Origin of the sequence: Ferrimonas balearica DSM 9799, from assembly GCF_000148645.1 — a bacterium.
Classification (GTDB): Bacteria; Pseudomonadota; Gammaproteobacteria; order Enterobacterales; family Shewanellaceae; genus Ferrimonas; species Ferrimonas balearica.
Map to the genome: position 1 here is coordinate 227043 of NC_014541.1, position 228266 is coordinate 455308.

Below are 228266 nucleotides of genomic sequence, written 5' to 3' on the forward strand. Positions count from 1 at the left end.
GCTCGCAGTAGGAGCTGCGGTCACCCTCCTCTTTATTGGGGTCGGCCTCCAGAGACAGGGCCAGAACCCCCTCGTTGCGGCCGCGCAGCATTGCCAGAGTGCGGTGCGAGGGCACTTTGGCCCAGGGCTCGGCGTGGTCAAAGTAATCCTGGAACTTGGCGCCGTTGCTCTCCTGCCCGCTGATCACCTGGCTCTTCAGGTGGGCATTCTGCTGCAGGTGCTGGCGGATTTTGGCCAGCAGGGTGGCGTCCTCGGCAAAGCGTTCCATCAGGATGGCGCGGGCGCCGTCCAGAACGGCCTTGGTGGTGTCGAAACCGGCCTCGGCATTGAGGTAGGCGCTGGCGCTCTGTTCCGGGTCCTGGCTGGGGTTCTCAAACAGGCTGTCGGCCAGCGGCAGCAAACCCGCCTCGATGGCGATCTGCCCTTTGGTGCGGCGTTTGGGTTTGTAAGGCAGGTAGAGGTCTTCCAGTGCGGTCTTGGTGTCGGCCGCTTCGATGGCCGCCCGCAGGCTGTCGCTCAGTTTGCCCTGCTCGTCGATGGATTTGAGGATGCTCTGGCGACGATCAGACAGTTCACGCAGGTAACCGAGTCGGGTTTCCAGGGTGCGCAGCTGGGTGTCATCGAGGGTGCCGGTCACCTCTTTGCGGTAACGGGCAATAAAGGGCACGGTCGCGCCGTCGTCGAGCAGAGTGATGGCCGCTTGTACCTGTTGCGGCCGGACGCCCAACTCCTGGGCGATAAGGTGTGAAATCGGTTCCATGGTGTCAATACTTGCGTTCACCCGCGCCGGCGGGATACAAACGGAAAAATGACGGTCACCTTAGCACAGGGACCGCGGCGATTTTTAACGGATTTTTGTGGCAATGAAAAAGGCAGATCTGATCACCAAGGATGGCTGGAACGCGCTGGAAGCGGAACTGAAATATCTGTGGAAGGAGGAGCGCCCCCGGGTGACTCAGTCGGTTTCTGAGGCGGCCGCGTTGGGCGACCGCAGTGAAAATGCCGAGTACATCTATGGTAAGAAGCGCCTGCGCGAGATCGACCGACGGGTTCGGTTCCTGTCCAAACGGATGGAGGTGTTGCGGGTGGTGGAGCCGGATCCGCGCCAGGAGGGCAAGGTCTATTTCGGCGCCTGGGTGGAACTTGAGAACGATGATGGCGACAAAAAACGGTACCGTTTGGTTGGCCCGGACGAGTTTGACGTTAAGGTGGGTAAGATAAGCATCGACTCACCACTGGCTCGTGCCCTGTTGGGAAAAGCCGTGGATGACGAGGTTAAAGTGCGCACGCCGAACGGTGACCAACTGTTTTATATTAATGAGATACGCTACAGGGCGTTCGAGGACTGAGGGAGATAAGGGATGAATCAGGAGACGACAAAGGTCCTGGTGGTGGATGACGATATGCGCCTGCGCAACCTGCTGGAGCGCTATCTGGTGGAGCAGGGGTTCCAGGTGCGTTCCGCCGCCGATTCCGAGCAGATGGACCGCCATCTGGAGCGGGAGAACTTCCACCTGTTGGTGCTCGACCTGATGTTGCCCGGTGAGGATGGCCTCTCCATCTGTCGCCGCCTGCGCCAAAAGGGCAATGAAATCCCCATCGTGATGCTGACCGCCAAGGGCGATGAAGTGGACCGCATCATCGGCCTCGAACTGGGTGCCGACGACTACCTGCCCAAGCCGTTTAACCCCCGTGAGCTGCTGGCCCGTATCAAGGCGGTGCTGCGTCGCCGCCCCGCCGAAGTGCCCGGTGCGCCCTCTCAGGAGGAGGCGGAGGTGGTGTTTGGCCAGTACCGGCTCAACCTCGCCACCCGTGAGATGTACAAAGGTGATGAGCCGGTGTCGCTCACCTCGGGTGAATTCGCGGTTCTCAAGGTGCTGGTCAGCAACCCGCGTGAACCGATGAGCCGTGACAAGCTGATGAACCAGGCCCGGGGCCGGGATTACAGTGCGCTGGAACGTTCCATCGATGTGCAGGTGTCGCGCCTGCGCCGCCTGATCGAAGATGACCCGTCCAACCCGCGCTATATCCAGACCGTGTGGGGCCTGGGCTACGTGTTCGTACCGGACGGCAGTGCCCGCTAGTGCGTTGGCGATTACTGCCCCGCAGTAACTTTGGCCAGACGGTACTGCTGATTGGCTGCCTGTTGTTGATCAACCAGCTGGTCTCCTATGTGTCGGTGGCGGTCTACGTGATCAAGCCATCGACTCAGCAGATCAACCAGCTGTTGGCCCGCCAGGTGGAGCTGGTGTTCCGTGACCTGCAGCTGGACCTCGATACCCTGACGCCGCTCGATGCCATCCGCGAAAAGCTCACGGAAGACCAGCATATGGACGCGTTCTCGGTACCCGAAGCCCGCGCCGAGGGGCTGAACGACGCCACCTACTACCGCATTCTGTCTGACCAGATGAGCGAATACCTCGGCGGGGAAGCGGAAGTGCGCATCGCCGGTGGTGAACAGTACCAGATCTGGATCCGCCCCCCTCAGGCGCCACAGATCTGGCTGCGGGTGCCGCTGTCCGGTTTCGACGAGTCCAAGGTCAATCCGCTGACCATCTACCTGATGGTGATCGGGGCGCTGTCGGTACTGGGAGGCTGGTGGTTTGCCCGCCTGCAGAGCCGGCCCCTGCGACGGCTGCAACGTGCGGCGCTTCAGGTATCCCGGGGACGCTTCCCCAAACCGCTGCCGCTTTCCGGTTCCGCCGAAGTGATGGAAGTGACTAAGGCGTTTAACCAGATGGCCCGCTCCATGGCTGAACTGGAAGCGGACCGCAATCTGTTGCTGGCGGGGGTTTCCCATGACTTGCGCACCCCACTGACCCGGATCCGCCTTTCCACTGAGATGATGAGTCAGCAGGACGATTTCCTGAAAGAGGGGATTGAAGCGGACATCGACGACATGAACGCCATCATCGATCAGTTCATCGCCTTTATCCGGGGCCACCAGGATGAAGAGATGCAGGTGATGAGCGTGGATGAGCTGCTGCAGGATGTGGCTCAGCAGGAGGAGGTTCGTGGCCAGCAGATCGAGCTGGCCCTGGCCGACACCCCCACCATCAAGCTGCAGCCGGTGGCGATCAAGCGGGTGATCACCAATCTGGTGGAAAACGGCCTGCGCTACGGTAACGGCTGGCTCCGGCTCAGCTCCGGGGTAGAGCGGGGCTGGGTCTGGTTTAAGGTGGAGGACAACGGGGAGGGCATTCCGCTGGACCGTCTTGATGAACTGTTTCAGCCATTCCAGCAGGGCGACAGCGCACGCGGTGGTGCTGGCTCTGGCCTGGGGCTGGCCATCGTTCGGCGGATTGTGGACGCGCACGGCGGTGAGATCCACGTGGCTAACCGACCGCAGGGTGGACTGGAAGCGAAGATTCGATTGCCGCTGGATTCCGGCGAGTAAGCCTTTGGCCGACACAAAAAAAGCCGCTCATCTGAGCGGCTTTTTGCGGTGTTAACCGGGCATTATGCGCCGGGACCCGCCTTGACGATGGCGTCAGAGACGTCGTATTTGGCGAAGTTCTGCTGGAACTCACTGGCCAGCTGGCGCGCATATTCGTCGTACTTGGCGGCGTCGGCCCAGGTCTGCTTGGGGTTGAGCAGACGGGAATCGACACCCGGGATCGCCTTGGGTACGGACAGGTTGAGGATAGGCAGGGCTTCGGTTTCCACCTCGGCCAGTTCACCGGAAACAATGGCGTCCACGATGGCGCGGGTGGTGGGGATGTCGAAGCGCTGGCCTTCGCCGTAGGGGCCACCGGTCCAGCCGGTGTTCACCAGATACACCTGGCTGCCGAACTGCTCGATGCGCTCCATCAGCAGTTCCGCGTAGACGCCGGCCGGACGGGGGAAGAAAGGGGCACCAAAGCAGGTGGAGAAGGTGGACTCGATGGCGGCGCTGGAGCCGATCTCGGTGGAACCCACCTTGGCGGTGTAACCGGACAGGAAGTGGTACGCGGCCGCTTCCTTGGAGAGCTTCGCCACCGGCGGCAGTACGCCGGACACGTCGCAGGTCAGGAACACCACGGCGCTGGGCTCTGCGCCGCGATTGGCTTCAATGCGCTGCTCAATGTGCTCAAGCGGGTAGGCGGCCCGGCTGTTCTGGGTTTTGCTGCTGTCGCGGTAGTCCGGGGTGCGCTTGGCATCCAGCACCACGTTTTCCAGCACGCTGCCAAAACGGATGGCGTCCCAGATCACCGGCTCATTCTTTTGGGACAGGTCGATGCACTTGGCGTAGCAGCCGCCCTCAATGTTGAAGACGCCACCGGGGGCCCAACCATGCTCATCGTCGCCAATCAGGAAGCGCTTGGGATCCGCGGAGAGGGTGGTTTTGCCGGTACCGGAGAGACCGAAGAACAGGGTGGTGTCACCCGCTTCACCGACATTGGCGGAGCAGTGCATCGGCAGCACGCCCTTGGCCGGCAGCAGGAAGTTCTGTACCGAGAACATCGATTTCTTCATCTCACCGGCGTAACGCATGCCAGCCAGCAGCACCTTGCGCTCGGCAAAGTTGATGATCACCACGCCATCAGAGTGGGTGCCGTCGCGCTCCGGGTCACACTGGAAGCTGGGGACATTGAGGATCTGCCACACCGGCTTGTTGGCACGGTTGTAGTGCTCGGGAACGATAAACAGGTTGCGGGCAAACAGCTGGTGCCAGGCGGTTTCGGTGCGGACACTCAGCGGCAGGTAGTGGTCGTCATCGGCGCCCACTTCCAGTTCGGAGAGAAAGTGATCCTGGCCATCGAGATGGGCTTCAACACGCTGCCATAACGCGTCGAACTTGCTGGCATCAAAGGGACGGTTGACGTTGCCCCACTCGATGTCGTCGGCGGTGGTCGGCTCCTGCACGATAAAGCGATCCTTGGGGGAACGGCCGGTGCGGTGGCCGGTTTCCACTACCAGGGCGCCGTTGTCGGCTAGGATGCCTTCCTGGCGTGCCAGGGCGGCCTCAACCAGCTCGGCGCTGGTGAGGTTTTGCCAGATCACTGACATAGATAACTCCTCGGTCCATTTAGTGAGTAATTCGGGCGATTCAGATCGCCTCTTTATTGGCCAGAAAGTGTATCTCAGTGTGGCGCCTTACGCGACCAATGTGAGGGCTATCACATTATATCCAGTGTAAAAAAAGCAGGGCCGAGGCCCTGCTTTTTGGTTCAGTCGATGTTGACTGGCGTTCAGTGCTGAGTGGAGGAGACGTCACCGCTGCCCTGACCCAGTGCGCCAATGTCCACCGCATCGAAGCGGTAGTGGGCGCCGCAGTAGTCACAGTGCATGGCGATCTCGCCTTGCTCTTCCACGATGGAATCCAGCTCGGCGCGGTCGATGGTGGCCAGCGCTGCCAGGCTGCGCTCGCGTGAGCAGGTGCAGCGGAACTCCACGTCGGACGGCTCGAACACCTGAACCGACTCCTGGTGGTAGAGGCGATGCAGCACCTCTTCGGGGTCCAGGCCGAACAGCTCTTCCGCCTTGATGGTGTCAGTCAGGCTTTCCAGGTGTTCGAACTCGACGTCGGCGTCGACGTTGCTGGCGGGCATCTCCTGCAGCAGCATGCCGGCGGCTTTCTCGCCGTTGGCGTGCAGCCACAGGCGGGTGCGCAGCTGTTCAGACTGGGCAAAATACTGCTCCAGACAGCCGGCCAGGGTCGGTTCGGTCAGACCAACCACGCCCTGGTAGCGCTCGCCCTCTTTCGGGGTGATGGTGATCACCAGATGGCCCTTGCCGACCATCTGTTGCAGGTCGCCTTCTACCACCTCACCGTCAAAGCGAGCCACACCGCGCAGTGCTTGGGTGTGGGTGCCGTTAACCACCAGCAGGCGCAGCGGCCCTTCACCCTGGATCTGCACGGCGATCTCACCTTCAAATTTGAGGATGGCGGTCAGCAGGGAGGTGGCGGCCACCATTTCGCCCAGCAGACGCTGAACCGGGGCCGGGTAGTCATGGCCGCTCAGCATCTGTTGGTAGGTATCATTCAGTTGCACCAGTTCGCCGCGGACGTCGGCCTGATCGAACAGGTAGCGATACAGCTTGTCAGTCATCGTCTTACTCATCCTGATTTTTAAAGCGAAGCAGGGCTCGGCGCTGCTTCTTGTCCGGCCGGCTGGCGCGGGGATCGGCGTCGGCCATCAGGCGACGCTGCTCCGCCCGTTCAGTTCGGCGGGTAATACTGGCTTCTGTCTCTTCATACAGGGCCTGGGCCAACGGGGCGCTCAGACGTTTTTCTGACAGCCCCACAATCACCAGTTCCTTCTCATCGTTGCCTTGCCACAGGGTTAATGTGGCACCAACTTCGATCTTACGTCCCGGTTTGCAGCGCTGGCCATTGACCTGCACTTTGCCGCCACTGATCATCTCCTGCGCCAGGGCCCGGGTTTTATAAAAACGGGCAGCCCAGAGCCATTTATCGAGACGAACTGCGCTAGCAATCTCTTTTGGTGATGGTTTTGACACAGTTAACCCCTAAGCTTAAAGAACCAAGTGCCACTTGGGAGCCCGTAAAGGGGGCGGACAAGCTAGCATAATCGCCAGTTTTGTGCCATTTCCCCTGTATTGCCCCCGCTTGGCTTGTTGGGGGGTATGGCGTAAGTTAGCATGACACAAGCACATTTAATGGACATGACCGGTCGCTGACGGTCGGCATGTGGACACAGTTTCCGAAGGCATGGACTATTCAATCGCGATCCAGCGACTGCTGGCAAAGGTGCCCCAGGCGGCACTGGCCAAAGCCCTTACTCTGGGTTTGGCCCTATACGCCCTGTATCTGGCGGCGCTGATCACCTGGCAACTGGTGCCGGTGCCTGAACAGACCGGGCCGGCCTGGCGTCCCACCGCCGTGACCAGCTCTGGCGGGGGCGAATCCGCATCCCTCGATGGCCTGCTTGGCCTCTCCCTGTTTGGCACACCCGATAAAGACCCCAGTGCAAACCAACCGGCCCAACCGGTACAGCGTGACCTCATCACCGATGCCCCTAAAACCACCCTGCGTATTCTGCTGACCGGCCTGGTCGCCAGCAGTGTCGAGGAGCGGGGCATTGCCATCATCGAGAGCGGTGGCAGTCAGGAAACCTACGGTATCGGTGACAAGATTAAAGGCACCAACGCCAGCCTGCACGAGGTGTACGCTGACCGCGCCATCATTCTTAATCAGGGGCGTTACGAGACTCTGATGCTGGATGGCGTTGAGTACACCCGCGAGATGACTTCCGAAACCCAGCGACTGAGAGAAACGCCTCAGGCCGAAGTGGATATGCGCGACGATGCGGAAACGACTCAGGCGTTGGAAGAGGCGCGTGAAGCGATGCTGGAAGACCCCGGTAAGCTTCAGGACTACCTGGCAATTTCTCCGGTCAAGGACCGGGAATCCGGTGAGCTTCGTGGCTACCGGCTCAATCCTGGCAAAAACCGCGAGCTGTTTATGCAGTCTGGATTGCAACCAAATGATCTCGCGGTCTCAATGAATGGCTATGATCTGACCAATATGGGTGAATCGATGCAGATTCTGTCCCAACTGGCGGATTTGGAAGAAGTATCCCTGATGGTCGAGCGGGAGGGTCAATTGACCGAAGTCCTGTTCGCTCTGCCCTCACAATAAAAGAATCAAGGCGAAGGAAGCACAATGACCAACTTGCAGCGTCGACTGCCCTGGGTGCGCAACAGCATTGCCGCTGGCCTATTGGCCGGTATGGCTGCCTTCGGGGGGCAAGCCCTGGCCGCTGAGGCACAGTACGCAGCCAACTTTAAAGGCACCGACATTCAGGAGTTCATCAACATTGTTGGTAAGAACCTGAATCGCACCATCATCGTAGACCCGACGGTGCGCGGGAAGATCAATGTCCGCAGCTATGACCTGCTCAGTGAGGAGCAGTACTACCAGTTTTTCCTGAGCGTGCTCCAGGTGTACGGCTATGCCGTGGTGGAGATGCCCGGCACCAACATCATCAAAGTGGTGAAGGACAAAGACGCCAAGGACTCCAACATTCGCGTTGCCGATGACGCTTACCCCGGTGAAGGGGATGAGATGGTCACCCGCATCGTCCCGCTCTACAACGTTGAAGCCAAGCAGTTGGCGCCGCTGCTGCGCCAGCTCAACAACAACGCTGGCGGCGGTAACGTGGTGAACTACGACCCCTCCAACGTGCTGATGATCACCGGCCGCGCTGCGGTGGTGAACAAGCTGGTGGAGATCGTGAAGCGGGTTGACCTGCAGGGCGACACCAAGGTGGAGGTGGTTCGCCTTGCCTACGCCTCAGCGGGTGAGATGGTGCGCATCATTGATGCTCTGTACCGTGGTGGTGGTCAGCAGGCGGCGACCGGTACCGGTTCCGTTCCGAAAGTGGTGGCCGATGAGCGCACCAACTCCGTGGTGATCTCCGGTGATGAACGTGCCCGTCAGCGCGCCGCTGCGCTGGTGCGTGAGCTGGACCAGGAGATGCAGAACTCCGGTAACACCAAGGTGGTGTACCTCAAGTACGCCAAAGCGGAAGACCTGCAGGAAGTGCTGTCTGGCTTTGCCGAGAGCCTGCAAACCGAGGAGGGCGGCAGCGCCCAGACCCAGCGTCGTCGCAACAACGAAATCACCATCATGGCGCATGCTGACTCCAATGCGCTGGTGATCAATGCCCAGCCGGACCAGATCCAGACCCTGGAGAGCGTGATTCGTCAGCTCGACATCCGCCGCGCCCAGGTGCTGGTGGAAGCGATCATCGTAGAGATTGCCGAAGGCGACGAAGTGGGCTTTGGTGTGCAGTGGGGCTCCGCTGATGGTGGTCTGATCCAGTACAACACCTTCGGTACCACCATTGGTGAAGTGGGCGCGGGTATCTGGGATGCCCGTGACGTGCCCGGCACCGAGGTGTGTTCCCCGGAAGGCGTGTGTACCACCAACCCGGACCAGGACGGTGACATCACCACCCTGGCGGCGGCCCTGTCCAAAGTGAACGGCATGGCCTGGGGTGTGGCGATGGGCGACTTTGGTGCCCTGATCCAGGCGGTGGCGGCGGACTCCAACTCCAACGTACTGGCGACCCCCTCCATCACCACCCTGGATAACCAGGAAGCGAGCTTTATCGTGGGTGACGAGGTGCCGGTGATTACCGGTTCCACCTCCGGCTCCAACAACGACAACCCCTTTACCACCGTTGAGCGTAAAGAGGTGGGGATCAAGCTGAAAGTGACCCCGCAGATCAACGAAGGCAACGCGGTTCAGCTCGAGATTGAGCAGGAAGTGTCGAACGTTAATGGCCGTACCGCCGTGGACGTGACCTTCGGTAAGCGCACCCTGACCACCACCGTACTGGCCGACTCCGGCGAAACCGTGGTGCTGGGCGGTCTGCTCAACGAGGACGTGCAGGAGAGTGTGTCCAAGGTACCGCTGCTGGGAGACATCCCGGTGATTGGCCACCTGTTCAGCTCCACCAGCTCGAAGAAGACCAAGCGTAACCTGATGATCTTCATCAAGCCGACCATCATCCGTGATGGCCCGAGCATGACCGGCATCGCCGGCCGCAAGTACAACTACTTCCGTGCCCAGCAGCTTGAGCAGGCTGAGCGAGGCATCAACCTGATGCCGAACACTGATGTACCGGTGCTGGACGAATGGGTGGTGCCGGATGGCATGAGCCCAGAGATCCACGACATCCTGATGCGTCACCAGAGTGGCCAGTCCATGTCCACGCCGATCCGCGACCAGAATGAGTGGATGCAGAAGGCGCTGGATGGCAGCGCCCAACCGGGTGACAACGCGACCGACGCGAAGGAACAGCCGGTCGAGGAGAAACAGAATGACTGAGGCGGAACGTCAGGAACTCCTGACTGAACTGCCGGAGGTGCCTGAACAGGCGGAAGAGATTCTGCCCGGGCGCCTGCCCAAGTTGCCCTTTGCCTTTGCCCGTCGCTTTGGCGTCATGCTGGTGCCTCAGGACGAGCAGTTGGTGCTGTGGTACAGCCCCAGCGCCCGTCCCAAGGCGCTGCTGGAAGCCCGTCGCCTGGCTGGTGGCCCGGTAGCGCTGAATGGGGTCGACAGCAACGCGTTCGACATCAAGCTGACCGAGCTGTACCAGCAGGACTCCTCCGAAGCCCAGCAGCTGATGGAGGACATCGGCAAAGACGACGACCTGGCCTCGCTGGCGGATGAACTGCCGGAAACCGAAGACCTGCTCGACGCCGACGACGACGCGCCGATCATCCGTTTGATCAACGCCCTGTTGTCGGAATCGATCAAGCTGGGGGCGTCCGATATTCACGTCGAAACCTACGAGAAGGAGCTGGTGGTCCGGTTCCGCATCGATGGCGTGTTGCAGGAGGTGCTGAAACAGCAGCGCAAGATTGCGCCGTTGCTGGTTTCCCGTATCAAGGTAATGGCCAAGCTGGATATCGCTGAAAAGCGGGTCCCGCAGGATGGTCGTATCTCCCTGCGCATCGGCGGCCGCGCTGTCGATGTGCGGGTGTCCACCATGCCCAGCTCCCGCGGCGAGCGGGTGGTGATGCGTCTGCTGGATAAGAACCAGTCGGTGCTGAACCTGGAACAGCTGGGCATGGCAGAGGGGATCCGCGGCCAGTTCAACAGCCTGATCCGCCGTCCTCACGGCATCCTGCTGGTCACCGGCCCTACCGGTTCCGGTAAGTCCACCACCCTGTACGCAGGCCTGACAGAGATCAACAGCCGGGATCGCAATATCCTGACCGTTGAAGACCCGATCGAATACGAGCTGGAAGGGATTGGTCAGACTCAGGTGAACACCAAAGTCGATATGACCTTTGCCCGCGGCTTGCGCGCCATTCTGCGTCAGGACCCGGATGTGGTGATGGTGGGTGAGATCCGTGACCTGGAAACCGGCCAGATTGCCGTTCAGGCCTCATTGACCGGTCACCTGGTATTGTCGACCCTGCACACCAACACCGCTTCCGGTGCCATCACCCGTCTGCAGGACATGGGCATCGAGCCCTTCCTGATCTCCTCCTCATTGCTGGGGGTGTTGGCTCAGCGCCTGGTGCGCACCCTGTGCCCGGAGTGTAAGAGTCCCTATACCCCTAACGCCCGCGAGCGTTCGTTTCTGGAGCTGGGGCAGGGGGAACAACCCACCATCTACAAGGCGGTCGGTTGTGAACACTGCAACTTCAGTGGCTACAAGGGCCGAACCGGTATTCATGAGTTGCTGGTGGTGGACGACACCATCCGGGAACTGATCCACGGTGGCCGCGGAGAGCTGGCCATCGAGAAGCACGTACGTCAAACCGCGCCCTCCATCCGCCAGGATGGCTGCGGCAAGGTCCTCGCCGGGATGACCACCTTGGAGGAAGTGCTGCGGGTGACCCGGGAGGAGTAAGCGATGGCGGCGTTTGAATATCAGGCCCTGGATACCCGGGGCCGTCAGGTTAAAGGGATCATCGAAGCGGACACCGCACGCCAGGCCCGGGCCCAGCTGCGTGAGAAGCAGATGATGCCGCTGGAGGTCTCCCCGGCAGCGCAGAAAGAGCAGCGCAGCAAAGCGAGTTCTGGCGGCTTTACCCTGTTCAAACCGAAAATCGGCGCCACCGCGTTGGCGTTGATCACCCGTCAGTTGTCCACCCTGGTGGCGGGCGGCTTGCCGTTGGAAGAGTGCATTAAGGCGGTGGCTGAGCAGAGCGAACAGCCTCGCCTGAAAAGCATGCTGATGGCAGTACGCGCCAAAGTGGTGGAGGGCTACGGCCTGGCCGAATCCATGGCCGAATATCCCCAGGTGTTTGACGAACTGTACGTGGCCATGGTGGCGTCCGGTGAGAAATCCGGTCACCTCGAGGTGGTGCTGGAGCGTCTGGCCGATTACACCGAACGCCGACAGGAGCTCAACGCCAAGCTGACCCAGGCGCTGGTGTACCCGATCATCCTGACCGTCGTGGCGATCTCCGTGGTGGTGTTCCTGCTCACCTCGGTGGTTCCGGACGTGGTGTCGCAATTTGACCACCTGGGCCAGGCCCTGCCAGCCACCACCCAGTTTCTGATCGACATCTCGGACTTTCTGCAGCATTACGGGCTCTATATGCTGATTGCCATCGCCCTGTTTTTTGTGGGCTTTAAGCAGGCCCTGCGCAGTCCCAAATTCAAGCTGAGCTGGCATGAAACGCTGCTGAAGCTGCCGGTGGTGGGTAAGGTGTCCCGTGGCCTGAATACCGCCCGCTTTGCCCGCACCCTGAGCACGCTCTCCTCTTCCGGGGTTCCGATGCTGGAAGCGATGAAGATCGCCTCCGACGTGTTGCTGAACCTGAAGGTGAAGAACGCGGTCTCAGAAGCCACAGGCAAAGTGCGTGAGGGCGCATCGCTGCGCGCGTCGCTGCAGCAGACCAAGCTGTTCCCGCCGATGATGCTGCACATGATCGCGTCCGGTGAGAAGTCCGGTGAGCTGGATGACATGCTGGCTCGCGCCGCGGATAACCAGGACCGTGAATTTGAAGCCCAGGTCAGCGTTGCGCTGGCCGTGCTGCAGCCGCTGATCGTGGTGGTGATGGCAGGCATCGTGCTCTTTATCGTAATTTCCATCCTCCAGCCCATGCTGGCGATGAACCAGATGATTTAACTTGTAAGAGGCATATCGAGAATGAAACGTCGTACCCCTAGCCGCACCGCCCAGCGAGGCTTCACCCTGCTGGAAGTGATGGTAGTGCTGGTGATCATCGGCATCCTGGCCTCCATCGTGGCGCCGAACCTGATCGGCTCCCGTGATACCGCCAACGTGCAGAAAGCCGTCACCGACATCTCCGGTCTGGAAAGTGCATTGGGCATGTATTACATCCACAACAACCGTTTCCCGACCACCGATCAGGGTCTGGAAGCGCTGGTAAGCCGTCCGAACTCTGGTCCGGAGCCGCGCAACTACCAGGAAGGCGGCTACATCCAGCGCCTGCCGACCGACCCCTGGGGCAACAACTACTCCCTGGTCAGCCCGGGTGAGCGTGGCCGCTACGACCTGTGCTCCGCGGGCCCGGATATGCAGCTGGGCAGCGAAGACGACATCTGTAACTACAACCTGGGCGATTACCAGTAATGGTTCACGCCAAGCCCCGTCAGCAAGCCTCGCGTCAGCGGGGCTTTACCTTGTTGGAGATCCTTCTGGTGCTGGTGGTGATGGGGCTGGCGGCGATGTCGGTGACTCTGGTGTTGGGCGGTGACCCGCGCCAGGAAGCGATGGAAAAAGCCGGTAACGAGTTTCGCGTGGTGGTGGGGATGGCACTGGAAGAGGCCACCCTGTCCGGCGAACAGCTGGGCATCGTAATGGAAGAAGACCATTACTACTTTGTGCGCTGGAACCTCGATACCGAGAAGTGGGAGCCGGTGGGCGGCGATGCCCTCTACCGGGACCGCAACTGGCCCGAAGGGGTCGAAGCCTCGCTGGAGCTGGAGGGGATGCCGCTGGTGCAGGAGGACGAGGACACCGAGTCTGAGTTTGGCCTGGATGAGTCGCTGTTTGAGCTGTCCGAAGAGGAGAAGCGCAAAAATCCGGAACCCCAGCTGCTGCTGATGCCCTCCGGCGAGATGACCGGTTTCACCCTGTTGCTGCTGTCGGATGTGCCCGGTCAACGAGACCTGGAACTGGAGATGGTGGGTGACCCGCTGGGCCGCATCAACTGGCTGACCGAGCTGGAGGAGGACCCGTGGCAGTGAAACGCAGCCGGGGGTTTACCCTGCTTGAGGTGCTGGTGGCGATGACCGTATTCGCCACCGCTGCCATCGCGGTGATCAACACCGCCAATATTCAACTCTCTTCCATTCCCATTCTGCGCGAACGGACCCTGGCGGGGTACGTGGCGCACAACCGCATGGTGGATGCCCAACTGGAAAACGCCTTTCCCGAGATTGGCAGCCGTAACGGCCGTACTGAGATGGCGGAACGCCAGTGGTACTGGCGCCAGCAGGTGATCAAAGCCTCTGATGAAAACCTGCGTCTGATCCGCGTGTCGGTCAGCCTGGACGACCGTTTTGAAGGCATCCTTGCCGAGGTGGAAACCTATGTGGCCAAGCCGGACTGACGCGGTGCGGGGTTTTACCCTGCTGGAGATGCTGCTGGCCATCGCCATCTTCGCGGTGATCGGCGTCGCGTCCGCTACCATCCTGCAGCAGGTCACCAAGGTCGATGGCGTCAGCCAGGGGGCCCAGGATGATCTCAAATCCCTTCAGCTGGCGATGTCGATGATGGAGCGCGACTTCGGCCAGATGATCCCCCGTACCTCCCGCAGTGCCACCACGGAGAACCGCAGTGCCCTGTTCGAGGCTGGGGAGAACCTGTACGACTCCGACAGCGAAGCGATGCGCTTCTATCGACTCGGCTGGCTCAACCCCCAGGGCCAGTTGCCCCGGGGCTCGATTCAGCAGGTGGTGTACCGAATCAAGGAGGAGAAGCTGCAACGGCTCTACACCCTGTATCCGGATCCGGTAGAGGGCGAAGAAGCTCAGGAGCTGGATCTGCTGGATGGCGTGATCAGCCTGAAGTTTGCCTTCTACATCGACGACAAGTGGCAGAACAAGGTCGATGGCAATGCCTTCCCCAAGGCGGTGACTGTGGAGCTGGAGACCCTCGACATGGGCATCATTCAGCGCAAATTCCTGTTGGCGGACGGTTACGGTGGCATCACCAGCGATGAGGACGACAACGGCAGCGGCAACGGCTCGGGGTCGGGCTCTGGCAATGGTTCTGGCAGTGGCTCCGGCTCCGGCAGCAGTGGTGGTGGCACCGGCGGCGAGGAGCAGAACTGATGCGACGTTCCCAGTCGGGCATGGCCCTGTTGACGGTTTTGTTGGTGCTGGCGGTGATCACGGCGCTGGCGGCGGGCATGACCCAGCGCAGCCAGATGTCGGTGCGCCGCACCACCAATATGGCGGATTTCGAGCAGGCGTACTGGTACGCCCGCTCCAGTGAGGCTCTGGCCAAGCGGGTGCTGAAGCAGGACTTTGAGGACAGCGACGGCACCATCCACCTGCAACAATATTGGGCCACCGCCAACGTGGTGTACCCGGTAGAGCATGGCCAGATCGCCGGCACCATTGATGATATGCGGACCTGTTTCAACCTCAACGCCCTCAGCCAGGGGCTGACCGAAGAGGAACGAAACCGGGATCCCTACCAAAAACCCTTGGCTGGCCGACAGTTTATGGCCATGCTGGAGGCATTGGAGATCGACAACTACTACGCCGAGATGGTGGCCGACCGGGTGCGGGACTTTACCGACGAAGATGACCGTCAGGATGGCACCTTTGGTGCGGAGGACGCCGAGTACGAGTCACGGCCGGTGCCCTACCGCACCCCCAACCAGCTGATGGCTCACCACAGCGAGTTGCGGGCGGTGCTTGGGGTGAACAAGAACCTGTACCGGACGCTGCAGGATTACGTCTGCGCCATTCCCGGTGAAGACACCCAGCAACTCAACGTCAACACCCTGCCGGTGGAACGGGCAGCGCTGTTGGTCGGGATGCTGGAAGGAAAGATCAGCCTCAGTGAGGCGGAGAGCGTTCTGCAAGCCCGACCGGCAGACGGTTGGGACGACGTTCAGAAATTCTGGGAAGAACCCGCCATGCAACGATTGCAGGTGGACGCCCAGGCCAAGTCCACCCTGGCGGTGGACAGCAAGTATTTCCGGCTCCGCGGAGCCGCTAAAGTGGAAAACGCGGTGTTTCGATTGGAAAGCGTGATGCGACGTGGCGGGGGCGATGGACTGACCGTTCTGACCCGCCAGTATGGAGGCCAACAGTGAGCGAACGATTGGTGATCCGCCTGGGTAGCCAGGCACAGCAACCGATCCCCTGGATAACCTGGTCCGAAGAGCAGCAGACGGTGATCAGTTCCGGTGTACTGGCCGGGGCCGATGGCCTGGCCAGCCTGTCGGAGCGCGCTGGTGGCCGCCCGGTTGAGGTTCTGGTGGACAGCAGTGCCCTGACCCTGACCGACGTGAACCTGCCTGCCAAAGCGCAGCGCCAGGCCATGAAGGCGCTGCCCTTTATGCTCGAGGACGAACTCTCCGAGGATGTGGACAAACTCCACTTTGTCCCCGGCCCGCGCCACGGCGACCAGCTGTCAGTGATGGTGGTGGCCCACGCCCAGCTTCAGCTGTGGCTGGGTTGGCTGGCGGAGGCCGGACTGCCGGTGAAGAAGATCGTACCGGACGTGCTGGCTCTGGCTCGGGTCGAGGACACCGAGCTGTCTCTGATGCAGCTGGAGCAGCAGTTGCTGGTGCGCACGGGCGAAGGCTCTGGCATGGTGCTGGATGCAGACTGGCTGCCGATGATGGCCGAGTCGCTGCAGGGTGAGGGGCGTCCCTGGGCGCTGTTTACCCCGGTGGCCCTGCCGGAAGGCATTGAGGCGGCGGAGCAGCCGCTGGAGCTGCCGATGCAGGCGCTGGCCCAGGGCTTCGTCCGTACCCCGGCCAACCTGCTGACCGGGCCTTATGCGCCGGCCAAAGAGTTGTCCAAGCTGGTTTCTACCTGGACCAAAGTGGGGGTGGCCGCGGCCATTCTGCTGGCGCTGGTGCTGGTGCACCGTGGCGTCAGCTGGTACCAGCTGGAGCAGGAGCGCACCGCTTTGCGCGCCGAAGGCGAGCGGATCTATCGTCAGCTGTTCCCGCAGGAGCAGCGTGTTCCCAACCCGCGCGGCCAGCTTGAAGCCAAGGTGCGGGCACTGGGTGGCGCCGGAGCCGGCGGCCAGCTGCTGCCGATGATGGCAGGGTTGGAAAACGCCTTTGCCGAGCTGCCCGAACTGCGCCCGACCAGCATCCGTTTCGATGGCAATCGCTCCGAAATCCGACTGCAGCTGGTGGGTAAGGACTTCGCCCAGTTTGAGCGCTTTAAAGAGCTGGCCAGTGGCCGCTTTGATGTGGAGTCCGGGGCCATCAACAACGATGCGGACGGCGTCAGTGGCATCATGACATTGAGGGCCAAAGGATGAACAAGTATTGGCAACAGGCTCAACAGTGGTGGAGCGATCGCACCGATCAGGAGCAGCGCCTGCTGACTCTGTTGGCGCCGGTGTTGGTGATTGGCCTGTTTTACTGGCTGGTATGGGCACCGATCAGCAATGGTCTCGACCAGGCCGAGCGCGCGGTACAGGCGGAGCGGGTGGCGCTGGGTCAGATTAAGGACAACGCCAATCGCTACATTAGCCTCCAGCGTGGTAGCGGGCAGCGTCCCGGTGGCGGTAACCTGAACCAGATCGCCAGCCGTACTGCCGCGCAGGCCGGGTTGACCATTGCCCGGATGCAGCCGCAAGGCGACAAACTTCAGCTCTGGCTGGAGGACACCCAATTTGAAACCCTGATGGGCTGGCTGACCGAGTTGCAGCAGCGTCAGGGTGTGGCCGTTGAAGCGCTGGATATCACCGCTGCCAATGAGCCGGGATTGATTCAAGTGCGACGCTTGCAGCTGTCGCAGCCGTAACGGAGGGGCCGTGCGCGTAGTGAAATACACCCTGCTTGGGGTGGTTCTGTATCTGCTGTTTTTGGTGATTAATGTGCCGGCGGCACTGGTGTGGCAATTTGCCCCGGTGCCCAATGGCATTAAAGCGTCTGGCCTCAATGGCACGCTCTGGCAAGGCCAGGCGGAGCAGTTGACCGTGGCCGGGCGTCAGCTGGAACAGGTCAGCTGGGAGTTGCATCCCAGTCAACTGCTGACCGGTCAGGCCGGACTCTCATTCCGGCTGGATGGTGGCGTGGCACGGGGCCAGGGCAGCGTCAGCTATGGCCTGTCCGGATTGGCCGTCGATAACCTGCGTCTGTCCGCACCACTGCCGTGGCTGCTGGGCAATACCCGTCTGCCGTTCCGTACCAAGGTGGGCGGCAACGCCACCCTGAGCCTCAATGACAGCGCTCAGGGTACCCCTTGGTGCGACCGCCTCAGCGGTCGGGTGCTGGTGGATGGCCTGGACGTGAACAACCAGTTTGGCCAGTACCCGCTGGGCAACCTGGCGGGCACCCTGAGCTGCGATCAGGGCAACCTGAAGCTGGTGATGGACGAGGCGGAAAACACCATCGGTGTGCAGGGTGAAGCGTTGCTGCTGGCGGACAATCAGGTCAAAGTGGCGGCTCAGATCAAGCCCACCGACAGTCAACCGTCCGACCTGCGTCAGGCCCTGACCTTCCTGGGTAAACCCAATGCGGATGGGGCTTACCCGATCAACTACAACGGCCCGATCCCGGGGCTGTGAGGGCGGCATGAGCAAATCGCGTAAGCCGCAGATCCTGGATGCCCGAGTGGTGGCACAAAGCCGGCTGTTCACGGTGGAGCAGCTGGATCTGCGTTTTGCCAATGGCGCTCAGCGTCAGTATGAGCGCATGCGCGGCGGCAATCGTGGGGCGGTAATGGTGGTGCCGATGCTGGATGAGCACACCATGTTGCTGGTGCGTGAGTACGCCGCAGGCACCCACAGCTACGAGCTGGGCTTTCCCAAGGGGTTGATCGATCCGGGTGAAGCGATGCTGGTGGCGGCCAACCGGGAGCTGCAGGAGGAGATCGGTTACGCCGCCCGTGATTTGACCCACCTGATGCAGGTGTCGTTGGCACCAGGTTACTTTGCCAGCAAGATGGAAATTCTGCTGGCCCGTGACCTCTATCCCAGTCAACTGATTGGTGACGAGCCGGAACCGCTGGAACTGGTGCCGTGGTCGATACACGAAGCCGATAAGCTGCTGGCGCAGGAAGATTTTTCTGAATCCCGCTCGATCAGTGCCTTGTTTTTGGCTCTGAAGCAGCTGAAACTTACCCGATAACCGAGTCAGCGTAACAGAAGGTGGTATTGTGGTGACTCCCCTGCACACACTGCTAGAACCCGTCATCACCATTGCCCGTGATGCGGGACAACAGATCCGCACCATCTACGAGGCGGGTCAATATCAGTCCCTGACCAAATCCGACAACACCCCCGTGACCTCGGCCGACCTGGCCGCCCATGAGTGGATCGTCACGGCGCTGCGAACGCTTACCCCGGACACACCCATCCTCTCCGAGGAGGACGCCGATATCCCGCTGTCCACCCGCCAGCACTGGAATGAGTACTGGCTGATTGACCCGCTGGACGGCACCCAGGAGTTTATTGCCGGCAGTGGCGAGTTTGCGGTGAACATTGCGCTGGTGAGGGATCATCAGCCTGTGCTGGGGGTGATCTACGCGCCGATGAGTGAAGTCTGGTACTACGCCTGTCAGGGCCACGGCGCCTACAAGCGCCACGGTGACCAGACTGAAGCGATCCACAGTCGTGATGTGGGGCCGGGGGACGCACTGAAGATTGCGGTCAGCCGCCGTCAGCGTCGCGAAGCGGTGATGTCACGGCTGGATGAACAGCGGGAATACCTGCTGCTGCCATTTGGCAGTGCGTCACTGAAATCCTGCATGGTGGCGGAAGGCACCGCGGATTGCTATCTGCGCCTTGGGCCGACCGGCGAGTGGGACACCGGAGCCTCCCAGTGCATCGTTGAGGAAGCGGGCGGCAGGATCGTCGACACCTGCTACCAACCGTTGAGCTACAACGAGCGCGAGAGCCTGGAAAACCCCAACTACATGGTGTTGGGCTGTCAGAGCCTGCCCTGGCAAGAGATTCTGCCTCCGGGCCCGGAGTGTTATTCAGCGGAATAGAAAAAGGCGGGGAGTTCCCCGCCTTTTTTGTGCCTTAGCGGGCACCGCGTTCATTGAGGAACTGGTGCACGGCTTCGGGGCTGCCCTGGAACAGCACCGGAGCGGTCATCTTCTCCAGCTGGTAGCGGTACATCGGGTCGTAGTAGTGGCTCAGCATCAGGCTGATCCACCCGCTGTGGCCATCAACGTTGCCACTGCGTGCCTGTTCCGCCAGGGCGTCTGTCATGCGCTGACGCAGGTCCTGATGCAGGGCACCGCCCAAACGACGACGGATGCGGTCCAGGCTGCCCAGCAGGTAGTTCTCAAACTCGGCAAAGCCCTGCTCGGCGTCCTGGGCCAGATAATCGTTGGCCATGGTGGTGACGTAGTCTTTGGTGATCTGGGCAATGCGTGCCTCGTTACTCACCTCCAGCATCACCCGGGGGGCCTGAGTCATCGCGTCGAACAGGGTGAGCGGAATCGATTCCCGTCCAATCAGGCGACTTTCGTCCTCCAGCAGCAACTGCCGGTGGCCCGCGTCCTGATGACGCATCAGTTCAATGGCAAGCCGGTTCTCGAAATCGATCTGGCTGGGTTGCCCACCGATGCGACGCCCAAAGCTGGAACCTCGATGGTTGGCGAGCCCTTCCAGGTCCACGCTGTCCCGTCGCTCGTTCAGAAAGTCGGTTTTGCCGCAGCCGGTCATGCCGCCCAGGATCAGCAGGTCTGCCTGTTCAGCCACCTTATCGGTTTGGTTGATCAGGAAGCCGCGCATCCCTTTGTAGCCGCCCTCGATGTAGGGACGTTGGTAGCCGGCTTCCGCCAGCCAGCCCTGGCTCAACTGGGAGCGCAGGCCGCCACGAAAACAGTAGAGTACGGTATCCGGGCGGGCGGTTACCTGGCTGACCCAGGCGTCCACGCGGCTCTGTTTCACGGCGCCATTCACCAGTTGGTGGCCCAGTGCAATGGCCGCGTTTTGACCCTGCTCCTTGTAGCGGGTGCCCACCGCTTCCCGCTCACTGTCGGTCATCAGCGGGCAGTTGACCGAGCCGGGGAAGGCGCCCTTGGCGAACTCCACCGGGGCGCGCAGATCGATCATCGGCACATCGTCCAGCAGCAGGCGACGGTATTCGCTCTGCGGGATCATCTCGCTCATCGCAGAGTCACCAGCGGGGCATCCCCACCCTGGTACAGCTCGCCGATGCACTGGTGGGGCAGGCCCGCGTCACGCAGGCAGGCCACCACCTCGGCTTCCGCTTCCGCATTGACCGCCACCAGCAACCCACCGGAGGTTTGCGGGTCACACAGCAGGGCGCGCTGGTCGTCGCTGAGCGGACCAATGTGCTGTCCATAGCTGTCAAAGTTGCGACCGGTGCCGCCGGGCACGCAACCCCGCGCCAGATAGTGGTCGACCTGGTCGAGGCGGGGCAGGGCATCGAAATCGATGCGGGCATGCAGTTTGGCACCCTGACACACCTCAATCAGGTGGCCCGCCAGGCCAAAGCCGGTGACGTCGGTCAGGGCGTTAACGCCGGCAATGGGGGCCAGCTTGGTGGCGATGGTGTTGAGTTGGCACATCGCGTCGATGGCGATCTGACTGTCCTCGTCGGCCAGCTTCTTCTGTTTCTGGGCGGTGGTCAGGATGCCGATGCCCAGCGGTTTGGTCAGATAGAGTTTGTCACCGACCTTGGCGGTGTCGTTGCGCTTCAGGCGGGACAGCGGCACCTGGCCGGTTACGGCCAGGCCGAAAATGGGCTCCGGCGCGTCGATGCTGTGGCCACCGGCCAGCAGAATCCCCGCATCGCGGCAGGCGGCGCGGCCCCCTTCCACCACCTGCTGGGCGATCTCCGGAGCCAGCAGGTTGACCGGCCAGCCCAGAATGGCGATGGCCATCATCGGTGTGCCGCCCATGGCGTAGATGTCACTGATGGCATTGGTGGCGGCGATGCGGCCAAAGGTGAACGGGTCGTCCACGATCGGCATAAAGAAGTCGGTGGTGCTGATGATGCCGGTCTGGTCATCCAGGGCGTACACCGCAGCGTCGTCGCGGGAAGCGTTGCCCACCACCAGGCGAGGGTCGGTAAAGCTGGGCAGCTGGCTGGCCAGAATGGTGTCGAGCACCTTGGGGCTGATCTTGCAGCCGCAGCCGGCGCCATGGCTGTATTCGGTGAGTTTGATGTGACTCATGGGTGGACTCGTTACGACAGTGAAGCAAGCATAATACCCCAACCGCAGCAGGTCTGGATCCTGACCACAGATTTGGACACAAAGTCACCACAAATCCGATTGTTGCCTTGAGCCCGTCTGACGGGCGCTATAGATTGTGGGACCATCGACTTCCGAGTCTGCAGTACGGAGACCCCATGCAGTTCAAAACCCTGGGCCTGGCGCTGTGTGCGCTGCTGCTGAGCGCCTGCAGCGATTCCAGCTCCACCAAGAATTTTACCGGCACCCTTCGCTTTGCCACCTTCCATGTGGACATGGCGTATGACGACAGCCAGGGGTACTTCACCCTGCTGCAGCAAACCGGTGCCACCGGCGATCAGCAGGATCCGCGCCTGGCCAATCTGGCGGCGATCCTGCAACAGACCTACCAGGAGCGTCAGCCCGATGTACTGCTGCTGACCGGTTTCTCCACCAGTGTGGGTGAAGGCGGACGGGCGGATGACACTGCGGCCGTTCAGTTTGAGCAGAACTACCTGTCCCAGCCGCAGGCCTCTGACCTGACCGGGCTGAGCTACCCCTACCGCTATGTGGCGTCCACCAACTCCGGCCAGTTCATCCCTTATGACATCGATGGTGACGGCAAGCTGTCCCTGCCGGAGGACGCTCAGGGCCCGGGTCACTTCCATGGCCAGAACAGCTTTGTGCTGCTCTCCAAGTACGCCCTGGATGCTGAGCAGGCCCGCACCTTCCGCCAGTTCAAATGGCAGGACGTGAATGGTGTCAGCAAGCCCAAGCGTGACGATGGCACCGAGCTGGACGACGACGCCTGGGCGGCACTGAGCGTCATGGACACCAACTTTGTTGATATCGCCATGCGTCTGCCGGATGGCCGCCAGATCAGCCTGCTGCTGACCCAGCTGGTTGACCAGCAACCGGCCGAAGGCGCACTGCGCTCCGGTTGGGCCCAGCAGCGTAACGGCGCCCAGCTCGATTTCATTGCCGACTACATCAGTGACCGTAACGACGGGGATTACCTGGTGGATGATGCCGGCCGTCGCGGCGGTGCCAACCTGAACCGTCCGTTCGTGCTGATGGGTAACCTCAACAACGACGAAGACCCGTTCCGCCTGACCGTGCAAACCGATTGGGCTGACACTTACGAGATCAACAGCAGCGCCATCCGCAAAGTGCTGTCCGACAGCTACCTGCTGGGCTCCAACGGTCGCTTTAATACCGACAGCCTGACTCCGGCCAGTTTTGGTGCCGAGGAGTACAAAATGGGTGTGGGCTCCAGCCACATCCATCCCCAGGTGTGGACCAGCCTGAGTGGCATGCGATTCAGCTACGTGTTGCCTCATAAGGACCTGCACATCGCTGACAGCGGCGTGTTCTGGCCTGCCATTGGTGAGTCCGGCTTCCAGTGGCTGTACGACGACAGCGGCGCCTCGGATCCGGCCTTGAGCTCCCACGAGCGTCTGGTGTGGGTCGACGTGGACTTCGGTCGTTCAGTCAACTGACACTGGTTTGATTAAAAAGGCGCCTTCGGGCGCCTTTTCTGTTTCAGGGGATGACTGAGCGGGGCATCCATCTGGGAAAATTTCTCGTATATCGATATGGTTAACAGGCCAATAACAGGCGCTCAACCTTTGAGTGCCACCATAACGAGAAACAACGATGACAAGAAAATACCCGCTGATCCTCGCCGGGATCCTGACCTCTCTGACGCTGTCAGGCTGTAGCGACGACAAAGACGATGTGGCGGTGACGCCGCCACCTCCGCCGGTGGTACCTGAGCCGGAACCCGAGCCCAAGCCGGAGCTGGTGGTGTTTGCCCCGGAAGGCGCACTGGAAGCACGGATTCGTCGCACCGAATTCGGCGTACCGCACATCACCGCTGACAATCTGGAGAGCCTGGCATTCGGTTCCGGTTACGCCCAGGCCACCGACCACCTCTGCTTGCTGGCGGATGGTTTTATCAAGGCCAACAGTGAACGCTCCAAGTACTTTGGCCCCCACAAGCGAATCGATTACGCCACCGGCCTGCCGCTGGTGGAGGACAATCAGAACCTGATCAACGACTTCGGCCATCTGGCGCTGGGCGTGCGCGCCTCCGCGGAAGCGAAGTTTGATGCCCTGCCGGATCGCAGCCGGGCAATGCTTAACGGTTTTGCCCAGGGTTATAACCTCTATCTGACCGATTTGGCCTCCGGCGCGATCGAAACCCCGAACCTGCCCTGTGCCGGTCAGCCCTGGGTGAAGCCGGTGGAGGGGGTCGATCTGCTGACCTACCTGTTCTCGATTGCGCACCTGCCGGGCAGTGCGAACTTCTTTGACCTGATCTTCTTTGCCAACCCCGGTGATGGCAATGAGTACCTGCCGGTGCCCGTGACGCCGATGACCGCCGCGACCACCGCGCAGTATCAGGACCTCACCGCCCGTGCCCAGCGTCAGGCGGCGCAGTTGACCACTCCGGTGCTCAATGAGCGGGATCTGGGCTCCAACGGTTGGGGCCTGGGGGCCGACGTGACGGAGAACGGCAAAGGCATCGTGCTGGGCAATCCGCACTTCCCCCACACTGGGCAGCTTCGCTTCTGGCAGTCCCACCTGACCATTCCGGACCAGATGGATGTGATGGGCGGGTCGCTGGTGGGTATGCCCGGGGCCATCAACATCGGCTTTAACGAACACCTGGCCTGGACCCACACCTTCTCTACCGCGGAGCATTTCGTGCTGTACCAACTGGCGCTGGCGGAAGGTGACCGCATGACCTATCTGCTGGATGGCGAGCCGATGCCCATCACCGCCACCCCGCACCAGATTGAGGTGAACGTGGGCGGCGGCCAGACCATGGTGCTGGAGAAAACCCTGTACACCACCGCCAAGGGGCCGATGGTGGAAGCGCCACCCCAGGCGGCGCCCTTTACCTGGAACGACAATGTGGCGTTCTTTGTTCAGGACGCCAATACCGCCAATGTGGACGTGCTGGAGCACTGGTTGTCGATGAACCTCGCCACCGATCTGGAGAGCTTCCAGCAGGCGTTCCGTGATTACGATGGGGTGATCTTCAACAACACCATGTACGCCGATGCTGAGGGCAACGCCTTCTATATCGACGACTCCACCGTGCCGCACCTGAGCGAAACCGCGAAAGTGGCGCTGACCTCTGACCGGGTGTTGATCACCCTCAAGGAGCAGGCGGGCTTTACCATCCTGCCGGGTTACGACAGCACCTACGGCTTTGATGGGGCGGTGCCCTACGAAGAGGCCCCCAAGCTGCTGCGCTCCGACTTTGTTCAGAACTCCAATAACTCCTTCTGGTCCACCAACCCGGCGGCCCCCATTGAGGGGATCTCGCCGCTGTATGGACCTGAGCGGGGTGAGCAGTCACTGCGCACCCGGATGGCGTTGACGCTGATGAGTGACGCCCGTGGTGACGACGACAAGTTCAACCGCGATGAGGTCGAAGCGGCGCTGCTGAACAACCGGGCCTACCTGGCCGAGCTGGTGCTGGATGACCTGCTGAGCCAGTGTGAAGCCCAGGGCACCACACCGGTGGTGGTGAATGAGAGCCTGAGCGTGAACGTCGCCCCCGCCTGTGCGGCTCTGGCCCAATGGAATGGGGCACAGAACCTGGACAGTGTGGCCGGGGCGCTGTTGCGCGAGTTCGGTTACCAGTTCAACTCCGGGCTGTTGTCGGTCCCCTTCGACTACACCGATCCGATGAACACCCCCAACACCCTGGTGACCGACGGCCGGGCGCTGGTGGCGCTGGCCGTTGCCAGTGAAAACCTGACCCGTAACGGCTTTGCGCTGGACGCCACCCTGGGCAGCCTGCAGTTTGTTGAGAAGTCTCTGCCGGATGGCAGCGCCTCCGGAGCACGCTTCCCCTGGTCTGGCGCCAATAACTTTGAGGGGGGCTTTAACGTCTTCTCTTACAGCGCCAGCGGCGGCGATGACACCCTGCTGCCCCAGCACGCCTATGCGCCGGCCATTGATGTGGTCACCGGTGCGCCGATGCGCTCCCGTTTGTCCACCGAGGGTTACCACGTGCGTTACGGCTCCAGCTGGATGATGGTGGTGGGCTTTGAGGATGACGGCCCGGTGGCGCGCGGTCTGCTGAGTTACTCGGAATCCAATAACCCGCTGTCGCCCCACTGGAATGACCAAACCCGGTACTACTCGGAAAACACTGCGCTGCGTCCGTTGCGCTTTACTGAGGACGCCATTGCGGAAGCGTTGCTGTCGGACCAGACCATCCGTCACCAGCAGTAACCATTGGCAAAAAGAAAAGCGGGCTCAGGCCCGCTTTTTTTGTCTCGCTTTATTCGGTTCAGTCGGACAGCGCCATCGCCTCCAGTACGGCTTGTGGGGCTTCCAGCTGAGGGTAGTGGCCCACGCCGGGCAGGGTGACCACCCGGCCATGGGGGCAGAGCTGGCGGAAACGGTCCACCAGGGTTTGCCCTGAGATGGGGTCGGCCAAACCGTCGATTAGGGTCAGCGGGCCCTCCGTGCGCTGCAGGGCATCCACCCAGCGGGTGCGATGCTGACGGCGCTCCGCCATGTACTGGATCAGGCCGGGGATCACCCGTTGGCCCCGCTTCAGACAGAGCAGTTGCCACAGTGTGTCCAACTCCGCTTCCGTGGGTGGGGTTTCTCCCCAAATCCGCCTTAGGCTGGCTTTAAAGCGCCGCTCTCCCAGCAGCCGGGCCAGCAGCGGGCCCACTGGGCCCGCCATCAGCCGCTGAATGGGTAAGGGGCGGTGGGCTTCTGGAAACAGGCCGCCGTTAAGCAGGGTAACGGAATGCCAGTGCACTCCGGTGCTGCCCTCCAGCTGCTGCGCTAGCAGCTCCTGAGTCACGGTATCACCGTAATCGTGGGCCAGAATATGGGCCGCACCGAGGCCCAGTTCGGCCATCAGGTCCAACAGCATCCGGGCCTGATCAGCAATGCAGTAGCGGTGGGGGTGAGGTTTGTCGCTTAAGCCGAAACCGAGCATATCGGCGCTGAGCAACTGGTAGTGCTGTGACAGGGTGGGCCAGAGGGCCCACCAGTCCCAGCTGGCGGACGGGAAACCATGCACCAGCAGCAGTACCGGCTTACCCGGATTGGGCTGGTATCGGTAAAACAGGGCATGGCCACGCCAGTGAAAGGTGGCGCCCGCCGCTTGCCACTGGTCCAGGGTTGGGGGCAGGGTGGGCGCGCTTCCGGTCATAAGGATCAGGCCACCTGGGCGTGCAACTGGGCGCGCAGGGCCTGCCATTGGCGTTTTTGCTGCTGGAAGGTCTGGCGCAGCTCATTCAGTCGGGCGCGGGTGGAGCGATCCAACTCATGTTTGTGCAGCTTCAGCTGGCGCTGTTTCTCACCGTAATAGCGCTGAAGCTCGGCCAGCAGGCGCTCGTACTCCTCCTCCAGCTTCGCCAGCCACTCACTGGCACTGTGGTGCTCAGCTAACAGGCGTTGACTGGATTGCAGCTGCATCGCCAGGCGGGCGGATTCGATTCGCTCTGTCGGCACACGGCGCAGGTCCTTGGCCAGACCCAGTTTGGCCAGGCCGCGGATCAGCCACTTGGTGGGGTCAAAGTGCCACCAGCGGATGCCGTTACGGTAGTCGTACTCAAAGGTGTGGTGGAAGTTGTGGTAGCCCTCTCCGAAGGTGGCCAGGGCGATAAAACCGTTGTCGCGGGAGCTGTGTTTGTCACTGTAAGGCTGGCTGCCCCAAATGTGGGCCAGCGAGTTGATAAAGAAGGTGCCGTGGTGCACCAACACCAGGCGCAGTACCCCAGCCAGCAGCAACATGCCCAGGATGTCACCAGTGAGCCAACCGATGAAGGCCGGCAGGGCGATGTTGGTGGCGAACACCCACTTGCCGTAGTGGTTGTGTTGATTCATCACGATGGGATTCTTCTGCAGGTCGCGGACATTGTTGTAAATATCCGGGGTAACCTGTTGATACTCGCGCAGCATCCAACCGATGTGGCTGTACCAGAATCCCCGGCCAGCGGAGTAGGGGTCGCGCTCGTTGTCGTCCACGTGTTTATGGTGCCGACGGTGGTCAGAGGCCCAGTGCAGGATGGAATTTTGCATCGCCATGGCGCCACCGATGGCCAACACCCACTGCACCACCGGATGGGTGCTGTAGGCCTTGTGGGACCACAGGCGGTGGTAACCGGCAGTGATGGACAGGCCACTCCAGGCCCAGAACAGCAGCGCCACCCAAAGCGCTTCGCTTTGGTATCCCTGCCACAGGCCGTAAAGCGGCACCGCGATCAGGGCGGTCAGGAACGTCAATGCGAAGATGGCGCTATTGACGAGGATGAGACGGGGCTTGTTATCAGTCATTGGTTTCGTTCTATTTTTAGCTTACAACTGTTAGCCATTTTCGTCACAACCGAAGAAAAAGCAAGCATCGGACGGGCCGGGATGCGAAATGGCAGCGAACAGGGTACTATCTGCCTGTTTTGCCGAATTGGGATAAGAATCATGGGGATCCGAGCCCAGCAGAAAGAGAAAACCCGGCGCGCACTGGTTGATGCCGCGTTTAACCAGCTCAGTGCCGAGCGCAGTTTCTCCAGCCTGAGCCTGCGCGAAGTGGCCCGCGAGGCCGGCATTGCCCCAACCTCCTTCTACCGCCATTTCAAGGACATGGAAGAGCTGGGTCTGACGATGGTGGACGAGGGGGGCCTGACCTTGCGCCAGCTGATGCGCAAAGGTCGTCAGCGTGCCGCAGAGGGGGGAAGCATCGTGCGGGTCTCTATCGAGACCTTTATTGAGTTCATCGACAGCAACCCCAACGTATTCCGCCTGTTGCTGCGTGAACGCTCCGGAACCTCGGCGGCGTTTCGCTCCGCGGTGCAGCGTGAGATTGAACACTTCACTGCTGAACTGATCGAGTACCTCCAGGCCACCACAGACCTGACGCCGGAAGTGGCCCACGCACAGGCTGAAGCGATGGTGATTCTGGTGTTCAGCGCCGGCGCCGAAGCGATGGATATGAACCCGAAAAAGCGCAAGGTGCTGGCGGAACGACTGGTGCTGCAACTGCGCATGATCATCAAGGGCGGCAGCGCGCTGTAACGCCCGATTCGGCACGCGGGGTGGGCACCCCGCGTGCCGTTATCCGCCATTGTTGAGCGTAATCAGGTTGCCGGCGCGGAACTTCGACATATTGTTGGACTGGCAACCGTTGGCGTCCTCCCGCCCCAGAGGGCAGGGCGACAGCGGATGGAAGTAGTCGACCCGAACCTGCAGCTTGTTTCCGACCCGCCTGACCAGACCCTGCTTCTTCAGCTCCCCCAGCATCAGGTCCAGCTTGATCACACTGATATGAAGGATATCCGCAATCTCTTGCCGGGTGAGCTTGAGGTGAACGGTGAGCCATTGTTGGGAGAAGTCGGTATCCAGCACGACCAGAGTGTCGAACAGAAATTTGAGTAACTTATCTTCGGGAGAGGAGGTAAGGAGAAAGACAGCGAGGGTGGTTTGTCGCTCAGTGTAGTAAGCAGCATCAAGAGTGAATTGAGAAAAAAGGTCCGGACGCGTTTGCACTAATTCCCGGATTTTTTGCTTGTTAATTACGATGATTTCGCTGTCTCTGGCGGCAAATATTCCTTTGCAGCACGTACAGTTATCATCAAACAGCAAGTGATAATCAGCGAGTCTGTTGGGGAATATTACAGTGATGAACTTGGGCTTTGAGTAGTTGTTGGTTCGTGTTGTATAAAAAAGTAATCCCTCTCTGAGAAACACAAAACTATTAATCAGTGTTTTTTTAGGGACGGTATCCCCTTTTGCCAAATTGACGCTTTCTCCGTGAGTCAGGAAGAACGTGAGGATGCTGTCATCCACCTTCCCCGGGAAAAAGATGGTCGCCTTTTCCTTCATTCCAGCATTAAGCGATACCGCTCTGACCATGGTTACCCCCACTAACGTGACGCTTCCGGCCGTGATTTCAAGGGGCTGCCGTCATCAGTCTGAAGCTGGCCCCGTCGAGATTTAGCATGCTACTCACTTGGCGGGAGCATGGGATGGATGTGTTTTCATTCTGTTACAACAGTCACATTTAATTCGTCGAACTCCATATCGATATAGACGTTTCTGCTTTGGCGCTTTGTTTCAATTTAGCTGGGCCGGGATTGCAAAGTAGGGCGAATTAACCTGCATCGTATTGATTCACATTGATACATTTCGAATATTGAATGCATAGCGTTTTTGCACTCTCAGAGATTCGATCGTTATCAGCCGCAGGGGCATTCTCCACCACTTTTTCCTTGCAATAACAGGGCAGTAATCGCTCGAACAATCAGAGCGATACCGTCCGCAGGCTAAAAAGCGAAGGACATTGAGGATGGAACGTAGAAACTTTCTGAAACTGAGCGCGGCGTTCGGCGCCACAGCCACCGTCAGTGGCTGCGGCAACAGTGGTAGTGACAAACCGACAGAGCCACCGAAACCCCCTGTTGAGTCTGGCGAGGTGTTGAACTGGTCAGCCTGTCTGGTGAACTGCGGTTCTAACTGCCCGATCAAGGTGTACAGCCAGGACGGCATCATCACCCGCATTGAGGCAGACCATGAAACCACCGATGAGTATGGGGTGAACCATCAGGTTCGGGCCTGTCCTCGTGGGCGTTCGCTGCGCCAGCGCACCTATGCAACGGATCGCCTGCGCACTCCGATGAAGCGGGTGGGCAAACGGGGTTCCGGCGAGTTTGTGGCGATCAGCTGGGAGCAGGCTCACTCCGAAGTGGGTGCCAAGCTGAAACAGATCAGCGAAAACTACGGGCCGGAAGCGATCTACATGCATTACGGCACCGGCGCTTATTACGGCTTCTCGTCCAATGTGGCCACCTGGGGACGGCTGTTGAACCTGAATGGCGGGTTCCTCGACCACCACTGGGATTACTCCTGGGCAGGCATCTATGCCGCCTGTATGGCGACCTACGGCGACCAGTGGGACAGCCTGGTGGGCAGCAGCCTCAGTGATATCGTCCATTCCGACCTGTTTGTTGGTTTTGGCTTTAACCCGAACGAGATCCGCATGAGTGGCAGTGGCGAAGGCTATGACTTCGTCAAGGCACTGGAGCAAAACCAGAAGGGTATAAAAGTCTGGATGGTGGAGCCGCGCTATACCGACTCGATGCGGGGCAACGAGGATGAGTGGCTGGCGATTCGCCCGGGGACAGACGCCGCGCTGGTGGAGGCGGTGATTTACGAGATGATCCAGTCTGGCTGGGTCGACCAGAACGCCAAGTCCTTCCTTGACCGGTATGCGGTGGGCTATGACCGCGCTTCTCTGGTTCAAACCAAAGCAGCCATTGAGCAAAACGACGACGCCTTTATCGCGTCTCACGCTCAGTACATCGACCCGGATCAGAACTATCACGACTACATCATGGGCCAGGGTGCCTTCGCGGCCGATGGGGCGAAAACCCCTCAGTGGGCGGCGGCGATCTGCGGGGTGCCGGAAACGCGCATCAAGCAGTTGGCGCAAGCCATCATGGCGGCTGATGCTCCCTATATCATCGCGGGAGCCGGGATCAGCCGTCACGCCAATGGCGATCAGGCCACCCGGGCGGTCTACACCCTCGCCATTATGACCGGCAAGATCGGTCAGGCGGGTGTAAACAGCGGTGCCATGCCGTTGACCTATGGATTTGGGGTGGCGGGGATGCCTACCGGCACCAACCCGGTGGACATCACCATTCCGGTCTTTACCTGGTCGGAAGCGGTGGTGCGGGGTGAAACCTTCACCGGCACCAATAAAGGCGTGCGTTACAAGGTCAGCGGCACACAGGAGAGGGTGGACAACAACCCGGCGGCGCTGGGCACCAACATCAAAGCGATCATCAACTGCGCCGGTAATGCCCTGATCAATCAGCACTCTGACAGCAACGCCACGGCAGCGATCCTTGAGGATGAGTCCCTTTGCGAGCTGATTGTGGTCAGTGATTGTTGGATGACGCCCTCCGCCAAGTTTGCCGATTACCTGCTGCCGGACAGCACCTGGCTGGAGAGTGAGGACTACGCCAGCGACAGTTATGCCGCCGGGCAGATGGCGTACGCCACCTTTATGAGCACCTCATTGAAGCCGCTGGGGGAGTCCCGGTCGATGTTTGATATCTGCGCCGGTATTGCCGACGCGATGGGGGTAGGGGAGCAGTTCACCGAAGGGCTGACGGGCAAGCAGTGGTGCGAAAAGCTGTACCAGAAAACCCGCGAGATGCACCCGGATGTCGATATGCCGGAAAGCTACGAAGCCGCCCAGAAGGTTGGGGTGTTCCGCAAGTATATGCCGGCACCGTATGTGGCTTATCAGGCCTACATTCAGGACCCGGAAGCCAACCCGCGGCCCACCCTCTCCGGCAAGTTCGAGATCTTCTCCCTGTCCCTGGCGCGTAAGGCCGCCACCTGGGAGCTGCCCAGCGGCGATCAGATCACGCCACTGCCCCAATATGTGGTGACCTGGGAGGGCTACGAGGATCAGGAAGCGATCGATGCGGGTTACCCGTTGCAGCTGTGTGGCTACCACACCAAGGGCCGTACCCACTCCAGTTTCCATAACGTTCCCTGGCTGCGTGAAGCGGTGGAAGACGCCGTGTGGCTGAACCCTCTCGATGCGGCGGAGCGGGGAATTAACGATGGAGATCGGGTCCATGTCTACAACCCACGCGGCACCATTGAGCTGCCTGCCCGCCTGACACCCCGTGTCACGCCTGGCGTGTGTGCGCTTGGGCAGGGGGCCTGGTATCAGCCTGATCCGAGCGGCAAGCTGGGGCCATCTGGCCATGTGGTGGATATCGGCGGTTGCATCAACACGCTGACCAAGGTCCACCCCTCACCGGTGACCAAAGGAAACCCACAGCACACCAACCGGGTGCAGGTACAGAAGGCTTAAGGGGGATTGAAGATGAGCAACAGCACTCAATACGGTTTCTACTTTGACAGCAGTAAATGCACCGGCTGCAAAACCTGCCATATCGCCTGTAAAGACCGGATGGTGGGGATAACCCGCAACAAAGATGATGTGGTCAATGCCGGTGTGGCAGATCTGCCCGGCATGCTGTGGCGGCGGGTGTATGAGTATGGCGGGGGCAGCTGGTCGCAAAACAGTGATAACAGCTACAACCAGAATGTCTTTGCTTACTATGCCTCGCTGGGTTGTAACCACTGCTCCGAACCGGTTTGCGTCAAAACCTGCCCTACCGGAGCGATGCACAAGCGTGAACAGGATGGCCTGGTGTTGGTGGATGAGTCCCTCTGCATCGGCTGTCAGAGCTGTGCGCAGGCCTGTCCTTACGATGCTCCGCAGATCGATGCGGCCCGTAAGATCATGACCAAGTGCGATGGCTGTCATGACCGACTGGAGCAGGGCCGCAAGCCCATCTGTGTTGAAAGCTGCCCTTTGCGGGCACTGGATTTCGACACCATGGAGAACCTGCGCCATCGCTATGGCGAGGGGGACGGGCACTTTGCACCGCTACCGGCAGCGTCGATCACCCAGCCAAACCTGATCGTCAAGGCACCGAAACACGCCCAGGCCAGCGGTTCCTCTGCGGGCAAGGTTCTTAACGTTCGCGAGGTGTAATCGACCATGCAGAGGCGCTGCGGCTTGTGGCGTCTCTGCGTTTTCGTTTTCAGGGAGAAGCACGCTGATGTTGGCGAAATCACAGTTGGAAGGGTTGGAAGCTGGGGCCCACCTGTTCCACTCCATTTTTATGAAGGCGCCAGAGCGCCACACCGTTAATCAATTGCAGGATAAGAGCTTAATCTCAGCCTGGTCGGAGATTGGGGGCGCCGGTGAGCGCACAGAAACGGGCCTGGCCCTGTTATTGCAGTTTGTGGAGCAGTGGCAGGCCAGCGACATGCAGCTGGTGGCCCTGAAGCTGGACTTCAGCCGCCTCTTTATTGGCCCGGGCCAGCCTTTGGCTCCGCCCTGGGGGTCGGTCTACCTTGACGCCTCGTCGCTGTTAAACAGCGAATCCACTTTGGCGTTTGCGGAATTTCTGCGTCAAAACGACATCCGAGTGGCACAGCAAAGCAACGAGCCGCTCGACCATATCGGCATACAGTTCGTGGTATTGGCTTTTTTGTTGAGCCAGTTGGCTGAGAAACCCGGCTGTGACACGGCGTTGAATCGCAGTAAAACGCTGCTTTCCGACTTTATGCTGCCCTGGGCCGACCGTTGCCTTGAGCTGGCGGAGTATCAGGCAAACACACAGTACTACAAAGGGTTTGTGGTACTGGCGCGTCAGTACTTGCTGCACCTAAGGCGGCTGTTTGGCGTAGGCGATACTGCCGTGCCGCTGTTTCACTGATGTCATTTATCGGAGCGGTTGGGCAGCAATGGCAAAAGGCCCAACTGTCACAGCGCTTGCAGCTGGCCCTGATGCCGCGCCCTTCACTGAACTATCTGTTTACCGGTGCCACTGACAGGGAGACATTGAGCCACCTGGTGGCGGCTTTGGTGTTTAGCGAAGGCAAGCCCGATTGGCTGGTGCTGGATGCCGAACATGAGCGGCAACCACTCTCCGCCTGGGACACCATGGACTGCCTTCTGCTCAGCTGCACTCTTTTGTCCACCCGTGCCTGCAGTCCTGAGGGGCTGAGCCAGGCCGAGCAACTGGTGATGACGCTGGCAGAGGTGTGGGCGTCGGAGCTGGAGCGCCATGTTGACCATGGTGACGCCAAACGGGATGGGTGCGAGGCTCTGTTACGGCTTATCGCGGCCCTAAAGGTGCAACAGCAGGTACGACGCCAGCGTTCGAGGAACATGACCGGGTAAAAAAGAAGGCCGCATTATGCGGCCTTCTTTTCTATTTGATGCGCTCCAGCAGCACACCCGCTTCCATATGGTGGGTGTAGGGGAACTGATCGAACAGTGCCAGACGACTCAGCTTGTGGGTTTGGCTGAGGGTCTTCAGGTTCTCCAGCAACGTCTCCGGATTGCAGGAGATATAGAGGATGCGGTCGTAGCCCTGCACCATCTTTTCGGTCGCCGGGTCGAGGCCGGCGCGCGGCGGGTCAACAAAGATGGTGTTGCAGCGGTAGCCGGACAGGTCGATCCCCTTCAGACGCCGGAACTCGCGCACCCCGTTGATGGCGTCGGTAAAGTCCTCGGCAGACATCCGCAGGATGGTGACGTTATCGATGTTGTTCTTGGCGATGTTGTACTGTGCCGCTTCCACCGACGGCTTGGCCAGTTCAGTAGCCAGAACTCGCTCAAAGTTCTGTGCCAGCGCCAGAGAGAAGTTACCGTTGCCGCAGTACAGTTCCAGCAGGTCGCCATCGCTGTTACGGGTCGCATCGACCGCCCACTCCAGCATCTTCTCGGCGACCTTGCCGTTGGGCTGAGTAAAGGCGTTCTCGATCTGACGATAGTGGTAAGGCTGGCCATGGACGTGCAGCACTTCGTCGACGTAGTCCTGCTCCAGAGTGACCTTTTGCTTACGAGCGCGACCGATAAAGTGCACCTTGTTGTCCCAGCGGGCGCGCAGTTCACGAATGGCATCACACCAGGCGTCGTCCAGCTGGCGGTGGTAGAGCAGACTGATCACCAGCTCACCGCTGAGGGTGGAGAGGAAATCCACCTGGAACAGCTTGCGGCGCAGTACCGGGTCCGGCTTCAGGGCTTCGATCAGGCGCGGCATGTATTCATTGATCAACGCGCTGGCGGGCAGGTATTGGGTCACCTCTACCTTGGCCTGCTGGGTTTGATCGAACATGATGTAGTTCAGGTCATCACCGTCGTGCCAAACCCGGAACTCGGCGCGCATACGATAATGCTCAGGCTCGGATGGAAACACCTCCAGCTCCGGCGCGTTAAACGGCGCAAACAGCGCACGCATGCGCTCGCATTTTTCATCGAGCTGGGTTTGATATTGACGGGGATCGAGGGCAGCCAGATCCATCAGGGTCTCCAGTGAGCTTGTTCTTTAAAGGGGGCAAATTCTAATCACCCGGCGCGGCAAGTCCAGCACTGTGACGGGGTATGCTGCCAGACCGGGACAACGTCAGTGGAACACAGTAGGATCCACTCAGCACTCTGTTTACTGATTCTAACGGCTAATACCAATAACTCATGGGCGCAATCCTACTCTTTGATTCCGGCCTTGGTGGCCTCACCATTTACCAGCATATCCGTCAGGCGTTGCCGAATCGGCGGTACCGCTACCTGGCAGACAACGCCCGTTTCCCTTATGGCGAACTGGCACCGGATGAATTGGTGCAGGGCTGCGTTGACCTGATCCGGGCGCAGATGGCCGAGGAGCCGATCGATCTGGTGGTGATCGCCTGTAACAGTGCCAGCACCCTGGTATTGGAACCATTGCGAGCGGCCATCGACTGTCCGGTGGTGGGGGTCGTGCCCGCCATCAAGCCGGCGGCAGCCATGAGCCACCGTAAAGTGATCGGCTTGCTGGCGACCCCGGGCACTGTACGTCGTCCCTATACCGATGAGTTGGCCGCCCAGTTTGCTGCGGACTGCGAATTGGTCCGCCTCGGCAGCAGTGAATTGGTATGGCTGGCGGAGCAGAAGCTGGCGGGGCAACCGGTGAGCTGCAGTCAGCTGGAGCCCATCCTTGGCGAATTTCTGCAACGCCAGCCGGATGTCGTGGTGTTGGGCTGTACCCATTTCCCTCTATTAAGGGAGGAGATCGGCCAGGTATTGGGGCCTCAGGTGCGCCTGATTGACTCCGGTGCGGCCATTGCCCGGCGGGTCAGCCAGCTTTTGGGCGGTGAAGAGAAGGAAGGGGCCGTTTTTGCCGCCTCGTTTTTCCATACTGGGGAGGCGCCGGCGCCCTCAGCAACCGTTTATTTGCGGGAACAGGGCTTTTCCAACGTGGAAAAATGGCGCTAAAACCCCCAATCTGCTCGGTTGCTAGGCGAGTTGGTCGGTAACTGCGCAGTCGAAACGTTTTTCTTAAATTCCCCCTTGCCGCCGCCGAATTCCGCCCTATAATGCGCTCCCTGTCGACGGGGCAAAGCGGAACACAAAACGCTGAGCCACCAAGGCCTCCAAGAGGTCCTGGTTAAAACTTAGACGGTCGGAAAGGAAAGTGAAAAACGCCCTTGACGATGACGGAGAAACGCGTAGAATGCGCCTCCTGCCTCGAGTGAGGCAACGCTCTTTAACAAGTTATCAGACAATCTGTGTGGGCACTCACGCAGTGTTGAGAAATCATCATTTTCTCGATGCTACTGAGTGACACCAAGTTAATTCAGTATTCATTGAGTAGCTTCTACGGAAGCAAATCAAAATCTTTAATTGAAGAGTTTGATCATGGCTCAGATTGAACGCTGGCGGCAGGCCTAACACATGCAAGTCGAGCGGCAGCGACAACATTGAACCTTCGGGGGATTTGTTGGGCGGCGAGCGGCGGACGGGTGAGTAATGCTTAGGAATTTGCCCAGTCGAGGGGGACAACAGTTGGAAACGACTGCTAATACCGCATACGCCCTACGGGGGAAAGCAGGGGCTCTTCGGACCTTGCGCGATTGGATAAGCCTAAGTGAGATTAGCTAGTTGGTGAGGTAATGGCTCACCAAGGCGACGATCTCTAGCTGGTTTGAGAGGATGATCAGCCACACTGGGACTGAGACACGGCCCAGACTCCTACGGGAGGCAGCAGTGGGGAATATTGCACAATGGGCGAAAGCCTGATGCAGCCATGCCGCGTGTGTGAAGAAGGCCTTCGGGTTGTAAAGCACTTTCAGCGAGGAGGAAAGGTTAGTGGTTAATACCCGCTAGCTGTGACGTTACTCGCAGAAGAAGCACCGGCTAACTCCGTGCCAGCAGCCGCGGTAATACGGAGGGTGCGAGCGTTAATCGGAATTACTGGGCGTAAAGCGCATGCAGGCGGCCAAGTCAGTCAGATGTGAAAGCCCCGGGCTTAACCTGGGAATTGCATTTGATACTGCTTGGCTAGAGTCCTTGAGAGGGGGGTAGAATTTCAGGTGTAGCGGTGAAATGCGTAGAGATCTGAAGGAATACCAGTGGCGAAGGCGGCCCCCTGGCAAGAGACTGACGCTCAGATGCGAAAGCGTGGGGAGCAAACAGGATTAGATACCCTGGTAGTCCACGCCGTAAACGATGTCTATTAGGAGTCTGTGCCCTTGAGGCGTGGGTTCCAAAGCTAACGCATTAAATAGACCGCCTGGGGAGTACGGCCGCAAGGTTAAAACTCAAATGAATTGACGGGGGCCCGCACAAGCGGTGGAGCATGTGGTTTAATTCGATGCAACGCGAAGAACCTTACCTACCCTTGACATCCAGAGAACTTACCAGAGATGGTTTGGTGCCTTCGGGAACTCTGAGACAGGTGCTGCATGGCTGTCGTCAGCTCGTGTTGTGAAATGTTGGGTTAAGTCCCGCAACGAGCGCAACCCTTGTCCTATGTTGCCAGCGCGTAATGGCGGGAACTCATGGGAGACTGCCGGTGATAAACCGGAGGAAGGTGGGGACGACGTCAAGTCATCATGGCCCTTACGGGTAGGGCTACACACGTGCTACAATGGTCAGTACAAAGGGTTGCCAACTCGCGAGAGTGAGCCAATCCCATAAAGCTGGTCGTAGTCCGGATTGGAGTCTGCAACTCGACTCCATGAAGTCGGAATCGCTAGTAATCGTGGATCAGAATGCCACGGTGAATACGTTCCCGGGCCTTGTACACACCGCCCGTCACACCATGGGAGTGGGCTGCAAAAGAAGTGGGTAGTTTAACCTTCGGGAGGACGCTCACCACTTTGTGGTTCATGACTGGGGTGAAGTCGTAACAAGGTAGCCCTAGGGGAACCTGGGGCTGGATCACCTCCTTAACGACATGAATTCTTGCCTGCGTCGAGTGTTCACACAGATTGTCTGAGTCAATGCGAAAGTGTTGATTTGGAACCGTTCTTTAACAATTTGGATAAGCTGATAAATTTCTCGAGAAATTGTAAGAGTAAACTTCTTGCAAGTGTCTTGATATCCGGCGACTCAGCGAAAGCTGAGTAACGAAACATTTGGTTGCGTCATATGCGTAATGTGCTTTGCAAAGCTCATTACGGTTGCAACGAGATTTGGTTCTACCAAAGCTCAAGCAAGACCCCTTGGGGTTGTATGGTTAAGCGACTAAGCGTACACGGTGGATGCCTTGGCAGTCAGAGGCGATGAAGGACGTGCTAACCTGCGAAAAGCTCAGATGAGGCGGTAAGAGCCACTTGAGTCTGAGATGTCCGAATGGGGAAACCCGGCACCATAAGGTGTCATCAGTTACTGAATACATAGGTAACTGAGGCGAACCTGGGGAACTGAAACATCTAAGTACCCAGAGGAAAAGAAATCAACCGAGATTCCCTTAGTAGCGGCGAGCGAACGGGGATTAGCCCTTAAGCATTGAGGAAGTTAATGGAACAAGCTGGAAAGCTTGGCGACACAGGGTGATAGCCCCGTACATGAAAACGACCACAGTGTGAAATCGAGTAGGACGGGACACGTGTTATCTTGTCTGAACATGGGGGGACCATCCTCCAAGGCTAAATACTCCTGACTGACCGATAGTGAACCAGTACCGTGAGGGAAAGGCGAAAAGAACCCCTGTGAGGGGAGTGAAATAGAACCTGAAACCGTGTACGTACAAGCAGTAGGAGCCCTTCGAGGGTGACTGCGTACCTTTTGTATAATGGGTCAGCGACTTACATTCTGTAGCAAGGTTAACCGAATAGGGGAGCCGTAGGGAAACCGAGTCTTAACTGGGCGAATTAGTTGCAGGGTGTAGACCCGAAACCCGGTGATCTAGCCATGGGCAGGTTGAAGGTGCCGTAACAGGTACTGGAGGACCGAACCGACTAATGTTGCAAAATTAGCGGATGACTTGTGGTTAGGGGTGAAAGGCCAATCAAACCGGGAGATAGCTGGTTCTCCTCGAAAGCTATTTAGGTAGCGCCTCGTGTCTCACCATTGGGGGTAGAGCACTGTTTGGGCTAGGGGGTCATCCCGACTTACCAACCCCATGCAAACTCCGAATACCAATGAGTGCAATCACGGGAGACACACGGCGGGTGCTAACGTCCGTCGTGGAGAGGGAAACAACCCAGACCGCCAGCTAAGGTCCCAAAGTTATCGCTAAGTGGGAAACGATGTGGGAAGGCTTAGACAGCTAGGAGGTTGGCTTAGAAGCAGCCACCCTTTAAAGAAAGCGTAATAGCTCACTAGTCGAGTCGGCCTGCGCGGAAGATGTAACGGGGCTAAGCGATACACCGAAGCTGCGGAAGCACACTTGTTGTGCTTGGTAGAGGAGCGTTCTGTAAGCGGTTGAAGCGGAATTGAGAAGTTCCGTGGACGTATCAGAAGTGCGAATGCTGACATGAGTAACGTTAAAGCGGGTGAAAAACCCGCTCGCCGGAAGACCAAGGGTTCCTGTCCAACGTTAATCGGGGCAGGGTGAGTCGGCCCCTAAGGCGAGGTCGAAAGACGTAGTCGATGGGAAACGGGTTAATATTCCCGTACTGCTGATTACTGCGATGGAGAGACGGAGAAGGCTAGGCCAGCACGGCGTTGGTTGTCCGTGTTTAAGGTAGTAGGCGGTGAACTTAGGCAAATCCGGGTTCGCATAACGCTGAGAGCTGATGACGAGTCACTACGGTGATGAAGTGGTTGATGCCATGCTTCCAGGAAAATCTTCTAAGCTTCAGGTAATTAGCAACCGTACCCCAAACCAACACTGGTGGTCAGGTAGAGAATACCAAGGCGCTTGAGAGAACTCGGGTGAAGGAACTAGGCAAAATGGTACCGTAACTTCGGGAGAAGGTACGCTCCTGCCGGTGATGAGACTTGCTCTCTAAGCTAGTGGGAGTCGCAGATACCAGGTGGCTGCAACTGTTTATCAAAAACACAGCACTGTGCAAACTCGTAAGAGGACGTATACGGTGTGACGCCTGCCCGGTGCCGGAAGGTTAATTGATGGGGTTAGTTTTCGGACGAAGCTCTTGATCGAAGCCCCGGTAAACGGCGGCCGTAACTATAACGGTCCTAAGGTAGCGAAATTCCTTGTCGGGTAAGTTCCGACCTGCACGAATGGCGTAATGATGGCCACGCTGTCTCCACCCGAGACTCAGTGAAATTGAAATCGCTGTGAAGATGCAGTGTACCCGCGGCTAGACGGAAAGACCCCGTGAACCTTTACTACAGCTTGGCACTGAACATTGAACCTACATGTGTAGGATAGGTGGGAGGCTTTGAAGCAATGACGCCAGTCGTTGTGGAGCCGTCCTTGAAATACCACCCTTGTATGTTTGATGTTCTAACGTTGGCCCCTTATCGGGGTTGCGGACAGTGCCTGGTGGGTAGTTTGACTGGGGCGGTCTCCTCCCAAAGAGTAACGGAGGAGCACGAAGGTTGGCTAATCATGGTCGGACATCATGAGGTTAGTGCAAAGGCATAAGCCAGCTTAACTGCGAGACAGACACGTCGAGCAGGTACGAAAGTAGGTCTTAGTGATCCGGTGGTTCTGAATGGAAGGGCCATCGCTCAACGGATAAAAGGTACTCCGGGGATAACAGGCTGATACCGCCCAAGAGTTCATATCGACGGCGGTGTTTGGCACCTCGATGTCGGCTCATCACATCCTGGGGCTGAAGTCGGTCCCAAGGGTATGGCTGTTCGCCATTTAAAGTGGTACGCGAGCTGGGTTCAGAACGTCGTGAGACAGTTCGGTCCCTATCTGCCGTGGGCGTTTGAGAATTGAGAGGGGCTGCTCCTAGTACGAGAGGACCGGAGTGGACGAACCTCTGGTGTTCCGGTTGTCACGCCAGTGGCATTGCCGGGTAGCTAAGTTCGGAATCGATAACCGCTGAAAGCATCTAAGCGGGAAGCGAGCCTCAAGATGAGTTCTCACTGACTCCTCGAGAGTCCTAAAGGGCCGTCGAAGACTACGACGTTGATAGGCAGGGTGTGTAAGCGTTGTGAGGCGTTGAGCTAACCTGTACTAATGACCCGTGAGGCTTAACCATACAACACCCAAGTGGTTTTGTTTGTCGGATATCCGACCTTGTAAGAAGCTCTTACATCGAGAAACAGCTTTTCCGAATTGTACGATTTTTGCCTGGTGGCAATAGCGTCGTGGCCCCACCTGATCCCATGCCGAACTCAGAAGTGAAACGCGACCGCGCCGATGGTAGTGTGGCAGTTGCCATGCGAGAGTAGGTCACCGCCAGGCTCCATTTTAAGTGCGGAGTGGTAGTTCAGTTGGTTAGAATACCGGCCTGTCACGCCGGGGGTCGCGGGTTCGAGTCCCGTCCACTCCGCCATCTATAACGAAGAACCCAGCCTAACGGCTGGGTTTTTTCGTTTCTGGCTTTTGGACGGTGTCGAGGTTCGTGCGTCCACTGCGTTGGTAACACATCCATGTGGGATCCCTCCTGTCGGCATCCCTGCCTCCAGCTCACAGGACTGCGATGCGTCGCATCGGTTCCTGTTCGCCCCTGGTGCTCCCCTCCGCTCGGCATCCCTGCCTCGCGCTCAAGTGCTGCGTTGCTTTGCAACGGTCACTTTCGCCCACTCCGCCATCTATAAAGAGAAAGCCTGAGGCTGGGCGCCCCCTTCGAAAGAGTCAGGCTTTTTTCTTGTCCGCTCCCCGGTGCTGCGCACGGGTCGCGGCGCCTTAAAAACACATCCCTGTGGGATCCCTCCTGTCGGCATCCATGCCTCCACCTCGCCGAACTGCGATGCGTTGCATCGGTTTCGACTCGCCCTAACGGCTGGGTTTTTTCGTTTCTGGCTTCTGGACGGTGTCGAGGTTCGTGCGTTCACTGCGCTGGTAACACATCCTTGTGGGATCCCTCCTGTCGGCATCCCTGCCTCCAGCTCACAGGACTGCGATGCGTTGCATCGGTTCCTGTTCGCCCCTGGTGCTCCCCTCCGCTCGGCATCCCTGCCTCGCGCTCAAGTGCTGCGTTGCTTTGCAACGGTCACTTTCGCCCACTCCGCCATCTATAAAGAGAAAGCCTGAGGCTGGGCGCCCCCTTCGAAAGAGTCAGGCTTTTTTCTTGTCCGCTCCCCGGTGCTGCGCACGGGTCGCGGCGCCGTAAGAACACATCCCTGTGGGATCCCTCCTGTCGGCATCCCAGCATCCACCTCACAGGACTGCGATGCGCTGCATCGGCTCCTGTTCGCCCCACTGACATTCTCTCTGTGGGCGGCGATATGGCAGGTCTGTGTCGGTTCTTAAATCGGTGATAGTAATGGCTGTGGGCATCCGGGCGATGAATTTCACAGTTTCCACAATCCTGGTTTTTGTTCGGATCAGCGCAAGCTTCTCTTTCTTCGTTGGTTTCCCGCTTTATACTCTCTGTCAGCTATTGAGGGCTGGTGAAAAGATGTACAGGGTGGTCGACCTGACCCCCGAGATTACGTAGACTTCGCCTTCTTTTTGTTTTTGTCGCTTCGGCGCCTTTCGATGGAATCAACCTGACTGTGCCTGCTTCTGTGATTTTTGATGCGGATCTGGCCGAACACCACACGTTCGGCATTTCAGTGCGTTCTCGTGCCCTGATGGTGGTAGACAGCGTGGCTGCGCTGGCCAATGCCTACCAGGCCGAGGCGTGGCGCGCGCTGCCCAAGCTGGTGGTCGGCGGTGGCAGCAATCTGTTGTTCACTGAGGATTTCGACGGACTGGTGATTCTGAACCGCATCGCCGGTCGCGAGGTGTCCGAAAGCGCGGATCACTTCCACCTGCACCTGGGGGCCGGTGAAAACTGGCATGAGGTGGTGGCCTGGTCGCTTGAGTCGGGTATGCCGGGGCTGGAAAATCTGGCGCTGATCCCGGGCACCGTAGGAGCGGCTCCCGTACAAAACATTGGGGCCTACGGCGTTGAGCTGGCTGACTTCTGCGAATACGTCGACTACTGGGATTGTGAGTCTGCCGAGCGGGTTCGCCTGAGCGCAGAGCAATGCCACTTCGGTTATCGTGAGTCGGTCTTTAAAGCCGGGCTGAAAGGGCGAGCCGTGGTGGTGGCCGTTGGCCTGAAGCTGAGCAAACACTGGCAGCCAAAACTGGGTTATGGTCCGCTCAGTGCCTTGGGGGTGGACACCACACCTCAGGCGATCTTTGATGAGGTGTGCCGGGTTCGCGCCAGCAAGCTGCCTGATCCTAGTGCGTTGGGTAACGCTGGCAGCTTCTTTAAAAACCCGGTGATCAGTGAAACCCTGTTCAGTCACCTGCAACAGGGCCATCCCCAAATCCCCAGCTATCCGGCGGGGGAGGGGCAGATTAAGGTGCCTGCCGGTTGGCTGATCGACAATGCGGGCCTTAAGGGTTACCAGGTTGGCGACGCGGCGGTGCACACCGAACAGGCGCTGGTGCTGGTGAATCGCGACAAGGCGAGCTCGGCTGAGGTAACGGCGTTAGCGCGTCATGTTGTTGCGACGGTGTCGGAGCGTTACGGCATCGAGTTAGAGCCGGAAGTTCGCATTCTGGATGCACAGGGAAAGGCAGGCTGGTAAACCATGTTGTCGACGATTCGTCAGCAGTTGATCGCGGCGTTGGCCGATGGTCAGTTTCATTCCGGCGCCCACCTTGCCGAGCAACTCGGTGTGTCACGGGCGGCGATCCATAACCACATTGAAGCGTTATCAACCCTTGGGCTGGATCTTTACCGGGTTAAGGGCAAAGGCTACCGCCTGGCTCAGCCTCTGAGTCTGCTCAGCGCTGACCATATCGGTGTGGCTGAGCGTCCCGCCCCTCTGCACCTGCTGTGGCAGGTGGACTCCACCAACGCCTTTTTGCTGGCCCGTGCCAAGCAGTGCCGCAATGGTGAGGCGTGCCTGGCTGAGATGCAGACCGGTGGCCGTGGCCGACGTGGCCGTACCTGGGTGTCGCCAATCGCCTCCCACCTCTATCTCTCTTACTTCTGGCGTCTGGAGCAGGGTTTGGCTGCGGCCGGCGGACTGAGTCTGGCGGTTGGGGTGATGCTGTGTGAGGCGCTGGAGTCGCTGGGGGTATCCGGCCTGACACTGAAATGGCCCAACGACATCTATCTCAATGGGCGCAAGCTGGCCGGGATTCTGGTTGAGGTATCGGGTCAGCAGGGGGAAGCCTGCGAACTGGTGATTGGCTGTGGCGTCAATGTGACGATGCCAGAGTCGATGGCCGCGTTGATAGACCAGCCGTGGGCCGATTTGGCCGGGGAGGGCATTGCGCCGTCCCGCAGCGAGTTGGCGCGCCGGGTGTTGGAACACCTCGATGCCGGTATGCGGGATTTTGAGCTGGAGGGGCTGACGCCGTTCGTTGCCCGCTGGCTGGCGCGGGATCAGTTTGCCGATACACCGGTAAAGCTGCTGCTGGGCAACCAGGAGGTGATCGGCGTGGCACGGGGTATCGACCCTCAGGGCCATCTGTTGCTGGCCCTGCCGGATGGGACGGTAAAGCGGTTTGCCGGTGGTGAACTGAGTCTGCGCCCGAGGGATTAACCGCGCAGGCGGATCTTCTCAATGCGGTGATGCTCGCCTTTGCTGAGGATCAGCGTGGCCCGCTCACGGGTGGGCAGAATGTTGTTGTTCAGGTTGGGCCCGTTGATGTCATCCCAGATTTTACTGGCGGTCTTACGGGCTTCCCCTTCACTCAGCTGGGCGTAGTGGTGGAAATAGGAGTTTGGATCCTTAAACGCACCGTCACGGAAGCTGATAAAGCGGTCGATGTACCAGGACTTCAACAGTGACTCCGGCGCATCCACGTAGATGGAGAAGTCGACAAAGTCGGAAACAAAGGGACGATCACCGTCCGGATAGTCCATACCGCTCTGCAGGACATTCAACCCTTCGAGGATCAGGATGTCCGGATTGTTGATCTCCTGCTGGGTGTTCTCTATGCGGTCATAGCTCAGGTGAGAGTAGAGCGGGGCCGCGGTACGGCGACCTGACTTCACCTCTTTGACAAAATCCAGCAGCATGCGAATGTCATAGCTTTCCGGGAATCCCTTGCGCTTGAGCAGGTCCCGGCGCTTGAGCTCTTCCAGCGGGTAGAGAAAACCGTCGGTGGTGACCAGTTCCACCTGGGGATGCTCGGGCCAGCGTTGCAGCAGGGCCTGCAGGATACGGGCGGTGGTGCTTTTCCCAACCGCTACCGAACCGGCCACGCTGATGATGTAGGGCCCTTTGGAGGGGCGGCGCCCTAAGAATTGCTGAAGGACGTCTCCGCGGCGCTGGCTGGAGTGAACGTACAGATTCAGCAGTCGGGACAGCGGCAGGTACACCGCTTCAACCTCTTCCAGAGAAACGCTCTCGTTGATACCCCGCAGTCGCTCCAGCTCCTCTTCGCTCAGCGGAAGAGGAACGGCATCACGCAGTGCGGCCCACTCACGACGGGAAAATCCCTGGTAGGCACCGAGTTTGGTCTGGGCGTTCAAAAGTGTCGTTTCTCCATAGTTTGCGACCGCGACATTACCCTAACCACCGGCAAAGGTACAGCACCGATACTTCCTCAATCGACTCGAATTTTGCAGGGGGAATAACGCCAAAATGGATGCTCAAAAGCTCACCAGTCAAACGTTTTGGCGGTTTTTTTTTGAAAATCCTATTGCGCTGATTCGGCCGTTTTCCTATCATGCGCTCCGCACATTAGTGCACAGTGCCGGCATAGCTCAGTTGGTAGAGCAACTGACTTGTAATCAGTAGGTCCCGAGTTCGACTCTTGGTGCCGGCACCATCTCCGGAGGGGTTCCCGAGTGGCCAAAGGGAGCAGACTGTAAATCTGCCGGCTCCGCCTTCGTAGGTTCGAATCCTACCCCCTCCACCACTTTCTCCCTGGCGCGATGTCCGAGGGGAAATCGCGGGCATCGTATAATGGCTATTACCCTAGCCTTCCAAGCTAGAGATGCGGGTTCGATTCCCGCTGCCCGCTCCAACTTCCAGTGCTGATATAGCTCAGTCGGTAGAGCGCACCCTTGGTAAGGGTGAGGTCCCCAGTTCGAATCTGGGTATCAGCACCACTCCTCTCGCATCATGCCGATTTTTCCTTGTTATACTCAATCTCCGAGTACCAAAAGCCCAGTGGCAGCGTCCACTTCGTTTGGATCGAGGCAAACCCATGTCTAAAGAAAAATTTGAACGTACGAAACCCCACGTTAACGTAGGCACCATCGGCCACGTTGACCACGGTAAAACCACCCTGACCGCTGCTATCACCAACGTTCTGGCCAAGGCCCACGGTGGCCAGGCTCGCGCGTTCGATCAGATCGATAATGCCCCGGAAGAGCGTGAGCGTGGTATCACCATCGCCGCTTCTCACGTTGAGTACGACACCGATACCCGTCACTACGCTCACGTTGACTGCCCTGGTCACGCTGACTACGTGAAGAACATGATCACCGGTGCAGCCCAGATGGACGGCGCGATCCTGGTTTGTGCTGCTACTGACGGCCCGATGCCGCAGACCCGTGAGCACATCCTGCTGTCCCGCCAGGTTGGCGTACCGTACATCATCGTGTTCCTGAACAAGTGTGACATGGTGGATGACGAAGAGCTGCTCGAGCTGGTTGAGATGGAAGTTCGTGAACTGCTGTCTGAGTACGACTTCCCGGGCGACGACACTCCGGTTATCCAGGGTTCTGCACTGAAAGCGCTGGAAGGCGACGCTCAGTGGGAAGCTAAGATCCTGGAACTGGCCGACGCGCTGGACACCTACATCCCTGAGCCGGAGCGTGCGGTAGACGGTGCATTCCTGCTGCCGATCGAAGACGTATTCTCCATCCAGGGCCGTGGTACCGTAGTTACCGGTCGTGTTGAGCGTGGTATCGTTAAAGTTGGCGACGAAGTCGAAATCGTTGGCATCAAAGAGACCGCCAAGACCACCTGTACCGGTGTTGAGATGTTCCGCAAGCTGCTGGACGAAGGCCGTGCTGGCGAGAACTGTGGTGTTCTGCTGCGTGGTACCAAGCGTGAAGAAGTTGAGCGTGGTCAGGTTCTGGCTCAGCCGGGCTCCATCACCCCGCACACCAAGTTCACCTCTGAAGTGTACGTTCTGTCCAAAGAAGAAGGCGGTCGTCACACCCCGTTCTTCAAAGGCTACCGTCCTCAGTTCTACTTCCGTACCACCGACATCACTGGCACCATCGAGCTGCCGGAAGGTGTTGAGATGGTAATGCCGGGTGACAACATTCAGATGACTGTTACTCTGATCGCTCCGATCGCGATGGAAGAAGGCCTGCGTTTCGCTATCCGTGAGGGTGGCCGTACCGTAGGTGCTGGTGTTGTAGCGAAGATCGTTGAGTAATCAACGGCAGCTGTAAACCAGAAAAGGGCGCCATTCGGCGCCCTTTTTGCATTTGCGCGGGTTGGTCGTCTTGTCAGCGATGACGAGAATGCATAGAATCTAGGGCTGCTTTTTTGCCGGTGGATGGCCCAGTGAAGGCGTTCCAACTGCAGCTGCCGGCCTACCAACACCCGCTGGACGAAACCAGCCGGGTGTTACAGACTCGAATACGGGATTGTAGTAATGAGTACCAATACTGAAAACCAGGGCAGCTCCATGGACACTCTGAAGTGGGGTCTGGTGGTAGTGATCCTTGCCGCTGCTGTGGTGGGCAACCACTACTTTGCTGCTGAATCTGTGCTGATCCGCGCCATTGGCGTGGTTGTCGCGATCGCCATCGCGCTGTTTGTTGCCGCTCAAACTGAGAAAGGCAAAGCGGCCTGGGCGTTTGCGCAGGAATCCCGCAATGAGGTTCGCAAAGTGGTATGGCCGACCCGCCAAGAAACGGTTCAGACCACTCTGATCGTTTTTGCCGCCACCGCGTTTATGGCGTTCTGCCTCTGGCTGCTGGATATGGGCCTGGTGTGGATCGTTAATCTGATTACAGGGGTATAACTGAATGTCTGAGCAACCGAAAATGCGCTGGTATGTGGTGCAGGCTTTCTCCGGTTTTGAGGCGCGTGTAGCCCAATCCCTGAAAGAGCACATCCAGATGCATGGCATGGAAGAATTTTTTGGCGAGGTGCTGGTGCCCACCGAAGAGGTGGTTGAGATGCGTGCCGGTCAGCGTCGCAAGAGCGAGCGCAAGTTCTTCCCTGGCTACGTGCTGGTTCAGATGGTAATGAACGATCAATCCTGGCATCTGGTGCGCAACGTACCGCGCGTGATGGGCTTTATCGGCGGTACTTCCGACCGTCCGGCGCCGATCACTGAGAAAGAGGCAAACGCCATTCTCAACCGTCTGCAGGAAGCGACCGAATCTCCGCGTCACCGCACCATCTTCGAACCCGGTGAAGTGGTTCGTGTTACTGATGGTCCGTTTGCGGACTTCAACGGTACCGTGGAAGAGGTGGACTACGAGAAGAGCCGCCTGAAGGTGTCCGTAATGATCTTTGGTCGTTCCACTCCGGTGGAGTTGGACTTCGGTCAGGTCGAGAAGTCCTGATCAAAAGATCATCAAGAAAGCGTTTGTCCTGGGGCGGCGAATTTGGCTATAATTCGCCGCCCCTTTTTCATCGGGGAGCCGAAACACGTGTTCGGCGCTTGAACCCAAATTGAGGTAATTACTCATGGCTAAGAAAGTCCAAGCCTACATCAAGCTGCAGGTTGCAGCTGGTGCCGCTAACCCGTCTCCGCCGGTAGGTCCGGCTCTGGGTCAGCACGGCGTAAACATCATGGAATTCTGTAAGGCGTTTAACGCTCGTACAGAAAAACTGGAAAAAGGTCTGCCGATCCCGGTTGTGATCACCGTTTACGCTGACCGTTCCTTCACCTTTGTTACCAAGACCCCGCCGGCTTCCGTTCTGCTGAAGAAAGCCGCTGGTCTGAAGTCTGGTTCCAGCCGTCCTAACACTGAGAAAGTGGGTACCATCACCATGGCTCAGGTTAAAGAAATCGCTGAAACCAAGGCTGCTGACATGACTGGTGCGGACATCGATGCAATGGCTCGCTCCATCGCTGGTACTGCCCGTTCCATGGGCCTGGTAGTGGAGGATTAATCGATGGCTAAGATCTCTAAGCGCATGCGCGTAATCCGCGAGAAAGTTGACGCTACTCGTGAGTACGACATCAACGAAGCTGTTGCTCTGCTGAAAGAACTGGCTACCGCCAAGTTCGTTGAGAGCGTAGACGTTGCTGTAAACCTGGGCATCGATGCTCGTAAATCCGACCAGAACGTACGTGGCGCCACTGTGCTGCCGCACGGTACTGGCCGCGATGTACGCGTAGCCGTGTTCACCCAAGGCGCCAACGCCGATGCCGCCAAAGAAGCTGGTGCTGACCTGGTAGGTATGGACGAGCTGGCCGCTCAGGTTAAAGCTGGCGAGATGAACTTCGACGTAGTTATCGCTTCTCCGGATGCGATGCGCGTTGTTGGTCAGCTGGGTCAGATCCTGGGTCCGCGTGGCCTGATGCCGAACCCGAAGACCGGTACCGTAACCCCGAACGTTGCTGAAGCGGTTAAGAACGCTAAAGCCGGTCAGGTTCGCTACCGTAACGACAAGAACGGTATCATCCACACCACCATCGGTAAGGTTGACTTTGACGCTGCCAAGCTGAAAGAAAACCTGGAATCCCTGCTGGTAGCGCTGAAGAAGGCCAAGCCTGCTTCTGCCAAAGGTACTTTCGTTAAGAAAGTAACCATCTCTACCACCATGGGTGCTGGTGTTGCGGTTGACCAGGCGACTCTGGAAGCGCAAGCCTAATTTGCAGGGCGCGCGATTTACTGTATAATTTCGCGCCCTGAGGTCGGAGTCCGGACATCGTCCGGGCTTTCGTCCAAGACCGCAGGTGAAGCCCCGGCTTCTTAATTTCCTGCGTAGACGGTGATGGACCTGAAGAAGATTTTTAATCTTCTGGAACTCCCCGCCGTATGGAATCCCCCAGTTCTCTGGGGTTGTTAAGTTTCTAGGCGTAAGCCTAGGTGGAATCCAGGAGTGAAGCCCAATGGCAATGAACCTCGAAGGCAAGAAAGCAATTGTTGCTGAGGTCAATGAAGCTGCCAAAGGTGCTCTGTCTGCTGTGGTCGCCGACTGTCGTGGCGTTACCGTAGGCAAGATGACCTCTCTGCGTAAGCAAGCTCGTGAAGCTGGTGTGGTTATGCGCGTTGTGCGTAACACTCTGGCCAAGCGCGCTGTTGAAGGTACCTCTTACGAGTGCCTGAGCGACGCATTTGTAGGTCCGACCCTGATCGCTTTCTCTATCGAGCACCCCGGTGCTGCGGCGCGTCTGTTCAAAGACTTCGCCAAAGAAGAGCAAGCTTTTGAGGTTAAAGCACTGGCGTACGAAGGGGAGCTTATCCCTGCCGAGCAGATTGACCGTCTGGCTAAGCTGCCGACCTACGACGAAGCGATTGCACAGTTGATGATGACCATGAAGGAAGCATCTGCTGGCAAGCTGGTTCGTACTCTGGCTGCTCTGCGCGACCAAAAAGAAGAGCAAGCTGCCTAATTTTGTTGGCCGCTTAACCTTTTACAGTAATTTTTAGGATTGTTAGTAATGTCTATCACCAAAGACCAAATCATCGAAGCCGTTGCAGCCATGTCTGTAATGGAAGTTGTTGAACTGATCGAAGCTATGGAAGAGAAGTTCGGTGTTTCTGCTGCTGCTGCTGTTGTAGCTGGTGGCGCCGGCGACGCAGCCGCTGCTGAAGAGAAGACCGAGTTCGACGTAATCCTGGCCGAAGCTGGTTCCAACAAAGTTGGCGCTATTAAAGCAGTTCGCGGCGCAACTGGCCTGGGTCTGAAAGAAGCTAAAGCTCTGGTAGAATCTGCTCCGGCAGCTATCAAAGAAGGCATCTCTAAAGAAGAAGCCGAAGCTCTGAAGAAAGACCTGGAAGAAGCCGGCTGTAAAGTTGAGCTCAAGTAAGCTATCTTCTAGCTTATTGACCTGAGCAATCAGGTTGGGCTGGTGGTTATTTGACCACCGGCCCTTTTGCGCTATGAGCGCTTGCAAACCCGAATGGGGTTTGCCTCCCCCTCTTGGAACGCGGGCCTGGCAGAGATTATTGGTTAGGTTCTTGCGCATTTAGGACGAAATGCCTCGCGACGAGCGCATTTTGGGTCTTCAATCACGAGCAGAGGAACCACATGGTTTACTCCGATTTCGAGAAAAAACGCATCCGCAAGGATTTTGGTAAGCGTCCCAAGGTACTGGACGTTCCTTACCTGCTTTCAATCCAGCTGGACTCGTTCCAAAACTTCCTCGAGCAAGATCCTGACGGCGAGCGCGGCCTGGAAGCGGCCTTCCGCAGCGTCTTCCCGATCAAAAGCTTCTCCGGTTACTCCGAACTGCAGTACGTCAGCTACAAGCTGGGCGAGCCGGTATTTGACGTTAAAGAGTGTCAAATCCGCGGTGTAACCTATTCCGCTCCCCTGCGTGTAAAACTGCGCCTTGTCCTGATGGACAAAGAGGCCGGTGGTGCCGTTAAGGACATCAAGGAGCAGGAAGTTTACATGGGCGATATCCCGCTCATGACCGAGAACGGTACCTTTGTGATCAACGGTACCGAGCGTGTGATCGTATCCCAGCTGCACCGCAGCCCGGGTGTGTTCTTCGATCACGACAAAGGTAAGACCCACTCCTCCGGTAAGGTGCTCTACAACGCGCGGGTTATCCCGTACCGTGGCTCCTGGCTGGACTTCGAATTCGATCCGAAAGACAACCTGTTCGTTCGTATCGACCGTCGCCGCAAACTGCCGGCTTCCATCATCCTGCGCGCTCTGGGTTACAGCACCCAGGAGATCCTGGATCTGTTCTTCGAGAAGGTTCAGTTCTCTCTGAAGAAAGACAAGCTGGTGATGGACCTGGTGCCGGACCGTCTGCGTGGTGAAACCGCGCTGTTCGACATCAAGGACAACAACGGCGATCTGATCGTGGAGAAGGGCCGTCGTGTGACTGCTCGCCACATCCGTCAGCTGGAAAAAGGCGACGTTAAACAGCTTGAAGTGGCCGTTGAGTACCTGGTTGGCAAAGTGGCCGCTCAGGACTACATCGACGACGCCACCGGTGAAGTTGTGGTTCACGCTAACCAGGAACTGTCCCTGGAAGACGTGGCCAAGCTGTCCCAAGCTGGCATCAAGTCTTTCGAGACTCTCTACACCAACGACCTGGATCATGGTCCGTACATCTCCACCACCCTGCAGGTCGATAACACTTCCGACCGTATGGAAGCGCTGGTTGAGATCTACCGCATGATGCGCCCGGGCGAGCCGCCGACCCGCGAAGCCGCCGAAGCGCTGTTTGAGAACCTGTTCTTCTCTGAAGACCGCTACGACCTGTCCACCGTGGGCCGGATGAAGTTCAACCGTCGTCTGGGCCGTGATGAGTCCACCGGCGTTGGCATCCTGACCAAGGAAGACATCGTTGACGTAATGCGTAAGATCATCGAGATCCGCAACGGCAACGACGAAGTGGACGACATCGACCACCTGGGTAACCGTCGTATCCGCTCCGTGGGCGAGATGGCAGAGAACCAGTTCCGCGTCGGTCTGGTACGTGTTGAGCGTGCCGTACGTGAGCGTCTGTCTCTGGGTGATCTGGATGCCCTGATGCCTCAGGACCTGATCAACGCCAAGCCGATCTCCGCAGCGGTGAAAGAGTTCTTTGGCTCTTCCCAGCTGTCTCAGTTTATGGATCAGAACAACCCGCTGTCCGAAGTGACTCACAAGCGCCGTATCTCCGCGCTGGGTCCGGGCGGTCTGACCCGTGAGCGTGCTGGCTTTGAGGTTCGAGACGTACACGTGACCCACTACGGTCGTCTGTGTCCGATTGAGACCCCTGAAGGTCCGAACATTGGTCTGATCAACTCCCTGTCCACCTTTGCTCGTACCAACGAGTACGGCTTCCTGGAAACCCCGTTCCGTCGCGTAATCGACGGCAAGGTGACCGAAGAGGTGGAATATCTGTCTGCGATCGAAGAGGGTAACTTTGTTATCGCTCAGGCGAACGCACAGCTGGACGATGACGGCAACCTGACCGACGAACTGGTTGCGGCCCGTCAGAAAGGTGAATCCATCTTCGCCAGCGCTGACCAGGTAGACTTCATGGACGTTTCTCCGCAGCAGATCATCTCTGTGGCGGCGTCTCTGATCCCGTTCCTCGAGCACGACGATGCTAACCGCGCCTTGATGGGTGCGAACATGCAGCGTCAGGCCGTTCCGACCCTGAAGGCTGACAAGCCTCTGGTAGGTACCGGCATTGAGCGCGCTGTGGCCGTTGACTCCGGTGTAACCGTAGTGGCTAAGCGTGGCGGTGTGGTTGATTACGTGGATGCGTCCCGCATCGTGATCAAGGTGTCTGAAGATGAGCTGATGGCCGGTGAAGCCGGTATCGACATCTACAACCTGACCAAATACACCCGTTCTAACCAGAACACCTGCATCAACCAGCGTCCGGTATGTGCCGTTGGTGAGCCGGTAACCCGTGGTGACGTACTGGCCGATGGCCCGTCCACCGACCTGGGTGACCTGGCCCTGGGTCAGAACCTGCGCGTCGCGTTCATGACCTGGAACGGTTACAACTTTGAGGATTCCATCCTGCTGTCCGAGCGCGTGGTTCAGGAAGATCGCCTGACCACCATCCACATCCAGGAACTGTCCTGTATCGCTCGTGACACCAAGCTGGGTCCGGAAGAGATCACCGCAGACATCCCGAACGTGGGCGAGTCCGCTCTGTCCAAGCTGGACGAGTCCGGTATCGTTTACGTGGGTGCCGAGATGAAGCCGGGCGACATCCTGGTGGGTAAGGTAACTCCGAAAGGCGAAACCCAGCTCACTCCGGAAGAGAAGCTGCTGCGCGCCATCTTTGGTGAGAAGGCGTCCGACGTTAAGGACTCCTCTCTGCGCGTTCCGAACGGCGTTTACGGCACCGTTATCGACGTACAGGTCTTTACCCGCGATGGCGTGGAGAAAGACAAGCGTGCTGTCGACATCGAGAACATGCAGCTGCGTGATGCCAAGAAGGACCTGACTGAAGAGTTCAGCATCCTGGAAAACGGCATCTACAACCGTGCTCGCACCCTGCTTCTGGGCGCTGGCTTCAGCGAAGCTCAGCTGGACAAGCTGTCTCGTGACAAGTGGCTGGAACAGCCGCTGGACGACGAAGGCAAGCAGACCGAGCTGGAGCAGCTGGCTGACCAGTACGAAGAGCTGAAAGCCGAATTCGACAAGAAGTTCGAGATCAAGCGTCGCAAGATCACTCAAGGCGATGACCTGGCCCCGGGCGTACTGAAGATCGTTAAGGTTTACCTGGCGGTTAAGCGTCGCATTCAGCCGGGCGATAAGATGGCCGGTCGTCACGGTAACAAAGGTGTAATTTCCACCATTGTTCCGGTTGAGGACATGCCGCACGACGAAAACGGCGTGCCGGTGGACATCGTTCTGAACCCGCTGGGTGTACCGTCCCGTATGAACATCGGTCAGATCCTGGAAGTTCACCTGGGTATGGCTGCTAAGGGCATCGGTGACAAGATCAACGGCATGCTGGAGCAGCAGCGCAAGGTTGAGGAACTGCGTGAGTTCATGCAGAAAGCCTACGACCTGGGCAACACCCAGCAGAAAGTGGATCTGGCGACCTTCTCTGACGCTGAAGTTCTGCGTCTGGCCGACAACCTGAAAGGCGGTCTGCCGGTAGCCACCCCGGCGTTCGACGGTGCGGCTGAAGCAGAAATCAAAGAGATGCTGCGTCTGGCCGAGCTGCCGGATTCCGGTCAGTTCACCCTGTACGATGGCCGTACTGGTAACGCTTTCGAGCGTCCGGTAACCGTTGGCTACATGTACATGCTGAAACTGAACCACCTGGTTGACGACAAGATGCACGCCCGTTCCACCGGTTCTTACAGCCTGGTTACCCAGCAGCCGCTGGGTGGTAAGGCTCAGTTCGGTGGTCAGCGTTTCGGTGAGATGGAAGTGTGGGCCCTGCAGGCCTACGGTGCAGCCTACACCCTGCAGGAGATGCTCACCGTCAAGTCCGATGACGTCAACGGCCGTACCCAGATGTACAAGAACATCGTGGACGGTAACTACCAGATGCAACCTGGCATGCCTGAATCCTTCAACGTGGTACTCAAAGAGATCCGTTCTCTGGGTATCAACATCGAGTTGGATCAGGAATAAGCCGTCCGCTGCCTAGGCAGCCTGGTATCGGTCGAGTGCCCCGCTTACGGGCGGGGCATACGGGTTAAAACCTCCATTTAGGAGATGATCGTGAAAGACTTACTTCAGTTTCTTAAGAAACAGAATGCGTCCGAAGAATTTAACGGCATCAAGATCGGCCTCGCGTCGCCGGACATGATCCGTAGCTGGTCTTTCGGTGAAGTAAAGAAGCCGGAAACCATCAACTACCGTACCTTCAAGCCGGAGCGTGACGGTCTGTTCTGTGCCCGTATCTTTGGTCCGGTAAAGGACTATGAGTGTCTGTGTGGCAAGTACAAGCGTCTGAAGCACCGCGGTGTGATTTGTGAGAAGTGTGGCGTTGAAGTGACCCAAACCAAAGTGCGTCGTGAGCGCATGGGTCACATCGAGCTGGCTTCTCCGGTGGCGCACATCTGGTTCCTGAAGTCCCTGCCGTCCCGTATTGGTCTGTTGCTGGACATGACCCTGCGTGACATCGAGCGGGTGCTGTACTTCGAAAGCTACGTGGTTATCGAGCCGGGCATGACCGCCCTGGAGCGTGGCCAGATGCTGACCGAAGAGGAGTATCTGGATGCCCTGGAAGAGCATGGTGACGAGTTCGACGCCCGTATGGGTGCCGAGGCCGTTCAGCAGCTGCTCAAGGACATCGATCTGGAAAGCGAAATCGCCGTTATGCGCGAAGAGCTGCCCCAGACCAACTCCGAAACCAAGCGTAAGAAGCTGACCAAGCGTCTGAAGCTGATGGAAGCCTTCTACAACTCTGGCAACAAGCCGGAGTGGATGATCATGGGCGTTCTGCCGGTTCTGCCGCCGGATCTGCGTCCGCTGGTACCGCTCGACGGTGGCCGCTTCGCGACCTCCGATCTGAACGATCTGTACCGCCGCGTGATCAACCGTAACAACCGTCTGAAGCGTCTGCTGGACCTGGCTGCCCCGGACATCATCGTGCGCAATGAAAAGCGCATGCTGCAAGAGTCCGTGGACGCCCTGCTGGACAACGGCCGTCGTGGTCGTGCCATCACCGGTTCCAACCGCCGTCCGCTGAAGTCTCTGGCTGACATGATCAAGGGTAAGCAAGGTCGCTTCCGTCAGAACCTGCTGGGTAAGCGCGTGGACTACTCCGGTCGTTCCGTAATTACCGTGGGTCCGACCCTGCGCCTGCACCAGTGTGGTCTGCCGAAGAAGATGGCTCTGGAGCTGTTCAAGCCCTTCATCTACGGCAAGCTGGAAGCCCGTGGCCTGGCCACCACCATCAAAGCCGCCAAGAAAATGGTGGAGCGTGAAGTGGCTGAGGTATGGGACGTTCTGGATGAAGTTATCCGCGAACACCCGGTACTGCTGAACCGTGCACCGACCCTTCACCGTCTGGGTATCCAGGCGTTCGAACCGGTGCTGATCGAAGGTAAAGCGATTCAGCTGCACCCGCTGGTGTGTGCGGCCTACAACGCTGACTTCGATGGTGACCAGATGGCGGTACACGTACCGCTGACCCTGGAAGCCCAGCTGGAAGCCCGCGCCCTGATGATGTCCACCAACAACATCCTGTCGCCCGCTTCTGGTGATCCGATCATCGTACCGTCTCAGGACGTGGTACTGGGTCTGTACTACATGACCCGTGAAAAGGTGAACGGCAAAGGCGAAGGCATGGTGCTCTCCTCCGTAGAAGAAGCGGAGAAGGTATACCGCGCCGGTCTGGTGGACCTGCACGCTCGCGTTAAGGTTCGCATCACCGACAGCTACAAGACCGAAGAGGGTGAGATCGTCGAAGAGCGTAAGATCATCGACACCACCATCGGTCGTGCCATCCTGTCCATGATCCTGCCGAAGGGCCTGCCTTTCGCGCTGATCAACCAGGACATGGGCAAGAAGCCGATCTCCGCCGTACTGAACAGCTGCTACCGTATCCTCGGTCTGAAATCCACCGTGATTTTTGCTGACCAGCTGATGTACACCGGTTTCCACTTCGCCACCGTTTCCGGTACCTCCGTAGGTATCAACGACATGGTGATCCCGGATGCCAAGAAAGAGATCGTTGCCTCTGCCGAAGAGGAAGTGGCTGAGATCTCCGAGCAGTTCCAGGCCGGTCTTGTGACCGCCGGTGAGCGCTACAACAAAGTGATCGACATCTGGGCCAGCGCCAACGAGAAAGTCTCCAAGGCGATGATGGAAAACCTCAAAACCGACACCGTGATCAACCGTGACGGCGCTGAGGAAGAGCAGAAGTCCTTTAACAGCATCTTTATGATGGCGGACTCCGGCGCTCGTGGTAGTGCCGCTCAGATCCGTCAGCTGGCTGGTATGCGTGGCCTGATGGCCAAGCCGGATGGCTCCATTATCGAAACCCCGATTGTGGCGAACTTCCGTGAAGGTCTGAACGTACAGCAGTACTTCATCTCCACCCACGGTGCTCGTAAGGGTCTGGCGGATACCGCACTGAAGACCGCGAACTCCGGTTACCTGACCCGTCGTCTGGTAGACGTATCCCAGGATCTGGTGATCGTTGAGCAAGACTGTGGTTCCGTGGAAGGCATCTCCGTTAAGCCGCTGATTGAAGGCGGTGACGTGGTTGAGCCGCTGCGCGAGCGCGTACTGGGCCGTGTGGTTGCTCAGGACGTCATCAAGCCGGGTACCGAAGACGAAGTGCTGATCCCGCGTAACACCCTGCTCGACGAGAAGTGGTGTGACCTGATTGAAGCGCACTCCGTGGACGAAATCCTGGTTCGCTCCGTGATCACCTGTCAGACCGACTTTGGTGTGTGTGCTCACTGTTACGGCCGCGATCTGGCCCGTGGTCACCTGGTGGCCGAGGGTGAAGCGATTGGTGTTGTTGCTGCTCAGTCCATTGGTGAGCCGGGTACCCAGCTGACCATGCGTACGTTCCACATCGGTGGTGCGGCATCTCGTGCCTCTGCCGAGAGCAACGTACAGGTGAAGAACAGCGGTATCCTGAAGCTGCAGAACGCCAAGTACGTGACCAACGCCGACGGCAAGATCGTTGTGACCTCCCGTTCTACCGAACTGGCGGTTATTGACGACCTGGGTCGCGAGAAGGAGCGTTACAAGCTGCCTTACGGTGCTGTTCTGGACAAGAGCGAAGGCGCTGCGGTTGCCGCTGGCGACATCGTTGCCAACTGGGACCCGCACACTCACCCGATCATCACCGAGGTGGAAGGTCGCATTCAGTTCGTTGACATGGTCGAAGGCGTTACCATGACCAAGCAGACTGACGAACTGACCGGTCTGTCCAGCATCGTGATCCTCGACGTTGCCCAGCGTACCAGCGCGGGTAAAGAGATGCGTCCGATGGTGAAACTGATCGACGAGTCCGGCAACGACATCCTGATCCCGGGCACCGAAGTGCCGGCCCAGTACTTCCTGGGTGGTCACGCCATTGTGAGCATCGACGACGGTACCATGGTACGCGTGGGTGACGCTCTGGCCCGTATTCCGCAGGAATCCGGCGGTACCAAGGATATTACCGGTGGTCTGCCGCGCGTGGCCGACCTGTTTGAAGCCCGTAAGCCGAAAGAACCGGCTATCCTGGCTGAAATCACCGGTACCATCTCCTTCGGTAAAGAGACCAAAGGTAAGCGTCGCCTGGTGATCACTCCGCACGACGGCGGTCAGCCGTACGAGGAGATGATTCCGAAGTGGCGTAACCTGAACGTGTTCGAAGGTGAAAAGGTTGAACGTGGCGAAGTGATCGCTGACGGTCCGGAAGCTCCGCACGACATTCTGCGTCTGCGCGGCATCCACGCTGTAGCGAACTACATCGTTAACGAAGTTCAGGACGTATACCGTCTGCAGGGTGTGAAGATTAACGATAAGCACATCGAGGTGGTGATCCGCCAGATGCTGCGTAAGTGCATCATCCTCAACGGTGGTGATTCCGAGTTCCTGGCTGGCGAGCAGGTGGAAGTGGCCCGTGTACATCAGGCCAACCGTCTGCTGGAAGAGCAGGGCAAGCAGCCGGCGACTTACGAGCGCGAACTGCTGGGTATCACCAAGGCGTCTCTGGCGACCGAGTCCTTCATCTCTGCGGCCTCCTTCCAGGAGACCACCCGCGTACTGACCGACGCTGCCACCTACGGCAAGCGCGACGATCTGCGCGGTCTGAAAGAGAACGTGACCGTTGGTCGCCTGATCCCGGCTGGTACCGGTTACGCGTACCACCGCAGCCGTCAGCAGCAGGCCCAGGAAGCCGCCCCCGCGGTGACCGCTTCCGAAGCCGAGCAGAACCTGGCGGACCTGCTGAACGCCGCAGGCCCGAACGACCAGTAATCGATTAGGATTACCGCACACAAGGGGCGTCAATCGACGCCCCTTTTTTTGTTCGACAAGAAAGCGGGCTACTGGCTTGGCTAAATCTTGACACCCACTACTTAGGTGCTTAAAATTTCGCGTCCCCTCGATACGGGGATCGATTTTTCGCACCTGAAACTGAGTAGTTGAAGCTAATCAGGAGATTTGAATGGCTACTGTTAACCAGCTGGTACGTAAGCCGCGTAAGGACAAGGTTAAAAAAACCAACGTTCCTGCGCTGGAAGCGTGCCCTCAAAAACGTGGTGTTTGCACTCGCGTATACACCACCACCCCGAAGAAGCCGAACTCTGCACTGCGTAAAGTGTGCCGTGTTCGTCTGACCAACGGTTTTGAAGTTACCTCCTACATTGGTGGTGAAGGTCACAACCTGCAGGAGCACTCCGTAGTGCTGATCCGCGGCGGTCGTGTAAAAGACTTGCCGGGTGTTCGCTACCACACTGTTCGTGGTGCCCTGGATACCGCCGGTGTGAACGACCGTCGTCAAGGTCGTTCCAAGTACGGCGCTAAGCGTCCTAAGTCTTAATGGTTCTCCGTTAAGTAAGGCCAAGCACTTAAATCGTTCATCCTGTTTTGGATAAACCTGAAGAAATCGGAGTATTCCCATGCCAAGACGTCGCGTCGTAGGTCAACGTAAAATTCTGCCGGATCCGAAGTTCGGATCTGAGCTTCTGGCAAAGTTCGTCAACGTAGTAATGCTGGACGGTAAAAAGTCCACTGCTGAAAAGATCATCTACGGTGGTCTGGCCGCTGCTTCTGAGAAAGCAGGCAAATCTGAGTTGGAAATCTTTGAAACTGCACTGGACAACATCCGTCCGACCGTGGAAGTGAAGTCCCGCCGTGTTGGTGGTTCTACCTACCAGGTTCCGGTTGAAGTTCGTCCGGTTCGTCGTAACACTCTGGCCATGCGCTGGTTGGTGGAAGCGGCTCGTAAGCGTAGCGAAAAATCGATGGCTCTGCGCCTGGCAGGTGAACTGCTGGATGCAAGCGAAAACAAAGGTTCCGCGGTTAAGAAACGTGAAGACGTTCACCGTATGGCCGAAGCGAACAAAGCGTTCGCTCATTACCGCTGGTAATGTCCCCGGCGCAGCACTTCGGTGCTGCGCCACTTATTGTAAAAGCTGGTGCCACGGCGCCAGTAAGAGGATTGTATTGTGGCTCGTACGACCCCGATTGAACGTTATCGTAACATCGGAATCTGTGCTCACGTAGACGCTGGCAAGACCACCACTACTGAGCGCGTTCTGTTCTACACCGGCTTGTCTCACAAGATCGGTGAGGTTCATGACGGTGCCGCGACCATGGATTGGATGGAGCAGGAGCAGGAGCGTGGTATCACCATCACCTCTGCTGCGACCACCACCTTCTGGCGGGGGATGGAAGCGCAATTCCCCGAGCACCGCATCAACATCATCGACACCCCCGGACACGTGGACTTTACCATTGAGGTAGAGCGTTCCCTGCGTGTACTGGATGGCGCTGTCGTGGTGTTCTGTGGCTCGTCCGGTGTGGAACCTCAGTCTGAGACCGTTTGGCGTCAGGCTGACAAGTACCACGTACCGCGCCTCGTGTTCGTCAACAAGATGGACCGTGCCGGTGCGAACTTTGACCGTGTTGTAGAGCAGATCCGCAACCGTCTGGGCGCCACTTGCGTGCCAATCCAAATGAACGTCGGTGCCGAGGATGAGTTCAAAGGCGTCATTGACCTGATCAAGATGAAATACATCAGCTGGAATGAAGCTGATCAGGGCATGAGCTTTGACTACCTGGATATCCCCGCTGAGCTGGCCGATAAGGCCGCCGAGATGCGTGAATATCTGGTTGAGTCCGCTGCGGAAGCATCCGAAGAGCTGATGGACAAGTACCTCGAAGGCGAGGAACTGTCCGAAGAAGAGATCAAGAAGGCTCTTCGTCAGCGCACCCTGAACAACGAGATTGTTCTGGCCACCTGTGGCTCTGCCTTTAAGAACAAAGGCGTGCAGGCGGTATTGGATGCCGTAGTGGAATTCCTGCCGGCCCCGGTAGATGTTCCCGCCATTAAAGGCGTGGACATGGACGACAACGAGGTTTCTCGTGAGTCCGACGATAACGCGCCCTTTGCTGCGCTGGCGTTTAAGATCGCCACCGACCCCTTTGTGGGCACTCTGACCTTTATGCGGGTTTACTCCGGCGTTGCCAACACTGGCGATGCGGTATTTAACTCCGTAAAACAGAAGCGCGAACGTCTGGGCCGTATGGTTCAGATGCACGCCAATGATCGTAAAGAGATCAAGGAAGTGCGCGCCGGTGACATCGCCGCAGCGATTGGCCTGAAAGACGTCACCACTGGTGACACCCTGTGCGACCAGGACCACAAAGTGGTACTGGAGCGCATGGAGTTCCCCGAGCCGGTTATTCAGATCGCGGTTGAGCCGCGCACGAAGGCCGACCAGGAGAAGATGGGCATTGCCCTGGGCAAACTGGCCGCGGAAGATCCGTCTTTCCGCGTGGAGACCGATGACGAATCCGGCCAGACCCTCATCTCCGGTATGGGTGAACTGCACCTGGATATCATCGTCGACCGCATGAAGCGCGAATTCAGCGTTGAGTGCAACGTCGGTAAGCCCCAGGTAGCGTACCGCGAGACCATCCGCTCCGCTGTGGAAGTGGAAGGGAAGTTCGTACGCCAGTCCGGCGGTCGTGGTCAGTTTGGTCATGTATGGCTGAAACTGGAGCCCCGCGAAGCCGGTGCCGGCTACGAATTCGTCAACGAAGTGGTTGGCGGCGTGGTGCCAAAGGAATATATTCCTGCTGTAGATAAAGGTATCCAGGAACAGATGGCTCAAGGTGTCCTCGCAGGCTTCCCTGTGCTGGACGTAAAAGTTACTCTGTTCGATGGTTCATACCACGATGTGGACTCCAACGAGATGGCGTTTAAGATCGCCGGCTCCATGGGCTTCCGTAAAGGCGCACTGGCTGCAAACCCGGTACTGCTGGAACCCATGATGAAAGTGGAGATCACCACTCCTGAGGATTGGATGGGCGACGTGGTTGGCGATGTTAACCGCCGTCGCGGCATCATCGAAGGTATGGACGATGGAGCTGCCGGTTTGAAGATCGTGCGTGCTAGGGTGCCGCTGGCTGAAATGTTCGGCTACGCCACCGACCTGCGTTCTGCGACTCAAGGTCGTGCTTCCTACTCCATGGAGTTTAGCGAGTACGCCGAAGCCCCGCAGAACGTAGCGCAAGCGGTTATCGAAGCGCGCGGATACTAATGCCTGAAAAGGCAACAAAGAACTCAGTTCGTTAACAGATCAGGTCCTCTGGGCCTGGTCGCAAATTGAAAGGAAAGACGTCGTGTCTAAAGAAAAATTTGAGCGTACGAAACCCCACGTTAACGTTGGTACCATCGGCCACGTTGACCACGGTAAAACCACTCTGACCGCTGCTATCACCAACGTTCTGGCCAAGGCCAACGGTGGTCAAGCTCGCGCGTTCGACCAGATCGATAACGCTCCGGAAGAGCGCGAGCGTGGTATCACCATCGCCGCTTCTCACGTTGAGTACGATACTGAGACCCGTCACTACGCTCACGTTGACTGCCCTGGTCACGCTGACTACGTTAAGAACATGATCACCGGTGCTGCCCAGATGGACGGCGCGATCCTGGTTTGTGCTGCTACTGACGGCCCGATGCCGCAGACCCGTGAGCACATCCTGCTGTCCCGTCAGGTTGGCGTACCGTACATCATCGTGTTCCTGAACAAGTGTGACATGGTTGATGACGAAGAGCTGCTCGAGCTGGTTGAGATGGAAGTTCGTGAACTGCTGTCTGAGTACGACTTCCCGGGCGACGACACTCCGGTAATCCAAGGTTCCGCTCTGAAAGCGCTGGAAGGCGACGCTCAGTGGGAAGCTAAGATCCTGGAACTGGCTGAAGCTCTGGACACCTACATCCCTGAGCCGGAGCGTGCTGTAGACGGTGCTTTCCTGCTGCCGATCGAAGACGTATTCTCCATCCAGGGCCGTGGTACCGTAGTTACCGGTCGTGTTGAGCGTGGTATCGTTAAAGTTGGCGACGAAGTAGAAATCGTTGGTATCAAAGACACCGCCAAGACCACCTGTACCGGTGTTGAAATGTTCCGCAAGCTGCTGGACGAAGGCCGTGCTGGTGAGAACTGTGGTGTTCTGCTGCGTGGTACCAAGCGTGAAGAAGTTGAGCGTGGTCAGGTTCTGGCTCAGCCGGGCTCCATCACCCCGCACACCAAGTTCACCTCTGAAGTGTACGTTCTGTCCAAAGAAGAAGGTGGTCGTCACACCCCGTTCTTCAAAGGCTACCGTCCTCAGTTCTACTTCCGTACCACCGACATCACTGGCACCATCGAGCTGCCGGAAGGTGTTGAGATGGTAATGCCGGGTGACAACATTCAGATGACTGTTACCCTGATCGCTCCGATCGCGATGGAAGAAGGCCTGCGTTTCGCTATCCGTGAGGGTGGCCGTACCGTAGGTGCTGGTGTTGTAGCTAAGATCGTTGAGTAATCAACGCTTGCTATAAGCCAGAAAAGGGCGCCGTAAGGCGCCCTTTTTGTTTGTCCGCTCCAGAAAAATCCCGCTAAAAAATCCCCGTTCTATCCGGCCCTTTCTGACTTTTTGTCTACGCTTATATCTCTTCTTTCTGAGTCGGTTGCGTGGTTCGGAGGCGAATGCAAGTGGAAAGAACGGATGAGCATCCCCCGGCAGAGTCTGCCGCCCCCATCTGTAATGAGCAGCGTTGCCAAATCTCGGTATTGATCGCCTCATTGGGCCGTCCAAGCCTGATTACTGCCCTGCAATCCATTTTCGGTAGATCGTCAGTCCGTTTTGAAGTGGTTCTCGTGCTCGATGACCCGGACGTCTCGGCCGAGCGGCTGTTGGCAGAGATCCCCCCAGCTCGGCGGCGTGCAATCCGGGTGATTCAGAACCCGGAGAACCTGGGTTTGACCCGCTCCCTGAATCGGGGGTTGGCGCAGTGCAGGGGAGAGTTCATTGCCCGGCTGGACGATGACGATCGCTTCTCGCCAGAGCGGCTGGATCAGGTGGTTGAGCGGTTTCAGGCTCACCCGGAGGTGGGGGTGATCGTCAGTGACACCCGGGTGATTGACGGCGAACGGCACTACCAGTTGACCGTGCCCGCTGAGCACGACGCCATTGCCGAGGCGCTGCAACACCGCAATATTCTCGTCCACTCCGCCTTCAATATTCGCCGGACCGTTTTGCAGCGGGTGGGGGGCTACAACGAAGCGTACCGCTATGCGCAGGACTATGAGCTCTACCTGCGCCTGTTGCGTCACGGGGTGCGCTTTATGGGAGTCAATCAACCTCTGGCTGAACGGAACGAGGAGGAGGGCACCATCACCGTGAGTCGGCGTCAGCATCAGGCCCTGTTCTCCTTGTCGGCTCTGTGTCTGCACCATGCCAGTACCTGGCGTGGGGATGGTGATCAGGTCCGCGCCATCTGCACCGCCTTCGCCCGCTTTGTGGCGCCGAAGTCGCTGCGCAAAGGGGTGCGCTGGTTACGGGCGGTGTCCCGGGGGGAGGGGTGATGGGGCAGAGCAACGTGGTCCTGGTGATCTTCTCCTACGGCATGTCCGCGACGCGCTGGAAACAGATGGGGATCCTCTCCAAGGAGAAGGTGATCTTCGAAGCCTATCTGAACTCGGGCCTGGCCGAGCAGGTAGTGTGGTTTACCTATCACCCGGATGATCCCGCGCTGGTGGCCGAGGAGCAGAAGGCGGGCCGGCTGCATCCCGGCATCACCGTGCTGCCCGCGCCAGCCTGGGCTGGAACGGGGCTGGGTAAGTTGTTCTACTCCGTGGCGGGGCCCTGGCTCCAGCGAGACGCGTTTACCCAGGCTACGGCGATGATCAACCACCAGACCAGTGGCTGCTGGACTGGCCTCACCGCCCGACTCTTGCTTGGCGGCCGATTTGTTTACCGTTATGGCCACTCACTATGGCGCCGGCACCTGGACCGAAAGCAGTACGCCCGGCTGGCCTTTTCCTGGCCACTGGATCGACTGGCACTGGCGTGTTCCGACCACGCGCTGGTCTGCACTGAAAGCGACTATCGCGCCACGTCCGGTGGCCCCAACGTCAGCCATTGTCCCAATTTTATCGAGCTGGAAAGCACGGCGAGGGCGCATGATGCGCCCTCGCAAAGGCCCAATCGTGGGGTCTATGTGGGCCGGCTGATGTCCTTTAAGAACCTGTTTAACCTGATTGAAGCCTGCGCAAAACGCCAATTGCCGCTGGACCTCTACGGCGATGGTCCGTTGCGGGGGGAGCTGGAGGCGCATGCGGCCAAAGTGGGTGCCGAATGCCGGTTTCTGGGGGTGCGGCCCAATCACGAAGTGCGTGACGCGCTGACCCAATACCGCTGGTTTTTCCTGGTCAGCAATTATGAAGCGATGCCTAAAGCCCTGCTTGAGGGGATGGCGGCGGGGTGTGTCTGCGTGGCTGCCCCCAACTACGGCTGTGCCGAGGTGATTGAAGACGGCGTTGATGGAGTATTGAGCGCCGATTGGGAGGCGGACAGTATCGCCGACGCCATGGCCAGGGCCGATGGGCCACACATGGATGGCATGGCCAGTCGCGCGATGACCAAAGTGCGGGATCAGTACTCGCTGGAGCGGGTACTCAGCCTGCATCGCAAAGCGTTATTGGGCGGTGACCAATGAGCGCCGTCATCGCGACTGAGCGTACGCACCCGCTGGCCATGCTGGCGCTGGCGATCTTTGCCCTGTTCTGGTGTCTGGCGGTGACCATGGTCAAGCTGGAAGCCGGATTGCCGGTGCGGGTCTGGGTGCTGCTGTTGGGGCTGGGCTGGCTGGCGACCCTCTATCGTGTGCCCTGGGCAGATCTGACCCGCGGTAACGTCCATCTGTCCACCCTGGCTGGCATCGCGGCTGTCGGCATGATCACGACGCTGTGGGGCACGCTGGATTGGCCAGGTACCCTGCTTATGGTGGTTAAGTGGGTGCTTCAGCCTGCTCTGGCGTTTCTGTTTACTGTTCTTATTGCCCACCTCTATGGGGTCCGGGTGGTGGTGCGGATCTTCTTTGCCGTGGTGGCGCTGACCGCGTTTGTCGCGGTCCTGCAGGGGCTCGATTTTCAGCCCGCGTGGGACCTGAAATACCGGTTTGAACAGTGGCAGGGTTTGGATCGGGCGCAGATCTTTGCGATTGAACAGGAGTCCGGAGGCGGCGCCTATCAGGACCAGTATCGCTCGCGAGGCTTGTCCTACTCTCCAATCCACCTCGGCTATCAGATCACGCTGGTGGTGGGGTTGCTCTACTACGCTTCCCAGCGAGCACCGGCGCTCAACCCTCTGAGCCCTCGCTGGACCTGGGCGCTGATCGCGCTGCTGTTCGCGGCCGCGGTGTTCTCCGGCACCCGTTCCACCATTGGCGGCCTGTTGCTGCTGTTGCCCCTGCATTATCTGGTTTGCCACAAGCATCGTGGGGTGGGCGTATTGCTGGTGACCGGACTGTTGTTGCTGGCGCCGGTGTTGTTCGCATTGGCGTCACAGCTGCTGGACCTGAGGATCTTCAGTACCACCGATTCCAGCATGCAGGCCCGCGTACCTCTGACCATGCTTGGGCTGAAACTGTTCTGGGATAACCCGTTGGGGCACGGCTGGCTGATTGAGGCGAGTGACCTCGCTGACCAGTATTGGCACCGGCTTTACCACATCAATAACGCCGAAGTGGTGGTGTATCGCGGCATCCATAATCACGCCGTGAAGATGCTGTTTGTCTATGGGCTGGTGGGCGCCGGCCTGCTCATCTATTACCTGGCCACGCTCAAGCGGATGTTTGGGGTGGCCCTGCTGGTTGCCTTGGCACCTTATGGGTTTCATGCGCTGTTTCATAACGACGGCATCTTCCTAGGCGGCAACTACATCTGGGTGTGGCTGGGCATTCTTCACTGTTACTGGATGGAGCAACGGCGCAATGACGCAGCGACTTAAGGTGGCCTGGCTGGGAGGACGGGGTTACCACTCCAGTTACGGGGGGGTGGAGAACGCCATCCGCGAGCTGGCGAAAGAGAGCGTACGGATCCCCGATATTGAGCCCTGGGTCGCGGGCAGGGGCAAAGGCTGGTGGTTTCAGCGCACTGAACAGGACGGTGTTCACCTGCTGGAGGCGCCCAAGTGGCTTGGGCGGCTGGGCCATGCGCTCTGTACACTCGGGCTGTTGCTTTACACCATCGTCAGGATCCGGCCCGACACGCTGTTTCTGTTTGCCTCCGGGCCCAGCTTACTGTCCGTGATAGGCCGGTTGTTCGGGGCCCACACCGTCGCCTGCCTGCGTGCCATCGACAGCCAGCGGGATGGGTGGCGCGGCCTGAATCAGAAGGTATTGGAGCTGGGTGAGTACGCCGCGACGCACATCGCCCACCAGTGCACGGTGAACAGCCTGGCGATGCAGCGCTACTTTGCGGCTCGGCAGCTGGACACCATCTACATCCCCAACGGGATTACCCCTTTGGCGGAGCCGATCCCCGGTTATCTGGAACGGCTGGGGTTGGAGCCGGAAGGGTACCTGCTCTATGCCGGCCGGCTTGACCCGGTGAAGCGCCTCGATGTGTTGCTGCAGGCCCATCGACAACTGCCGCCAGAGTCCCGGCCAATGCTGGTGGTGGCGGGCGGTAAGTGCAAGTCTCAGGAATACCAGACTAAGCTGGAACAGATGGCGTCGGATGATGTGCTGTTTCTGGGCCACGTCGGACAGCGGGAGTTATCGACCCTGATGGCCAGTTGCAGCTTGTTTGTCCTGCCCTCGGTGCTGGAGGGGATGTCCAACAGCCTGCTGACCGCAATGGGGGCGGGACGTCCGGTATTGTGTGCCGACGTGCCGGAAAATGCGGATGTCGTTGCCAGCGATCCGAGGGTGCTGTTTGAAGCCGACAACGTGGCGGATCTGCTGGCTCAGTTACAAGCCCACCTTGACCAGGCCGAGCGCCGGGTCGAGGTGGCAAAAACCATCAAGTCCTTATCGGCCAACTACAGTTGGCGTCAGTCCGCCGCAGCGTTCTGCCAGCTTGCGCGCGAGGGGAGGGGAGGATGAATACGCCGAAACTGATCACTGTTGTGATCACCACTTACAACCGTCCGGAACGCCTGGCCAAGGCGATAGCCAGTGTGGCGGCTCAGGATTACCCCAACATCGAGTTGCTGGTGGTGGATGACTGCTCTTCGGAAGACTACACCGAAGCGCTGCGGGAGCCGCCGATGGCCCTGCGTTACCTGCGCCAGCCGGAGAATCGGGGGGCCTGTGCCGCTCGCAACCGCGGGATACAGGAAGCCCAGGGCCACTGGGTCGCTTTTCTGGATGATGATGACCAATGGGTGCCGGATAAGTTGTCCCGCCAGGTCGAGGCGATCGGTGACGCTGAACTGTGCTTATGCGGGTACCGGGTGATCGAGAACGGCCACGTTCAGGTGCTGCCGTTGAAACGGATCAGCCCCCAGCGTCTGTATCGTTACAACCGCATCTGTGGCACCAGTGGGGTGCTAGGTCGGACTGACGTGTTGCGTGAGGAGGGGTTTGACGAAACGCTGGTGTGCTCCCAGGACTGGGATCTGTTCCTGCGCTATGCCCTGCGTCAGCCACTGCAATACGTTGCCGAACCCCTGTGCCTGTTCAGCGACGGCTCCCACGGGCGCATCAGTAACAGTGCCAAAGAGCTGTCGATTCCCCAGATAGAGCGACGTTTACGCGCCGTTGAGAAACACCGGGCGGTGATTGGCGAGGAGTGTTATCGCTCCAAGGTAGCGGCGACCGCGCTGGCCTATATCGGCTCCCGGCAGGATAAGTGGCAGGCCATTCGGTTTGCCCTCGACCGGGCCGGATGGCGAGCTTCGATAGGCTACCTGCTGGGCAAGGCCCGCCGTCGAAGCAGCGCTTCACGACCGATAAAACTCGCTGAGGAGTAGCGGTGCAGGCAGTGACAAGGAAAGACCGCAACGGAGTGCCGGGATGAGTCTATTGCGAAAAACCGTACACGCCGTGAGCTGGACTCTGGGTGGTCGCCAGTTGCAACAACTGGCGACGCTGTTTATTACGGCGGTACTGGCCAAGCTGCTGACCCCGGAAGACTTTGGTTTGATGGGGATGGTGACGGTGTTGTCCGGGATGGCGATGATCCTTTCCGACACCGGCTTTTCTGCCGCGGTGATTCAGCGTAACAACCTGACGCAGGTGCATTACTCCACCCTGTTCTGGGTCAACCTGGGCATCGGCCTGACGGTGTCCTGCCTGTTCTTCCTCGCGGCGCCGCTGATTGCGGCCTTCTATCAACGCCCCGAGCTGACGCTGATAAGCCAAATCCTCTCAGTGTCCTTTACCCTGTCCGCCCTGAGTACCATCCCCCAGGCACTGATGCGCCGTGCCATGCGGTTTAAGCGTCTCACCATCATCGATACCGTGGTTCACCTGAGTACCGGCACCGCCGTGGTGGTGATGGCGCTCAATGGCTACGGCATCTGGGCGCTGGTGGCCCAACCCCTGATACAGCAAACCTTTAAGGCGGTGATGATGTGGTGGCACTGTCCGTGGCGTCCGAGCCTGGTGCTCTCCGTGCCCGCCCTGAAGGACGTGTTTAACTTCAGTGCCAATATCCTGGGACTGCACTACCTCCAGTACTTTATGAACAATCTGGATTACCTGCTGGTGGGCCGCTTTCTGGGGGCGGAGGCATTGGGCTACTACACCCTGGCGTACAAGCTGATGTTTGTCCCCATTCGCAATATCTGCCAGGAGATCGTCAAGGTGCTGTTTCCTGCTCTGTCGCGTTTGCAGGATGATCCAAAGGCCCTGCTCGATGGCATCGGTAAAGCGCTGCGTTCGACCTGCTACATCGTGTTTCCCATGCTGATGGGGATGTTTATGGTGGCAGACATCTTTATCGAAACCATCTTTGGCGAGCAGTGGGCGCCGACCATTGAGGTGCTTCAGGTGCTCTGTCTGGTGGGGCTGGTGCAAGCGGTGATCACCGTCTTGTCCGTGGTTTTCCGCGCGACCGGACAACCTCAGCGCGAGCTCAGGATACACGTTGCCCGCCTGGTGGTGATGTCCGTGGTGCTGCTGAGCACCATTCAGTTGGGTCTGGTGCCCTTCACCTGGAGCCTGTTGGTGGTAACGCTGCTGTTTATGGTGGTCTACCTGCGGGCGGTCGCGGTGCTGTTGCAGGCGCCGCTCACTCCCCTGTTTGCCGCGCTGTGGCCGGCTTTGGGGATCTCGTCGGTCATGGCGCTCTGCCTGTGGTGGCTTCGCGACCTGCTGGCCAAGGCCGCAGTAGGCGGGGCGCATGAGCTGGCGTTATTGATTGTCTCGGGGGCCGGTCTGTATGGGGCGGGGCTCGGCCTGTTGTGGCTGTACTATCGGCGTTATGACCAGAGTCTGATCTGAACATCGGTTGTGATACCTCATTGTGGTTAGTCCCATGTCTAATTGATTGATTTCCTCAGATATAACTCAAAGACCCATCGGGCCTATGCAATCTGTGAAAAAAAATAAGGCCACATATCAGTCTGTTGCCCTGATTGAGCGGGGGTTTAAGCAGATAATTTAGGGCCTTGCGCTATGCTTTTTAACGTTTCATCGGCCATTCAGGCTCGAGAGGCGACAGGGAAGCGTCATCTCTCTCTTCGTGTTCGGAACTGCCATTCCAGGTTGGGAGCGATAAGCGATGCTAAGTCTTTTCCGTGGACGTTTTGGGGCCCTGTTGGCTCTGCTGTTTCTGAGTTTTTCCCTTCACGCCGAACTGCGTGTCAGTCAGTTGCCCGATAAGAGCGTTTCTGAACCTCTTAATGGCGCAGAGATCAGTGGCACGGTTTACATCTTCTACCAGCCCTCCCAGCCTCTGAGCCAGGTGAAGTTCTATCTGGATACGGCGGTGGGCGGAAAGACCTTCCAGACCGAAAACATCGCTCCCTATGATTTTGCCGGTACCGCCAGTGGTGGTGCGGGTAACCCCTTCGATGCAGACAGCCTGTCAGGCGGCAGCCACACCATTGCGGTGTTGGTGACCCCGCAAAGTGGCAGCGCCTTTGAAGCCTCGGCCACCTTTACCGTGGGTGACGGCGGGGGAGGGACCACCCCGACCCTGAACTTTGCCTCCGACTCCCAAAGCTTCAGCGTCACTGGTGAACAACAGCAAACCGGTTCCGTGGCGTTGTCCCTGAGCGATGGCAGCTCGGCGACGGCCAACCTGTCGAGCTCCGCCAGTTGGCTTACCCTGGACAGTTCGACTCAGGCGGTGCCGGGCAGCGTGGGATTCCAGGTGGACTCCACCGGCCTTGGGGTCGGCAGCTACAGCGCCACCATTACGGCTTCGGTGACCGGCTATCCCAGCGTCAGCCATGGGGTGTCCCTGACGGTACTCAGCAGTGGCAGCAGCGGCTACAGCCTGCTGGTCAGTACTCAGCCTGATCGCAGCGGCGCCGTGCCGCTGGGTGGCCAGAGCCTCAGCGGACCGGTTTACATCTTTACCTCACCGGATAATGGCGTCAGTAAAGTCCGCTTCTACCTGGATAACCCGGGTCTGAGCGGTTCCTCCACTAAGACCGAAGGGGTGGCACCCTACGACTTCGCGGGGACGGCGCCAGATCGTACGGCATACCCCTTCAACGTGGATGGCCTGTCTGATGGGCTGCACACCATTGATGTCGAGCTGGTGACCACCAACGGCAGCCAATACACCCAGGGCAGCTTTGTGGTGGGTGAAGAGGTGGTTTCCCTGCTGGCGTCACCGACCTCCATTAGCCTCTCCGGTGAGATCGACAGCGGCATCCTGTCGGCGACCGCGCAGGTCACCGCATCGGATGGCAGTAACCTGGTGTTCAGTGAGGAGCACGATGCGGCCTGGCTCAGCCTGGATCTGGGCGGCGACAGCACACCGGCCACCGTGACTTTCAGTGTGGATACCAACGGCCTCAGTGCTGGCAGCTATTCCGATACCGTGACTCTGTTCTCAACCGGAGTGGGCTCGGCCCAGGTCACGGTGGCCCTGACTCTGACCGACCCGAACGGCGGTGGGGGCGGCGGTGGTGGAGGCACCGGTGAGCTCTGTGGCCCGGTGCTCTGCAGTGACGTGAAAGTGACGCTGCCTTACGTCCTTGAGTTTGATGACTCGGTAGAGGGCTACCTCGATGGCAACGGCATCGGCACCGGTTTCACCTACCTGCAGCCGACCAGCAAAGGCAGTGGCTATCTGCCGGATAACCTGGATGTGAACACCTCCACCGAACGGTTGGTGGTGACCACCACCAAAGGGCTGCAACACCAGAGCATCAACAACCTCGATAACGCATTGGGTGTGGGCTATGCCGGCCCCAATCACATCGCCCGCATCAGTACAGTGCTGGTGGAGCCGCCTGCGGGTTCCGGCAAGTATGAACAGGCCGGTCTGTGGTTCGGCTATGACGAAGACCACTTTATCAAGCTGGTGTACAACTCCGCCGGCGGTGGTCCGGTTGTTGAGTTCATCTATGAGTCCGCCGGTTCGGTGCAGGGTAAGTTCGACGCTAACGTGGGCGATCTGTCCAGCGATACCCTGACCCTGGCCCTGGTGGCCAACCCGGAAACCCAGAGCATCAGTGCCCGCTACAGCATTAATGGCGGCAGTGAAACCAACCTGGGCAGCTTTGATATCGCGCCAGAGTTCTTCAGCTTTGATGCGGCCGGTATCGATCCGGTTATCGGTACCCGAACCTTTACCGGGATCATGGCCAGCCACCGTAACGGCGCCAGTGCACTGGTGTACCAGTTCGAGTCGTTCTCTGTGGAGAGCCTGGGTGCACCGGGAAGTGGTGGCGGTGGCTCGGGTGGTGGCGGTTCCGGTGGTGGCAGCGCGGACTGGAGCTTTAGCAAGGTCAGCAGCCACCCGCTCGACTTCCCCACTGCGATGGTCTGGGGCCCGGATAACCGACTCTATGTCACCGAGTTGTTTGGCACCATCCATGCCCTGACCTTTGATGATCAGTTGCGGGTTGTGGATGACCAGGTGATCACCGGTCTGACCGATCGTCACGGTTCAAGGATGACGCTGGGCATCGAGGTGTACCACGATGACCCATCGGATCCCAATGGGTTCTCGCTGTGGGTGAACCACTCCAGTGCCTCCACCAATAACGGCATCATTAATTCCGGTGAAGTGACCCGGCTGTTCGGTGACAACTTTGCCGAGTCGGAGGTGGTGATCAGCGGCCTGCCGCGGGCCAAGGCCAACCACGGCCCCAACAGTCTGCACTTCGGTCCGGACAACCGGCTCTACATTGCCATTGGTGGCATTACCGGAGCGGGTGCAGCGGTAGACCCCAATGTGGCCAACACGGAGTTTGGTGACCGGGCCGAGCAGCCCTTATCGGCGGCGATCCTGGTGGCGGATGTGTTTGCCGCGGGCTTTGATGGCACCTGCGACAACAGCCCCGACATCTTCGGTCCTAATCCCTGTGATGTGGTGACTTGGGTGACCGGGCTGCGTAACACCTATGACTTTGTGTTCCACAGCAATGGTCAGGCGTACGCGACCGATAATGGCCTCGGGGTGAAAGGGGCTTATCCGCCCAAGCCGACACCGGATTGCAGTGGCTTTGGTGACCCTGCTCCCTACGATGAGGGGGGCGACAACCCTGGCACTCAACCAGATCTACTGCTGAAGCTGGAAGCGGGAGAGTACTACGGCCACCCCAACCCGACCCGTGACGAGTGTGTCTTTAAGGACGGCAGTTACCAGAACGTGGCACCGTTGCCGAACTACCAGCCTGAGATCTTCTCGCTGGGCAACAACAAGTCGGCCAACGGCATCGTCGAGCTTCGGTCTAACCGCGCCTGCGGTGCGCTCAATGGCGACCTGATGGTGACCTACTACTCCAAGGATGATGGCGTTACCCGCCTGCAGCTGAATGCTGACGGCGATCAGGTGGTGCTGGCGGAGAAACTGTTTGCGGACCTGGTGGACCCTCTGCCGCTGGCGGCACGCAATGGCGACATCTATGTCGGTGAGTTTGGTGCGGGCGTGGTATCGGTACTGGCCCTGGCCAGTACCCCATGCTGGGATGCCGGCGCGGATGCCCCGGCAGAGCTGCTCGACAGTGGCAGTGCCATTCTGAACGGCAAGTTGCACGTGGTGGGTGGCAAAACCGCGTCCGGACACGTCAACACCCATTATGCCTATGACATCGGTGCCGACAGTTGGCAAACCCTGGCCGCGAAACCGGGTACCGCCGTTGAGAATGGTGCGGTCGCCGCTTACAACGGTGCGCTTTACGTGTTTGGCGGTTCTTCCGGTCCCTTCAATGGCGCGGTCACCGAAAGCTATCGCTATGACCCGGGCAGCAACAGCTGGCAGGCATTGGCGCCCATGCCGGTGGCACTGGGCGGGATCCGGGCGGAAGCCATCGGTGATGAGATCTATATCGCCGGCGGCATGAATGGCAGCGGTGCCTCAGTGGCCAGCCTTCTGGTCTATGACCCGGGCAGCAACAGCTGGCGGACCGGACCGAGCATGAGCCAGGTCAGGGATAACCCGGGTACGGCGGTCCTTAATGGTGAGCTGTATGTGCTGGGCGGACGTCATCGTTTGGCTGATGGCACTAGCCTGGATGGCCAGCTCAATACGATGGAGATCTACAACCCGTCCAGTAACCAGTGGCGACGGGGACCGGACCTGCTGACCGGACGCCGGACCTTTGCGGTAGGCACCATCAATGGACGGATCCAGGTCCTTGGCGGCGAGTACGCCAGTGGCGTCACCAACAACGTGTTCCCGCAGTACGAGGAGTTCGACCCGGGCAGCAATCAGTGGCAATACCTTGGGGATGCGCTGTTCCCGACCCACGGGGCCGCATTTGGCACCTTCGGGGACCAGCTGATTCTGTCGACGGGGGGCCCCATCGGTGGGACGTCGTTCAGTAATGACACCTACCGGGTGTCGGGACAATAACCTGAGCAGGGCCGGATGCCAGTGTGCATCCGGCCCTGTGTCGTTTTCGCAGTGCACTGCAGTTCGGTTCAGGAGGTAGGTGGTATGACCCAGAGTGAGTTTCCATCAGGCGTCAATGGAGGGATGCCTGTTGGCTTGGCCCGGGTGTTTGATGTGGTGGCAGTATTAGCCGGGTTGGGGCTCGTGTACCTGTTTGATGGCCCGGTCTATATGCCGGTCAAGGAGCTGGTGCTTTGGGGGGTCATCGCGGCGCTATTGATGGTGTACCTGTCGGAGATCTTCTCGCTTTACCGCTCCTGGCGTCTGGCGCCATTTTCCGAAGTGGTGCTGGTGACGCTGCTGGTGTGGGTGTCGGTCACCATCCTGCTGGTGCTCGGGTTGTACTTTCTCAAGCTGGGGGAGAACTTTGGCCGGATTGGCTTCGCTTACTGGTGCACGATCGTGGCGGTGCTGTTGGTGTCCTGGCGTTGGGCCTGTCGTCAGTATCTGACCCGGCAACGTGCGCAGGGGAAAAATACCAAAACGGCGCTGGTGGTCGGGGCGACCTCCTTGGGGATACAGCTGGCGGAAGCGCTGGAGCGCCAGCCCGGTCTTGGTGTGCGGGTGCAGGGTTTCTACGATGATCGTGAGCGACACCGGCTGGACCCCATGGTGCAGACCAAGGTGATGGGGGACGTGGACGATGCGATTGAGCTGGCGGCCCGAGGGGGCATTGATCAGATCTTCGTGGCCCTGCCCCTGAAAGCGGAAGACCGCATATCCGCCATCCTGCAACGCTGCGCCAACACCACCAGTCAGGTGCATATTGTGCCCAACTTCTTTGTCTACAACCTGGTTAATGCCGCCTGGTGCGACGTGGGTGGGATGCGCACTCTGAGCGTTTACGAGTCGCCGATCCGGGGGCCCTGGGGGGCGCTGAAGCGGGCCGAAGACCTCACCATCGCCAGCGTGGCCCTGCTGGTGTTTGCCATTCCAATGCTGTTGATTGCGGCGGGGATACGGCTGGAGTCCCGTGGGCCGGTGTTGTTTAAGCAGGTGCGTTACGGCGTGGACGGCCGTCGAATTGAAGTCTGGAAATTCCGTTCCATGACCTGTGTGGAAAATGGGACTACTATAAAACAGGCAACAAGAAACGACAGTCGGATCACTAGGATAGGCGCGTTTATACGCCGGACGTCTCTGGATGAGCTGCCACAGTTCATCAACGTGCTGCAGGGGCGGATGTCCGTGGTCGGGCCAAGGCCTCATGCGGTAGCGCATAACGAGCAGTACCGGGCTTTGATTCAAGGTTACATGTTGCGGCACAAGGTAAAGCCAGGTATCACCGGTTGGGCCCAGGTCAATGGCTGGCGGGGCGAGACCGATACCCTGGACAAGATGGCCAAGAGGGTAGAGCACGACATGCACTACATTACCCACTGGTCTGTGGTTCTTGATATCCAGATCCTGTTTCTGACGCTGAGGAAGGGCTTTGTTCACGATAACGCTTACTGATCCATATGGGGTGGCGCGTGAAACAACATTGGGGATGGATTTTGGCGGCATTGGCGACGGGCGTCAGTGCCACGGAGTTTGAACCAGCACGGTTGAGACTGGGAGAGGGAGTACAGTTTCAACCGACCATGGGACTGGAGTACGGTTACGACGACAACCTGCTGCACACCAGTGCCGAGTCATTGGACTCGCAGTACCTGCGGATCACACCGGAACTGCAATTTGTCTGGGGGCGGCGGATCAGCCACCTCAAGGCTGGCTATGTCCTCGATGCGGCCAGCTACTTTGATTCCTCCGATGACAACTACATTGATCATGACCTCAATCTGATTGGTCATCATGAATTTACCGCCCGCCATCGCGTTGACGCCACCTATGACTACATAAAGGGTCATCAAGCCCGGGGTACCGGCATTGCCGAGTTCAGCGAAACCGATGAGCCGGTAGAGTTCACTGAACACGACGCCTATGGTGCTTACGAGTTCGGGGCGCAAACGGCTCGGATGCAGCTGGGCGTGAACCTGGGTTACTACCAACGCACCTACGACAACTTCCGCGAGCGCAGCCAATACCGCGACTATGACACTTTCCGTTATGGCGCCACCGCCAAGTGGCGGGTGGGTGCCCGCACCAAGCTGTTACTGGACCTCTCCGACAGCGACATCAGTTATGACCGGGTAGAGCCGGGTCAGCTCAGCCGGGACAGTAACGTGACTCGCGGCCTGGTGGGGGTTATCTGGGAAGCCACCGCTAAGAGCGAAGGGCGGGCGGCGTTCGGTGTTGAAGACAAACGGTTTGATGACAGCGGCCGGGAAGACTTTACCGGCTTTGCCTGGGACGTGGCCTTTATCTGGCGACCCACCACTTACTCCACCCTTGAGCTGATCAGTGCCCGAGAAAGTAAAGATCCCTTCACCAATGGCGACTACGTGGAGGAGTCCAGCTATGAGTTAGGCTGGGAACACTATTGGCAGGAACGTTGGGCCACCAATCTGGAACTGCTCTATGCCGATAAGGACTACACCGGGGATGACCGCGAAGATGAGGTCACAAAGATCCGCGTCGGGGTCATCTACGAGTTTCGTCGCTGGCTCAAGTTTGAGCCCTTCTATAGCTACTGGGACAACAGTTCGACTCGCACCGACCCGCAGTTGAACTACGATAAAAATCAATTCGGTCTGGTGATGACACTGGCACTGTGAGGTAAATCGATGAAGTGGTGGATTGCGTGTTTGTGGCTGGTGTGTTCGGCGGTATCAGCCAACGATGCCGCGGGATACCTATTGGGCCCGGGCGATCAGATCCGGATCCAGGTATTTGGAGAGCCGGACCTGAGCATCTCCGAAATCCGTCTGGGTGAATCCGGCAGCATCTCCTATCCCTACCTGGGCCAGATACGCCTTTCCGGGCTGCGCCTGAGCCAGGTTGAGCAGCTGATCCATAAGGGCCTGAAAGGGGACTACCTGATCAACCCCAGCGTCTCGGTGAGCATCGTCGAGTACCGTCCCTTCTTTATCAACGGTGAAGTACGCCGTCCGGGTGGCTATCCCTTTCAGCCAGGGCTGACCGTGCGCAAAGCGGTGGCGCTGGCGGGCGGTTTAACCGAGCGGGCGTCCTCCAGGGACATCTCACTGACCCGCAAAACCCCAAATGGTGAACGCATTATCGAAGTCTCTATGGCCTCAGAGGTACAGCCAGGGGATTCCATCTACATCGAAGACTCATTCTTCTGAATGCCCACTGAGAACCCGGAGAACCCTATGAATCGCGATGCTGGAGTCCGTCAGGAGCCTGGTCTGAAGATGGAGTGGGTGGGGATCAGTGGCCGCATGGCGGTATTGGCCCGCTATCGCTGGTGGATATTGCTGGCCACCTTGGTAACCACCATTGTGGCGGCCTTGTACGTCACCCGCCTTCCCGCCATCTACGCGTCCACTGCCACCCTGCTGCTGGAGAACACCCCGTCCAAGGTGGTCTCCATTGAGGGGGTGTACGGCGTGGATTCGAGTCGGGATGAATACTTCCAAACCCAGTACGAAATCATTCAGTCCCGCAAGATTGCCGAAACGGTCATCGATGAGCTGAGGCTGACCGAACAGAAAGAGTTTGTGCCGGTCCAGAGCAGCGGCTTTGGCCTGGCCATGGTCAAAGGGTGGGTCCAACAACAGTTGGGCCGACTGTTTGGCAGTGCTGACGCCGGGCCACCGCCTACCGCGGAGGAGCAAGCGTATCGCCTGCGCCAGCAGGTGATTGGTGAGTACTATCAGCGCCTGACCCTGAAGCCCGTGCGCAATACCCAATTGGTGAGCATCCAGTTTGAAGCGCAGGACCCGCAGCTGGCGGCCGAGGTGGCGAATGCCATTGGTCAGGCTTACATCGAGTCCTATATGGAAGACAAACTGGTGGCGACCCAGGAAGCCACCGGCTGGATGCGGGAGCGCCTGGAAAAGCTCAAGAGCAACCTGAGGGCGTCGGAGGAGTCGTTGCAGCAGTTTCGCGAAGACGCGGGCCTGGTGGATGTTGAAGGACTCCTGACCCTGGAAAGCCAGGAACTGGAGAAGATCGCTAACCGTCTGTCCGAAGCCCGTGAACGACGCAGCGCGGCGGAGTCCGTGGCACGGACCGTATCGAGCTCAGGAGGTGGTGACATTGAGGAACTGGCGTCTCTGCCGGAGATCAACCGTCACCCCAGCGTACAGCGGTTGCGTGACGCTGAGTCCCAGGCGGAGCAAAAGGTTGCGCAGCTGTCTAAGCGCTATGGCCCCAAACATAAGGCCATGATCACCGCTGAGGCGGAGCTAAACGAAGTGCGTGTGGCATTGCGCCGACAGATCCGCGAACTGGTTAGTGGCATTCAACAGGAGTACCGCTCGGCCCGTTCTCAGGAAGCCACTCTGTCCGATGAGCTGGCGGCCGCTCGCCAGAACTACCAGGGGCTCAGTAAGAACGAAAGCCAGTACCGGGAGCTGCAACGGGAGGTGGAAACCAACCGACAGCTCTATGACACCTTTATGACCCGGATTAAAGAGACCGGGGTAGCCGGGGACTTTAACGAGGCGATTGCCCGCTTTACCGATAAAGCGCTGCCCGCATTGCTGCCGAGTCGACCTCAGAAAGGGGCGATTCTGGCGCTGGTGCTGGTGGCGTCCCTGTTGCTGTTCTCGTTTATGGCCTTGCTTCACGCGCGCTATGTGGACGTCATCAGCCGTGCCAGTGAGGTGGAATCGGAACTCTCCGCCAAGCTGCTGGGTATCGTTCCCGAAGTGAGAAGCCTGAACGACAAGTCCACGGTCAAAACCTACTTTGACAAACGGCAGCCGGAATTTGGTGAAGCGTGGCGCAGCGTGCGTACCGCATTCACCCTTCAGCACATGAACTCCACTGGCCTGGCGATGGCGATCAGCTCTGCGCTGCCGGGGGAGGGCAAGACCACCTCGGCGATCAGCCTGGCGCTGTCACTGCAACAGGTGAAGCGGGTGCTGCTGATTGACTGTGACCTTCGCAAGCCAAAGGTGGGCAAAGCCTTCGAGTTGCCCTCCTATCAACCGGGCCTGACCAACGCCCTCTGTGGCACCCACTCACTGGAACAGTGCATGTATCAGGATGAGGACAGTGGCTTGACCCTCTTGTCCGCCGGGACGGTGTTATCGAACCCGCTGGAAGCGCTGTCCGGCGACAGCTTCCGTCGTGTGCTGCAGCAGGCGAGGGCACAGTTTGATGTGGTGCTGCTGGATACGCCGCCGGTGCACGCCGTCTCGGACGCGCTGGTGGTGGCCCGCACGGCGGGCTCGATGCTGTTTATTGTCCGTGCCGACCATACCCGTGCCCGCCTGGCTCAGAACGCGCTGGAACGGGTATTGGAGAACAAGATCCTGCTGGAAGGCGTGGTGCTGAACCGGGCAGGGAAGGGGGCCATGAAGGCGCAGTACGGTCGGGGGTACGACACCTACTATGGGCATGGTTATGAACAGACCAGTCCCGCGTCGGCACCGCGCGAGAGTGCGGCCTAGCGCACAAAACCGCTGATCTTATTGAGGTAGGATCTGCCACCAATAAATCGGGACGGATTGTACAAAAAGGCCCTTGCGTTTATCGGCAAGGTGCGTATAATTCGTCCGGCTCAGGCAATTGGCTTGAGTGCATCTTCGGATGCATGACGCAATATGCGTCATTCATACAGCGACTCCGATTTGGAGTCGAATGGTTAGCGAATCGTCTCTTCCCCTTTCATAAGAAGGTGGTGAAGGGATTGGTTTATGTGTTTCTTAGAGTTGGAGCTCTGGTCAATGCAGAACCAAAGAATCCGTATCCGCCTGAAGGCGTTCGATCACCGCCTGATCGACCAGTCTACCGCGGAAATCGTTGAGACTGCTAAGCGCACTGGTGCTCAAGTTCGCGGTCCCATCCCGCTGCCCACCCGTAAAGAGCGCTACACCGTACTGATCTCTCCTCACGTGAACAAAGACGCACGTGATCAATACGAGATCCGTACTCACAAGCGCTTGGTGGACATTGTTGAGCCTACCGATAAGACTGTTGACGCGCTGATGCGTCTGGATCTGGCTGCTGGCGTCGACGTGCAGATCAGCCTGGGTTAAGGCTGAGATCCTAAGCGGAAAGAGGTTTAGAAGAATGGCTATCGGTCTTGTAGGTCGCAAAGTAGGTATGACTCGCATCTTCACTCCTGAAGGCGTGTCTATCCCTGTGACCGTAATCGAAGTAGAACCGAACCGTGTAACCCAGGTTAAGACGCTGGACACTGATGGCTACAGCGCTCTGCAGGTAACTGCTGGCGCCAAAAAAGCCAACCGCGTTACCAAACCTGAAGCTGGTCATTTTGCCAAAGCTGGCGTTGAAGCTGGTCGTGGCACTTGGGAGTTTCGCCTGGGTGAAGGTGAAGGCGAAGGCATCGAACTGGGTGCTGAGCTGAAAGTCGACATCTTTACTGATGTTGCAAAAGTAGACGTTACCGGTCAATCCAAGGGTAAAGGTTTCCAGGGTGCTATCAAGCGCTGGAACTTCCGTTCCCAGGACATGACTCACGGTAACTCCTTGAGCCACCGTGCTCCGGGTTCCATTGGTCAAAACCAATCCCCGGGTAAGGTATTCAAGGGCAAGAAAATGGCTGGCCACATGGGCGCTGAGCGTGTAACCACTCAGAACCTGGACGTGGTACGTGTTGACGTTGAACGTAACCTGCTGCTGGTTAAGGGTGCAATCCCTGGTGCCAACGGTGGCAACGTGATCGTTAAGCCTGCCGTTAAAGCGTAACGTCTGAGGAGATAGTAATGGAATTGGTAATGAAAGACGCGCAGAGCGCTCTTGAAGTTTCCGAAACTACCTTCGGGCGTGAATTCAACGAAGCTCTGGTACACCAGGTAGTAGTGGCTTACGCCGCTAACGCCCGTCAGGGTACCCGTGCTCAGAAGACCCGCGCTGAAGTTACTGGCACCGGCAAAAAGCCGTGGCGCCAGAAAGGTACTGGCCGTGCTCGTTCCGGTACCGTTAAGAGCCCGATCTGGCGTTCTGGTGGTGTGTCCTTTGCTGCTAAGCCGCAGGACCACGGTCAGAAAGTAAACAAAAAGATGTACCGCGCCGCTCTGCGCAGCATTCTGTCTGAGCTGGTACGTCAAGACCGTCTGATCGTTGTTGAGAAGTTCGCTGTTGAAGCTCCGAAAACCAAAGAACTGGTTGGCAAGCTGAAAGAGCTGGAACTGAACGACGTGCTGATCGTAACCGGTGAAGTTGACGAGAACCTGTTCCTGGCTTCTCGCAACCTGTACAAGGTTGACGTACGTGACGCAGACGGCATCGACCCGGTTAGCCTGATCGCCTTTGACAAGGTTCTGATGACTGCTGACGCGGTTAAGCAGATTGAGGAGAAGCTGGCATGATCCGTGAAGAACGTTTGCTGAAAGTGCTGCTGGCTCCGCACATCTCTGAAAAGAGCACCATGGCTGCCGAACTGAACAACACTATGGTGTTCAAGGTTGCCAAGGACGCTACCAAAGCAGAGATCAAAGCTGCGGTTGAGAAGCTGTTCGAAGTGCAGGTCACTGGCGTTCGCACCAGCGTGGTTAAGGGCAAGGTTAAGCGTCACGGCGCTCGTTTCGGTCGTCGTAGCGACTGGAAAAAAGCCTACGTAACCCTGGCCGAAGGCGCTGACATCGACTTCGTCGGCGGCGCTGAGTAAGCAGTAGGAGTTTAGATAATGGCTATTGTTAAGTGTAAGCCTACCTCTGCGGGTCGTCGCCACGTCGTTAAGGTCGTGAACAACGAGCTGCACAAGGGTAAGCCCCACGCTGCTCTGTTGGACAAGAAGTCCAAGACTGGTGGTCGTAACAACGCCGGCCGCATCACCACTCGCCACATCGGCGGTGGTCACAAGCAGCACTACCGTATCATCGACTTCAAGCGCAACAAAGATGGCATCACTGCCAAAGTTGAGCGCCTGGAATACGATCCGAACCGCAGCGCTAACATCGCTCTGGTTCTGTACGCCGACGGTGAGCGTCGTTACATCCTGGCCCCGAAAGGTCTGCAAGCTGGTGACACCATCGTGTCTGGCCAGGAAGCTGACATCAAAGTGGGCAACGCTCTGCCGATGCGCAACATTCCGGTAGGTTCTACCGTGCACAACGTTGAACTGAAGCCTGGTAAAGGCGGTCAGATCGCACGTTCTGCCGGTGCTTACGCCCAAATCGTTGCTCGCGACGGTGCTTATGTAACCCTGCGTCTGCGCTCCGGCGAGATGCGCAAGGTGCTGGCCGAAGGCCGTGCCACCCTGGGTGAAGTAGGTAACTCCGAGCACATGCTGCGTCAGCTGGGTAAAGCTGGTGCCATGCGCTGGCGTGGTGTTCGTCCGACCGTTCGTGGTGTTGCCATGAACCCGGTTGATCACCCGCACGGTGGTGGTGAAGGTCGTACTTCTGGTGGTCGTCACCCGGTAACCCCGTGGGGCGTTCCGACCAAAGGTAAGAAGACCCGCAGTAACAAGCGTACCGATAAGTACATCGTACGTCGTCGTACCAAGTAATTTAGAGGATTCACCATGCCACGTTCTCTCAAGAAAGGTCCGTTTATCGACCTGCACTTGCTGAAGAAGGTAGAGAAAGCGGTGGAAAGCGGAGACAAAAAGCCTGTTAAGACTTGGTCCCGTCGTTCGATGATCATTCCTGATATGATTGGTCTCACCATCGCTGTCCATAATGGTCGTCAGCACGTACCGGTTTTCGTTACTGAAGACATGATCGGTCACAAGCTGGGCGAATTTGCGCCGACTCGCACTTACCGCGGCCATGCTGCGGATAAGAAAGCGAAGAAACGCTAAGGGGTAGAAGATGGAAGTTTTAGCTAAACACCGTTTTGCCCGTACCTCTCCGCAAAAGGCTCGCCTGGTTGCCGACCAGATCCGTGGTCTGCCGGTTGACCGTGCCCTGGATATCCTGGCTTTCAGCCCGAAAAAAGCTGCCAGCCTGGTGAAGAAGGTACTGGAGTCTGCCATTGCCAACGCAGAACACAACGAAGGTCTGGATATCGACGATCTGAAAGTCGCCAAGATCTACGTTGATGAAGGTCCGACCATGAAGCGCATCATGCCGCGTGCTAAAGGCCGTGCCGATCGCATCCTGAAGCGCTCCAGCCACATCACTGTGGTTGTGGCCGATAAGTAAGGGGAGCAGCAATGGGACAGAAAGTACATCCGAATGGTATCCGCCTTGGTATCACCAAGCCCTGGTCCTCGACCTGGTACGCGGAGAAGAAAGATTACGCTGACAACCTGTTCAGCGACCACGAAGTGCGTCAATTCCTGAAGCAGGAACTGAAGAACGCTTCCGTTTCCCGCATCACCATTGAGCGTCCGGCCAAGAGCATCCGTGTGACCATTCACACCGCTCGTCCGGGTGTTGTAATCGGTAAGAAAGGGGAAGATGTTGAGAAGCTGCGCCTGAAGGTGGCCAAACTGGCCGGCGTTCCTGCGCAAATCAACATCAGCGAAGTTCGCAAGCCGGAACTGGATGCCCAACTGGTAGGTGACTCTGTTGCCTCTCAGCTGGAGCGTCGTGTTATGTTCCGTCGCGCTATGAAGCGCGCGGTACAGAACGCAATGCGTTTGGGTGCCAAGGGCATCAAGATCGAAGTTTCTGGTCGTCTGGGTGGCGCCGAGATCGCACGTACCGAATGGTACCGTGAAGGTCGCGTGCCGCTGCACACCCTGCGCGCTGACATCGACTACGCCACCTCCGAAGCTCACACCACTTACGGTGTAATCGGTATCAAAGTTTGGATCTTCAAAGGTGAAGTTCTGGGCGGTATGCCGGTAGTAGCTGAAGAGCCGAAGGCGCAGCCGAAGCGCAAAGGTCGTGGTAAGTAAGGGGAACCGAGATGCTGCAACCTAAACGTATGAAGTTCCGTAAGATGCACAAAGGCCGTAACCGTGGTGTAGCCACCAGCGGTGACAAGGTATCCTTTGGCTCTTTCGGCCTGAAAGCGACCACTCGTGGCCGTCTGACTGCGCGTCAAATCGAAGCGGCTCGTCGTGCTATGACCCGTCACATCAAGCGTCAAGGTAAGATCTGGATCCGTGTATTCCCGGATAAGCCGATCACCGAAAAGCCGCTTGAAGTGCGTATGGGTAAAGGTAAAGGTAACGTCGAGTACTGGGTAGCTCAGATCCAGCCGGGTCGTGTTCTGTATGAGATGGATGGTGTTGCTGAAGAGCTGGCTCGTGAAGCCTTCTCCCTGGCTGCTGCCAAGCTGTCTGTTCAGACCACCTTTGTAACTCGTAAGGTGATGTGATGAAAGCACAAGATCTGCGTGAAAAGAGCGTTGAAGAGCTGAATGCTGAGCTGCTGAACCTGCTCCGCGAACAGTTCAACCTGCGTATGCAGAACGCTACCGGTCAGCTGAAAGCGACTCACGAAATGAAGAAGGTACGCCGCAACATCGCGCGCGTTAAGACCGTTCTGACTCAGAAGGCAGGTGCGTAATGTCTGACAAAATCCGTACTCTGCAGGGTCGTGTGATCAGCGACAAGATGGACAAGTCCATCACTGTAGCAATCGAGCGCAAAGTAAAGCACCCGATCTACGGTAAGTTCATGAAGCGCACTACCAAGCTGCACGTTCATGACGAGACTAACCAGTGTGGTATCGGTGACCTCGTGGAAATCCGCGAGTGCCGTCCTCTGTCCAAGACCAAGTCCTGGACCCTGGTGAACATCCTGGAAAAAGCTTAATTTTTAAGGCTTTATCTTTGATGTGAAGTAACCGGCCCGGGGCGACCTGGGCCGGTTAATTTTTATCTATCCTTTCTCTGGCAGTTGGTGTTATAATTTCGCGCCTTTTTAAGGCAGCCAACAGCCCGAAAGGGCAACTGAAGTAAATTAGCGGAGCACTGAAATGATCCAAATGCAATCTGTGCTGGATGTTGCCGATAACTCCGGCGCACGCAGCGTGCAGTGTATTAAGGTCTTGGGTGGCTCTCACCGTCGTTACGCCGGCATCGGCGACATCATCAAGGTTTCCGTGAAGGAATCTATTCCGCGCGGTAAGGCCAAAAAAGGTGATGTGTACAACGCGGTGGTAGTTCGTACCAAGAAGGGCGTACGTCGTCCTGACGGTTCTGTCATTCGCTTCGACCGTAACGCCGCAGTACTGCTGAACGCAAACCTGCAGCCGATCGGCACTCGTATCTTTGGCCCTGTGACCCGTGAACTGCGTAATGACAAGTTCATGAAAATTGTGTCCCTGGCGCCGGAAGTACTGTAAGGAGCTAAACCATGGCAGCAAAAATCCGTCGCAATGACGAAGTGATTGTACTGGCCGGTAAGGACAAGGGTAAACGCGGTAAGGTTTCCCAAGTACTGACCACTGGTAAGATCGTCGTCGAAGGCGTGAACCTGGTGAAGAAACACCAGAAGCCGAACCCCCAGCTGGGTGTTCAAGGTGGCATCGTAGAGAAGGAAGCCCCCATCCACGCGTCTAACGTGGCACTGTTCAACCCTGCTACTGGCAAGGCTGACCGTGTGGGTTTCCGATTTGAAGACGGCAAGAAAGTCCGTTTCTTCAAGTCCAACGACGAAATCGTTAAGTAATTTTGGAGTAAACGATGGCGAAACTGCATGATTACTACAAAGAAGCTGTAGTAAAAGAGCTGATGCAGCAATTCGGCTATAAGAGCATCATGCAAGTCCCTCGGATTGAAAAGATCACCCTGAACATGGGTGTCGGTGAAGCCGTAGCGGACAAGAAGGTGCTGGAAAATGCCGTTGCTGATATGGCAGCAATTTCCGGTCAGAAACCTCTGGTTACCAAAGCTCGCAAATCTGTTGCTGGCTTTAAGATCCGTGAAGGTTACCCGATTGGCTGTAAAGTAACCCTGCGCGGCGAGCGTATGTGGGAGTTCTTCGAGCGCCTGGTGTCCATCGCGGTACCGCGTATCCGTGACTTCCGTGGCCTGAACCCGAAAGCGTTCGATGGCCGTGGTAACTACTCCATGGGCGTTCGTGAGCAAATCATCTTCCCGGAAATCGATTACGACAAGATCGATAAGCTGCGCGGTATGGATATTACCATTACCACTTCCGCCGGCTCTGACGAGGAAGGGCGTGCTCTGCTGGCTGCCTTTAACTTCCCGTTCCGCAAGTAAGGTGTAGGGTTATGGCTAAACTTTCCATGAAAGCGCGTGAAGCAAAGCGCGCTAAGCTGGTAGCTCAGTACGCTGAAAAGCGTGCCGCGCTGAAAGCGATCATCAAGGACGTCAACGTTTCTGAAGAAGAGCGTTGGGATGCTGTCCTCAAACTGCAACAACTCCCGCGTGACTCCAGTGCGTCTCGTCAGCGTAACCGCTGCAACATCACTGGCCGTCCCCACGGTGTCCTGCGCAAGTTCGGCCTGAGCCGTATCAAACTGCGTGAAGCCGCCATGCGTGGTGAAGTTCCTGGCCTCAAAAAGGCCTCTTGGTAATTCGGGAGTAAGCGAATATGAGCATGCAAGATCCGATCGCGGATATGCTGACGCGCATCCGCAACGGCCAGTCTGCCAACAAAGTTGCAGTGACCATGCCGTCCTCAAAGCTGAAGGTAGCTATCGCTAACGTTCTGAAAGCAGAAGGTTACGTAGCTGATTTCGCCGTCTCCGGTGACGTTAAACCGACTCTGGAAGTAACTCTGAAGTACTTCCAAGGTAAGCCGGTGGTTGAATCCATCGCGCGTGCCAGCCGCCCCGGCCTGCGCATCTACAAGAAAAAAGATGAGCTGCCGACCGTAATGGGTGGTCTGGGTATCGCTATCGTGTCCACCTCTCAAGGTGTGATGACCGACCGTGCAGCCCGTAACCTGGGTCTGGGCGGCGAGATCATCTGCTACGTAGCGTAAGGAGGTAGCAAAATGTCTCGAGTAGCTAAGGCACCCGTTGCTATCCCTGCCGGCGTAGAGGTATCTCTGAACGGTCAGGAAATCACCATTAAAGGTGGTAAGGGCACTCTGGTTCGTGAAATCCACGAAGCAGTAGTAGTAACCAAAGAAGAGAACGAAATCACTTTCGGTCCTCGCGAAGGCGCTGCCAACGCTTGGGCTCAAGCTGGTACCGCTCGCGCTCTGGTTAACAACATGGTTATCGGTGTTACCGAAGGCTTCACCAAGAAGCTGGAACTGCTGGGCGTGGGTTACCGTGCCGCAGTTAAAGGCAACGCTGTGAACCTGACTCTGGGCTTCTCCCACCCGGTTGAATACGTTCTGCCGGAAGGTGTGAAGGCCGAGTGCCCCAGCCAAACTGAAATCGTCCTCACTGGCTCAGACAAGCAGTCTGTTGGTCAGGCGGCCGCTAACATCCGCGCTTACCGCGCTCCTGAGCCTTACAAAGGTAAAGGTGTACGTTACGCTGATGAGCAAGTGCGCCGTAAAGAGGCCAAGAAGAAGTAAGGTAACACGATGGACAAGAAAGCAGCTCGTCTGCGTCGCGCTACCCGCGTACGCAAACAAATTCAGGAAATGGGCGCGACTCGTCTGGTCGTGCACCGTACTCCGCGTCACATCTACGCCCAGGTTATCGCTGCAGATGCATCTGTAGTGGCAACCGCTTCTACTGTAGAGAAGGCGATCAAAGAGCAACTGACTGGCACCGGTAACACCGATGCTGCTAAGGCAGTTGGTAAGGCTGTGGCTGAACGTGCTCTGGAAAAAGGCGTTAAAGCCGTTTCCTTCGATCGCAGCGGCTTCCAGTATCACGGTCGCGTAGCCGCTCTGGCTGACGCAGCTCGTGAAGCTGGCCTCCAGTTCTAAGTTGGGAGTGGATCATGGCGAATATTGAAAATCAAGCCGGTGACCTGCAAGAGAAGCTCATTGCAGTAAACCGTGTTTCTAAGGTGGTTAAAGGTGGTCGCATCTTTAGCTTCACCGCTCTGACCGTAGTTGGTGACGGTAACGGCCGTGTTGGCTTTGGTTACGGTAAGGCTCGCGAAGTGCCTGCCGCTATCCAGAAAGCCATGGAAAAAGCCCGTCGCAACATGTACACCGTGTCCCTGAAGAACGGCACCCTGCACCACCCGGTGAAAGGCCGTCACTCTGGTTCTAAGGTTTACATGCAGCCTGCTTCTGAAGGTACCGGTATTATTGCTGGTGGTGCGATGCGCGCCGTTCTGGAAGTTGCTGGTGTACACAACGTACTGGCGAAAGCTTACGGTTCCACCAACCCGATCAACATCGTGCGCTCCACTGTTGACGCGCTGGTGAACATGAAGTCTCCCGAGCAAATCGCTGCTAAGCGCGGTCTGCCGGTTGATGAGATCCGGGGGTAATCGGTCATGGCTAAAACTATCAAGGTTACTCAGACCAAGAGCTCCATCGGTCGTCTGCCTAAGCACAAGGCGACTCTGGTAGGCCTGGGTCTGCGCAAAATCGGTCACACCGTTGAGCTGGAAGATACTGCTTCCGTTCGCGGCATGATCAACAAAGTTTCCTACATGGTTAAAGTGGAGGAGTAACATGCGCCTGAATACTTTGTCTCCGGCCGCTGGCTCCAAAACTGCAGCTAAGCGTGTAGGCCGTGGTATCGGTTCCGGTCTGGGTAAGACTGGTGGCCGTGGTCACAAAGGTCAGAAGTCCCGTTCTGGTGGCTCCGTACGTCCTGGTTTCGAAGGCGGTCAGATGCCTCTGAAACAGCGTCTGCCGAAGTTCGGTTTCACTTCTCGCAAGTCTCTGGTTTCTGCTGAAGTTCGTCTGAGCGAACTGGCGAAAGTAGAAGGCGACGTAGTGAGCCTGGCGACCCTGAAAGACGCTGGTGTTATTTCCGCCAACATTCAGTTTGCGAAAGTAGTGCTTTCAGGTAAAATCGAGCGCCCAGTGACTGTAACCGGTCTGAAAGCGACCAAAGGCGCTCGCGAAGCCATTGAGGCCGCGGGCGGCAAAATCGAAGAGTAACGGGAAAGTACGCAATGGCTAAGCCAGGACTTGAGTTAAAAAGTGCGAAAGGGGGCCTTTCGGAGTTGAAAGCGCGTCTGTGGTTTGTACTCGGCGCGATTATCGTATTCCGGGCAGGTTCTTTCGTGCCAATTCCTGGTATTGACGCCGCTGTGCTTGCCGAACTGTTCAAGCAGCAACAAGGTACCATCGTGAGCATGTTCAACATGTTCTCCGGTGGTGCCTTGGAACGTGCCTCCATCTTCGCCCTGGGGATCATGCCGTACATTTCGGCGTCGATCATCATGCAGCTACTGACCGTAGTGCATCCCGCCATGGCGGAGCTGAAGAAAGAGGGTGAGTCTGGTCGTCGTAAGATCAACCAGTACACCCGCTGGGGCACCCTGGTACTGGCCACCTTCCAGTCCATCGGTATTGCAACTGGCTTGCCCAGCATGCTGCCGGGTCTGGTGGTGAACCCGGGCTTTGGCTTCTACTTTGTAGCGGTCGTGAGCCTGGTAACTGGTACCATGTTCCTGATGTGGCTGGGTGAGCAGATCACCGAGCGCGGTATTGGTAACGGCATCTCGATCCTGATTTTCTCAGGCATCGTGGCCGGTCTGCCTTCCGCTATCGGTCAAACGGCAGAGCAAGCGCGTCAAGGTGAAATGCACTTAATCCTGCTGCTCGGTCTGGTTGTGATCGTCAGCCTGATTACCGCTTTTGTGGTGTTTATGGAGCGCGGTCAGCGTCGAATCGTGGTAAACTACGCCAAGCGTCAGCAAGGCCGCCGCGTATTCGCTGCTCAAAGCACTCATTTGCCTCTGAAAGTGAATATGGCTGGTGTGATCCCGCCGATCTTCGCGTCCAGCATCATTCTGTTCCCGGGCACTTTGGCCCAATGGTTCGATAAGAACCAGGGTGGCATTCTGTCAGACATCTCTCTGGCACTGTCTCCCGGACAGCCGCTGTACGTCATGATTTATGCGGTCGCGATTGTCTTCTTCTGTTTCTTCTACACGGCTCTGGTGTTCAACCCCCGTGAGACTGCAGACAACCTGAAGAAGAGTGGTGCGTTCATCCCCGGAATTCGTCCGGGCGAGCAAACTGCCCGTTATATTGATAAAGTAATGACCCGCCTGACTCTGGCTGGCGCGGCTTACATTACCTTTATCTGCTTGGTTCCGGAGTTCATGATGATTACGACCAATGTACCTTTCTACTTTGGTGGTACCTCACTGCTGATTATGGTGGTGGTAATCATGGACTTCATGGCTCAGGTACAGACTCATCTGATGTCATCTCAGTATGAATCTGTGCTGAAGAAGGCCAACCTTAAGGGCTACGGCCGTTAAGGTCGCCGAATACGGAGTACCAAAATGAAAGTTCGTGCATCCGTTAAGAAGATGTGCCGCAACTGCAAGGTCATCAAACGTAACGGCGTTGTACGTGTTATCTGCTCTGAGCCGAAGCACAAACAGCGTCAGGGTTAATCGGATTTTCCGGTAAAACCCAACGAAGCGCACAGGGCTGGCCCATGGTCAGCCCCTGTGTTGTTGCAAACCGGTCTGCTGTTGAGTATCCTATCGGGCTTTTCGCAGTCGACCAATTGACAATAGTAGGAGTGCTATAGTGGCCCGTATCGCTGGCATTAACATTCCTGAGCATAAACATGCGGTTGTTGCTCTGACCGCCATTTTCGGCATCGGCCAAACTCGCGCAAAAGCTATTTGCGTTGAAGCTGGCATCGCTGAAGATGTGAAATTTAAAGATCTCGACGAAGCCACCATTGATAAGGTGCGTGAAGTTGTTGGCCAATTCACCGTTGAAGGTGACCTGCGCCGTGAGATCTCCATGAACATTAAGCGTCTGATGGACCTGGGCTGCTTCCGCGGTCTGCGTCATCGTCGCAGCTTGCCTGTTCGTGGTCAACGTACCAAGACTAACGCGCGCACCCGTAAAGGTCCGCGCAAGCCGATTAAGAAGTAAGGGGAATTAAGCAATGGCTAAAACTCCTTCTCGTACTCGTAAGAAGGTACGTAAGCAGGTAGCTGACGGCATCGCGCACGTTCATGCTTCCTTCAACAACACCATCGTGACCATCACCGACCGTCAAGGTAATGCCCTGGCTTGGGCTACCGCTGGTGGTTCTGGTTTCCGTGGTTCTCGTAAGTCCACTCCGTTCGCTGCCCAGGTGGCTGCTGAGCGTTGCGCTGAAATCGCAAAAGAGTACGGCTTGAAGAATCTGGAAGTCGAAGTGAAGGGTCCGGGTCCGGGTCGTGAATCGTCCATTCGTGCGTTGAATGCTGCGGGTTTCCGCATCACCAACATCACTGATGTGACTCCGATCCCGCACAACGGTTGTCGTCCGCCGAAAAAACGTCGCGTGTAACGCACGTTAGGACTGTTGGAGAAAGAACATGGCAAGATATTTGGGTCCTAAGCTCAAACTCAGCCGTCGTGAAGGTACTGACCTGTTCCTGAAAAGCGGCGTTCGAGCGATCGATTCTAAATGTAAGATTGATACCGTACCTGGTCAGCACGGCGCTCGTCGCGCTCGTCTGTCCGACTACGGTGTTCAGTTGCGTGAGAAGCAGAAAGTACGTCGTATGTACGGCGTTCTGGAAAAGCAATTCCGTAACTACTACAAAGAAGCGGCTCGTCTGAAGGGCAACACTGGTGAAAACCTGCTGCAACTGCTCGAAAGCCGTCTGGACAACGTGGTATACCGCATGGGTTTTGGTGCTACCCGCGCCGAAGCTCGTCAGCTGGTAAGCCACAAGGCCATCAAGGTTAACGGTCGTGTTGTAAACATCCCGTCCTTCTCCGTTTCTCCGAACGACGTTATCGCCGTTCGCGAGAAAGCTCAGAAGCAGGCCCGTATTAAAGGTGCCCTGGAAGTCGCTGAGCAACGCGAGAAGCCGACTTGGGTAGAAGTAGACGGCGCTAAAATGGAAGGCACTTTCAAGCGCCTGCCGGAGCGTAGCGATCTGTCTGCTGATATCAACGAACAGCTGATCGTCGAGCTTTACTCCAAGTAAAGCTTAACCATAGAGAGAGGACACAATGCAGGGTTCTGTTACCGAATTTCTAAAGCCGCGACTTGTAGATATTGATCAAGTTAGCCCCTATCGGGCGAAGGTGACTCTGGAGCCGCTCGAGCGTGGTTTCGGCCACACTCTGGGCAATGCGCTGCGTCGCATCCTGCTCTCTTCTATGCCTGGCTGTGCTGTAACCGAAGTCGAGATCGACGGCGTGTTGCACGAGTACAGCAGCAAAGAAGGCGTGCAGGAAGACGTTCTTGAGATTCTGCTGAACCTGAAAGGTCTGGCAGTTAAGCTCGAGGGCAAAGACGAAGCGATTTTGACTCTGAGCAAGTCTGGTGCGGGCCCTGTCACTGCGGCAGACATCACCCACGACGGTGATGTAGAGATCGTTAATCCGGAACACCTGATCTGTACTCTGACCGGTGCCGATGCTGAAATCAGCATGCGTATCAAAGTCGAACTGGGCCGTGGTTACATCCCGGCCTCTGCTCGCGCACAGGTTGAAGAAGATGAGCGTCCCATCGGCCGTTTGCTGGTGGACGCCTCTTTCAGCCCGGTAGTTCGCATTGCCTACAATGTAGAAGCCGCCCGTGTTGAGCAGCGTACCGACTTGGATAAGCTGATTATCGACATGCACACTGACGGTACTCTGGATCCTGAAGAGGCGATCCGTCGCTCCGCCACTATCCTGGCAGAGCAACTGGAAGCCTTTGTGGACCTGCGTGACGTTAGCGAGCCGGAAGAGAAAGAAGAGAAGCCGGAATTCGATCCGATCCTGCTGCGTCCTGTCGACGACTTGGAGCTCACTGTTCGTTCGGCAAACTGTCTGAAAGCAGAAGCCATTCATTACATTGGCGATCTGGTTCAGCGTACCGAAGTTGAGCTGCTGAAGACCCCCAACCTGGGTAAGAAGTCGCTCACTGAGATTAAAGACGTGTTGGCCTCTCGTGGTCTGTCTCTGGGCATGCGCCTGGAGAACTGGCCGCCGGCCTCACTTGCCGACAACATGTAACCAAGTCTGGTAAAGATTTAGGTTAAAAGGATAAGGTCATGCGCCATCGTAAGAGTGGTCGTCAACTGAACCGCAACAGCAGCCACCGTCAAGCCATGTTCCGCAACATGGCTGGTTCTCTGGTTCGCCACGAGGTTATCAAGACGACCTTGCCTAAGGCCAAAGAGCTTCGCCGTGTAGTAGAGCCGCTGATCACCCTGGCTAAAACTGACAGCGTTGCTAACCGCCGTCTGGCATTCGCCCGCACCCGCGATCAATTCGTAGTGGGCAAACTGTTTAACGAACTGGGTCCCCGCTATCAAGAGCGCGCTGGTGGTTACACCCGCATTCTGAAGTGTGGCTTCCGCGCTGGTGACAACGCGCCGATGGCTTACATCGAGCTGGTTGATCGTCCGGCTGCAGAAGAGGTTGCCGAAGAAGCTCAAGCTTCTGCCGAGTAATCTCCCATTTCGAAAAAGGGCTAGCGTTTGCTAGCCCTTTTTGTTTTTCTGGCCTGCCACACGCCACACGCCACACGCCACACGCCACACGCCACACGCCACACGCCACACGCCACACGCCACACGCCACACGCCACACGCCACACGCCACACGCCACACGCCACACGCCACACGCCACACGCCACACGCCACACGCCACACGCCACTAGCGATGCGTGTCGGGCGTTCCGGTCACCTCCCTCTCTGAAATCGTTCTCTTCTCTCAGTTATCTTGCTGCTGGCAACGTTCTCAGGCTGTCGAGGCGAAATGAACGGGGCTGAGCGACCCGCACGCGTTTGCTTTTCCGTCGGCAGGGATACGATTCGAGAGGTTTAGACCGCAGGAGGGTTCCCTAGCGTCGAGGCTCTGCTCGCTGGGCTAAGCGCGCTCTCAGGGCGGTGGTAACGAGCTCTGACAGCAACAGTGTGGAATGGGTGCTATTGACGTGTCGACAGGCTCAGAAGCGCTGTGAGGCGTTGCTGCGCGGGCAAAAGAAAAGCCCCCATAATGGGGGCTTGTTCGGAGGGCTGAGGACCTTGGCTTAGTAGCCGCCGCCGGTCTGGCTCTCGGAGTATTCCATCTGCTCATGGCTCTTGCCCATGGCTTCGGCGATCTCAGGCGACATGTAGTTCTCGTCGTGCTTGGCCAGTACTTCGCTCGCTTCCAGAGTGGTGGAGTCCACCAGAGTGCCCTGGGCAACGATGCCCTGACCTTCACGGAACAGGTCAGGCAGCATGCCGTCATACAGTACGGTCACGGCCGGGCCGGTGTCGGCAACCTGGAAGGCGATCTTGAGGCTGTTGGGATCACGCTCTACAGAGCCTTCCACCACCATGCCACCGATACGGATACGCTGGCCCACTTCGGGCTTGAGGCCATCCTGACGGCCCTGTACCACTTCGGTGGCGGTAAAGAACAGGTCAAGGTTGGAGTTCAGCGCATAAATCAGCAGGGACGCAATGGCGGCCACGCCACCGATCAGGGCTGAGGCAAAGACGAGTCGCTTCTTACGACGTGGGTTCATGCAGCTTTACTCCTGTGTTGACGCAGACGCTCTTCACGAGCCTGCTGCTTAGCAATGTTTTTCAGTACAGTTTTACGCTTTCGGAGGGAATTGACAACAAGCGCGGCCAATGCCAGGGCGCCAACGCCGTAAGAAAGCCAAACATAGAAGGCGTAGCCGCCCATCTCAAAGAATTCTGCCGCGGAGGCAAACTGGAAAGTCAGGTTCATGCGCTTTTCTTCTCCTCGGCTTCAACCATGGCACGCACCCAGGGGCGCATGCTGTTGCGGGCCAGCACTTCAGCACGGAAGCGCAGAATGGACAGGGCACCAATCAGTACGGCAAAGCCAAAGATGTTGCACAGCAGCGGGATCAGCATCTCAGGCGGCATGTTGTTGCTCTGGCCGACGGTGATGGCGTTGGGCTGGTGCAGGGTGTTCCACCACTCTACGGAGTACTTGATGATCGGCAGGTTGATGACGCCAACGATGGCGAGGATGCCGGCGGCCTTGGCGGCCATCACTTTGTCCTCGAAGGAGGCGTACAGAGCGATAACGCCCAGGTACAGGAACAGCAGCACCAACTCGGAGGTCAGTCGTGCATCCCACACCCACCAGGTGCCCCACATCGGCTTGCCCCAGGCAGCGCCGGTCAGCAGTGCGATAAAGGTCAGTACGGCGCCCACCGGTGCGATAGCCGCTGCGGCGATGTCCGCCAGTTTCAGCTGCCAGACCAGGCCAATAAAGGCGCAGATGGCCATGGCGGTGTAAGCGGCCATCGACATGGAGGCGGCGGGCACGTGCAGGAAGATGATGCGATAGGAATCACCTTGCTGATAATCGACAGGGGCGAAACCTAAGCCCCAGATGGTGCCGGTGGCGATAAGCAGGGTAGCCAAAGCCGCAAACCAGGGCAGCATGGCTCCGGCCAGGTGATATGCGCGCTCAGGGTGCGCGTAGGGGTGTAACCACTTCCACATGTCAGTTTGTACTCACTCTTAGGGATGCGCCGATGGCAACGGGTGCCAGAACCAGAGAGCCCACTAACATAGCCGCGAGAATGGCCAGATGGCCAGTAAAGGGCATGTTCATGGACGCAGCATCAATGGCGCTGGTCGCGAAAATCAAAACGGGAATGTACAGCGGCAGGATCAGCAGGCTGAGCAAAACACCGCCTTTGCGAAGCCCTACGGTCAGGGCGACGCCGATTGCCCCCAGCAGGGACAAGATGGGAGTGCCGACGGCCAGAGTGGCCATCAGAGCACCGTAGCTGTTTTCATCCAGGTGCAGCAGTACCGCGAGCAGCGGGGCGGCCAGGATCAGCGGCACGCCAGTCACCAGCCAGTGGGCCAGTACTTTGGCCAGCACCATGAGCGCTAACGGCTGGGGGCTGAGCATCATCTGCTCCAGCGCACCGTCGCTGTAGTCGGATTTGAACAGGCGCTCCAGCGACAGCATGGCGGACAGCAACGCGGCCACCCAGATGATGCCGGGCGCGATTCGGGTCAGGGTGTTTGGCTCAGGGCCAATACCCAGCGGAAACAGGGTGACCACCATGACGAAGAACATCAACGGGTTGAAGATATCACCGCTGTGGCGGAACGCGATCTGAAGGTCCCGCTTCAGTACCGTGGTGAACGCTTGGCGATAGTTAATCTGACGCATTGGTCGCTTCCCTAAACAAATTGGTAGTCAAGCCGAAGCTTGCGCAGACGGTCGCCAGAAACCAGCTGCAGATCCTGGTGAGTGGTGAGGATCACGCACCCGCCATTATCGGCGTGTTGCATAAACAGTTGCTCCAGCTCCTGCACGCCTCGTTTGTCGATGGCGGTTAACGGCTCATCGAGGATCCAGATTTTGGATTGAGTGTGCCAGAGGCGGGCGAGGGCGATACGACGATGCTGACCCGCGGACAGGTGGCCGGCCGGGTGCTCTTCAAAGCCGGTCAGATTGACCTTGGCCAGGGTGTCGTGGATGGGAGCATCGGCGTAGCCGGCAATCTTGAGGTTGAACTCGAGGTTCTCTTCGGCGGTGAGTTCGCCTTTAACGCCAGGCAGGTGGCCGAGGAACAGCAAGTCGGCGTGATAGTCATCACGGACGTCCTCGATACGCTCGCCACAGTAATGCACCTGGCCGGCGTAGGGACGGGACAGACCGGCGAGGATGCGCAACAGGCTGCTCTTTCCGGCGCCGTTGGGTCCTTCGATCTGGATGATGTCACCAGGGTGAATATCAAAGCTCAGTTCGTCGAACAGGATCCGTTCTTCACGGATGCAGGTCAGCGCCTGGGCAGTCAACAGCGGTGTGCGGGATGCTTCTGTCACCTAGTCCTCGGGTGTTCAGGCCGGTTGATATGGGTCGGATTTTAACATAGGGGGCGGAGCGATCACCGAATAAGCTCCCAAATCCGTTCTTATCTGGCAAATATTGTCACTCCTTTCCCTGAGATGTGAGCCACCTAACAGTTGCGGTACTGACGTGCCAGCGTCCTCTGATGTGACCACAGCGTGGCCGATGGGTTTCACTGTTCGCTCCAAAATGCGATCTAAAGCAACGTGGGTGTAAAACTGTGAACCCTGTGATACCCTTCGGTCAGCGCTGGCGTGTATCCATGCCCTGTGCTGAATATGTCAACGTCAACGGATTGGAAGAGAAAATGAAGAAGATTGTTGCTCTGGCCGCTGTGGCCAGCCTGACCATGGCCAGCAACGTGATGGCCCAAGACGGTGAAGCGGTATACCAGAAGGCGTGTAAGACCTGCCATGAAATGGGCATCGCTGGTGCACCGAAAGTGAAAGACGCAGCGGCCTGGGAGCCGCGCCTGGGCAAAGGTATGGATGCCCTGGTAAGCAGCGTTAAAACCGGCCTGAACGCTATGCCCCCGGGTGGCATGTGCATGGATTGCACCGATGAGGACCTGAAGGCCGCCATCGAGTACATGGCCAAATAAGCGCAGTGTACGAATAAAAAAAGCCTGGCAAATGCCAGGCTTTTTTGTGCGTGTCGTTCCGGTGTTATTCGACGATGGTGTCGATAACCAGAGTGACCTGAGTGCCGAGATCAACGGCGTTCAGTTCACCCAGCAGGTCGCCCGGGGTCGGGGCCGGGCTGCCATCGTGGTTGATGGTGGCCACCAGGTTCACCTGGCTGTGGGCGCTGATCACCATGTCCGGAGACATGGCGGTGCTGTCATCCAAAACCACTTGAGTCGGCAGGTCAGCCACGTTCAGGCGGGCAACGGCAACCGGCATGGCCGGGCCGGAAACCGGGCGGGCAAACAGGAACAGAGAGTCGGACTGGTTGGCCTGGGCTTTCACTGCGTCAGCCAGTTCCACAGTCACGGTCAGGGTTTTGCCAGTGGTGGCAGCCTGTTCCGGCGCGGCGGTTTCACCACCCATGGCGGCACCACTCTGTTCCAGATGCATGCGGGCTTGAGAGATGGCACCCAGAATCGCCTGACGGTCTACGTCTTCACGCGGGCTGGTGAGGATGATCTCCCAGTGTTCGATGGCGGTTTCGTAGTTGGCGTTAAAGAAGGCGTCCATACCCAGCAGCAGGCGGGTAGAGGGGTCTTTGTTGTCATCAGCCAGGGCTTTCTCAACGATGCCCTGAATTTCAGGGTTCATCTTCTGACCGTTGAGGTAGTACATGGCGGTGGCTTTCGGGCCCAGCAGTTCGGCGTGTTCGCCAACCAGGCTCATAACGGTATCAAACGCTTCGATGGCCTTGGTGTACTGGCTGGCAGAGATGTAAGCGTGGCCGAGGGAGAACCAGGCCTGGCTGTTGCTCGGGTCGGCTTGGACCGCTTGCTCCATCTGGGCCAGGCGCATCTGCATCAGCTGGTCCGGATTCATGCCGGCATGCGGGTCATTGCCGCCAACCTGGGCGTTTTGCCAGTCGCTGTAGCGGCCGAGGTCGTGGTAGGTGTAACCGGCTACGGCCAGCAGGGCAACACTCATGATGGCCGGCCAGAGGATGCTCGGCTTCTTGGCGTCGAGGACGTGGTCCTCTTGCTCGGTGTTTTGCAGCAGGTTCAACTGCAGCTCTTTTTTGAAGTCTTCGAACTCTTGCTCGTTGATCCGCCCTTCCGCCAGATCCGTTTCTAATTCCTTGAGGCGCTCGTTGAACAGGCTGAGGTTAGTCTGTTTACGCACCTGAGCATCCGATGCGGCCGCCAGAGCCTTCTGACGACGCCAGAATGGCAGCCAAATGGTGAACAGAGCCAGTGCGGAAAGCACTGCAATACCGAACCAAAAAGTTGTCATAGCTATCTCTATTGAAGCGAAGCGGTAACCGTTGCACCGTCGATATTAAATCGATGAGGCAACCCGATTGAAGAAGGATTATACGGCAAGCGCGAGGGTTGAACAGGGCTCTCTCAGTGCCACTTAGGCCCTGTGAAGCGGTTTGAGGGTGCGGTCACAGTTCATTCAGTAAATTCGTAAGTGGACGAAACTTTTTGAAAACGGGGCGATCCAACGCATGACCGGGGTCCCGGCCAAGCTCGTAAAAACCCTAAAGCCAGTCAGGACATGATGTGAACTGCATCGGCAAAACGGGAAGATTACGGCAGACAACGCAGGGTAACCTGCCTAGAATGGCACCAATGACCCCAATTCACAGTTCCGCAACAGCGGTTGTGGGCTGATATGGATAACACTCCACCGAGGTAAGCTGATGGTTCCGGAACTAGGACATTACTCGCTCATCATTGGGTTGGCATTTGCGGCATTGCTCGCCGTTGTGCCCCTGATTGGCGTCGCACGCAAGGACGCCTATTTGGTGAGTTTCGCCCGCCCCATGGCCTATGGCATGTGTCTCTTTATGGCACTCTCTGTCGTTTGCTTGGGCTACGCCTTTGCCACCGACGATTTCTCTGTCGCCTACGTGGCGCACAACTCCAACAGTCATCTGCCGGTCTACTTTAAGATCGCTGCGATCTGGGGTGGCCACGAGGGCTCCCTGCTGTTCTGGACCTTCTCCATCTCCATCTGGGCTGCGACCGTTTCCGCCTTCAGTAAAGGTTTGGAAGAAGCGTTTACCGCCCGCGTTCTGTCCGTGCTCGGCATGATCATTGTGGGCTTTGCCCTGTTTATGCTGTTCACCTCCAGCCCGTTTGAGCGTCTGCTGCCGAACGTGCCGATGGAGGGCCGTGACCTGAACCCGATGCTGCAGGACGTGGGTCTGATCTTCCACCCGCCGCTGCTGTACCTCGGTTACGTTGGCTTCTCCGTGACCTTCGCCTTTGCGATTGCGGCCCTGATGAGCGGTCGTCTCGACTCCGCCTGGGCTCGTTGGTCCCGTCCGTGGGCACTGGCTGCCTGGGCCTTCCTGACCGCCGGTATCGCTCTGGGCTCCTGGTGGGCTTACTACGAGCTGGGCTGGGGCGGTTGGTGGTTCTGGGATCCGGTAGAAAACGCCTCCTTTATGCCTTGGCTGGTTGGTACTGCCCTGATCCACTCCCTGATTGTGACTGAGAAGCGCGGTACCTTCCGCAACTGGACCATTCTGCTGGCCATCTTCACCTTCTCCCTGTCACTGCTGGGCACCTTCCTGGTTCGTTCCGGTGTACTGACTTCCGTGCACTCCTTTGCGGCTGACCCGTCCCGTGGTCTGTTCATCCTGATCCTGCTGGGTTTGACCATTGGCGGTTCACTGATGCTGTTCGCATTGCGTGCCACCGAACTGGCGTCGCCGTCCCGCTTCGAGCTGCTGTCCAAAGAGACCATGCTGCTGCTCTGTAACGTACTGCTGGTGGTCGCCACCGGTTCCGTACTGCTGGGTACCCTGTACCCGCTGCTGGGTGATGCGCTGGGCCTGGGCCAGATCTCTGTAGGACCTCCGTACTTTAATACCGTGTTTAACCCGATCGTCCTGGTGATGTTCGTGTTCATGGGTATCGGTCCGTTCATTCGCTGGAAGAAAGCGAAAGAGGGTGAGCTGAAGCGTCTGCTGCCGTCCCTGATCGTTGCCATCGTTGTGGCCATTGCCGCTCCGCTGCTGATTGGCGGCAAACTGAATGGCTGGATCTTCGCTGGTCTGTTCACCGCCACCTGGATCACCGCCACCTTGGTGCAAGGCCTCATCCGTGAATGCCGTGACACCGATGGCAGCTTCACCATGCGCCGCATCACCCGTTCCTACGTAGGCATGCAGATTGCCCACCTGGGTATCGCTATGGCCATCGTTGGTGGCACCGTGGTGTCACACTTCGAGTCTGAGCGCTCTGTGCGCATGGGCCCGGGCATCAGCGAGAGCCTGGCGGGTTACACCTTTACCTACGAGCAGACTCGTATGGTTCAGGGTCCGAACTACACCGCCGAGCAGGGCGTGGTGACTGTTACCCAAGACGGCGACTACGTGACCACCCTGTACCCGGATCGCCGTCAGTACAATGTCCGCACCATGGACATGACTGAAGCCGGTATCGACTGGGGCTTCTTCCGCGACCTGTACGTGACCATGGGTGACCCGCTGGATGCGACTCACTATGCGGTCCGTCTGAACTACAAGCCGATGGTTCGTTGGCTGTGGATCGGCTCCATCCTGATGATGGTGGGTGGTATTGTTGCCGCCACTGACAAGCGGATCCGCGCTAAGAAACCTGCGCCGGCCGCGAATGCGAAACTGGCGAACGCGTAAGGAAAAATAGAGCATGAAACGCGCAGCACTCTTTGTACCGCTGTTCATCTTTCTGGGATTGAGTGTGTTCCTGTTTAAGGGGTTGTTCCTTGACCCCTCTAAACTGGATTCCGTGCTGGTGGGCAACCCGGTGCCCACCTTTGAACTGGAAACACTGGAAGACGCGGGCGTTAAGATCACCAACGAGGATCTGTTGGGCGACGTGTACCTCATCAACGTGTGGGCCACCTGGTGTCCCTCCTGTAAGTATGAGCACCCGTTCCTGAACCAACTCCAGCGCCAGGGCGCCATTAAGATCTACGGCGTCAACTACCGTGACGAGCGTGATCTGGCGATCCGCTATCTGGCGCAGAGTGGTGATCCTTACACTCGCAACATCTTCGACCCGGAAGGCACTCTCTCTTTTGATATGGGTGTGTACGGCGCGCCGGAGACCTTTGTGGTAGACCACAACGGCATCGTGCGTCACCGCTTTGCCGGTGTGCTTGAGCCGCAGGTGTGGGCCAAGGACTTTATGCCGCTGATCCAGCAGATCCGTGCTGAAGCGGCAGCAGAGGGGAACTCCTGATGAAACGTTTGTTCCAGCTGGTCGCGATCATGCTGTTTGCGGGGGCGGTGCATGCTACCCCCATTGATACTTACGAGTTTAAGAACGACGCCAACCGTGAGCGTGGTGTGAAACTGGCCGCTGAGCTGCGTTGTCCGCAGTGTCAGAACCAGAACCTGCACGACTCCAACTCGCCCATCGCCAAAGATATGCGCCTTCAGGTGTATGAAATGGTCGATCAGGGTAAGAGCAACGATGAGATCGTGGGTTACTTCACCCAGCGTTACGGTGACTTCGTTCGTTACAAGCCGGCCTTTGATGCGCGCACCTACGTGCTGTGGCTGGGTCCGGTAGCGTTCTTTGTTGTTGGTGGCCTGGCACTGTTCGCGTTCGTTCGCAGTCAGCGTCAGCAATCCGGTGGCACAGTGGAGGTCAGCGCCGACGATGAGGCGAAGCTGGCTAAACTGCTGGACCAGGACAAGAACGCCTGATGAAAGTCGTTGTGTATTTGGTATTGGCGCTGCTCTCGAGCAGCGCCTTTGCGTATCCGGGCGCGACTAAGGTGGCAGAAGACCCGGCTTTGTCCCGCTTTATTCACCTGAGCAAACCCCAGGACCTCGACAGCGTTCAGCTGGTGGCACCCGATGGTCAGCCGATTCAGCTGTCCGATCTGAAAGGCCAACCGGTGATGATCAACCTGTGGGCGACCTGGTGTCCGCCGTGTGTCCGTGAGCTGCCGTCACTGGCGCGCTTCCGTGCGGATTTCGAAGCCCGGGGTCTGAAGGTGGTGCCGATCGCCATCGATTACGATCCTGCCGTGGTGCAGCCGTTCCTCAACCAGCTGGAGTTGCCGGAGTTCCGTACCTGGTATGACTCCGTCAATGCCATGGGGCAGATCGTGCCTACCGATCTGGTTCCGGCCACCTATATCCTGGATGAGCAGGGGCGTCTTGTGGCCTTCGTGCGCAGTTTTGTCGATTGGGACAATGCGGCTGTGCGTGAGGTGATGGAGCGCTATCTGCCGGCGGCCAAGTCCCAGTAAAGCGGACCTGGATCCCACAATGATCACGGATCAGCTCAAAGAAGCATCAATCGATCCGTGATCATTCATTTGGGTATTGCACCCGTAAAATCCCTCCCTATAATGCGCCCTCACGTTGACGGGGAAGGCGGCCAAGCGCAGAGCCACCGGTTAACAAGGCAGCAGCCACTCAATAAACTTCATCAAAAAGGGCTTGACCCGATGAGTTAACTGAGTAAAATGGCGCTCCGCTTCAGGGAAGGAGCCGAAAGGCACAAAACCTGAAGTTTTGAAGTTCAACGCTTCGCTTCGAAAGAACGAAAAAATGCTTGACTTCACTAAGGGACAGCGTAGAATGCGCATCCCGCTTCGGTAAGAAAACGAAGCGACGCTCTTTAACAATTTGTCAGACAATCTGTGTGGGCACTCACGCAGTGTTGAGAAATCATCATTTTCTCGATGCTACTGAGTGACACCAAGTTAATTCAGTATTCATTGAGTAGCTTCTACGGAAGCAAATCAAAATCTTTAATTGAAGAGTTTGATCATGGCTCAGATTGAACGCTGGCGGCAGGCCTAACACATGCAAGTCGAGCGGCAGCGACAACATTGAACCTTCGGGGGATTTGTTGGGCGGCGAGCGGCGGACGGGTGAGTAATGCTTAGGAATTTGCCCAGTCGAGGGGGACAACAGTTGGAAACGACTGCTAATACCGCATACGCCCTACGGGGGAAAGCAGGGGCTCTTCGGACCTTGCGCGATTGGATAAGCCTAAGTGAGATTAGCTAGTTGGTGAGGTAATGGCTCACCAAGGCGACGATCTCTAGCTGGTTTGAGAGGATGATCAGCCACACTGGGACTGAGACACGGCCCAGACTCCTACGGGAGGCAGCAGTGGGGAATATTGCACAATGGGCGAAAGCCTGATGCAGCCATGCCGCGTGTGTGAAGAAGGCCTTCGGGTTGTAAAGCACTTTCAGCGAGGAGGAAAGGTTAGTGGTTAATACCCGCTAGCTGTGACGTTACTCGCAGAAGAAGCACCGGCTAACTCCGTGCCAGCAGCCGCGGTAATACGGAGGGTGCGAGCGTTAATCGGAATTACTGGGCGTAAAGCGCATGCAGGCGGCCAAGTCAGTCAGATGTGAAAGCCCCGGGCTTAACCTGGGAATTGCATTTGATACTGCTTGGCTAGAGTCCTTGAGAGGGGGGTAGAATTTCAGGTGTAGCGGTGAAATGCGTAGAGATCTGAAGGAATACCAGTGGCGAAGGCGGCCCCCTGGCAAGAGACTGACGCTCAGATGCGAAAGCGTGGGGAGCAAACAGGATTAGATACCCTGGTAGTCCACGCCGTAAACGATGTCTATTAGGAGTCTGTGACCTTGAGTCGTGGGTTCCAAAGCTAACGCATTAAATAGACCGCCTGGGGAGTACGGCCGCAAGGTTAAAACTCAAATGAATTGACGGGGGCCCGCACAAGCGGTGGAGCATGTGGTTTAATTCGATGCAACGCGAAGAACCTTACCTACCCTTGACATCCAGAGAACTTACCAGAGATGGTTTGGTGCCTTCGGGAACTCTGAGACAGGTGCTGCATGGCTGTCGTCAGCTCGTGTTGTGAAATGTTGGGTTAAGTCCCGCAACGAGCGCAACCCTTGTCCTATGTTGCCAGCGCGTAATGGCGGGAACTCATGGGAGACTGCCGGTGATAAACCGGAGGAAGGTGGGGACGACGTCAAGTCATCATGGCCCTTACGGGTAGGGCTACACACGTGCTACAATGGTCAGTACAAAGGGTTGCCAACTCGCGAGAGTGAGCCAATCCCATAAAGCTGGTCGTAGTCCGGATTGGAGTCTGCAACTCGACTCCATGAAGTCGGAATCGCTAGTAATCGTGGATCAGAATGCCACGGTGAATACGTTCCCGGGCCTTGTACACACCGCCCGTCACACCATGGGAGTGGGCTGCAAAAGAAGTGGGTAGTTTAACCTTCGGGAGGACGCTCACCACTTTGTGGTTCATGACTGGGGTGAAGTCGTAACAAGGTAGCCCTAGGGGAACCTGGGGCTGGATCACCTCCTTAACGACATGAATTCTTGCCTGCGTCGAGTGTTCACACAGATTGTCTGACGAAAAGTAGAGAGTGGCTGCAATTGCAGCGCACGGCGATGGGTCTGTAGCTCAGTTGGTTAGAGCGCACCCCTGATAAGGGTGAGGTCGGTAGTTCAAATCTACTCAGACCCACCAATCTTCTGGATTGGTTCGCCACACGGTATGGGGCTATAGCTCAGCTGGGAGAGCGCCTGCTTTGCACGCAGGAGGTCAGCGGTTCGATCCCGCTTAGCTCCACCACTTACTCTTAGGGAATAAGAGGCCAAAGATAAATTGCATAATTTACCTTTGGCTTTTTTAAGCCTTGCTCTTTAACAATTTGGATAAGCTGATAAATTTCTCGAGAAATTGTAAGAGTAAACTTCTTGCAAGTGTCTTGATATCCGGCGATTCAGCGTAAAGCTGAATAACGAAACATTTGGTTGCGTCATATGCGTAATGTGCTTTGCAAAGCTCATTACGGTTGCAACGAGATTTGGTTCTACCAAAGCTCAAGCAAGACCCCTTGGGGTTGTATGGTTAAGCGACTAAGCGTACACGGTGGATGCCTTGGCAGTCAGAGGCGATGAAGGACGTGCTAACCTGCGAAAAGCTCAGATGAGGCGGTAAGAGCCACTTGAGTCTGAGATGTCCGAATGGGGAAACCCGGCACCATAAGGTGTCATCAGTTACTGAATACATAGGTAACTGAGGCGAACCTGGGGAACTGAAACATCTAAGTACCCAGAGGAAAAGAAATCAACCGAGATTCCCTTAGTAGCGGCGAGCGAACGGGGATTAGCCCTTAAGCATTGAGGAAGTTAGTGGAACAAGCTGGAAAGCTTGGCGACACAGGGTGATAGCCCCGTACATGAAAACGACCACAGTGTGAAATCGAGTAGGACGGGACACGTGTTATCTTGTCTGAACATGGGGGGACCATCCTCCAAGGCTAAATACTCCTGACTGACCGATAGTGAACCAGTACCGTGAGGGAAAGGCGAAAAGAACCCCTGTGAGGGGAGTGAAATAGAACCTGAAACCGTGTACGTACAAGCAGTAGGAGCCCTTCGAGGGTGACTGCGTACCTTTTGTATAATGGGTCAGCGACTTACATTCTGTAGCAAGGTTAACCGAATAGGGGAGCCGTAGGGAAACCGAGTCTTAACTGGGCGTCATAGTTGCAGGGTGTAGACCCGAAACCCGGTGATCTAGCCATGGGCAGGTTGAAGGTGCCGTAACAGGTACTGGAGGACCGAACCGACTAATGTTGCAAAATTAGCGGATGACTTGTGGTTAGGGGTGAAAGGCCAATCAAACCGGGAGATAGCTGGTTCTCCTCGAAAGCTATTTAGGTAGCGCCTCGTGTCTCACCATTGGGGGTAGAGCACTGTTTGGGCTAGGGGGTCATCCCGACTTACCAACCCCATGCAAACTCCGAATACCAATGAGTGCAATCACGGGAGACACACGGCGGGTGCTAACGTCCGTCGTGGAGAGGGAAACAACCCAGACCGCCAGCTAAGGTCCCAAAGTTATCGCTAAGTGGGAAACGATGTGGGAAGGCTTAGACAGCTAGGAGGTTGGCTTAGAAGCAGCCACCCTTTAAAGAAAGCGTAATAGCTCACTAGTCGAGTCGGCCTGCGCGGAAGATGTAACGGGGCTAAGCGATACACCGAAGCTGCGGAAGCACACTTGTTGTGCTTGGTAGAGGAGCGTTCTGTAAGCGGTTGAAGCGGAATTGAGAAGTTCCGTGGACGTATCAGAAGTGCGAATGCTGACATGAGTAACGTTAAAGCGGGTGAAAAACCCGCTCGCCGGAAGACCAAGGGTTCCTGTCCAACGTTAATCGGGGCAGGGTGAGTCGGCCCCTAAGGCGAGGTCGAAAGACGTAGTCGATGGGAAACGGGTTAATATTCCCGTACTGCTGATTACTGCGATGGAGAGACGGAGAAGGCTAGGCCAGCACGGCGTTGGTTGTCCGTGTTTAAGGTAGTAGGCGGTGAACTTAGGCAAATCCGGGTTCACATAACGCTGAGAGCTGATGACGAGCCACTACGGTGGTGAAGTGGTTGATGCCATGCTTCCAGGAAAATCTTCTAAGCTTCAGGTAATTAGCAACCGTACCCCAAACCAACACTGGTGGTCAGGTAGAGAATACCAAGGCGCTTGAGAGAACTCGGGTGAAGGAACTAGGCAAAATGGTACCGTAACTTCGGGAGAAGGTACGCTCCTGCCGGTGATGAGACTTGCTCTCTAAGCTAGTGGGAGTCGCAGATACCAGGTGGCTGCAACTGTTTATCAAAAACACAGCACTGTGCAAACTCGTAAGAGGACGTATACGGTGTGACGCCTGCCCGGTGCCGGAAGGTTAATTGATGGGGTTAGTTTTCGGACGAAGCTCTTGATCGAAGCCCCGGTAAACGGCGGCCGTAACTATAACGGTCCTAAGGTAGCGAAATTCCTTGTCGGGTAAGTTCCGACCTGCACGAATGGCGTAATGATGGCCACGCTGTCTCCACCCGAGACTCAGTGAAATTGAAATCGCTGTGAAGATGCAGTGTACCCGCGGCTAGACGGAAAGACCCCGTGAACCTTTACTACAGCTTGGCACTGAACATTGAACCTACATGTGTAGGATAGGTGGGAGGCTTTGAAGCAATGACGCCAGTCGTTGTGGAGCCGTCCTTGAAATACCACCCTTGTATGTTTGATGTTCTAACGTTGGTCCCTTATCGGGATTGCGGACAGTGCCTGGTGGGTAGTTTGACTGGGGCGGTCTCCTCCCAAAGAGTAACGGAGGAGCACGAAGGTTGGCTAATCATGGTCGGACATCATGAGGTTAGTGCAAAGGCATAAGCCAGCTTAACTGCGAGACAGACACGTCGAGCAGGTACGAAAGTAGGTCTTAGTGATCCGGTGGTTCTGAATGGAAGGGCCATCGCTCAACGGATAAAAGGTACTCCGGGGATAACAGGCTGATACCGCCCAAGAGTTCATATCGACGGCGGTGTTTGGCACCTCGATGTCGGCTCATCACATCCTGGGGCTGAAGTCGGTCCCAAGGGTATGGCTGTTCGCCATTTAAAGTGGTACGCGAGCTGGGTTCAGAACGTCGTGAGACAGTTCGGTCCCTATCTGCCGTGGGCGTTTGAGAATTGAGAGGGGCTGCTCCTAGTACGAGAGGACCGGAGTGGACGAACCTCTGGTGTTCCGGTTGTCACGCCAGTGGCATTGCCGGGTAGCTAAGTTCGGAATCGATAACCGCTGAAAGCATCTAAGCGGGAAGCGAGCCTCAAGATGAGTTCTCACTGACTCCTCGAGAGTCCTAAAGGGCCGTCGAAGACTACGACGTTGATAGGCAGGGTGTGTAAGCGTTGTGAGGCGTTGAGCTAACCTGTACTAATGACCCGTGAGGCTTAACCATACAACACCCAAGTGGTTTTGTTTGTCGGATATCCGACCTTGTAAGAAGACCTTACACCGAGAAACAGCTTTTCCGAATTGTACGATTTTTGCCTGGTGGCAATAGCGTCGTGGCCCCACCTGATCCCATGCCGAACTCAGAAGTGAAACGCGACCGCGCCGATGGTAGTGTGGCAGTTGCCATGCGAGAGTAGGTCACCGCCAGGCTCCTAATTTGCTGATATAGCTCAGTTGGTAGAGTGCACCCTTGGTAAGGGTGAGGTCCCCAGTTCGAATCTGGGTATCAGCACCATTCTTCAAAACCCAGCCTTCCGGCTGGGTTTTGTCGTTTCTGGCCGACGAAAACTGTGTCGGCTCCCTCCTCTGATACTTGTCCCCAACTGAGCGCTCCTTTAGGGTGTGGCCAACGCCATACGATGAAAAGGAACATCATGCGCTTTGAAATGATATGCACCGGTGAAGAGGTGCTGTCCGGCCAGATCATTGATACCAACGCGGCGTGGGTAGCCCAAACTCTGATGTCGCAGGGCATTGAGATGCAAAGGCGGATGACGGTGGGAGACCGTCTGGAAGATTTGGTTGAGGCTTTCCGCAGCTGCGCCGGTCGTGCTGATGTGGTGTTGGTGAACGGCGGGCTTGGACCCACTGCGGATGATCTCAGCGCTGAAGCGATGGCCACACTGCTTGAGGTCCCTCTGGAGCTTAATGCAGAGTGGCTGGAAACCATGACACGGCTGTTTGAGCGCCGTGGCCGCACCATGTCGGATAAGAACCGCAAGCAGGCGCTGTTGCCCAAGGGTGCGACTATGGTGGACAACCCGGTGGGTACCGCCTGTGGTTTTCGCGCCTGCTACCAGGGTACCTGGTATTTCTTTACCCCCGGGGTGCCCTCTGAGCTGAAACGCATGGTGCATGAGCAGCTGTTGCCCTGGTTGAAGGCCTCCTTCCCCATTGAGGTACCCGTCGGCTTGCACCGTATGCTGACCATTGGGCAGGGGGAGTCCAACCTGGCCCAACTGTTGGAACCCATCCCGCTGCCACCAGGCGTTACCCTCGGCTTTCGTGCCTCTTTGCCCTATATCGAGATTAAGCTGTTGCAGCGTCGCCCGGTCGATCCGGCCGATTGGCAACCGTTGTTGTCCGCTTATCGTGAGGCGCTGGGTGACGCGCTGATTGGTGAGAACATCAAAACCCTGCCGGAGGCGGTGCATCGGGCTCTGCTGGCTGAGGGGAAGACTCTGGCCACCGCGGAGTCGTGCACCGGTGGCATGGTTGCCAGTCAGCTGGTCGATCTGGCCGGCAGTTCGGCGTATCTGGTTGCGGGTCTGGTGACCTACAGCAACGACGCGAAAAAGGCGCTTCTGGGCGTCTCAGAGGCCACGTTGCAACAGCATGGGGCGGTATCCCTGGAAACGGTGCTGGAGATGGCTCAGGGCGCGCGGACGCGTATGGGCACTGATATGGCGGTCAGTATCAGTGGCATTGCCGGGCCGGATGGTGGCACTGAGGCCAAACCGGTGGGCACCGTAAGCTTTGCGTTGGCGACGGAACAGGGATGTGTGGCGCAGACACTGCACCTGGGGGCGCGGGACAGAAACGCCATCCGCCTGCTGGCTGCAACGGTGGCGTTGGATATGGTCAGGCGGGCCCTGCTGGGCCTGCCTGTGGTAGCGGAATATGGCTACCTGAATCGGGTCGAGCAGTGCCAGATTACGGCTTAAGGACAAATTCCAACTGGCCGGGGCTGACTTTCAGTTCCCGGCCGAATTGTCGCAGCAGATCCTCTTTCCAGCCCTGCTGGTCCAGCTGGTATACCGGCTGGTTTTCCAGATAGAGCTTAACCACCTGCATCGCTTCCCGGCTTAGCGGGATCAACAGCTGCTCCAGTTCTTCCGGGCTGGCACTGACCTCAGACAACGCCACATCCTTCAGATATACGCTGTGATCATCTGAGTCATACCAAGGCTTTGCGCTGAAAGTGAACGCCAACTCCGCACGCAGCGGGATAAGCGGTGTTTTCACCTTTACGCTGCTGCGGGTGCGGATGGCAACGCGTTCCGCCTCATCACCAATGGTCACGTCGATGTCCGAGAGGGTCATCGTGGCGCTGAGGCCAGGATTCAACTCGGCCCGTTGCTCTTTGCGCAGGGCGTTGTTGAGGTAGCCCTCCAGCTCCGTCTCGGTCACGGAGTAGGAGGCCGCACAGCCTCCCAGTCCCAGTGTGACCAACAGCAGTGTCAGTACACGCATGGCGTTAACCCGTGTTACGCAGGCCAGCAGCGATGCCGGCGATGGTGATCATCAACGCCTGCTGCAAAGCCGGATCTTCCGGTTCCTGACGGCAGCGACGCAGCAGCTCCGCCTGCAGGAAGTTGAGCGGATCGATGTAGGGGTGACGCAGCGCAACGGACTCTTTGTTCCAGGGCGTCAGGTCCATAAGGCCCTGCTCCTGAGTCAGGTTCAGCACACTGCGAACGCCGATTTCGAGGCTTTGGCGCAGCTTCTCACCAAGACCATGCAACTCAGGCTTCACCAGGATCTGCTCGTAGTAACGGGACAGGTTCGGTTCGGACTTGGCGTACACCATCTCCAGCATCGACAGACGGGTGCGGAACAGCGGCCAGTTCAGGAACATCTCCTGCAGCGTCTCCTGGTGACCCTGGTCAATGGCGTTCTGCAGACTCTCACCGGCGCCCAGCCAAGCAGGCAGCATCAGTCGGTTCTGGGTCCAGGCGAAAATCCAGGGAATGGCCCGCAGGGACTCAACGCCGCCGTCAGCACGGCGCTTGGCCGGGCGACTGCCCAGCGGCAGAGCGGACAGTTCCAGCTCAGGGGTCGCGGCGCGGAAGTAGGGGACGAAGTCTGGCTCATCCTGCACGATTTGACGGTAAGCGCGCACGGAATCGTCCGCGATGCTGTCCATCAGGCTGCGCCACTCCGGTTTGGGCGCCAATGGCGGCAGCAGGGTCGCTTCAAGCACCGCTGAGGTGTAGAGCGCCAGACTCTGTACTGCCACTTCCGGCAAGCCGAATTTAAAGCGGATCATCTCACCCTGTTCGGTGACCCGCAGACGGCTGTCTACGGAGCCCGGGGGCTGGGACAGGATCGCTTCGTGAGCCGGGCCGCCGCCACGGCCGATGGAGCCACCACGGCCATGGAACAGGGTCAGGGCTACGCCCGCATCCTTGCAGACACTCACCAGCGCTTCCTGAGCACGGTATTGGGCCCAGGAGGCGGCCATTACCCCGGCGTCCTTAGCGGAGTCGGAGTAACCAATCATTACCTGCTGTTTGCCGCGGCAGTAACCCAGGTACCAGTCGATCTGCAGCAGGTTGCGCATCACCGCCGGGGCGTTGTCGAGGTCGCTGAGGGTTTCGAACAGCGGCACGATGGGCAGGGCAAAATTGCAGTCACACTCTTTGAGCAGCAGCGCCACGGCCAGAACATCGGAGGCCTCGCTGGCCATGGAGATGACGTAGGAACCCAGTGCTTCCGGGCTTTGCTGGCCAATCAGGCGGCAGGTATCCAGTACCTCCTGAGTATCGGCAGAGGCTTGCCACTGGTGCGGCAGCAGCGGACGGCGGCTGGCCAGTTCCCGCAGCAGGAACGATTGCTTCTCCGCTTCGCTCCAGTGCAGGTAGTCGCCGAGGCCCAGGTAACGGGTGATCTCAGCAATGGCGCTGGCGTGGCGGTCGGAGCTTTGACGGATGTCGACGCGCACCAGGGTCAGGCCGAAACAGTGGATGCGGCGCAGGGTGTCCAGCAGCAGGCCATTGGCGATCAGGCGCATGCCCTGATCGAGCAGGCTTTGGTAGATCAGCTCAAGGGGTTCGAGCAGGTCTTTCTTATGCCAGATCAGGGTGCTGGGGTTGGTTTTCGGCTGTTGGCCATCAAGACGGGCCATCAGGTAATCCTGGGTGTCGCTCAGCTTCTCGCGCAGCTGACGCAACAGGATGCGGTAAGGTTCGCGGTGATCGCCCACCATGGCGCGGATGGCCTGGTCGCAATCGGTCATCGACAGCTCGCCAATCAGCTGGTTGATGTCTTCCAGGTAGAGGCGGGTCGCAGTGCAGCGGTTACGCAGCAGCACCTCTTCGCTGACCTTGGCGGTGACAAAGGGGTTGCCGTCCCGATCGCCGCCCATCCAGCTGGAGAAACGAACCGGCGCCACGTGCGGCGGCAGTTGGCGGCCGGCGTGCTCTTCGACTTGTTCATTCAACTGGCGCAGGAACTCCGGTACCGCATGCCACAGGCTGGTTTCGACGGTGGCCATGCCCCAGCGCGCTTCGTCCACCGGAGTGGGGCGCTGCTTGCGGATCTCGTTGGTGTGCCAGATCTGGGCAACCAGCTGGCGCATGCGCAGCTGGTTGCGCTTGGTTTCGCGTTCACTGAGCTGCGGGTTCTCGCGCTCGCTCAGACACTCGATCAGAGCGGAGTATTTGCTGATCAGGGTGCGACGGGTCACCTCTGTGGGGTGAGCGGTCAGCACCAGGTCGATCTCAAGTTTTTCCAACTCGTCGATCAGCTGGTCCGGTTTCAGCTGGGCCTTGCCGTTAAACAGGCGACCCAGCAGCAGATCAACCGGGTCCGGTACACACACCAGCTCGTCGCAGTTGCGGGAGATGGTGTGGAACTGCTCGGCGATGTTGGCGAGGTTGAGGAATTGGTTAAAGGCACTGGCAAAGGGCACCAGCTGTTCGTCAGGCAGCTCGGAGAGCAGTGCCAACATCTTGGACTGGGCCTCGGTATCCCCCTGGCGAGAGGCTTTGGACAGCTGCCGCACCTCTTCAATCAGATTCAAAAATGCGGCGCCATGCTCAGCTTCGATGGTCTCGCCTAAAATATCGCCCAGCAGGTGGACGTTCGCCTTTAGGGGGGCGTACATATCAGTCATTGAGGTTCCCTTGCCTTATACCCGGTTGTCCTGATCCTGAGTCGCGCTCGGAGCTGGGTCAATAGCCCAATTCGGAATTTCCTCATCCATGAAGGGAATTCTGTGCACTGCGCCCGAACTGTGTTTTTCTGCCTCGAAAACGAAGTGATTTCGAAAAAATAAAAATGCTATAGGGTTGCATAATAAATCACTCTTGGTACTCTGTGCTCATCTCACGGAGTGACCAGTATGACCATGACCTGTTTTGCCCTGCCTTTTGCCGTTGACCGACGACGATCCTGATCCCCCTCTCGGGTCATCAGGCCCACCCGCGTTACCTCGACACACAACAGACAACATAGGGACAAGACCATGCTCAAGGTCGCCATCGTCGGCGCGTCGGGCTACACCGGCGCCACCCTGGCCAAATTGATTGCCAACCATCCCAGCCTGGCCCTCGCCGGCTGCTACGTTTCCGCCGGCAGTGCCGATGCGCATACGCCGTTATCGCAACTCTACCCGGAGTTGCTGGGTCTTGTAGACCAGCCGCTGCAACCCCTGACCCATGAGGCCCAAGCGGAGCTCGGTCAGCAGGCACAGGCAGTGTGCCTGGCCACCGACCACCAGGTCAGTGCGGAGTTGGCGCCCGCTCTGCTGGCGCAAGGGCTTACCGTCTTCGATCTGTCTGGTGGCCACCGCTTTGCCGATCCGGCCATCTATCCCCAGCACTATGGCTTCAGCCATCCCTCACCGGAACTGCTGAGTGATGCGGTGTATGGCCTGGCCGAGTGGGCCGGCACTGCACTGGCGGATGCGGCGCTGATTGCGGTCCCCGGCTGTTACCCCACCGCGGCTTTGACCGCACTGAAACCCCTGGCTCAACATGGCCTTATCGCAGGCGTTCCTGTGATTAATGCCGTCAGTGGCGTATCCGGTGCCGGACGCAAAGCCAGCCTGAACAGCAGTTTCTGCCAGGTTAGCCTGACCCCTTATGGCGTGCTGGGCCATCGCCATCAGCCCGAGATTGAAAGCCAGCTTGGCCATGCGGTGGTGTTTACCCCTCACCTTGGTGCTTTTAAGCGCGGCATCCTGGCCACCATTACGGTACCGGTCAGCGCCGATTGCACCGAAGCGGCACTGAGCGAGGCTTACGGCTGTTATGACGACAGTGCCGTTGTGCACTGCCTGCCAGCCGGTCAGTGGCCCAAGGTGGATGATGTGGCGGGCAGCGATCGTTGCCTGCTGGCCTGGAAGCTCGACAGTGAGCGCCAAGTGCTGGTGGTGGCCAGTGCCATCGACAACCTGATGAAAGGCGCCGCGAGCCAAGCGCTGCAATGCATACTTATTCGGTTTGGTCTCGGAGGTGAAGCATGAAGACCATGGTGATTAAAGTCGGTGGCGCCCTGTTGGGCTGCGAAGCCGGCGTCGAACGGCTTTTCAGCACCCTTAAAGCGTTGGGCCAATCGGGCTGGCAGGCAGTGCTGGTGCACGGTGGTGGTGTGCTGGTGGAGCAGCAACTCAGTGCCAATGGTTTCCTCTCTGAGAAGAAAAACGGATTGCGGGTTACCCCGGAAGAGCAGATGAGCGTGGTCGCCGGTGCTCTGGCAGGCAGCGCCAATACCCAACTGGTGGCCGCGGCGGTTGCAGCAGGGCTGGTGCCGGTCGGGCTGTCACTGGCCGATGGCGGCATGACCCAGGCCGAGGTGCTCGACCCGGATTTGGGCGCCGTGGGCAAAGTCAGCGTGGGGCAACCGGCGCTGCTGGAGCAACTGCTGGGGCTGGGGATGCTGCCGATCATCAGCTCCATCGCGGTCAGCGATCAGGGCCAGCGCCTCAATGTGAATGCCGACCAGGCCGCCACCGTGGTGTGCCAGCTGTTGGGCGCAGAGTTAACCCTGCTGTCCGACGTTTCCGGCGTACTGGATGGCAAAGGCCAGCTGATCCCCAACCTGGACCCGGCTCTGGTGGATGAGTTGACCCGTCAGGGGGTGATTGAAGGGGGCATGAAGGTGAAGGTGGATGCGGCGCTGGAGGCGGCCCGGTCCATCAACAATCGGGTATTGGTGGCCAGCTGGCGCTACCCGGAACAACTTGCGGCCCTGGTGAAGGGCGAGCCGGTGGGCACTCAGGTCCACCCCTGCTAACCGATTAACAAGGAATCGTGATGAACCATCTATTGAGCATTAAGGACCTGAGCCCGGAGCAGATCCACGGTCTGATTGACCTAGCCAAGACCCTGAAGGCGGATTACATCCCCTATCAGGATGCGCTGAAGGGCAAATCCGTGGTCACGCTGTTTGAGAAGCCGAGCCTGCGTACCCGGGTCAGCTTTGATATCGGCATCAATAAACTGGGCGGGCATTGCCTCTACCTGGACCAGCAGAACGGCGCCATTGGTCAGCGTGAGGCGGTCAAGGATTTCGCCATGAACCTGTCACGCTGGTGTGATGCCATCGTCGCCCGGGTGTTCTCGCACCAGACTCTGGAAGAGCTGGCCGAATACGCCACCGTTCCGGTGGTGAACTCCCTGTCCGATCTGTACCACCCGTGCCAGGGGTTGGCGGATTTCCTGACGCTGTCCGAACACTACGACGATCTGAGCCAGGTCAAATTGGGCTACATCGGTGATGGCAACAACGTGACTCACTCACTGATGTATGCCGCTGCCAAGCTGGGTGCCACCATGGTGGTGGTGTGCCCGCCGGGCCATTTCCCCGATGGCCAGGTGGTGACCGAAGCCCAGGCAATTGCAGCAGAGCACGGCGGAGCGCTGGTTCTGTCGTCCGACCTGGCCGCCCTGGAAGGCGTGGATGCCCTTTACGCCGATACCTGGATCTCCATGGGCGACAATACGCCGATGGCAGCCATCAAAGCCAAGTTCCAGCCCTACCAGATCAACAGCAAGCTGATGAGCCTGACCGGCGCCAAGTACGTGCTCCATTGTCAGCCTGCTCACCGTGAGGTCGAGATCACCTCCGAAGTGATGGACTCCGACGCCTCGCTGATCCTCGACCAGGCGGAAAACCGCATGCATATCCAGAACGCCATTTTGCTTGAATTGATGAAGGACTAAGACCATGACCCAGATTAAAAAAGTTGTTCTCGCGTACTCCGGTGGCCTGGATACCTCTGCGATCATCCCGTGGCTGAAGGAGCAGCATGACTGCGAAGTGGTGGCCTTTGTGGCGGATGTGGGCCAGGGGGCGGAAGAGTTGGAAGGGGTGGAAGCCAAGGCGATCGCCTCCGGTGCCTCCAGCTGCCATGTGGTTGACCTGAAAGACGCCTTTGTCAGCGAATACATCAACCCCATCCTGAAGACCGGTGCGTTGTACGAAGGCACCTACCTGCTGGGCACCGCCATGGCCCGGCCCATCATCGCCAAGGCCCAGGTGGAGCTGGCACTGAAAGTGGGCGCCGACGCGCTGGCCCACGGTTGTACCGGTAAAGGCAATGATCAGGTCCGGTTTGAGTCTACCTATGCGGCGCTGGCGCCGGAGCTGTCCGTTATCGCGCCGTGGCGGGAGTGGACCATGAAATCCCGTACCGACCTGCTGAACTACCTGGCCAGCAAAAACATTCCGACCACCGCCAGTGCGGAGAAGATCTACAGCCGTGATGCCAACGCCTGGCACATCTCCCATGAAGGCGGCGAACTGGAAGATCCCTACTGCGAGCCGAGCGAGCAGGTCTGGACCTGGACCCAATCCCTGGAGCAGGCCCCCAACGAAGCACAATACGTCAGCCTGCAGTTCGAAGCCGGTGTGCTGACCGCGGTGGATGGCGAATCCATGACCCCGTACAACGCCCTTAACTATCTCAATGGCGTGGCAGCCAAGCACGGGGTAGGGCGGATCGACATCGTGGAAAACCGTCTGGTTGGGATGAAATCCCGCGGCTGCTACGAAACCCCGGGTGGCACGGTGATCAACAACGCCCTGCGTGGCCTGGAGACTCTGGTGCTGGATAAGGCCGCGTTCAAGTTCCGTGAGCAGATTGGCCTGGAGTTCTCCCATGTGCTTTACGACGGCCGTTGGTTTACCCCGGTGGCTCAGGCCCAGCTGGCTGCTGCCGAAAGTCTGGCTCAGGCACTGACCGGAGAAATCGTGGTGAAGCTCTATAAGGGCCATGCCACCGTCGTGAAGCGTCAGAGCCCGAACAGCCTCTACTCCGAAGCATTCTCCACCTTCGAGGAGGATGAGGTTTACAACCAGAAGCATGCTGAGGGCTTTATCCGTCTGTTCAGCCTGTCCAGCCGGATCGCCGCCATGCATAAGGAGCAGAATTGATATGACAGCTAAAGGTGCCCTGTGGGGGGGACGGTTCAGCGGCGCCGCAGACAGCCGCTTCAAGTTGTTCAATGACTCCCTGCCGGTGGATTACCGCCTGGTGCAGCAGGACATCACCGGCTCCATCGCCTGGGCCGGTGCCCTTCAGCAGGTTGGCGTGCTGGATGAACTGGAGCACGGCTCACTGGTTAAGGCACTGCACGAGTTGTCTGAGTCGGTCACCGATGAGCAGATCCTCAGCTCCGGTGCGGAAGACATCCACAGCTTTGTCGAAGGGGCACTGATTGAAAAGGTGGGGGACCTGGGCAAAAAGCTGCATACCGGCCGTTCCCGGAACGATCAGGTCGCCACCGATCTGAAGCTGTGGTGCAAAGATCAGGGCGAGCAGTTAATCGAAGCGCTGGTTCGGCTGCAGCAACAGCTGCTCAGCCTGGCTCAGCAGGAAGCGCAGACGGTGTTGCCTGGTTACACCCACCTGCAGCGGGCCCAGCCCATCACTTTTGGTCACTGGTGCCTGGCGTATGTGGAGATGCTGGAGCGGGACCTGACCCGGGTTAAGGACGCGCTGGCCCGACTGGACCGTTGCCCTCTGGGCAGTGGCGCGCTGGCGGGCACCGCCTATCCGGTGGACCGTCAGGCACTGGCGCATGCGCTGGGGTTTGCCAGTGCCACCGCCAACAGCCTGGACGCGGTGTCTGATCGCGACCATGTGGTGGAGCTGTGCAGCGCCGCCTCCACCGCCATGATGCACCTGTCGCGTTTTGCCGAAGACCTGATCTTCTACAACAGCGGTGAAGCGGGCTTTATTGAACTGTCCGATGCAGTGACCTCTGGCTCGTCGCTGATGCCGCAGAAGAAAAACCCCGACGCGCTGGAGTTGATCCGGGGCAAGGCGGGGCGGGTGTACGGTGCCCTGATTGGTATTCTGACCACCATGAAAGCGCTGCCCATGGCCTACAACAAGGACATGCAGGAGGACAAAGAGGGGCTGTTTGATGCCCTCGATACCTGGTTGGCCTGCACCGAGATGGCCACCCTGGTTCTGGACGGTCTGAAGGTCAACAGCCAGCGTACTCTGGCAGCGGCCCAGCAGGGATACGCCAATGCCACTGAACTGGCGGATTACCTGGTGTCGAAGGGGATGCCGTTCCGTGAGGCGCACCACGTGGTAGGTGAGGTGGTCGTTGCAGCCATTGCAGCGCAGAAAGCGCTGGAGGATTTCACCCTGCCGGAGCTGCAGGCGTTCAGTGGCGTGATTCAGTCTGACGTGTTCCAGCACCTGACCATCGACGCCTGTCTGGCCAAGCGCGATACCCTGGGCGGCACGGCGCTGATCCAGGTTGAGCAAGCCCTGGGGAATCGGGAAGCGAAAGAGGCGGTGGCTGAACACGATGCCCTGGGCGGTACTGCGCCGGAGCAAGTACTGCATGCGCTGGATACCAGCCAGCAGCGTCTGAACGCGCACAAGGCCGAGATCCTCAAGGTGCGCAATGCCAAGCTGTCCGATGTCGATGCCATTCACCGCATCAACGCGTACTGGGCCGACAAAGGGGATACCCTGCCGCGCAGTCGCGACGATGTGCTCAAAGACATTCTCGACTTCTCGGTGGCCGAGCAGGAGGGTCAGGTGGTGGGCTGCGCCTCGTTGTACATCTACGAGACCGGCCTGGCGGAGATGCGCTCTGTCGGCATCGACCCCAACCATCATGGCGCGGGCCAGGGCCGGGCGTTGGTGGATTACATGCTGCAGCGTGGCCGTGAACTGGAGCTGCAACGGGTGATTGTTCTGACCCGGGTGCCGGGCTTCTTTGGCAAACTCGGTTTCCTGCGCACCGACATGGCTGGCCTGCCGGAGAAGGTGATCAAGGATTGCGAACTCTGCCCACGCAAGCACGCCTGTGACGAAGTGGCGATGGAGTACCGGTTCGACTGAGCCGATTCGCTGCCAATAAAAAAGCCGCCCGGATGGGCGGCTTTTTTTGTTCAGTCAGGATCAGAACAGCTCCTCGCTGACCTCCTGCTCGAAGATCGGCGCTTCCGGCTCGGCCACATCGGCCAGCTCGGTGGGGGCGGTGCCTTCGATAAAGTATTCAAAGCGCGAGCTGGCGTCCGTACGGTTCGACAGCTTGCCGGTGGCGCGGTCGATACGGGCGGTGACGATCCCTTCCGGAATCACCGTGCTCTGCTCCGGCACCCCTTTGAGGACATCGAACATAAACTGGTTCCAGGCCGGGCCGGCGGTCTTGGCACCGGATTCACCGGCGGTGATCTGGTCCTGCGGGCCGTACTTGTTCCAGCGGGTGCGGCCCAGCTGGCGGCTGTGGTCATCGAAGCCGACCCAGGCGGTGGCCACCAGGTGCGGCGCAAAACCGGTAAACCAGGTATCACGGGCTTCGTTGGTGGTGCCCGTCTTACCGCCGATATCGTGACGCTTCAGCAGGCGGGAGGCGCGCCAGGCGGTACCGTTCCAGCCGGTGCCCTGACTCCAGTTACCCCCACCCCAGATCACCGATTTCAGGGTCTCATGGATCAGGAAGGCGTTCTGTTCACTGATGATCTGCGGCGCCAGGCGATCTTCCGGCCAGGGGCACTGCTGAGCAAACTCCGGCAGAGTGGACTCAATCCCAGACTGCTCCTGAGCCAGAGCGGCTTTGCACTCGAGGCAGGCGATCTTGGGCTGGGCGGTAAAGATCTGGTTGCCGTTATGGTCCTCAATGCGCTCGATAAAGTAGGGGTCGATCAGGAAGCCGCCGTTTGCGAACACCGCAAAGGCACGGGCGTTCTCCAGCGGGGTCACGGACGCGGAGCCCAACGAGATCGACTCGTTGCGGGGCAGATCGGCACGATCAAAACCAAATTTGGTGGCGTGATCGATAAAGGTATCCACGCCAATATCGCGGATCACCCGCACCGCCATCACGTTGATGGATTGGGCGAGGCCCTGGCGTACCCGGGTCGGACCGGTGTAGACGTCCGGTGAGTTACGCGGTCGCCAGGCGGTTCCCTGGCTGCGGTCCCACTGGTTGATGGGGGCGTTGTTGACCAGAGTCGACAGGGTAAAGCCATTTTCCAGCGCGCTGGAGTACAGGAACGGCTTAATGTTGGAGCCGAGCTGACGTTTTGCCTGAGTGACGCGGTTGTACTGGCTTTGACCGAAGTCATAGCCGCCAACCAGCGCACGGATGGCGCCGTTTTCCGGGTCCAGAGCGACAAACGCGCTGCTCACTTCCGGTACCTGCGACAGCCACCAGTGACCATCGTGCTGGCGGATCCAGATCTGATCGCCTGGGGTCAGCACCTCCGTCGCGCTGTTGGGCGAGTTGCCCTGACGGGTATCGGTAATGAACTGGCGGGCCCAGTTGATGCCTTCCCAGGGCAGGGTGACGGTTTTGCCGTCGGCGGTCATCACCTCAGCCTGCTTCTCCTCAACATTGAGCACCACGGCGGGATAGAGGTCGCGGTAGCGGTTAATGCCTTTGAGGTGATTCAGGATCTGTTCGGTGCTCCAGGTTTCAGCGTCCGGGGTGGTGTTCTGTTCCGGCAGGGGCTCACCCCACAGACGGGTTTCCGGGCCGCGGTAACCATGACGGGCATCGTAGGCAAACAGGTTGTCCAGCAAGGCACGCTGAGCCGCCTGCTGCTGGTCAGAGCGCACGGTGGTGTAGATGTCGAAGCCGCTGGTGTAGGCCGCTTCCTCGCCGTAGGTGGCGACCATCTGGTCACGCACCATCTCCGCGATGTAGGGCGCATAAAGGTCGATCTCGGCGCCGTGGTAACGGGCCGTCACCGGTTGTTGGCGGGCTTCATCAAACTCACTGCGGCTGATGGAGCCGACATCCAACATCCGTCCCAGCACCACGTTACGACGTGCCATTGCACGCTCCGGGTTGCGGATCGGGTTGGCGGCGGACGGGGCCTGGGGCAGGCCGGCAATCATCGCCATCTCAGCCAGGGTCAACTGGTTCACATCCCGGCCGTAGTACACCTGAGCAGCGGCGCCCACACCGTAGGCCCGGTTACCCAGGAAACTGCGGTTAAGGTAGAGCTCGAGGATCTCCTCTTTGCTCAACAGGCGCTCAATCTCCAGAGCCAGGAAGATCTCCTTAACCTTACGGATGTAGGTTTTTTCCCGGGTCAGGAAGAAGTTACGGGCCACCTGCATGGTGATGGTACTGGCCCCCTGGGCCTTACGGCCGGTGGTGATCAGCACGACAGCAGCACGAACCACACCAATGGGGTCAACACCATGGTGTTCAAAGAAGCGAGCGTCTTCCGTGGCCAGCACGGCATCAATCAGCGGCTGGGGAATCTCGTCGTAGCGCAGGGGGATGCGTCGTTTCTCGCCAAACTGCGACATCAGCAGGCCGTCGGCGCTGTAGACTCGCATCGGCGTTTGCAGCTGAACTGTCTTGAGGGATTCAACGCCTGGTAGGGTCGGCGCGATCCACAAATAGAGGCCAGCGAGGGCGCCAACGCCCAGCAGGCCAAGGACAGTCAGGGTAATCAGCAGGCGTTTGAGCCATTTCACGTTGCGGGTTTCCACTCTGTCAGTGAATACAAAAGGCACAGTATACCTTGCCCATCGTTGGCCAAAAAGCGGTCATTCTGGAATCGGTAGGGACGTTAAAGGGGCTGCGCCGGATGAAAAATGTGCTAGTCTAGCCACGGATATAACAAGGACTTAACGACTGGCAGGGATCATGCTTTCCAAATTGTTCAAACCCCGTTTACCTCGGATGGTGGGGGTGGACATCGGTTCTCGTGAAGTCAAAGCGATCTTACTGGCTGAAACTCCCGATGGCTACCAGGTTGATGGCGTCGGCAAAGTGCCGCTTCCCCGTGGCGCGGTTGTCGATCGTGAAATTAAGGACCCCGTTGCGGTGGGCACCGCTATGGCTCAGTTGCGAGCCCAGTTGCCCAAGGACGTTAAGTTCGGTGCGGCGTCGGTGTCCGGCTCGACGGTCATGACCAAGGTCATCCAGATGGATGGCAGCCTGAGTGATGAAGAGCTCGAAGCCCAGATTGAGATCGAAGCGGATAACCTGATCCCCTACCCGCTAGAAGAGGTCAACATTGACTTCCAAACCCTGAATATCAATGACAATGACGCTGGCAAGGTGGATGTCCTGCTGGCGGCTTGTCGCTCGGATAACGTCGATTCGCGGGTGGACGCGCTCGATTCCGCTGAGCTGGATGCCAAGGTGATCGACATTGAGGGGTATGCCCTGGGCCGCAGCGCCAAGCTGGTGGCCAAGCAGGTACCCGGAGGCCTGACCGGTCAGGTGGTGGCGTTGGTCGATCTCGGCGCCAGCATGACCACCTTCTCCATCGTCGATAACGGTGAAACGGTGTTTATCCGTGAACAGGCGTTTGGCGGTGAGCAGTTCACTCAGTCCATTCTCTCCTACTACGGCATGAGCTACGACGAAGCCGAGGCGGCCAAGGTCAACAATGAACTGCCCCGCAACTACGTGTTTGAAGTGTTGGCGCCGTTTCAGACCCAGCTGCTGCAACAGATCCGCCGTACCCTCCAGATCTACTGCAATGCCTCCGGCAAAGAGAAGGTCGATTGCCTGATCCTCAGTGGCGGCAGTGCAGCCATTGAAGGGCTGACCACTCTGCTCAGCAACGAGTTGAGCATACCGGTGGAGATCGCCAACCCCTTTACCGGTTCGGTGACGGTCAAGGAAAGCCTGCGTCGCCAGCTTGAGAGCGACTTCCCTCGCTATATGGTGGCCTGCGGCCTGGCGTTAAGGAGCTTTGAACCATGGCACACATAAACCTATTGCCCTGGCGGGAAGCGCAGCGGGCCCGCAAACAGAAAGAGTACCTGACCATTCTGGGTTGCGTTGGCGGACTGACCCTTGGCCTGGTGCTGGCGTTCAATATGCTGGTGGGCCACTGGCAGGAGCAGCAGCGCGAGCGTAACCAGTTTATGCAGAGCGAGATCGCCAAGTTGGACCAGCAGATCGCCGAGATCCGTCGCTTTAAAGAGCAGAAAGCCAACCTGATGCGCCGCATTGAGGTGATTGAAACCCTGCAGCAGCGACGTCACCTGCCGGTGCAGGTGATGAATGAGTTGGCCCGGGTCATGGTGCCTGGTGTCTACCTCACCCGCCTGCAGGTGCAGGATGGGCGGGTTCAGGTGGAGGGCTACTGTGAGTCCAATAACCATCTGGCCAATATGATGCGTGAGGTGGAGCAGGCCCGCTGGTTGGCCAGCCCCAAAGTGCAGCAGATCGTGGCATCGGATAAGAACGAAAACTACCTTGGCCGTCAGCACGCCTTCAAGCTGGAGCTCACGGTGCTGTCCGAGGGCGAGGGGCCGCTAAAGGATGAGCAACACCTGGCTGCACTGGGAGGGACACGATGAAGGTCGACCTGAAACAGCTGAATGACCTCGACTTCGAGAATCTGGCGAACTGGCCTAAAGAGGTCAAAATCATCTTTGCCGTGGTGCTGGCCGTATTGGTGGGCGTGGCAGGTTACTTCCTCTTTATCAAGGACTCGATGGCCAGCCTGGAGCGTCTGCAGGCGGAAGAGCAGAAGCTGCGGGGCGAATTTGAGGCCAAGTATCGGCTGGCGGCGAATTTACCGCGATACCGTGAGCAACTGACGCAGATGACCGAGCAGTTTGAAGCGATGCTCGGTATGTTGCCCACCGCCAGTGAAATGCCCGGTTTGCTGGATGATGTTACCTTCCTGGCGACCGACGCCAACCTGCAGATCAATAGCCTTAACTGGCAGCCGGAGCAGGTCAAAGAGTTTTACGTGGAACTGCCTATCGAGATGAAGATCCAGGGGGGGTATCACGAGTTTGGTGCGTTTTCTGCTGGTGTCGCCAACCTGCCCAGGATCGTCAGCTTGCATGATTTCACCATGGAGCGGGCCGCGAATGGCGTCAGTATGACGGTACTGGCTAAGACCTATCGCTTTGCGGAGATGGCGGATCCTGAGGGGGGCAAGAAGTGATGCGAAAAGTCAGTCTTGCTGCGCTGCTGCTGTTGACCGGCTGTGGCGGTGGCATGGGCGATTTGCGGGAGTTTGTGGCGGATGTGCAGAGCACGCCTGTGCCCTTCAACGAGCCCCCGGTAACGCCACCGGAGTTTAAGTCAGTGCCATACCAGGTGGCCCAGCTGCGTAGCCCGTTTCAGCAATCTGCGCGCAGTATCACCGACCCGGTTGATCTGGGACGCCCCGACTGCCCGCAACCGGATAATCAGAGAAAGCGCGCCACCTTAGAAGCGTTTGCGCTCGACAGTTTGGACTTAAAAGGTCTGATGCAGGATCCAAGCCATTATTGGGCTCTGCTGCAGGCCGGTGACGGTAATGTCTATACCGTCAAAGAGGGTGACTACCTGGGCCTGTATCACGGCCAGATCGCCGACATCAATGATGACGGTGTGCTAGTGACCGAGTGGATCCCCGACGGCAATGGCTGTTGGAATCAGCGCGACACCAGAATGGTTTTGGCCAGGGATGAATAACAAGGACGATTTATGAGTTTCTTTTCAGGGATTCGGCAGGGACTGCCGCGATTACAACATCGCATCATCGCCAGTCGTCTGTTGCTCGGCGGTGTTTTGCTTTGTTTGGCCAATAGCGCAACGGCCGGGACGCTGCAGGATCTGCGCTATCAGGCACAGGTGGATGACATGCTCGAGGTTGAACTGGCGTTTGACCAGTTGGCTGGCGAGCCCCGAATTGCCGTCTCCGCCAACCCGGCGGAGTTAACCCTGCATTTCGCCGGCAGTCAGTCCGGCCTGCAGATGAGCCAAATCCCGATTGATCTTAAGGGGATTAAGGCGGTTGAGACGCGCTCCGGCAGCAACGGTTTGGATGTGGTGTTCCAACTGGAGAAGATGACCACCTACCAGGGGCGTCTGGATGGTAATCGCTACCGCATTACTTTCAATGACAACAGCCCGGTAGCCCGCGCCGAAACGCCGCAGTTCCTCAACGAGATTGAGAGCATTAACTTCCACCGCGGAGATAACGGTCAGGCGCAATTGGTACTGAGTCTGAGCAGCCCCACGGCGGCCGCCAACTTCAATCGAGTGGGTAGCGATCTGGAACTGACGCTCTACAACACCCGGATCCAGGATAAGGATCTGTACATCGTTGATGTGCAGGACTTCAGCACCGTGGTCACAGGCTTTGAAACCTTCCGTGATAACGCCAATGCCCGTTTGCGCTTTGACGTGCGGGGGGAGTTCGTCTTCGACAGCCGTCAGGAGGGCAACCGCCTGGTGATCGACATTGCCGAGCAGACTCAGCCCCTGATGGAAGAGAAGGTCTACGACGGCAGCACCCTGTCGATGAACTTCCAGGATGTGCCGGTGCGGACGGTGCTTCAGATCATTGCCGATCACAATCAATTTAACCTGGTGACCACCGAAAACGTGGCAGGCAACCTGACCCTGCATCTGGACAAGGTGCCTTGGGACCAGGCGCTGGATATGATCCTTAAAATCCGCGGTCTGGATAAGCGCATCGAAGGCAATATCCTGCTGGTGGCGCCCCGTGATGAGCTGGCGGCCCAGGAGAGCCTGGAGCTGCGTGCCGCCCAGGAGGTTCGCGAGGTCGCGCCGTTGTTCTCAGAGTATCTGCAGATCAACTACGCCAAGGCGGTCGACATCGCCACCCTGCTGGATAACGACGGCAATACCCTGTTGTCCGAGCGAGGCTCCGTGTCGGTGGATGAGCGTACCAACACCCTGCTGGTGTATGACACGGCGGAACGACTGGAAGACATTCACCGACTGGTGGATATCCTCGACGTGCCGGTAAAACAGGTGGTGATTGAGTCGCGGATGGTGACCGTACGCGACAACATCAACGAAGAACTGGGCATCCGCTGGGGCATCAGCGACCAGCAGGGCGACAAGGGCACCGCCGGTACCCTGCCGGGCGCAGAAGACATCGCCAACGGCATCGTCCCCTCTCTGAGTGACCGCCTGAACGTGAATCTGCCGGTGGTAGAGCCGGCGGGCAGCATCGCCTTCCACGTAGCCAAACTGGGTGATGGCACTCTGTTGGATCTGGAGCTGTCGGCTCTGGAGCGTGAGAACAAAGGCGAAATCATCGCCAGTCCGCGACTGACCACCGCCAACCAGTACACCGCCTTTATTGAGCAGGGCACCGAGATCCCCTTTGTGCAGTCCACCTCCAGTGGTGCGACCTCGGTGGAGTTTAAAAAAGCGGTACTGGGTCTGACCGTGACGCCGCAGATCACCCCGGACAACCGCATTGTTCTCGATCTGACCGTGACTCAGGACACCCGGGGTGAAACGGTCCAGACCGCCACCGGCCCTGCGGTGGCCATCGATACTCAGCGCATTTCGACCCAGGTACTGGCACAGAATGGCGAGACGATTGTGCTCGGTGGCATCTTCCAGCAGCAGCAGTTGAACACCGTCACTAAGGTGCCGTTGTTGGGCGACATTCCCTTTGTTGGGGTCCTGTTCCGCAACAGCCAGGATTTCACCGAGAAGAAAGAACTGCTGATTTTCGTTACCCCGAAAATCGTTATCGACGAGTTTTGATGCCCAATCTCAAGGCGGCGCCTCGCGCCGCCTTCTATTGCTTTAACGGCGCATTCCCTGCGATAATCTGCCACCAAAAATTTGCGTCATAGTGGGTGTTATTCCACCGCCGTGACGGCGGTCGCTTGTCTACAGTAGTTTTAACGATTCGACTTTTGAAATGGCTGAAAAAAGAAATATATTTCTCGTAGGTCCCATGGGCGCTGGTAAAAGCACCATTGGTAGACACCTTGCTCAAATGCTCCACCTGGAGTTTTTCGACTCCGATCAGGAGATCGAAGCCCGTAGCGGCGCGGATATCTCCTGGATCTTTGATGTTGAGGGTGAAGAGGGGTTCCGCAACCGTGAAGCTCGGGTGATCCATGAATTGACCGAGAAGCAGGGCATTGTGCTGGCCACCGGTGGTGGTTCTGTTCAGTCAAAAGAGGTTCGTAACCGTTTGTCTGCCCGCGGCATTGTGGTGTATCTGGAAACCACCATCGATAAGCAGGTTGCTCGTACCCAGCGCGATAAGCGTCGCCCGCTGCTGCAGGTTGACGAGCCGCGCGATGTGCTGGAGCAACTGGCTGAAGAGCGCAACCCGCTGTACCAAGAGATCGCGGATCTGGTCGTACGTACCGACGAACAGAGCGCCAAAGTGGTTGCCAACCAGATCATCGAGAAACTCGGTTTCTAATACCCACTCCACTTCGGAGGCGCCATGGAACGGATCCAGGTCGAGTTGGGGCAGCGAAGCTACCCCATCATCATTGGAGCGCAGCTGCTCTCCCAGGCGGAAACCTGGTTGCAGAGCCTGGCGCTCAACCGGGTTCTGATCGTCACCAATGACGTCGTGGCGCCGCTCTATCTTGATGCGGTTGAGGGCACGTTCCAGCGCCTGAATGTTCGCACTGATCACCTTGTCCTGCCGGATGGCGAGTCCTACAAAACCCTGGACACGCTGGAGTCGATCTTTGCTCGTGCCCTGGAGCTGAACCTGGGGCGCGACGTCATGTTGGTGGCTCTGGGGGGCGGTGTGATCGGCGATATGGTCGGCTTTGCCGCTGCCTGTTATCAGCGCGGCGTGCCCTTTATCCAGATCCCCACCACGCTGCTGGCTCAGGTGGATTCCTCTGTGGGCGGCAAAACCGCGGTCAACCATCCGTTGGGTAAGAACATGATTGGGGCTTTCCATCAGCCAGTTTTGGTGCTGGCGGATACCGAGACCCTCAATACCCTGCCAGACCGCGAATTCGCGGCGGGCATGGCCGAAGTGATCAAATACGGCATCATCTGGGACAGCGCCTTTTTCAGCTGGCTCGAGCAACAGCGCGAGGCGCTGATGGCTCGTGATCCGCAGGCGCTGACCTATGCGATCCGCCGCTGCTGCGAGATCAAAGCGGAAGTGGTGGCCCAGGATGAGACCGAACAGGGGGTTCGCGCCCTGTTGAATCTTGGCCACACGTTTGGCCACGCCATTGAGGCGGAGATGGGGTATGGCAGCTGGCTCCACGGTGAAGCCGTCGCGGCGGGTACCGTGTTGGCTTGTCAGCTGGCGCAACAGCTGGGCCGGATGAGCGACGAAGACGTTGCCCGGGTTTCGGCTCTGCTGGCGGCATTCAATCTGCCGTTGCTGGCGCCATCGGCAATGCGCTGTGCCGATTTCCTGCCGCACATGCTGCGTGACAAGAAATCACTGGCGGGCAAAATCCGTTTTATTCTGCCGCAGGGCATCGGCCACGCTGACGTGGTGGGTGGCATCAGCGAAGCCCAGCTGCAACAGCTTATTGATGGCGCATGATCGCGGATCCTGCCTTAAACCACCTGCTGCCCAGCCAGCGCGCGCTGCTTGAGCGCTTTCGTTACCTGACTGAATACGGTGATCACCTGCTGGTGCTGCATGGCGCTGCCGGGGTGGGCAAGACCGTGCTGGCTCAGTCACTGCTGGACGGTGCGGAATCGTTCAACCAGGCCTATGTGGCCATCGGGGATGACCTGACTCCGGCCAGTGTGCGCGAACGACTGATTCGACAGTGGCTGCCCCGGGCGGTGTTTGACCCGGAAGAACCCTTACTCGATACCCTTGAGCGGATCCTGCCGGAAGGCGACGGTCGGTATATGCTGATCGTCGACGACGCCCAGAGCATGGGTGATGCCCTGCTGGCGGAACTGATTGCCCTGGTGATGGACCAGGAAACACTGGGGATGCGATTGACCCTGGTGCTGGTGGCGGATGATGGCCTGGTGCAGCGCCTGCAGCAGAACCTACCTGAGCCTTACCAGACCCGCCTGATCCCGGTGGAGGTTCCCCCTCTGTCGGTGCGCGAGCGCCGTAAGCTGTACGACCAACTGGTTAAGCGCCACTCCGGCAAACTGTTTATCAATCAGGCTGCTGTCGAGCGGCAACTTGCTGAGCAGGACGGCAGCGCCGCTGCGGTTGTCGCCCTGGTGGAAGCCGCTAAGTCCAGGCCGCCTCTGGGGCAGTCGTTGCCGGCTCATAAGGGGCTGGCAGCCGCCATTGGTGCCGCGGTATTGCTGCTGGCGGGTGGGTTGTTGTGGCCGACCACCGAGCCGGCACCGCAGCCTGAACCGCTGGCACAGGCAGACCGCGCTGCAGCGCCAGAGCCAGAGCCAGAGCAACAAGCGCCGCAGCCGCTGGATCTTGGGTTGGCCAAACCCTGGCCAGAGGTGACCACTGCCGAAGTGGCTATCCCCGAGGTAGAGCCCGCTCTGCTGTTGCCGGAAGATGAGATCGCTGTGGCGACAGCTCCAGTGGTCAGCGCCGAAACCGAGAGCGTTGCCCAAGCTCAACCGGCGGAGACGGCAACCGCAGCAGTCGCGCAACCGGCTGCCCAACCCATGGCTCAACCTGCGCCAGACAGTGAAGCGAAACCGGAGCCGTCGGTCGAGCCCGCAGTGGCAGCGGTGCCCGCCGTATTGCCGCTGTCGGAGCAGCCGCTGGCACAGCGCCCGGCGGACAGTTATGTTCTGCAGTTGGCGGTGTTTTCTTACCCCCAGCTGATCGGTCCGTTCCTGGACAGCCACGGCCTCGGTGAAGCGGTGCGGGTTTATCGCATTGAACGAGAGCCACAAGCCTGGTTTGTGGTGGTGCAGGGAGGATTTGCCGACAGGAAAGCGGCACAGCAGGCCAAGGAGGCCCTGGTGGCGTCGGTTAAACGACTGTCCCCTTACGTCAAACCGCTCGAGGCAGTGCAAAAAGAGCTGTCCGAGGAACTGGAACTGGCTGAGATCCTCCGCTAACAGCGGTAGAATCTCCGCCTTTGTAACGCAAGATGGTCGGTAGATGACAAAATCGAGAGCCTTTCTCAAGTGGGCCGGTGGTAAGTACAAGTTGGTGGACGACATCGCCGCCCGGCTGCCCCACGCCGATCGTCTGGTGGAACCCTTTGTTGGCGCGGGTTCGGTATTTCTCAATACCAACTTCTCCAGCTACCTGCTGAGCGACATCAACCCGGATCTTATCGGCCTCTACAACACCCTGAAGCAGACGCCGGAGCGTTACGTGCGCGAAGCGTCCAAGCTGTTTGTTGACGCCAATAACGACAAAGACGCTTATTACGGCCGACGGGCCGAGTTTAATCAGTGTCATGACCGTTTTGACCGGGCGGTGCTGTTTCTTTACCTGAATCGCTTTGGCTATAACGGCCTGTGCCGGTACAACAAGTCCGGTGGGTTCAATGTGCCGTTTGGCTCCTACAAGCGTCCCTACTTCCCGGAGAAGGAGCTCTACTTCTTCGCCGAAAAAGCGCAGCGTGCGACCTTCCTCTGTGAAGGCTACGTGCAAACCTTTGCCCGTTGTCAGGCCGGTGACGTGGTGTACTGCGATCCGCCGTATCTGCCTCTGTCCACGACGTCAAACTTTACCAGCTACGCCAGCGGTGGTTTCAGTCTGGATGATCAGGCGATGCTGGCGTTCCAGGCTGAAGATGCCGCCCGCAGTAAAAAGCTGACGGTGCTGATCAGCAACCATGACACCACTCTGGCGCGTAAGCTCTATGATAAGGCGGAGCTGGACACTATTCAGGTGGGACGCTCCATCAGCCAGAATGGCCGTGGGCGCAAAAAAGTGAACGAACTGATGGCGTTATACCGGCCCTGACAGGACCTGATTGACCAGCCAGATCAGGCTGAGCACAAACAGCACCAGCATGATCACGCCGGTGATAATGTAGGGCAGGGGAGAAGTGTCAGTGAAATTGCGCTCGCGGTTGCGCTCGCTCTGGACCCCAAACATGGCGGCCAAAACGCTCCACACCACTCGCATCAATTCAGCGGACCGCTCGGCGAAGAGGTCGGGCGTTTTTCGTGCCCGTACAGCAGTTCAAGCAGGTCAACGAAATGGAATTGGCTGGAACCACTGCGGCCCACTAACCAGTTGTGCCAGTTCAGTGGCGATTGCGCGGCGCATTGGGCGACAGACTGAGCGTCGTCGCAGCGATGATGGTGCAGGGTAACGCCGGTTGCTGCCAGCGCTAAAACGCCGGTCAGGATAACCACGCCCCGCTTCAGACCTTTCCGTTTTGCCATGTCCGCCTCCTGCAATAGGCAATGGAGGCGAGTATAGCAAGTTGGTCAATTGCTGACCAGTTGTTGCCGGTGGGTAGCGGGGCTGGGTGCCCCGCTACTCACGATAAGCCGACTTACAGGTCGAACTCGTAGGTCCAGCTTACCAGAACGATCGGGTCGTCATCGTCCAGGTCGGTGTCGCTGACCATAAAGGCAACGTCACCCAGATCGGTGCTCTTGGTCAGAGACACGTTGTAGGTGATGTAGTCGTCTTCATCGTCAATGTCGAAGCTCTGGTGGCCGATGGCGAAGCCCAGGCTCAGGCTGTCACTCAGGTCAAAAGCCGCAGTACCTTCAACGTAGAACGAGTCCTTGTAGTAGTCCTCGCTGGCGCTTTCGTTGGTGGCGTAGAAGACGTTCAGGCCCAGCCAGTTCCAGCCTACGCTGCCGTAGACTTCACCAAAATCCAGATCTTCACCGTTGGGGTAGGCGTAGTAGTTGTAACCGACATCGTAGAAGAAGTCGCCAACCTCGCCGTAGTAACCGGCGTAGAAATCGATCTCATAGGTGGCGTCGTCGCCGAAGTCGATGTTGGACGCCCAGGTACCGGCGTAGAAGCCAGCATCGGTGTACATATCCAGACCACCGGATACCGCAGGCTTACCGTCGGTCTGAGACAGACCACGCCACAGGTAGTCGCTGGTCGCGCCTACGTTACCACTGAACTCAACGGCAGAAACCGCTGCGCTGCTGGCCATCAGGGCGATAGCCAGAGAGGAGAGTGCAAATTTTTTCATCATCCATTCCCTAATCCATGGGCAAGGCCCAAAGCGTCAATTTTAAAGTGGAATGGACCTGGGGGGAATTCCTAAGCTATTGGTAATCCTAGAGAGATGCAAGGGGAAATTAATTTGCCCTTGGGGTGGTTACGGGTAGGCGTTAAAATGGCCAGCAAAAAAACGCCCCCTACCAAAATAGAGACCCGGCCATGAACGATTTCCTGATCGCCCCCTCCATCCTCTCCGCTGACTTTGCCCGCCTGGGTGAGGAAGTGGCCAATGTATTGGCCGCCGGTGCGGACGTGGTGCATTTCGACGTAATGGATAACCACTACGTGCCCAACCTCACCATCGGGCCGATGGTGTGTCAGGCGCTGCGTAACTATGGCATTGAAGCCCCGATCGATGTGCACCTGATGGTGAAGCCGGTGGATCGGATCATTCCCGATTTTGCCAAAGCCGGTGCCTCTATCATTACCTTCCACCCGGAAGCCTCTGAGCACGTCGATCGCACCCTGCAACTGATCAAAAGCGAAGGCTGTCAGGCCGGTCTGGTACTGAACCCGGCCACCCCGCTTCACCATCTGGATTATGTGATGGATAAGCTGGATGTGATTCTGCTGATGTCGGTTAACCCCGGTTTCGGTGGCCAGTCCTTTATCCCGCATACCCTGGATAAGATCCGCCAGGTGCGTGAGCGCATCGACGCCAGTGGCCGTAACATCCGTCTGGAGATCGATGGGGGAGTGAAGGCGGACAACATCGCTGAGATTGCCGCCGCCGGTGCTGACATGTTTGTGGCCGGTTCTGCCATCTTCGGTAAGCCGGATTACAAGGCCGAGATCGACAAGATGCGCGAGCAACTGGCCTCGGTACGTCGCTGATGCTGAGCTCAGAGATCCGTGCCATCGCGTTTGACCTCGATGGCACCCTGATTGACAGTGTGCCCGCGCTGGCTGAAGCGGCGGCTGCCGCACTGGTCGACCTGGGTATGGCCCCCTGTTCCGAGCTGGCCGCTCGCGGGTGGATTGGAAACGGTGCCGAGATGTTGATGCGTCGGGCGCTAAGCGGTAATGTGAACCCCGACCCCAACCTGGCGCCCTCCTTAGTGGAGCAGGCGCTGGCGCGTTTTCATCATCATTATGGCGCGCACCTGGACCAGGGCAGCCCGTTGTACCCCGGTGTTGCGGATACCCTGGCGGCCCTGCACCAGCGCGGCTACCGGATGGCGTTGATCACCAATAAGCCGGCGCGCTACCTGCCTGACCTGATGGCCACCTGTGGCCTGAGCCATTACTTTGAGCTGATGCTCGGTGGTGACTCCCTGGCCCAGCGCAAGCCCGACCCCATGCCGCTGCAGCATGTGCTGACCCAGTTCGGCCTGGCGCCGCAGCAGATGGTGATGGTGGGCGACTCCCGTAACGATATCGAAGCGGCCCGTGCAGCGGGCTGCGCCAGCGTTGGCCTGACTTACGGTTACAACTACGGTCAGCCCATCGCTGAGCTGGGTCCGGATCATGTACTGGACCACTTTGAACACCTGCTGGCGTTGTTGCCGGCTCGACAAGAGACTGAATCTGTATGACCAAACCCGTTGTATTGAGTGGCGCACAGCCCTCCGGTGGCCTCACCCTTGGAAACTACATGGGCGCACTGCGTCAGTGGGTGAAGCTGCAGGAGACCCACGACGCCCTCTACTGCATCGTGGATCTGCATGCGATTACCGTGCGTCAGGACCCGGAAAAGCTGCGCAATGCCTGCATGGATACCCTGGCCCTGTACCTGGCCTGTGGCGTGGATCCGAAGAAGAGCACCGTATTTGTGCAGTCGCACGTGCAGGAGCACACCCAGCTGGGCTGGATCCTGAACTGCTACACCCAGATGGGTGAGCTGAACCGCATGACTCAGTTCAAGGACAAGTCGGCCCGTCACGCCAGCAACATCAACGCCGGTCTGTTCAGCTACCCGGTGCTGATGGCGGCCGATATCCTGCTGTACCAGGCCAACGAAGTGCCGGTGGGCAATGACCAGAAGCAACATCTGGAGCTGGCCCGCGATATCGCCACCCGTTTCAACAACCTGTACGGCGACGTCTTTACCGTGCCGGAGCCGCACATCCCGGAAGCCGGTGCCCGGGTGATGAGTCTGCAGGACCCGTCCAAGAAGATGTCCAAGTCTGACGACAACGCCAACAACCGGGTTGGCCTGCTGGAAGACCCGAAGACCATCACCAAGAAGTTCAAAAAGGCGGTCACCGACTCCGATGAGCCGCCGGTGGTGCGTTTCGACCTGGACAACAAGGCGGGCGTTTCCAACCTGATGAGCATCTACTCCGCCACCTCCGGCAAATCCTTTGCGGAGATCGAAGCGGAGTTTGAAGGCAAGATGTATGGTCATCTGAAGGTGGCCACTGCAGAGTCCGTTGTGGCCCTGCTGGAGCCGATGCAGCAGCGCTTTGCCGAGATCCGTGCGGACCAGGCTTACCTTGATGAGGTAATGAAGGCCGGTGCCGAAGGTGCCCGTGAGCGTGCCGCCAAGACTCTGGCGAAGGTGTACGACGCGGTTGGTCTGCCGGCCATGCCGCGCTAACTCCCAGACAGCAAAAAGCCGACCTCAGGGTCGGCTTTTTTGTGGCTGGCGTTGGTGCTCAGAGGTATTCAAATACCTTAATCACCTTGCGCACGCCGGAGGTGGTGCGGGCCACTTCCACGGCCAGATCGGCTTCGCTGGGATCCACCAGCCCCAGCAGGAACACCTCGCCATTTTCGGTGATCACCTTTATGCGGATGGCGTCCAGCTCGTTGTCCCCAAACATGCGGGATTTCACCTTGGTGGTGGTCCAGGTGTCATTGCTTCGGGTGGTAAAGCCCACCGGATTGCCGATGCGCAGCTGGTCATGCACCTGGGCCACGTCGGTGTTAGCGCGGGCAATCTGCACCGCACGGTCTTTCAGCATCTGGTTGGGCACCTGTCCCACCAGCAACACCCGGCGGTTCATTGAGATAACACGGATGCGGGACTGGTTCTTGAGGCCATCGTCCTCATCCAGTGCGGCGGTGACCGCCACGTCCAGACCATGGTCATCGAACTGGGTGGTAAAGGAGCGGCGGTCATTGACCATTACTGCGCCGCCAACGGCGCCGGCCATGATCACCCCGGCACAGCCACTGAGGCTGGTGACGATAAGCAGGGTTGCCAGCAGGCGGATTGGCAGGGCATTCATGCTCAATCCTCCTGCGGGAACAGGGTCCGGTCGATCACATCACACAGGCTGTGCAACACCAGCAGGTGCACCTCCTGGATGCGCGGCGTGCTGTGGCTGGGCACCCGGATCTCGACGTCGTTATCACTCAGCAGCCCCGCCATCGCGCCGCCGTCGTTGCCGGTCAGGGCCACGATGGTCATGTCACGATTCACTGCCGCTTCCATCGCCTTGATGACGTTTTGCGAGTTACCGCTGGTGGAGATGGCCAGCAGAATGTCGCCGCGCTGGCCCAGAGCGTGAACCTGCTTGGAGAACACTTCGCTGAAGCTGTAATCGTTGGCGATGGAGGTCAGGGTGGAGCTGTCGGTGGTCAGCGCAATGGCTGGCAGGCTCGGACGCTCGGTCTCGAAGCGGTTGAGCAGTTCACTGGAAAAATGCTGGGCATCACCGGCGCTGCCACCATTACCGCAGCACAGAATCTTGTTGCCGCTGAGCAGGCAGTGGACCATCGCCATTGCTCCTTTCTCGATGGACTCGGGAAGGGCTTCCAAGGCGTCGATCTTGGTTTGAATACTTTCGGTAAAACTCTCTTTGATTCGTTCCAGCATGGTCCCCTGACCTTGTTAAAAAGCGTTTTGAATCCAGTTTATGGTGTCACCCTCGATGGCCACGACATCGAAACGACAGGGATTCTGGCTTAATCCCTGTTGCTGCAGGTACCAATCGGCGGTGAGGCGCAGCTTATGCTGCTTGGTTGCGGTGACGGCCGCAGCGGCGCCACCAAAGGCACTGCTGCGGCGGTATTTTACTTCGATAAACACCAAGGTGTTGCCCTGACGCATCACCAGATCGAGCTCGCCAAAGCGGCATTGTACGTTGCGGGCAACCGGCGTCAGCCCCTGTTGCTGAAGGTAATGCTGGGCGGCGTCTTCAGCCTGCTGACCCTGTTGCCGCATTATTCAGCCTTGAGCGCACCGCGGCGGTACTTGGCCCAGCCCAGCTCCCGCTCCAGTTCGCCATCGGGTTGCACCGCCAGGTCGCCACTCAAGCCTTTGACCCGATAACCGGTAAAGACCCGCATCTGGGCCAGACGGTCGATCAGGCTCCAGCTGTCGTAGCCCATGGCGTAAAGGCGCATCAGGGCCTGTTGGCGATCGGGCCAGAGCTGCTCGGCTTCGGCTCGCTCCGGATTATCGGCCAGCAGCCAGGGCATGTCGCTCAGCTCCAGGCCATCAAGCTCCTGACTCTGTTGGCTGTCCAGTGCCTGATGGGCGCGGCTGCTGCCATACAGTGCCAGCGGGTCGGCAAACACCGACAGGCTGACGTCGACAAAGGGTTTGAGCAGTCGAACTTCGTTGCCATTGGCCACCAGATAGAGGGCGTCGACGTCACGACGGGAACGGAAATCCGCCTGAGTTTTCGGCCCGAACAGCGCCTTGATCGCTTTGATGCGCTCCTGGCTCTGGTCGACATGCATCGATTTTTGCACCGTCTCACGCATGCTGGCCTGGTTGCCAAAGTAGTGGATCTCAACCGGATCGTCACTCAGTTCCGCCCATTCGGCGACAAAACGCTCCGCCATCCGTTTGCCAATGGCGTTACCGGAGGCCAACACCAGTGGGTGTTTGTGCCCCTCCAGCCAGATGCGCTGCGCCGCCTGCGACGCCTCGGTTTCCGGATCGAGGGAGAAGAAGTAGAGATCATTGCCACTGGGGGCATTCTCGTCCCGGGCGTTCAGTGCCAGCAGCGGTACCTGGCCGTCGTACTGGGCCAGTACCTTATCCAGGTTGGGTTTCAGCAGCGGGCCAATAATGAACTCGGCGCCATCGGCGCGGGCCTGTTGGTAGGCTTCCACCGCGTCCATTTCGCCGGTGTCATAGAAACGCACCTCACGCTGGTCCTGATTGGCCAGCAGGTTCGCCAGCAGACCATCCTGAATGGCGCGGGCCTGGCTGGCTACCCGGCCGCTTAAGGGCAGCAGCACCGCCACCTGATGGGGACGATAGGGCTGCACACTCAGGGCACGTTCCAGATCCATCGGCAGACGCTGGGCGGCGGGGTGGCTGGGGTTGGCCTGCTGCCACCGCGCCAGCTCGCCCAGCAGCGAAGAGGGCTGAACGGCAAAATGTTGGGCCAGCCAGCCCAACTCGAGCCAGCCGCGCCATACTGGGTCGGTGGCTTGCTGTTGCTGCGCCTTCAGGGTCGCTTCATCGGTGCGGGAGAGGGCAAGCCACAGCGCATCGGCATTGGCGTCCTGCTCCTGGGCACTGAGGTAGGGTGTCAGGCCATAACGCGCTGCGGCTTCGGCCAGATGCTGCCCCTCGGCATGCTGCAGTTCCGCCTGCAGGGTGAAGAAGTCACGCCACTGCGCAGAGGAGAGTGACCAGTTGGCCGGCCACTTCAACAGTGCGAGCGCCTCGCTGCGCTGCTGTTGGTCAGCCAGAATATGGGCTTGCAGCAGGCGGTATTCCGCTTGCAGTGGGCCGCTGTCAGGCAGCTGCGGGGCCAGTGAGGTCAGCAGGTTCTGGGCGGCGCTGCGCTGGTCCTGAGCCAGGTAGGCGCGGGCAGCCAGCAGCAGGTAGCTTTGCTGGACTTCGCCGCTGTTCTGATTGGCCAGCTGCAGATAAGCGTTGGGCGATTGGCTGACTTGCCCCAATGACAGGGACTCTGTGGGGGCCTGGGGAGTTTGCGGGCCGCTGGCACAACCGGCCAGAACCGCGACCACCAGGGCCAGGGCGAGATGCCGCCGGCGCATGGGCCGGTGTTGGGAAACGCTTTTCACCACGGGGATCCACTCTGATAGAATTGCAGCCACTAGTTTAACCCCCTGTTTGCAGTAAACCAATCCACCTTACTGCCCACCTTGAGGTGCTCATGTCCAGCTCCGCCACTCTTTACATTGTGCCGACCCCCATCGGCAACCTGGCCGACATTACCCACCGGGCGCTGCAAGTACTGCAGGACGTGGACCTTATCGCCTGCGAAGATACCCGTCACACCGGCAAACTGCTGAGCCACTTTGGCATCGGCACCTCCACCATGTCGGTACACGATCACAATGAGCGACAGCGTGCTCAGAGCATCATTCACCGCCTGCAGCAGGGGCAGAATATTGCTCTGGTGTCGGACGCCGGCACCCCGTTGATCTCCGATCCCGGCTACCACCTGGTGACTCAGGTGCGTGAGGCGGGCTTTACCGTGGTGCCGCTGCCGGGGCCGTGTGCGGCCACCACCGCGCTGTGTGCCGCAGGTCTGCCGTCTGACCGCTTTGCTTTTGAAGGCTTCCTGCCGGCCAAGAGCAAGGCGCGCATCGATACCCTGACGGCGCTGATGGAGGAGCCTCGCACCCTGATCTTCTACGAATCCCCGCGACGGGTGCTGGATACCCTGGCGGAGGTGATCGAGGTGATGGGGCCGGAGCGCCAGGTGGTGCTGGCCCGCGAGCTGACCAAAAGCTTTGAGACCATTCATGGCGGCCCGGTTGCCGAACTGCGCGAATGGCTGCTTGAGGATGACAACCGAACCCGTGGCGAGATGGTGCTGATGATTGGCCCCTACCGTGCGCCGGAAGATGCGCTGCCGGCCGAGGCGCTGCGCACCACCGAATTGCTGTGTCAGGAGCTGCCACTGAAGAAGGCGGCGGCGCTGGCTGCGCAGATCCACGGCGTGAAGAAGAACGCCCTTTATAAAGCCGGTTTGGATATGGGCTGGTAGTCCGCCAGTCCAGTCGCTATAATCCGCCGCCTGGAGTTGGCCAGGCAATCGCTGCCTTGTCGTTGTGCCGGAGCCTTCGGGCGCTGGCAGACGGGCGAGGGGGAGGAAAGTCCGGGCTCCATAGGGCAGGGTGCCAGGTAACACCTGGGAGGCGTGAGCCTACGACCAGTGCAGCAGAGAGCAGACCGCCGATGGCCCCTCGGGGCACAGGTAAGGGTGAAAGGGTGCGGTAAGAGCGCACCGCGCGACTGGTAACAGTTCGTGGCACGGTAAACTCCACCCGGAGCAAGACCAAATAGGCCCCCATTGGCGTGGCCCGCGTTGGGGGCGGGTAGGTTGCTGGAGCCTGGGAGCGATCCCAGGCCTAGAGGAATGGTTGTCCACGACAGAACCCGGCTTATCGGCCAACTCCAACCTATTTGTAAGAGAACCGCAGTGCTTCCCGGCACTGCGGTTTTTTTCTGTCTGGTAGGCGATGGCTCCGCCGCGCAGGAGTTTAGGTATATCGGGCCAGCCGCTCGGTAACAGAAAGCCCGCATCAGACTCTGATGCGGGCTTTTGCTTATTTAAGCGGCAGAATCAGATAGCCGACGCTCAGTTAAGCGGGCAGCCCATCTCATTCTGGTACTCAAAGGCGTTCTTCACATGGTTGTAAGAACCGCTGTGTGCCCCTTGGACTGCGGCGATGACCTCTTCCTTGCTGTATTTGTAGCTGACGCCATCGCTGAGGGCGTTAAGCAGTGCCGCTACCGCATGGCGGCCCATGGCGTACTCTTTACCACCGCCCTGACTCAGTACCTGAAGCAGGGTTTTGTCCATACCGAAGAGGTCTGAACCAAACGCCATATAGAAGGTGTCGTGCGGGCCGTACATCACCCAGGAATCAAAGTGATGGGGCTGTTTCCAGTAACCCGGGGTGCAGCCCTGGCCACCCATCGGGGGCTCTTTGGGCTTCTCTTCAATCACTGCGGCTTTCACCAGAAAATCGTTGTTGGTGTCGGTGCCATCGGGGGCAATGTCAACGGGGCGTAGCACCAGGAAGGGCGCATCGGCAGCGCCGAGGGCGGCGATATCCAATACCTGCTCGACATTGTCATCATTGCCGGTAAATTCGGCCAGAAGCACCAGGCCGCCGTTATTGGGGTTACCGTCGGTGTCCGACCAGATCTGACCGGTTTCCGGGAATTCGGCGCCGTCGTTACCATCAAGAGACGAAAGGTAGACGCTGACCCAGCGCCAGTGCTCGGGCCGTTTCAGGTAGATAAATTCCGGCGCCAGCTGGTTGGACAGCTCATTAATGTCGCCGCCACCGCCGGGTCCGGGGCAGTCTCCACCGTTATCTGCGGCTTCAAGCGGGTTACACACCCCCAGCCCTTCATCGCCGGTCTGGTCACGGCGGTAAAGGTTGGCAGGCTTCCAGAGATTGTCGTTAGGGTCCAGATACAAACCCAGGGCGCTTGTCCCTGTGGCAGCATCCATCACCGTAGAGGTGCCTAAGTTGCCCTCTACCCCACCTTCTGAAAAGTCGATCATCACAGGATCGGCGGCCATGGCAGCCAAAGGAAGCGCAGAACCCAACAGGGTCAGCGCACGCGCAAGTTTGGAGTACCTCATGCTTCACTCCTCATATTCAACGAAGTTGATACAGCCAGTTGCGTCATAGATGCGTGGATCTCTTTAAAGGCTAGTCGGCGCGATGAAGCGCAGCCATTCAGCCGGGACAAATATTCATCGGGTTGCGATGGACTGAAATCGGGACAGGATCGATGATCGTCGGTGTGAACGGACAGAGAGATTCGATCTTCTCTTTTAATTTAGAAACTTGGCGTGAATGGTCGTCATGGAGGGGGTCGCTAAAGGTGTAAAAAGCACGGTTTGGCGGGCTTTTCATGGCGGGCCCTTTTCTTGACAAGGTTGACACCCTATCCATAAACTTGGTGAGTTGTGGGAAAAAGTGGTTATTTGTGGATCTTACTGGATCGTAACGACAGGGAAGGGCGGCTATGTTCCGCGGCGCCAACGCCATCACGATGGACAGCAAGGGTCGACTGACGGTACCAACACGGTATCGGGATTCCCTGCGTTCTCAGTGTGGCGGTCAGCTGATCTGCACCGTTGATATCCAATCCCCCTGCCTGCTGCTCTATCCTCTGCCTGAATGGGAGCGCGTGGAGCAGAAACTGATGTCCCTGTCTGATACCCAACCCGCAGAGCGTGCCATCAAACGGCTGCTGCTGGGTTATGCCACGGAAGGAGAGCTGGACAAGGCTGGCCGGCTGCTGCTGTCAGCGCCCCTGCGCCAGTACGCTGGACTGGATAAGTCGGTGATGCTGGTGGGACAACTGAACAAATTCGAACTCTGGTCCGAAGCCAACTGGCAGGATCAGATCCAGGCCGCCCACCAACAGGTGAGCGAGGCCGAACTCCTTTCCAACCCCCGGCTACAGGACTTTTCACTCTGATGTCTGAGTCATTCCGACACATTACCGTACTGCTCGATGAAGCGGTTAACGGTCTCCAACTCAAGCCGGACGGGATCTACGTCGACGGAACCTTTGGTCGTGGTGGTCACTCCCGGCACATCCTGTCTCAACTGGGCCCGAATGGCCGCCTGATCGGCATCGATCGCGATCCCCAGGCGGTGGCTGTGGCGCAGCAGCTGGCTGCTGAAGACCCGCGTTTCCAGATTGTGCACGGCCCCTTTTCCGGCATCGCCGAGTATGTCGAAGCGCTCGGCCTGACCGGTCAGATTGATGGCGTGCTGCTGGATCTGGGCGTGTCCTCGCCGCAGTTGGACGATGCTGAACGCGGTTTCAGCTTCCTGCGCGACGGTCCGCTGGATATGCGGATGGACAACAGCCGTGGCGAAACGGCGGCCGAATGGCTGGCCCGGGCCGAAGCGAATGACATCGCCTGGGTACTGAAAACCTTCGGCGAGGAGAAGTTCGCCCGTCCGATCGCCCGCAAGATCGTCGAGCACATCGCTGCCGGTGAGCCGATGGACCGCACCAGTCACCTGGCAGGCCTGATCGAGAAGATGACGCCCAAGCACAAGCGTGATCAGGGTAAGCATCCGGCGACCCGCAGCTTCCAGGCCATCCGCATCTACATCAACAGCGAACTGGAAGAGATTGAGAAAGCCCTGATGGGGGCCCTTGAGGCGCTTAAGCCGGGTGGCCGCCTGTCGGTGATCAGTTTCCACTCGCTGGAAGATCGTCTGGTGAAGCGTTTTATGCGCCGCGAATCCCAGGGCGAGCCTGTCCCTCATGGTCTGCCGCTGACCGAAGAGCAGATGAAACAAACCCGCCGCCTCAAAACCGTCGGTAAGGCCCTGAAGCCGTCCGATACCGAGGTGGAAGACAACACCCGTGCCCGCAGCTCGGTGCTGCGTGTGGGTGAAAAACTGTAAGGACACCCGATGACCACCAACCTGGCCCGCATCATTGGCAAGGACCTGTGGCACCACAAATGGTTGGTGGCACTGTCCCTGTGCGTGCTGGGATCGGCGCTGGCGGTGGTGTGGTCGGCTCAGGAGTCCCGCAACCTTACGGCGCATTGGAATGACCTGCTGCAACAGCGCGATCAGCTGGATGTGCAGTGGCGTCACCTGTTGCTGGAGGAGCAGACCCTGGCCGAACACAGTCGGGTGGCGCGCATGGCCAGTAAAGATTTGAACATGCACCGACCCAAACCCTCGGCGGAACGCGTGGTGAGGTTGCCATGACCCGACGCAAGATCAATAAGCCCAGCAACAAGAGCAAACAGGCCAAGCAGAAGCTGAAGCCGACGCCGTTCCTGTGGCGTTTGCGCCTGGTGACCTTTGCCATCGCGCTGGTGTTCAGCGGCATCGTGGCCCGGGCGGCTTACATCCAGGTGATCGCGCCGGATCGCCTGCGTCACGAAAGTGACCTGCGCACCCTGCGGCTGGAAACCCGCGATGTGCAGCGTGGCATGATCACCGATCGTAACGGCGAGATGCTGGCGGTCAGTGTGCCGGTGCAGGCGGTGTGGGCCGATCCCAAGCGGGTGTTTGAAGGCAACGGCTTTGACGATCCGCGCCGCTGGCGTGCGTTGGCGGACGTGCTGGAAGTGCCGGAAGCCGAGTTGGTTGAGCGGGTTAAACAGGATCCCAAGCGCCGCTTCCTCTACCTGCGTCGTCAGGTTACCCCGGCCGTGGCCGAGTACATCGCCAAACTGCGCATCCCCGGTGTGGGCCTCAAGCCGGAGTCACGCCGTTATTACCCCGCCGGTGAAGCCACCGGCCAGTTGATTGGCCTGACCAACATCGATGATAAGGGCATCGAGGGGCTGGAGCGCAACTACGACGACTGGCTGACCGGTTCGCCGGAGAAGGTCCGGGTGCGTAAGGGGTTGGGCGGTGAAGTGGTGGAAAACCTCTCTGTTGTTGCCGAAGGCGAGCATCCGAACGACCTGGTGCTGAGCCTGGACATGCGCCTGCAAAGCCTGGCTTACCGGGCGCTGAAGAAAGCCACCCAGTACCATATGGCCACCTCCGGTTCACTGGTGATCATCGATATCCCCACCGGTGAAATCCTGGCCATGGCCAACACCCCCAGCTTTAACCCCAACCAGCGCAGCGGCATCCAGGCATACCAGATGCGTAACCGCGCCATCACCGACGCCTATGAACCGGGCTCCGTGGTGAAGCCGCTGGTGGTGGCTGCCGCCATGGAGAAGGGGCTGGTGACCCCGGATACCGTGATGGACACCAGTCCGGGTTGGATGCGCGTCAGCGGTGGTCTGGTGCGGGATACCCGAAACTTCGGTAAGCAGGACGTCACCCACCTGCTGGTGAAATCCTCCAACATCGGTATGGCCAAGATGGCGCTGCAGATGGAGGTGGACGAATTGCTGGCCTTCTACGCCGACTTTGGCCTTGGCACCTACAGCGGCATCAACCTGGATGGGGAAACCACCGGTAACGTGCCCAAGCGCCGCCGCTGGTCTGAGCATGAGCGCGCCACCCTGGCCTTTGGCTACGGTCTGACCTCCACGCCGCTGCAGTTGGCCCGGATGTACGCCATTCTTGGCGCCAACGGCGTGGCCCGCCCGGCGTCGATTCTGAAACTGCGTGACGGTCAGGTACCGGAAGGGGAACAGGTGTTGTCTCCCAAGGTGGCCAAGCAGATGTTGGCGATATTGACTCAGGTGACCGAGCCCGGTGGCACCGCTACCCGCGCGGCGATCGATGGCTACAAGGTGGCGGGGAAAACCGGCACCAGCCGGAAAGCGGTGGCCGGGGGCTACGGTGAAGATTACGTCTCTCTGTTCGCTGGCCTGGCGCCGTCGGACAATCCCCGCCTGGCGATGGCGGTGGTGATTAACGAGCCACAGGGCGACGCCTACTACGGCGGTGTGGTGGCGGCGCCGGTGTTCTCTGAAGTGATGGCCGGGGCCCTGCAATTATTGAATGTGGAACCAAGCCAGCGCAGTCCCGAACTGGGCACGCTGGCCTCAGTATGGGGGAGCGATAATGTCGTCACTCGATGATTTGCTGGCTCCCTGGATGGCGCTTGATACCGGGGTGGAGTTTCAACAGTTGGTGTTGGACAGCCGACGTGTCCGCCCGGGAGATTGTTTTGTTGCCGTGGCTGGCCACCAGGTGGACGGCCGCGATTTTATTGATTCGGCGATCGCGCTTGGCGCGGTGGCCGTGCTGGCGGACGCCGATGCGGATGGACGTCAGGCGGACCGCAATGGCGTGATCGTGGTTGGCGTGCACAACCTGTCCCAGCGCCTGTCGGCGCTGGCCCTTCGCGCCTACCCGGCAGCCACCCGTCCAACCCTGATCGGCGTCACCGGCACCAACGGCAAAACCACGGTCACCCAGCTGTGTGCGCAGCTGCTGACGGCGCTGGGACACCAGGCTGGGGTGATGGGGACCGTGGGGAACGGGCTGTGGGGGGATCTGATCCCATCGGTCAACACCACCTCCGACGCCATTACCGTGGCCCGGGAGCTGGACCGCCAGGCCAAGTCCGGTGCTGAAGCCGTGGCTCTGGAGATCTCCAGCCACGGCCTGAGCCAATCCCGGGTGGCGGCATTGCCGGTTCAGGTAGGGGTCTACACCAACCTGAGTCGGGATCACCTCGATTATCACGGCGACATGGCCGCGTACGCTGACGCCAAGCGCCAGCTGTTTGCCCTGCCGGGCCTGCGCCATGGCGTGTTTAACCTGGATGACGAAACCGGCTCTCGCTGGCATCGCGAGCTGTCAGGCAGCCTGCTGGCGCTGGGTTACAGCATTCAGGGAGCCCGCTGTGACGGCGCTTATCTGACCGTCGAAGGGGTGGAGTATCACGACCAGGGCGTGCGTGCCCGGGTGGTGTCCAGCTTTGGTCAGGGCACGCTGAACAGTCCATTGCTGGGCGCATTCAATCTGGCCAACCTTTTGGCCGCTCTGGGAGCATTACTGAGTCTCGGTTATTCGCTGTCGGATCTGCTGTCCGTAGTGCCTCAGTTGCACAGTGCCGCTGGCCGGATGGAATGTTTCGGCACCGACAGTACCCCGACTCTGGTGGTGGACTATGCCCACACGCCGGACGCCCTCAGTCAGGCCCTGGCTGCCCTACGACCGCACTGTCGTGGCGCACTGTGGTGCGTATTCGGCTGTGGTGGCGAGCGGGACAGTGGCAAGCGGCCGCTGATGGCGCAAGCCGCCGAGCAGGGCGCCGACCACCTGATCATTACCGCCGATAATCCGCGCAGCGAGGCGTTTGCCGACATCGCTGCCCAGATGGAAGCGGGCCTGACCGGTCAGGCAGAGGTGATTGAGGACCGGGCTGCGGCGGTGCGCCGCGCCTTTGCCCAGGCTCAGCCCGGTGACATGGTGTTGCTGGCGGGCAAGGGCCATGAAGATTACCAAATCATTGGCGGTAACCGCCTGGATTACAACGAGCGCGCGCTGGCGCAACAATTGGTGGAGCAGGGCGTATGATCCCGGTAACCCTGAGTACCCTGGCTGATGCCGTTGGCGGCACCCTGAATGGGGCCGACCTGATGGTAAGCCGGATTGGCACCGACACCCGGGCCCTGGCCGAGGGTGACCTGTTCCTGGCCCTGGTGGGCGACCGCTTTGATGGCCACGAATTTGTCGCTCAGGCTGAGGCATCCGGCGCCGCGGCGCTGGTGGTCAGTCGCCCGGTCGACAGCGCACTGCCGCAGATCCTGGTGGAAGATACCCTGCTGGCATTGGGCCAGATGGGGGCGTGGCTGCGTCGTGAATTGGCCCCACGTTGCCTTGCCATCACCGGCTCAGTGGGCAAAACCTCGGTCAAAGAGATGACCGCCGCCATCTTTGCTCAGGTCGGGCCTACTCTGGCCACCCGGGGCAACCTCAACAACACCATCGGTGTGCCAATGACCCTGCTGGAACTGACCCCGGAGCATCGCTTCGCGGTGATTGAGCTGGGCGCCAACCATGCCGGTGAGATCCGTTATACCTCCAGCCTCGCGTTGCCTCATGCGGCGGTGATCAACAACATTCGCGGTGCCCATCTCGAAGGATTTGGTGGCATCGAAGGGGTGGCCCGGGCCAAGTCCGAGATCTATGAGCATTTGGGTGAAGCCGGTACCGCCATCGTCAACCTGGACGATGAGTGGGCCCCCTGGCTGCTGGAACGCCTCGGTGATCAGAACCGCTTTACCTACTCAAGCCGCGGGCCGGCGGATCTGTGGGCGTCCGCCCTGTCCCGTGATGCCGATGGCTGTTACCACTTCCTGCTGCATCGTGGTGAAGCGGAAGTGCTGGTTCGCCTGCCTTTGCCGGGCCGTCATCAGGTTGATAACGCCCTGGCGGCCGCCGCCCTGGCCAGCACCGCTGAACTTTCTCTGGAACAGATCGCCAGCGGCCTGGCGCAGGCGCCAACCGTGGCAGGCCGCACTCAAATGACCGCCCTGAGCGGCGAGGTCATGTTGATTGATGACAGCTACAACGCCAATGCCGCCTCCACCATGGCGGCAATCGACCTGATGGCCGAACGGGACGGCAGCAGTCTGCTGGTGTTCGGTGATATGGGCGAGTTAGGCGAGGAAGCGGAGGCGGAACATCGCACCGTTGGTCGCTATGCAGGGGAAAAAGGGATTGACCGTCTGCTGACAGTGGGTACATTAAGCCGCTTTGCCGCGCAAGAGCATGATGCGGCACGTCACTTTGGGGACCAAGCGGAACTGCTCCCCACCCTGATGACCGAACTGGCGGCGCTGCCCCGGCCGGTCACGGTATTGATTAAAGGCTCACGCAGTGCCCGCATGGAAAACGTGGCGAAAGCCCTGCGTGAACAATTAGGGGAACACGAATAAATGCTGGTTTACCTGGCGGAATACCTGACACAGTATTACACCGCTTTTAACGTCTTTTCCTACCTGACCTTCCGGGCCATCGTTGGCCTGCTGACGGCGCTGGCGTTCTGCCTGTGGGCCGGCCCGCGCATGATCGCGTATCTGCAGCGTCTGCAGATCGGACAAGTGGTGCGCGACGACGGTCCGGAGTCCCACTTCAGTAAGCGTGGCACCCCGACCATGGGCGGCCTGATGATCCTGGCCGGTATTTTCGTCTCCACCTTGCTGTGGGGCGATCTGGGCAACCACTACGTGTTGACCATGCTGTTTGTGATCGGCGCCTTTGGCCTGATCGGCTTTATCGACGACTACCGCAAAGTGATCCGCAAGGATCCCAAGGGTCTGATCGCCCGCTGGAAGTACTTCTGGCAATCCGCTGCGGCCCTGACCGTGGCGATCACCCTGTATGCCTGCACGGCGCCGGAACAACAGGTGCTGGTGGTGCCCTTCCTCAAAGACGTCATGCCGCAGCTGGGCCTGGTTTATATCGCCCTGGCCTACTTCACCATTGTCGGCAGCTCCAACGCGGTGAACCTGACCGACGGTCTGGATGGCCTGGCCATTGTGCCGACTGTGATGGTGGCCGCGGCGTTTGCCCTGGTGGCCTACCTCAGCGGTAACGTGAACTTCGCTCAGTACCTGCATATCCCTTACCTGCCGGGCGCCGGTGAACTGGTGGTGGTGTGTACTGCCATGGTGGGCGCGGGCCTGGGTTTCCTCTGGTTCAACACCTACCCGGCTCAGGTCTTTATGGGCGATGTTGGCTCACTGGCACTGGGTGCGGCACTGGGTGCCCTGGCGGTTCTGACCCGTCAGGAGATCCTGCTGGTGATCATGGGCGGCCTGTTTGTGGTGGAAACCCTGTCGGTGATTCTGCAGGTGGGCTCCTTCAAGCTGCGCCGTAAGCGCATCTTCCGCATGGCCCCGATTCACCATCACTACGAACTGAAAGGCTGGCCGGAACCGCGTGTCATCGTGCGTTTCTGGATCATCTCCCTGTGTCTGGTTCTGCTGGGTCTGGCGACCCTCAAGGTACGCTGATGACGACACCGGCCCCCCACACCTGGATCCTTGGCCTCGGCATCACCGGCCTCAGTGTGGTTCGCCACCTGGCCGCTGAGTCCGAGTCGCTGGCGGTGTGGGACAGCCGCGCAAACCCTCCCGGAGCCGATACCCTGGCCCGGGATTTTGCCCATGTGGCCTTGCAAACCGGCCCGTTTGATGGTGACGTCCTGGCTCAGGCCAAGCGGTTGGTAGTGAGCCCCGGGATTGACCTGCGCACGCCCGCTCTGGCTCAGGCCATTGCCGCCGGGGTTGAGGTGGTGGGCGACATCGAACTGTTTGCCCGGGCGGCCGATGCACCGGTGGTGGCCATCACCGGCTCCAACGGCAAATCCACCGTAACCACCCTGGTTGGGCACCTGGCCCAAGCCTGCGGCGTGTCGGTGGGCGTTGGCGGCAATATTGGCACCCCTGCGCTGGACCTGCTGGGTCAGGGGCATCAGCTGTATGTGCTGGAACTGTCCAGCTTCCAGCTGGAGACCACCCGCTCATTGCCGGCGCAGGTGGGCACCGTACTGAATGTCAGCCCGGACCACCTCGACCGTTACGACAGCTACGAAGCCTATCGTGACGCCAAACTGGCGCTCTATCCGCAGTGCCGGATCGCCCTGTTCAATCGCGCCGACCACAACACCCTGCCGTCATCGCACCCCCGCACCCTGAGCTTCGGCCCGGATGCGCCGGACGGTGACAACTTCGGTGTGGTTGGGGATTGGCTGATGCAGGGTCAGACCCGGCTGAAACGCCGTGACCAGCTCACGCTGGTAGGCGCACACAACGAACAGAACGTGCTGGCGGCGCTGGCGCTGGGTCAGGCTGCCGGACTGGAGATGGACGCCATGCTGTCCGCGCTGGACAGCTACCGTGGCCTGCCGCACCGCTGTGAACTGGTGGCGGAGCGTGCGGGGGTTCGCTACGTCAACGATTCCAAAGCGACCAACCTCGGTGCCACTCAGGCGGCGCTGGACGGGTTGGAGCTGGGTCGGGTCTGGTTGATCGCTGGTGGCGACGCCAAGGGCCAGGATCTGTCGGTGCTGGCACCGGCGCTGAATCAACTGGCAGGCCTGATCACGCTGGGGCAGGATGGCCCCGCCATTGCGGCGCTGCGCAGCGATGCCACCGAGGTGGTGAGCATCGAGTCGGCGGTGGCCGTTGCCGCTGACCAGGCCCGCGCCGGTGACATTGTGTTGCTGTCGCCCGCCTGCTCCAGTCTCGATATGTTCGCCAGCTTTGAACAGCGCGGTGAGTGTTTTGCCGCTGCGGCACGGGGGCTGCGGTGAAGGCCCCGGCGGTGCAGCTGAGCCTGTTCAGTGACCGTTGGGCGGCGCTGTGGAGCAACCTGTTCCCGCGCAAAGCCCCGGGTATGCAGCTGTATGACCGTACCCTGCTGGTGTTGATCCTGACTCTGGCGATCACCGGCCTTCTGATGGTGACTTCCGCCTCCATGGCCGAGGGCGCCAAACTTACCGGCGACCCATACCACTTTGTTAAACGCCAGCTGCTGTTTCTGGGCACCGCCATGATGATTGGCGTTGCGGTGCTGCAGGTTCCGATGCAACGCTGGGAGCAGTTCAGTTGGGCCCTGATGCTGGCGGCGCTGGTGTTGCTGGTGGTGGTGCTGATTGGTGGGCGCACGGTAAACGGTGCGACGCGCTGGTTGCCGTTAGGGCCCTTTAACCTGCAGGTGGCCGAGGTGGCCAAACTGGCCCTGTTCGTGTTCCTGGCCGGTTACCTGGTGCGACGCCATCAGGAGCTGCGTGAAGAGATCAAGGGTTTCGTTAAGCCGGTGGCGGTGCTGGCGGTGTACGCCGGATTGATTCTGCTGCAGCCGGACCTCGGCACCGTGGTGGTGATGTTCGTGACCGTGATGGGCATGTTGTTTCTGGCCGGCGCCAGCCTCGGTAAGTTCATTACCCTGGCACTGGTGGGCGTTGGACTGGTGGTGCTGCTGATCGTGGTGGAACCCTACCGCATGGCGCGGGTGATGAATTTTATGGACCCCTGGGAGGATCCGTTCGGCAGTGGCTACCAGTTGACCCAGTCGCTGATGGCTTATGGTCGTGGGGATTGGCTTGGGCAGGGCCTGGGCAACAGTATCCAGAAGCTGGAGTACCTGCCTGAGGCCCATACGGACTTTATTTTTGCAGTGCTGGGCGAAGAGCTCGGCTTTATCGGTGTCGTTACGGTGCTGGCGTTGTTGCTGGCGCTGGCGTTTCGGGCCTTGTGGATTGGCCACCTGGCACTTAAACAGGAGCAGGCGTTTGCCGGCTACCTGGCGTACGGCATTGGCATCTGGTTCAGTTTCCAAACCGCGGTGAACGTGGGTGCCAGCGTGGGCGTGTTGCCCACCAAGGGCCTGACTTTGCCGCTGGTGTCATACGGTGGAAGTAGTTTATGGGTGATGACCGCGGCTTCGGCCATGTTATTGCGGATCGATCACGAGCGCCGGGTTGCGCAATCGCAACCGGCCAAGGTTACGGAGGCAAGCGATGAGTGACAATAAGGCGCCTCGCTTGATGGTGATGGCGGGCGGCACCGGAGGACACGTGTTCCCGGCTCTGGCCGTGGCCCGACGCCTGCGCCAGCAGGGTTGGGAAGTGCTGTGGCTTGGCACCGCCGAACGGATGGAGGCGCGACTGGTGCCCCAGCATGGGTTTGCCATCCGCTTTATCGACATTAAAGGGGTACGGGGCAATGGCTTGCTGCGCAAGTTGAAAGCCCCGTTCCAGATCTTTAAGGCGATCGCTCAGGCCCGCCGCATTCAGGCGGAGTTCCAGCCCGATGTGGTGATGGGCATGGGGGGCTACGCCGCCGGCCCGGGTGGCATTGCAGCGTGGCTGCGCCGTACCCCGCTGGTACTGCATGAGCAAAATGCGGTGGCCGGTGCCACCAACGCGATCCTGGCCAAGTTTGCCAACAAGGTTCTGGTGGCGTTCGACAACGTGCTGCCGGGTGAGCAGCGGGTGGGCAACCCGGTGCGCGACGAGTTGGTGGCGATTGGGGAAACCCAGCCTGTGGTGCCCGGTGAGCAACTGAAAGTGCTGGTGGTGGGCGGCAGCCTTGGCGCCCAGGTGCTGAACGATCAGGTGCCTGCAGCGGTTGGCCGTCTGGCCAATGAGGCGGCGGTGACCGTGTGGCATCAGGTCGGCCGTGGCAACGAAGCTGCCGTGACGCAACGCTGGGCCGAGATGGCGCCGGGCGTTGGCGCCCAGGTGACCGAATTTATTGATGATATGGCGGCGGCTTACGCCTGGGCTGACCTGGTGATTTGCCGGGCCGGAGCCCTGACCGTCGCTGAACTGGCGGCCACCGGACGGCCGTCTCTGTTGGTGCCGTTCCCCCATGCGGTGGACGACCATCAGACCAAAAACGCCGAAGCCCTGGTGGCGGCGGGTGCGGCCCGCCTGTTACCCCAGGCCAGCCTGACCCCAGAGCGTCTGGCTGACGAGATGCTGACCCTGGTGCAACAGCCTGACACGCTGGTGCAGATGGCCGAGGCAGCACGCAACAGCGCCATCCTGGATGCCACCGACAAAGTGGCCGGGATCTGCGCTTCACTGGCACGGAGAGATTGAGATGAGCAAAGTACAGGTCTCTGGCGCCAACAGCCCCCGTCCGGGCATGGGGCGCGTAAAACGCATTCATTTTGTCGGCATCGGTGGTGCTGGCATGGGCGGCATCGCTGAGGTGCTGGCCAACGAAGGTTATCAGGTCAGTGGTTCTGACATCGCTCAGAATCCGGTCACCGAACGACTGGTTCAGGCCGGTGCTGCCGTGCACATCGGCCACAGTGCCGAGTGGGTGGAAGACGCCGATGTGGTGGTGGTGTCCACCGCCATTCGTGAAGAGAACCCGGAGATCCGGGCGGCCCGAGAGCGGCGCATCCCGGTGGTGCGTCGTGCTGAGATGCTGGCGGAGCTGATGCGCTTCCGCCACGGCATCGCGGTGGCCGGTACCCACGGCAAAACCACCACCACCAGCCTGACAGCCAGTCTGTTTGGCCAGGGTGGCCTGGATCCGACCTTTGTGATCGGTGGCAAGCTCAACAGCGCCGGCACCAATGCCCAACTGGGCCTGGGTCGCTACCTGGTGGCGGAAGCGGATGAGTCCGACGCCAGCTTCCTGCATCTGCAGCCGATGATCTCGGTGGTCACCAACATCGAGCCGGACCACATGGACACCTACGGTGGCGACATCAACAAGCTGTACGACACCTTTGTGGATTTCCTCCATAACCTGCCGTTCTACGGCGTCGCGGTGTTGTGTCTGGATGATCCGGGAGTGCAGGTGATCCTGCCCCGGGTAGGCCGTCGCATCGTGACCTACGGATTCCATCCTGACGCCGACGTGCGCGCCGAGGATTTTGTTCAGGTCGGCACCCGCACCCAATTTACCCTGCACCGCCCCAACCGTGATCCGTTGCCGCTGGTGCTCAACCTACCGGGCCGTCACAACGTGCAGAACGCGCTGGCGGCCATCGCCGTGGCGATGGAGGAGGGTGTTGAGGACGACGCCATTGAGGCCGCACTGGACCAGTTCCAGGGCATTGGTCGTCGCTTCCAGCAGTATGGCGAATTCGATACCGGCGCCGGCAAAGTGTTGCTGGTGGACGATTACGGGCACCACCCCAGTGAAGTGGCGGTGACCATCAAAGCGGCCCGTGCCAGCTGGCCGGATCGCCGTCTGGTGATGGTGTTCCAGCCCCACCGCTTCAGCCGTACCCGCGATCTGTACGACGACTTCTGCGCGGTGCTGTCGGAGGTGGACTGTCTGCTGCTGATGGAGGTGTACAGCGCCGGTGAGGACCTGATCCCAGGAGCCGACAGCCGCGCCCTCTGTCGCTCGATTCGACAGCGTGGCATCGACCCGGTCTACGTACCGGGCCCGGAAGGATTGCCCGCACTGCTGGCCGACCAGCTCCAGGATGGTGATGTCGTGCTGACTCAAGGCGCCGGTAACATCGGTGCCCTGGCGAAAGATCTGGCCCAGATGGGACTGTCCGTGAACAAGATGAAACAGGAGCGCAGCGGTGAGTGAGGTTGTGAAGCAGGACAAGGTGGCGGTGCTGTTTGGTGGCACCAGCGCTGAGCGGGAAGTCTCTTTGCGCTCCGGTGCTGCGGTGCTGGCCGGATTGCAGCGTGGCGGCGTGGATGCCCACCCGTTTGACCCGGCAGAGCGCTCGCTGGATGAACTTAAAGGCTTCGATCGCGCCTTTATCGTGCTGCACGGCCGCGGCGGTGAAGATGGTACCGTTCAGGGCGCGCTGGAGCTGATGAAGATCCCCTACACCGGCTCCCGGGTTCTGGGCTGTGCAGTGGCGATGGACAAGGTGCGCACCAAGTGGTTGTGGGCTGGCCTTGGCTTGCCGACTGCGGATTTTGAAGTCGTTGATAAAGAGTCGTTTAGTCCGAACAGTGCTGAGGATATAATGGCCCGCTTGGGTTCGCCGGTGATGGTGAAACCCGCCTGTGAAGGCTCCTCCATCGGCATGGCAAAAGCTGAGGATGCGGCGTCTTTGCAGAAGGCGATCGACACCGCTTTGCAGTACGACGATACCGTGCTGGTGGAAGCCTGGGTCCATGGCCCGGAGTTCACCGTGTCGATTCTTGGCGAAGAGGCGTTGCCGGCGATCCGGATGGAAACCCCCAACGTGTTTTATGACTACGAAGCCAAGTATCAGAGCCAGACCACCCAGTATCACTGTCCGGCGGGTCTGAGCGACGACGACGAGCAGGCCCTGCGGGCCTTGGCACTGCGCGCTTTCAAGGCGGTGGGTGCCAGTGGCTGGGGTCGGGTTGACGTGATGCGGGATGCGGATGGCAGCTGGCGTTTGCTGGAGGTCAACACCGTACCCGGCATGACCGAAACCAGCCTGGTGCCCAAAGCGGCCAACGCTGTGGGCGTGGATTTTGACACACTGGTAGCCCGAATTCTGGCGGCCAGTTACTGACGACAAGGCGATGGTGCTGGCGCAATGGCGTGAGATTCGGTGGAGCCTGTGGCTGGGGCTCACCTTCCTGTTTCTGGTCCTGATTGGACTGGTGCAGGGCGGGCTCTGGCTCAAGGCCTTTGCCACCAGCGCCGATCAGCTGCCGATCGAAGAGGTCGCGCTGATGGGCGAACGGCGCTTTACCGCCGACCAGGAGGTGCGGGATGCCCTGCACAACCTGGAGACCTGGAGTCTGTTTACCGCCGATGTGGGGCAGATCCGGGACGCGTTGGACGACCTGCCCTGGGTAGACCGGGTCACCGTCCGACGCGAATGGCCCAACCGCCTGCGGGTGTTCCTGGTGGAGCAGCAGCCGGTGGCGCACTGGGACGGCGAAGGCTGGTTGAATGACCGGGCCGAACCGTTCCAGGCCCCAGTCAGACCTGGGCTGGATGCCCTGCCGGAACTGCGAGGGCCCCAGGGCAGCGCAAGCAAGGTTTGGCAGATGTGGCAGCAAGTGTCTGAATTGCTGGCATTGAATGGCCACACTGGGCACTCTTTGAGTCTCAGCGGGCGCCACGCCTGGCAACTGGTGCTGGATAACGGCATCGCCCTTGAACTGGGCAGAAAAGATACCCTGGCCCGGGTGCAGCGTTTTATCGACGTCTGGCCCGAGCTACAGCGTGACGGCCGAGTGCCGGAACGGGTGGACTTACGATACGACACGGGATTGGCCGTGCGTTGGCAGCAAAACGAGCAAGAGAAGCAGAAGGGATGACCACGAGCACAGAAACCGGTTTGGTCGTTGGCCTGGACATCGGCACCGCACAAGTCACCGCAGTGATCGGTGAGGTGCTGCCGGATGGCGAAATCAGCGTTATTGGTATCGGCAGTCAGTTGTCCCGGGGCATGGACAAGGGTGGGGTGAACGACCTCGACTCGGTCGTGCGCTGCGTCCGGCTGGCCCTGACCCAGGCGGAAAATATGGCCCAGTGTGAGGTGGCGTCGGTGTATCTGAGCATCTCCGGCCACCACATCAGCTGCCAGAACGAAAAAGGCATGGTCTCCATCGACGGTGCCGAGGTGATGCAGGAAGACGTGGACCACGTGATCCACACCGCGCAGTCGGTCAAGATCCCCAATGAGCGACGCATCCTGCATGTCCTGCCCCAGGAGTTCACCATCGATGAACTCGAGGGGATCCGCAGTCCGGTCGGCATGTCCGGCATGCGGATGGAAGCGAAAGTGCACATGGTGACCTGCGCGTCCGACTGGGCCCGCAACATCACCAAGTGTGTGGAGCGCTGTGGCATCCATGTGGATGGCCTGGTGTTCTCCGGCATCGCTTCCGCCGAATCGGTACTGACCGAAGATGAGAAAGACCTCGGCGTCTGCCTGGTCGACATCGGTGCGGGTACCACCGACATCGCGATCTACAGCGGTGGGGCTCTGCGTCACTGTCAGGTGATTCCGGTGGCCGGCAACCAGGTGACCAGCGACATCGCCAAGATCTTCCGTACGCCACTGAGCCATGCGGAGCAGATCAAAGTGCAGTTTGCCTGTGCCCGCAGTGGCCTGGTGAGCAGCGAAGACAGCATTGAAGTGCCGTCAGTGGGTGGTCGTCCCGCCCGCACCATGTCCCGCCAGACCCTGGCGGAGGTGGTGGAACCCCGTTACCAGGAGCTGTTTGAGCTGGTGGCGGATGCCCTGCGTGCCAGTGGCCTGGAAGACCAGGTGGCGGCCGGGGTGGTACTGACCGGTGGCACTGCCCAGATCGAGGGCGCGGAAGTGGTGGCGGAGGAGTGCTTCGGCATGCCGGTGCGCCTGGCCCAGCCGCTGCCCCTGAAGGGATTGAACGATTACATCCGGGAGCCCAGCTACGCCACGGCGGTGGGGCTTCTGCATCACGGCGCCCAGCAACTGATGGAAAAGACTCAGGAGCGGGCACCACAGAATGGCATAAGCCAGCTGCTGACACGCATGCAGAGCTGGTTTAAAGGTGAATTTTAAGTTTTTGGACGCGGGCTGAACGGAGAAAAGAGCATGTTTGAGATCGTGGATTGTCACAATGATGACGCTGTCATCAAGGTCATCGGCGTCGGTGGCGGCGGTGGTAATGCGGTAGAACACATGGTCGAACAGACCATCGAAGGGGTGGAGTTCATCTGCGCCAATACCGATTCCCAGGCGCTGCGCAAGTCGTCCGCCAACACCACCATCCAGCTGGGTAAAAATGTCACCAAGGGCCTGGGTGCCGGTGCCAACCCGGAAGTGGGCCGCGAAGCGGCACTGGAAGACCGTGAAACCATTCGTGCCGCCATCGCCGGTTCCGACATGGTGTTTATCGCTGCCGGTATGGGCGGCGGTACCGGTACCGGTGCAGCTCCGGTTGTCGCGGAAGTGGCCAAGGAGGAGGGGATCCTCACCGTGGCTGTGGTCACCAAGCCGTTCTCCTTTGAAGGCAAAAAGCGCTCCGCCTTTGCCGACCAGGGCATCGACCTGCTGTCCAAGCACGTTGACTCCTTGATTACCGTGCCGAACGACAAACTGCTGAAGGTTCTGGGCGGTCGCACCAGCCTGCTGGACGCTTTCAAAGCGGCCAACAACGTGCTGCTGGGTGCGGTTCAGGGTATCGCTGAACTGATCACCCGTCCGGGCCTGATTAACGTCGACTTCGCCGACGTCAAAACCGTGATGTCCGAAATGGGTAACGCCATGATGGGTACCGGTGTTGCCCGCGGTGAAGACCGTGCGGAAGAAGCGGCAGAAGCGGCTGTAGCCAGCCCGCTGCTGGAAGACATCGACCTGTCCGGCGCGCGCGGTGTTCTGGTGAACATCACCGCTGGCCTCGACATCAGCATCGAAGAGTTCGAAACCGTGGGTAACCACGTGAAGGCTTACGCCTCCGAAAACGCCACTGTGGTGGTGGGTGCGGTTATCGATCCGGAGATGAGCGACGAGCTGCGCGTGACCGTTGTGGCCACCGGTATCGGTGCTGAGAAGAAGCCGGACATTCAGTTGGTGTCCAATGCGGTCGCTAAACCTAAGCAGCCGGAGCCGGCTCGCGACGCTTACACCGCGGAACCGGCAGCGCCGAGCATGACTCGTCCGGCCGTGGAGCCGTCCCACAATGAGCCCGCAGAACCGATGCGGACCTCTGTGGGTGGCCAGGGTGGCGCGGCAGCCGCCAAGCAGCCCAATGAGAACCTGAACAAGGACAACTATCTCGATATCCCGGCGTTTCTGCGCCGTCAGGCCGATTAAACCAATCGATCTGACTGGTCAGTCCGGATTTTGGCAGTTGGTCAAAATGTGATAGGATGCGCCCCTGAAATGTTAGGAGCAGTGTGCTAGATGAGTAAACAGCGAACGCTACAGCGCCCAATTCAAGCCACTGGTGTGGGTCTCCACTCCGGTAAAAAGGTGACGCTCGGGATCAAACCGGCCCCGGCGAATACAGGTATTGTATTCCGCCGTGTCGATCTGAACCCCGTGGCGGAGATCCCGGCGCGCGCTGATCTGGTTCGTGAAACCACCCTTTGTACCGGCCTGGTCAATGAGCAGGGCGTCAAGGTGGCGACCGTCGAGCACCTGCTGTCTGCCCTGGCAGGCCTGGGTGTGGACAACGCTTTCATCGAGGTGGACGCGCCGGAAATTCCGATTATGGACGGCAGCGCCAGCCCCTTCGTCTTCTTGCTGCAAAGCGCTGGTATTGTGGAGCAGTCTGCGTCCAAACAGTATCTGCGTATCCGCAAGACCGTGCGTGTAGAAGATGGCGACAAGTGGGCCGAGTTCCGCCCCTATCACGGCTTCAAACTGGACTTCTCCATCGATTTCCAGCACCCGGAAATCAGCCGCAGTGCCCAGCGTATGACCCTGGATTTCTCCGCCGGGGCATTCAGCCGCAAGATCAGCCGAGCTCGTACCTTCGGCTTTATGAAGGACATCGAGTTCCTGCGTGCCAACAACCTGGCGCTGGGTGGCAGCATGGAGAATGCCATCGTGCTGGACGAGTTCCGGATCCTGAATCCGGACGGTCTGCGCGACAAAGATGAGTTTGTGAAGCACAAGATCCTCGACGCCGTCGGTGATCTGTACCTGGCTGGTCACGCCATCCTGGGTGAGTACCGGGCCCACAAGTCCGGTCACGCCCTCAATAACCAGATGGTGCGGGCGGTCCTGGCGGATGCCTCGGCCTGGGAGCTGGTGAGCTTTGAACAGGCCCAGGAGGTCCCAATGGACTACCTGGTTCCTGCGACTGCCTAATCGGACTTTGATCCTTTATCTGGCCGCCCTGCTTGGGCGGCCAGTCGTTTCAGCTTCTCTCCCAATTCGCCGCCTATATTCTCTGCCAGCTGTTGTAAGTGCTCGCTCGCTTTGTCGCTTAAGCGGTTGGTATTGGTGGGCTTCTCCGCCTGGAGGCGGGACAGCTGCGGGTTGACTTTAAACTCGATACTGGTGAGCATGGGAAACCCCTTGCCCCTCAGCTCTGACAGCAGTTCCAGACGCTGGTACTGCAACCGGGTTGCCCAGGCTGCCGAGCTCACGCCAATCACCAGAACGCCGCCGCGCAGATTGGACACCGCACAGTGCGGACGCACTGCCGGATCCAACGCTGCCAGCAGATGCTGGTGTAACTGGGCCAATGTGCCGGACTTATCCTGGATCTGCGCAAAACGCTGGCCCATCAACATGGACAGGTCCTGAGGCTTGGACTTCATTTCAGGGATCATTACAAAAACGAACTAGGCCATGAGTGTAACAGTCTTTATTCGTGGAAAGCACGGTGTACGCCGTATCGAACCCGGCAAACGTTGGTTGCTGGCGCCGTTGATGCTGGTGGCAGCCGGTGCAACCTTGTGGTGGCAGGCAAGGGAAAACGTCTCCACCGTGGAACACCAGTTGGCGGCCGCTTCGGCCTCCACGGAACATCATCAGAATGAGATCGCCGCGCTGCGCGATCGCACCGAGGCCCAGCTCTCCTTGCTGGCGGCTCGGCTTGGTCGCATGCAGGCCCGCATGAACCGCATCGAATCTCTGGGGATCGCTGTGGCGGATCGGGTCGAGCTGTCGGATCAGTTCGACTTCCAAAGCGAAGTGGGATTGGGCAGCAGCGGCGTCGAACCCTCCGAACAAGTGGAGCTCAGTTTGCTGCTCGAAGAGATGGATCAGATGATGCTTCGACTCGAACGTGCAGATGATCAGCTCGCCCTACTTGAAACTCTCGAACGTCATCACCATATCGATGAGGACACATACTTATCCGGCCGTCCGTTATCCAAAGGCTGGCAGTCGTCCTCCTTCGGTTACCGCAACGATCCCTTCAATGGACGTCGTACCTTACACCGGGGACTGGATTTTGCCGGACCGGAAGGTGGCGAGGTGATCGCGACGGGGGCGGGAGTGGTATCCTACTCCGGCACCATGTTCGGATATGGCAATCTCGTAGAGATTGACCACGGTAACGGTGTGAAAACCCGTTACGGGCATAATAAGGAGAATCTGGTGGAGCTTGGCCAGGTGGTGGCCAAGGGGGAAACCGTCGCGCTTATCGGTAATACCGGGCGCTCAACCGGACCCCATGTGCATTACGAAGTGATGCTCAACGATCAACAGGTGGATCCTGCGCGGTACGTGTACCGCAAGCCCAGAACTTAAGGGGTCCTTGGCAGTTTAATTTCAGGGCGCTGGCGTTTGCCGGCGCCTGCTGTAATTCAGTAGCGACGTAAGGCAATGTTTGGAAAACTCCTCACCAAGGTTTTTGGTAGCAAAAACGAACGTACTCTCAAGCAGCTGCAAAAGGTAGTTGCCCAAATCAACGCATTGGAAGCGGACTGGGAAGCGCTGAGCGACGAACAGTTGAAGCAGAAGACTGAGGAGTTCAAGCAACGCTTGGCCGACGGCACTCCGTTGGACGCCGTGTTGCCGGAAGCCTTCGCCACCGTACGCGAGGCCTCCAAGCGCGTGTTCGGCATGCGCCACTTTGATGTCCAGCTGGTGGGCGGTATGGTGCTGCAGTCCGGCCGCATCGCCGAGATGCGCACCGGTGAAGGTAAAACCCTGACCGCGACCCTGCCAGCCTACCTCAATGCCCTGACCGGCAAAGGCGTTCACGTCATTACCGTGAACGACTACCTGGCCCGCCGTGACGCCGAGTGGAACCGTCCGCTGTTTGAATTCCTCGGCATGACCGTCGGCATCAACGTGCCGGGCCTGTCCCATATGGACAAGAAGGCCGCCTACGAGGCCGACATCACTTACGGCACCAACAACGAATTCGGCTTCGACTACCTGCGTGACAATATGGCGTTCTCCGCGCCGGAACGTGTCCAGCGCGAACTGCACTATGCGGTGGTGGATGAAGTGGACTCCATCCTTATCGATGAAGCCCGTACCCCGCTGATCATCTCTGGCGCAGCGGAAGACAGCTCTGCCCTGTACATCCAGGTCAACACCCTGATCCCGAAACTGGTTCGCCAGGACAAAGAGGACAGCGAAGAGTTCACCGGTGAAGGGGACTACAGCGTTGATGAGAAGGCCAAGCAGGTCAACATGACCGAGCGTGGTCAGGAGAAGGTTGAACAACTGCTGCTGGAAGCGGGCCTGCTCAACGAAGGTGACTCCCTCTACAGCGCCACCAACATCTCCCTGCTGCACCACGTGAATGCGGCCCTGCGTGCCCACACCCTGTTTGAGCGTGATGTGGACTACATCGTCAGCGACAACGGCGAGATCGTGATTGTGGATGAGCACACCGGCCGTACCATGCCGGGTCGTCGCTGGTCTGATGGCCTGCACCAGGCGGTGGAAGCCAAAGAGGGTCAGCGCATCCAGAACGAGAACCAGACTCTGGCGTCCATCACCTTCCAGAACTACTTCCGTATGTACGAGAAGCTGGCAGGCATGACCGGTACCGCCGACACCGAAGCGTTCGAATTCCAAAGCATCTACGGCCTCGACACCGTGGTGATCCCGACCAACAAGCCGATGATCCGTAAGGACATGGCTGACCTGGTTTACCTGACCGCCGAAGAGAAGTTCGAGGCGATCATCAACGACATCCGTGACTGCATTGAGCGTGGTCAGCCGGTATTGGTGGGCACCATCTCCATCGAATCCTCCGAGCTGCTCTCCAACGTGCTGCGCAAAGCCAAGATCAAGCACAACGTGCTGAACGCCAAGTTCCACGAGAAAGAGGCGGAGATCGTGGCGGAAGCGGGTCGTCCCGGCGCCGTAACCATCGCCACCAACATGGCCGGCCGTGGTACCGATATCGTACTGGGCGGCAGCTGGCAGTCTGAAATTGACGCTCTGGGTGAAGGCGCCACTGAAGCGCAGATCGAGAAGATCAAAGCCGACTGGCGGGTGCGCCACGAGCAGGTGCTGGAAGCCGGTGGTCTGCACATCATCGGTACCGAGCGTCACGAATCCCGCCGTATCGACAACCAGCTGCGTGGCCGTTCCGGTCGTCAGGGTGATGCCGGTTCCTCCCGTTTCTACCTGTCCATGGAAGATGCCCTGATGCGCATCTTCGCCTCCGACCGCGTGTCCGGCATGATGAAGAAGCTGGGCATGGAGCGTGGCGAAGCGATTGAACACCCCTGGGTGAACCGTGCCATCGAGAACGCCCAGCGCAAGGTGGAAGCCCGCAACTTCGATATTCGTAAGCAGCTGCTGGAGTACGATGATGTGGCCAACGATCAGCGTCAGGTGGTGTACGCCCAGCGTAACGAACTGATGGACGCCGAGGACATCCACGAAACCATCGAAGCGGTTCGTGCTGACGTGCTGGAAGAGGTTGTCGGCCAGTACATCCCGCCGCAGTCGCTGGAAGAGATGTGGGACATCCCGGGCCTGGAAGAGCGTCTGGCTTCCGACTTCAACCTGAAGCTGCCGATTGGTCAGTGGCTGGAAGAGGAAGACGACCTGCACGAAGAGAACCTGCACGAGCGCATCGTGAAGGCGTGGGATGATGCCTACGCCGCCAAGGAAGAGCAAGTAGGTGCACCGGTACTGCGTCAGTTCGAGAAAGCGATCATGCTGCAGACTCTCGACAACCTTTGGAAAGAGCATCTGGCCGCGATGGACCACCTGCGTCAGGGTATCCACCTGCGTGGCTACGCTCAGAAGAACCCGAAGCAGGAGTACAAGCGTGAGTCCTTTGCGCTGTTCCAGAGCATGCTGGACAGCCTCAAGACCGACGTGATCAGCATCCTGTCCAAGGTGCAGGTGCAGGCTCAGGCGGACGTCGATGAGATGGAAGCCAAGCGCCGTGAGCAGGAGGAGCAGCTGGCCCGTATGCGCAACTTCCAGCACGCCCAGAGTGAAGGTATGGGTGAGGAGGGCGAAAGTTCTCCTGAGCAGCGTCAGGGCCCGAAAGTCGGCCGTAACGACCCGTGCCCCTGTGGCTCCGGTAAGAAATACAAGCAGTGCCACGGTAAGCTGAGCTAAGCCCCGCGGCAACAAGAGGGCGGCCCATCATGGCCGCCCTTTTTTATGGCACAAATGAGAGCAATGACATGGCGATAGTGCAGGTGGCGATTGGTCTGGTGGTGATCGATGGGGCAGTACTGGTGGCAAAACGCCACAAAGATCAGCACCAGGGCGGTTTATGGGAGTTCCCCGGGGGAAAAGTGGAGCCCGGTGAAACCCCGGAGCAGGCGGTGATCCGAGAGTGTCAGGAGGAGGTGGGGCTGACCCTGAGCCAGCCGGAGTTGTTTGATTACATCGAACACGACTACGGCGACCGCCAGGTGCAGCTGAGTGCGTTCCTGGCCACCGCCGCGGAGGGGGAAGCGCACGGGCGTGAAGGCAACCCGCTGCGCTGGTGTCCGATCAGTGAGCTGGCGCAGCTGCCGATGCCGGCAGCGAACGGGCGGCTGATTGAGAAGTTGTTGGCGGCGCAGTAACCGCGCGCTGGAACTTGGGCTGGTCCCGGAACAGGTATTGGCCGCGTTGGCGTACCTGCTCCGCCTCATCGTACCGGCCCTGTGCCCACAGGCTGTCCTGCCAGAGCGCGTAGCTGCCGATGGTGGGACGTAACCGGGCCTCCTCATGGGCCAGCTGCTCCGCCTGAGCCAGGGCGGTGGGGCTGCCGACGCGCAGCAGCGCCTGAGTGGTGAGGTAGTTGATGTTCCTGGTCTGGCCAAAGGGGTTCACAATCTCAACCAGATAGTGGGGCTGCTTGGTGGCGTAATATTGGCCAGCCACGTAGGTGGTGTGCAGGTTGGTCAGCATAAAGGCCCACACCAGCACCACCATAATGGGCGCACTTAACCGCAACACGCCTTCGCCGCGCAGAGTGAGGCGACGCCAGCGGCCCGGCACCATGGCCGCAACCAGAACGGCAAACAGCGCCAGATGGGGCGCCGACTGGTACAGCGGATACTCGGTTTGGCTGTGCAGCAGGACAGGCAACAAACAGAGCCACAGCGCTTTGTGGCGCAGACGGCCAGCCCGCCATACCCGATAGGTGACCCAAAGGCCAAACATCAGAATCGCCACCATCGGCAGCAAGCCGCCTTCAACGCCCCAGAACAGCAGTTCGTTATGGGGGTGGCTGCTGGCGGTGCTCCAGTAGGGGTAGTCTCCGGCCCCGGCCTGATGCTGCGCCTGTTTCTCCATAAAGGCGGGCTGAAACTGACCGATGCCCACGCCTTGCCACGGGTGTTCGGCGATCAACTCGGCGGACAAGCCATACAGGGTGGTGCGATACCCGGGCTGCTCCAGATTGTCGCGGGGCGGCGCCTGGTTCAGCGCCTGCAGCGCTGCGCCCAGAACCACCCCAACGACCAGCAGTGCCCACAGGCGTTTACTGAGGTGCCAGCCCAGCAGTGCGGACAAACCCAATAGCGCCAGGGTGGTGCCAACCACACCGGTACGGGATTGAATCAGCCACTGCGCCGTCGCCCCCAACAGGATCAGCAGCCAGCTTAACCGGCGCCAGCCCTGGCTGGTTTCCTGCTGCAGCCGGTAGTAGCTGATGGCCATGGTGGCGCCGATAAAGGTGGCGACCAGATTGGTTTGCTGGAAGATGCCCACGGGTCGCTGGCTTGTCATCAACGCGGGAAACCATGTGGGACTGAGAAACTGGATCAGGGAGAACAGGGTCTGGATAAGGCCGGCGGCAATCACCAGACGCCAGAACAGACGTTGCTGTTGGGGACGCAGCGACATCTGTTGCTGGCACAGCAGCAGAGCCAGCAGAGCGAACAGGCCTAAGTAGCGGGGCAGGGCAGTACCGGCCCAAGGGGCGGGGGACCACAGCAGAGGCAGGCAGAGCGCCAGCAGGCAGAGGGTGGACACCGGCAGCAGGGCGTTGAATCGGAGGCAGCCCCGCCGGGCGGCTTGGTAGGCGCCAACGGCCAGCACCAGCGCTAACGCCATCCAGCTGGTGGTGTTAAACGCCAGGCTGAGCCCGCTGCCGCCGCCGTTCGGTTGGTAGTAGTGCATGGCCAGCAGCCATAACAGCCCCCAGGCCCCCAGATACCAACGGTTTAACTGACCCTCCCTGGTCATTGTCATCATCAGTGCTCCCGGTCCTGTTCGTCCTCGTCCTGCAGGAAGAAGTCCGGTTCACTGATATCAAACTCGTCCGGCAGTTCCGGTTTGCCGGCGATGGCGTGGCGCTCTTCGGCCCACTCGCCTAAATCAATCAATTTGCAGCGTTCACTGCAGAAGGGGCGGAAAGGGTGTTGCTCGTCCCAGCTGACTTCAGCCTGGCAGGTGGGGCATTCGACTTTCAGGGTCATTTCGGTTCCATGGAGAGAGACAGGCGCAACGGCAGGTTGCGGTTGTCGGCCTTGCCACTCTCGTAGTTGATCAGGTGAATGGTAAAGCGGTGGCGGTGGGCGCTGATGGTGGGGTAGACCCCATACTCCTGCTTAATCTGGACCCGCAGCAGTTCAAGGCCCTGCTCACAGGTTTCCTGATAGCAGCCGTTCATTGCCATCTGGTCGCCCCAGCGTGCGGTTTCCCGCAGCATGGTCAGCAGCAGGCGGATGCTGTCTAGCATTGGTGCCAGCGCCTTGCGCCAGGCCATGGCCTGGGCTGACTTGTCGGCGGTGGGCAGGGCTTGCCAGAAGTGCAGCTGAGGCAGGTCGAAGTTGCCGTAGCCCCCCGGAATGTTCATGCGCTGACGCACCGCGGAGAGAAAGCGGTCGGTTTTCAGTTGCTGGCCGGGGCGGCTGATCTCGTGGAGGCTCTGGAGCAGGGTTTTAAACTGGGATTCCAGCGCGTCCAGTTGGGCCAGATCGACGTTGTCCGCCTGGCGCCAAAACGCAATCTGGCCCAGGTGACGTTCCAGATCCTTGAGGATGTCGCTGCGCAGATCGGCGCGCTCGAGCAGTTCGATCAGCTCAAACAGCGCACGGAAAAAGGCCAGTTCGGCACCGGGGTGTTCAAACTGGCTGTGGGCATCCATCTGGGCCGCAACGGTCTCAATCCGCAGATAGTTGCGGATCTTTTCGTTCAGGGGTTGTTCATACACCAGTAGCACTGGAGCGACTCCTCGCCAAAGTCAGGAATTTCTGGTGCAGACGGTGCACCTGCGGCGTAAGCGCTTCAATCGGACCGCTGTTGTCGATCACCTCATCGGCCAGGGCCAGACGCTCGCTGCGGCTGGCCTGACGGGCGATGATCTTATCCACCTCGTTGCCATCGGTCTGGTCGCGCAGGGCGGTGCGATGGCGTTGCTGGGACTCCGGTACGTCCACCACGATCAGGCGGTCCACCAGCGCTTGCAGACCATTTTCCACCATCAGGGGGACCACCATCAAGGCGTATTCACCGGGGGCTTCCCGGCACTGGCGCTGCATCTCGGTCCGGATCATCGGATGGGTGAGGTTGTTGAGCCACTGACGCTCCGCCTCGTCGTTAAACACCCGGCGTCTCAGTTCGGCGCGATTCAGGGTGCCATCGGGGTTCAGCAGCGTTTCGCCAAAGTGGTCAACAATGGCCTGCAAGCCGTAGGAACCCGGCGTAACCACGTCACGGGCAATGATGTCCGCGTCCACCACGGTGACACCCAGCTGAGCAAACTGGTCGCTCACCTGGCTTTTGCCGGAGCCGATGCCGCCGGTCAGGCCAACAATCAGGTCGCTCATACGCCCACCACGGTGTGCAGATACCAGTTCACGATGTCGGTGCCCCAGACCAGATAGATCCAGCCACCCAGCACAATCCAGGGGCCAAAGGGCATCGGTTTGCCCCGGCCCAGCTTGCCGGAGACCTGCAGGGTGATACCGACCACCGCGCCGCCTATTGAGGCGATCAGGATCACCGGCAGCAGGGCGGGGTAGCCGAACCAGGCACCAAACAGCGCCAGCAGTTTAAAGTCGCCGTAGCCCATCCCCTCTTTGCCGGTCAGCAGCTTAAACAGCTGGAACAGGGACCACAGCGACAGGTAGCCCAGGGCCGCGCCGATAACGGCTTGCTCAAGGGGCACAAACAGGCCATTGAGGTTCACCAGCAGGCCCAGCCACAGCAGAGGCAGGGTCAGTTGGTCCGGCAGCAGCATGGTGTCGAAATCGATGGCAGCGAGGCTGATCAGCCCCAGGGTCAGCACCCAGGCGGCCAGGAACTGGGCACTGGGGCCAAAGTGCCAGGCCAGAAACAAAGTGGCGAGACCGGTCAGCAGCTCTACGGTGGGGTAGCGCAGGGAGATGGGGGTTTTACAGTGGTGGCAGCGCCCCCGCAGCAGCAGGTAGCTCAGCACCGGAATATTGTGCCAGATCGGAATCGCGGTACCGCAACGGGGGCAGGCGGAGCCGGGCACCATCAGGTTAAAGCGGTCTGGCAGTTCTGAGGCGGGGGCGGGCATCGAGAGCGCCTCGGCACACTCCTGTTGCCACTCCCGCTCCATCATCAGCGGCATCCGGTGGATCACCACATTGAGGAAACTGCCCAGGATCAAACCCAGGGCGGTGGTGAGAAGCAGAAATAACCAGGGAAGCTGGTCAAACAGCGCGATCCAGTGCGTCATCAAAAGCCAGAAATGTACGGGAATGTTGAGGCGATCCTAGCCGACCACATTGCCCAATTGGAAGATCGGCAGGTACATCGCCACCACCAAACCGCCCACCAAGCCACCAATTACCACCATCATAATGGGCTCAATCAGGGTGGAGAGGCCATCCACCGCGTCGTCCACCTGGGCTTCATAGATACTGGCGACTTTATTGAGCATATCGTCCAGGGCACCGGACTCCTCGCCAATCATCACCATCTGTATGAGCATATCGGGGAACAGCCCGGTGGTGCGCATCGCCACATTCATCTGCAGACCGGCGATCACCTCCTCTTTGATCTTCATCACCGCATCCCGGTAGAGGGCATTACCGGACGCACCGGAGGCGGAGTCTAATCCATCAACCAAGGGCACACCGGCGGCAAAGGTGGTGGCCAGGGTACGGGAGAAGCGGGCCACGGCGGCTTTATCCAGAATCGGTCCGACAACCGGGATTTTTAACAGGAAGTGGTCAACTTTATCCCGAAACTTCTGTGAGTTTCGGTGGCTGCGGATAAACAGCCATATCACAATCACAATGGCAGCCAAAAAGTAGTACCAGGACTCCGACAGGAAGCGGGACAGATTAATCACGATCTGGGTAAAGATGGGCAGCTCAGCACCGAAGTCATTAAAGATGGCTTCAAACTGTGGCACCACAAACAGCAGCAAAAGGACAGTTACACTGATCGCGACAACGACCACCGCCGTGGGGTAAAACATCGCCTTTTTAATTTTGGATTTCAGCGCTTCCGATTTTTCCCGGTAGGTGGCGATGCGATCAAATACTTGATCCAGGGTACCGGAGTGCTCACCGGCGGCGACCAGATCGCAGTACAGATCATCAAAATACTGCCGATGGGGGCGCAGAGCTTTGGACAGCGGCGTACCGGATTGCACCTCGGCCAGAATGATCGCCAGCAATTTGCGGACGGCGTCATTCTCATGACTGCGCCCCACCATCTCAATGGCAGTCACCAGTGGTACACCGGCCAACAACATGGTGGCGATCTGGCGGGTCACCACAGCAATGTCCATACCGCGGATCTTGGCTTTACGCTCAAACAGGGCTTTGGGCTTTTTCTTTACGCTTAACGGCGTAATGCCCTGCTTACGCAGCAGTACTTTTACTTCGGCGGTGGTTTGGCCACTCAGTTCGCCTTTTACCGAGTTGCCCTTGCTGTTTTTGCCTTTCCACAGATAGGTCCGGACATCCAGAGCGGGTTTGTCCGGCTCGGAGGTTTTCAGGCGTTTCTTTGCAGCAATGGCCATTGATCCCTTCCTTGGGCTAGTGGGCGATGGTGACCCGGTTAACTTCTGCCAGCGAGGTGACCCCTTCCAGCACCTTAAGCAGCCCGGAGTGGCGCAGGCTGACCATCCCTTCCCGGTTGGCCTGGGCTTCCAGCTCCAGCGAGGAGCCATTGTTCATAATAAGGTCAGAAATGGCCTTGCTCATCGGCATCAGTTCATAGAGGCCAACCCGGCCCTTGTAGCCATCGGTGCAGTCGTCGCAGCCCACGGCCCGGTAGATGGTCGGTTGGGTATGCAGCTGCCCGGGACTGAAGCCTTCCCGAAGCAGCTCTTCGTGAGGGATGCTTTCCGGCTGCCGGCACTTGGGGCAGAGCTTACGGCACAGACGCTGAGCCATAATCAGGTTGACCGAACTGGCGATGTTGTAGGCGGGCACGCCCATATTCAGCATCCGGGTCAGGGTTTCGGCGGCGGAGTTGGTGTGCAGGGTGGACATCACCAGGTGGCCGGTTTGCGCCGCTTTAACGGCGATCTCAGCAGTTTCCAGATCCCGGATCTCCCCCACCATCACGATATCCGGGTCCTGACGCAGAAAGGCGCGAAGGGCCGAAGCAAAGGAGAGCCCTGCCTTGGGGTGGATCTGCACCTGGTTGATCCCAGGCAGGTTGATCTCCACCGGATCTTCGGCGGTGGAGATATTGCGCTCCTCGGTATTGAGGATATTGAGACCGGTATAGAGTGAGACGGTTTTGCCGGAACCAGTGGGGCCGGTGACCAGGATCATCCCCTGGGGCCGGTGCAGATTTTTCAGATAGAGATCTTTCTGCGCGTCGCTGAAACCCAGAATATCGATATTCAGCTTGGCGGCGGAGGAGTCGAGAATACGCATCACCACCTTCTCCCCGTAGAGGGTGGGCAGGGTGGAGACACGAAAATCGATCATGGTTTTTTTGCCCACCTTCAGCTTGATGCGACCATCCTGGGGCAGGCGGCGTTCGGCCAGGTCCAGCCTGGACATCACCTTAATGCGGGCAGACAGACGGGGCCCAAGCCCCACCGGTGGGGTATTGACGGTGTGCAGCATACCATCAATACGGAAACGGATGCGGTACTCGTTTTCGTAGGGTTCAAAATGGAGATCCGAGGCGCCCTTACGAATCGCTTCCGTCATAATTTTATTGAGAAAAACCACAATGGGGGCATCGTCTGCCCCACTTACATCGTCTTGCTTCTTGTCGTCTTCGGTATCAATGTGAGCAAGATTTTTCTCATCTTCCTCTGTAATCTCGAGCTGTCCTAAATCTTCTTGAAGCAACTCGGAGATTAATTTGTCGAGAGAATTTTTATCAACCTGAATGGGCTCAGCGTGATATCCAAGATTAAACTTGAAGTCTTCCAAAGCTTCAAAGTTATCCGGATCTGCGATGGCTATCAGTAATCGGTTGTCCCTTACTGTCAAGGGTACGGCATTGTGTTTCTCAATGAGTTTAGTATTGAGAAAACTGTCTTCAATAAAGTCAGTCACCAAGTAGCTGACATCCATCTGTGGAATGCCAAAGTTTGGTTTCATTTGGATATTGACGTTAGCTGGTTCGAGCATACAGCGACTTTATTGTTAACTAATAAAAGGTAAGAGACTCGATGAGTAAGTCATCGAGTCTCTTTGTAACAAGTTACGGGCAGTAGCTTGCAGCTTCACCAGTACAAGACTTGGCCCAAGTTACCTGGCCAGAGGATGCAACGGTGCCGGTCAGAACATAGCTAACACCAGACGGCACGGGTCCAAGTGCAGCGGTAGTTAATGCAGTAATCTTTGGGGCATTGCCAGCGGTGTACTTAATGGAGATATTGGGCTGAGTTTGATCTGCCAGTTCGTTAGCCGCAGTACACACAGTGGCGTAGTTGGTGGCATTCAACTGGAAACACACCTCGGCCGCAGTTTTCATGCCACCGGTAGCGGCTGCCACTTCGGTCATCTTCGCTTTTTTGGTGTAGGTCTGGTAAGCCGGCAGGGCGATGGCCGCCAGAATGCCAACAATGGCTACCACAATCATCAGTTCGATCAGGGTAAAACCCTGCTGTTTACGTACTTGGCGGTTCATGGGTTGTCTCTCCATAGCAAATTTCAAAAGTCGCCAGTCCTGGCCTCTACCCCGGCGGGCCGGGGTAATACCGCAGGCCGCTCGGGATCTAAGTTAGTACAACTTGTTATGCGATCAAAGAGCAAAAGCTCGGAATTTGCTAAGGAAAGGTGTTTTTCGTGGAAATCGGCTGTTGTGGAGTAGAAATGGCGTTGCGCCGTCAAAATGACGGCGCTTCAGACGGAAAATTGACGGGCAAATTGAAAGGGTATTGGAGTGAAAATTTAATCAATTCGCCTTAAAACGCATGGACAGATCCATCGCTTTTACGTGTTTGGTCAGTGCACCGACGGAAATAAAGTCGACGCCGGTGCGGGCAAAGTCGCCGATGGTGGCCAGGGTAACATCGCCGGACACCTCCAGCTTGCAGCGGCCCTCAAACTGTTCGCGGTTCAGTGTGACCGCATCCAGCATCATGGTGATGTCGAAGTTATCCAGCATCACGATATCGGCACCACCTGTCAGGGCTTCTTTCAGCTCCTCCAGATTCTCCACCTCCACTTCCACCGGGGCCTCCGGCCGCAGTTGGCGGGCGGCGGCGATGGCCGGGCTGATGCCACCGCAGGCGGCGATGTGGTTTTCCTTGATCAGGAAGGCGTCAAACAGGCCGATGCGGTGGTTGTGACCGCCGCCGCAGGTGACGGCATATTTCTGCGCAGTGCGCAGGCCCGGCAGGGTTTTGCGGGTGTCGAGCAGACGGGTCTGGGTGCCCTCCAACTTGGCCACGTAGTGGCTGACGGTGGTGGCGACGCCGGACAGGGTCTGGATAAAGTTGAGTACGGTGCGTTCACCGGTCAGCAGCAGACGGGCCGGACCGGCCAGCTCACACAGGGTCTGACCGGCCACCACCAGATCACCATCGTCCACATGCCAGTGCAGCGCAACGTCGCCGCCCAGCTGGTTAAATACCTGCTCAGCCCAGGCCTTGCCACAGAATACGCCGTCTTCGCGGGTGATGATGGTGGCCTCGGCGTAACGATCGGCCGGGATCAGCTGCGCAGTGATGTCGCCCTGAGCGGGCCCCTGGCCACCCAGATCTTCATCGAGGGCGGCGGCAACGGTGAGGCGGATGTCGTTTTCCAGCATGGTACTTCAGTACTTCCTTAACGTCAGAGTATCTCCCCGCTGGATCAGCTCCAGATCCTTAAGGGCATTCATGCCCAGCAGAATGGTGCTGTCCCCGAGGCCAGGGTTAATGTTGGCGTCCAGATCATACAACGTCAGGGCGCCAATGGAGAGTTGGTCAATGCGGGTGTGCCAGACCGTCACCGTCCCGTTGGCGGTTTCCACCGGGTAGGACTGGCCGCGCCGCAGCGACAGCCGGGTGGCGACGGATTCCGGTATCGAGATGCGGGTGGCCCCGGTATCCACCATCATCACCACATCATGGCCATTGATCTGGCCGCTGGCCACGTAATGGCCCTGGCGGTTGCGCAACAGGTTAACGGCGATGGATTGGCCACTGATTTCACTGGCGACCCGTTGGTTGGGATTATATTGGCGCGCCAGTTTGCTGTCGAAGTAGAGGTAGAGCAGGGCGGCCAGCACCAGCCAGGCCAACACGAACAGTGTCTGGCCGTAGCGACGGGGGGTTGAGGGAGTGCCCATGGTACGCGTCCTGCCTTCCTGCTAAAGTCTTGCCTTGACACATTATTCGCGAGTGAGACCGCTTTTTCCATGGCGATCTGCCCCCCAGACGGGGAACCGTCACCTGTTATCCCCTCCTATACCCTTGAACCGGCAGGACGCTGGCTCGAGCAGGGCACCCACTGCTTCTCGCCATTTCAGGGGCCGCGGCCCGATGCCGGGGACATCAGCCTTCTCGTGATCCACAACATCACTCTGCCGCCGGGCCTGTTTGGTGCCCCCTATATCCAGCAACTGTTTCTTGGCTGCGTGCAGGCTGACTTTGCCCCACTTTGCGAGGTGCAAGGGCTGCAGGTATCGGCGCATCTGCTGATTCGACGGGATGGTTCAGTGGTGCAGTTTGTGCCCTTTGACCGACGCGCCTGGCACGCCGGAGTCAGTGAGTTCGATGGCCGTCCGGCCTGCAATGACTATTCCATTGGCATCGAACTGGAAGGGACAGACTACACACCTTATAACCTCGTTCAATATCAGGCGCTTGTAAGCGTGACTCGCGCCCTGCTCCGGCAGTATCCTTTGTTGACCAAAGACAGGGTCACCGGCCACAGCGACATCGCACCGGGCCGAAAGACCGATCCCGGTCCCGCCTTTGATTGGTCGCTGTTTCACGCGTTACTCGATAAGGACAGCTGATGGCCCTTTTTTCTCTCATTGTGGTGTTGCTCGCCGAGCGCTTGCGCCTGGTGGCCGATGCCTTTCAGTTTGAAGCCTGGTTTGGCCGTTACCGGCGGCTGATGTTTGACGACCAGGCCCTGCGCAGCCCGCTGCGGATGGCGGTGGCGCTGGTGCTGCCCGCATTAGTGGTGTGGCTGGCTCAGCGCCTGTTGACCGGCGTCTGGTTCGGTGTGCTTCACTTGGCGCTCTGGATTGGCGTGGGTTTGCTGTTGTTTGCCCATGGCCCTCTGCGACAGCGCTTCCGCCAATACCTGGAAGCGGCCCGACGCGGTGACACCCAGAGTTGCTTTAATTACGCCGACAGCCTGGATGAAAGCACCGCCATGCAGGCCGCCAGTGTAGAGGAGCTGGGCCAGCGTATGGGCCAGCTCAGTGCCTGGCTGAACTACCGTTACTATGCGGCAGTGGCGCTGTACTTTGTGCTGCTGGGGCCTGCCATGGCCACCTTCTACTGCACGGTGCGGGCGTATTGCGACCACTTTGCTGCGCAGGACTGCCGTCGGCCTTTGCTCGGGCCGCTGATGAAGCTGCTGGATTGGGTGCCGGTGCGCATTGTGTCGCTCGGCTTTGCCTTGTCCGGCCACTTCAGTAAGGCCGCACCGGTGCTGGTGCCCAAAGTGCTCGACCCGTTTTCCGATCCACGGCGGATGATCACTGAGGTGGCACTGGCCGCCGAAGAGGTCCCGGAAACCGCCGGTGAGCCACTTTGTGTGCAGCCCACTTTGGCGTTGCTAAAACTGGCAAAACGAAACTTTATTTTGTTGCTGGTGGTGGTGTCGTTGCTCACCATCTTCGGCGTGATCCATTAAATGAGTGAATTCACTCACAATTTGGTCTGACCACTTGGTCAAACTAACAGCCTGCTGTCTAAATCCGCGCCGCATCACGGTGGGGCGGGTTCTGTGAGGCGCATCATACTTGTTGCCATGCCATTGTGTGATCTGCTACATTCCCTGCAGCTTCTCAATGGTCATACCAATTAACAAATTAGTTAACCAACGGATAACGAAATCCATGACCTACCGTAGAATCAACCAGCCCAAGCTGTCCGACGTCATCTTGAAAGAACTGGAAAAGATGATCCTCGAAGGCAGCCTGAAGCCCGGCCAAAAATTGCCGCCGGAGCGTGAGCTGGCGGTGCAGTTTGAAGTCTCCCGCCCCTCGTTGCGAGAAGCGATCCAGAAACTGGAAGCCAAAGGGGTACTGACCCGGCGTCAGGGCGGCGGCACTTACGTCAAACAGCAACTATGGAACAGTCTGGCGGATCCCCTGGTGGAACTGTTGGCCAGCAACCCGGAGTCCCAGTACGACCTGCTGGAGTTCCGTTATGCCACTGAAGGGATGATGGCGTACTACGCCGCGGCCCGTGGCACCGATGCTGACCACGCCCAGATGCGACAGAAGATGGACACCATCAAGTCGGTACAGGGTGACACCGAGGCGGAAGCCCAGGCCATCGTGGATTTCTACCGCAGCATTGCGGAAGCCTCCCACAACGTGGCGATGCTGCACCTGGTTCTCAGCCTGACGCCCCTGCTGGTGCGTAATGTGGCCGAAAACCTGGAGTTGCTGTACCGCCGCGAGCGCTCATCCGAGGTGGCCAACACCCACCGCGAAGCGCTGCTGGAAGCGATTCTGAAACGCGATCCGGAACTGGCCCGGCGGGCGTCTAACGACCACCTGGCCTACATCGAAGAAGTTACGCTGGAGGTCCGCCAAGAGGACAGCCGGCAGCAGCGGAGTCTGCGAAGAATGCGAAACGACCTATAAAAGGTCGTGATCGACTAAGGCCCGGGACAGGGCCCTCAATCACAAGCAACGATGGTGAGAGACAGTCATGTCAGAACCGATGAATTACGACGTAGACAAGCAGGAAACTCAGGAGTGGCTGGAATCGCTGGCCGCCGTGATGCAAGAGGACGGCCTCGAACGGGCCCAGTTCCTGTTGGAGCAGATGATCAGCAAGGCCAAGCACGAAGGCGTTGACCTGCCCACTGGCATCACAACCAACTACATCAACACCATTGCTCCCAAGGACGAACCGGCTTACCCCGGTGACAGCAGTCTTGAGCGTCGAATCCGTTCCATCATCCGTTGGAACGCCATCATGATCGTTCTGCGTGCTTCCAAGAAAGATCTCGATCTTGGCGGCCACATGGCCTCTTACCAATCCGCCGCATCTTTCTATGAAGTGGGCTTTAACCACTTCTTCCGCGCCCCCAACGCGCAGGATGGCGGCGACCTGGTGTACTACCAGGGCCACATCTCTCCCGGCATCTACGCCCGCGCCTTCCTGGAAGGCCGCCTGAGCGAAGAGCAGCTGGACAACTTCCGTCAGGAAGTGGATGGCAAGGGCATCCCCTCCTACCCGCACCCGAAACTGATGCCGGAGTTCTGGCAGTTCCCCACCGTGTCCATGGGTCTTGGCCCGATCAGCGCCATCTACCAGGCTCGCTTCCTGAAGTACCTGGACGGTCGTGGCATGAAAGACACCAGCGCCCAGCGCGTTTACGCCTTCCTCGGTGATGGTGAGATGGATGAGCCGGAATCCCGCGGTGCCCTCTCCTTTGCTGCCCGTGAAGGTCTGGACAACCTGTGTTTCCTGATCAACTGCAACCTGCAGCGCCTCGATGGCCCGGTGATGGGCAACGGCAAGATCATCCAGGAGCTGGAAGGCCTGTTTAAGGGCGCCGGCTGGAACGTGGTGAAAGTGATCTGGGGCAACGGCTGGGACAAGCTGCTGGCCAAAGACACCTCCGGCAAGCTGCTGCAGCTGATGAACGAAACCGTCGACGGTGACTACCAGACCTACAAGGCCAAAAACGGCGCTTACGTGCGTGAGCACTTCTTTGGTCGTTACCCGGAAACCGCTGCCCTGGTCGCGGACATGACCGACGACGAAATTTTCGCCCTGCAGCGTGGTGGTCACTCCTCTTCCAAGCTGTACGCCGCCTACATGAACGCCAAGAACACCAAGGGCAAGCCCACCGTGATCCTGGCCAAAACCGTAAAAGGTTACGGCATGGGTGGCGCGGCGGAGGGCATGAACATTGCCCACCAGGTGAAGAAGATGAATGCCGAGCACGTGCGTCAGCTGCGTGATCGTCTGGGCCTGAAAGATCTGGTGTCCGACGAGCAACTGATGGACCTGCCCTACCTGAAGCTGGATGAGAGCAGCCCGGAGTACCGCTACCTGCACGCCCGTCGTGAAGCCCTGCACGGTTACACCCCGCAGCGCCTGCCCAACTTCACCCAGGAACTGGCACTGCCGAAGCTGGAGAGCTTCCAGGGCCTGCTGGATGAGCAGAAGCGTGACATCTCCACCACCATGGGTTTTGTCCGCGCCCTGAACATCCTGCTGAAGGACAAAGGCATCGGTAAGAACATCGTGCCGATCATTGCGGATGAAGCCCGTACCTTTGGTATGGAAGGCCTGTTCCGCCAGATCGGCATCTACAACCCGAAAGGCCAGACCTACACCCCGCAGGACCGTGACGTCGTTTCCTACTACAAGGAAGCCACCAACGGTCAGGTACTGCAGGAAGGGATCAACGAGCTGGGCGCCATGTCCTCCTGGGTTGCGGCGGCCACCTCGTACAGCACCAACGATCTGCCGATGATCCCGTTCTACATCTACTACTCCATGTTCGGCTTCCAGCGTGTGGGCGATATGGCATGGATGGCGGGTGACCAACAGGCTCGCGGCTTCCTGCTCGGCGCCACTGCCGGCCGTACCACCCTGAACGGTGAAGGCCTGCAGCATGAAGATGGCCACAGCCACATCATGGCGGGCACCATCCCGAACTGCATCAGCTACGATCCGACCTTCGCTTACGAAGTGGCGGTGATCATGCAGGACGGCATCCAGCGCATGTACGGTCCGGCTCAGGAGAACGTGTTCTACTACCTGACCCTGATGAACGAGAACTACGCTCAGCCGGCCATGCCGGAGGGTGTGGAAGAGGGCATCCGCAAGGGCATCTACAAGCTGGAAAGCCATGCTGGCGACAACGGCAAGGTGCAGCTGCTCTCCTCCGGCACCATCATGATGCAGGTGCGTGAAGCGGCCCGCATCCTGGCGGACGATTACGGCATCGGTTCCGACGTGTTCAGCGTGACCTCCTTCAACGAACTGACCCGCGACGGTCAGGACGCTGAGCGCTGGAACATGCTGCACCCGACCGAGCAGGCGCGTGTGCCTTACGTCACCACCGTTCTGGGTGACGCACCGGCCATCGCTGCCACCGACTACATGAAGAACTACGCTGAGCAGATCCGTGCCTTTGTGCCGGCGCAAAGCTACAAGGTGCTGGGTACCGACGGATTCGGTCGCTCTGACAGCCGCGCCAACCTGCGTCGTCACTTCGAAGTGGACGCGGGCTACGTAGTGGTTGCGGCCCTGTCCGAACTGGCCAAACAGGGCAAGCTGGACACCGCCGTGGTGACCGAAGCGATTGCCAAATTTAACATCGATGCCGACAAGCAAAACCCGCTGTACGCCTAAGAGATTGCTGACTTATGACTATTGAAATCAACGTACCCGATATTGGTGCCGATGAGGTCGAAGTGACCGAGATCCTGGTTCAGGTGGGTGATCGCGTCGAAGAGGAACAATCCCTGATCTCCGTGGAGGGCGATAAGGCCTCCATGGAGGTACCGGCCAGCGCCGCTGGTGTGGTGAAGGAGATTAAGGTAGCGGTAGGCGACAAGGTCGCCACCGGCTCTCTGATCATGGTGTTCGAGGCCGAGGGCGGTGCTGCCCCGGCCGAGCAAGCGGCTCCGGCTGCTGTTGCTGAAGCCCCGGCGGCGCCAGCTGCGGCCAGTGTACAGGCCGTTGCCGTACCGGACATCGGTGGCGACGAAGTGGACGTGACCGAGCTGCTGGTTAAGGTGGGCGATGTGGTCACCGAAGAGCAGCCGCTGATCACCGTGGAGGGTGATAAAGCCTCCATGGAAGTGCCGGCGCCGTTCTCCGGTACCGTGAAGTCCATCAGCATCAATGTGGGTGACAAGGTCTCCACCGGCTCTGTGATCATGGAGTTTGAAGTGACCGGTGGCGGCGCAGCCGCTCCGGTGGCGAACGCCCCCGCCGCTGCGCCTGCCGCTTCCGGCAGCGAAGTGAAAGTGGTGGCGGTGCCGGACATCGGCGGCGACGCTGTGGATGTTACCGAACTGCTGGTGGCCGTGGGTGACCGCGTCACCGACGAGCAGCCGCTGATCACCGTGGAGGGCGATAAAGCCTCCATGGAAGTACCGGCGCCCTTCGCCGGTGTGGTGAAAGCGATCCGCATCCAGGTGGGCGACAAGGTGTCCACCGGCACTGAAATCATGGAGTTCGAAGTGGAAGGCGCTGCTCCGGCGGCCGTCTCTGCTCCGGCACCGGCACCGGCGGCTGCCCCGGCTGAGCGTAAGCCGGCCCCGTCAGCGCCGGCGGATTCCGCCGAAGTGGCCTCCGTTGAAGCCGCCACCGGCTTTATCGAGAACAGCGCTTACGCCTACGCCACCCCGGTGATCCGCCGTATGGCCCGTGAGCTGGGCGTTGACCTGTCCAAGGTCAAAGGCACTGGCCGTAAGACCCGAATCCTCAAAGAGGACGTGCACAGCTACGTCAAAGCCGCCCTGGCCCAGGTGCAGTCCGGTGCTGTGGCCCCGGCTGGCAAGCACGGCGGTGGTCTGGACCTGCTGCCCTGGCCGAAAGTGGACTTCAGCAAGTTTGGTGAAGTGGAAAGCCAGCCGCTGTCCCGCATCAAGAAGCTGTCCGGTGCCAACCTGGCGCGCAACTGGGCCATGATCCCGCACGTTACCCAGTTTGACGAAGCGGACATCACCGACGTGGAAGCCTTCCGTAAGGAGCAGAACGCGGTGGTGGCCAAGCAGGAGCTGGGCTTCAAGATCACCCCGCTGGTGTTCATCCTCAAAGCGGTGGCCAAAACCCTGGCGGACCTGCCTCAGTTCAACAGCTCCCTGTCTGAAGATGGCGAGAGCGTGATCCTGAAGAAGTACATCCACATTGGCGTGGCGGTCGATACCCCCAACGGCCTGGTGGTTCCGGTGGTCCGCGACGTCAACAAGAAAGGGATCTACGAGCTGTCCGAAGAGCTGATGGCGATCTCCAAGAAAGCCCGTGCCGGTAAGCTGACCGCGTCCGACATGCAGGGCGGTTGCTTCACCATCTCCAGCCTGGGTGGCATCGGCGGTACCGCCTTCACCCCGATTGTGAATGCACCGGAAGTGGCGATCCTCGGCGTGTCCAAGTCTGAAATGAAGCCGGTGTGGAACGGCAAGGAGTTTGCGCCGCGACTGATGTTGCCGCTCTCCCTGTCCTACGACCACCGGGTGATTGACGGTGCCGACGGAGCCCGCTTCTCCAGCACTCTGGCCGGTTACCTGTCTGATATCCGCAAGTTAGTGCTGTAACTCCCATAAGGCCGATTTATGTGATCGGCCTTTTGTTTTCCCTTTAGTTTGCTGGGGGGCGGCAGTACAATGCCGCACGCCCCCAACGGAATACAGAATAATCAGAGGAACATCATGAGCAACGAGATCAAGACTCAGGTCGTCGTACTCGGCGCTGGCCCTGCAGGTTACTCCGCCGCTTTCCGTGCGGCTGACCTGGGCCTGGAAACCGTCATCATTGAGCGCTACAGCACCCTCGGCGGTGTCTGTCTGAACGTAGGCTGCATCCCCTCAAAAGCCCTGCTGCACATCGCCAAGGTGATTGACGAGGCCAAAGTGATGGCCGACCACGGCGTAACTTTTGGCGAGCCGAACATCGACCTGGACAAGATCCGTGCCCACAAAGAGAAGGTGATTGGTCAACTGACCGGTGGCCTGGGTGGCATGGCCAAGATGCGTAAGGTCAAAGTGGTTAACGGTAACGCGCAGTTCACTGGTGCCAACAGCATCGACGTGACCGCCGAAGACGGCAGCGTCACCACCGTGAAGTTTGACAACGCCATCATTGCTGCCGGTTCCCGTCCGATCCAGCTGCCCTTTATTCCGCACGAAGATCCGCGCATCTGGGACTCCACTGACGCGCTGGAGCTGAAAGAGGTTCCTGGTCGCCTGCTGATCATGGGCGGTGGCATCATCGGCCTTGAGATGGGCACCGTATACAAAGCCCTGGGTTCCGAAGTGGACGTGGTTGAGATGCTCGACCAGGTGATTCCGGCCGCCGACAAAGACGTGGTTCGCGTCTTTACCAAGCGCATGAACAAGAAGTTCAAGTTTATGCTGGAAACCAAGGTGACCGCTGTGGAAGCCAAAGAGGACGGCATCTACGTTTCCATGGAGGGCAAGAAAGCCCCGGCGGAAGCGCAGCGTTACGACGCGGTGCTGGTGGCCATCGGCCGTACCCCGAACGGTAAGCTGCTGGCGGCGGAAAACGCCGGTGTGGCGGTTGACGAGCGTGGCTTCATCAACGTTGATAAGCAGATGCGCACCAACGTACCGCACATCTACGCCATTGGTGACATCGTGGGTCAGCCGATGCTGGCGCACAAAGGCGTGCATGAAGGCCACGTAGCGGCGGAAGTGATCTCCGGCAAGAAGCACTACTTCGACCCGAAAGTGATCCCCTCCATCGCCTACACCGACCCGGAGATCGCCTGGGTGGGTCTGACCGAGAAGGAAGCCAAGGAGCAGGGCCTCAACTACGAAACGGCCACCTTCCCGTGGGCAGCCAGCGGCCGTGCTATCGCCTCTGATGCCGCTGACGGCATGACCAAGCTGATCTTCGACAAAGACACCCACCGCATCATCGGTGGTGCCGTAGCCGGCACCAACGCTGGTGAGCTGCTGGGCGAAATCGGTCTGGCCATCGAGATGGGTTGTGATGCCGAAGACATCGCGCTGACCATCCACGCCCACCCGACTCTGCACGAGTCTGTGGGTCTGGCGGCGGAAGTCTACGAAGGCTCCATCACCGATCTGCCCAATCCGAAAGCGAAGAAGAAGTAATCGGATAAAGCGCAAAAAAAAGGCGGCCTTGTGGCCGCCTTTTTGCGTCTTGCGGTGAACTTTTGGTTGGGATCCCGTAGAGTATCGTCGATTCGACAATAACAAGAATATGGGACCAGGGTTGATGCGCGTTTTCCTGCTGCTGTGGTTGTGTGTGCTGCAGAGTCTGACGCCTGCCATGGCCTCGGCATTGCGCTGGGTAAACGCGGAGCAGGGGCTTCAGAACCAGAGCGTGCTGGCGCTGGCGGAAGACAGTAACGGGCTGATGTGGATCGGCACCGAGGATGGACTGTACCGCCTGACCGACCGCCGCCTGCGGCGCGTTGACCTGCAGGGCAGCCGACACCTGTTCGGCGAGAGCTTTATCCAGGCCCTGCTGCCACTGCCCAACCACCAGATGCTGGTGGCCACCGATGAGAGCATCTACCACTTCGACCTGTTTGAGAACCGGGCGGTGCCGTTAGCCGCCAGCCTCAAACTGCCTGCCCATACCACCACCACCCGCTTCTACCTCGACACTCAGGACAACATCTGGTTTATCAGCACCGAAGGGGTGGTCTTTCGGCTGGCCCCGGAACTGGATCTGTTTGAGGTCATAGGGACGCTGCCCCCGGCCCAACACTGGCGGGAACTCTACCGCGATGAACATGACCGCCTGTGGGCGATGAGTCGCCATCAGCTGGTGAGCCTTGAGGGGCGTTCGCTGGCCTCCCGAGACAACCTGTGGCCCTCCCAACGGGGCGAGTTGCGTGGCATCGCTGCGGATGGTCAGGGGCGGGTCTGGCTGGCCAGCTACAGCGGTCTCTATCAGCTCGACGTGGTGCGGGGAGCCGTGGCCCGCAAGCCCTTGCTGGACGTGCCGCTGCGGGACATCGACGAGGACGGCAACGGCGGGCTGTGGTTGTTGGGGCGGGGAGAGCTCTATCACTGGGCCGCCGGCGCACCGAGGCCGGTCAAGGTCGAGCTGGATCTGCCCAGCAATTTTCGCTCAGAGTCCCTGTTTGCAACCCAGGTCGACAGTCAGGGCCGGCTCTGGCTTATCAGCAGCTATGACGGCCTGGTGGGCTACCGCCATGACGCGCCTTTCCTGCTGGAGCAGATCAACACCGAGACCCACCCCAACATCGGCCACGACATGACCTGGGACATCTACGCCAAAGGGCCGATGCGATACCTGGCCACGGATGGCGGCGTGCAGTGGGTCAATCGCGACAGCGGTGAGCATGGCACCGTGACGCTGCCAGAGATGCGGGATGCCGGGGCGGCATTTGCCCTGTGGCCAATGGATGAACAGACCCTGGTGGTGGCCAGCACCGAGGGGCTGTATCAGCTTGATACCGAGCGTCTCGAGGCGCGCCCCCTGACCGATATGGGCCTGCCCAACCTGCGCCAGAACCTGGTCTACAACCTGATCGACGATGGCCATCAAGTGTGGATCGTCACCGATCGTTACCTCTATCGCTGGTGGCCCGCACAGCAGCGCAGCGAACGGTTTGAATTGGATGGCGAGCCTCTGCTGGGGGTTCGCAATCTGGCGCGTGGGCCGGATGGCCGGCTCTGGTTTGGCGGTGAGAACCTGCTGGCCTACCAAGGCCCGGAGGGGGAGTTTACCCGGGTGCTGACCGCCCGCACGGTGGACCAGCGCAAGCACTCCATCGGTTTTTTGGCGCCCCAGCCGGATGGCAGCCTGTGGTTTGGCAGCTACGGCCGCGGGGTTTGGATGTACGACCCCCGTTGGCGCGAGTTCCGTCACCTCAGCGAACAGTGGAAGCTGGACTGCGACAGCGCCTACTTCGGTGCCCTGGTGGAGGGACAGATGGTGATTGGCTGCAGCCGCAATCTGTTTGTGGTCGAACCGCACCTGCAAACCCTCTACGGCCTCGACCCCTACGATGGCCTTGGACTGAACGACTTTAACGAAAGCGCGCTGTTCTATGACTCCGAGGCCGGCGGCCTGATGCTGGGCGGTGTCAACGGCGTGGTGGTGGTGGATCCCAAAGCGTTGGCTCCCCAACCCAAGCACGATCGGGCCATCATCGAATCGCTGGAGGTGCACTACCTGGATGGGCATCGTCAGCTCTGGCTGCAGCCAGAAGGTCGGCTGATCAACATTGAGCCGGATTACCAGCTGCTGGCGCTGCAGTTCGCCAGCAACCGACAGCTGGACCGCACCCCCAAGCACTTCCGTTACCGTCTGAACCATAACGGAGTGGTGGGTGAGCTGGTGGATTTCCCGAATCAGGGGCAACTCACCTTCAGTGGCCTCAAGCCGGGCCGCTATGAGCTGGAGCTGTATGGCGTCAGTCAGGGGATCTGGTCCGTCGTGCCGAGCCGGGTCAGCTTTATGGTGAACCAGCACTGGTGGCAGAGCGAGCCGGTCAAAGCGCTGGCCGGTTCCGCCCTGGTGGCGTTCCTGATGCTGGGGCTGCTGCAGCGCCAACGTCAGGTGCGTCGGATCCGCCAGTTCAATACTGAGCTGAGCCAGAGCCAGCAACGCCTGCACCTGGCCCTCAGCGCCGGTCGCTCCGATACCTGGGAGTGGGACAAAGCCAGCAACCGCTTCCGGCTGGAGAACCACCAGCGGTGCCTGGGTGAGGATGACGAGCCGCGGCTGCTGGAGATGAACCAGATGACCATCCACCCGGACGATCGCCTCCGGGTCTGGCGCGCCTGGCGTGAGCACTATCTGGGGCTGTCTGAACACTACGACGTTGAGTACCGGCAAGCTGATCTGCAGGGACGCTGGCGCTGGATCTGGGCCGCGGGCAAAGCGGTAGAGCGGGACGAGCGCAACGGCCAGGCCCGCCGGGTGGTGGGGATCTACTCCGATATGACGGCACACCGCCGTCTGGAAGAGGAACATGGTCTGTATGCCCAGGCCATTGAGAACACCGCTGAAGGGGTGGTGATCCTCGACCATCAGCTGATGGTGCAGGGCTGTAACCCGGCGGCAGAGATGATCCTCGCTACGCCCCGGGCCCGGCTGATGGGCGATCGTTTCCATCACTACTGGTATCGCGAGCAGGGCCCGCAGCTGGATGCCGTTACCCGTGGCAACGCCAGTTGGCAGGGGGAGGTGCTGTTGCGCGGCAGCGCTGGTGAAACCGTACCGGTGTGGCTCAACATCAGTCCCATGGGGGACAACGCCCGCCATCTGGTGGCGCTGTTCTCCGACATTACCGAGCGCAAACGGGCCGAACTGGAGCTGCGCCGGCTGGCGGACTTCGACCCCCTGACCGGCCTGCCCAACCGCAGCCAGTTCAACACCCGGCTGCACGCGGCGGTGCAGGCGCGTGGCCCCGGTGGCCGCCCGATGGCGCTGATGTTCCTCGATCTGGACCGCTTTAAGCACATCAACGACACCTACGGCCACTCCACCGGCGATGGACTGTTGGTGCAGGCTGCGCAGCGACTGAAAGGGTTGATGGGGGATTCCGAGCTGCTGTGCCGCTTCGGTGGCGACGAGTTTATTGTGCTGATCAGTGAATTCCGCACCCGGGCTGAGCTTGAGCGTCTGGCCCAACGGGTGCTCAGCGCCATCGCCGAGCCCTTTGAGCTGGATGGCCAGCTGTTCTACGTCTCCACCAGTGTCGGCATCGCCTGTTTCCCTGACGACGCACAGCAACCGGAAACCCTGATCCGCCACGCAGACCTGGCGATGTACCACGCCAAAGAGGAGGGCAGGGGCCGTTACAGCTTCTACACCCCGCAGCGGGATGCCCAGGCCACCTACCAGCTGGAGTTGGAAAATGCCCTGCGTCAGGCGCTGGAGGCCAACCAGCTTGAATTGCACTACCAGCCACAGGTCGACCTGCAAACCGGCCAGGTCACCGGAGTGGAAGCACTGTTGCGCTGGTTTGATGAGGAGAACGGTGCGGTGCCGCCGGACACCTTTATCACCCTGGCCGAGTCCAGCGGCATCATTGTAAAACTTGACCGCTGGGCCCTGCGTCAGGCCTGTCAGAGCTTTGTCCGCTGGGGACTCGGAGATGGCATAAAACTGTCCGTCAACGTGTCGGCCAGTCACTTTCACCAGCCGGATTACGTCGATTTTGTCTCCCGGGTGCTGACCGAAACCGGCCTGCCCGCCAGTCAGCTTTGTCTGGAGATCACCGAAGGGGTACTGATGAAGCGGGTCAGCCTGGCCCAGAGCCACCTGCATGCACTGCGCCGACTGGGGGTGTCTGTGGCGGTGGACGACTTTGGCACCGGTTACTCTTCGCTGGCCTACCTGAGTCAGTTCGCGGTGGATTCGCTCAAGATCGACCGCTCCTTTGTGCATGACCTGCCCGGCAACCTGACCAACGGTGCGATCACCCGAAGCATTCTCGATATGGGGCGCAACCTGGGTCTTCAGGTGGTGGCCGAAGGGGTGGAAACCGAGGAGCAGGAGGCGTTTCTGCGCCACCAGGGCTGTGCCCGTATGCAGGGCTTCCGCTATGCCCGCCCCATGAACGCCGAGGCGTGTTGCCTCTGGTTGCAGGAGCGGGCCGAACAGCAGGAGTGCGAGTCGGTCAGTTGAGGGTGTCGAGCCAGGACTGGGTGAACTGGCTCAGACTGTCGAGGCGGTGATCGGCAATCACGAAGCGGGGGTCGTCACGGTGGTGCGGGTCCGGCACCGCCAGCGTGGTCATCCGGGCGGCTTTGGCGGCCAGCAGGCCGTTGAAGGAATCCTCGATGGCCATGGCGTGCTCCGGCGCCACCCTCAACTCATCGGCGGCATTGAGGTAAACCTGCGGGTGGGGTTTGCCGTAGCGCAGATGTTCGGCCGAGCAGGTGACCGCAAAGGCACTGTGCAGACCCAATCGGGACAGCGTCGCTTCCACCAGCCGACTTGGGGAGGAGGTGGCCAGTCCCAGTGCCCAGCCCTGTTGCTGAATCAGGGAGATGGCACTGTCGACGCCGGACAGGGCCTCCCCCTGCTGGGCGATCAGGTCCACCACACGACTCAGGATCGCATCGGCGACCAGCTCCGGTGAGGTGCCGGACCAGGGGTGGCGCTGGTACCAGTAGCCCACCACCTGATCGATGCGCAGGCCCTGGGTTTTCAGCGTGTCTTCCAGTGTCAGTGGGACGCCGTGGTCGCACAATATCTCCAGCTCCGCCTGTTGCCAGAACGGTTCCGAATCCACCAGGACGCCGTCCATATCAAAAATTACTGCTTGGATTTTGTGGGTCACGATGGTTACTATTCCTTTTTTGAATAAAGTTCAGGGCGATGCGGTCGCTTGAATTTTAGACTGAACCAGATTCTCGGTTGGTCAAAGGCTACACTCTACCTTTGGTCAGCCTGATGATGAAATCGTCTTTGGGGAGTATTTGATGAAACAGATGAAGACACTGGTGGCGGCCTCTCTGATCGGCCTGCTTTCCGCCTGTGGCGGTGGTGATGACAACAACTCCGTTAACACCGGTACCTTCAATCTGGGTGTCTCTGACGCACCGGTTGAAGAGGCCAGTGAAGTGGTGCTGTTTTTCAGCCACGTGGTGATGGTTCCGGAAGATGGCGGCGATGCCATCGTGTTCGACTTCGCTGAGGATGAGGGCGCACCGCGCAGCGTGGACCTGCTCGACTTCCAGGGCAGCAACGCCGACTTCATCATCTCCGAACGTGAGCTGCCGGTGGGTGACTACCGCATGTGCATGTACGCCCTGAATGGCGACGGCAGTGAAGAGCTCTCCTACGTTAACAGCAAAGAGCAGGGCATCGTGCCGCTGAGCATCGACAGCCAGGGCAGCTGCTACGGCACCAAGCCGGATTTTGAAGACGGTGGTCGCCTCAAGCTGACCGATGAGCGTCTGGTGAGCATCAATGTCGGCATCAACAGCTTTGTGGCCGAGTTTGATCTGCGTAAGGGCCTGGTGGATCCGAAAAACGCCCCGGGCATGAAGATCAAGCCCAATGCCGTTCGTCTGGTGAACGTGTCTGAGATCGGCACCATCTCCGGCACCCTGGCGCAAACCCAGTTTGACGCCTGTGAAGCGGACTTCAGCAGCCTGCTGGGCGCGTCCGAGTTCAGCCATGCCGCCTACCTGTATGCCGGCAGCCGCGACCGCACCACCATGGGTGACATCGCCGGTGACCAGGGCTTCCCGGCCGACAGCGCACTGGTTGAGCCGGTTGCCGTTGCCTCCATCAACCCGGTTGAGGTTGCGCAGGAGGATGGCACCACCGCCACCGAACTGCAGTACGAGTTTGGCTTTATCGGCGAAGGCACCTACTCCATCGGCTACACCTGTGTGGCCAACGCGGACCTGCCGGACACCCATGAAACCGATGCGGAAGGTTTTGCCATCTACCAGCACTACACCCCGGTAGAGGTAGAGGCGAACGAAGAGACGGTTCAGGACCTGGATCCGATTCTCTGAACGTCCTTTTCTTTGTCAACAAAACGGCGGCCAGATGGCCGCCGTTTTTGTATTTGTGGTTTGTTGTGCTGCTTTTCTCGCCCATTCCTTACGACTTTGGTGTAAATCGCCACCGAGTTTGACTTCGATCCGTTCGGGCCGATTCAAAAGCGTGCGCAAGATCGCTATACTGCGGGCACCCAAGATGTGGCGGCGGTCACAGAAGCGCGCCAATTTGCCACATCCGTTCACAGGACGTGCAGCTTTATGTGAGCCTGCCAGGAAGAGAGGAAGTGAGCCGTGTTAGAAGCCTATCGTGAACACGTCGCAGAGCGTGCCGCACAGGGAGTGGTCCCCAAGCCACTGGATGCCCAACAAACCAGCGAGCTGGTTGAACTGCTGAAAAATCCCCCCGCCGGTGAAGAAGACACCCTGATTGATCTGCTGGAGAACCGCATCCCGCCGGGTGTGGATGAGGCCGCATACGTCAAGGCCAGCTTCCTGGCAGCCGTGACCACCGGTGAGGTCTCCAGCCCGCTGGTGTCCGCTGAGCGTGCCACCGAGCTGCTCGGCACCATGCAGGGCGGTTACAACATCGAGCCGCTGATCAAACTGCTGGGCCACGATGGCCTGGCGCCGCTGGCCGCCAAAGCGCTGTCCCACACCCTGCTGATGTTTGATGCCTTCCACGACGTGGTGGACCTGGCCAACGGCGGTAACGCCTATGCCAAGCAGGTGCTGCAGTCCTGGGCCGATGCCGAGTGGTTTACCAGCCGTCCCAAGCTGGCTGAAGCCATCACCCTGACCGTATTCAAAGTGCCCGGTGAAACCAACACCGATGACCTGTCTCCGGCCCCGGATGCCTGGTCCCGCCCGGACATCCCGCTGCACGCTCTGGCGATGCTGAAGTCCGCCCGTGAAGGCATCACCCCGGATGAGCCGGGCGTGGTTGGCCCGATCAGCACCATCGACCAACTGAAAGAGAAAGGCCACCCGCTGGTGTACGTGGGTGACGTGGTCGGTACCGGTTCCTCCCGTAAGTCCGCCACCAACTCCGTGCTGTGGTTTATGGGTGACGACCTGCCGGGCGTACCCAACAAGCGCGGCGGCGGTTTCTGCTTCGGTGGCAAGATCGCGCCGATCTTCTTCAACACCATGGAAGACGCCGGCGCCCTGCCGATCGAGATGCCGGTCGACAAGATGGCCATGGGCGACGTCATCACCGTTTACCCCTACGAGGGCGTGGTGAAGAACGAAGCCGGTGAGGTGATCTCCGAGTTCGCCCTGAAGACCGACGTGCTGCTGGACGAAGTCCGCGCTGGCGGTCGTATCCCGTTGATCATCGGCCGTGGCCTGACTGACAAAGCCCGCGAAGCGCTGGGCCTGGGTCACTCCGACGTGTTCCGCCGTCCCCAGGATGTGGCCGACAGCGGCAAGGGTTACACCCTGGCCCAGAAGATGGTGGGCAAAGCCTGTGGGGTAACCGGTGTGCGTCCCGGCCAGTACTGTGAGCCGAAGATGACCACCGTGGGTTCTCAGGACACCACCGGTCCGATGACCCGTGACGAGCTGAAAGACCTGGCTTGCCTGGGCTTCTCTGCCGACCTGACCATGCAGTCCTTCTGTCACACTGCGGCCTACCCCAAGCCGGTGGACGTTAACACCCACGCCACCCTGCCGGACTTCATCATGAACCGTGGCGGTGTTTCCCTGCGCCCCGGTGACGGTGTGATTCACTCCTGGCTGAACCGCATGCTGCTGCCTGATACCGTGGGCACCGGTGGTGACTCCCACACCCGTTTCCCGCTGGGCATCTCCTTCCCGGCCGGTTCCGGTCTGGTGGCCTTTGCTGCCGCCACCGGTGTCATGCCGCTGGATATGCCGGAGTCTGTGCTGGTGCGCTTCAAGGGCGAGATGCAACCGGGCATCACCCTGCGTGACCTGGTGCATGCCATCCCTTACTACGCCATCCAGCAAGGTCTGCTGACCGTTGAGAAGCAGGGCAAGAAGAACGTCTTCTCCGGCCGCGTACTGGAGATTGAGGGTCTGGAAAACCTGACCGTCGAGCAGGCTTTCGAGCTGTCTGACGCGTCCGCCGAACGTTCCGCCGCCGGCTGTACCATCAAGCTGAGCGAAGACTCCATCGCCGAGTACCTGCAGTCCAATATCGTGATGCTGAAGTGGATGATCGCCGAAGGCTATGGCGACCGCCGTACCATCGAGCGCCGCATCAACGCCATGGAAGCCTGGCTGGCCAATCCGGAGCTGATGGAAGCCGATGCCGATGCCGAGTACACCGAGGTGATCGAGATCGATCTGGCCGAGATCAAAGAGCCGATCCTGTGTGCACCGAACGACCCGGACGACGCTCGTCTGCTGTCCGACGTGCAGGGCGACAAGATCGACGAAGTGTTCATCGGTTCCTGTATGACCAACATCGGTCACTTCCGTGCCGCCGGTAAACTGCTGGATAAGTTCAAGGGCGCTCTGCCGACCCGCCTGTGGGTGGCGCCGCCGACCAAGATGGACCAGCAGCAGCTGATCGACGAAGGCTACTACGGCATCTACGGCCGTGTTGGTGCCCGCACCGAGATGCCGGGTTGTTCACTGTGTATGGGTAACCAGGCCCGAGTGGCTGACGGTGCCTCCGTGGTGTCCACCTCCACCCGTAACTTCCCCAACCGTCTGGGTACCGGTGCCAATGTGTACCTGGCCTCGGCGGAGCTGGCGGCGGTTGCCTCCATCCTCGGCAAACTGCCGACCGTGGCGGAGTACCTGGAGTACGCGAAGACCATCGATGCGCAGGCGGCGGACACCTACCGCTACCTGAACTTCCACCAGATGGAGCAGTACACCAAGCCGGCCGGTGAGGTGATTGTGCAGCAGCCGGCGTAAGCGCCGACGGCTGAGCATGAAAAAACGCCCCGCGATTGCGGGGCGTTTTTGTGTCGGTGCGTGACGTCGAGCGGGGCGCTACGCCGACTCGCTGCCACTCAATCTTCAGCTGGCTTCGCTGTGACGCTCAAACAGCGCTTCAAGCAAACGGTCTTCCAGTTCGAACCGCTCCTCCATCTTCTGGCCCAGTTCAGACAGATCCTGATCCAGCTCCATCATGATGTCGTCATTGACGCCGTTGGTGTACTTGTCGTTGAAATCGAGCGCGGCATCGGTACTGGCGGAGATTTTGGGCACCAGGCTTTGGGCAAGGGCCTTGGCGTGTTCGCCACTCTGCTCGCAGGCAGTGGATACCTGGTCGTAGACCTCAAAATGCCCCTCAGACATGTAGTCCACCAGCAGATTGCAGAACTGTTGAACGCGGGTTTCGTCCGGAAGGTGGCCCTTCTCCCCCTCATAGGGCGGTAATCCGGCCAGTTGGCAGTAGTGGATCAGTAACTGACGACGACTTTCCAGCCAGTTATCGATAAGCGTATTGGAGCCTCCCCAGGCGTCCACGGCCCTTTCTAACTTTGTCAGCATGGCACCATCCTCTTGCAAGCCAACCTTTATTGGTATTACCCAATTTAAGTAAGGGATGGCTCAGGGATCAACGCTTTTTTAACATCGAACCGAAGATTCTGCTGTGGGGACGGGAGAGGGGAAATAAAAAACCCTGACGCCGAGGCGTCAGGGCATAAGATTGGGTGTTGCGGGACTCACTGACGTGAGCTTCTTACTTCGTTTTGCTAGCGCGGTATTGTTATACCAAAGGCGAATAGGGAGTGCAAATCTTTGCCAATTCGGGTCACTACCGGAGGATTCCCTGAATTGTGGGACGGCTCACGCTGGCCTCGTACCAATCCTCGACCGCGGTGCTACAATGGCCAGAATTTTGTTGCGTATTGATGCGTAAGGGATGAACTAGATGTCAGAACTGAAAAACGATCGTTACCTGCGAGCGCTGCTGCGTCAGCCGGTAGATGTGACCCCGGTTTGGATGATGCGTCAAGCAGGCCGTTACCTACCGGAATACCGGGCCACCCGCGCCGAAGCCGGCGACTTTATGAGCCTGTGCAAGAACCCCGAGCTGGCCTGCGAAGTCACTCTCCAACCTCTGCGCCGCTTCCCCCTCGACGCTGCGATTCTCTTCTCCGACATCCTGACCATTCCTGATGCCATGGGCCTGGGTCTCTACTTCGAGACCGGTGAAGGTCCGCGCTTCCAGACTCTGGCTGACAACAAAGCCACCATCGAAAACCTGCCGATCCCGGATCCGGAGCAGGAGCTGGGTTACGTGATGGACGCCGTGCGCACCATCCGTCGCGAGCTGAAAGGTGAAGTGCCGCTGATCGGTTTCTCCGGCAGCCCGTGGACTCTGGCCACCTACATGGTGGAAGGCGGCAGCTCCAAAGACTTCGCCAAGATTAAGAAGATGGCTTTTGCCGAACCGGCTACCCTGCACCTGCTGCTGGACAAGCTGGCGGACTCCGTCATTCTGTACCTGAACGCCCAGATCAAAGCCGGTGCACAGGCGGTACAGATCTTTGATACCTGGGGTGGCGCACTGTCCGGCCCGGCGTACCGCGAGTTCTCTCTGCGTTACATGCACAAGATCGTTGATGGCCTGATCCGCGACTACGACGGCCACAAAGTGCCGGTTGTACTGTTCACCAAAGGTGGCGGTCAGTGGCTGGAAGACATCGCGGCCACCGGCTGTGACGCTGTGGGTCTGGACTGGACCGTTGACGTTAAGGCCGCCCGTGCCCGCGTCGGCGACAAAGTGGCCCTGCAGGGCAACATGGACCCGTCCATGCTGTACGCACCGGTTCCGCGTATCGAAGAGGAAGTGGAGCGCATCCTGGGCGAATTCGGCCACGGTGACGGCCACGTCTTCAACCTGGGCCACGGCATTCACCAGCACGCCGATCCGGAGCACGCTGGCGCCTTTATCAATGCCGTTCACGAGCTGTCTCGCAAGTACCACAAGTAAGACGCTCAGTGCACAGACAAAAAAGCACCCCTCGGGGTGCTTTTTTTGATCCCGGTGGTGGTTTCCAACCCGGCACCTCGCTACAATCGCAAACATAAGTCCAATAACCAAACATATGTTATGACGGAGCGAGAGCAGCAGATCCTCGACCTGATCCGCCAGGATCCCCTGATCCCCCAGCAGGAGCTGGCGGACAAGCTGGGCATCAGTCGCAGTGCCATCGCGGGCCACATCATGCACCTCACCCAGAAAGGCCACATCCAGGGCAAAGGTTACATTCTTGCCCCTGAGCGCTACGCGTTGGTGATTGGTGGGGCCAATATGGACCTGTGCGGCGTGGCCGACCGGCCGCTGGTGGACGGTGACTCCACCCCGGGCAGCCTGACTGCCAGCGCCGGTGGTGTGGGCCGCAATATCGCCGACAACCTGGCTCGCCTGGGCAGCCGCGTCGAGTTTGTCTCTGCCCTTGGTGATGACCGCTGGGCCGAGCAGCTGATTGAATCCTGCCGTCTGGCTGGGGTGGGTACAGAGCACTGCCTGAAGATCGCCGGTGCCACCACCTCCAGTTACCTGTCGCTGCACGACAGCGATGGCGAGATGCGCCTCGCCCTCAATGACATGAGCCTGATTGAGCGCCTCGACGCTGAGCAGATGGAGCGCCGCCGTGGCCCCATCGACCGCGCTTCGGTGGTGGTGCTGGATGCCAACCTGTCCGAAGACGCACTGGAAACCCTGTTTGCCCGCCCACTGGATGCCCCGGTGCTGGTGGACCCGGTGTCCCGCGCCAAGGCGCACAAGCTCAAGCCTTTCCTGGCCCAGATCGACACCCTCAAGCCCAACGCGCTGGAAGCGGAGTTGCTGTCCGGCCATCGTCTCGACAGCGACGAAGACCTGCCTCGTGTGGCTGATGCGCTGCATCAGTTGGGGGTCAAGCGGGTGCTGCTCAGCCTGGGCAGCCGTGGCGCCTACGCCTCCGATGCGGGGCAGGGCGTCCGCTACCTGCCGTCCGCCACCGATGTGGTGAACGTCACCGGCGCCGGTGATGCGCTGATGGCGGGCCTGGCCCATGGCCGCCTTGCCGGCTGGTCCTTTACCGAGACCGTTCCTTTTGCCCTGGCCGCTGCCCGACTGGCGCTGGCGACCAAGACCACCATTAATTCCACTATGTCCGAAGCGGCCGTACGCCGCCTGATGGAGAAGACCCCATGCTAGAGAAGTACCTGGATATCCACCCGGAAGTCGCCGAAGCCATCGCCAACAACCGCCCGGTCGTGGCGCTGGAGTCCACCATCATCTCCCACGGTATGCCTTACCCGCAGAACGTGGAGACCGCCCTGAAGGTGGAGCAGACCGTTCGTGACGCGGGTGCCATCCCGGCCACCATCGCCATCATCAAGGGCCGCCTGACCGTGGGCCTGACCGAAGAGCAGGTAGAGTTCCTGGGTAAAGAGGGTCTGTCCGTCACCAAGGCTTCCCGTCGTGACATCCCCTTTATCGTTGCTGCCGGTAAAACCGGTGCCACCACCGTAGCGTCCACCATGATCCTGGCCGCCATGGCCGGCATCAAAGTGTTTGCCACCGGTGGCATTGGCGGCGTGCACCGTGGTGCCCAGCAGACCTTCGACATCTCCGCTGACCTGCAGGAACTGGCCAACACCGACGTGGCCGTTGTCTGTGCCGGTGCCAAGTCCATCCTCGACCTGGGCCTGACCCGCGAGTACCTGGAAACCTTCGGTGTGCCGGTTGTCGGCTACCAGACCGACTGCCTGCCGGCGTTCTACACCCGCGAAAGCGATTTCAGCATCGACTACCGCCTGGACAGCAGCGAAGCCATTGCCACTGCGCTGAACGCCAAGTGGGGTATGGGCCTGAAAGGCGGTGTGGTGATCGCCAACCCGATCCCGGAACAGTACGCCATGCCGAAAGCTGACATCGATGCCGCCATCGCTCAGGCGCTGGCGGAAGCGGAGCAACAGGGTGTTGGTGGCAAAGAGTCCACCCCGTTCCTGCTGGCCCGCGTCTGTGAACTGACCGGTGGTAACAGCCTGGATTCCAACATCCAGCTGGTACTGAACAACGCCCGCCTGGCTTCCGGGATTGCTCGCGACCTGTGCGCTGAGTGATCCTTTATTGCAGGGAAGACAAAGCCGCCGAAAGGCGGCTTTTTTTGTGCCGGTTAACCGGCCATCAACCCTTGTACCCGCTGACGCAGCGCGGGCACGACGTCGTCGTCGAACCAGGGGTGGCGTTTCAGCCACAGGGTGTTGCGGGGGGAGGGGTGGGGCAGCGGAAAGCGGTCCGGTCCGAACTCGGCCCAGCGGGCGACGGTGTCGGTCAGGCTGGTAAACCCCTCCAGGTAGTGTTTCTGGGCGTACTGGCCGATATAGAGGGTGAGCTCAAGGGCGGGCAACTGCGCCAGCAGCGTCGGGTGCCAGCGCGGTGCACAGCGCTTATCCGGAGGGTTGTCGCCACTGCGGCCGCGGCCGGGATAACACAGCCCCATGGGGATGATGGCGACCCGGCTGGGGTCGTAAAAGGTGTCGCGATCCATCCCCAGCCAGTGGCGCAACCGGTCCCCGCTGGCGTCATTCCAGGGGATGCCGCTTTGATGCACCTTGAGGCCGGGGGCCTGGCCGATGATCAGCAACCGCGCGGATGAGGCGAGCTGAACCACCGGATTCGGGTCCAGCACATCCTGACACAAGCGGCAGGCATGCACGGTGTGAATCAGTTCACGGGTTGAATCATCGCTGATCGGAATTTGTGCGGCTGATGCCGATGTTGGACAAACTGTCATGAAAAAACCTCAAGATACGTTCCCATCATGCCGTTATTTAGGTAAGTTCAAACCTCTTTGTCTTAGAGCCTGAATCAGGATCTGCGCCGTCCGATGAAACTCTCCCGTCGATTATTGCTGCTCCTGTTTTGTCTGGCTATCCCCCTGATCCTGACCGCCACCGGCGCCGCCTACTGGATGATCCGTGACGGCTTTGTCGGCTATGAGCAGCGAACCTACGCCGCCGAGCGGGCGCATCTGCAGATGGATGTGGAGCACTGGCTGACGCAGAACCGCAAATCGATGACGGCGATCCGCACCGCACTGGAGAGTGAACGCCCGGAAGCGCTGGATTTTCTGGTGGCCCAGGCCCGTCAGCGCGGCCTGATCTCTCTGGTGATGAACCACCACGGTGAGTTGCACGTGTTGCAGAACCCGGCGTTGCCGGTGGACGGCAACAGCGAAGCGATGCGGGCCCTGCTCGATCCCATTCTCTCCACCGGTACCTTTCAGTACGAGCGCAGCGGCTTTGCCCGTCTTGGCCATCAGGTGTTTGGGCTGGTGGCCCAGCCACTGAACCATCGCAACTGGCGTGGACTGATTGGCATTCAGGCGTTTGATCAGACTCTGCTGGACACCCTCAGCTATCGCCACCACCGCATCCATACCGCCACCCTGGTGGATGCCCCGGAAGGCAGCCCCCTGGCGCTGCCCCATTTCGCCGGGACAGCCCTGACCCTTGAGCCGCAGTTTGACCTGACTGAACGTCAGATCCGCACCGAACAGATCCATCGGGTGATGGCGATACTGGCGCTGGTACTGGTGCTGTTGGCACTGGCCAGTTTCTTTACCTTCCGTCGCATTCTGCTGGGGCCCATCGGCAGCCTGAAGCAGCGCATCGAACAGGGCCTGACTCAGCGCAAAACCAGTCGGCCGCTGCCGGAATCCGGGCAGGATGAGCTGTCTGAAATCAGCCAGCTGTGTAATGAGCTGTTTTCCCAACGCCTGCACCAGCGTCAACAGATCAGCACCCTGCTGCGCACCGTCAGCGATGCGGTGGTGCTGGTTGACCCACAGGCGCGTATCGAGCTGGTGAACCCGGAAGCGGAAAAGCTGCTGGCGGTCGAGCATGGTCCGGTGCGCCAGTGTGCCCTGGTCAATCTGGTGGCCGGCCCGGCGGGACAGGAACTGCATGCCGCCCTGAAAGAGCTGCTCAGCTCAGGCCGCATCAGCCTCGAAGGGCGGGTATCGCTGCAACAGGGGGGTCAGAAACGGCAACTGGAGTACCACGCTGCCCGTACGCTGGACCATGAGGGGCATACCCTGGGGGCGGTCCTGGTGCTGCGTGACATCACCCATTCCGAGCAGATGAAGCGCGAGTTGATGCACAAGTCCCAACGGGACCAGACCACCGGCATCTACAACCGCCACACCTTTGAACAGCGGCTGGAAGCGCTGGCAGATCTGCCGGGCCAGCACGCCATCTGCTACATGGATCTGAACCGCTTTAAGCTGATCAACGACAGTTGTGGCCACGAAGCCGGTGACCGCATGCTGCGCGATGTGGCTCAGGAGATGGTGCGGAGCATCCGCCCGGGCGACCTGCTGGCGCGCATCGGCGGCGATGAATTCGGCCTGATCATGAAAGACACCTCAGCGCTGGAGACGGCGCGGGTGCTGAAACAGCTGATGGAGCGGGTCGAGGGGATCACTCTTTACTGGGACAGTGGCAGCTACCGGGTGGGCATCAGCATCGGGGTGGCGTTCCAGCGGGCGGATGAGCAGCGGCCCCGTGAGGTGTTTAAAGACGCTGAAATCGCCTGTCACGCCAATAAGGGCAAGGGCGGCGAAAGCCAGATCCACTTCTTCGACTCCCTCGATCAGGATCTGGCCCACCAGCGCAACGCGCCGCAGTGGGCGATGAAGATCAACGAAGCGATCGTCAACGACGATCTGGTGCTGTTCTATCAGCCCATTGAGCCGGTGCAGGCCAGCAGTCCCCGTCGCAAGTGCGAAGTGCTGCTGCGGATCCGCGAAGAGGGCGGCCGCATCCTGGCGCCGGGCCAGTTTATTGCTGCGGCGGAGCGTTTTAACCTGATGCCGGCGGTGGACAAGGCGGTGATCCGCAAATCCTTTGAGTGGCTGGCCCGCAACAGCCACTTGTGGAATACCCAGGTGCTGTCGATCAACCTCTCTGGCACTACCCTCTCCAACGGCAATCTGGTCAGCTACATCGATGAGATGTGCGCGCTGTACCGGGTGCCGCCGGAAACCATCTGCTTCGAGGTGACCGAAACCGCCGCCATCGCCAACGAGAACCGGGCACTGGAGATCCTCCACGCCCTGCGCCGTCGCGGTTTCGCTTTTGCCCTGGATGACTTTGGCTCCGGCTTTGCTTCCTATGGCTACCTGCGCCAGTTGCCGGTGGATTACGTGAAGATCGACGGCTGCTTTGTCCGTAACCTGGCCAACAACGCCAAGGATTACGCCATCGTTAAATCGATTCACGATGTGTGCCGGGTGATGGGCATCGAAACCGTGGCGGAGTTTGTTGAGGACCAGGAAACCCTGTCCCGGCTTCGCGCCATCGGCGTTAACTACGCCCAGGGGTACGGCATCGGCCGACCCAAAGATCTGGAAACCTACCAGCCGGTACCGCAGGAGGATGGCGTTAAAGCCTGAGCCCGGCCACCGGCGCAGCGACAGGATGTTCGCGCGCTGCCCTGCCTGAACAAGGAGAAACCATGGACGGAGAAGTGGTGCTGTTGACCGGCGCCTCAGAAGGGATTGGTCGCGCGTTGGCCCATCAACTCAGTGCCCGTGGCGCCCGGCTGATGCTGGTTGCCCGCAACCGGGAGCGACTCGACAGCCTGGTGGCCGAACTGCCATCACCGGCCTTTGCCTACCCCCTCGACCTGACCGAGCTGGACCAACTGCCCAAGCTGGTGGAGGCCGCCCTGGCACAGTTTGGTCGTCTTGACCGCCTGATCCTCAACGCCGGCATCACCATGTGGAGCACGGTAGAGGCGCTGACGGACCTCTCCGTACTGGAGCGGGTGATGCGGGTGAACTACCTCGCCACTGCTCATCTGGCCCATGCGGCCTTGCCGGCACTGAAACAGTCCAGGGGCCACATCGCTGTGGTTTCCTCCCTGACCGGACTGACCGGCGTGCCGACCCGCAGCGGCTACTGCGCCTCCAAACATGCGGTGATGGGGTTCTTTGATGCGCTGCGGATCGAGTTGCGGGGCAGCGGGGTGGACGTCACCGTGCTCTGCCCCGACTTTGTGGTGACGCAAACCCATAAGCGCGCCATGGGCGCCGATGGCCAGCCGTTGGGGCAGACGCCGATGCAGGAGAGCAAGATCATGACCGCCGAGCAGTGCGCGCGGGCGATGGTCCGCGCCATCGAGAAGCGTCAGCGTCTCTGGCTCGGCTCCTTCCGTGGACGGTTGGGGCGGTGGCTTAAACTGCTGGCGCCGGGTTTGATCGATGGCATTGCGGCGCGGGCGATTGCCCGTCGCCACTGAACGGTTGCCAACGGGCCATCGCCGCTTCGCCCGCGATCCGGCCCAGCTCATAGCCTCGCTCCAGAGGCTCGGCGTCCCGGGTCAGCCGCTTCAGCCGGAAGGATTCTGGCGGGCAGATCTCAACGATGTTCACCCCTTCCGGCGGCTGGCGGATCAGGTCGAGCGTCCGGTTGTAGCGTTCCGCCCGGCTCAGCATCGGTTCAACCAGATGCGGGGTATCACGCAGCAGCCAGCGTTGCAGGGCGGGCAGGCCGGAAGCGGATTTGCGGTAGCTGGCCGGTCGGCTGCGCAGCACCATGATCTGGCGTGCACCGCGACGAATCGCCTCGGCCACCGGCAGCGCATCCGCCACCCCGCCATCAACGTAGGTGTGTTGCCCCAGCCGCACCCCTTTTCGGTACAGCACGGGCAGGGCACTGCTGGCCTTCATGGTTTCGGCCAGCTGCTCAACGTCGGGGGTGTGGTATTCCGCCTGTCCGCTGTCCTGGCGGGTAACCGCCAGAAAGAAGGGACGGGGGTCTGCGGCCAGAACAGCCTTGTCGATGCCCAACTCCGCCAGAGTGATGGTCCACATCCAATCCAGATCCATCAGGTCGCCGCCACGCAGAAAACGGCCCGGGGTCAGAAACGCCCGGCGGCAGCTGTAGTCGGTGTAGATTTTGCGGTTACGGCCCGGCATCTTGGCCAGGTAAGCTGCCAGATTGGAGGCGCCGGCCGAGACGCCCCAGAAACTGTCAAAGGGACTGAAGTCCCGGGCCAGAAAGGTGTCCAGTACGCCGCAGGAAAACACCCCTCGCATGGCGCCGCCTTCCACGATTAATGCGCTTGGCCCTACCTGATCCATATTCTTTCCCTGTCTTGTGTTTCGGCGGTCAGCCGGTTTGATTGATGAATCATACGGAGGATGAAAGTCCCAGGCGAGCGAATGGGGATAGGTGGTATTCCCAAAGCGGCAAATCCACAGGCTTTGTGTGGTCAAAAAACCACCATCGCCTAACTCGCGCTAAGCTGCTACAATCCGCGGCCCCTGCCCATACCGGGTGGGGTGATCTGAGGTTAAGCATGATCCCGACTCCCAAAACCAAGCTGTTCGACTATCCCAAGTTCTGGGCTGAGTGCCTGGGCCCGGCCCCTTTTCTGCCCACCACCCGTGCGGAGATGGACCTGTTGGGCTGGGACAGCTGTGACATCATCATGGTGACCGGTGACGCTTACGTGGATCACCCCAGCTTTGGTATGGCTGTGATTGGCCGCATGCTGGAATCCCAGGGGTTCCGCGTGGGCATCATCGACCAGCCGGACTGGCAGTCCAAAGCGCCCTTTATGGCGCTGGGCAAGCCCAACCTGTTCTTCGGCGTGACCGCCGGCAACATGGACTCGATGATCAACCACTACACCGCCGATCGCCGTCTGCGCCACGACGACGCCTATACCCCGGACAACGTCCACGGTAAGCGTCCCGACCGGGCCACCGTGGTGTACACCCAGCGCTGTAAAGAAGCCTACAAAGATGTGCCGGTGATCCTCGGCGGCATCGAGGCCAGCCTGCGCCGTATCGCGCACTACGATTACTGGTCCGATAAAGTGCGCCGCAGCGTGCTGTTTGATGCCAAGGCGGACATGCTGATCTTCGGCAACGCCGAGCGTCCGCTGGTGGAGGTGGCGCATCGCCTGTCCCAGGGTGACGACATCAAGAGCATGCGCGACATCCGTGGCACCGCTTTCCTGGTGCGTGAAGCGCTGCCGGGCTGGAACGGTGTGGACTCCCGCACCCTCGACACCCCCGGCAAGATCGACCCGATCCCGAACCCCTATGGCGCCGACGATATGGGCTGCGAGCTGGGCTCCAAGTTTGAGGATGCCCCGGTGCAGCAGCAGGCTCAGCCGATTACCCTGCAACCGGCGGGCGCCGGTCGCAAGCTGAAGCCGTGGGAGCAGCAGTACATCCTGCTGCCGGATTACGAGCAGGTGCGTGCCGATAAGGTGCTGTACGCCCACACTTCACGCCTGTTCCACCTGGAGACCAACCCGGGTTGTGCCCGTGCGCTGATGCAGCGTCACGGCGATCGCTATGTCTGGATCAACCCGCCGGCGATCCCGCTGGAAACCGATGAGATGGACGGCGTGTTTGCGCTGCCCTATGCGCGGGTGCCCCATCCTAAGTACGACGGCAAAAAGATCCCGGCGTACGACATGATCAAAACCTCCATTAACATCATGCGGGGCTGCTTTGGTGGCTGCTCCTTCTGCTCCATTACCGAGCACGAAGGGCGCATCATTCAGAGCCGCAGCCAGGAGTCGATCCTGGATGAGATTGAGCAGATCAAAGAGAAAGTGCCCGGCTTTACCGGGGTGATCTCAGACCTTGGCGGCCCCACCGCCAACATGTACAAGCTGCGTTGTAAGAGCCCCAAGGCGGAGGCCACCTGTCGCCGTTTGTCCTGCATCTATCCGGACATCTGCGGCCATATGGATACCGACCATACGCCGACCATCGAGCTGTACCGCGCTGCCCGGGAGATCCCTGGAATCAAGCGCATCTTTGTGGCCTCCGGGGTGCGTTACGACCTGGCGGTGGAAGACCCGCGTTACGTCAAGGAGCTGGTGCAGCACCACGTTGGCGGCTACCTCAAGATCGCCCCGGAGCACACCGAAGAGGGCCCGCTGTCGATCATGATGAAGCCGGGCATGGGCAGCTACTACCGCTTTAAGGAGATGTTTGATCGCTTCTCCAAAGAGGCGGGCAAAGAGCAGTACCTGATCCCCTACTTTATCTCGGCCCACCCCGGTGCCAGCGATGAAGATATGGTGAACCTGGCGATGTGGCTGAAGCGCAACAAGTTCCGCCTCGACCAGGTGCAGAACTTCTACCCGTCGCCGCTGGCCAACGCCACCACCGTCTGGCACACCGGTAAGAACTCGCTGCGCAAGGTCACCCACGACAGTGAGGATGTGCCGGTGGCCAAGGGCGGTCGCCAGCGTCGTCTGCACAAAGCGCTGCTGCGCTACCACGACACCGATAACTGGCCGATCATCCGTGAGGGCCTGCTCAATATCGGCATGGGCCACCTGATTGGCAGCGGCCCGGATTGCCTGGTACCGGCGGAAGGCCGTCGTCCGGCCCACCGTGGTGGCCGTACCCAGCCGGCGCTGACCAAACACAGCGGCCAGGGCCAGTTCCAGTCCCGCAGCCTGCCGGGCAAGAGCAAGCCTGCGGCCAAGGGCAAAGGCAGTGGCAACGGTAAGGGCAACAACGCCTCCGGCCAGGGTAAACCGGCCGGTAAAGGGCAGGGCAGTGGTCGCGGCGGCAAACCGCAGCAGGGCCAGGCCAATGGCCGCGGTGGCAAGCCGCAACAGGGCCAGCAGGCCGGTCGTGGCGGCAAGCCCCAGTCGGGCCAGCGCAAAGGCCCCAAGCGCAAGTAACGGGTCAATAAAAAAACGGGACGCTGAGCGTCCCGTTTTTTGTGTGTCAGAGCATCAGACTTTGACCACCGCCTCCCCCTGCACGCAGGGCTCCCCTTTGGCGTTCACCACCTCGGTGGTCAGGGTGACGATGGGCTTATCGTCACGCACCTGCGCCACGGTAACCCGTGCCGTTACCGCTTCGCCCACCAGCACCGGGCGGACAAACTTGAGGGTTTGTCCCAGGTAGATGGTGCCCTGACCCGGCAGGTGTTGCCCCAGTAAACCGGACAGCAGGCTGGAGAGCAGGATGCCGTGGACAATGGGGTGGCCGAATGGGGTTTGCGCGGCGAACTCGGCGTCCAGATGGATCGGGTTGCGGTCTTCCGACAGTTCCGCGAAGGCCGCTACTTCGGCGGGGCCAAACACTTTCTGTATTTCGGCACTCTGGCCCGGCTGCAGAGTCATGCCGCGTCTCCCTTGGCGGTGGGGTTCAGGCGCACCTGAACATAGTCACCGGGAGCCGGTGCAATCCCCTTATTGATGTTGCGGGCGGGCACCGGTTCGGCGCCCTGTCGCTCGCTCAGCCAGCCTTGCCAGTGGGTCCACCAGGAGCCCTCCTGGTGGCTGGCTTGCTCCAGCCAGTCTTCGGCGGCGTCCGCCAATGGGCCGGTGTAATGGCCGTATTTGCCACCGGGCGGGTTGATGATGCCGGCGATATGGCCGGATTCGCCCAGCACAAAGGTGGGCTCGCCAGCCAGGCACTGCATCCCCTGATAGGTGCCTTGCCACAGGGCGATATGGTCATCCATGGTGGACACGAAATAGGTGGGGACGGTGATCTTACCGAGGTCGATTTTGCTGCCCCGGACGGTGAACTCACCGGGCTGGATCAACCGGTTTTCCAGATAGAGCTGGCGCAGCATGGTGGAGTGGGTTGGCCCCGCCACGTTGGTGCTGTCGCAGTTCCAGTGCAGCAGGTCGAACGCCATCGGGCTTTGTCCCTTCAGGTAGCCGTCGATGTAGTAGTTCCAATAGAGGTTGTTCTCCCGCAGCAGCGAGAAAGTGACCGCCAGTTGGCGCCCATCCATCAGGCCGTTTTCCGCGTTCTGGGTCTCCATTGCCGTGACGATCTCGTCATTGATAAAGGCCCCCAGTTCGCCGGGCTGGCTGAAATCCAGAATGGTGGTGAAGAAGGTGGCGGATTTGACCCGCTGTTTCATCCGCCGGCCCGCCATGTAGGCCATGGCGGTGGCCAGCAGGGTGCCGCCGATGCAGTAGCCCACCGCATTGACTTCTCGCTCGCCGGTGGCGGCTTCCACCGCATCCAGCGCGGCCAGTACGCCGTCCACCACGTAATCTTCGAAATCCACTTGAGTGTGGCGCTGGTCCGGGTTGGCCCAGGAGATCATCAGTACGGTATGGCCCTGGTCCACCAGGTATTTGACCAGTGAGTTTTCCGGCCGCAGGTCGAGGATGTAGTACTTATTGACGAAGGGCGGGACGATCAGCAGCGGCCGCTTGGCCACGGTGTCGGTGCTGGGGCGGTACTGAATCAGCTCAAACAGGGGGGCCTGGTGAATCACCTCGCCCGCTGTGGTGGCCAGATCCCGCCCCAGTTGGTAGGCGGATTCGTCGGTCATGCGAACATTGAGGGTACCGGCACTGCGTTCAATGTCCTCAGTCAGCAGTTTCAGCCCATCCAGCAGATTGTGGCCGCCGCTCTCCAGTGTCAGTTTCAGCAGCTCCGGGTTGGAGGCCAGAAAATTACTCGGTGCCAGCGCGTTAACCATCTGGCGGGTAAAGAAGCGCAGGCGATCCCGCTCGGCATCGGTCAGGTCGGGAATGCGATCCACCTGCTCCAGCATCTGCCGGGCGGTCAGCAGGTAGGATTGCTTGATGTAGTCGTACCAGGGGTGCTCCTGCCACTGGCTGTCCCGGAAGCGGCGGTCACCACGCTCCGGCTCAACCATCGGGGCCACCTCCTGGCCAGCCTGTTTCAGCATGGCATTCTGGAACAGCTGAAGCTGAGACTGCCACCAGTTGGCTTGTTGGGTCAGCAGGGCGGCGGGGTCCTCCATGCCTTTATTCAGGGCATTGGAGAGATCCTGCATCTGCATCTGCAGCAGTGCCTGGGTGGTGGGTTGGCTCTGTTTCGAGGCCAGCTCAAACAGCTGCTCGTTGCATCGGATCAGGCTTTCCATCAGCCGTTGATAGGATCCCTGGTTCATAGCGACTCCTTTGCGTCGACGGTGGGCCGCCCTGGCCCGCATCTGGCGATTCTGCGCCCAGACTCTAGTTGGCTAAAATGACAACACCTTGACGATATTATGAGCATATTGTGCGCTGCACAAGAAGCTAGACCAAGGTGTTATTGCCCGATAACCGCAATGAATTGATGAGGGCGGGCGATCGCCATCACACTGTCATCAAACTGTCACTGAACATATGGATAAACGAATATATGATTTGTCGCATATCCGTTTTGGCGTATATCCTTATGTGAGGTGCCCATGTCCCAGTCTGTTGCCCAGCTTAAGTCGCTGTCAGACGAAACCCGTCTGAAGATCCTGCTGCTGATACGGCAGGAGACCGAGCTCTGCGTCTGTGAGCTCACCTGCGCCCTGGATGAGAGTCAGCCCAAAGTGTCCCGCCACCTGGCGCGTCTGCGTGCCGACGGCTTGCTGGAAGACCGGCGCAGTGGCCAGTGGGTTTACTACCGTCTGGCCGCCCTGCCTGACTGGATCGTGGGGGCCCTCGAGGGGATCGCCGGGTCCGACGTCGAACTGATCGATGCCTGCGCTGAGCGCCTGGCCAATATGGGCGACCGCCCGCAACGTCAACAAATCTGCTGTGCCTGAGGAAACATCATGGGCAATTTCGAGCGTTACTTAAGTGTATGGGTGGGCCTGGCGATCGTCGCCGGTGTGGCGTTGGGCCATGCCTTTCCCGTTGTATTTGAAACCCTGGCGCAATGGCAGATGTTCCAGATCAACGGCGTTATCGCGGTGCTGATCTGGGTCATGATCTACCCGATGATGATCCAGGTAGACTTCCATTCAGTGCGCAAGGTGGGGCAGCAGCCTCAGGGCCTGTGGCTGACCCTGGTGGTTAACTGGCTGATTAAGCCGTTCTCCATGGCGGCCATCGGGTGGCTGTTTTTCAGAGTTTTCTTTGTCGATCTGGTGTCGCCGGAAGACGCCAGCCAGTACATCGCCGGGATGATCCTGCTCGGGGTCGCGCCCTGTACCGCCATGGTGTTTGTCTGGAGCCAGCTGACCCGGGGCAATCCGGCGTACACCCTGGTTCAGGTGTCGGTGAATGACCTGATCATGGTGGTGGCGTTTGCCCCCATTGCCGCCCTGTTGCTGGGGGTGTCTGAGATCCTGGTGCCCTGGGAAACCCTGTTGCTGGCCACGCTGTTGTATGTGGCGCTGCCATTGGTGGCGGGCATCCTGACCCGTCATCTGCTGATGAAGCGCGGCGAGGCGGCCCTGAACGGTTTTGTTCAGCGTCTGAAACCCGCCTCGATGGTGGGCTTGCTGGCCACCGTCGCCATCTTGTTTGGCATCCAGGCGCCGACCCTGCTGGCCAAGCCGATGGTGATTGGGCTGATCGCCATTCCGCTGCTGCTGCAAACCTACGGCATCTTTGCCATCGCCTATGGCAGCGCCAGGGTGATGAAGCTGCCGCACAACGTGGCGGCACCGGCGGCGATGATCGGCACCTCAAACTTCTTTGAACTGGCGGTGGCGGTTGCCATTGCCCTGTTTGGCCTGCACTCCGGTGCGGCCCTGGCGACCGTGGTGGGGGTACTGGTGGAGGTGCCGGTGATGCTCTCCCTGGTGGCCTTTGCCAACCGGACCCGCCACTGGTTTCCCGCTTCGGCCGATGCGCCGGACACCCTTAACGCTAATGCACAGAGAGACGCAGCATGACCATCAAGATTGGCATTAACGGCTTTGGTCGCATGGGCCGCCTGGCGCTTCGCTCCGCCTGGGACTGGGCCGAGTTTGAGTTTGTTCAGATCAACGATCCGGCGGGTGGTGCCGCCGCTTTGGGCCACCTTCTGGAATTTGATTCCGTCCACGGCCGCTGGGGCAAGGATGTGGTGGTGGACGATGATGCCCTGATCATCGATGGCAAGCGCATTGCGGTGAGCAGCAACACTGAGCTTGAAACCACTGACTGGTCCGGCTGCGACATGGTGATTGAGGCGTCCGGCAAGTTTAAACGCAAAGAGGTGTTGCAGAAGTACCTCGACCAGGGCGTCAAGAAGGTGATTGTGACCGCCCCGGTCAAGCAGGAAGGGGTATTGGATGCCGTTTATGGGGTCAACCACCACTGGTATGACAAAGCCAAACACGACATCGTGACCGCCGCGTCCTGCACCACCAACTGTTTGGCGCCGGCGGTGAAGGTGATCCACGAGAAGCTGGGCATCAAGCACGGCTCCATGACCACCATCCACAGCATCACCAACACCCAGACCATCCTGGATGCGCCGCATAAGGATCTGCGTCGGGCCCGCGCCTGCGGTGAGAGCCTGATCCCGACCACCACCGGTTCGGCCACCGCCATCACCCACATCTTCCCGGAGCTGAAGGGACGACTGAATGGTCACGCCATCCGGGTGCCGTTGTGCAACGCCTCCATCACCGATTGTGTGTTTGAAGTAGAGCGTGCCACCAGCGCGGATGAGGTCAATGGGCTGCTGCAGGAGGCCGCCGAAGGCGAGCTGAAAGGGATTCTGGGCTACGAAACACGCCCGCTGGTGTCCATCGACTACCGCACTGACCCGCGCTCCTCCGTTGTGGATGCCCTGTCCACCATGGTGGTGAACGACACCCAAGTGAAACTGTACCTGTGGTACGACAACGAGTGGGGCTACGCCAACCGCACCGTAGAGCTGGCTCGCTACGTTGCTGAGCAGGGCTGGTAAACCATGGTCAGCGCCCTGTCCGGACTGAGCCGTGACGTAAAGCAGTACCTGCTGATCACGTTTAACTACTGGAACTTTACCCTGACCGACGGGGCGCTGCGGATGCTGGTGGTGCTGCACTTCCACCAGCTGGGTTACAGCCCGCTGGCGATCGCGTCCCTGTTCCTGTTCTACGAGATTTTCGGTGTGGTCACCAATCTGGTGGGCGGCTACCTGGGCGCACGTCTGGGGCTGAACCGCACCATGAATCTGGGTCTGGCGATGCAGGTGGTGGCGCTGGCGATGCTGGCGGTGCCCTCCGGCATGTTATCGGTGCCCTACGTAATGGCAGCGCAGGCGCTGTCCGGCATCGCCAAAGACCTCAACAAGATGAGCGCCAAAAGCGCCATCAAGATGCTGGTGCCGAAGGGGGAGCCGGGGGCGCTGTACAAGTGGGTGGCGATCCTGACCGGATCGAAAAACGCCCTGAAAGGCTTCGGCTTTTTCCTCGGCGGGGTGCTGCTGGGCTGGCTGGGCTTCCAAGGCGCCATGGTGGCGATGGCCTCGGTGTTGGTGGGGGTGTTGATCCTCAGCCTGCTGTGGCTGGGTAAGGATCTGGGCAAAGCCAAGAACAAGCCCAAGTTTTCCGAGATGTTCTCGAAAAGCCGCAGCATCAACATCCTGTCGGCGGCCCGATTATTCCTGTTTGGGGCTCGTGATGTGTGGTTTGTCATCGCGTTGCCCATCACCCTGGGCAGCGTGTTCGGCTGGAGCCACTCCGCGGTGGGCGCCTTCCTGGCCACCTGGGTCATTGGTTACGGCCTGGTGCAGGGGTTGGCCCCGCGCCTGACCGGCACCGCCCGGGGCCAGATCCCGGATGGGGCGGCGGCGCTGAAATGGGCGTTATTGCTGTGCGCAGTGACCGTTGCAGTGGCCACCGGCGTACAACTGGACTGGCACCCCCAGTTCACTTTGGTGTTTGGTTTGATGGTGTTTGGCGCGGCCTTTGCCATCAATTCGAGTCTGCACTCGTTTCTGATTGTCCACTACGCTGGTGAGGACGGGGTGTCACTGGATGTCGGTTTTTACTACATGGCCAATGCCATGGGCCGGCTGGTCGGCACCGTGTTGTCCGGCTGGGTATTCCAGATGGCAGGCCTGGCCGCCTGCCTTTGGATCTCCGCGGCCTTTCTGGCACTGACCGCCCTCATCTCCATCGGCCTGCCCCGCGGTGCCGACCATGAACAAGGAGCTCGACATGGCATTTGAACCGGCTTTCATCGACGTTAACGGCCTGCCGATGGCCCTGCATCCCGCCCCTGGCCTCGAAGGGAGGCTGAAGGAGGATGTGGCGCTGCTGGCGGCAGCCGGCGTAGCGGCGGTGGTCACCACCCTGACCGAGGAGGAGCTGACCCGCTTCGGCATCCCCACCCTGGGGCAGGAGGTGGAGGCAGCCGGGATGCAGTGGGTGCATCTGCCGGTGCAGGATAAGTCTTTGCCGGATGCTGAGTTTGACGCCGCCTGGGCAGAGCAGCGGGAGATGCTGACCGCCCTGATGGAGTCCGGAAAGCGGGTTTCGGTGCACTGCCGGGGCGGCACCGGACGTACCGGCCTGGTGGCGGCTAAGCTGCTGCTGGACAGCGGCGCCGACTGGCAGGAGACGCTGGACCGGGTGCGGGAAGCCCGTCCGGGCGCACTGGAGCAGGACAGCCAGCTGGGTTATCTGCAACGCTGACGTTGCGTTGGCTGAACACACACCGCCGTGGCCATTAGGTCGCGGCGGTGTTTTTTTATCCGGGCTGTGGTACTGCTAACGGTTTGCCGTTTCAGGGAGAGCACCATGTCCATCACCATCCGTCGCGCCGAACCCAGCGATGCTGAGGCCTTGCAGGCCACCATGTCCGCCGAGATCTGTTTCAGCAATACCCTGCAACTGCCGTGGCCATCCCTCACCATGTGGCAGCAGCGGCTGGCGCAGCTGGGCCCTGATCAGCACCTGCTGGTGGCTGAAAACGACGCGGGTGACGTGGTGGGCAACCTGATGCTGGCCCAGGCCAGTAACCCGAGGCGGCGTCACGTTGCTGAGATTGGCATGGCAGTCGTACCTGAGTGGCAGGGGCGCGGCGTCGGCAGTGCCCTGTTGCAGGCGGCGATCAACCTGGGAGAGCAGTGGCTGGCGCTGACCCGGCTGGAGCTGGATGTCTATACCGACAACGAGGCGGCTCTGGCGCTGTATCGGCGCCACGGCTTTGAGCCGGAGGGGATCGCCCGCGCCGCGGCGTTTCGCGATGGGGCGCGGGTCGATGTGATGCGGATGGCCCGGATCCGGGATTAACGCAGAGCGTCCCAGCCCGGGTAAAGCTCAGCACCCAGCTGGCTGAGGCTGGCGTGGCTCTGGTGGCCGTCGGCGATCAGGATCAGGTCGATGCCCAGGGCTTCAGCCACCTCATGGTCATGGTCGGTGTCCCCAATCATCACGGTATCACTGGCGCGCACGCCGGCCGCTTTGAGCAGCTCGTGGCCGCGGTCAATCTTGCAGGCCGCGTGATGGTTGTCGAGGCCATAGACGTGGTGGAAGCAGGTGCTGATGCGGTGATGGTCGAGACAGTGCTCCAGGCTGCTTTGCGAGCTGGCGGAGAGCAGTGATTGGGTGTGGGTCTGGCTCAGGGCATGCAGTAGCGGGCGGGCGCCCGGATGCAGATTGAGGCGGTCACGCGCTGCCCGGTAATCCTGGCCGAAGCGTTGGCAGATGACGTCAAAGCTCAATTTTTCGGTCAGGCCGATGCGCTGGTAGTAGGCCTCCACCGGGTGACAGAAGGTGTCGCGGTAGTGGTCCAGTGCGGTGGCCGGCAGCTGGTGCTCCGACAGCATGGCATTGACGATGTCGGTGGCCAGCGGGGCGTCGTTGACCAAAGTGCCGTTCCAGTCCCAGATCACCTGGCGGTAACCGGCCAGTCGGGCCAGCAGTTGGGTAGGAAGGGACTCGGGTGCGCAGTGTGTCATCGGGTTCGGGCCTGGTAAAAGCGGGCAAAATAGCGGCCCCTTGGCGGCGCCGCAATCCCCTTGCCCGGTTGTCGTGATCCTAGTCCGGATCGTCCACCAGGGTGTAGCCGATGGGGGCCACCGTCAGCATCGCCAGTTTGACATGCTGCAGGCCGAAGGGGATGCCGATAATGGTGCAGAACAGGGTGACAGCGAAGAACAGGTGACCCAGCGCCAGCCACAGCCCCGCCACCAGAAACCAGATGACGTTGCCGATGGTGCCCAGCGCGCCGGTGCCGATGTCATCCTCACGGTTCACCACGCGCCGGTTGGCCACGTCTTTGCCGAAGGGCCACAGCGACAGTTGGGCGATAACAAAACAGCTGCGTGCCCAGGGCAGGCCGATGATGGTCAGGGCCAGAATCACCCCCACCAGGGCCCAGCCCAATGCCATGGCAATGCCGCCCCAGATCAACCAGATGACATTGCCGATAAATCGAAGTAAATCCATGGTGTTACCCCCGTTAATATGGTTCCAGCATAGAGCCTGGCGCGGGGGTTAGGAAGGGAAAAGTGTGAGCGGCGGTAACCGAATTCAGACCACGGCCAGCAGCTTGCGCCCCAGATAGGCGGCTTTACCCACCTCGACGGCCAGCTCCGTAGCGGCTTCAACCGGGTCCGCTTTCTCAGCAATGGCCTCGGCCTGCTTGGGCAGATCCTGGCTGTGGTCGGCGGGGCAGAGGGCTTTGGGCATCACCCAGTGATAGGCGGAGTGTGCGGCGCTGACGATCATCGATACTTCCTTGCTGGGCGTCTTATCCGTTTATCGACCCGTCGCGGGGGAACTTGAGCGCCCGTGTTACCATGACGTCACCTTTTTCTGATCATCCCGCCGTCGTCCCATGAGTGCCATTGCCAGCCTGCCCATTGATCCCCTGCAGCCCCAGTTTCTTGAGCACCTGCGCCACCACCATCTGGTGGTGGAAGCGGACACCGGTTCCGGTAAATCGACCCGCTTGCCGATCTGGGCGGCCCAATTAGGGCGGGTATTGGTGGTGGAGCCGCGCCGGGTGGCCTGTACCGCGCTGGCGGAGTTTCTGGCGGCGGAGTCGGGGCAACCGTTGGGCGAGCAGGTGGGGTACGCCATCCGGTTCGACAGCAACGTCATGGACACCACTGAGGTGGCCTTTGTCACCCCCGGTATCGCCCTGCGCTGGCTGACGGAGGATGGGCTGGCAGGCTTCCACACCGTGATCATCGATGAGTTTCACGAGCGTCGCTGGGATACCGACCTGCTGCTGGCCCTGCTGCAACGGCGGCAGCAGCACCGGCTGGTGTTGACCTCTGCAACCGTCGATGGCGTCCGCCTCGCGGATTACCTCGGGGGCGAACGCCTTTACGCGGAGGGGCGCCGCTTCGAGGTGCAGATCCAGCATCAGGCCCGGGACAGCCACAGCCTGCCGGATGATCGCGGGTTGGTGCAGCGCGTCGCGGACGCGGTAGCCGACCAGCTGGCGGCGCGGGAGGGGGATGTGCTGGTGTTTCTGCCCGGCCGTAAGGAGATCAGCCAATGCGAGGCCAGCCTCAAAGCGGCGTTGGGGGACCGGGCTCTGGTGTTGCCGCTGCACGCCTCGGTACCCCGTCCGTTGCAGCGCCAGGCGTTGACCGCCGGGCCACAGCGCCGTGTGATTCTGGCCACCAATGTGGCGGAAACCTCACTCACCATTCCCGGCGTGACCGTGGTGATAGACAGCGGTCTGGAGCGGCGCACCCGCCAACGTAATGGCCGTACCGTACTGGCGCTGACCCGCATCTCCCAGGCGTCCGCCGCCCAGCGGGCCGGACGGGCAGGGCGGGTGGCGCCCGGTGTCTGTGTGCGGTTGTGGGGCCAGCATGCCCCGCTGGAGGCGCTGACGCCGCCGGAGCTGCAACGGGAGGAGCTGGTGGAACCGATGCTGGCGGCCGCCTGTGCCGGTGCGGTGCTGTCTGACCTGCGCTTTGTCGACCCGCTGCCGGAGAAATCCCTGCTGCTGGCGCAACAGCGCCTGCGGGCCATGGCGGCTATCGATGGGCTGGGCGGCGTTACGGAACACGGCCGGCGCCTGTTCCCCCTTCCCATCGATACCCAATTTGCCCACCTGATTACCGCGATGCCGGATAAGCCCTGCATGGAGGCGATGGTGGACCTGGCGGCGGCCCTGTCGCTGGGTCAGCGACTGTGGCGCCTGCCGGCCAGCGAGGCGGGGCGACAGGCGCTGAAAGCGTGGCAACCCCAACCCTGTGACGGCCTCACGCTGGTGATGCTGTTGCGTCAGTCACCGCCGGAGGCGTTGGCCATTGATCCGGCCCTGCACAGTGAGGCCCGTCAGCTGGCAGAGCAGATCCGGGCCGCGCTGGCGCTGCCCCAGTTGAGCGCCAGCTCGCATCTGCCCTATCGCCGCTGGTGTGAAGCGATTCTGGCGGCGATGCCGGAATTGGCTTTTGTGCGACGGGCCAAGCGCCGGGATGCCCTCGGCAATGGGGTGATGGAGGTGCAACCGGGCCGGGAAAGCCGGTTTGCGGAGGAGGCGGAAGCCGCGCTGGTGCTGGACCAGCACAGCCTGCCAGGACGGGGCCACAAGCAGACCCTGAATCTGGCCACCTGCATGATGCCGCTGACACTGGCGCAACTGGTTGAAGCCGGGCTGGGTGAGGTGCGCCAGGGCGAGCTCAACCAGGGCGAGACGGGCCTGTTGGTCACCCAGGAAAGGGTCTATGCCGGCCGTGTGATTGAGCAGCGCTTGGCTCAACCTGAGGGCGAGCAGGGGCGGCAAGCGATGGTGCAGTCGATTCTTGACGGGCAGCTGCTGGCCCCGGCCGGGGCACAACTGCAGGCAGACGCCCGTGCCTGGGCGTTGTGGCTGGGGCTCGGTCTGGGGGAGGGGGAGCCCATCGACCCGCAGGCGTGGTTGCTGCAGCAACTGGCGGACCTCGGCGTGGAGTCCGAGCAGGATCTGGCACTGATTGAGCCCCAGGACCTGCACTTTGAAGGCATTCCCGAGTGGCAACGGGCGGAGTTTGATGAGCGTTTTCCCCACTTTCTGGTGCTGGCAGAACTGAAACTGCATGTGGAGTACCAGCCCCGGGCCAAGCGGGTCACCGTGGTGTATGCCGAAGGCAGCCGGAAAAGCGACCCCAAGCGCTGGGAGTTGCCCAGCTGGGCCGGTTGGCGGGTTCAGTACCGGCGCGCCAGTCGGGTGGTGGACGTGCGCTGAATTTGCCTTCGTCCCGACCCTGCGACAACTACACTTGATGTCGGTTATCACAGGAGGAAAGACGATGCGGATTTGGCGAATTTTGGTTCTGGCCGCCGCGATGGCGATGGGAGCCCCCGCCTGGGGCGCGTCTCTGGTGGATACTCTGGTGTCTGAACTGGGCATCACTGAGGATCAGGCCATCGGCGGTGCGGGCGCATTGATGGCGTATGCCAAGCAGGATTTGGGCTCAGAGGACTGGTCACAACTGGCGGAACTGGTGCCGGAAGCCAGCACTCTGGCGGAATCCGCCGACATGGGCGGGGTGATGGGCAGCCTCGGTAATGTGCTGGGGGATGGCGCCGGTATGGCCCAGGTGCTGGAGCAGATGAGTGCGCTGGGGTTGGATGCCGACACCATCAGTCAGTTTGCCCCGGTGGTGATGGATTACCTCAAGCAGCAGGGTGGAGAGGACCTGATTGGGACCCTGACCAAGCTGTGGTCGCCATAACCGTCACCGAGTCGTCACCGGGCGGTCAGACAAGCGTCATGTTCCGGCGCCAGACTGGGCTCAAACCCAGAGCGGAGTCGGGTCAATGAACAGCGTTTGGATCACCAGATTGGTGGCGATGGTGGGGGCCGGTTTATGGTGCTTGCTGCACTTCCTGAACACGCGATTCACTGCGTTGAAGCGTCAAATTCCGTTGACGGCGAAGCGCCAGGCGCCTGCCTCGAACGCCAGATCTGGTGGGAAGCGGGCTGTACCCTGGAACATCCAGGCGCCCGCCTTTGCGTCCGTGAACAGTTAACCCGGCGCCGATTACCGGGGCGGGAACTGGGCCAGTAACTCGGCCACCAGTTTGTCGGTTCGCTCTGTCCGCTTTTGTGGACTGTCACGTTCACTGATGGGGTAGTCATCGCTGCCCCGCCAGATCACCTTACCCTGCTGCACCATATCGATGCGCACCACCTGCACCATGCGCTCGCTGTCGCCCACCGGGATGGCGACGCTGCCGCCAATACTGGTGTTGCCGCTGCTGCGGCCTCCACCGACGCCGATGGTCAAACCCGAGTCGCGACTGCGGGTCTCCGGCCAGCTGTGGTAGCGCACTGCCACGGTGTCACCACTGACCTGGGCATCCACCTGTTCCAACTGCTGCCAGCCGCGCCCGTCTAATTGCTCGGTCAGCGCGGCCTGCAGCCGTTGTGCCACCAACGGATCGGTTTGATCGCCCACGGGCAGGAAGCCATAGCGGTTGATGGCAGAGAAGTCGGTAGCGCTGTTGTAATCAATATTGCCGGCAGGGCTGGCGCAACCGCCGAGGGACGCCACTACCGCGAGGGGCAGCAGCAGGGATCGCAGGATTCGCTTCATCGATTCGGCTCACTCCATAACAGATTGATTCTGGCCTTAGTGTGTACCAGCGGTTGCTATTTTTCCGACATTTATGATGATCTTAGCGCTCTGGTACAGATTCGGTTACTGAAATGAAGCGTCAAGGGTTCACACTGGTCGAGTTGGTGATTGTGGTGGTGTTGCTGGCCATCCTTGCGGCGGTGGCACTGCCGCGCTATCTCAATCTTGGCGATGATGCTGAGCGGTCCCGGTTTTACGCCACGATGGCGGCGCTTGAGAGCGCGGTGGACCTGTCCCACCTCTGTTGGCAACTGCGTGCCGGTGAGGGCGCCGTGGCGGATCTGGATTGCGGTGGCTTTGATGAGGTCGACTTCAACGAGTCGGGCTATCCGGTGGGCGTGTTGGAAGGGGGATTGGTCTCCATCAACAACGACCATGACTGCCTGCTGGTGTTCGATGGTATTGTCGATACCGATATGAAGCTGTGGTCGCCCAATGACGGCCGTGCGCCGGGCGTCAGCCGCGATGAGGCGCAGATCCAGTCTGATTATGTGGGCAACGGAAGGTGCCGCTTTACCCTGCTGTCCGACAGCAACGAGCAGTTTGAATATCACTCCAATACTGGCCAGGTGTTAGCCCAATGACCCGAATTGAATCCCCCTGCGTGGCGTGCTGTAAGCTGGATGAACAGGACGTGTGCCAGGGCTGTTACCGTACCCTTGCTGAGATCGCCAACTGGAACCGGCGCACCGAGGCGGAGAAGGCCGATATCCTGGCTCGCCTGCCGGCCCGTGCTGAAGCCTACCGACGTGAGGCCGAAGGCCCAACTCACGCCATTACCCGTCAAGCGGTGCTGGCGGTCAAAGAGCACTGAACCCGGCGCCCCGGAGCCATAGATCTTTTGTGACATGGCCTGCCGTCCCCGCCGTAACTGCCATACTTAGGTAACGGTCAGAAACACACTGGGGAGGGGTTATGTATATCCATGTTCATCGTTGTCGACTGGCACTGCCTAACGCCGTTCACGGTGCGTTCTTTGTCGATCCCACCGGGACATTGGAAGTGGAGCTGGCGGGGAAAACCGAGCCCCTGCATGCCAACCTGGCCGAGCTGTCATTCTGGCCTGAGGAGACCGGCGATTGCCGCCTCTGCTGCGGTCAGCACTGGCAGTTGCGGCTCAAACCGGATGACGCCCAGTCCCTGCAGGGGCTGATCAGCGACGCCCGCGAGGAGCTGGCATCGCTGCACCGGGACCTGTAACCCTCAGGCTTCGTCGCGGATAACCTGGATGTCGGAGAAACCGAGATCGCGGAAGTAGTTGTCGCGGAAATCGCGATGGGCTTTCTTATCGCGGGTGCTCATCTGCACCTGCTGCTCCAGCATCTGGTAGCGCTTCAGGTCCAACCCTTCCGCCGCCGCGGCGGCCTCAAACATGCTGTGATGCTTGTCGTTGGCGTAACCCACCACCTTGGTGTGGCCCTTGTAGGTGTATTGCAGTTTCAGTGCCATAACGCTCTCGTTGTCACCGCGGCATAGGGGCCGCCGGAAAAACCCGCATTTCTACCTTAACTCAGGGTAGCGGTCAAAGGTCGTCGCTGGAATTGATCCGGATCCGGTTGCGCGGTGAGCGGGCCTGCTAAGCTGGAGCAAAACCACAAGGACGCTGAGGTGCCTATGCAAATGGTAACCATCCTGCTGTTGTTGCTGGTCGCGGTTGCGGCCGTACTGTTCTTTTTGGTGCCGCGTAAGCGCAAACATCAAACCGTGACGCCGATTCCCAACCACGCCCGCAAACGGCGTCCACGCAAACGTCAGCGCGCCCACTCCTGAGCCCGCAGAGAAACATTTTCACTCCGCTTCGTTGATCTGGATCAGCGGCAGCGCGCGATGACTCCTCCATGATGGGGCGTCACTGGCATCGAATGGAGTGAAGGCTATGACGTTGATGGATCCATTAGGCCTGGAACCGGCCCTGGTTGAACACGGCTGCGCCCAACCCGGGTTGTACCGTGCATTTGTGCCTCTGTTTATCCAGTACTACGGTCGCATGCACCGCTGTCTGGATGTGAACGAATCCCCGGGCAACGCGATTCGGGACTTTAATGCCATGGCTTTGGCATTTATGGACGTGGTGGAGGATCAACACCTGCCTTTGGAGCGGGAACTGCTGGCGGAGTTTGGTATCGATCTCAGCTTTGATCGACGGGATCCGCAACGGCGCGCTGCCCTGACCGGCACCGCCTGTTACCAGAACTGCTACGACCGCCTCACCGCAACGGTGATGCCCGTGGTGCAGATGCAGTCACTGTCCTACGGTGCCCGCCTCGGCCGCTAAGCGGTTGCAGTCAATGCCGGCAGGGGGCACTCTGGAACAAACCCCTGCCGGAACCCAATCATGCTTCGTAACGCCCTGTTTGTTCTCGTCCTTTTCTGGTTGTCTGGCTGTGCCAGCACGCCGACACCGGTATGCCATTTGGGCTGTCCCGGCGATGAGGCCCCAATGGGGCAAACCCTGGAGCGTTACCTGCAATACCGCGATGATCTGGAAGGGGCCGGTTACTTCCGCTGGATGGAGCAACTCTATCGGGCCGGAGGGTGGCAGTCCCGTGATGAGATGCATGCGGCGGCCAGCCAAATGGGCGACCCGGACCAGGTTCGCCACTTGAATTTCTATGCCGTGACCGGCTTGCTGGACGAGATGGTGCAGCTGTATCGCCAGTATGGCGAGGCGCTGGCTCAGCGCCCCGGCACCGATCTGACGCCGGCTTCTCCACCTTCCACCTTTGTGGCCCAAACCCTGTCTGCCCCCGCCGACGCGCGCCTGCCGATCGTTCAGCAGTGGGCTCAGATCGTGGCCGTGCTGACCGACAATATGGTGGCAGAGGCACAGCAGCAGGAATACGGCGAGATTTCACCTAGTGTTACTGAATCACCGTTAGGGAGTGAATCATGATCAAAACCACCTTGGATGCGGCCCTGACATTGGGTCGGCGCAGCGGTATCTTCCTGTTGATTCTGGGGATTTTGTCCGTGGCGATGCCATGGGCAACCGGGCTGGCGCTGGAGATGCTGTTGGGTATCTTGCTGTTGTGTGCGGGTGTGGCCCAGTTGTTCTTCGCCTTCCGTACCCGCGAACTGTCAGGGTTTCCGTTGCGGCTGGTGTTCGGCCTGCTGACCAGTTTCGCCGGTTTGTACCTGTTGTTTAACCCCACTGCCGGGGTGGTGGCCATCACCCTGATCCTCGGGATCTACTTCCTGATCGATGGCCTGGCGACCCTGCTGGCGAGCTTCCAGTATCGGGCCCAGCGTAACTGGCTGATGATGTTTGCCAATGGCGCGGTCACCCTGGCGCTGGCGGCGGTGATCCTGTGGCAATGGCCGGCTTCCGGACGCTACGTTATCGGCATCCTGGTGGGCATTAAGCTGATTATGATGGGGCTGATGATGATCACTACCGCGGGGATGGTCAGTGCCGCCAAAGATCGGATGGATGCGGTGCGGGCCCAGCAACGGGCTGATGGAGCCAAGGTGGTGGACGGCGAAGACCGTACCGTCGATCCCTGAGGAGGGAGGACCGGAGCCCGGAGGAGTCGGGCCCCAGTCCTGAAAACTCAGGCGGCTTGCGGCTGGTCGCCGTATTGCTGTTCGAGATAAGCGATGATGTCGCTGGATTCATACATCCAACGCACTTCACCGGCTTCTTCAATGCGCAGGCAGGGCACCATCAGGCGGCCACCGCCGGCTTCCAGTTCACTGCGATGCGGCTCCTGCTTGGCGTCGCGCAGCTCAATATTGAAGTTGTTGCGGCGCAGGGCCCGGCGCACTTTGACGCAGAACGGGCAGGCGTCGTACTGGTAGAGGCTGTAACGGGCCATGGCCTGGTCCAGCTTGGCCTGCTGCTCTGCCGGACGTTGTGCCGGCTTAGGCGCAGTCAGGGCATTCACCAGTAATACGATGCGGCCCAAAATCCAGCGAATGACAAACATGACGAAGCTCTCAATCTGATCGGAATTGGGCGCAGGGTAACACTTGTGTTGCGGGCTCGCTACCATGGAACCCGCAAGTGGCCAGCAATCGGGCGACGGTTTAGCCCTGGTTCAGGCCATCCGCTAAGGGTGGCCGGGTCGGCATCTGGCAGCGAATGCCGTTCTGACAACCCTCTGTGCTGCGGATACGTATTGTTCGAGCCGGCCGACAGGCGGGCGCAGAGATCCCATTGGTTTTACTGGCGACCTACAACAGATTGCCCACTGTCTCAAGGCGCCGCGTTTTATTTCTGATGCGATTCCTTAATTCTAAATTCGGAAAAAACAGACGGTAATGTGACCCGCCATAGATATTTATCTTCTTTAATTAATTTGGCCGCGTTTTATTGTATTGATCAGCCTATTTGTTTCAGCGCGCCCGTAATATGACTCAGTCTTGAAATAAAGAGGGGTCATTATGTTCTATGTTCATATGCTTCTGCTCTTTGCCGTGATTTTTGTCGGCATCCGCTATGGTGGCATTGCCTTTGGTTTGCTGGGAGGACTGGGGGTTTCCATTCTCAGCTTCGTCTTTGGCGTTGCTCCGGGAAATCCACCGATCGGGGTGATGCTGATCATTCTGGCTGTTGTTGCCGCTTCGGCGACGCTTGAAGCCACGGGCGGCCTCAAACTGTTGGTGAAGTACGCGGAAAAATTGTTGCGTAAGCACCCCTCCAAAGTCGTTTTCCTCGGCCCACTGTGCACCTATTCACTGACGGTACTCGTGGGAACCGGCCACTCCGTTTATCCGCTTCTTCCTGTGATTTATGACGTCAGTATCAAGCGTGGGATCCGTCCGGAACGACCCATGGCAATGGCCACCATCGCATCACAGATGGGCATCACGGCGAGCCCCATTGCCGCTGCCGCCGCTGTGGTGATGGCAACCGCCGCCACCAATCAGCTCGACATCACTCTGGGACAGGTTCTGCTGGTCACCATCCCCGCGACGCTGACCGGGGTTCTGATTGCGGCAACATGGAGCCTGAAGCGTGGTAAAGAACTGAATCAAGACCCGGAGTTTTTGGCGCGTTGCCAAGACCCGCAATTTAAAGCGCAATTGATTGATGAGTCCGATGCCAAATCGGATAAGCCAGAGCACGACGGTCAGAAGGCAAAGCGCGGCTTGACGGTATTCCTGCTGGGTATTGTTACCGTCATCTTTGTGGCGATGTTCGGTAAAACTCTTGGATTGCTCCCTGATGGAGTAAAAACCTCAACGGCGCTGCAATTTCTGATGCTTTCTGTTGGTGCCATTATTCTGTTAAGCACCAACATTGATCCGAAGAAGATCGTAAAAACCAATGTGTTTGTCGCGGGTATGAGTGCGGTTATCATCATTTTTGGTATCGCCTGGATGAGTGACACCATCATCTCTCATAACAAGCCCTACATTATCAGCCTGGTCGAGGATGTGGTGAAAACCCACCCCTGGACGTTTGCCATCGCCATGTATGTGGCTTCAGTCTTTCTGAAAAGCCAGGCCGCGGTACTGACCATTATGTTGCCCCTGGGCTTTACGCTGGGGATTCCGGGTGAAGTCCTTATTGGCGTATTGCCGGCCTGTTATGCGTACTATTTCTTTCCCTTCTACCCATCCGATCTCGCCGCGATCACCTTCGATCGCTCCGGCACCACCCGAATCGGTAAGTACATCCTCAACCACAGCTTCTTCATTCCCGGTTTTATCGGGGTGTTTAGCGCCACCTGCATTGGCTACGCCTTGTCGGTCGGACTGCTGCCCATTTGGTTGTGGGGCATTGCCATCGTGGGCCTGGCGCTGGCGGTCAATCTGTATATGAACCGCCTGAGTAGTGAGACCTTAACCTTGGCCTGAGTCCAAACGTGGGTGTTAAACGGAGCCATTGGCTCCGTTTTTTTGTCCGCCCTCGCCACGTTTCCCCTTTGCTGGGGTGATTCCGGGGATGGAGGTAACACTTGTGCTTCAGCCCCGCTACCATGGTTCAGGCAAATGGTCAGCAATCAGGCGGCAGAGCAGAGTGGGCTCGGCGAACCCAAAGGTGGCGAGATAAGGAATCAACGGATGCGCAAAGGATGGATGGGGCTGGGGTTGTTACTGCTGACGGGGTGTATGTCGGTACCGGTGGCGACCATGGTGAAGATGGCCGGATTCGACCGGCAGGACTTCCTGGCCCTGGAGCCGGAGGCACTGCGGCTGAAGCTGACCCTGGATCAGAATGTGCCGGTGCAGCTGGCAGCCACCCGACTGGAGTTGGGGGCAGAGTTGGATAACGGTCAGCAGCAGTTGTTTGCTGGCTCCGTGCGGCAGGAGGAGTATCGCCAGTTTGAAGTGGATGGCGGCTGGTTCAGTCGCGAGCCGGAACCACGCTACCAATACCTGTTGGCGCTGGATGAGGCCGGTGAGGCCGCCATTCGCGATTTTCAGCGGGTGTTGACGGAAGATGAGGTGGCGTCGGCGAGCCTCAATGTCCGGCTCGATCTGGATGACCAGTTTGACCAGCCGGTGCAGGTGACGGTGGAGGTGAAGCTGTCGGAGCAGGAGGGGTTTTTCACCCTGCTGGATGAAGCCACCTTTGAGCCGGAGCGTTACCGGGATTAAAAAAGGCCGCGAATGCGGCCTTTTTGCTGGGCGTTGCCGGGCGGTCAGCCCTGCTGCTCCCGGGCGATGGCGCGGTAAGCGATATCGCGACGGGTGAACATGCCCTGCCAGCTGATCTGGTCCGCCAGTGCGTAAGCGCGCTGCTGCGCTTCGGTGACGGTGTGGCCCAGAGCGGTGGCGCACAGCACCCGGCCGCCGGTGTTGACGATGGCGCCATCCTGCTCGGCGGTACCGGCGTGGAACACCTTCTCACCCTCAGCGTATTCGGTGCGCAGGCCAGAGATGGCAAAGCCCTTCTCATAGCTGGCCGGGTAGCCGCCGGAAGCCAGAACCACGCCCACGGCGGCGCGAGGATCGAACTCAGCGGTGTGCTGGTCCAGCTTGCCTTCGCAGGCGGCCAGGCACAGCTCAACCAGGTCAGACTGCATGCGCAGCATGATCGGTTGAGTTTCCGGATCGCCAAAGCGGCAGTTGTACTCAATCACCTTGGGGGTGCCGTCGGCGTCGATCATCAGACCGGCGTAGAGGAAGCCCTTGTAGGGGTGGCCTTCCGCTTTCATGCCATCAACGGTGGGGCGGATCACCTCCGCCATGATGCGGTCGTGGATCGCCTGGGTGACCACCGGAGCCGGAGAGTAAGCGCCCATGCCACCGGTGTTGGGGCCGGTATCGCCGTCGCCCACCCGCTTGTGGTCCTGGCTGGTGGCCATCGGCAGGATGTTGTCGCCGTCCACCATCACGATGAAGGAGGCTTCCTCACCTTCGAGGAACTCTTCAATCACCACGCGGTGACCGGCATCGCCAAAGGCGTTGCCAGCCAGCATGTCTTCCACGGCCGCTTCCGCTTCCGCCAGGGTCATCGCCACGATCACGCCTTTACCAGCGGCCAGGCCGTCGGCCTTCACCACGATGGGAGCGCCCTTCTCACGCAGGTAGGCTAGTGCCGGCTCCACCTCGGTGAAGTTCTGGTACTCGGCAGTGGGGATGGCATGGCGGGCCAGGAAGTCCTTGGTAAACGCCTTGGAGCCTTCCAACTGGGCGGCCGCCGCAGTGGGGCCAAAGATGGTCAGCCCGGCGGCGTCAAAGGCATCCACTACGCCTTCCACCAGCGGGGCTTCCGGACCCACGATGGTCAGGCCGACGCCATTCTCACGGGCAAAGGCCACCAGCGCCTCGTTACCGGATACGGCCACGTTTTCCACCTTCGGCTCGGTGGCGGTACCGGCATTACCCGGCGCCACAAATACCTGCTCTACCGCCGGATTCTGAGCCACTTTCCACGCCAGCGCGTGCTCACGGCCACCACTGCCAATCACTAATACTTTCATCATCCTGTCTCTTCTGATTCTGGTTATCTGGGGGTGTGTTGCTGAGCGAATACACTGCGGACATGCGATAAAAAGTCGGATTCCGACATCTGCCCTTGGCTGTAGGCGAACGCACTCTCAACGAGGTTTCGCATCCCAAGTAGATCGCCAGTTTTCGCTTCTAACCGGGAACGAAGCTTTTGGTCGTGGCCCGGTCTGAATTTACCGCCCGCGGTATATTCACCGCAGCCGCATTCACAGCTTTTCATCACACCCTCCTTGGATTTGCCAACGTTACCTCTAAGCGCCGAGAAAACCGATGAAGTGCTAGGAGGAGAGCTCCACAGACCCCGCAGTTTGCTGCTGCAAATGAGGAGGTCGAGGAAGCTCTCCGACACCGCAATTCGCGGTTTTATCAAGCGTCAGACAACGAAGTATTAATGTTTGAAATGGCGCATGTTGGTGAAGATCATCACCATGCCATGCTCATCCGCTGCATCGATCACTTCCTGATCACGCATCGACCCACCCGGCTGAATCACACAGCTGATGCCCGCTTCTGCGGCGGCATCGATGCCATCACGGAACGGGAAGAAGGCGTCAGACGCCATGACGGAACCCGGTACGGTCAGGCCCTCGTCGGCGGCCTTAATGCCAGCGATTTTGGCGGAGTAAACGCGGCTCATCTGGCCGGCGCCCACGCCCACGGTCATGCCATCTTTGGCGTACACGATGGCGTTGGACTTCACGTACTTGGCGACCTTCCAGCAGAACATCAGGTCCTGCAGCTGCTCAGCGGTGGGCTGACGCTTGGACACCACCTTGATGTCGTCCAGACCCACCATGCCCTGGTCGCGGTCCTGCACCAGCAGGCCACCGTTGACGCGCTTGGTGTCGAACTCTGTGGTTTTGCTCTCCCACTGACCGCAGGCCAGCAGGCGCACGTTCTTCTTGTCGGCCACGATCGCCTTGGCATCGGCGGAGATGCTCGGGGCGATGATCACTTCCACAAACTGACGATCCACGATCGCTTTGGCGGTGTCGCCGTCCAGCTCGCGGTTAAAGGCGATGATGCCGCCGAACGCGGAGGTCGGGTCGGTTTTGAAGGCGCGGTCATAGGCGTCGAGGATGTTGTCGCCCAGGGCCACACCACAGGGGTTGGCGTGCTTGACGATAACGCAGGCCGGAACGTCAAACTCTTTGACACACTCCAGCGCTGCATCGGTGTCGGCGATGTTGTTGTAGGAGAGGGCTTTACCCTGCAGCTGCACGGCGGTGGCCACAGACGCTTCCTGCACGTTCTTCTCGACGTAGAAAGCGGCACGCTGGTGGCTGTTCTCGCCGTAGCGCATGTCCTGCTTCTTGATGAACTGCTGGTTGAAGGTGCGGGGGAATACCGATTCCTCGTCGCCCTCTTTGTTGTCGCCGTAGCTCGGTACCATGGTGCCGAAGTAGTTGGCGATCATGCCGTCGTAGGCGGCAGTGTGTTCGAAGGCGGCGATGGCCAGGTCGAAGCGGGTCTGGAAGGTGAGGGAGCCTTCACCGGCGTCCATCTCGGTGATAACGCGGTCATAGTCGTGGGCGTTGACCACGATGGCCACGTCTTTGTGGTTCTTGGCGGCGGAGCGCACCATGGTGGGGCCACCGATGTCGATGTTCTCTACGGCGTCTTCCAGGGTGCAGCCCGCTTTGGCGACGGTCTGGGCGAAGGGGTAGAGGTTAACCACAACCATATCGATCGGCTTGATGCCGTGGCTGTCCATTACGGCATCGTCCTGCTCGCGACGGCCCAGGATGCCACCGTGAACTTTGGGGTGCAGGGTTTTGACGCGGCCATCCATCATCTCGGGGAAGCAGGTGTAATCGGACACTTCAGTGACGTTCAGGCCAGAGTCGGCCAGCAGGCGGGCGGTGCCGCCGGTGGAGAGGAGTTCTACGCCACGCTCAGAGAGGGCGCGGGCAAACTCGACGATGCCGGTTTTGTCGGAGACACTCAGCAGGGCTCGACGGATCGGGCGGGGTGCGTTCATAGGGTACAGAGTCCTTTTGGCGGTATGGCCATTCGCCCCGGACAAGCCGGATTGATGGCGCTTTATTATGTTGAAGATATTTCGCCAAGCCGATTGAGCCTTGTCGGACTCAAATGAACCAACCTTGTTCACGATCAAGGTCGGCTAGCGCTTGGCGAAATACCCTCGTTTCTCGTCGCGCCCGCTGATGCGCGCGTATTCTACGCAAAATTGTTCGCCAGATCAGCGCCGATTCCCGAGCCATCGCTATTTTTTCTGCATCGATTGTCGTTATCGCGCTTTTTCCTTTGACCTTTGACCAAACTCCAAGGTTTATACTCGCCGGGTCAGATGGAATTTGGAGTGCGTATGTATCGCATCGGTGAACTGGCGCAGCGGTATGAGATCAAAACCGACACCCTGCGCTATTACGAAAAACATGGCCTGCTGTCCCCCAGCGGCCGCAGCGACAGTGGCTACCGTCTCTACAACGACGATGACGAGCTTAAGCTGCGCTTTATCCTGCGCGCCAAAGCCGTGGGATTTTCCCTGGCCCAGATCCATGAACTGCTGGTGATTGAAGCCAGTCGTGCCAAATGGGCCTGCCAGGACGTGAAAAGCATCGTGGAGAAGAAAGTGGTGGAGCTGGAGCAGAAGATCGCCGAACTCAACCAGTTCCGGGATTCCCTGCAGCAACTGGCAGACGCCTGTTGCGGCGGCCCTGAAAGTGCCGAGCACTGCTCCATTCTGGATGCCCTGGAGGTTCGTCAATGAACACCCTGACCGAACTGGCGCTGAACTTCCTCGACCTGTTCCTCGATTCTGCTCCCTGGCTGCTGCTGGGCCTGTTTATGGCGGGCATGATCAAGATGTTTGTGCCGATGAGCTGGATGCAGAAGCAGCTTGGCGGCCACGGTTTTAAACCGACGGTTAAGGCGGCCATCTTTGGCGCGCCGCTGCCGCTGTGCTCCTGTGGGGTGATTCCCGCAGCGGTTGGCCTGCGTCGCTCCGGGGCATCGAAGAGCGCCACCACCGCGTTCCTTGTGGCCACGCCGGAAACCGGGGTGGACTCGGTGTCCGTGTCCTACGTTCTGCTTGGTCCCTTTATGGCGGTGGTTCGACCCATTACCGCCGTGGTGTCCGCCATCGTGGCGGGTCTGTTGGTGGGCCGCGACCAGCATGACGCGGAAGCCAAAGCCAAGCCGACTCCCAAATTTACCCCGGTTGCCGCCGGCGGCAGCATGATGACGGCCCCGACCATGAAGGGTGAGAGCGCCAGCTGCTGTGCCAGCAAAGCGGCGGCACCGGCGGTTAAGGCTCAGAGCAGCTGCTGCTCAAGCAAATCCGAGGTGAAAGCCGAGAGTGCCGGTTGCTGCGGCAGCAAGTCCGAAGTGAAGGCGGAGAGCACCAGTTGCTGTTCCAGCAAGGCGGAAGTCAAAGCCGAGGTGGCCAGTTGCTGCGCCAGCAAGCCAGCCAAGTCCGAACAGGGCGGCTGTTGCAGCAGTAAGAAAGAAGCGCCGGCGCCTGAGGGCGTGGTGGCCAAACTGGTGAATGGGGTGAACTATGCGGCGACGGATCTGGTGCGCGACACCACCCTGTGGCTGCTGGTTGGTCTGTTCTTTGCCGCCCTGGTGAACACCTTTGTACCGGCCTCGTTCCTGTCCCAGTGGGGCGACGGCATTCTGGC

The 228266-nt window shown here is 59.3% G+C and carries 208 protein-coding genes, 8 tRNA genes, 6 rRNA genes, 1 other RNA gene and 1 pseudogene (2 of these 224 cut by a window edge); 171 read left to right on the top strand and 53 right to left on the bottom strand.

Annotated elements, in window-relative coordinates:
• Positions 1–760 carry the start of a Tex family protein gene (locus FBAL_RS01060; protein WP_013343726.1) on the bottom strand. The gene continues 1568 nt to the left of window position 1, outside the view, so only the first 760 of its 2328 coding nucleotides appear in the window; the start codon lies at positions 758–760; the stop codon falls past the left edge of the window.
• Between the two features lie 103 nt (positions 761–863).
• On the opposite strand from FBAL_RS01060, the gene greB reads away from it, so the two are divergent.
• The 3 genes from greB to envZ are packed head-to-tail and all read left to right on the top strand — an operon-like array spanning position 864 to position 3397.
• On the top strand, positions 864–1349 hold the full coding sequence (gene greB / locus FBAL_RS01065; RefSeq protein ID WP_013343727.1) for a transcription elongation factor GreB: 486 nt from the start codon (positions 864–866) through the stop codon (positions 1347–1349).
• A gap of 12 nt (positions 1350–1361) precedes the next feature.
• Positions 1362–2084: an osmolarity response regulator transcription factor OmpR gene (gene ompR / locus FBAL_RS01070; RefSeq protein ID WP_013343728.1), complete on the top strand. Its 723-nt coding sequence runs from the start codon at positions 1362–1364 to the stop codon at positions 2082–2084.
• Positions 2084–3397 carry a two-component system sensor histidine kinase EnvZ gene (envZ, locus tag FBAL_RS01075; protein ID WP_013343729.1) on the top strand — a complete coding sequence of 438 codons (1314 nt, stop codon included), beginning with the start codon at positions 2084–2086 and terminating at the stop codon, positions 3395–3397. The genes ompR and envZ overlap by 1 nt, the downstream gene beginning before the upstream one ends.
• 62 nt (positions 3398–3459) lie before the next feature.
• Here the strand turns inward: envZ and FBAL_RS01080 are convergent, their stop codons facing one another.
• The 3 genes from FBAL_RS01080 to hslR form a co-directional block, all read right to left on the bottom strand.
• Complete coding sequence (locus tag FBAL_RS01080; protein ID WP_280963941.1) at positions 3460–5046, bottom strand: phosphoenolpyruvate carboxykinase; 1587 nt, start codon at positions 5044–5046, stop codon at positions 3460–3462.
• Positions 5047–5171: 125 nt separating this feature from the next.
• On the bottom strand, positions 5172–6032 hold the full coding sequence (gene hslO, locus FBAL_RS01085) for an Hsp33 family molecular chaperone HslO (RefSeq protein WP_013343731.1): 861 nt from the start codon (positions 6030–6032) through the stop codon (positions 5172–5174).
• A 4-nt stretch (positions 6033–6036) separates the two neighbouring features.
• On the bottom strand, positions 6037–6444 hold the full coding sequence (gene hslR, locus FBAL_RS01090) for a ribosome-associated heat shock protein Hsp15 (protein WP_013343732.1): 408 nt from the start codon (positions 6442–6444) through the stop codon (positions 6037–6039).
• 211 nt (positions 6445–6655) lie between these two features.
• Here hslR and gspC point away from each other — a divergent pair, with 211 nt between their 5' ends.
• Genes gspC through cysQ form a run of 14 tightly spaced genes read left to right on the top strand, consistent with a single transcriptional unit; the run spans position 6656 to position 19579 of the window.
• Positions 6656–7585: a type II secretion system protein GspC gene (gene gspC, locus FBAL_RS01095; protein ID WP_013343733.1), complete on the top strand. Its 930-nt coding sequence runs from the start codon at positions 6656–6658 to the stop codon at positions 7583–7585.
• A 24-nt stretch (positions 7586–7609) separates the two neighbouring features.
• On the top strand, positions 7610–9781 hold the full coding sequence (gspD, locus tag FBAL_RS01100; protein ID WP_013343734.1) for a type II secretion system secretin GspD: 2172 nt from the start codon (positions 7610–7612) through the stop codon (positions 9779–9781).
• The gene (gene gspE / locus FBAL_RS01105; protein ID WP_013343735.1) at positions 9774–11318 is read left to right on the top strand and encodes a type II secretion system ATPase GspE; all 1545 of its coding nucleotides are present in this window, start codon (positions 9774–9776) and stop codon (positions 11316–11318) included. The genes gspD and gspE overlap by 8 nt, the downstream gene beginning before the upstream one ends.
• A 3-nt stretch (positions 11319–11321) precedes the next feature.
• Positions 11322–12545, top strand: a complete 1224-nt coding sequence (gene gspF / locus FBAL_RS01110) for a type II secretion system inner membrane protein GspF (RefSeq protein ID WP_013343736.1) — start codon at positions 11322–11324, stop codon at positions 12543–12545.
• Between the two features lie 21 nt (positions 12546–12566).
• Positions 12567–13013, top strand: a complete 447-nt coding sequence (gene gspG, locus FBAL_RS01115; protein WP_013343737.1) for a type II secretion system major pseudopilin GspG — start codon at positions 12567–12569, stop codon at positions 13011–13013.
• On the top strand, positions 13013–13630 hold the full coding sequence (gene gspH / locus FBAL_RS01120; protein WP_013343738.1) for a type II secretion system minor pseudopilin GspH: 618 nt from the start codon (positions 13013–13015) through the stop codon (positions 13628–13630). Before gspG ends, gspH begins: the two co-directional genes overlap by 1 nt.
• On the top strand, positions 13621–13995 hold the full coding sequence (gspI, locus tag FBAL_RS01125; protein WP_233538399.1) for a type II secretion system minor pseudopilin GspI: 375 nt from the start codon (positions 13621–13623) through the stop codon (positions 13993–13995). Before gspH ends, gspI begins: the two co-directional genes overlap by 10 nt.
• The gene (gene gspJ, locus FBAL_RS01130; protein ID WP_013343740.1) at positions 13976–14719 is read left to right on the top strand and encodes a type II secretion system minor pseudopilin GspJ; all 744 of its coding nucleotides are present in this window, start codon (positions 13976–13978) and stop codon (positions 14717–14719) included. The genes gspI and gspJ overlap by 20 nt, the downstream gene beginning before the upstream one ends.
• Entirely contained in the window at positions 14719–15714 is a 996-nt protein-coding gene (gene gspK / locus FBAL_RS01135; RefSeq protein WP_013343741.1) for a type II secretion system minor pseudopilin GspK, read from the top strand. The genes gspJ and gspK overlap by 1 nt, the downstream gene beginning before the upstream one ends.
• Entirely contained in the window at positions 15711–16901 is a 1191-nt protein-coding gene (gene gspL / locus FBAL_RS01140) for a type II secretion system protein GspL (RefSeq protein WP_013343742.1), read from the top strand. The genes gspK and gspL overlap by 4 nt, the downstream gene beginning before the upstream one ends.
• A complete protein-coding gene (gspM, locus tag FBAL_RS01145) occupies positions 16898–17389 on the top strand; it encodes a type II secretion system protein GspM (protein WP_013343743.1) in 492 nt (163 codons plus the stop codon). Before gspL ends, gspM begins: the two co-directional genes overlap by 4 nt.
• Positions 17390–17399: 10 nt before the next feature.
• Positions 17400–18155 (top strand): type II secretion system protein N, encoded by a 756-nt coding sequence (locus tag FBAL_RS01150; RefSeq protein ID WP_013343744.1) that lies wholly within the window; start codon positions 17400–17402, stop codon positions 18153–18155.
• Positions 18156–18162: 7 nt separating this feature from the next.
• Positions 18163–18717 (top strand): ADP compounds hydrolase NudE, encoded by a 555-nt coding sequence (gene nudE, locus FBAL_RS01155; protein ID WP_013343745.1) that lies wholly within the window; start codon positions 18163–18165, stop codon positions 18715–18717.
• A 28-nt stretch (positions 18718–18745) separates the two neighbouring features.
• A complete protein-coding gene (gene cysQ, locus FBAL_RS01160) occupies positions 18746–19579 on the top strand; it encodes a 3'(2'),5'-bisphosphate nucleotidase CysQ (protein ID WP_013343746.1) in 834 nt (277 codons plus the stop codon).
• Positions 19580–19613: 34 nt separating this feature from the next.
• On the opposite strand, the gene mnmH is transcribed toward cysQ, so the two are convergent.
• Complete coding sequence (mnmH, locus tag FBAL_RS01165) at positions 19614–20714, bottom strand: tRNA 2-selenouridine(34) synthase MnmH (RefSeq protein ID WP_013343747.1); 1101 nt, start codon at positions 20712–20714, stop codon at positions 19614–19616.
• The gene (gene selD / locus FBAL_RS01170; RefSeq protein WP_013343748.1) at positions 20711–21745 is read right to left on the bottom strand and encodes a selenide, water dikinase SelD; all 1035 of its coding nucleotides are present in this window, start codon (positions 21743–21745) and stop codon (positions 20711–20713) included. Before selD ends, mnmH begins: the two co-directional genes overlap by 4 nt.
• A gap of 176 nt (positions 21746–21921) precedes the next feature.
• Between selD and FBAL_RS01175 the strand changes: the two genes are divergently transcribed.
• Both FBAL_RS01175 and FBAL_RS01180 read left to right on the top strand, forming a co-directional pair.
• Positions 21922–23241, top strand: a complete 1320-nt coding sequence (locus FBAL_RS01175; protein ID WP_013343749.1) for an endonuclease/exonuclease/phosphatase family protein — start codon at positions 21922–21924, stop codon at positions 23239–23241.
• Positions 23242–23398: 157 nt separating this feature from the next.
• Positions 23399–25996 carry an acylase gene (locus tag FBAL_RS01180; protein WP_013343750.1) on the top strand — a complete coding sequence of 866 codons (2598 nt, stop codon included), beginning with the start codon at positions 23399–23401 and terminating at the stop codon, positions 25994–25996.
• A gap of 58 nt (positions 25997–26054) precedes the next feature.
• On the opposite strand, the gene FBAL_RS01185 is transcribed toward FBAL_RS01180, so the two are convergent.
• Together FBAL_RS01185 and FBAL_RS01190 are read right to left on the bottom strand one after the other, a co-directional pair.
• Positions 26055–26936, bottom strand: coding sequence for an alpha/beta fold hydrolase (locus tag FBAL_RS01185; protein ID WP_013343751.1), 882 nt, complete (start codon positions 26934–26936; stop codon positions 26055–26057).
• Positions 26937–26941: 5 nt separating this feature from the next.
• A complete protein-coding gene (locus FBAL_RS01190) occupies positions 26942–28063 on the bottom strand; it encodes an acyl-CoA desaturase (RefSeq protein ID WP_013343752.1) in 1122 nt (373 codons plus the stop codon).
• A gap of 141 nt (positions 28064–28204) precedes the next feature.
• Between FBAL_RS01190 and fabR the strand changes: the two genes are divergently transcribed.
• A complete protein-coding gene (gene fabR / locus FBAL_RS01195) occupies positions 28205–28798 on the top strand; it encodes an HTH-type transcriptional repressor FabR (RefSeq protein WP_013343753.1) in 594 nt (197 codons plus the stop codon).
• A 39-nt stretch (positions 28799–28837) separates the two neighbouring features.
• Here fabR and FBAL_RS01200 read toward each other — a convergent pair whose 3' ends face one another.
• Positions 28838–29635, bottom strand: a complete 798-nt coding sequence (locus FBAL_RS01200; RefSeq protein WP_013343754.1) for a Crp/Fnr family transcriptional regulator — start codon at positions 29633–29635, stop codon at positions 28838–28840.
• A 433-nt stretch (positions 29636–30068) separates the two neighbouring features.
• On the opposite strand from FBAL_RS01200, the gene FBAL_RS01205 reads away from it, so the two are divergent.
• From FBAL_RS01205 to FBAL_RS01220, 4 genes are all read left to right on the top strand, one after another.
• Positions 30069–32615 carry a DMSO/selenate family reductase complex A subunit gene (locus FBAL_RS01205; RefSeq protein ID WP_013343755.1) on the top strand — a complete coding sequence of 849 codons (2547 nt, stop codon included), beginning with the start codon at positions 30069–30071 and terminating at the stop codon, positions 32613–32615.
• 12 nt (positions 32616–32627) lie between these two features.
• Entirely contained in the window at positions 32628–33305 is a 678-nt protein-coding gene (locus tag FBAL_RS01210; protein ID WP_013343756.1) for a DMSO/selenate family reductase complex B subunit, read from the top strand.
• A 67-nt stretch (positions 33306–33372) separates the two neighbouring features.
• Positions 33373–34035 (top strand): TorD/DmsD family molecular chaperone, encoded by a 663-nt coding sequence (locus tag FBAL_RS01215; protein WP_013343757.1) that lies wholly within the window; start codon positions 33373–33375, stop codon positions 34033–34035.
• On the top strand, positions 34035–34502 hold the full coding sequence (locus FBAL_RS01220; protein WP_013343758.1) for a hypothetical protein: 468 nt from the start codon (positions 34035–34037) through the stop codon (positions 34500–34502). Before FBAL_RS01215 ends, FBAL_RS01220 begins: the two co-directional genes overlap by 1 nt.
• A 31-nt stretch (positions 34503–34533) precedes the next feature.
• Here FBAL_RS01220 and trmA read toward each other — a convergent pair whose 3' ends face one another.
• A complete protein-coding gene (trmA, locus tag FBAL_RS01225; RefSeq protein ID WP_013343759.1) occupies positions 34534–35628 on the bottom strand; it encodes a tRNA (uridine(54)-C5)-methyltransferase TrmA in 1095 nt (364 codons plus the stop codon).
• 170 nt (positions 35629–35798) lie between these two features.
• Here trmA and murI point away from each other — a divergent pair, with 170 nt between their 5' ends.
• The 7 genes from murI to birA all read left to right on the top strand — a co-directional run bounded on the left by murI (position 35799) and on the right by birA (position 45164).
• Entirely contained in the window at positions 35799–36575 is a 777-nt protein-coding gene (gene murI, locus FBAL_RS01230; protein ID WP_013343760.1) for a glutamate racemase, read from the top strand.
• Positions 36576–36980: 405 nt separating this feature from the next.
• Positions 36981–38533: ribosomal RNA gene (locus FBAL_RS01235) — 16S ribosomal RNA — on the top strand.
• 285 nt (positions 38534–38818) lie between these two features.
• A 23S ribosomal RNA gene (locus FBAL_RS01240) occupies positions 38819–41707 on the top strand.
• 91 nt (positions 41708–41798) lie between these two features.
• Positions 41799–41913 (top strand): 5S ribosomal RNA (gene rrf, locus FBAL_RS01245).
• Together the 16S, 23S and 5S rRNA genes with 1 tRNA gene alongside form the textbook arrangement of a ribosomal RNA operon.
• 14 nt (positions 41914–41927) lie before the next feature.
• Positions 41928–42004, top strand: a tRNA-Asp gene (locus FBAL_RS01250).
• 1165 nt (positions 42005–43169) lie between these two features.
• Positions 43170–44198, top strand: coding sequence for a UDP-N-acetylmuramate dehydrogenase (gene murB, locus FBAL_RS01255; RefSeq protein WP_013343761.1), 1029 nt, complete (start codon positions 43170–43172; stop codon positions 44196–44198).
• A 3-nt stretch (positions 44199–44201) separates the two neighbouring features.
• Positions 44202–45164 carry a bifunctional biotin--[acetyl-CoA-carboxylase] ligase/biotin operon repressor BirA gene (gene birA, locus FBAL_RS01260; RefSeq protein WP_013343762.1) on the top strand — a complete coding sequence of 321 codons (963 nt, stop codon included), beginning with the start codon at positions 44202–44204 and terminating at the stop codon, positions 45162–45164.
• On the opposite strand, the gene coaA is transcribed toward birA, so the two are convergent.
• Positions 45161–46099 (bottom strand): type I pantothenate kinase, encoded by a 939-nt coding sequence (gene coaA / locus FBAL_RS01265; protein ID WP_013343763.1) that lies wholly within the window; start codon positions 46097–46099, stop codon positions 45161–45163. The genes birA and coaA overlap by 4 nt on opposite strands.
• A 223-nt stretch (positions 46100–46322) precedes the next feature.
• Between coaA and FBAL_RS01270 the strand changes: the two genes are divergently transcribed.
• From FBAL_RS01270 to rplQ, 56 genes are all read left to right on the top strand, one after another.
• Positions 46323–46398, top strand: a tRNA-Thr gene (locus FBAL_RS01270).
• 5 nt (positions 46399–46403) lie between these two features.
• Positions 46404–46488: transfer RNA gene (locus FBAL_RS01275), tRNA-Tyr, on the top strand.
• Between the two features lie 33 nt (positions 46489–46521).
• Positions 46522–46596 (top strand) — tRNA-Gly (locus tag FBAL_RS01280).
• 9 nt (positions 46597–46605) lie between these two features.
• A tRNA-Thr gene (locus tag FBAL_RS01285) sits at positions 46606–46681 on the top strand.
• Between the two features lie 98 nt (positions 46682–46779).
• A complete protein-coding gene (tuf, locus tag FBAL_RS01290) occupies positions 46780–47964 on the top strand; it encodes an elongation factor Tu (protein WP_013343764.1) in 1185 nt (394 codons plus the stop codon).
• A gap of 222 nt (positions 47965–48186) precedes the next feature.
• Positions 48187–48558: a preprotein translocase subunit SecE gene (gene secE, locus FBAL_RS01295; RefSeq protein ID WP_013343765.1), complete on the top strand. Its 372-nt coding sequence runs from the start codon at positions 48187–48189 to the stop codon at positions 48556–48558.
• Between the two features lie 4 nt (positions 48559–48562).
• Positions 48563–49108, top strand: a complete 546-nt coding sequence (gene nusG, locus FBAL_RS01300) for a transcription termination/antitermination protein NusG (protein WP_013343766.1) — start codon at positions 48563–48565, stop codon at positions 49106–49108.
• 124 nt (positions 49109–49232) lie between these two features.
• Positions 49233–49661: a 50S ribosomal protein L11 gene (gene rplK / locus FBAL_RS01305; protein WP_013343767.1), complete on the top strand. Its 429-nt coding sequence runs from the start codon at positions 49233–49235 to the stop codon at positions 49659–49661.
• 3 nt (positions 49662–49664) lie between these two features.
• Complete coding sequence (gene rplA, locus FBAL_RS01310) at positions 49665–50366, top strand: 50S ribosomal protein L1 (RefSeq protein WP_013343768.1); 702 nt, start codon at positions 49665–49667, stop codon at positions 50364–50366.
• 241 nt (positions 50367–50607) lie between these two features.
• Positions 50608–51111 (top strand): 50S ribosomal protein L10, encoded by a 504-nt coding sequence (gene rplJ / locus FBAL_RS01315; protein WP_013343769.1) that lies wholly within the window; start codon positions 50608–50610, stop codon positions 51109–51111.
• 48 nt (positions 51112–51159) lie between these two features.
• Positions 51160–51528, top strand: coding sequence for a 50S ribosomal protein L7/L12 (rplL, locus tag FBAL_RS01320; RefSeq protein WP_013343770.1), 369 nt, complete (start codon positions 51160–51162; stop codon positions 51526–51528).
• A 221-nt stretch (positions 51529–51749) separates the two neighbouring features.
• On the top strand, positions 51750–55775 hold the full coding sequence (rpoB, locus tag FBAL_RS01325) for a DNA-directed RNA polymerase subunit beta (RefSeq protein WP_013343771.1): 4026 nt from the start codon (positions 51750–51752) through the stop codon (positions 55773–55775).
• Between the two features lie 90 nt (positions 55776–55865).
• Positions 55866–60074: a DNA-directed RNA polymerase subunit beta' gene (gene rpoC / locus FBAL_RS01330; protein WP_013343772.1), complete on the top strand. Its 4209-nt coding sequence runs from the start codon at positions 55866–55868 to the stop codon at positions 60072–60074.
• 190 nt (positions 60075–60264) lie between these two features.
• Positions 60265–60639 (top strand): 30S ribosomal protein S12, encoded by a 375-nt coding sequence (gene rpsL / locus FBAL_RS01335; protein WP_013343773.1) that lies wholly within the window; start codon positions 60265–60267, stop codon positions 60637–60639.
• Between the two features lie 79 nt (positions 60640–60718).
• On the top strand, positions 60719–61189 hold the full coding sequence (gene rpsG, locus FBAL_RS01340) for a 30S ribosomal protein S7 (protein WP_013343774.1): 471 nt from the start codon (positions 60719–60721) through the stop codon (positions 61187–61189).
• A gap of 78 nt (positions 61190–61267) precedes the next feature.
• Positions 61268–63367 (top strand): elongation factor G, encoded by a 2100-nt coding sequence (gene fusA / locus FBAL_RS01345; protein ID WP_013343775.1) that lies wholly within the window; start codon positions 61268–61270, stop codon positions 63365–63367.
• A gap of 82 nt (positions 63368–63449) precedes the next feature.
• Positions 63450–64634 (top strand): elongation factor Tu, encoded by a 1185-nt coding sequence (tuf, locus tag FBAL_RS01350; RefSeq protein WP_013343776.1) that lies wholly within the window; start codon positions 63450–63452, stop codon positions 64632–64634.
• A gap of 164 nt (positions 64635–64798) precedes the next feature.
• Positions 64799–65677, top strand: a complete 879-nt coding sequence (locus FBAL_RS01355; protein WP_013343777.1) for a glycosyltransferase family 2 protein — start codon at positions 64799–64801, stop codon at positions 65675–65677.
• The gene (locus FBAL_RS01360) at positions 65677–66810 is read left to right on the top strand and encodes a glycosyltransferase family 4 protein (RefSeq protein ID WP_013343778.1); all 1134 of its coding nucleotides are present in this window, start codon (positions 65677–65679) and stop codon (positions 66808–66810) included. The genes FBAL_RS01355 and FBAL_RS01360 overlap by 1 nt, the downstream gene beginning before the upstream one ends.
• Positions 66807–68102, top strand: coding sequence for an O-antigen ligase family protein (locus FBAL_RS01365; protein WP_013343779.1), 1296 nt, complete (start codon positions 66807–66809; stop codon positions 68100–68102). The genes FBAL_RS01360 and FBAL_RS01365 overlap by 4 nt, the downstream gene beginning before the upstream one ends.
• Positions 68086–69201 carry a glycosyltransferase family 4 protein gene (locus tag FBAL_RS01370; RefSeq protein ID WP_013343780.1) on the top strand — a complete coding sequence of 372 codons (1116 nt, stop codon included), beginning with the start codon at positions 68086–68088 and terminating at the stop codon, positions 69199–69201. Before FBAL_RS01365 ends, FBAL_RS01370 begins: the two co-directional genes overlap by 17 nt.
• On the top strand, positions 69198–70070 hold the full coding sequence (locus FBAL_RS01375) for a glycosyltransferase family 2 protein (RefSeq protein ID WP_013343781.1): 873 nt from the start codon (positions 69198–69200) through the stop codon (positions 70068–70070). The genes FBAL_RS01370 and FBAL_RS01375 overlap by 4 nt, the downstream gene beginning before the upstream one ends.
• 43 nt (positions 70071–70113) lie before the next feature.
• On the top strand, positions 70114–71544 hold the full coding sequence (locus tag FBAL_RS01380; RefSeq protein WP_013343782.1) for an MOP flippase family protein: 1431 nt from the start codon (positions 70114–70116) through the stop codon (positions 71542–71544).
• Positions 71545–71824: 280 nt separating this feature from the next.
• Entirely contained in the window at positions 71825–76081 is a 4257-nt protein-coding gene (locus FBAL_RS01385) for a Kelch repeat-containing protein (RefSeq protein WP_013343783.1), read from the top strand.
• Between the two features lie 123 nt (positions 76082–76204).
• Entirely contained in the window at positions 76205–77575 is a 1371-nt protein-coding gene (locus tag FBAL_RS01390) for an undecaprenyl-phosphate glucose phosphotransferase (RefSeq protein ID WP_041251126.1), read from the top strand.
• A gap of 17 nt (positions 77576–77592) precedes the next feature.
• Positions 77593–78777, top strand: coding sequence for an outer membrane beta-barrel protein (locus FBAL_RS01395; RefSeq protein WP_171814245.1), 1185 nt, complete (start codon positions 77593–77595; stop codon positions 78775–78777).
• 9 nt (positions 78778–78786) lie between these two features.
• A complete protein-coding gene (locus FBAL_RS01400) occupies positions 78787–79308 on the top strand; it encodes a polysaccharide biosynthesis/export family protein (RefSeq protein WP_013343786.1) in 522 nt (173 codons plus the stop codon).
• Between the two features lie 27 nt (positions 79309–79335).
• The gene (locus tag FBAL_RS01405; RefSeq protein ID WP_013343787.1) at positions 79336–81585 is read left to right on the top strand and encodes a GumC family protein; all 2250 of its coding nucleotides are present in this window, start codon (positions 79336–79338) and stop codon (positions 81583–81585) included.
• Between the two features lie 276 nt (positions 81586–81861).
• A complete protein-coding gene (rpsJ, locus tag FBAL_RS01410) occupies positions 81862–82173 on the top strand; it encodes a 30S ribosomal protein S10 (RefSeq protein WP_013343788.1) in 312 nt (103 codons plus the stop codon).
• 34 nt (positions 82174–82207) lie between these two features.
• Positions 82208–82846 (top strand): 50S ribosomal protein L3, encoded by a 639-nt coding sequence (rplC, locus tag FBAL_RS01415; RefSeq protein WP_013343789.1) that lies wholly within the window; start codon positions 82208–82210, stop codon positions 82844–82846.
• A gap of 17 nt (positions 82847–82863) precedes the next feature.
• Entirely contained in the window at positions 82864–83469 is a 606-nt protein-coding gene (rplD, locus tag FBAL_RS01420) for a 50S ribosomal protein L4 (RefSeq protein WP_013343790.1), read from the top strand.
• The gene (gene rplW / locus FBAL_RS01425) at positions 83466–83768 is read left to right on the top strand and encodes a 50S ribosomal protein L23 (protein ID WP_013343791.1); all 303 of its coding nucleotides are present in this window, start codon (positions 83466–83468) and stop codon (positions 83766–83768) included. Before rplD ends, rplW begins: the two co-directional genes overlap by 4 nt.
• Positions 83769–83786: 18 nt before the next feature.
• A complete protein-coding gene (rplB, locus tag FBAL_RS01430; protein ID WP_013343792.1) occupies positions 83787–84611 on the top strand; it encodes a 50S ribosomal protein L2 in 825 nt (274 codons plus the stop codon).
• Between the two features lie 15 nt (positions 84612–84626).
• Positions 84627–84905, top strand: a complete 279-nt coding sequence (gene rpsS, locus FBAL_RS01435; RefSeq protein ID WP_013343793.1) for a 30S ribosomal protein S19 — start codon at positions 84627–84629, stop codon at positions 84903–84905.
• Between the two features lie 10 nt (positions 84906–84915).
• A complete protein-coding gene (gene rplV / locus FBAL_RS01440) occupies positions 84916–85248 on the top strand; it encodes a 50S ribosomal protein L22 (protein ID WP_013343794.1) in 333 nt (110 codons plus the stop codon).
• An 11-nt stretch (positions 85249–85259) separates the two neighbouring features.
• Positions 85260–85949, top strand: a complete 690-nt coding sequence (gene rpsC / locus FBAL_RS01445; RefSeq protein ID WP_013343795.1) for a 30S ribosomal protein S3 — start codon at positions 85260–85262, stop codon at positions 85947–85949.
• A gap of 11 nt (positions 85950–85960) precedes the next feature.
• On the top strand, positions 85961–86374 hold the full coding sequence (rplP, locus tag FBAL_RS01450; RefSeq protein WP_013343796.1) for a 50S ribosomal protein L16: 414 nt from the start codon (positions 85961–85963) through the stop codon (positions 86372–86374).
• The gene (gene rpmC / locus FBAL_RS01455; RefSeq protein ID WP_013343797.1) at positions 86374–86565 is read left to right on the top strand and encodes a 50S ribosomal protein L29; all 192 of its coding nucleotides are present in this window, start codon (positions 86374–86376) and stop codon (positions 86563–86565) included. The genes rplP and rpmC overlap by 1 nt, the downstream gene beginning before the upstream one ends.
• Complete coding sequence (rpsQ, locus tag FBAL_RS01460; RefSeq protein ID WP_013343798.1) at positions 86565–86813, top strand: 30S ribosomal protein S17; 249 nt, start codon at positions 86565–86567, stop codon at positions 86811–86813. The genes rpmC and rpsQ overlap by 1 nt, the downstream gene beginning before the upstream one ends.
• Before the next feature lie 163 nt (positions 86814–86976).
• Entirely contained in the window at positions 86977–87345 is a 369-nt protein-coding gene (gene rplN / locus FBAL_RS01465; RefSeq protein WP_013343799.1) for a 50S ribosomal protein L14, read from the top strand.
• Positions 87346–87356: 11 nt separating this feature from the next.
• Complete coding sequence (rplX, locus tag FBAL_RS01470; protein WP_013343800.1) at positions 87357–87671, top strand: 50S ribosomal protein L24; 315 nt, start codon at positions 87357–87359, stop codon at positions 87669–87671.
• Between the two features lie 14 nt (positions 87672–87685).
• On the top strand, positions 87686–88225 hold the full coding sequence (rplE, locus tag FBAL_RS01475; RefSeq protein ID WP_013343801.1) for a 50S ribosomal protein L5: 540 nt from the start codon (positions 87686–87688) through the stop codon (positions 88223–88225).
• An 11-nt stretch (positions 88226–88236) separates the two neighbouring features.
• Entirely contained in the window at positions 88237–88542 is a 306-nt protein-coding gene (gene rpsN, locus FBAL_RS01480; protein ID WP_013343802.1) for a 30S ribosomal protein S14, read from the top strand.
• A 17-nt stretch (positions 88543–88559) separates the two neighbouring features.
• Positions 88560–88952, top strand: coding sequence for a 30S ribosomal protein S8 (gene rpsH / locus FBAL_RS01485; protein ID WP_013343803.1), 393 nt, complete (start codon positions 88560–88562; stop codon positions 88950–88952).
• A gap of 12 nt (positions 88953–88964) precedes the next feature.
• Positions 88965–89498, top strand: a complete 534-nt coding sequence (gene rplF / locus FBAL_RS01490; RefSeq protein WP_013343804.1) for a 50S ribosomal protein L6 — start codon at positions 88965–88967, stop codon at positions 89496–89498.
• A gap of 9 nt (positions 89499–89507) precedes the next feature.
• A complete protein-coding gene (rplR, locus tag FBAL_RS01495; RefSeq protein WP_013343805.1) occupies positions 89508–89858 on the top strand; it encodes a 50S ribosomal protein L18 in 351 nt (116 codons plus the stop codon).
• 14 nt (positions 89859–89872) lie between these two features.
• Positions 89873–90373 carry a 30S ribosomal protein S5 gene (rpsE, locus tag FBAL_RS01500; RefSeq protein WP_013343806.1) on the top strand — a complete coding sequence of 167 codons (501 nt, stop codon included), beginning with the start codon at positions 89873–89875 and terminating at the stop codon, positions 90371–90373.
• A gap of 6 nt (positions 90374–90379) precedes the next feature.
• Positions 90380–90559: a 50S ribosomal protein L30 gene (gene rpmD / locus FBAL_RS01505; protein ID WP_013343807.1), complete on the top strand. Its 180-nt coding sequence runs from the start codon at positions 90380–90382 to the stop codon at positions 90557–90559.
• A gap of 1 nt (position 90560) precedes the next feature.
• On the top strand, positions 90561–90995 hold the full coding sequence (rplO, locus tag FBAL_RS01510) for a 50S ribosomal protein L15 (protein ID WP_013343808.1): 435 nt from the start codon (positions 90561–90563) through the stop codon (positions 90993–90995).
• 14 nt (positions 90996–91009) lie between these two features.
• Complete coding sequence (gene secY / locus FBAL_RS01515; protein ID WP_013343809.1) at positions 91010–92329, top strand: preprotein translocase subunit SecY; 1320 nt, start codon at positions 91010–91012, stop codon at positions 92327–92329.
• 24 nt (positions 92330–92353) lie between these two features.
• Positions 92354–92467: a 50S ribosomal protein L36 gene (rpmJ, locus tag FBAL_RS01520; protein ID WP_013343810.1), complete on the top strand. Its 114-nt coding sequence runs from the start codon at positions 92354–92356 to the stop codon at positions 92465–92467.
• 139 nt (positions 92468–92606) lie between these two features.
• Positions 92607–92963 (top strand): 30S ribosomal protein S13, encoded by a 357-nt coding sequence (gene rpsM / locus FBAL_RS01525; RefSeq protein WP_013343811.1) that lies wholly within the window; start codon positions 92607–92609, stop codon positions 92961–92963.
• A gap of 13 nt (positions 92964–92976) precedes the next feature.
• The gene (gene rpsK / locus FBAL_RS01530; protein ID WP_013343812.1) at positions 92977–93366 is read left to right on the top strand and encodes a 30S ribosomal protein S11; all 390 of its coding nucleotides are present in this window, start codon (positions 92977–92979) and stop codon (positions 93364–93366) included.
• Positions 93367–93394: 28 nt separating this feature from the next.
• Complete coding sequence (rpsD, locus tag FBAL_RS01535; protein ID WP_013343813.1) at positions 93395–94015, top strand: 30S ribosomal protein S4; 621 nt, start codon at positions 93395–93397, stop codon at positions 94013–94015.
• 25 nt (positions 94016–94040) lie between these two features.
• The gene (locus tag FBAL_RS01540; protein WP_013343814.1) at positions 94041–95033 is read left to right on the top strand and encodes a DNA-directed RNA polymerase subunit alpha; all 993 of its coding nucleotides are present in this window, start codon (positions 94041–94043) and stop codon (positions 95031–95033) included.
• Between the two features lie 38 nt (positions 95034–95071).
• Positions 95072–95473, top strand: a complete 402-nt coding sequence (gene rplQ / locus FBAL_RS01545; protein WP_013343815.1) for a 50S ribosomal protein L17 — start codon at positions 95072–95074, stop codon at positions 95471–95473.
• Between the two features lie 582 nt (positions 95474–96055).
• Here rplQ and ccmE read toward each other — a convergent pair.
• From ccmE to ccmA, 5 genes are read right to left on the bottom strand one after another with little or no spacing between them, the layout of a single operon-like run.
• Positions 96056–96538: a cytochrome c maturation protein CcmE gene (ccmE, locus tag FBAL_RS01550; RefSeq protein WP_013343816.1), complete on the bottom strand. Its 483-nt coding sequence runs from the start codon at positions 96536–96538 to the stop codon at positions 96056–96058.
• Positions 96535–96747: a heme exporter protein CcmD gene (ccmD, locus tag FBAL_RS01555; RefSeq protein WP_013343817.1), complete on the bottom strand. Its 213-nt coding sequence runs from the start codon at positions 96745–96747 to the stop codon at positions 96535–96537. The genes ccmE and ccmD overlap by 4 nt, the downstream gene beginning before the upstream one ends.
• Positions 96744–97496 carry a heme ABC transporter permease gene (locus FBAL_RS01560; RefSeq protein ID WP_013343818.1) on the bottom strand — a complete coding sequence of 251 codons (753 nt, stop codon included), beginning with the start codon at positions 97494–97496 and terminating at the stop codon, positions 96744–96746. Before FBAL_RS01560 ends, ccmD begins: the two co-directional genes overlap by 4 nt.
• A 1-nt stretch (position 97497) precedes the next feature.
• Positions 97498–98181: a heme exporter protein CcmB gene (ccmB, locus tag FBAL_RS01565; RefSeq protein ID WP_013343819.1), complete on the bottom strand. Its 684-nt coding sequence runs from the start codon at positions 98179–98181 to the stop codon at positions 97498–97500.
• Positions 98182–98192: 11 nt separating this feature from the next.
• Entirely contained in the window at positions 98193–98840 is a 648-nt protein-coding gene (ccmA, locus tag FBAL_RS01570) for a cytochrome c biogenesis heme-transporting ATPase CcmA (RefSeq protein WP_013343820.1), read from the bottom strand.
• A 332-nt stretch (positions 98841–99172) separates the two neighbouring features.
• Here ccmA and FBAL_RS01575 point away from each other — a divergent pair, with 332 nt between their 5' ends.
• The gene (locus FBAL_RS01575) at positions 99173–99466 is read left to right on the top strand and encodes a c-type cytochrome (RefSeq protein WP_013343821.1); all 294 of its coding nucleotides are present in this window, start codon (positions 99173–99175) and stop codon (positions 99464–99466) included.
• Positions 99467–99530: 64 nt separating this feature from the next.
• Here FBAL_RS01575 and ccmI read toward each other — a convergent pair whose 3' ends face one another.
• The gene (gene ccmI / locus FBAL_RS01580) at positions 99531–100781 is read right to left on the bottom strand and encodes a c-type cytochrome biogenesis protein CcmI (protein ID WP_013343822.1); all 1251 of its coding nucleotides are present in this window, start codon (positions 100779–100781) and stop codon (positions 99531–99533) included.
• Between the two features lie 412 nt (positions 100782–101193).
• Here ccmI and FBAL_RS01585 point away from each other — a divergent pair, with 412 nt between their 5' ends.
• The 11 genes from FBAL_RS01585 to FBAL_RS01635 all read left to right on the top strand — a co-directional run bounded on the left by FBAL_RS01585 (position 101194) and on the right by FBAL_RS01635 (position 111963).
• Positions 101194–103158 (top strand): heme lyase CcmF/NrfE family subunit, encoded by a 1965-nt coding sequence (locus FBAL_RS01585; protein ID WP_013343823.1) that lies wholly within the window; start codon positions 101194–101196, stop codon positions 103156–103158.
• A 13-nt stretch (positions 103159–103171) separates the two neighbouring features.
• Positions 103172–103726, top strand: coding sequence for a DsbE family thiol:disulfide interchange protein (locus FBAL_RS01590; protein WP_013343824.1), 555 nt, complete (start codon positions 103172–103174; stop codon positions 103724–103726).
• Positions 103726–104196 carry a cytochrome c-type biogenesis protein gene (locus tag FBAL_RS01595; protein WP_013343825.1) on the top strand — a complete coding sequence of 157 codons (471 nt, stop codon included), beginning with the start codon at positions 103726–103728 and terminating at the stop codon, positions 104194–104196. Before FBAL_RS01590 ends, FBAL_RS01595 begins: the two co-directional genes overlap by 1 nt.
• Positions 104196–104747 (top strand): TlpA disulfide reductase family protein, encoded by a 552-nt coding sequence (locus tag FBAL_RS01600; RefSeq protein WP_013343826.1) that lies wholly within the window; start codon positions 104196–104198, stop codon positions 104745–104747. Before FBAL_RS01595 ends, FBAL_RS01600 begins: the two co-directional genes overlap by 1 nt.
• 508 nt (positions 104748–105255) lie before the next feature.
• Positions 105256–106808: ribosomal RNA gene (locus tag FBAL_RS01605) — 16S ribosomal RNA — on the top strand.
• An 87-nt stretch (positions 106809–106895) separates the two neighbouring features.
• Positions 106896–106972 (top strand) — tRNA-Ile (locus FBAL_RS01610).
• A gap of 29 nt (positions 106973–107001) precedes the next feature.
• A tRNA-Ala gene (locus FBAL_RS01615) sits at positions 107002–107077 on the top strand.
• Positions 107078–107354: 277 nt separating this feature from the next.
• Positions 107355–110243: ribosomal RNA gene (locus FBAL_RS01620) — 23S ribosomal RNA — on the top strand.
• A 91-nt stretch (positions 110244–110334) separates the two neighbouring features.
• Positions 110335–110449: ribosomal RNA gene (rrf, locus tag FBAL_RS01625) — 5S ribosomal RNA — on the top strand.
• 9 nt (positions 110450–110458) lie between these two features.
• A tRNA-Thr gene (locus FBAL_RS01630) sits at positions 110459–110534 on the top strand.
• A gap of 139 nt (positions 110535–110673) precedes the next feature.
• Complete coding sequence (locus tag FBAL_RS01635) at positions 110674–111963, top strand: CinA family nicotinamide mononucleotide deamidase-related protein (RefSeq protein WP_013343827.1); 1290 nt, start codon at positions 110674–110676, stop codon at positions 111961–111963.
• Here FBAL_RS01635 and FBAL_RS01640 read toward each other — a convergent pair.
• Complete coding sequence (locus FBAL_RS01640) at positions 111953–112492, bottom strand: YceB family lipoprotein (RefSeq protein WP_013343828.1); 540 nt, start codon at positions 112490–112492, stop codon at positions 111953–111955. The two genes, FBAL_RS01635 and FBAL_RS01640, sit on opposite strands and share 11 nt — an antisense overlap.
• Positions 112493–112496: 4 nt before the next feature.
• Entirely contained in the window at positions 112497–115136 is a 2640-nt protein-coding gene (gene ppc / locus FBAL_RS01645) for a phosphoenolpyruvate carboxylase (protein ID WP_013343829.1), read from the bottom strand.
• A 351-nt stretch (positions 115137–115487) separates the two neighbouring features.
• On the opposite strand from ppc, the gene argC reads away from it, so the two are divergent.
• From argC to argH, 5 genes are read left to right on the top strand one after another with little or no spacing between them, the layout of a single operon-like run.
• On the top strand, positions 115488–116489 hold the full coding sequence (gene argC / locus FBAL_RS01650; RefSeq protein ID WP_013343830.1) for an N-acetyl-gamma-glutamyl-phosphate reductase: 1002 nt from the start codon (positions 115488–115490) through the stop codon (positions 116487–116489).
• Positions 116486–117259 carry an acetylglutamate kinase gene (gene argB / locus FBAL_RS01655; RefSeq protein ID WP_013343831.1) on the top strand — a complete coding sequence of 258 codons (774 nt, stop codon included), beginning with the start codon at positions 116486–116488 and terminating at the stop codon, positions 117257–117259. The genes argC and argB overlap by 4 nt, the downstream gene beginning before the upstream one ends.
• A 20-nt stretch (positions 117260–117279) precedes the next feature.
• A complete protein-coding gene (locus FBAL_RS01660) occupies positions 117280–118188 on the top strand; it encodes an ornithine carbamoyltransferase (protein ID WP_013343832.1) in 909 nt (302 codons plus the stop codon).
• Between the two features lie 4 nt (positions 118189–118192).
• On the top strand, positions 118193–119401 hold the full coding sequence (locus FBAL_RS01665; RefSeq protein ID WP_013343833.1) for an argininosuccinate synthase: 1209 nt from the start codon (positions 118193–118195) through the stop codon (positions 119399–119401).
• Between the two features lies 1 nt (position 119402).
• Entirely contained in the window at positions 119403–121334 is a 1932-nt protein-coding gene (gene argH, locus FBAL_RS01670; protein WP_013343834.1) for an argininosuccinate lyase, read from the top strand.
• Positions 121335–121394: 60 nt separating this feature from the next.
• On the opposite strand, the gene FBAL_RS01675 is transcribed toward argH, so the two are convergent.
• Positions 121395–123929 carry a penicillin-binding protein 1A gene (locus FBAL_RS01675; RefSeq protein ID WP_041251432.1) on the bottom strand — a complete coding sequence of 845 codons (2535 nt, stop codon included), beginning with the start codon at positions 123927–123929 and terminating at the stop codon, positions 121395–121397.
• A gap of 172 nt (positions 123930–124101) precedes the next feature.
• Here FBAL_RS01675 and FBAL_RS01680 point away from each other — a divergent pair, with 172 nt between their 5' ends.
• The 9 genes and pseudogenes from FBAL_RS01680 (at position 124102) to FBAL_RS01720 (ending at position 133045) form a co-directional block, all read left to right on the top strand.
• Positions 124102–125181 (top strand): pilus assembly protein PilM, encoded by a 1080-nt coding sequence (locus FBAL_RS01680; RefSeq protein ID WP_013343836.1) that lies wholly within the window; start codon positions 124102–124104, stop codon positions 125179–125181.
• Positions 125169–125774, top strand: a complete 606-nt coding sequence (locus tag FBAL_RS01685) for a PilN domain-containing protein (protein WP_013343837.1) — start codon at positions 125169–125171, stop codon at positions 125772–125774. The genes FBAL_RS01680 and FBAL_RS01685 overlap by 13 nt, the downstream gene beginning before the upstream one ends.
• Positions 125771–126373, top strand: a complete 603-nt coding sequence (locus FBAL_RS01690) for a type IV pilus inner membrane component PilO (protein WP_013343838.1) — start codon at positions 125771–125773, stop codon at positions 126371–126373. The genes FBAL_RS01685 and FBAL_RS01690 overlap by 4 nt, the downstream gene beginning before the upstream one ends.
• Entirely contained in the window at positions 126373–126888 is a 516-nt protein-coding gene (locus tag FBAL_RS01695) for a pilus assembly protein PilP (protein ID WP_013343839.1), read from the top strand. Before FBAL_RS01690 ends, FBAL_RS01695 begins: the two co-directional genes overlap by 1 nt.
• Before the next feature lie 12 nt (positions 126889–126900).
• Complete coding sequence (locus FBAL_RS01700; RefSeq protein ID WP_013343840.1) at positions 126901–128946, top strand: type IV pilus secretin PilQ; 2046 nt, start codon at positions 126901–126903, stop codon at positions 128944–128946.
• 154 nt (positions 128947–129100) lie between these two features.
• A pseudogene (gene aroK / locus FBAL_RS01705) lies at positions 129101–129622 on the top strand (shikimate kinase AroK); the annotation flags it as partial.
• A gap of 24 nt (positions 129623–129646) precedes the next feature.
• Positions 129647–130726, top strand: a complete 1080-nt coding sequence (gene aroB / locus FBAL_RS01710; protein ID WP_013343842.1) for a 3-dehydroquinate synthase — start codon at positions 129647–129649, stop codon at positions 130724–130726.
• Complete coding sequence (locus FBAL_RS01715) at positions 130723–132186, top strand: SPOR domain-containing protein (protein ID WP_013343843.1); 1464 nt, start codon at positions 130723–130725, stop codon at positions 132184–132186. Before aroB ends, FBAL_RS01715 begins: the two co-directional genes overlap by 4 nt.
• A gap of 43 nt (positions 132187–132229) precedes the next feature.
• On the top strand, positions 132230–133045 hold the full coding sequence (locus tag FBAL_RS01720) for a Dam family site-specific DNA-(adenine-N6)-methyltransferase (protein ID WP_013343844.1): 816 nt from the start codon (positions 132230–132232) through the stop codon (positions 133043–133045).
• Here the strand turns inward: FBAL_RS01720 and FBAL_RS01725 are convergent.
• From FBAL_RS01725 to FBAL_RS01735, 3 genes are all read right to left on the bottom strand, one after another.
• On the bottom strand, positions 133031–133180 hold the full coding sequence (locus FBAL_RS01725; protein WP_342633027.1) for a DUF2970 domain-containing protein: 150 nt from the start codon (positions 133178–133180) through the stop codon (positions 133031–133033). The two genes, FBAL_RS01720 and FBAL_RS01725, sit on opposite strands and share 15 nt — an antisense overlap.
• A gap of 29 nt (positions 133181–133209) precedes the next feature.
• Positions 133210–133473, bottom strand: coding sequence for a hypothetical protein (locus FBAL_RS01730; protein ID WP_013343846.1), 264 nt, complete (start codon positions 133471–133473; stop codon positions 133210–133212).
• Between the two features lie 113 nt (positions 133474–133586).
• A complete protein-coding gene (locus FBAL_RS01735; RefSeq protein ID WP_013343847.1) occupies positions 133587–134252 on the bottom strand; it encodes a TorF family putative porin in 666 nt (221 codons plus the stop codon).
• A 188-nt stretch (positions 134253–134440) separates the two neighbouring features.
• On the opposite strand from FBAL_RS01735, the gene rpe reads away from it, so the two are divergent.
• Genes rpe through trpS form a run of 3 tightly spaced genes read left to right on the top strand, consistent with a single transcriptional unit; the run spans position 134441 to position 136820 of the window.
• On the top strand, positions 134441–135115 hold the full coding sequence (gene rpe / locus FBAL_RS01740) for a ribulose-phosphate 3-epimerase (RefSeq protein ID WP_013343848.1): 675 nt from the start codon (positions 134441–134443) through the stop codon (positions 135113–135115).
• Positions 135115–135816, top strand: a complete 702-nt coding sequence (locus FBAL_RS01745; protein ID WP_013343849.1) for a phosphoglycolate phosphatase — start codon at positions 135115–135117, stop codon at positions 135814–135816. The genes rpe and FBAL_RS01745 overlap by 1 nt, the downstream gene beginning before the upstream one ends.
• Positions 135813–136820 (top strand): tryptophan--tRNA ligase, encoded by a 1008-nt coding sequence (gene trpS, locus FBAL_RS01750; RefSeq protein WP_013343850.1) that lies wholly within the window; start codon positions 135813–135815, stop codon positions 136818–136820. The genes FBAL_RS01745 and trpS overlap by 4 nt, the downstream gene beginning before the upstream one ends.
• Before the next feature lie 58 nt (positions 136821–136878).
• Here trpS and dolP read toward each other — a convergent pair whose 3' ends face one another.
• The 4 genes from dolP to FBAL_RS01770 are packed head-to-tail and all read right to left on the bottom strand — an operon-like array spanning position 136879 to position 140218.
• The gene (dolP, locus tag FBAL_RS01755) at positions 136879–137454 is read right to left on the bottom strand and encodes a division/outer membrane stress-associated lipid-binding lipoprotein (RefSeq protein ID WP_013343851.1); all 576 of its coding nucleotides are present in this window, start codon (positions 137452–137454) and stop codon (positions 136879–136881) included.
• Positions 137455–137456: 2 nt separating this feature from the next.
• Positions 137457–138044: a phosphoheptose isomerase gene (locus tag FBAL_RS01760; RefSeq protein ID WP_013343852.1), complete on the bottom strand. Its 588-nt coding sequence runs from the start codon at positions 138042–138044 to the stop codon at positions 137457–137459.
• Between the two features lie 15 nt (positions 138045–138059).
• Positions 138060–138392 (bottom strand): YraN family protein, encoded by a 333-nt coding sequence (locus FBAL_RS01765; protein ID WP_013343853.1) that lies wholly within the window; start codon positions 138390–138392, stop codon positions 138060–138062.
• Positions 138392–140218 (bottom strand): penicillin-binding protein activator, encoded by a 1827-nt coding sequence (locus FBAL_RS01770; protein ID WP_148226693.1) that lies wholly within the window; start codon positions 140216–140218, stop codon positions 138392–138394. The genes FBAL_RS01765 and FBAL_RS01770 overlap by 1 nt, the downstream gene beginning before the upstream one ends.
• A 92-nt stretch (positions 140219–140310) precedes the next feature.
• Here FBAL_RS01770 and rsmI point away from each other — a divergent pair, with 92 nt between their 5' ends.
• Together rsmI and rnpB are read left to right on the top strand one after the other, a co-directional pair.
• Positions 140311–141150 (top strand): 16S rRNA (cytidine(1402)-2'-O)-methyltransferase, encoded by an 840-nt coding sequence (gene rsmI / locus FBAL_RS01775; protein WP_013343855.1) that lies wholly within the window; start codon positions 140311–140313, stop codon positions 141148–141150.
• A 32-nt stretch (positions 141151–141182) separates the two neighbouring features.
• An RNA gene (gene rnpB, locus FBAL_RS19760) (RNase P RNA component class A) lies at positions 141183–141566 on the top strand.
• Between the two features lie 178 nt (positions 141567–141744).
• Here rnpB and FBAL_RS01780 read toward each other — a convergent pair.
• Positions 141745–142764 carry a hypothetical protein gene (locus FBAL_RS01780; RefSeq protein ID WP_013343856.1) on the bottom strand — a complete coding sequence of 340 codons (1020 nt, stop codon included), beginning with the start codon at positions 142762–142764 and terminating at the stop codon, positions 141745–141747.
• A gap of 389 nt (positions 142765–143153) precedes the next feature.
• On the opposite strand from FBAL_RS01780, the gene mraZ reads away from it, so the two are divergent.
• The 16 genes from mraZ to lpxC all read left to right on the top strand — a co-directional run bounded on the left by mraZ (position 143154) and on the right by lpxC (position 160768).
• The gene (gene mraZ, locus FBAL_RS01785) at positions 143154–143612 is read left to right on the top strand and encodes a division/cell wall cluster transcriptional repressor MraZ (protein WP_013343857.1); all 459 of its coding nucleotides are present in this window, start codon (positions 143154–143156) and stop codon (positions 143610–143612) included.
• The gene (rsmH, locus tag FBAL_RS01790) at positions 143612–144559 is read left to right on the top strand and encodes a 16S rRNA (cytosine(1402)-N(4))-methyltransferase RsmH (protein WP_013343858.1); all 948 of its coding nucleotides are present in this window, start codon (positions 143612–143614) and stop codon (positions 144557–144559) included. The genes mraZ and rsmH overlap by 1 nt, the downstream gene beginning before the upstream one ends.
• 9 nt (positions 144560–144568) lie before the next feature.
• Complete coding sequence (ftsL, locus tag FBAL_RS01795) at positions 144569–144874, top strand: cell division protein FtsL (RefSeq protein ID WP_013343859.1); 306 nt, start codon at positions 144569–144571, stop codon at positions 144872–144874.
• A complete protein-coding gene (locus tag FBAL_RS01800; RefSeq protein WP_013343860.1) occupies positions 144871–146661 on the top strand; it encodes a peptidoglycan glycosyltransferase FtsI in 1791 nt (596 codons plus the stop codon). Before ftsL ends, FBAL_RS01800 begins: the two co-directional genes overlap by 4 nt.
• Positions 146645–148108: a UDP-N-acetylmuramoyl-L-alanyl-D-glutamate--2,6-diaminopimelate ligase gene (gene murE, locus FBAL_RS01805; RefSeq protein WP_013343861.1), complete on the top strand. Its 1464-nt coding sequence runs from the start codon at positions 146645–146647 to the stop codon at positions 148106–148108. The genes FBAL_RS01800 and murE overlap by 17 nt, the downstream gene beginning before the upstream one ends.
• On the top strand, positions 148105–149472 hold the full coding sequence (locus tag FBAL_RS01810) for a UDP-N-acetylmuramoyl-tripeptide--D-alanyl-D-alanine ligase (RefSeq protein WP_013343862.1): 1368 nt from the start codon (positions 148105–148107) through the stop codon (positions 149470–149472). Before murE ends, FBAL_RS01810 begins: the two co-directional genes overlap by 4 nt.
• The gene (mraY, locus tag FBAL_RS01815; protein ID WP_013343863.1) at positions 149473–150552 is read left to right on the top strand and encodes a phospho-N-acetylmuramoyl-pentapeptide-transferase; all 1080 of its coding nucleotides are present in this window, start codon (positions 149473–149475) and stop codon (positions 150550–150552) included.
• Positions 150552–151853 carry a UDP-N-acetylmuramoyl-L-alanine--D-glutamate ligase gene (gene murD / locus FBAL_RS01820; RefSeq protein ID WP_013343864.1) on the top strand — a complete coding sequence of 434 codons (1302 nt, stop codon included), beginning with the start codon at positions 150552–150554 and terminating at the stop codon, positions 151851–151853. The genes mraY and murD overlap by 1 nt, the downstream gene beginning before the upstream one ends.
• The gene (gene ftsW, locus FBAL_RS01825; protein ID WP_041251132.1) at positions 151850–153070 is read left to right on the top strand and encodes a cell division protein FtsW; all 1221 of its coding nucleotides are present in this window, start codon (positions 151850–151852) and stop codon (positions 153068–153070) included. The genes murD and ftsW overlap by 4 nt, the downstream gene beginning before the upstream one ends.
• Positions 153063–154148: an undecaprenyldiphospho-muramoylpentapeptide beta-N-acetylglucosaminyltransferase gene (gene murG / locus FBAL_RS01830; RefSeq protein ID WP_013343866.1), complete on the top strand. Its 1086-nt coding sequence runs from the start codon at positions 153063–153065 to the stop codon at positions 154146–154148. The genes ftsW and murG overlap by 8 nt, the downstream gene beginning before the upstream one ends.
• 1 nt (position 154149) lies before the next feature.
• Positions 154150–155610: a UDP-N-acetylmuramate--L-alanine ligase gene (murC, locus tag FBAL_RS01835; RefSeq protein WP_013343867.1), complete on the top strand. Its 1461-nt coding sequence runs from the start codon at positions 154150–154152 to the stop codon at positions 155608–155610.
• Complete coding sequence (locus FBAL_RS01840) at positions 155603–156523, top strand: D-alanine--D-alanine ligase (protein ID WP_013343868.1); 921 nt, start codon at positions 155603–155605, stop codon at positions 156521–156523. Before murC ends, FBAL_RS01840 begins: the two co-directional genes overlap by 8 nt.
• Positions 156524–156533: 10 nt before the next feature.
• Positions 156534–157280: a cell division protein FtsQ/DivIB gene (locus FBAL_RS01845; protein ID WP_013343869.1), complete on the top strand. Its 747-nt coding sequence runs from the start codon at positions 156534–156536 to the stop codon at positions 157278–157280.
• Positions 157277–158512, top strand: a complete 1236-nt coding sequence (gene ftsA / locus FBAL_RS01850) for a cell division protein FtsA (RefSeq protein ID WP_013343870.1) — start codon at positions 157277–157279, stop codon at positions 158510–158512. The genes FBAL_RS01845 and ftsA overlap by 4 nt, the downstream gene beginning before the upstream one ends.
• A 33-nt stretch (positions 158513–158545) precedes the next feature.
• Complete coding sequence (gene ftsZ, locus FBAL_RS01855; RefSeq protein ID WP_013343871.1) at positions 158546–159766, top strand: cell division protein FtsZ; 1221 nt, start codon at positions 158546–158548, stop codon at positions 159764–159766.
• Between the two features lie 90 nt (positions 159767–159856).
• Positions 159857–160768 (top strand): UDP-3-O-acyl-N-acetylglucosamine deacetylase, encoded by a 912-nt coding sequence (lpxC, locus tag FBAL_RS01860; RefSeq protein WP_013343872.1) that lies wholly within the window; start codon positions 159857–159859, stop codon positions 160766–160768.
• On the opposite strand, the gene FBAL_RS01865 is transcribed toward lpxC, so the two are convergent.
• Entirely contained in the window at positions 160765–161223 is a 459-nt protein-coding gene (locus tag FBAL_RS01865; protein WP_041251133.1) for a DUF721 domain-containing protein, read from the bottom strand. The genes lpxC and FBAL_RS01865 overlap by 4 nt on opposite strands.
• Positions 161224–161254: 31 nt before the next feature.
• Here FBAL_RS01865 and FBAL_RS01870 point away from each other — a divergent pair, with 31 nt between their 5' ends.
• From FBAL_RS01870 to mutT, 3 genes are all read left to right on the top strand, one after another.
• Positions 161255–162160: a peptidoglycan DD-metalloendopeptidase family protein gene (locus FBAL_RS01870; protein WP_013343874.1), complete on the top strand. Its 906-nt coding sequence runs from the start codon at positions 161255–161257 to the stop codon at positions 162158–162160.
• 75 nt (positions 162161–162235) lie between these two features.
• Positions 162236–164953 (top strand): preprotein translocase subunit SecA, encoded by a 2718-nt coding sequence (gene secA / locus FBAL_RS01875; RefSeq protein WP_013343875.1) that lies wholly within the window; start codon positions 162236–162238, stop codon positions 164951–164953.
• 68 nt (positions 164954–165021) lie between these two features.
• The gene (gene mutT, locus FBAL_RS01880; RefSeq protein ID WP_041251134.1) at positions 165022–165411 is read left to right on the top strand and encodes an 8-oxo-dGTP diphosphatase MutT; all 390 of its coding nucleotides are present in this window, start codon (positions 165022–165024) and stop codon (positions 165409–165411) included.
• Here mutT and FBAL_RS01885 read toward each other — a convergent pair.
• The 10 genes from FBAL_RS01885 to FBAL_RS01930 all read right to left on the bottom strand — a co-directional run bounded on the left by FBAL_RS01885 (position 165338) and on the right by FBAL_RS01930 (position 174508).
• Complete coding sequence (locus FBAL_RS01885) at positions 165338–167029, bottom strand: PglL family O-oligosaccharyltransferase (RefSeq protein WP_013343877.1); 1692 nt, start codon at positions 167027–167029, stop codon at positions 165338–165340. The genes mutT and FBAL_RS01885 overlap by 74 nt on opposite strands.
• Positions 167029–167253: a DNA gyrase inhibitor YacG gene (gene yacG / locus FBAL_RS01890; RefSeq protein ID WP_013343878.1), complete on the bottom strand. Its 225-nt coding sequence runs from the start codon at positions 167251–167253 to the stop codon at positions 167029–167031. The genes FBAL_RS01885 and yacG overlap by 1 nt, the downstream gene beginning before the upstream one ends.
• The gene (locus FBAL_RS01895) at positions 167250–167999 is read right to left on the bottom strand and encodes a cell division protein ZapD (RefSeq protein WP_013343879.1); all 750 of its coding nucleotides are present in this window, start codon (positions 167997–167999) and stop codon (positions 167250–167252) included. The genes yacG and FBAL_RS01895 overlap by 4 nt, the downstream gene beginning before the upstream one ends.
• Positions 167983–168606 (bottom strand): dephospho-CoA kinase, encoded by a 624-nt coding sequence (gene coaE, locus FBAL_RS01900; RefSeq protein WP_013343880.1) that lies wholly within the window; start codon positions 168604–168606, stop codon positions 167983–167985. Before coaE ends, FBAL_RS01895 begins: the two co-directional genes overlap by 17 nt.
• Positions 168603–169484: a prepilin peptidase gene (locus FBAL_RS01905; protein ID WP_013343881.1), complete on the bottom strand. Its 882-nt coding sequence runs from the start codon at positions 169482–169484 to the stop codon at positions 168603–168605. Before FBAL_RS01905 ends, coaE begins: the two co-directional genes overlap by 4 nt.
• Before the next feature lie 36 nt (positions 169485–169520).
• Complete coding sequence (locus FBAL_RS01910; RefSeq protein ID WP_013343882.1) at positions 169521–170780, bottom strand: type II secretion system F family protein; 1260 nt, start codon at positions 170778–170780, stop codon at positions 169521–169523.
• Positions 170781–170796: 16 nt separating this feature from the next.
• Entirely contained in the window at positions 170797–172359 is a 1563-nt protein-coding gene (pilB, locus tag FBAL_RS01915; RefSeq protein ID WP_013343883.1) for a type IV-A pilus assembly ATPase PilB, read from the bottom strand.
• Positions 172360–172432: 73 nt separating this feature from the next.
• Positions 172433–172861, bottom strand: coding sequence for a pilin (locus tag FBAL_RS01920; protein WP_013343884.1), 429 nt, complete (start codon positions 172859–172861; stop codon positions 172433–172435).
• 267 nt (positions 172862–173128) lie between these two features.
• A complete protein-coding gene (gene nadC, locus FBAL_RS01925; RefSeq protein WP_013343885.1) occupies positions 173129–173986 on the bottom strand; it encodes a carboxylating nicotinate-nucleotide diphosphorylase in 858 nt (285 codons plus the stop codon).
• A gap of 6 nt (positions 173987–173992) precedes the next feature.
• A complete protein-coding gene (locus FBAL_RS01930) occupies positions 173993–174508 on the bottom strand; it encodes a retropepsin-like aspartic protease family protein (protein ID WP_013343886.1) in 516 nt (171 codons plus the stop codon).
• A 69-nt stretch (positions 174509–174577) separates the two neighbouring features.
• Between FBAL_RS01930 and ampD the strand changes: the two genes are divergently transcribed.
• The 7 genes from ampD (at position 174578) to FBAL_RS01965 (ending at position 187703) form a co-directional block, all read left to right on the top strand.
• Positions 174578–175180: a 1,6-anhydro-N-acetylmuramyl-L-alanine amidase AmpD gene (gene ampD, locus FBAL_RS01935; protein WP_013343887.1), complete on the top strand. Its 603-nt coding sequence runs from the start codon at positions 174578–174580 to the stop codon at positions 175178–175180.
• The gene (gene ampE / locus FBAL_RS01940; RefSeq protein ID WP_013343888.1) at positions 175180–176031 is read left to right on the top strand and encodes a beta-lactamase regulator AmpE; all 852 of its coding nucleotides are present in this window, start codon (positions 175180–175182) and stop codon (positions 176029–176031) included. Before ampD ends, ampE begins: the two co-directional genes overlap by 1 nt.
• A gap of 205 nt (positions 176032–176236) precedes the next feature.
• Positions 176237–176992: a pyruvate dehydrogenase complex transcriptional repressor PdhR gene (gene pdhR / locus FBAL_RS01945; protein WP_013343889.1), complete on the top strand. Its 756-nt coding sequence runs from the start codon at positions 176237–176239 to the stop codon at positions 176990–176992.
• A 67-nt stretch (positions 176993–177059) separates the two neighbouring features.
• Positions 177060–179726: a pyruvate dehydrogenase (acetyl-transferring), homodimeric type gene (gene aceE / locus FBAL_RS01950; protein WP_013343890.1), complete on the top strand. Its 2667-nt coding sequence runs from the start codon at positions 177060–177062 to the stop codon at positions 179724–179726.
• A gap of 14 nt (positions 179727–179740) precedes the next feature.
• Positions 179741–181639, top strand: a complete 1899-nt coding sequence (aceF, locus tag FBAL_RS01955) for a pyruvate dehydrogenase complex dihydrolipoyllysine-residue acetyltransferase (protein WP_013343891.1) — start codon at positions 179741–179743, stop codon at positions 181637–181639.
• Positions 181640–181753: 114 nt separating this feature from the next.
• Positions 181754–183181: a dihydrolipoyl dehydrogenase gene (gene lpdA, locus FBAL_RS01960; protein WP_013343892.1), complete on the top strand. Its 1428-nt coding sequence runs from the start codon at positions 181754–181756 to the stop codon at positions 183179–183181.
• Positions 183182–183305: 124 nt separating this feature from the next.
• A complete protein-coding gene (locus tag FBAL_RS01965; protein ID WP_013343893.1) occupies positions 183306–187703 on the top strand; it encodes an EAL domain-containing protein in 4398 nt (1465 codons plus the stop codon).
• Here FBAL_RS01965 and hxpB read toward each other — a convergent pair.
• Positions 187696–188364 carry a hexitol phosphatase HxpB gene (gene hxpB, locus FBAL_RS01970; RefSeq protein WP_041251136.1) on the bottom strand — a complete coding sequence of 223 codons (669 nt, stop codon included), beginning with the start codon at positions 188362–188364 and terminating at the stop codon, positions 187696–187698. The two genes, FBAL_RS01965 and hxpB, sit on opposite strands and share 8 nt — an antisense overlap.
• A 139-nt stretch (positions 188365–188503) precedes the next feature.
• Here hxpB and FBAL_RS01975 point away from each other — a divergent pair, with 139 nt between their 5' ends.
• Positions 188504–189550: a DUF4382 domain-containing protein gene (locus tag FBAL_RS01975; protein WP_013343895.1), complete on the top strand. Its 1047-nt coding sequence runs from the start codon at positions 188504–188506 to the stop codon at positions 189548–189550.
• A 279-nt stretch (positions 189551–189829) separates the two neighbouring features.
• Complete coding sequence (gene acnB, locus FBAL_RS01980; RefSeq protein WP_013343896.1) at positions 189830–192424, top strand: bifunctional aconitate hydratase 2/2-methylisocitrate dehydratase; 2595 nt, start codon at positions 189830–189832, stop codon at positions 192422–192424.
• A 105-nt stretch (positions 192425–192529) separates the two neighbouring features.
• On the opposite strand, the gene FBAL_RS01985 is transcribed toward acnB, so the two are convergent.
• The gene (locus tag FBAL_RS01985) at positions 192530–193006 is read right to left on the bottom strand and encodes an Rsd/AlgQ family anti-sigma factor (RefSeq protein WP_013343897.1); all 477 of its coding nucleotides are present in this window, start codon (positions 193004–193006) and stop codon (positions 192530–192532) included.
• Between the two features lie 385 nt (positions 193007–193391).
• Here FBAL_RS01985 and hemE point away from each other — a divergent pair, with 385 nt between their 5' ends.
• The 3 genes from hemE (at position 193392) to FBAL_RS02000 (ending at position 196579) form a co-directional block, all read left to right on the top strand.
• Positions 193392–194456 carry a uroporphyrinogen decarboxylase gene (gene hemE, locus FBAL_RS01990; protein ID WP_013343898.1) on the top strand — a complete coding sequence of 355 codons (1065 nt, stop codon included), beginning with the start codon at positions 193392–193394 and terminating at the stop codon, positions 194454–194456.
• Between the two features lie 120 nt (positions 194457–194576).
• Positions 194577–195668, top strand: coding sequence for a PfkB family carbohydrate kinase (locus FBAL_RS01995; protein WP_013343899.1), 1092 nt, complete (start codon positions 194577–194579; stop codon positions 195666–195668).
• Positions 195662–196579, top strand: a complete 918-nt coding sequence (locus FBAL_RS02000; protein ID WP_013343900.1) for a pseudouridine-5'-phosphate glycosidase — start codon at positions 195662–195664, stop codon at positions 196577–196579. The genes FBAL_RS01995 and FBAL_RS02000 overlap by 7 nt, the downstream gene beginning before the upstream one ends.
• A 53-nt stretch (positions 196580–196632) precedes the next feature.
• Here the strand turns inward: FBAL_RS02000 and FBAL_RS02005 are convergent, their stop codons facing one another.
• Entirely contained in the window at positions 196633–197253 is a 621-nt protein-coding gene (locus tag FBAL_RS02005) for a uracil-DNA glycosylase family protein (protein WP_013343901.1), read from the bottom strand.
• A gap of 93 nt (positions 197254–197346) precedes the next feature.
• Here FBAL_RS02005 and FBAL_RS02010 point away from each other — a divergent pair, with 93 nt between their 5' ends.
• Together FBAL_RS02010 and FBAL_RS02015 are read left to right on the top strand one after the other, a co-directional pair.
• Positions 197347–199914, top strand: a complete 2568-nt coding sequence (locus tag FBAL_RS02010) for a putative bifunctional diguanylate cyclase/phosphodiesterase (protein WP_013343902.1) — start codon at positions 197347–197349, stop codon at positions 199912–199914.
• A gap of 62 nt (positions 199915–199976) precedes the next feature.
• On the top strand, positions 199977–200762 hold the full coding sequence (locus FBAL_RS02015; protein WP_013343903.1) for an SDR family oxidoreductase: 786 nt from the start codon (positions 199977–199979) through the stop codon (positions 200760–200762).
• On the opposite strand, the gene FBAL_RS02020 is transcribed toward FBAL_RS02015, so the two are convergent.
• The gene (locus tag FBAL_RS02020) at positions 200698–201606 is read right to left on the bottom strand and encodes a patatin-like phospholipase family protein (protein WP_013343904.1); all 909 of its coding nucleotides are present in this window, start codon (positions 201604–201606) and stop codon (positions 200698–200700) included. The two genes, FBAL_RS02015 and FBAL_RS02020, sit on opposite strands and share 65 nt — an antisense overlap.
• A 218-nt stretch (positions 201607–201824) precedes the next feature.
• On the opposite strand from FBAL_RS02020, the gene FBAL_RS02025 reads away from it, so the two are divergent.
• The gene (locus FBAL_RS02025; RefSeq protein ID WP_013343905.1) at positions 201825–204185 is read left to right on the top strand and encodes a YgiQ family radical SAM protein; all 2361 of its coding nucleotides are present in this window, start codon (positions 201825–201827) and stop codon (positions 204183–204185) included.
• Positions 204186–204239: 54 nt separating this feature from the next.
• On the opposite strand, the gene FBAL_RS02030 is transcribed toward FBAL_RS02025, so the two are convergent.
• Together FBAL_RS02030 and phaC are read right to left on the bottom strand one after the other, a co-directional pair.
• Positions 204240–204632 carry a MaoC family dehydratase gene (locus FBAL_RS02030; protein WP_013343906.1) on the bottom strand — a complete coding sequence of 131 codons (393 nt, stop codon included), beginning with the start codon at positions 204630–204632 and terminating at the stop codon, positions 204240–204242.
• Complete coding sequence (phaC, locus tag FBAL_RS02035) at positions 204629–206395, bottom strand: class I poly(R)-hydroxyalkanoic acid synthase (RefSeq protein WP_013343907.1); 1767 nt, start codon at positions 206393–206395, stop codon at positions 204629–204631. The genes FBAL_RS02030 and phaC overlap by 4 nt, the downstream gene beginning before the upstream one ends.
• Positions 206396–206677: 282 nt before the next feature.
• On the opposite strand from phaC, the gene FBAL_RS02040 reads away from it, so the two are divergent.
• The 6 genes from FBAL_RS02040 to FBAL_RS02065 all read left to right on the top strand — a co-directional run bounded on the left by FBAL_RS02040 (position 206678) and on the right by FBAL_RS02065 (position 211420).
• Positions 206678–207025, top strand: coding sequence for a metalloregulator ArsR/SmtB family transcription factor (locus FBAL_RS02040; RefSeq protein WP_013343908.1), 348 nt, complete (start codon positions 206678–206680; stop codon positions 207023–207025).
• Between the two features lie 9 nt (positions 207026–207034).
• Positions 207035–208102, top strand: a complete 1068-nt coding sequence (gene arsB / locus FBAL_RS02045; protein WP_013343909.1) for an ACR3 family arsenite efflux transporter — start codon at positions 207035–207037, stop codon at positions 208100–208102.
• On the top strand, positions 208099–209106 hold the full coding sequence (locus tag FBAL_RS02050; RefSeq protein WP_013343910.1) for an ArsJ-associated glyceraldehyde-3-phosphate dehydrogenase: 1008 nt from the start codon (positions 208099–208101) through the stop codon (positions 209104–209106). The genes arsB and FBAL_RS02050 overlap by 4 nt, the downstream gene beginning before the upstream one ends.
• A 3-nt stretch (positions 209107–209109) precedes the next feature.
• Complete coding sequence (gene arsJ, locus FBAL_RS02055; protein ID WP_013343911.1) at positions 209110–210354, top strand: organoarsenical effux MFS transporter ArsJ; 1245 nt, start codon at positions 209110–209112, stop codon at positions 210352–210354.
• A complete protein-coding gene (locus tag FBAL_RS02060) occupies positions 210344–210820 on the top strand; it encodes a phosphatase domain-containing protein (RefSeq protein ID WP_013343912.1) in 477 nt (158 codons plus the stop codon). Before arsJ ends, FBAL_RS02060 begins: the two co-directional genes overlap by 11 nt.
• Positions 210821–210925: 105 nt before the next feature.
• The gene (locus FBAL_RS02065; RefSeq protein WP_013343913.1) at positions 210926–211420 is read left to right on the top strand and encodes a GNAT family N-acetyltransferase; all 495 of its coding nucleotides are present in this window, start codon (positions 210926–210928) and stop codon (positions 211418–211420) included.
• On the opposite strand, the gene FBAL_RS02070 is transcribed toward FBAL_RS02065, so the two are convergent.
• The 3 genes from FBAL_RS02070 to FBAL_RS02080 form a co-directional block, all read right to left on the bottom strand.
• On the bottom strand, positions 211417–212088 hold the full coding sequence (locus tag FBAL_RS02070) for an HAD family hydrolase (RefSeq protein ID WP_013343914.1): 672 nt from the start codon (positions 212086–212088) through the stop codon (positions 211417–211419). The two genes, FBAL_RS02065 and FBAL_RS02070, sit on opposite strands and share 4 nt — an antisense overlap.
• A 79-nt stretch (positions 212089–212167) precedes the next feature.
• Entirely contained in the window at positions 212168–212578 is a 411-nt protein-coding gene (locus tag FBAL_RS02075) for a YccF domain-containing protein (protein WP_013343915.1), read from the bottom strand.
• Positions 212579–212662: 84 nt separating this feature from the next.
• Positions 212663–212860: a hypothetical protein gene (locus tag FBAL_RS02080; protein WP_013343916.1), complete on the bottom strand. Its 198-nt coding sequence runs from the start codon at positions 212858–212860 to the stop codon at positions 212663–212665.
• Positions 212861–212969: 109 nt separating this feature from the next.
• On the opposite strand from FBAL_RS02080, the gene FBAL_RS02085 reads away from it, so the two are divergent.
• Positions 212970–215321, top strand: coding sequence for a helicase-related protein (locus FBAL_RS02085; protein WP_013343917.1), 2352 nt, complete (start codon positions 212970–212972; stop codon positions 215319–215321).
• 64 nt (positions 215322–215385) lie between these two features.
• Complete coding sequence (locus FBAL_RS02090; protein WP_013343918.1) at positions 215386–215811, top strand: DUF2780 domain-containing protein; 426 nt, start codon at positions 215386–215388, stop codon at positions 215809–215811.
• Between the two features lie 309 nt (positions 215812–216120).
• On the opposite strand, the gene FBAL_RS02100 is transcribed toward FBAL_RS02090, so the two are convergent.
• Positions 216121–216675, bottom strand: a complete 555-nt coding sequence (locus FBAL_RS02100; protein WP_013343920.1) for a DUF4136 domain-containing protein — start codon at positions 216673–216675, stop codon at positions 216121–216123.
• Positions 216676–216788: 113 nt separating this feature from the next.
• On the opposite strand from FBAL_RS02100, the gene FBAL_RS20680 reads away from it, so the two are divergent.
• The 3 genes from FBAL_RS20680 to FBAL_RS02115 all read left to right on the top strand — a co-directional run bounded on the left by FBAL_RS20680 (position 216789) and on the right by FBAL_RS02115 (position 217917).
• Positions 216789–217301, top strand: coding sequence for a prepilin-type N-terminal cleavage/methylation domain-containing protein (locus FBAL_RS20680; RefSeq protein WP_013343921.1), 513 nt, complete (start codon positions 216789–216791; stop codon positions 217299–217301).
• Positions 217298–217531 (top strand): DUF1289 domain-containing protein, encoded by a 234-nt coding sequence (locus tag FBAL_RS02110; protein WP_013343922.1) that lies wholly within the window; start codon positions 217298–217300, stop codon positions 217529–217531. The genes FBAL_RS20680 and FBAL_RS02110 overlap by 4 nt, the downstream gene beginning before the upstream one ends.
• A gap of 101 nt (positions 217532–217632) precedes the next feature.
• A complete protein-coding gene (locus FBAL_RS02115) occupies positions 217633–217917 on the top strand; it encodes a hypothetical protein (RefSeq protein WP_013343923.1) in 285 nt (94 codons plus the stop codon).
• A 3-nt stretch (positions 217918–217920) separates the two neighbouring features.
• Here FBAL_RS02115 and FBAL_RS02120 read toward each other — a convergent pair whose 3' ends face one another.
• Complete coding sequence (locus FBAL_RS02120; RefSeq protein WP_013343924.1) at positions 217921–218166, bottom strand: DUF2960 domain-containing protein; 246 nt, start codon at positions 218164–218166, stop codon at positions 217921–217923.
• A gap of 165 nt (positions 218167–218331) precedes the next feature.
• Here FBAL_RS02120 and FBAL_RS20360 point away from each other — a divergent pair, with 165 nt between their 5' ends.
• The 4 genes from FBAL_RS20360 (at position 218332) to FBAL_RS02135 (ending at position 220221) form a co-directional block, all read left to right on the top strand.
• Positions 218332–218487: a hypothetical protein gene (locus tag FBAL_RS20360; RefSeq protein ID WP_013343925.1), complete on the top strand. Its 156-nt coding sequence runs from the start codon at positions 218332–218334 to the stop codon at positions 218485–218487.
• A 106-nt stretch (positions 218488–218593) separates the two neighbouring features.
• Positions 218594–218992, top strand: coding sequence for a hypothetical protein (locus FBAL_RS02125; protein ID WP_013343926.1), 399 nt, complete (start codon positions 218594–218596; stop codon positions 218990–218992).
• Between the two features lie 165 nt (positions 218993–219157).
• Entirely contained in the window at positions 219158–219610 is a 453-nt protein-coding gene (locus FBAL_RS02130; protein ID WP_013343927.1) for a hypothetical protein, read from the top strand.
• Complete coding sequence (locus tag FBAL_RS02135) at positions 219607–220221, top strand: HdeD family acid-resistance protein (RefSeq protein WP_013343928.1); 615 nt, start codon at positions 219607–219609, stop codon at positions 220219–220221. Before FBAL_RS02130 ends, FBAL_RS02135 begins: the two co-directional genes overlap by 4 nt.
• Before the next feature lie 47 nt (positions 220222–220268).
• Here FBAL_RS02135 and FBAL_RS02140 read toward each other — a convergent pair whose 3' ends face one another.
• Entirely contained in the window at positions 220269–220643 is a 375-nt protein-coding gene (locus tag FBAL_RS02140; RefSeq protein ID WP_013343929.1) for a glutaredoxin family protein, read from the bottom strand.
• A gap of 457 nt (positions 220644–221100) precedes the next feature.
• Between FBAL_RS02140 and FBAL_RS02145 the strand changes: the two genes are divergently transcribed.
• Complete coding sequence (locus FBAL_RS02145; RefSeq protein ID WP_013343930.1) at positions 221101–222519, top strand: anaerobic C4-dicarboxylate transporter; 1419 nt, start codon at positions 221101–221103, stop codon at positions 222517–222519.
• A 207-nt stretch (positions 222520–222726) separates the two neighbouring features.
• Positions 222727–223263: a hypothetical protein gene (locus FBAL_RS02150; protein WP_013343931.1), complete on the top strand. Its 537-nt coding sequence runs from the start codon at positions 222727–222729 to the stop codon at positions 223261–223263.
• Positions 223264–223307: 44 nt separating this feature from the next.
• Here FBAL_RS02150 and purD read toward each other — a convergent pair whose 3' ends face one another.
• Together purD and purH are read right to left on the bottom strand one after the other, a co-directional pair.
• A complete protein-coding gene (gene purD, locus FBAL_RS02155) occupies positions 223308–224591 on the bottom strand; it encodes a phosphoribosylamine--glycine ligase (RefSeq protein ID WP_041251447.1) in 1284 nt (427 codons plus the stop codon).
• 416 nt (positions 224592–225007) lie between these two features.
• On the bottom strand, positions 225008–226600 hold the full coding sequence (gene purH, locus FBAL_RS02165) for a bifunctional phosphoribosylaminoimidazolecarboxamide formyltransferase/IMP cyclohydrolase (RefSeq protein ID WP_013343934.1): 1593 nt from the start codon (positions 226598–226600) through the stop codon (positions 225008–225010).
• A gap of 348 nt (positions 226601–226948) precedes the next feature.
• Here purH and zntR point away from each other — a divergent pair, with 348 nt between their 5' ends.
• Both zntR and FBAL_RS02175 read left to right on the top strand, forming a co-directional pair.
• Positions 226949–227353: a Zn(2+)-responsive transcriptional regulator gene (gene zntR, locus FBAL_RS02170; RefSeq protein WP_013343935.1), complete on the top strand. Its 405-nt coding sequence runs from the start codon at positions 226949–226951 to the stop codon at positions 227351–227353.
• Positions 227350–228266, top strand: partial view of an SO_0444 family Cu/Zn efflux transporter gene (locus FBAL_RS02175; RefSeq protein WP_013343936.1) — the 5' portion only. It continues 406 nt past the right edge of the window; 917 of the gene's 1323 nt are visible here — the first part of the coding sequence; the start codon lies at positions 227350–227352; its stop codon lies off the right edge, out of view. The genes zntR and FBAL_RS02175 overlap by 4 nt, the downstream gene beginning before the upstream one ends.

Bases quoted from the DNA above. Each gene is read 5' to 3' on its own strand.
- FBAL_RS02050 (WP_013343910.1), top strand. From the start codon at position 208,099: ATGACCATCAAGATTGGCATTAACGGCTTTGGTCGCATGGGCCGCCTG.
- purH (WP_013343934.1), bottom strand. From the start codon at position 226,600: ATGAACGCACCCCGCCCGATCCGTCGAGCCCTGCTGAGTGTCTCCGAC.
- nusG (WP_013343766.1), top strand. From the start codon at position 48,563: ATGTCTGAGCAACCGAAAATGCGCTGGTATGTGGTGCAGGCTTTCTCC.
- FBAL_RS02065 (WP_013343913.1), top strand. From the start codon at position 210,926: ATGTCCATCACCATCCGTCGCGCCGAACCCAGCGATGCTGAGGCCTTG.
- rplQ (WP_013343815.1), top strand. From the start codon at position 95,072: ATGCGCCATCGTAAGAGTGGTCGTCAACTGAACCGCAACAGCAGCCAC.
- rplA (WP_013343768.1), top strand. From the start codon at position 49,665: ATGGCTAAGATCTCTAAGCGCATGCGCGTAATCCGCGAGAAAGTTGAC.
- FBAL_RS01665 (WP_013343833.1), top strand. From the start codon at position 118,193: ATGACCCAGATTAAAAAAGTTGTTCTCGCGTACTCCGGTGGCCTGGAT.
- fabR (WP_013343753.1), top strand. From the start codon at position 28,205: ATGGGGATCCGAGCCCAGCAGAAAGAGAAAACCCGGCGCGCACTGGTT.
- rplK (WP_013343767.1), top strand. From the start codon at position 49,233: ATGGCTAAGAAAGTCCAAGCCTACATCAAGCTGCAGGTTGCAGCTGGT.
- gspD (WP_013343734.1), top strand. From the start codon at position 7,610: ATGACCAACTTGCAGCGTCGACTGCCCTGGGTGCGCAACAGCATTGCC.
- gspH (WP_013343738.1), top strand. From the start codon at position 13,013: ATGGTTCACGCCAAGCCCCGTCAGCAAGCCTCGCGTCAGCGGGGCTTT.
- FBAL_RS01780 (WP_013343856.1), bottom strand. From the start codon at position 142,764: ATGAGGTACTCCAAACTTGCGCGTGCGCTGACCCTGTTGGGTTCTGCG.
- ccmB (WP_013343819.1), bottom strand. From the start codon at position 98,181: ATGCGTCAGATTAACTATCGCCAAGCGTTCACCACGGTACTGAAGCGG.
- nadC (WP_013343885.1), bottom strand. From the start codon at position 173,986: ATGCTGGAAAACGACATCCGCCTCACCGTTGCCGCCGCCCTCGATGAA.
- coaE (WP_013343880.1), bottom strand. From the start codon at position 168,606: ATGAGCGACCTGATTGTTGGCCTGACCGGCGGCATCGGCTCCGGCAAA.
- FBAL_RS01640 (WP_013343828.1), bottom strand. From the start codon at position 112,492: ATGCGTGTACTGACACTGCTGTTGGTCACACTGGGACTGGGAGGCTGT.
- trpS (WP_013343850.1), top strand. From the start codon at position 135,813: ATGACCAAACCCGTTGTATTGAGTGGCGCACAGCCCTCCGGTGGCCTC.
- secY (WP_013343809.1), top strand. From the start codon at position 91,010: ATGGCTAAGCCAGGACTTGAGTTAAAAAGTGCGAAAGGGGGCCTTTCG.
- FBAL_RS01560 (WP_013343818.1), bottom strand. From the start codon at position 97,496: ATGTGGAAGTGGTTACACCCCTACGCGCACCCTGAGCGCGCATATCAC.
- rplP (WP_013343796.1), top strand. From the start codon at position 85,961: ATGCTGCAACCTAAACGTATGAAGTTCCGTAAGATGCACAAAGGCCGT.
- mraZ (WP_013343857.1), top strand. From the start codon at position 143,154: ATGTTCCGCGGCGCCAACGCCATCACGATGGACAGCAAGGGTCGACTG.
- rpe (WP_013343848.1), top strand. From the start codon at position 134,441: ATGAACGATTTCCTGATCGCCCCCTCCATCCTCTCCGCTGACTTTGCC.
- FBAL_RS01390 (WP_041251126.1), top strand. From the start codon at position 76,205: ATGCCTGTTGGCTTGGCCCGGGTGTTTGATGTGGTGGCAGTATTAGCC.
- FBAL_RS01845 (WP_013343869.1), top strand. From the start codon at position 156,534: ATGGTGCTGGCGCAATGGCGTGAGATTCGGTGGAGCCTGTGGCTGGGG.
- hslO (WP_013343731.1), bottom strand. From the start codon at position 6,032: ATGACTGACAAGCTGTATCGCTACCTGTTCGATCAGGCCGACGTCCGC.
- murC (WP_013343867.1), top strand. From the start codon at position 154,150: ATGAGCAAAGTACAGGTCTCTGGCGCCAACAGCCCCCGTCCGGGCATG.
- secE (WP_013343765.1), top strand. From the start codon at position 48,187: ATGAGTACCAATACTGAAAACCAGGGCAGCTCCATGGACACTCTGAAG.
- FBAL_RS01985 (WP_013343897.1), bottom strand. From the start codon at position 193,006: ATGCTGACAAAGTTAGAAAGGGCCGTGGACGCCTGGGGAGGCTCCAAT.
- FBAL_RS01375 (WP_013343781.1), top strand. From the start codon at position 69,198: ATGAATACGCCGAAACTGATCACTGTTGTGATCACCACTTACAACCGT.
- greB (WP_013343727.1), top strand. From the start codon at position 864: ATGAAAAAGGCAGATCTGATCACCAAGGATGGCTGGAACGCGCTGGAA.
- FBAL_RS01725 (WP_342633027.1), bottom strand. From the start codon at position 133,180: ATGTTTGGGGTCCAGAGCGAGCGCAACCGCGAGCGCAATTTCACTGAC.
- FBAL_RS02030 (WP_013343906.1), bottom strand. From the start codon at position 204,632: ATGACTCTGCAGCCGGGCCAGAGTGCCGAAATACAGAAAGTGTTTGGC.
- rplJ (WP_013343769.1), top strand. From the start codon at position 50,608: ATGGCAATGAACCTCGAAGGCAAGAAAGCAATTGTTGCTGAGGTCAAT.
- rplC (WP_013343789.1), top strand. From the start codon at position 82,208: ATGGCTATCGGTCTTGTAGGTCGCAAAGTAGGTATGACTCGCATCTTC.
- rsmH (WP_013343858.1), top strand. From the start codon at position 143,612: ATGTCTGAGTCATTCCGACACATTACCGTACTGCTCGATGAAGCGGTT.
- FBAL_RS01870 (WP_013343874.1), top strand. From the start codon at position 161,255: ATGAGTGTAACAGTCTTTATTCGTGGAAAGCACGGTGTACGCCGTATC.
- ccmI (WP_013343822.1), bottom strand. From the start codon at position 100,781: ATGACAACTTTTTGGTTCGGTATTGCAGTGCTTTCCGCACTGGCTCTG.
- FBAL_RS02010 (WP_013343902.1), top strand. From the start codon at position 197,347: ATGAAACTCTCCCGTCGATTATTGCTGCTCCTGTTTTGTCTGGCTATC.
- pilB (WP_013343883.1), bottom strand. From the start codon at position 172,359: ATGCTCGAACCAGCTAACGTCAATATCCAAATGAAACCAAACTTTGGC.
- purD (WP_041251447.1), bottom strand. From the start codon at position 224,591: ATGAAAGTATTAGTGATTGGCAGTGGTGGCCGTGAGCACGCGCTGGCG.
- FBAL_RS01180 (WP_013343750.1), top strand. From the start codon at position 23,399: ATGACAAGAAAATACCCGCTGATCCTCGCCGGGATCCTGACCTCTCTG.
- FBAL_RS01540 (WP_013343814.1), top strand. From the start codon at position 94,041: ATGCAGGGTTCTGTTACCGAATTTCTAAAGCCGCGACTTGTAGATATT.
- FBAL_RS01635 (WP_013343827.1), top strand. From the start codon at position 110,674: ATGCGCTTTGAAATGATATGCACCGGTGAAGAGGTGCTGTCCGGCCAG.
- FBAL_RS02000 (WP_013343900.1), top strand. From the start codon at position 195,662: ATGCTAGAGAAGTACCTGGATATCCACCCGGAAGTCGCCGAAGCCATC.
- FBAL_RS02025 (WP_013343905.1), top strand. From the start codon at position 201,825: ATGATCCCGACTCCCAAAACCAAGCTGTTCGACTATCCCAAGTTCTGG.
- rpsH (WP_013343803.1), top strand. From the start codon at position 88,560: ATGAGCATGCAAGATCCGATCGCGGATATGCTGACGCGCATCCGCAAC.
- rpsJ (WP_013343788.1), top strand. From the start codon at position 81,862: ATGCAGAACCAAAGAATCCGTATCCGCCTGAAGGCGTTCGATCACCGC.
- rplV (WP_013343794.1), top strand. From the start codon at position 84,916: ATGGAAGTTTTAGCTAAACACCGTTTTGCCCGTACCTCTCCGCAAAAG.
- FBAL_RS02135 (WP_013343928.1), top strand. From the start codon at position 219,607: ATGATCAAAACCACCTTGGATGCGGCCCTGACATTGGGTCGGCGCAGC.
- FBAL_RS01695 (WP_013343839.1), top strand. From the start codon at position 126,373: ATGCGAAAAGTCAGTCTTGCTGCGCTGCTGCTGTTGACCGGCTGTGGC.
- FBAL_RS01720 (WP_013343844.1), top strand. From the start codon at position 132,230: ATGACAAAATCGAGAGCCTTTCTCAAGTGGGCCGGTGGTAAGTACAAG.
- rpsE (WP_013343806.1), top strand. From the start codon at position 89,873: ATGGCGAATATTGAAAATCAAGCCGGTGACCTGCAAGAGAAGCTCATT.
- FBAL_RS01380 (WP_013343782.1), top strand. From the start codon at position 70,114: ATGAGTCTATTGCGAAAAACCGTACACGCCGTGAGCTGGACTCTGGGT.
- gspF (WP_013343736.1), top strand. From the start codon at position 11,322: ATGGCGGCGTTTGAATATCAGGCCCTGGATACCCGGGGCCGTCAGGTT.
- FBAL_RS02120 (WP_013343924.1), bottom strand. From the start codon at position 218,166: ATGGCACTGAAACTGCAATACACCTACAAGGGCCACACCAAGGTGGTG.
- gspC (WP_013343733.1), top strand. From the start codon at position 6,656: ATGGACTATTCAATCGCGATCCAGCGACTGCTGGCAAAGGTGCCCCAG.
- FBAL_RS01400 (WP_013343786.1), top strand. From the start codon at position 78,787: ATGAAGTGGTGGATTGCGTGTTTGTGGCTGGTGTGTTCGGCGGTATCA.
- ccmD (WP_013343817.1), bottom strand. From the start codon at position 96,747: ATGAACCTGACTTTCCAGTTTGCCTCCGCGGCAGAATTCTTTGAGATG.
- FBAL_RS02125 (WP_013343926.1), top strand. From the start codon at position 218,594: ATGACGTTGATGGATCCATTAGGCCTGGAACCGGCCCTGGTTGAACAC.
- lpxC (WP_013343872.1), top strand. From the start codon at position 159,857: ATGAGTAAACAGCGAACGCTACAGCGCCCAATTCAAGCCACTGGTGTG.
- rplO (WP_013343808.1), top strand. From the start codon at position 90,561: ATGCGCCTGAATACTTTGTCTCCGGCCGCTGGCTCCAAAACTGCAGCT.
- dolP (WP_013343851.1), bottom strand. From the start codon at position 137,454: ATGAATGCCCTGCCAATCCGCCTGCTGGCAACCCTGCTTATCGTCACC.
- ftsA (WP_013343870.1), top strand. From the start codon at position 157,277: ATGACCACGAGCACAGAAACCGGTTTGGTCGTTGGCCTGGACATCGGC.
- FBAL_RS01885 (WP_013343877.1), bottom strand. From the start codon at position 167,029: ATGATGACAATGACCAGGGAGGGTCAGTTAAACCGTTGGTATCTGGGG.
- FBAL_RS01185 (WP_013343751.1), bottom strand. From the start codon at position 26,936: ATGACCGGAAGCGCGCCCACCCTGCCCCCAACCCTGGACCAGTGGCAA.
- FBAL_RS01585 (WP_013343823.1), top strand. From the start codon at position 101,194: ATGGTTCCGGAACTAGGACATTACTCGCTCATCATTGGGTTGGCATTT.
- FBAL_RS01810 (WP_013343862.1), top strand. From the start codon at position 148,105: ATGATCCCGGTAACCCTGAGTACCCTGGCTGATGCCGTTGGCGGCACC.
- rpmJ (WP_013343810.1), top strand. From the start codon at position 92,354: ATGAAAGTTCGTGCATCCGTTAAGAAGATGTGCCGCAACTGCAAGGTC.
- ompR (WP_013343728.1), top strand. From the start codon at position 1,362: ATGAATCAGGAGACGACAAAGGTCCTGGTGGTGGATGACGATATGCGC.
- yacG (WP_013343878.1), bottom strand. From the start codon at position 167,253: ATGACCCTGAAAGTCGAATGCCCCACCTGCCAGGCTGAAGTCAGCTGG.
- mutT (WP_041251134.1), top strand. From the start codon at position 165,022: ATGGCGATAGTGCAGGTGGCGATTGGTCTGGTGGTGATCGATGGGGCA.
- rplN (WP_013343799.1), top strand. From the start codon at position 86,977: ATGATCCAAATGCAATCTGTGCTGGATGTTGCCGATAACTCCGGCGCA.
- rplF (WP_013343804.1), top strand. From the start codon at position 88,965: ATGTCTCGAGTAGCTAAGGCACCCGTTGCTATCCCTGCCGGCGTAGAG.
- FBAL_RS01685 (WP_013343837.1), top strand. From the start codon at position 125,169: ATGGCACACATAAACCTATTGCCCTGGCGGGAAGCGCAGCGGGCCCGC.
- FBAL_RS02075 (WP_013343915.1), bottom strand. From the start codon at position 212,578: ATGGATTTACTTCGATTTATCGGCAATGTCATCTGGTTGATCTGGGGC.
- rplL (WP_013343770.1), top strand. From the start codon at position 51,160: ATGTCTATCACCAAAGACCAAATCATCGAAGCCGTTGCAGCCATGTCT.
- FBAL_RS02110 (WP_013343922.1), top strand. From the start codon at position 217,298: ATGACCCGAATTGAATCCCCCTGCGTGGCGTGCTGTAAGCTGGATGAA.
- aceF (WP_013343891.1), top strand. From the start codon at position 179,741: ATGACTATTGAAATCAACGTACCCGATATTGGTGCCGATGAGGTCGAA.
- FBAL_RS01360 (WP_013343778.1), top strand. From the start codon at position 65,677: ATGGGGCAGAGCAACGTGGTCCTGGTGATCTTCTCCTACGGCATGTCC.
- argC (WP_013343830.1), top strand. From the start codon at position 115,488: ATGCTCAAGGTCGCCATCGTCGGCGCGTCGGGCTACACCGGCGCCACC.
- FBAL_RS02150 (WP_013343931.1), top strand. From the start codon at position 222,727: ATGCGCAAAGGATGGATGGGGCTGGGGTTGTTACTGCTGACGGGGTGT.
- mnmH (WP_013343747.1), bottom strand. From the start codon at position 20,714: ATGAGCGAGATGATCCCGCAGAGCGAATACCGTCGCCTGCTGCTGGAC.
- FBAL_RS01975 (WP_013343895.1), top strand. From the start codon at position 188,504: ATGAAACAGATGAAGACACTGGTGGCGGCCTCTCTGATCGGCCTGCTT.
- FBAL_RS01995 (WP_013343899.1), top strand. From the start codon at position 194,577: ATGACGGAGCGAGAGCAGCAGATCCTCGACCTGATCCGCCAGGATCCC.
- FBAL_RS01205 (WP_013343755.1), top strand. From the start codon at position 30,069: ATGGAACGTAGAAACTTTCTGAAACTGAGCGCGGCGTTCGGCGCCACA.
- rplE (WP_013343801.1), top strand. From the start codon at position 87,686: ATGGCGAAACTGCATGATTACTACAAAGAAGCTGTAGTAAAAGAGCTG.
- FBAL_RS01210 (WP_013343756.1), top strand. From the start codon at position 32,628: ATGAGCAACAGCACTCAATACGGTTTCTACTTTGACAGCAGTAAATGC.
- FBAL_RS01730 (WP_013343846.1), bottom strand. From the start codon at position 133,473: ATGGCAAAACGGAAAGGTCTGAAGCGGGGCGTGGTTATCCTGACCGGC.
- rpsN (WP_013343802.1), top strand. From the start codon at position 88,237: ATGGCTAAACTTTCCATGAAAGCGCGTGAAGCAAAGCGCGCTAAGCTG.
- FBAL_RS20680 (WP_013343921.1), top strand. From the start codon at position 216,789: ATGAAGCGTCAAGGGTTCACACTGGTCGAGTTGGTGATTGTGGTGGTG.
- hemE (WP_013343898.1), top strand. From the start codon at position 193,392: ATGTCAGAACTGAAAAACGATCGTTACCTGCGAGCGCTGCTGCGTCAG.
- rpsD (WP_013343813.1), top strand. From the start codon at position 93,395: ATGGCAAGATATTTGGGTCCTAAGCTCAAACTCAGCCGTCGTGAAGGT.
- FBAL_RS20360 (WP_013343925.1), top strand. From the start codon at position 218,332: ATGCAAATGGTAACCATCCTGCTGTTGTTGCTGGTCGCGGTTGCGGCC.
- rpmC (WP_013343797.1), top strand. From the start codon at position 86,374: ATGAAAGCACAAGATCTGCGTGAAAAGAGCGTTGAAGAGCTGAATGCT.
- rpsG (WP_013343774.1), top strand. From the start codon at position 60,719: ATGCCAAGACGTCGCGTCGTAGGTCAACGTAAAATTCTGCCGGATCCG.
- FBAL_RS01190 (WP_013343752.1), bottom strand. From the start codon at position 28,063: ATGACTGATAACAAGCCCCGTCTCATCCTCGTCAATAGCGCCATCTTC.
- rplD (WP_013343790.1), top strand. From the start codon at position 82,864: ATGGAATTGGTAATGAAAGACGCGCAGAGCGCTCTTGAAGTTTCCGAA.
- rpsK (WP_013343812.1), top strand. From the start codon at position 92,977: ATGGCTAAAACTCCTTCTCGTACTCGTAAGAAGGTACGTAAGCAGGTA.
- FBAL_RS01590 (WP_013343824.1), top strand. From the start codon at position 103,172: ATGAAACGCGCAGCACTCTTTGTACCGCTGTTCATCTTTCTGGGATTG.
- FBAL_RS02115 (WP_013343923.1), top strand. From the start codon at position 217,633: ATGTATATCCATGTTCATCGTTGTCGACTGGCACTGCCTAACGCCGTT.
- FBAL_RS01930 (WP_013343886.1), bottom strand. From the start codon at position 174,508: ATGGGCACTCCCTCAACCCCCCGTCGCTACGGCCAGACACTGTTCGTG.
- FBAL_RS01575 (WP_013343821.1), top strand. From the start codon at position 99,173: ATGAAGAAGATTGTTGCTCTGGCCGCTGTGGCCAGCCTGACCATGGCC.
- FBAL_RS01365 (WP_013343779.1), top strand. From the start codon at position 66,807: ATGAGCGCCGTCATCGCGACTGAGCGTACGCACCCGCTGGCCATGCTG.
- FBAL_RS01660 (WP_013343832.1), top strand. From the start codon at position 117,280: ATGAACCATCTATTGAGCATTAAGGACCTGAGCCCGGAGCAGATCCAC.
- rplX (WP_013343800.1), top strand. From the start codon at position 87,357: ATGGCAGCAAAAATCCGTCGCAATGACGAAGTGATTGTACTGGCCGGT.
- FBAL_RS01865 (WP_041251133.1), bottom strand. From the start codon at position 161,223: ATGAAGTCCAAGCCTCAGGACCTGTCCATGTTGATGGGCCAGCGTTTT.
- FBAL_RS01760 (WP_013343852.1), bottom strand. From the start codon at position 138,044: ATGCTGGAACGAATCAAAGAGAGTTTTACCGAAAGTATTCAAACCAAG.
- FBAL_RS01405 (WP_013343787.1), top strand. From the start codon at position 79,336: ATGAATCGCGATGCTGGAGTCCGTCAGGAGCCTGGTCTGAAGATGGAG.
- ftsZ (WP_013343871.1), top strand. From the start codon at position 158,546: ATGTTTGAGATCGTGGATTGTCACAATGATGACGCTGTCATCAAGGTC.
- arsB (WP_013343909.1), top strand. From the start codon at position 207,035: ATGGGCAATTTCGAGCGTTACTTAAGTGTATGGGTGGGCCTGGCGATC.
- gspG (WP_013343737.1), top strand. From the start codon at position 12,567: ATGAAACGTCGTACCCCTAGCCGCACCGCCCAGCGAGGCTTCACCCTG.
- FBAL_RS02070 (WP_013343914.1), bottom strand. From the start codon at position 212,088: ATGACACACTGCGCACCCGAGTCCCTTCCTACCCAACTGCTGGCCCGA.
- selD (WP_013343748.1), bottom strand. From the start codon at position 21,745: ATGAGTCACATCAAACTCACCGAATACAGCCATGGCGCCGGCTGCGGC.
- FBAL_RS01355 (WP_013343777.1), top strand. From the start codon at position 64,799: ATGCAAGTGGAAAGAACGGATGAGCATCCCCCGGCAGAGTCTGCCGCC.
- pdhR (WP_013343889.1), top strand. From the start codon at position 176,237: ATGACCTACCGTAGAATCAACCAGCCCAAGCTGTCCGACGTCATCTTG.
- FBAL_RS01735 (WP_013343847.1), bottom strand. From the start codon at position 134,252: ATGATGAAAAAATTTGCACTCTCCTCTCTGGCTATCGCCCTGATGGCC.
- FBAL_RS01215 (WP_013343757.1), top strand. From the start codon at position 33,373: ATGTTGGCGAAATCACAGTTGGAAGGGTTGGAAGCTGGGGCCCACCTG.
- FBAL_RS02090 (WP_013343918.1), top strand. From the start codon at position 215,386: ATGCGGATTTGGCGAATTTTGGTTCTGGCCGCCGCGATGGCGATGGGA.
- rplW (WP_013343791.1), top strand. From the start codon at position 83,466: ATGATCCGTGAAGAACGTTTGCTGAAAGTGCTGCTGGCTCCGCACATC.
- rpsQ (WP_013343798.1), top strand. From the start codon at position 86,565: ATGTCTGACAAAATCCGTACTCTGCAGGGTCGTGTGATCAGCGACAAG.
- gspK (WP_013343741.1), top strand. From the start codon at position 14,719: ATGCGACGTTCCCAGTCGGGCATGGCCCTGTTGACGGTTTTGTTGGTG.
- FBAL_RS01175 (WP_013343749.1), top strand. From the start codon at position 21,922: ATGCAGTTCAAAACCCTGGGCCTGGCGCTGTGTGCGCTGCTGCTGAGC.
- argH (WP_013343834.1), top strand. From the start codon at position 119,403: ATGACAGCTAAAGGTGCCCTGTGGGGGGGACGGTTCAGCGGCGCCGCA.
- gspM (WP_013343743.1), top strand. From the start codon at position 16,898: ATGAACAAGTATTGGCAACAGGCTCAACAGTGGTGGAGCGATCGCACC.
- FBAL_RS01765 (WP_013343853.1), bottom strand. From the start codon at position 138,392: ATGCGGCAACAGGGTCAGCAGGCTGAAGACGCCGCCCAGCATTACCTT.
- rplB (WP_013343792.1), top strand. From the start codon at position 83,787: ATGGCTATTGTTAAGTGTAAGCCTACCTCTGCGGGTCGTCGCCACGTC.
- rpsL (WP_013343773.1), top strand. From the start codon at position 60,265: ATGGCTACTGTTAACCAGCTGGTACGTAAGCCGCGTAAGGACAAGGTT.
- ftsL (WP_013343859.1), top strand. From the start codon at position 144,569: ATGACCACCAACCTGGCCCGCATCATTGGCAAGGACCTGTGGCACCAC.
- FBAL_RS01715 (WP_013343843.1), top strand. From the start codon at position 130,723: ATGATCGCGGATCCTGCCTTAAACCACCTGCTGCCCAGCCAGCGCGCG.
- FBAL_RS02130 (WP_013343927.1), top strand. From the start codon at position 219,158: ATGGGGCAAACCCTGGAGCGTTACCTGCAATACCGCGATGATCTGGAA.
- rsmI (WP_013343855.1), top strand. From the start codon at position 140,311: ATGTCCAGCTCCGCCACTCTTTACATTGTGCCGACCCCCATCGGCAAC.
- FBAL_RS02015 (WP_013343903.1), top strand. From the start codon at position 199,977: ATGGACGGAGAAGTGGTGCTGTTGACCGGCGCCTCAGAAGGGATTGGT.
- FBAL_RS02145 (WP_013343930.1), top strand. From the start codon at position 221,101: ATGTTCTATGTTCATATGCTTCTGCTCTTTGCCGTGATTTTTGTCGGC.
- FBAL_RS01965 (WP_013343893.1), top strand. From the start codon at position 183,306: ATGCGCGTTTTCCTGCTGCTGTGGTTGTGTGTGCTGCAGAGTCTGACG.
- arsJ (WP_013343911.1), top strand. From the start codon at position 209,110: ATGGTCAGCGCCCTGTCCGGACTGAGCCGTGACGTAAAGCAGTACCTG.
- FBAL_RS01920 (WP_013343884.1), bottom strand. From the start codon at position 172,861: ATGAACCGCCAAGTACGTAAACAGCAGGGTTTTACCCTGATCGAACTG.
- rpsS (WP_013343793.1), top strand. From the start codon at position 84,627: ATGCCACGTTCTCTCAAGAAAGGTCCGTTTATCGACCTGCACTTGCTG.
- aroB (WP_013343842.1), top strand. From the start codon at position 129,647: ATGGAACGGATCCAGGTCGAGTTGGGGCAGCGAAGCTACCCCATCATC.
- ppc (WP_013343829.1), bottom strand. From the start codon at position 115,136: ATGACTGATATGTACGCCCCCCTAAAGGCGAACGTCCACCTGCTGGGC.
- FBAL_RS02080 (WP_013343916.1), bottom strand. From the start codon at position 212,860: ATGATCGTCAGCGCCGCACACTCCGCCTATCACTGGGTGATGCCCAAA.
- rpsC (WP_013343795.1), top strand. From the start codon at position 85,260: ATGGGACAGAAAGTACATCCGAATGGTATCCGCCTTGGTATCACCAAG.
- FBAL_RS01745 (WP_013343849.1), top strand. From the start codon at position 135,115: ATGCTGAGCTCAGAGATCCGTGCCATCGCGTTTGACCTCGATGGCACC.
- phaC (WP_013343907.1), bottom strand. From the start codon at position 206,395: ATGAACCAGGGATCCTATCAACGGCTGATGGAAAGCCTGATCCGATGC.
- FBAL_RS01905 (WP_013343881.1), bottom strand. From the start codon at position 169,484: ATGACGCACTGGATCGCGCTGTTTGACCAGCTTCCCTGGTTATTTCTG.
- FBAL_RS01370 (WP_013343780.1), top strand. From the start codon at position 68,086: ATGACGCAGCGACTTAAGGTGGCCTGGCTGGGAGGACGGGGTTACCAC.
- ampE (WP_013343888.1), top strand. From the start codon at position 175,180: ATGGCCCTTTTTTCTCTCATTGTGGTGTTGCTCGCCGAGCGCTTGCGC.
- FBAL_RS02100 (WP_013343920.1), bottom strand. From the start codon at position 216,675: ATGAAGCGAATCCTGCGATCCCTGCTGCTGCCCCTCGCGGTAGTGGCG.
- argB (WP_013343831.1), top strand. From the start codon at position 116,486: ATGAAGACCATGGTGATTAAAGTCGGTGGCGCCCTGTTGGGCTGCGAA.
- murE (WP_013343861.1), top strand. From the start codon at position 146,645: ATGTCGTCACTCGATGATTTGCTGGCTCCCTGGATGGCGCTTGATACC.
- FBAL_RS01595 (WP_013343825.1), top strand. From the start codon at position 103,726: ATGAAACGTTTGTTCCAGCTGGTCGCGATCATGCTGTTTGCGGGGGCG.
- tuf (WP_013343764.1), top strand. From the start codon at position 46,780: ATGTCTAAAGAAAAATTTGAACGTACGAAACCCCACGTTAACGTAGGC.
- FBAL_RS01910 (WP_013343882.1), bottom strand. From the start codon at position 170,780: ATGGCCATTGCTGCAAAGAAACGCCTGAAAACCTCCGAGCCGGACAAA.
- zntR (WP_013343935.1), top strand. From the start codon at position 226,949: ATGTATCGCATCGGTGAACTGGCGCAGCGGTATGAGATCAAAACCGAC.
- FBAL_RS01600 (WP_013343826.1), top strand. From the start codon at position 104,196: ATGAAAGTCGTTGTGTATTTGGTATTGGCGCTGCTCTCGAGCAGCGCC.
- FBAL_RS01700 (WP_013343840.1), top strand. From the start codon at position 126,901: ATGAGTTTCTTTTCAGGGATTCGGCAGGGACTGCCGCGATTACAACAT.
- FBAL_RS01385 (WP_013343783.1), top strand. From the start codon at position 71,825: ATGCTAAGTCTTTTCCGTGGACGTTTTGGGGCCCTGTTGGCTCTGCTG.
- lpdA (WP_013343892.1), top strand. From the start codon at position 181,754: ATGAGCAACGAGATCAAGACTCAGGTCGTCGTACTCGGCGCTGGCCCT.
- murG (WP_013343866.1), top strand. From the start codon at position 153,063: ATGAGTGACAATAAGGCGCCTCGCTTGATGGTGATGGCGGGCGGCACC.
- FBAL_RS01680 (WP_013343836.1), top strand. From the start codon at position 124,102: ATGCTTTCCAAATTGTTCAAACCCCGTTTACCTCGGATGGTGGGGGTG.
- nudE (WP_013343745.1), top strand. From the start codon at position 18,163: ATGAGCAAATCGCGTAAGCCGCAGATCCTGGATGCCCGAGTGGTGGCA.
- murD (WP_013343864.1), top strand. From the start codon at position 150,552: ATGACGACACCGGCCCCCCACACCTGGATCCTTGGCCTCGGCATCACC.
- ampD (WP_013343887.1), top strand. From the start codon at position 174,578: ATGGCGATCTGCCCCCCAGACGGGGAACCGTCACCTGTTATCCCCTCC.
- gspE (WP_013343735.1), top strand. From the start codon at position 9,774: ATGACTGAGGCGGAACGTCAGGAACTCCTGACTGAACTGCCGGAGGTG.
- rpmD (WP_013343807.1), top strand. From the start codon at position 90,380: ATGGCTAAAACTATCAAGGTTACTCAGACCAAGAGCTCCATCGGTCGT.
- mraY (WP_013343863.1), top strand. From the start codon at position 149,473: ATGCTGGTTTACCTGGCGGAATACCTGACACAGTATTACACCGCTTTT.
- rplR (WP_013343805.1), top strand. From the start codon at position 89,508: ATGGACAAGAAAGCAGCTCGTCTGCGTCGCGCTACCCGCGTACGCAAA.
- gspJ (WP_013343740.1), top strand. From the start codon at position 13,976: ATGTGGCCAAGCCGGACTGACGCGGTGCGGGGTTTTACCCTGCTGGAG.
- FBAL_RS01200 (WP_013343754.1), bottom strand. From the start codon at position 29,635: ATGGTCAGAGCGGTATCGCTTAATGCTGGAATGAAGGAAAAGGCGACC.
- secA (WP_013343875.1), top strand. From the start codon at position 162,236: ATGTTTGGAAAACTCCTCACCAAGGTTTTTGGTAGCAAAAACGAACGT.
- FBAL_RS02085 (WP_013343917.1), top strand. From the start codon at position 212,970: ATGAGTGCCATTGCCAGCCTGCCCATTGATCCCCTGCAGCCCCAGTTT.
- FBAL_RS01690 (WP_013343838.1), top strand. From the start codon at position 125,771: ATGAAGGTCGACCTGAAACAGCTGAATGACCTCGACTTCGAGAATCTG.
- FBAL_RS02020 (WP_013343904.1), bottom strand. From the start codon at position 201,606: ATGGATCAGGTAGGGCCAAGCGCATTAATCGTGGAAGGCGGCGCCATG.
- FBAL_RS01220 (WP_013343758.1), top strand. From the start codon at position 34,035: ATGTCATTTATCGGAGCGGTTGGGCAGCAATGGCAAAAGGCCCAACTG.
- aceE (WP_013343890.1), top strand. From the start codon at position 177,060: ATGTCAGAACCGATGAATTACGACGTAGACAAGCAGGAAACTCAGGAG.
- ccmE (WP_013343816.1), bottom strand. From the start codon at position 96,538: ATGAACCCACGTCGTAAGAAGCGACTCGTCTTTGCCTCAGCCCTGATC.
- FBAL_RS02140 (WP_013343929.1), bottom strand. From the start codon at position 220,643: ATGTTTGTCATTCGCTGGATTTTGGGCCGCATCGTATTACTGGTGAAT.
- rpoB (WP_013343771.1), top strand. From the start codon at position 51,750: ATGGTTTACTCCGATTTCGAGAAAAAACGCATCCGCAAGGATTTTGGT.
- trmA (WP_013343759.1), bottom strand. From the start codon at position 35,628: ATGGATCTGGCTGCCCTCGATCCCCGTCAATATCAAACCCAGCTCGAT.
- birA (WP_013343762.1), top strand. From the start codon at position 44,202: ATGTTGTCGACGATTCGTCAGCAGTTGATCGCGGCGTTGGCCGATGGT.
- FBAL_RS02005 (WP_013343901.1), bottom strand. From the start codon at position 197,253: ATGACAGTTTGTCCAACATCGGCATCAGCCGCACAAATTCCGATCAGC.
- murI (WP_013343760.1), top strand. From the start codon at position 35,799: ATGGGCGCAATCCTACTCTTTGATTCCGGCCTTGGTGGCCTCACCATT.
- FBAL_RS02040 (WP_013343908.1), top strand. From the start codon at position 206,678: ATGTCCCAGTCTGTTGCCCAGCTTAAGTCGCTGTCAGACGAAACCCGT.
- FBAL_RS02060 (WP_013343912.1), top strand. From the start codon at position 210,344: ATGGCATTTGAACCGGCTTTCATCGACGTTAACGGCCTGCCGATGGCC.
- FBAL_RS01800 (WP_013343860.1), top strand. From the start codon at position 144,871: ATGACCCGACGCAAGATCAATAAGCCCAGCAACAAGAGCAAACAGGCC.